This is a genomic window from Streptomyces sp. NPDC034084, assembly GCF_055575535.1.
The window spans coordinates 167,707-363,976 of the sequence record NZ_JBVISK010000008.1; the positions used below are offsets into that span (position 1 = coordinate 167,707).

General features: G+C 72.1%; 167 protein-coding genes, 2 tRNA genes, 1 pseudogene and 1 riboswitch (1 of these 171 cut by a window edge). Of the genes and pseudogenes, 107 read left to right on the forward strand and 63 right to left on the reverse strand.

The window, feature by feature from the left end:
- On the forward strand, positions 1–508 hold the 3' portion of the coding sequence (locus tag ACZ51I_RS27510; RefSeq protein ID WP_468880917.1) for an exodeoxyribonuclease III. 296 nt of this gene lie to the left of the window's left edge; only the last 508 of its 804 coding nucleotides appear in the window; its start codon lies beyond the left edge, outside the window; its stop codon occupies positions 506–508.
- Between the two features lie 157 nt (positions 509–665).
- On the opposite strand, the gene ACZ51I_RS27515 is transcribed toward ACZ51I_RS27510, so the two are convergent.
- Complete coding sequence (locus tag ACZ51I_RS27515) at positions 666–1,295, reverse strand: MerR family transcriptional regulator (protein WP_468881321.1); 630 nt, start codon at positions 1,293–1,295, stop codon at positions 666–668.
- 298 nt (positions 1,296–1,593) lie between these two features.
- Here ACZ51I_RS27515 and ACZ51I_RS27520 point away from each other — a divergent pair, with 298 nt between their 5' ends.
- The 5 genes from ACZ51I_RS27520 to ACZ51I_RS27540 all read left to right on the forward strand — a co-directional run bounded on the left by ACZ51I_RS27520 (position 1,594) and on the right by ACZ51I_RS27540 (position 5,895).
- Positions 1,594–3,117 (forward strand): flavin-containing monooxygenase, encoded by a 1,524-nt coding sequence (locus ACZ51I_RS27520; protein WP_468880919.1) that lies wholly within the window; start codon positions 1,594–1,596, stop codon positions 3,115–3,117.
- Entirely contained in the window at positions 3,114–4,037 is a 924-nt protein-coding gene (locus ACZ51I_RS27525; RefSeq protein WP_468880921.1) for an alpha/beta fold hydrolase, read from the forward strand. Before ACZ51I_RS27520 ends, ACZ51I_RS27525 begins: the two co-directional genes overlap by 4 nt.
- Positions 4,034–4,915, forward strand: coding sequence for an SDR family oxidoreductase (locus ACZ51I_RS27530; protein WP_468880923.1), 882 nt, complete (start codon positions 4,034–4,036; stop codon positions 4,913–4,915). The genes ACZ51I_RS27525 and ACZ51I_RS27530 overlap by 4 nt, the downstream gene beginning before the upstream one ends.
- Positions 4,916–5,046: 131 nt before the next feature.
- On the forward strand, positions 5,047–5,232 hold the full coding sequence (locus ACZ51I_RS27535) for a hypothetical protein (RefSeq protein WP_468880925.1): 186 nt from the start codon (positions 5,047–5,049) through the stop codon (positions 5,230–5,232).
- Positions 5,233–5,397: 165 nt separating this feature from the next.
- Complete coding sequence (locus tag ACZ51I_RS27540) at positions 5,398–5,895, forward strand: GNAT family N-acetyltransferase (protein WP_468880928.1); 498 nt, start codon at positions 5,398–5,400, stop codon at positions 5,893–5,895.
- Positions 5,896–5,935: 40 nt separating this feature from the next.
- On the opposite strand, the gene ACZ51I_RS27545 is transcribed toward ACZ51I_RS27540, so the two are convergent.
- A complete protein-coding gene (locus ACZ51I_RS27545; protein WP_468880929.1) occupies positions 5,936–9,247 on the reverse strand; it encodes a S41 family peptidase in 3,312 nt (1,103 codons plus the stop codon).
- Positions 9,248–9,439: 192 nt separating this feature from the next.
- Between ACZ51I_RS27545 and ACZ51I_RS27550 the strand changes: the two genes are divergently transcribed.
- Positions 9,440–10,012, forward strand: a complete 573-nt coding sequence (locus tag ACZ51I_RS27550; RefSeq protein WP_468880932.1) for a TetR/AcrR family transcriptional regulator — start codon at positions 9,440–9,442, stop codon at positions 10,010–10,012.
- A gap of 89 nt (positions 10,013–10,101) precedes the next feature.
- Entirely contained in the window at positions 10,102–12,279 is a 2,178-nt protein-coding gene (locus ACZ51I_RS27555) for an MMPL family transporter (RefSeq protein ID WP_468880935.1), read from the forward strand.
- Positions 12,280–12,335: 56 nt separating this feature from the next.
- Here the strand turns inward: ACZ51I_RS27555 and ACZ51I_RS27560 are convergent, their stop codons facing one another.
- Positions 12,336–12,695 carry an SsgA family sporulation/cell division regulator gene (locus ACZ51I_RS27560; protein WP_468880937.1) on the reverse strand — a complete coding sequence of 120 codons (360 nt, stop codon included), beginning with the start codon at positions 12,693–12,695 and terminating at the stop codon, positions 12,336–12,338.
- Positions 12,696–12,896: 201 nt separating this feature from the next.
- Here ACZ51I_RS27560 and ACZ51I_RS27565 point away from each other — a divergent pair, with 201 nt between their 5' ends.
- From ACZ51I_RS27565 to ACZ51I_RS27590, 6 genes are all read left to right on the forward strand, one after another.
- Positions 12,897–13,925: an energy-coupling factor ABC transporter permease gene (locus tag ACZ51I_RS27565; RefSeq protein WP_468880939.1), complete on the forward strand. Its 1,029-nt coding sequence runs from the start codon at positions 12,897–12,899 to the stop codon at positions 13,923–13,925.
- A gap of 1 nt (position 13,926) precedes the next feature.
- Positions 13,927–14,688: a cobalt ECF transporter T component CbiQ gene (gene cbiQ / locus ACZ51I_RS27570; protein WP_468880941.1), complete on the forward strand. Its 762-nt coding sequence runs from the start codon at positions 13,927–13,929 to the stop codon at positions 14,686–14,688.
- A complete protein-coding gene (locus ACZ51I_RS27575; RefSeq protein WP_468880944.1) occupies positions 14,685–15,425 on the forward strand; it encodes an energy-coupling factor ABC transporter ATP-binding protein in 741 nt (246 codons plus the stop codon). The genes cbiQ and ACZ51I_RS27575 overlap by 4 nt, the downstream gene beginning before the upstream one ends.
- Before the next feature lie 294 nt (positions 15,426–15,719).
- Positions 15,720–16,922, forward strand: a complete 1,203-nt coding sequence (locus ACZ51I_RS27580; protein WP_468880947.1) for a serine hydrolase domain-containing protein — start codon at positions 15,720–15,722, stop codon at positions 16,920–16,922.
- 136 nt (positions 16,923–17,058) lie between these two features.
- A complete protein-coding gene (locus tag ACZ51I_RS27585; RefSeq protein ID WP_468880949.1) occupies positions 17,059–18,117 on the forward strand; it encodes an ArsR family transcriptional regulator in 1,059 nt (352 codons plus the stop codon).
- Positions 18,118–18,142: 25 nt separating this feature from the next.
- Positions 18,143–18,667, forward strand: a complete 525-nt coding sequence (locus tag ACZ51I_RS27590; protein ID WP_468880952.1) for a YbaK/EbsC family protein — start codon at positions 18,143–18,145, stop codon at positions 18,665–18,667.
- A gap of 10 nt (positions 18,668–18,677) precedes the next feature.
- Here the strand turns inward: ACZ51I_RS27590 and ACZ51I_RS27595 are convergent, their stop codons facing one another.
- Positions 18,678–19,295 (reverse strand): LysE family translocator, encoded by a 618-nt coding sequence (locus tag ACZ51I_RS27595; RefSeq protein ID WP_468880954.1) that lies wholly within the window; start codon positions 19,293–19,295, stop codon positions 18,678–18,680.
- 74 nt (positions 19,296–19,369) lie between these two features.
- The gene (locus tag ACZ51I_RS27600; protein ID WP_468880956.1) at positions 19,370–20,137 is read right to left on the reverse strand and encodes a 2OG-Fe dioxygenase family protein; all 768 of its coding nucleotides are present in this window, start codon (positions 20,135–20,137) and stop codon (positions 19,370–19,372) included.
- A 184-nt stretch (positions 20,138–20,321) separates the two neighbouring features.
- On the opposite strand from ACZ51I_RS27600, the gene ACZ51I_RS27605 reads away from it, so the two are divergent.
- Positions 20,322–21,140 carry an SDR family NAD(P)-dependent oxidoreductase gene (locus ACZ51I_RS27605; protein ID WP_468880958.1) on the forward strand — a complete coding sequence of 273 codons (819 nt, stop codon included), beginning with the start codon at positions 20,322–20,324 and terminating at the stop codon, positions 21,138–21,140.
- 107 nt (positions 21,141–21,247) lie between these two features.
- On the opposite strand, the gene ACZ51I_RS27610 is transcribed toward ACZ51I_RS27605, so the two are convergent.
- From ACZ51I_RS27610 to ACZ51I_RS27635, 6 genes are all read right to left on the reverse strand, one after another.
- Positions 21,248–22,099 (reverse strand): EamA family transporter, encoded by an 852-nt coding sequence (locus ACZ51I_RS27610; RefSeq protein ID WP_468880961.1) that lies wholly within the window; start codon positions 22,097–22,099, stop codon positions 21,248–21,250.
- Entirely contained in the window at positions 22,096–22,593 is a 498-nt protein-coding gene (locus tag ACZ51I_RS27615; RefSeq protein ID WP_468880964.1) for a YbaK/EbsC family protein, read from the reverse strand. The genes ACZ51I_RS27610 and ACZ51I_RS27615 overlap by 4 nt, the downstream gene beginning before the upstream one ends.
- A gap of 55 nt (positions 22,594–22,648) precedes the next feature.
- Complete coding sequence (locus tag ACZ51I_RS27620) at positions 22,649–24,286, reverse strand: penicillin-binding transpeptidase domain-containing protein (protein WP_468880967.1); 1,638 nt, start codon at positions 24,284–24,286, stop codon at positions 22,649–22,651.
- 81 nt (positions 24,287–24,367) lie between these two features.
- Positions 24,368–24,940: a hypothetical protein gene (locus ACZ51I_RS27625; RefSeq protein WP_468880969.1), complete on the reverse strand. Its 573-nt coding sequence runs from the start codon at positions 24,938–24,940 to the stop codon at positions 24,368–24,370.
- 100 nt (positions 24,941–25,040) lie between these two features.
- Entirely contained in the window at positions 25,041–25,964 is a 924-nt protein-coding gene (locus ACZ51I_RS27630; RefSeq protein WP_468880971.1) for a serine hydrolase, read from the reverse strand.
- Between the two features lie 182 nt (positions 25,965–26,146).
- Positions 26,147–27,901, reverse strand: a complete 1,755-nt coding sequence (locus ACZ51I_RS27635; protein ID WP_468880974.1) for a dolichyl-phosphate-mannose--protein mannosyltransferase — start codon at positions 27,899–27,901, stop codon at positions 26,147–26,149.
- 52 nt (positions 27,902–27,953) lie between these two features.
- Between ACZ51I_RS27635 and rsmI the strand changes: the two genes are divergently transcribed.
- The 6 genes from rsmI to ACZ51I_RS27665 all read left to right on the forward strand — a co-directional run bounded on the left by rsmI (position 27,954) and on the right by ACZ51I_RS27665 (position 33,546).
- Positions 27,954–28,841, forward strand: coding sequence for a 16S rRNA (cytidine(1402)-2'-O)-methyltransferase (gene rsmI, locus ACZ51I_RS27640; RefSeq protein WP_468880976.1), 888 nt, complete (start codon positions 27,954–27,956; stop codon positions 28,839–28,841).
- A 138-nt stretch (positions 28,842–28,979) separates the two neighbouring features.
- Entirely contained in the window at positions 28,980–29,399 is a 420-nt protein-coding gene (locus ACZ51I_RS27645; protein WP_468880979.1) for a hypothetical protein, read from the forward strand.
- A 57-nt stretch (positions 29,400–29,456) separates the two neighbouring features.
- Positions 29,457–30,326, forward strand: a complete 870-nt coding sequence (locus tag ACZ51I_RS27650) for a TatD family hydrolase (RefSeq protein ID WP_468880980.1) — start codon at positions 29,457–29,459, stop codon at positions 30,324–30,326.
- Between the two features lie 72 nt (positions 30,327–30,398).
- Entirely contained in the window at positions 30,399–31,712 is a 1,314-nt protein-coding gene (locus ACZ51I_RS27655; RefSeq protein ID WP_468880982.1) for a ubiquitin-like domain-containing protein, read from the forward strand.
- A gap of 65 nt (positions 31,713–31,777) precedes the next feature.
- The gene (rsmA, locus tag ACZ51I_RS27660; RefSeq protein WP_468880985.1) at positions 31,778–32,653 is read left to right on the forward strand and encodes a 16S rRNA (adenine(1518)-N(6)/adenine(1519)-N(6))-dimethyltransferase RsmA; all 876 of its coding nucleotides are present in this window, start codon (positions 31,778–31,780) and stop codon (positions 32,651–32,653) included.
- The gene (locus tag ACZ51I_RS27665) at positions 32,650–33,546 is read left to right on the forward strand and encodes a 4-(cytidine 5'-diphospho)-2-C-methyl-D-erythritol kinase (protein WP_468880987.1); all 897 of its coding nucleotides are present in this window, start codon (positions 32,650–32,652) and stop codon (positions 33,544–33,546) included. The genes rsmA and ACZ51I_RS27665 overlap by 4 nt, the downstream gene beginning before the upstream one ends.
- On the opposite strand, the gene ACZ51I_RS27670 is transcribed toward ACZ51I_RS27665, so the two are convergent.
- Positions 33,543–34,514, reverse strand: a complete 972-nt coding sequence (locus ACZ51I_RS27670) for a hypothetical protein (RefSeq protein ID WP_468880990.1) — start codon at positions 34,512–34,514, stop codon at positions 33,543–33,545. The genes ACZ51I_RS27665 and ACZ51I_RS27670 overlap by 4 nt on opposite strands.
- Before the next feature lie 196 nt (positions 34,515–34,710).
- Here ACZ51I_RS27670 and ACZ51I_RS27675 point away from each other — a divergent pair, with 196 nt between their 5' ends.
- The 9 genes from ACZ51I_RS27675 to ACZ51I_RS27715 all read left to right on the forward strand — a co-directional run bounded on the left by ACZ51I_RS27675 (position 34,711) and on the right by ACZ51I_RS27715 (position 46,933).
- Positions 34,711–36,000 (forward strand): acyltransferase family protein, encoded by a 1,290-nt coding sequence (locus ACZ51I_RS27675; RefSeq protein ID WP_468880993.1) that lies wholly within the window; start codon positions 34,711–34,713, stop codon positions 35,998–36,000.
- 140 nt (positions 36,001–36,140) lie between these two features.
- Positions 36,141–37,946: an ABC-F family ATP-binding cassette domain-containing protein gene (locus ACZ51I_RS27680; RefSeq protein ID WP_468880995.1), complete on the forward strand. Its 1,806-nt coding sequence runs from the start codon at positions 36,141–36,143 to the stop codon at positions 37,944–37,946.
- A 135-nt stretch (positions 37,947–38,081) separates the two neighbouring features.
- On the forward strand, positions 38,082–39,947 hold the full coding sequence (locus ACZ51I_RS27685; RefSeq protein WP_468880998.1) for an outer membrane protein assembly factor BamB family protein: 1,866 nt from the start codon (positions 38,082–38,084) through the stop codon (positions 39,945–39,947).
- A 13-nt stretch (positions 39,948–39,960) separates the two neighbouring features.
- A complete protein-coding gene (locus tag ACZ51I_RS27690; protein ID WP_468881001.1) occupies positions 39,961–41,802 on the forward strand; it encodes an outer membrane protein assembly factor BamB family protein in 1,842 nt (613 codons plus the stop codon).
- Positions 41,803–41,944: 142 nt separating this feature from the next.
- Positions 41,945–42,628: a response regulator transcription factor gene (locus ACZ51I_RS27695; RefSeq protein ID WP_468881004.1), complete on the forward strand. Its 684-nt coding sequence runs from the start codon at positions 41,945–41,947 to the stop codon at positions 42,626–42,628.
- Between the two features lie 143 nt (positions 42,629–42,771).
- Positions 42,772–43,815 carry a galactose-1-phosphate uridylyltransferase gene (galT, locus tag ACZ51I_RS27700; protein WP_468881323.1) on the forward strand — a complete coding sequence of 348 codons (1,044 nt, stop codon included), beginning with the start codon at positions 42,772–42,774 and terminating at the stop codon, positions 43,813–43,815.
- On the forward strand, positions 43,812–44,798 hold the full coding sequence (galE, locus tag ACZ51I_RS27705) for a UDP-glucose 4-epimerase GalE (RefSeq protein ID WP_468881006.1): 987 nt from the start codon (positions 43,812–43,814) through the stop codon (positions 44,796–44,798). Before galT ends, galE begins: the two co-directional genes overlap by 4 nt.
- Positions 44,795–45,934 carry a galactokinase gene (galK, locus tag ACZ51I_RS27710; protein ID WP_468881007.1) on the forward strand — a complete coding sequence of 380 codons (1,140 nt, stop codon included), beginning with the start codon at positions 44,795–44,797 and terminating at the stop codon, positions 45,932–45,934. Before galE ends, galK begins: the two co-directional genes overlap by 4 nt.
- Positions 45,935–46,171: 237 nt before the next feature.
- Positions 46,172–46,933 carry a LuxR C-terminal-related transcriptional regulator gene (locus ACZ51I_RS27715; protein WP_468881010.1) on the forward strand — a complete coding sequence of 254 codons (762 nt, stop codon included), beginning with the start codon at positions 46,172–46,174 and terminating at the stop codon, positions 46,931–46,933.
- Here ACZ51I_RS27715 and ACZ51I_RS27720 read toward each other — a convergent pair.
- Positions 46,892–47,389, reverse strand: a complete 498-nt coding sequence (locus ACZ51I_RS27720; RefSeq protein WP_189508020.1) for a MarR family winged helix-turn-helix transcriptional regulator — start codon at positions 47,387–47,389, stop codon at positions 46,892–46,894. The genes ACZ51I_RS27715 and ACZ51I_RS27720 overlap by 42 nt on opposite strands.
- Positions 47,390–47,551: 162 nt before the next feature.
- Between ACZ51I_RS27720 and ACZ51I_RS27725 the strand changes: the two genes are divergently transcribed.
- Positions 47,552–48,385: a trans-aconitate 2-methyltransferase gene (locus tag ACZ51I_RS27725; protein ID WP_468881012.1), complete on the forward strand. Its 834-nt coding sequence runs from the start codon at positions 47,552–47,554 to the stop codon at positions 48,383–48,385.
- 229 nt (positions 48,386–48,614) lie between these two features.
- Here ACZ51I_RS27725 and ACZ51I_RS27730 read toward each other — a convergent pair.
- The 4 genes and pseudogenes from ACZ51I_RS27730 to ACZ51I_RS27745 all read right to left on the reverse strand — a co-directional run.
- Positions 48,615–49,862: pseudogene (locus tag ACZ51I_RS27730) on the reverse strand (FG-GAP repeat domain-containing protein); the annotation flags it as partial.
- Positions 49,863–50,378: 516 nt separating this feature from the next.
- The gene (locus ACZ51I_RS27735; RefSeq protein ID WP_468881014.1) at positions 50,379–52,103 is read right to left on the reverse strand and encodes an FG-GAP repeat domain-containing protein; all 1,725 of its coding nucleotides are present in this window, start codon (positions 52,101–52,103) and stop codon (positions 50,379–50,381) included.
- 168 nt (positions 52,104–52,271) lie between these two features.
- The gene (locus ACZ51I_RS27740) at positions 52,272–52,955 is read right to left on the reverse strand and encodes a TetR/AcrR family transcriptional regulator (protein WP_468881326.1); all 684 of its coding nucleotides are present in this window, start codon (positions 52,953–52,955) and stop codon (positions 52,272–52,274) included.
- Entirely contained in the window at positions 52,955–53,932 is a 978-nt protein-coding gene (locus tag ACZ51I_RS27745; RefSeq protein WP_468881016.1) for an acyl-CoA desaturase, read from the reverse strand. The genes ACZ51I_RS27740 and ACZ51I_RS27745 overlap by 1 nt, the downstream gene beginning before the upstream one ends.
- Positions 53,933–54,172: 240 nt before the next feature.
- On the opposite strand from ACZ51I_RS27745, the gene ppc reads away from it, so the two are divergent.
- Positions 54,173–56,902, forward strand: a complete 2,730-nt coding sequence (ppc, locus tag ACZ51I_RS27750; protein ID WP_468881019.1) for a phosphoenolpyruvate carboxylase — start codon at positions 54,173–54,175, stop codon at positions 56,900–56,902.
- A gap of 81 nt (positions 56,903–56,983) precedes the next feature.
- Here ppc and ACZ51I_RS27755 read toward each other — a convergent pair whose 3' ends face one another.
- The 7 genes from ACZ51I_RS27755 to ACZ51I_RS27785 form a co-directional block, all read right to left on the reverse strand.
- The gene (locus ACZ51I_RS27755) at positions 56,984–57,880 is read right to left on the reverse strand and encodes an LPXTG cell wall anchor domain-containing protein (protein WP_468881021.1); all 897 of its coding nucleotides are present in this window, start codon (positions 57,878–57,880) and stop codon (positions 56,984–56,986) included.
- A gap of 148 nt (positions 57,881–58,028) precedes the next feature.
- Entirely contained in the window at positions 58,029–58,472 is a 444-nt protein-coding gene (locus ACZ51I_RS27760) for a hypothetical protein (RefSeq protein WP_468881023.1), read from the reverse strand.
- Between the two features lie 48 nt (positions 58,473–58,520).
- Positions 58,521–59,117 carry an aminoacyl-tRNA hydrolase gene (gene pth / locus ACZ51I_RS27765; RefSeq protein ID WP_468881026.1) on the reverse strand — a complete coding sequence of 199 codons (597 nt, stop codon included), beginning with the start codon at positions 59,115–59,117 and terminating at the stop codon, positions 58,521–58,523.
- A 123-nt stretch (positions 59,118–59,240) separates the two neighbouring features.
- Entirely contained in the window at positions 59,241–59,825 is a 585-nt protein-coding gene (locus tag ACZ51I_RS27770) for a 50S ribosomal protein L25/general stress protein Ctc (protein WP_468881028.1), read from the reverse strand.
- A gap of 250 nt (positions 59,826–60,075) precedes the next feature.
- The gene (locus ACZ51I_RS27775) at positions 60,076–61,050 is read right to left on the reverse strand and encodes a ribose-phosphate diphosphokinase (RefSeq protein ID WP_468881030.1); all 975 of its coding nucleotides are present in this window, start codon (positions 61,048–61,050) and stop codon (positions 60,076–60,078) included.
- Positions 61,051–61,171: 121 nt separating this feature from the next.
- A complete protein-coding gene (gene glmU, locus ACZ51I_RS27780) occupies positions 61,172–62,617 on the reverse strand; it encodes a bifunctional UDP-N-acetylglucosamine diphosphorylase/glucosamine-1-phosphate N-acetyltransferase GlmU (RefSeq protein ID WP_468881032.1) in 1,446 nt (481 codons plus the stop codon).
- Positions 62,618–62,736: 119 nt separating this feature from the next.
- Positions 62,737–62,812 (reverse strand) — tRNA-Gln (locus tag ACZ51I_RS27785).
- A 139-nt stretch (positions 62,813–62,951) separates the two neighbouring features.
- Here ACZ51I_RS27785 and ACZ51I_RS27790 point away from each other — a divergent pair.
- On the forward strand, positions 62,952–64,265 hold the full coding sequence (locus ACZ51I_RS27790; protein ID WP_468881034.1) for a sensor histidine kinase: 1,314 nt from the start codon (positions 62,952–62,954) through the stop codon (positions 64,263–64,265).
- On the opposite strand, the gene ACZ51I_RS27795 is transcribed toward ACZ51I_RS27790, so the two are convergent.
- Both ACZ51I_RS27795 and ACZ51I_RS27800 read right to left on the reverse strand, forming a co-directional pair.
- On the reverse strand, positions 64,262–64,753 hold the full coding sequence (locus ACZ51I_RS27795) for an SUKH-3 domain-containing protein (RefSeq protein WP_468881036.1): 492 nt from the start codon (positions 64,751–64,753) through the stop codon (positions 64,262–64,264). The genes ACZ51I_RS27790 and ACZ51I_RS27795 overlap by 4 nt on opposite strands.
- A gap of 10 nt (positions 64,754–64,763) precedes the next feature.
- Positions 64,764–65,276 carry a YwqJ-related putative deaminase gene (locus ACZ51I_RS27800; RefSeq protein WP_468881038.1) on the reverse strand — a complete coding sequence of 171 codons (513 nt, stop codon included), beginning with the start codon at positions 65,274–65,276 and terminating at the stop codon, positions 64,764–64,766.
- 279 nt (positions 65,277–65,555) lie between these two features.
- On the opposite strand from ACZ51I_RS27800, the gene ACZ51I_RS27805 reads away from it, so the two are divergent.
- From ACZ51I_RS27805 to ACZ51I_RS27835, 7 genes are all read left to right on the forward strand, one after another.
- Positions 65,556–66,554, forward strand: a complete 999-nt coding sequence (locus ACZ51I_RS27805) for an SMI1/KNR4 family protein (protein WP_468881040.1) — start codon at positions 65,556–65,558, stop codon at positions 66,552–66,554.
- Positions 66,555–66,561: 7 nt separating this feature from the next.
- Positions 66,562–69,174, forward strand: coding sequence for an SUKH-4 family immunity protein (locus tag ACZ51I_RS27810; protein ID WP_468881043.1), 2,613 nt, complete (start codon positions 66,562–66,564; stop codon positions 69,172–69,174).
- Positions 69,175–69,304: 130 nt separating this feature from the next.
- Complete coding sequence (locus tag ACZ51I_RS27815) at positions 69,305–70,189, forward strand: cellulose-binding protein (RefSeq protein WP_468881045.1); 885 nt, start codon at positions 69,305–69,307, stop codon at positions 70,187–70,189.
- Between the two features lie 53 nt (positions 70,190–70,242).
- Complete coding sequence (locus ACZ51I_RS27820; RefSeq protein WP_468881046.1) at positions 70,243–70,620, forward strand: VOC family protein; 378 nt, start codon at positions 70,243–70,245, stop codon at positions 70,618–70,620.
- 412 nt (positions 70,621–71,032) lie between these two features.
- Entirely contained in the window at positions 71,033–71,449 is a 417-nt protein-coding gene (locus tag ACZ51I_RS27825; protein WP_468881048.1) for an SRPBCC family protein, read from the forward strand.
- Complete coding sequence (locus ACZ51I_RS27830) at positions 71,449–71,877, forward strand: MarR family winged helix-turn-helix transcriptional regulator (protein WP_468881051.1); 429 nt, start codon at positions 71,449–71,451, stop codon at positions 71,875–71,877. Before ACZ51I_RS27825 ends, ACZ51I_RS27830 begins: the two co-directional genes overlap by 1 nt.
- Positions 71,878–72,403: 526 nt before the next feature.
- Entirely contained in the window at positions 72,404–72,562 is a 159-nt protein-coding gene (locus ACZ51I_RS27835) for an FG-GAP repeat protein (protein WP_468881053.1), read from the forward strand.
- Positions 72,563–72,571: 9 nt separating this feature from the next.
- Here the strand turns inward: ACZ51I_RS27835 and ACZ51I_RS27840 are convergent, their stop codons facing one another.
- The gene (locus tag ACZ51I_RS27840; RefSeq protein WP_468881056.1) at positions 72,572–73,054 is read right to left on the reverse strand and encodes an ATP-binding protein; all 483 of its coding nucleotides are present in this window, start codon (positions 73,052–73,054) and stop codon (positions 72,572–72,574) included.
- A 103-nt stretch (positions 73,055–73,157) separates the two neighbouring features.
- Between ACZ51I_RS27840 and ACZ51I_RS27845 the strand changes: the two genes are divergently transcribed.
- Both ACZ51I_RS27845 and ACZ51I_RS27850 read left to right on the forward strand, forming a co-directional pair.
- Positions 73,158–74,006 carry a helix-turn-helix domain-containing protein gene (locus ACZ51I_RS27845; RefSeq protein WP_468881059.1) on the forward strand — a complete coding sequence of 283 codons (849 nt, stop codon included), beginning with the start codon at positions 73,158–73,160 and terminating at the stop codon, positions 74,004–74,006.
- Positions 74,003–74,191: a DUF397 domain-containing protein gene (locus ACZ51I_RS27850; RefSeq protein WP_468881061.1), complete on the forward strand. Its 189-nt coding sequence runs from the start codon at positions 74,003–74,005 to the stop codon at positions 74,189–74,191. The genes ACZ51I_RS27845 and ACZ51I_RS27850 overlap by 4 nt, the downstream gene beginning before the upstream one ends.
- Before the next feature lie 22 nt (positions 74,192–74,213).
- On the opposite strand, the gene ACZ51I_RS27855 is transcribed toward ACZ51I_RS27850, so the two are convergent.
- A complete protein-coding gene (locus ACZ51I_RS27855) occupies positions 74,214–75,719 on the reverse strand; it encodes an MFS transporter (RefSeq protein ID WP_468881063.1) in 1,506 nt (501 codons plus the stop codon).
- Between the two features lie 192 nt (positions 75,720–75,911).
- Between ACZ51I_RS27855 and ACZ51I_RS27860 the strand changes: the two genes are divergently transcribed.
- The 14 genes from ACZ51I_RS27860 (at position 75,912) to mfd (ending at position 92,711) form a co-directional block, all read left to right on the forward strand.
- Positions 75,912–76,700: an ABC transporter ATP-binding protein gene (locus ACZ51I_RS27860; protein ID WP_468881065.1), complete on the forward strand. Its 789-nt coding sequence runs from the start codon at positions 75,912–75,914 to the stop codon at positions 76,698–76,700.
- On the forward strand, positions 76,697–79,279 hold the full coding sequence (locus tag ACZ51I_RS27865; protein WP_468881068.1) for an ABC transporter permease: 2,583 nt from the start codon (positions 76,697–76,699) through the stop codon (positions 79,277–79,279). Before ACZ51I_RS27860 ends, ACZ51I_RS27865 begins: the two co-directional genes overlap by 4 nt.
- A 527-nt stretch (positions 79,280–79,806) precedes the next feature.
- Complete coding sequence (locus ACZ51I_RS27870) at positions 79,807–80,121, forward strand: hypothetical protein (protein WP_468881071.1); 315 nt, start codon at positions 79,807–79,809, stop codon at positions 80,119–80,121.
- Positions 80,122–80,151: 30 nt separating this feature from the next.
- On the forward strand, positions 80,152–80,691 hold the full coding sequence (locus ACZ51I_RS27875; protein WP_468881074.1) for a helix-turn-helix domain-containing protein: 540 nt from the start codon (positions 80,152–80,154) through the stop codon (positions 80,689–80,691).
- On the forward strand, positions 80,681–81,325 hold the full coding sequence (locus ACZ51I_RS27880; protein ID WP_468881076.1) for a hypothetical protein: 645 nt from the start codon (positions 80,681–80,683) through the stop codon (positions 81,323–81,325). The genes ACZ51I_RS27875 and ACZ51I_RS27880 overlap by 11 nt, the downstream gene beginning before the upstream one ends.
- 59 nt (positions 81,326–81,384) lie before the next feature.
- Complete coding sequence (gene lxmK, locus ACZ51I_RS27885; RefSeq protein ID WP_468881078.1) at positions 81,385–82,494, forward strand: class V lanthionine synthetase subunit LxmK; 1,110 nt, start codon at positions 81,385–81,387, stop codon at positions 82,492–82,494.
- Complete coding sequence (locus tag ACZ51I_RS27890) at positions 82,491–83,561, forward strand: T3SS effector HopA1 family protein (protein WP_468881081.1); 1,071 nt, start codon at positions 82,491–82,493, stop codon at positions 83,559–83,561. Before lxmK ends, ACZ51I_RS27890 begins: the two co-directional genes overlap by 4 nt.
- Positions 83,562–83,704: 143 nt before the next feature.
- On the forward strand, positions 83,705–83,848 hold the full coding sequence (locus tag ACZ51I_RS27895; protein ID WP_468881084.1) for a hypothetical protein: 144 nt from the start codon (positions 83,705–83,707) through the stop codon (positions 83,846–83,848).
- 114 nt (positions 83,849–83,962) lie between these two features.
- Positions 83,963–84,925 (forward strand): LLM class flavin-dependent oxidoreductase, encoded by a 963-nt coding sequence (locus ACZ51I_RS27900; RefSeq protein WP_468881086.1) that lies wholly within the window; start codon positions 83,963–83,965, stop codon positions 84,923–84,925.
- Complete coding sequence (locus tag ACZ51I_RS27905; RefSeq protein WP_468881088.1) at positions 84,922–85,527, forward strand: flavoprotein; 606 nt, start codon at positions 84,922–84,924, stop codon at positions 85,525–85,527. The genes ACZ51I_RS27900 and ACZ51I_RS27905 overlap by 4 nt, the downstream gene beginning before the upstream one ends.
- A complete protein-coding gene (locus ACZ51I_RS27910; RefSeq protein ID WP_468881090.1) occupies positions 85,524–86,441 on the forward strand; it encodes a hypothetical protein in 918 nt (305 codons plus the stop codon). Before ACZ51I_RS27905 ends, ACZ51I_RS27910 begins: the two co-directional genes overlap by 4 nt.
- Before the next feature lie 3 nt (positions 86,442–86,444).
- Positions 86,445–88,670, forward strand: coding sequence for a prolyl oligopeptidase family serine peptidase (locus ACZ51I_RS27915; protein ID WP_468881092.1), 2,226 nt, complete (start codon positions 86,445–86,447; stop codon positions 88,668–88,670).
- A complete protein-coding gene (locus ACZ51I_RS27920) occupies positions 88,667–88,960 on the forward strand; it encodes a hypothetical protein (RefSeq protein WP_468881094.1) in 294 nt (97 codons plus the stop codon). The genes ACZ51I_RS27915 and ACZ51I_RS27920 overlap by 4 nt, the downstream gene beginning before the upstream one ends.
- Before the next feature lie 220 nt (positions 88,961–89,180).
- Positions 89,181–92,711 (forward strand): transcription-repair coupling factor, encoded by a 3,531-nt coding sequence (gene mfd / locus ACZ51I_RS27925; RefSeq protein ID WP_468881096.1) that lies wholly within the window; start codon positions 89,181–89,183, stop codon positions 92,709–92,711.
- Positions 92,712–92,755: 44 nt separating this feature from the next.
- On the opposite strand, the gene ACZ51I_RS27930 is transcribed toward mfd, so the two are convergent.
- Complete coding sequence (locus ACZ51I_RS27930; protein ID WP_468881099.1) at positions 92,756–94,015, reverse strand: SGNH/GDSL hydrolase family protein; 1,260 nt, start codon at positions 94,013–94,015, stop codon at positions 92,756–92,758.
- A gap of 28 nt (positions 94,016–94,043) precedes the next feature.
- Positions 94,044–94,622, reverse strand: a complete 579-nt coding sequence (locus ACZ51I_RS27935) for a TetR/AcrR family transcriptional regulator (RefSeq protein ID WP_468881102.1) — start codon at positions 94,620–94,622, stop codon at positions 94,044–94,046.
- A 75-nt stretch (positions 94,623–94,697) separates the two neighbouring features.
- On the opposite strand from ACZ51I_RS27935, the gene ACZ51I_RS27940 reads away from it, so the two are divergent.
- Complete coding sequence (locus tag ACZ51I_RS27940) at positions 94,698–95,576, forward strand: SCO6745 family protein (protein WP_468881105.1); 879 nt, start codon at positions 94,698–94,700, stop codon at positions 95,574–95,576.
- A gap of 82 nt (positions 95,577–95,658) precedes the next feature.
- On the opposite strand, the gene ACZ51I_RS27945 is transcribed toward ACZ51I_RS27940, so the two are convergent.
- Positions 95,659–97,476 (reverse strand): FG-GAP-like repeat-containing protein, encoded by a 1,818-nt coding sequence (locus tag ACZ51I_RS27945; RefSeq protein WP_468881107.1) that lies wholly within the window; start codon positions 97,474–97,476, stop codon positions 95,659–95,661.
- Between the two features lie 186 nt (positions 97,477–97,662).
- Here ACZ51I_RS27945 and ACZ51I_RS27950 point away from each other — a divergent pair, with 186 nt between their 5' ends.
- The 6 genes from ACZ51I_RS27950 to ACZ51I_RS27975 all read left to right on the forward strand — a co-directional run bounded on the left by ACZ51I_RS27950 (position 97,663) and on the right by ACZ51I_RS27975 (position 111,598).
- Positions 97,663–98,352, forward strand: a complete 690-nt coding sequence (locus ACZ51I_RS27950; RefSeq protein ID WP_468881110.1) for an HNH endonuclease family protein — start codon at positions 97,663–97,665, stop codon at positions 98,350–98,352.
- A 60-nt stretch (positions 98,353–98,412) separates the two neighbouring features.
- Entirely contained in the window at positions 98,413–99,162 is a 750-nt protein-coding gene (locus tag ACZ51I_RS27955; protein ID WP_468881113.1) for an N-acetyltransferase, read from the forward strand.
- Between the two features lie 116 nt (positions 99,163–99,278).
- The gene (locus ACZ51I_RS27960; RefSeq protein ID WP_468881116.1) at positions 99,279–99,761 is read left to right on the forward strand and encodes a hypothetical protein; all 483 of its coding nucleotides are present in this window, start codon (positions 99,279–99,281) and stop codon (positions 99,759–99,761) included.
- Complete coding sequence (locus ACZ51I_RS27965; RefSeq protein ID WP_468881118.1) at positions 99,758–100,378, forward strand: BMP family ABC transporter substrate-binding protein; 621 nt, start codon at positions 99,758–99,760, stop codon at positions 100,376–100,378. Before ACZ51I_RS27960 ends, ACZ51I_RS27965 begins: the two co-directional genes overlap by 4 nt.
- 237 nt (positions 100,379–100,615) lie before the next feature.
- The gene (locus tag ACZ51I_RS27970; RefSeq protein WP_468881120.1) at positions 100,616–111,163 is read left to right on the forward strand and encodes a LamG-like jellyroll fold domain-containing protein; all 10,548 of its coding nucleotides are present in this window, start codon (positions 100,616–100,618) and stop codon (positions 111,161–111,163) included.
- A gap of 12 nt (positions 111,164–111,175) precedes the next feature.
- A complete protein-coding gene (locus ACZ51I_RS27975) occupies positions 111,176–111,598 on the forward strand; it encodes a hypothetical protein (protein ID WP_468881123.1) in 423 nt (140 codons plus the stop codon).
- 192 nt (positions 111,599–111,790) lie between these two features.
- Here the strand turns inward: ACZ51I_RS27975 and ACZ51I_RS27980 are convergent, their stop codons facing one another.
- Complete coding sequence (locus tag ACZ51I_RS27980) at positions 111,791–112,492, reverse strand: hypothetical protein (protein ID WP_468881125.1); 702 nt, start codon at positions 112,490–112,492, stop codon at positions 111,791–111,793.
- Between the two features lie 169 nt (positions 112,493–112,661).
- On the opposite strand from ACZ51I_RS27980, the gene ACZ51I_RS27985 reads away from it, so the two are divergent.
- The 4 genes from ACZ51I_RS27985 (at position 112,662) to ACZ51I_RS28000 (ending at position 117,453) form a co-directional block, all read left to right on the forward strand.
- On the forward strand, positions 112,662–114,707 hold the full coding sequence (locus ACZ51I_RS27985) for an N-6 DNA methylase (RefSeq protein WP_468881128.1): 2,046 nt from the start codon (positions 112,662–112,664) through the stop codon (positions 114,705–114,707).
- A gap of 73 nt (positions 114,708–114,780) precedes the next feature.
- Positions 114,781–115,383: a hypothetical protein gene (locus ACZ51I_RS27990; protein ID WP_468881130.1), complete on the forward strand. Its 603-nt coding sequence runs from the start codon at positions 114,781–114,783 to the stop codon at positions 115,381–115,383.
- Entirely contained in the window at positions 115,380–116,936 is a 1,557-nt protein-coding gene (locus ACZ51I_RS27995) for a protein kinase domain-containing protein (RefSeq protein WP_468881137.1), read from the forward strand. Before ACZ51I_RS27990 ends, ACZ51I_RS27995 begins: the two co-directional genes overlap by 4 nt.
- Positions 116,937–117,063: 127 nt before the next feature.
- Complete coding sequence (locus tag ACZ51I_RS28000) at positions 117,064–117,453, forward strand: LppU/SCO3897 family protein (RefSeq protein WP_468881140.1); 390 nt, start codon at positions 117,064–117,066, stop codon at positions 117,451–117,453.
- 55 nt (positions 117,454–117,508) lie between these two features.
- Here ACZ51I_RS28000 and ACZ51I_RS28005 read toward each other — a convergent pair whose 3' ends face one another.
- From ACZ51I_RS28005 to ACZ51I_RS28015, 3 genes are all read right to left on the reverse strand, one after another.
- Positions 117,509–117,859, reverse strand: coding sequence for a hypothetical protein (locus ACZ51I_RS28005; RefSeq protein WP_468881142.1), 351 nt, complete (start codon positions 117,857–117,859; stop codon positions 117,509–117,511).
- On the reverse strand, positions 117,856–118,497 hold the full coding sequence (locus ACZ51I_RS28010) for an RNA polymerase sigma factor (protein WP_468881145.1): 642 nt from the start codon (positions 118,495–118,497) through the stop codon (positions 117,856–117,858). The genes ACZ51I_RS28005 and ACZ51I_RS28010 overlap by 4 nt, the downstream gene beginning before the upstream one ends.
- 71 nt (positions 118,498–118,568) lie before the next feature.
- Positions 118,569–119,030 (reverse strand): hypothetical protein, encoded by a 462-nt coding sequence (locus tag ACZ51I_RS28015; RefSeq protein WP_468881147.1) that lies wholly within the window; start codon positions 119,028–119,030, stop codon positions 118,569–118,571.
- A gap of 260 nt (positions 119,031–119,290) precedes the next feature.
- Here ACZ51I_RS28015 and helR point away from each other — a divergent pair, with 260 nt between their 5' ends.
- Positions 119,291–121,441, forward strand: a complete 2,151-nt coding sequence (helR, locus tag ACZ51I_RS28020) for an RNA polymerase recycling motor ATPase HelR (protein WP_468881149.1) — start codon at positions 119,291–119,293, stop codon at positions 121,439–121,441.
- Positions 121,442–121,511: 70 nt separating this feature from the next.
- Here the strand turns inward: helR and ACZ51I_RS28025 are convergent, their stop codons facing one another.
- On the reverse strand, positions 121,512–122,120 hold the full coding sequence (locus ACZ51I_RS28025; protein ID WP_468881151.1) for a GNAT family N-acetyltransferase: 609 nt from the start codon (positions 122,118–122,120) through the stop codon (positions 121,512–121,514).
- A 167-nt stretch (positions 122,121–122,287) separates the two neighbouring features.
- On the opposite strand from ACZ51I_RS28025, the gene ACZ51I_RS28030 reads away from it, so the two are divergent.
- Together ACZ51I_RS28030 and ACZ51I_RS28035 are read left to right on the forward strand one after the other, a co-directional pair.
- Positions 122,288–123,031: a DUF2625 family protein gene (locus ACZ51I_RS28030; RefSeq protein WP_468881154.1), complete on the forward strand. Its 744-nt coding sequence runs from the start codon at positions 122,288–122,290 to the stop codon at positions 123,029–123,031.
- Positions 123,028–123,558, forward strand: coding sequence for a GNAT family N-acetyltransferase (locus ACZ51I_RS28035; RefSeq protein ID WP_468881157.1), 531 nt, complete (start codon positions 123,028–123,030; stop codon positions 123,556–123,558). The genes ACZ51I_RS28030 and ACZ51I_RS28035 overlap by 4 nt, the downstream gene beginning before the upstream one ends.
- Here the strand turns inward: ACZ51I_RS28035 and ACZ51I_RS28040 are convergent.
- Positions 123,503–125,929, reverse strand: coding sequence for a YfhO family protein (locus ACZ51I_RS28040; protein ID WP_468881160.1), 2,427 nt, complete (start codon positions 125,927–125,929; stop codon positions 123,503–123,505). The genes ACZ51I_RS28035 and ACZ51I_RS28040 overlap by 56 nt on opposite strands.
- Positions 125,930–126,055: 126 nt before the next feature.
- On the opposite strand from ACZ51I_RS28040, the gene ACZ51I_RS28045 reads away from it, so the two are divergent.
- The 3 genes from ACZ51I_RS28045 to ACZ51I_RS28055 all read left to right on the forward strand — a co-directional run bounded on the left by ACZ51I_RS28045 (position 126,056) and on the right by ACZ51I_RS28055 (position 128,755).
- A complete protein-coding gene (locus tag ACZ51I_RS28045; RefSeq protein ID WP_468881163.1) occupies positions 126,056–127,033 on the forward strand; it encodes a glycosyltransferase family 2 protein in 978 nt (325 codons plus the stop codon).
- An 80-nt stretch (positions 127,034–127,113) separates the two neighbouring features.
- A complete protein-coding gene (locus tag ACZ51I_RS28050) occupies positions 127,114–127,764 on the forward strand; it encodes a SurA N-terminal domain-containing protein (protein WP_468881166.1) in 651 nt (216 codons plus the stop codon).
- A 19-nt stretch (positions 127,765–127,783) separates the two neighbouring features.
- Positions 127,784–128,755 (forward strand): nucleoside triphosphate pyrophosphohydrolase, encoded by a 972-nt coding sequence (locus ACZ51I_RS28055; protein WP_468881169.1) that lies wholly within the window; start codon positions 127,784–127,786, stop codon positions 128,753–128,755.
- A 4-nt stretch (positions 128,756–128,759) separates the two neighbouring features.
- On the opposite strand, the gene ACZ51I_RS28060 is transcribed toward ACZ51I_RS28055, so the two are convergent.
- Positions 128,760–129,968, reverse strand: a complete 1,209-nt coding sequence (locus tag ACZ51I_RS28060) for a globin domain-containing protein (RefSeq protein ID WP_468881172.1) — start codon at positions 129,966–129,968, stop codon at positions 128,760–128,762.
- 85 nt (positions 129,969–130,053) lie between these two features.
- On the opposite strand from ACZ51I_RS28060, the gene ACZ51I_RS28065 reads away from it, so the two are divergent.
- The 9 genes from ACZ51I_RS28065 (at position 130,054) to ACZ51I_RS28105 (ending at position 140,755) form a co-directional block, all read left to right on the forward strand.
- Positions 130,054–131,337 carry a cytochrome P450 family protein gene (locus ACZ51I_RS28065; RefSeq protein WP_468881175.1) on the forward strand — a complete coding sequence of 428 codons (1,284 nt, stop codon included), beginning with the start codon at positions 130,054–130,056 and terminating at the stop codon, positions 131,335–131,337.
- A 160-nt stretch (positions 131,338–131,497) separates the two neighbouring features.
- The gene (locus tag ACZ51I_RS28070) at positions 131,498–132,475 is read left to right on the forward strand and encodes a transglycosylase family protein (RefSeq protein WP_468881178.1); all 978 of its coding nucleotides are present in this window, start codon (positions 131,498–131,500) and stop codon (positions 132,473–132,475) included.
- Positions 132,476–132,733: 258 nt separating this feature from the next.
- Positions 132,734–132,907: riboswitch (cyclic di-AMP (ydaO/yuaA leader) on the forward strand.
- A gap of 3 nt (positions 132,908–132,910) precedes the next feature.
- Positions 132,911–133,639 carry a transglycosylase family protein gene (locus ACZ51I_RS28075; protein ID WP_468881181.1) on the forward strand — a complete coding sequence of 243 codons (729 nt, stop codon included), beginning with the start codon at positions 132,911–132,913 and terminating at the stop codon, positions 133,637–133,639.
- Positions 133,640–133,977: 338 nt separating this feature from the next.
- The gene (gene eno, locus ACZ51I_RS28080; RefSeq protein ID WP_468881184.1) at positions 133,978–135,264 is read left to right on the forward strand and encodes a phosphopyruvate hydratase; all 1,287 of its coding nucleotides are present in this window, start codon (positions 133,978–133,980) and stop codon (positions 135,262–135,264) included.
- A 228-nt stretch (positions 135,265–135,492) separates the two neighbouring features.
- On the forward strand, positions 135,493–135,963 hold the full coding sequence (locus ACZ51I_RS28085) for an FtsB family cell division protein (protein ID WP_468881187.1): 471 nt from the start codon (positions 135,493–135,495) through the stop codon (positions 135,961–135,963).
- Between the two features lie 27 nt (positions 135,964–135,990).
- Positions 135,991–136,596: a DUF501 domain-containing protein gene (locus tag ACZ51I_RS28090; protein WP_468881190.1), complete on the forward strand. Its 606-nt coding sequence runs from the start codon at positions 135,991–135,993 to the stop codon at positions 136,594–136,596.
- Positions 136,593–137,507, forward strand: a complete 915-nt coding sequence (locus ACZ51I_RS28095) for a Ppx/GppA phosphatase family protein (RefSeq protein WP_468881193.1) — start codon at positions 136,593–136,595, stop codon at positions 137,505–137,507. Before ACZ51I_RS28090 ends, ACZ51I_RS28095 begins: the two co-directional genes overlap by 4 nt.
- Positions 137,508–137,877: 370 nt before the next feature.
- Positions 137,878–139,263 carry an NAD(P)/FAD-dependent oxidoreductase gene (locus tag ACZ51I_RS28100; RefSeq protein WP_468881196.1) on the forward strand — a complete coding sequence of 462 codons (1,386 nt, stop codon included), beginning with the start codon at positions 137,878–137,880 and terminating at the stop codon, positions 139,261–139,263.
- Between the two features lie 193 nt (positions 139,264–139,456).
- Positions 139,457–140,755, forward strand: a complete 1,299-nt coding sequence (locus tag ACZ51I_RS28105) for a class I SAM-dependent methyltransferase (RefSeq protein ID WP_468881199.1) — start codon at positions 139,457–139,459, stop codon at positions 140,753–140,755.
- Between the two features lie 62 nt (positions 140,756–140,817).
- Here ACZ51I_RS28105 and ACZ51I_RS28110 read toward each other — a convergent pair whose 3' ends face one another.
- Together ACZ51I_RS28110 and ACZ51I_RS28115 are read right to left on the reverse strand one after the other, a co-directional pair.
- Positions 140,818–143,352 (reverse strand): ABC transporter permease, encoded by a 2,535-nt coding sequence (locus ACZ51I_RS28110; RefSeq protein ID WP_468881201.1) that lies wholly within the window; start codon positions 143,350–143,352, stop codon positions 140,818–140,820.
- 49 nt (positions 143,353–143,401) lie between these two features.
- Complete coding sequence (locus ACZ51I_RS28115) at positions 143,402–144,172, reverse strand: ABC transporter ATP-binding protein (protein ID WP_389227975.1); 771 nt, start codon at positions 144,170–144,172, stop codon at positions 143,402–143,404.
- A gap of 403 nt (positions 144,173–144,575) precedes the next feature.
- On the opposite strand from ACZ51I_RS28115, the gene ACZ51I_RS28120 reads away from it, so the two are divergent.
- Positions 144,576–144,660 (forward strand) — tRNA-Leu (locus ACZ51I_RS28120).
- 7 nt (positions 144,661–144,667) lie between these two features.
- Here the strand turns inward: ACZ51I_RS28120 and ACZ51I_RS28125 are convergent.
- Entirely contained in the window at positions 144,668–145,285 is a 618-nt protein-coding gene (locus ACZ51I_RS28125) for a hypothetical protein (protein ID WP_468881204.1), read from the reverse strand.
- A gap of 184 nt (positions 145,286–145,469) precedes the next feature.
- Between ACZ51I_RS28125 and ACZ51I_RS28130 the strand changes: the two genes are divergently transcribed.
- A complete protein-coding gene (locus ACZ51I_RS28130) occupies positions 145,470–146,372 on the forward strand; it encodes a Bax inhibitor-1/YccA family protein (protein WP_468881207.1) in 903 nt (300 codons plus the stop codon).
- Between the two features lie 111 nt (positions 146,373–146,483).
- On the opposite strand, the gene ACZ51I_RS28135 is transcribed toward ACZ51I_RS28130, so the two are convergent.
- Positions 146,484–146,714, reverse strand: coding sequence for a DUF4287 domain-containing protein (locus tag ACZ51I_RS28135; RefSeq protein ID WP_468881209.1), 231 nt, complete (start codon positions 146,712–146,714; stop codon positions 146,484–146,486).
- Between the two features lie 109 nt (positions 146,715–146,823).
- Between ACZ51I_RS28135 and ACZ51I_RS28140 the strand changes: the two genes are divergently transcribed.
- On the forward strand, positions 146,824–147,153 hold the full coding sequence (locus ACZ51I_RS28140) for a hypothetical protein (RefSeq protein ID WP_468881212.1): 330 nt from the start codon (positions 146,824–146,826) through the stop codon (positions 147,151–147,153).
- An 8-nt stretch (positions 147,154–147,161) separates the two neighbouring features.
- Here ACZ51I_RS28140 and ACZ51I_RS28145 read toward each other — a convergent pair whose 3' ends face one another.
- The 3 genes from ACZ51I_RS28145 to ACZ51I_RS28155 form a co-directional block, all read right to left on the reverse strand.
- Positions 147,162–147,995 (reverse strand): hypothetical protein, encoded by an 834-nt coding sequence (locus ACZ51I_RS28145; protein ID WP_468881214.1) that lies wholly within the window; start codon positions 147,993–147,995, stop codon positions 147,162–147,164.
- A 415-nt stretch (positions 147,996–148,410) separates the two neighbouring features.
- Positions 148,411–149,631, reverse strand: a complete 1,221-nt coding sequence (locus ACZ51I_RS28150) for an acetyl-CoA C-acetyltransferase (RefSeq protein WP_468881215.1) — start codon at positions 149,629–149,631, stop codon at positions 148,411–148,413.
- 152 nt (positions 149,632–149,783) lie between these two features.
- The gene (locus ACZ51I_RS28155; protein WP_468881216.1) at positions 149,784–150,782 is read right to left on the reverse strand and encodes an SGNH/GDSL hydrolase family protein; all 999 of its coding nucleotides are present in this window, start codon (positions 150,780–150,782) and stop codon (positions 149,784–149,786) included.
- A 104-nt stretch (positions 150,783–150,886) separates the two neighbouring features.
- On the opposite strand from ACZ51I_RS28155, the gene ACZ51I_RS28160 reads away from it, so the two are divergent.
- From ACZ51I_RS28160 to ACZ51I_RS28175, 4 genes are all read left to right on the forward strand, one after another.
- On the forward strand, positions 150,887–152,275 hold the full coding sequence (locus ACZ51I_RS28160; RefSeq protein WP_468881217.1) for a cystathionine beta-synthase: 1,389 nt from the start codon (positions 150,887–150,889) through the stop codon (positions 152,273–152,275).
- Positions 152,276–152,785: 510 nt separating this feature from the next.
- Positions 152,786–156,799, forward strand: coding sequence for a golvesin C-terminal-like domain-containing protein (locus ACZ51I_RS28165; RefSeq protein WP_468881218.1), 4,014 nt, complete (start codon positions 152,786–152,788; stop codon positions 156,797–156,799).
- Between the two features lie 12 nt (positions 156,800–156,811).
- Positions 156,812–157,294 carry a hypothetical protein gene (locus ACZ51I_RS28170; protein WP_468881221.1) on the forward strand — a complete coding sequence of 161 codons (483 nt, stop codon included), beginning with the start codon at positions 156,812–156,814 and terminating at the stop codon, positions 157,292–157,294.
- 13 nt (positions 157,295–157,307) lie between these two features.
- Positions 157,308–157,868 (forward strand): SMI1/KNR4 family protein, encoded by a 561-nt coding sequence (locus ACZ51I_RS28175; protein WP_468881224.1) that lies wholly within the window; start codon positions 157,308–157,310, stop codon positions 157,866–157,868.
- Between the two features lie 75 nt (positions 157,869–157,943).
- Here the strand turns inward: ACZ51I_RS28175 and ACZ51I_RS28180 are convergent, their stop codons facing one another.
- The 6 genes from ACZ51I_RS28180 to ACZ51I_RS28205 all read right to left on the reverse strand — a co-directional run bounded on the left by ACZ51I_RS28180 (position 157,944) and on the right by ACZ51I_RS28205 (position 167,716).
- Positions 157,944–162,425, reverse strand: a complete 4,482-nt coding sequence (locus ACZ51I_RS28180; protein WP_468881329.1) for a golvesin C-terminal-like domain-containing protein — start codon at positions 162,423–162,425, stop codon at positions 157,944–157,946.
- A 210-nt stretch (positions 162,426–162,635) separates the two neighbouring features.
- Complete coding sequence (locus tag ACZ51I_RS28185) at positions 162,636–163,877, reverse strand: ABC transporter permease (RefSeq protein ID WP_468881227.1); 1,242 nt, start codon at positions 163,875–163,877, stop codon at positions 162,636–162,638.
- A complete protein-coding gene (locus ACZ51I_RS28190) occupies positions 163,874–164,536 on the reverse strand; it encodes an ABC transporter ATP-binding protein (protein WP_468881331.1) in 663 nt (220 codons plus the stop codon). The genes ACZ51I_RS28185 and ACZ51I_RS28190 overlap by 4 nt, the downstream gene beginning before the upstream one ends.
- Before the next feature lie 65 nt (positions 164,537–164,601).
- Positions 164,602–166,125 (reverse strand): peptidoglycan-binding protein, encoded by a 1,524-nt coding sequence (locus tag ACZ51I_RS28195; RefSeq protein WP_468881229.1) that lies wholly within the window; start codon positions 166,123–166,125, stop codon positions 164,602–164,604.
- A 96-nt stretch (positions 166,126–166,221) separates the two neighbouring features.
- Complete coding sequence (locus ACZ51I_RS28200; RefSeq protein ID WP_468881232.1) at positions 166,222–167,223, reverse strand: hypothetical protein; 1,002 nt, start codon at positions 167,221–167,223, stop codon at positions 166,222–166,224.
- On the reverse strand, positions 167,201–167,716 hold the full coding sequence (locus ACZ51I_RS28205; RefSeq protein WP_468881234.1) for a hypothetical protein: 516 nt from the start codon (positions 167,714–167,716) through the stop codon (positions 167,201–167,203). Before ACZ51I_RS28205 ends, ACZ51I_RS28200 begins: the two co-directional genes overlap by 23 nt.
- 394 nt (positions 167,717–168,110) lie before the next feature.
- On the opposite strand from ACZ51I_RS28205, the gene ACZ51I_RS28210 reads away from it, so the two are divergent.
- Positions 168,111–168,944, forward strand: coding sequence for a MurR/RpiR family transcriptional regulator (locus tag ACZ51I_RS28210; RefSeq protein ID WP_468881237.1), 834 nt, complete (start codon positions 168,111–168,113; stop codon positions 168,942–168,944).
- A gap of 3 nt (positions 168,945–168,947) precedes the next feature.
- Here ACZ51I_RS28210 and ACZ51I_RS28215 read toward each other — a convergent pair whose 3' ends face one another.
- The 6 genes from ACZ51I_RS28215 to ACZ51I_RS28240 form a co-directional block, all read right to left on the reverse strand.
- Entirely contained in the window at positions 168,948–169,319 is a 372-nt protein-coding gene (locus tag ACZ51I_RS28215) for a hypothetical protein (RefSeq protein ID WP_468881240.1), read from the reverse strand.
- A 39-nt stretch (positions 169,320–169,358) separates the two neighbouring features.
- Entirely contained in the window at positions 169,359–169,793 is a 435-nt protein-coding gene (locus ACZ51I_RS28220) for a roadblock/LC7 domain-containing protein (protein ID WP_189805642.1), read from the reverse strand.
- Positions 169,793–170,569, reverse strand: coding sequence for a transcriptional regulator (locus tag ACZ51I_RS28225; protein ID WP_468881243.1), 777 nt, complete (start codon positions 170,567–170,569; stop codon positions 169,793–169,795). The genes ACZ51I_RS28220 and ACZ51I_RS28225 overlap by 1 nt, the downstream gene beginning before the upstream one ends.
- Positions 170,566–170,958, reverse strand: a complete 393-nt coding sequence (locus ACZ51I_RS28230; protein ID WP_468881246.1) for a hypothetical protein — start codon at positions 170,956–170,958, stop codon at positions 170,566–170,568. Before ACZ51I_RS28230 ends, ACZ51I_RS28225 begins: the two co-directional genes overlap by 4 nt.
- Before the next feature lie 143 nt (positions 170,959–171,101).
- Positions 171,102–171,581: an SRPBCC family protein gene (locus ACZ51I_RS28235; protein WP_468881249.1), complete on the reverse strand. Its 480-nt coding sequence runs from the start codon at positions 171,579–171,581 to the stop codon at positions 171,102–171,104.
- 94 nt (positions 171,582–171,675) lie between these two features.
- Positions 171,676–173,019, reverse strand: a complete 1,344-nt coding sequence (locus ACZ51I_RS28240) for a type III PLP-dependent enzyme domain-containing protein (protein ID WP_468881251.1) — start codon at positions 173,017–173,019, stop codon at positions 171,676–171,678.
- A gap of 94 nt (positions 173,020–173,113) precedes the next feature.
- Here ACZ51I_RS28240 and hutU point away from each other — a divergent pair, with 94 nt between their 5' ends.
- Genes hutU through hutI form a run of 4 tightly spaced genes read left to right on the forward strand, consistent with a single transcriptional unit; the run spans position 173,114 to position 178,524 of the window.
- The gene (gene hutU, locus ACZ51I_RS28245; RefSeq protein ID WP_468881253.1) at positions 173,114–174,778 is read left to right on the forward strand and encodes a urocanate hydratase; all 1,665 of its coding nucleotides are present in this window, start codon (positions 173,114–173,116) and stop codon (positions 174,776–174,778) included.
- Positions 174,779–174,795: 17 nt separating this feature from the next.
- A complete protein-coding gene (locus ACZ51I_RS28250) occupies positions 174,796–175,986 on the forward strand; it encodes an allantoate amidohydrolase (RefSeq protein WP_468881334.1) in 1,191 nt (396 codons plus the stop codon).
- On the forward strand, positions 175,977–177,317 hold the full coding sequence (locus ACZ51I_RS28255; RefSeq protein WP_468881255.1) for a formimidoylglutamate deiminase: 1,341 nt from the start codon (positions 175,977–175,979) through the stop codon (positions 177,315–177,317). Before ACZ51I_RS28250 ends, ACZ51I_RS28255 begins: the two co-directional genes overlap by 10 nt.
- A 37-nt stretch (positions 177,318–177,354) precedes the next feature.
- Positions 177,355–178,524: an imidazolonepropionase gene (gene hutI, locus ACZ51I_RS28260; protein WP_468881258.1), complete on the forward strand. Its 1,170-nt coding sequence runs from the start codon at positions 177,355–177,357 to the stop codon at positions 178,522–178,524.
- Between the two features lie 31 nt (positions 178,525–178,555).
- Here hutI and ACZ51I_RS28265 read toward each other — a convergent pair whose 3' ends face one another.
- The 3 genes from ACZ51I_RS28265 to ACZ51I_RS28275 form a co-directional block, all read right to left on the reverse strand.
- Positions 178,556–178,906 carry a VOC family protein gene (locus ACZ51I_RS28265; RefSeq protein WP_468881261.1) on the reverse strand — a complete coding sequence of 117 codons (351 nt, stop codon included), beginning with the start codon at positions 178,904–178,906 and terminating at the stop codon, positions 178,556–178,558.
- Between the two features lie 69 nt (positions 178,907–178,975).
- Complete coding sequence (locus ACZ51I_RS28270) at positions 178,976–179,332, reverse strand: hypothetical protein (RefSeq protein ID WP_468881263.1); 357 nt, start codon at positions 179,330–179,332, stop codon at positions 178,976–178,978.
- A gap of 223 nt (positions 179,333–179,555) precedes the next feature.
- Positions 179,556–180,443: an RNA polymerase sigma factor SigF gene (locus ACZ51I_RS28275; RefSeq protein WP_468881266.1), complete on the reverse strand. Its 888-nt coding sequence runs from the start codon at positions 180,441–180,443 to the stop codon at positions 179,556–179,558.
- A 223-nt stretch (positions 180,444–180,666) separates the two neighbouring features.
- On the opposite strand from ACZ51I_RS28275, the gene ACZ51I_RS28280 reads away from it, so the two are divergent.
- From ACZ51I_RS28280 to ACZ51I_RS28305, 6 genes are all read left to right on the forward strand, one after another.
- Positions 180,667–181,035: an STAS domain-containing protein gene (locus ACZ51I_RS28280; protein WP_468881268.1), complete on the forward strand. Its 369-nt coding sequence runs from the start codon at positions 180,667–180,669 to the stop codon at positions 181,033–181,035.
- A 74-nt stretch (positions 181,036–181,109) separates the two neighbouring features.
- On the forward strand, positions 181,110–181,529 hold the full coding sequence (locus ACZ51I_RS28285) for an ATP-binding protein (RefSeq protein WP_468881271.1): 420 nt from the start codon (positions 181,110–181,112) through the stop codon (positions 181,527–181,529).
- A gap of 110 nt (positions 181,530–181,639) precedes the next feature.
- Complete coding sequence (locus tag ACZ51I_RS28290; RefSeq protein ID WP_468881274.1) at positions 181,640–182,329, forward strand: peptidase; 690 nt, start codon at positions 181,640–181,642, stop codon at positions 182,327–182,329.
- The gene (locus ACZ51I_RS28295; protein WP_468881277.1) at positions 182,329–183,276 is read left to right on the forward strand and encodes a COG1470 family protein; all 948 of its coding nucleotides are present in this window, start codon (positions 182,329–182,331) and stop codon (positions 183,274–183,276) included. Before ACZ51I_RS28290 ends, ACZ51I_RS28295 begins: the two co-directional genes overlap by 1 nt.
- A complete protein-coding gene (locus ACZ51I_RS28300) occupies positions 183,273–184,331 on the forward strand; it encodes a hypothetical protein (protein WP_468881279.1) in 1,059 nt (352 codons plus the stop codon). Before ACZ51I_RS28295 ends, ACZ51I_RS28300 begins: the two co-directional genes overlap by 4 nt.
- Positions 184,332–184,345: 14 nt before the next feature.
- A complete protein-coding gene (locus ACZ51I_RS28305; RefSeq protein ID WP_468881282.1) occupies positions 184,346–185,806 on the forward strand; it encodes a hypothetical protein in 1,461 nt (486 codons plus the stop codon).
- Positions 185,807–185,872: 66 nt separating this feature from the next.
- Here ACZ51I_RS28305 and ACZ51I_RS28310 read toward each other — a convergent pair whose 3' ends face one another.
- On the reverse strand, positions 185,873–187,393 hold the full coding sequence (locus ACZ51I_RS28310) for a peptide MFS transporter (protein WP_468881285.1): 1,521 nt from the start codon (positions 187,391–187,393) through the stop codon (positions 185,873–185,875).
- Positions 187,394–187,819: 426 nt separating this feature from the next.
- On the opposite strand from ACZ51I_RS28310, the gene ACZ51I_RS28315 reads away from it, so the two are divergent.
- Together ACZ51I_RS28315 and ACZ51I_RS28320 are read left to right on the forward strand one after the other, a co-directional pair.
- Positions 187,820–188,497: a response regulator transcription factor gene (locus tag ACZ51I_RS28315; RefSeq protein WP_041129540.1), complete on the forward strand. Its 678-nt coding sequence runs from the start codon at positions 187,820–187,822 to the stop codon at positions 188,495–188,497.
- A 157-nt stretch (positions 188,498–188,654) separates the two neighbouring features.
- The gene (locus ACZ51I_RS28320; RefSeq protein ID WP_468881287.1) at positions 188,655–189,926 is read left to right on the forward strand and encodes an ATP-binding protein; all 1,272 of its coding nucleotides are present in this window, start codon (positions 188,655–188,657) and stop codon (positions 189,924–189,926) included.
- Positions 189,927–189,946: 20 nt separating this feature from the next.
- Here the strand turns inward: ACZ51I_RS28320 and ACZ51I_RS28325 are convergent, their stop codons facing one another.
- A complete protein-coding gene (locus ACZ51I_RS28325; RefSeq protein WP_468881289.1) occupies positions 189,947–190,462 on the reverse strand; it encodes a GtrA family protein in 516 nt (171 codons plus the stop codon).
- A 187-nt stretch (positions 190,463–190,649) separates the two neighbouring features.
- Between ACZ51I_RS28325 and ACZ51I_RS28330 the strand changes: the two genes are divergently transcribed.
- The 4 genes from ACZ51I_RS28330 to ACZ51I_RS28345 all read left to right on the forward strand — a co-directional run bounded on the left by ACZ51I_RS28330 (position 190,650) and on the right by ACZ51I_RS28345 (position 194,549).
- Positions 190,650–191,789, forward strand: a complete 1,140-nt coding sequence (locus tag ACZ51I_RS28330; protein WP_468881292.1) for a 5-(carboxyamino)imidazole ribonucleotide synthase — start codon at positions 190,650–190,652, stop codon at positions 191,787–191,789.
- 19 nt (positions 191,790–191,808) lie between these two features.
- Positions 191,809–192,306: a 5-(carboxyamino)imidazole ribonucleotide mutase gene (gene purE / locus ACZ51I_RS28335; RefSeq protein WP_468881336.1), complete on the forward strand. Its 498-nt coding sequence runs from the start codon at positions 191,809–191,811 to the stop codon at positions 192,304–192,306.
- Positions 192,303–193,511 (forward strand): dipeptidase, encoded by a 1,209-nt coding sequence (locus ACZ51I_RS28340; RefSeq protein WP_468881294.1) that lies wholly within the window; start codon positions 192,303–192,305, stop codon positions 193,509–193,511. The genes purE and ACZ51I_RS28340 overlap by 4 nt, the downstream gene beginning before the upstream one ends.
- A gap of 120 nt (positions 193,512–193,631) precedes the next feature.
- Positions 193,632–194,549 carry a membrane dipeptidase gene (locus ACZ51I_RS28345; RefSeq protein ID WP_468881296.1) on the forward strand — a complete coding sequence of 306 codons (918 nt, stop codon included), beginning with the start codon at positions 193,632–193,634 and terminating at the stop codon, positions 194,547–194,549.
- Between the two features lie 57 nt (positions 194,550–194,606).
- Here ACZ51I_RS28345 and ACZ51I_RS28350 read toward each other — a convergent pair whose 3' ends face one another.
- Complete coding sequence (locus ACZ51I_RS28350) at positions 194,607–195,938, reverse strand: UDP-glucose dehydrogenase family protein (RefSeq protein WP_468881298.1); 1,332 nt, start codon at positions 195,936–195,938, stop codon at positions 194,607–194,609.
- Between the two features lie 122 nt (positions 195,939–196,060).
- Here ACZ51I_RS28350 and ACZ51I_RS28355 point away from each other — a divergent pair.
- Positions 196,061–196,270 (forward strand): acyl-CoA dehydrogenase family protein (locus ACZ51I_RS28355; RefSeq protein ID WP_468881300.1); only part of this gene is annotated, 210 nt, incomplete at its 3' end.

Consider the following 196,270-nt stretch of genomic DNA (forward strand, 5'->3'; position numbering starts at 1 on the left):
CCTGCCCGGCGTGACCGTCGCCAGTCTCTACCTGCCCTCCGGCGAGGTCGGCACCGAGCGCCAGGACGAGAAGTACCGCTTCATGGACGCCCTCCTGCCGTACCTGAAGGAGCTGCGGGAGAAGGCCGCCGCCGACGGGCGTGAGGTCGTGGTCTGCGGCGACTGGAACATCGCCCACCGCGAGGCCGACCTCAAGAACTGGAAGGCCAACAGGAAGAACGCCGGCTTCCTGCCCGAGGAGCGGGAGTGGCTCTCCCGCGTCCTCGACGCCGGCGACGGCGGATACGTCGACGTCGTACGCGAGCTCCACCCCGAGCAGGAAGGGCCCTACTCCTGGTGGTCCTACCGGGGCCGCGCCTTCGACAACGACAGCGGATGGCGGATCGACTACCAGATCGCCACCCCCGGCCTCGCGGCCAAGGCCGTCAAGGCCTACGTCGAGCGGGCCGCGACCCACGAGGAGCGGTGGAGCGACCACGCCCCCGTGACGGCCGTCTACCAGTTGTAGTTCCCTCCCGCGCGGTGCCGTGCTCTGCGTTGGCGGGACCGGGTGGGGGCATCGCGGGGCGCGCGCATTCTCATCGCCGGGGACCGCTCTCCGAGGAGGGGCCGTCGGGAACGGTTGAAGAACCTGTCAGGCGATCATGAGGCCGTCGCGCGGTGCCTCAGGGGGCCTCGGGGGTGTCGCGCAGCCGTCGGTCGAGCGCCATCGACAGTTCGGCCTCCACCACGCTCTTGGCGAGCGGGCGCAGCCGCCACAGGTCCTCCTCGCCCGCGTGGGCGCGCAGGAGTTCGCTGAAGAGCCCGGCGAGGGCGTCGGCGTGTTCGCGGACGCGGGCGCCCGCCTTGAGGACCTCGGCGAGCGGGACGCCCTCCCGGACCAGGGCGGCGGAGACGTCGAGCAGCCGGCGGCTGATGTGGATGATCTCCTCGCCGTCGGTGACGAGGTAGCCGAGGTCGAGCGCGGCGGCGAGGTTCTCGGCGGTGACCTCGCCGGCGAAGTGGTCGGCGAGCTCCTCGGGGGTGAGGTGTACCGGCTCCTCCTCGGAGGGGGCGGGGAGGGCGAGGACCTCGCGGACGTTGCGGCCGCTCTCGAAGGCCGTGGTGAGGTCGGCGATGCCGTTGAGGGTGTGGCCGCGCTCCAGGAGGGCGGCGATGGTACGCAGCCGGGCCAGGTGGTTCTCGTCGTACCAGGCGATCCGGCCTTCGCGGCGGGGCGGCGGGATCAGGCCCCGCTCGCGGTAGAAGCGCAGGGTGCGCACGGTGATGCCGGCGGCGGCGGCCAGGTCGTCCATGCGGTACTCGCGGGGCTCACGCGACTCAAGGGACTCTCGCCCGCCGCCGGCCGTGTCGCGACCGCCGCCGCCCGGCGCCTCGCGACCGCCGCCGCCCGTGCCGTCGGTCGCCGTGTCGCGCGGACCTCGCTGTGCGCCCGTCTCGGGACGTGATCCTTCTGCCACACCCGCCAGCCTATGTTGTACCGCCGGTAACTTTCCCTCGTCGTACCCCTACCGCTCGGTATGGAGCTGCTCTACAGTCCCGACTGTGCCAGTGATTGCTGGCGGAATCTTGGCCGGGCGCACGGGAGGCGGCATGGCGAAGCACGAGCACGTCAGGGTGGCGGTGATCGGGGCGGGGTTCGGCGGCATCGGAGCCGCCGTCCGGCTGCGCCGCGAGGGGATCACGGACTTCGTCGTCCTGGAGCGGGCCGACTCCGTGGGCGGCGCCTGGCGCGACAACAGCTACCCCGGCTGCGCCTGCGACGTCCCCTCCCATCTCTACTCCTTCTCCTTCGCGCCCAACCCGGACTGGCCCCGGACCTTCTCCGGGCAGCGGCACATCCGCGCCTACCTGGAGCACGTCACGGACACCTTCGGGATCCGTCCGCACCTGCGCCTGAACCACGAGCTGCTGCGGGCGCGCTGGGACGCGGAGGCGCTGCGCTGGGAGATCGAGACCAGCGGCGGCACCTTCAGCGCCGAGGTCCTCGTCTCCGCCGGCGGGCCGCTCTCCGACCCGCGGATCCCCGACATCCCCGGCCTCGCCGACTTCCCCGGCAAGGTCTTCCACTCGGCCCGCTGGGACCACGACTACGACCTCCGCGGCAAGCGCGTCGCCATGGTCGGCACCGGCGCCTCCGCCATCCAGATCGTGCCCGAGATCCAGCGCGAGGTCGGAAGGCTCACCCTCTTCCAGCGCACGCCCCCGTGGGTCATGCCCCGCATGGACCGCTCGATCAGCGCCCCCGAGCGCTGGCTCCACCGCACGCTCCCGGCCACCGCGACCCTGCGCCGGGGCATCCTCTGGGGCATCCGCGAGCTCCAGGTCGGCGCCTTCACCAAGCACCCGAACGAGCTCGGCCTCGTCGAGAAGCTCGCCAAGGCGAACATCGCCCGCTCCATCAAGGACCCGGAGCTGCGGGCCAGGCTGACGCCCTCGTACCGCATCGGCTGCAAGCGGATCCTGCTCTCGAACACGTACTACCCGGCGCTCGCCCAGCCCAACGTGGACGTCGTCGCCTCCGGGCTGCGCGAGGTCCGCGGCTCGACCGTGATCGCAGCCGACGGCACCGAGACCGAGGTCGACGCGATCGTCTTCGGCACGGGCTTCCACGTCACCGACATCCCGATCGCCGAGCGCGTCGTCGGCGCCGAGGGGCTCACGCTCGCCGAGTCCTGGAAGGACGGCGTCCAGGTGCTGCGCGGGGCCACCGCGGGCGGCTTCCCCAACCTCATGATGATCATCGGGCCGAACACCGGCCTCGGGAACTCCTCCATGATCCTCATGATCGAGTCCCAGCTGAACTACCTGGCCGACTACCTCCGCCAGATCGAGGTCCTCGGAGGCCGCGCCGCCCTCGCCGTCCGCCCCTCCGCCGTCGGCGCCTGGAACCGCAAGGTGCAGTCCCGGATGGAGCGGACCGTGTGGAAGGCCGGCGGCTGCAACAGCTGGTACCTCGACGCCGACGGCCGCAACACCACCCTGTGGCCGGGCACCACGGCCGAGTTCCGGCGCGAGACCCGGCGGGTCGACCTCTCCGAGTACGAGGTGCTCCGCGCCCCCCGGACCGCGCCCGCGGCCCCTCGTCCCCCCAAGAAGAAGGAGACCGCCAAGTGAGCCGGCACCTGACCTCGCTGCCCGAGTCCCGCGCACTCACCGCCGTCTCCGCCGACGGCTCCCCGGTCCACGTCGAGGTGTACGGCCCCGAGGGCGCGCCCGCCGTGGTCCTCGCCCACGGCTGGACCTGCTCGATCGCCTTCTGGGCCGAGCAGATACGGTCCCTCGCCGCCGACCACCGGGTCATCGCCTACGACCAGCGCGGCCACGGCCGGTCCCCGGTCCCCGCCGCGACCGGCGGCGCGGGCTACTCGACGACGGCCCTCGCCGACGACCTGGAGGCGGTGCTCGCGGCCACCCTCGGACCCGGCGAGCGGGCGGTCCTGGCCGGCCACTCCATGGGCGGCATGACGATCATGGCGGCCGCCGGGCGGCCCGGTTTCCGGGAGCACGCCGCCGCCGTCCTGCTCTGCTCCACCGGCTCCTCCCGGCTGACGGCCGAGGCCACCGTCGTACCGCTCCGGCCCGGCGGACTGCGCAGCCGGCTGACCGCGGCCGTCCTCGGCGCGAAGGCGCCGCTCGGTCCGGTCAACGCCGTCTCGAAGAGGATCCTGAAGTACGCGACGATGGGACCGGGCTCGGCGCCGGAACGGGTCGAGGCCTGTGCCCGGATCGTGCACGCCTGCCCGCGCGGCGCCCGCTACGGCTGGTCGCAGGTCCTGGCCGGGCTCGACCTGGAGCAGGGGCTGCGGGAGCTCCGGGTGCCGGTGGCCGTGCTCGTCGGCACCGCCGACCGGCTGACCCCGCCCGCCCACTCCCGCGTCCTCGCGGAGGCGTTGCCGCACTGCACGGGCCTCGTCGAGCTGGCCGGCATGGGCCACATGACACCGGTGGAGGCCCCGGAGGCCGTCACCGCGCAGATCCGCGAACTGACCCTCACGTACCTGGGCGTGAAGGAGAACGAGGAGGCAGGGGCATGAGCAGGATGAGCCTGGAAGGGCAGGTCGCGGTCGTCACCGGCGGGGCCCGGGGGGTCGGGGAGCTGCTCGCCCGCAAGCTCTCCGCGCGCGGCGCGAGGATCGCGCTCGTCGGCCTGGAGCCCGAGCAGCTCAAGGAGGTCGCCGGGCGGCTGCACACCGAGGCCGACTGGTGGCACGCGGACGTCACCGACCACGAGGCGATGGCCCGGGTCGCGGCCGAGGTGAAGGAACGGTTCGGGAAGGTCGACATCGTCATCGCCAACGCCGGTGTCGCGGCGGGCGGGCCCTTCGTCGACTCCGACCCGGACGCCTGGCGGCGGGTGATCGAGGTGAACCTGATCGGCGGCGCGGTGACGGGCCGGGCGTTCCTGCCCGTGCTCATGGAGTCGCGAGGGTACTTCCTCCAGATCGCCTCGCTCGCCGCGATCACCCCCGCCCCGATGATGACCGCCTACTGCGCCTCCAAGTCGGGGGTGGAGGCCTTCGCGCACAGCCTGCGCGCCGAGGTCGCCCACAAGGGCGTGAAGGTCGGCGTCGGTTACCTGTCCTGGACCGACACGGACATGGTGCGGGGCGCGGACCAGGACGACGTGATGAAGGAGCTGCGGCAGCGGCTGCCGTGGCCCTCGAACCGCACCTACCCCCTCGGCCCGGCCGTCGACCGGATCGTGGCGGGTGTCGAGCGGCGCTCGGCCCATGTGTACGCCCAGTGGTGGCTGCGCGGGATGCAGTCGGTCCGCGGCTGTCTGCCGAGCCTGATCGCGACGGTCGGGCAGCGCGAGATGCGGCGCTTCGAGCCGCGTCTGAGCACGGTCTCCAAGGGACTGGTGGGCGCGGGCGGGGCGGCCGACGAGCAGGCGCGGAAGGCGAAGGTCTGAGGGCCTCGACGGAGGTTCCTCACGGACCGTAACTGATCGAAATGCGTGGAATGTTCGCTCGTGCGAGGCTGGTCGAGGCCGGAGGGGCAGACCGCCCCCGGCGCCCCACACACTTCTAGGAGTGAACTTTCATGGGCATGCAAGACCAGTTCAAGGACAAGGCGGAGCAGCTCAAGGAGCAGGCCAAGCAGGCCGCGGGCAAGGCGAAGGACCAGGCGTCCGAGCGTGCCTCCAAGGGCCGCGGGCGCCCCGAAGAGGAGACCCGCCGGGCTCGGCCGGACAGCCAGGACCGTCTGGAGCAGGACTACGACGTCTGACGTCGCCCGTCCTTGACGGAGGCGCACCCGGGAGACCGGGTGCGCCTTCGCGCGTGCCCGGCGGTCCCGGGGCGGGCCCGAGTGCGCTTCGTGCGTGGCGCCCCCGCGCGATCTTGGCTCGTTACTCACGCGCGCGCGTCGCCGGATCTTCGTACGGTGGCGCCCATGGCCGTACTTGAGCGACTGCGATCCGATCACGCCCCCGCCCTGCTCGCCTTCGAGCGGGAGAACCGGGGGTACTTCGCCGCCTCCGTGCCCGACCGGGGGGACGCGTACTTCACCGACTTCGAGGCGCGGCACCGGGCGCTGCTCGACGAGCAGGAGACCGGGACGATCCTCTTCCACGTCCTCGTGGGGGAGGGAGGGGAGATACTCGGGCGCTTCAACCTGGTCGACGTCGCCGACGGGGGCGCCGAACTCGGGTACCGGGTCGCCGAGAAGGCCACCGGGCGCGGGGTGGCGACGGCCGGAGTGCGGGAGCTGTGCCGGATGGCGCGGGAGGAGTACGGGCTGAGCCGGCTGACCGCCGTCACGACCCTCGACAACGCGGGGTCGAGGGCCGTGCTCGGGCGGGTCGGGTTCGGCGCGGTCGGGAGCGTGACGCTCGACGGGCAGGCCGGCGCCGCCTACGAGCTGGACCTGGGGGAGCTGATCCCCGCGTAGGGCCCGTCCGGCGGATCAGGGCCGGACAGGCCGTGGCTGCCTACGCGTCCGGCCTCGGGGGCAGTTTCGGGCGGGAGCGGTCGGGGAGGGCCTCGTAGCCCGGGGGGCTCGCCGCCGGGGTCTTGTCGAGCAGTGCGAGGGCGACGTGGACCGCGTCGTCGAGCTGGGCGTGCCGTCCCTCGGCCCAGTCGAGGGGGGTGCGCAGGACCGCGAGGTCGGGTTCGACGCCGTGGTTCTCCAGGGACCAGCCGTACTCGGGGAACCAGGCCGCGTTCATCGGCACGGTGATCTGGGTGCCGTCGCCGAGCCGGTGGCGGCCGGTCATGCCGACGACCCCGCCCCAGGTGCGCTGCCCGACGACCGGGCCGAGGCCGAGGAGCTTGAAGGCGGCGGTGATCATGTCGCCGTCGGAGGAGGTGGCCTCGTCGGCGAGGGCGACGACGGGGCCGCGCGGGGCGTTGGAGGCGTAGCTGACGGGCTGGGCGTTCCGGGTGAGGTCCCAGCCGAGGATCTTCCGGGTCAGTTTCTCTATGACCAGTTCGCTGATGTTGCCGCCGGCGTTGCCGCGGACGTCGACGATGAGGGCCGGCCGGGAGACCTCCATGCGCAGGTCCCGGTTGAACTGGGCCCAGCCGGAGCCGCCCATGTCGGGGATGTGGAGGTAGCCGCAGCGCCCGCCGCTGACCTCCCGCACCACCGCACGGCGTTTGGCGACCCAGTCCTGGTAGCGCAGGGGGCGCTCGTCGATGAGCGGGACGACGGCGACGCGGCGGGCGCGCCCCTCGCCCTCGGCGGGGGTGAAGGTGAGCTCGACGGTGGTGCCGCCGGTGCCGGAGAGCAGCGGGTAGGGGCCGGTGACCGGGTCCACGGGGCGGCCGTCGACGTGGGTGAGGACGGCGCCCTCGCGGATGCCGGTGCCGGCGAGCGGGGAGCGGGCCTTGGAGTCGGAGGACTCGCCGGGCAGGATCCGCTTCACGGTCCAGCCGGCCTCCCGGGGCACGAGGTTGGCGCCGAGCAGGCCCATCGGCCGCTGGTAGTGCGGGGGTCCTTCGTTGCGGCGGGCGGGGGTGACGTACGCGTGCGAGGTGCCCAGTTCGCCCATCACCTCGCGGAGCAGGTCGGCGAACTCGTCGGGGGACGCGACCCGTTCGACGAGCGGACGGTACTGGTCGAGGACGGCCTTCCAGTCGACCCCGCCCATGCCGGGCTCCCAGAAGTAGGCGCGGACGATCCGGCCGGCCTCGTCGAAGGCCTGCCGCCACTCGGCGCCCGGGTCGATCTCGTGCAGGATGCGCCGCAGGTCCAGGTAGACGGTGGAGTCGCCGTCGCCGGACTCGGTGGCGGGCACGGCCCGCAGTTCTCCCTCGTCGGCGAGGACGAGCCGGGTGCCGTCGCCGCTGACCGCGAACCAGTCGAGGTCCTTGGCGAGTTCGCTCTTGCGGGCCTTGGTGATGGAGAAGTGCTCCAGGGTCGGCTTGCCGGAGGTGTCCGCCGGGTTGGCGAAGGTCTCGCCGAGCGCGCCCGAGATGGGCCAGCGCAGCCAGACCAGGCCGCCGCCGCTGACCGGGTGCAGCGCCGAGTACTTGGAGGCGGCGACCGGGAAGGGCGTCACCCGGTCGGGGAGCCCCTCGATCTCGACGGTGACCGTGCCGTCGCCGGTCTCGGTGTCGTCGTCGGCGGGGTCGAGGCCGCCCGCCGCCGGGCGCCCGTCGGGGAGCAGCGCGAAGGGGGAGGGCGTGGCGGAGGAGAGCGGGACGAGGTAGGGGCGGCAGCCGAGCGGGAAGGACAGGTCGCCGGTGTGCACGTCGTACACCGGGTCGAAGCCGCGCCAGGAGAGGAAGGCGAGGTAGCGGCCGTCCCGGGTGAAGACCGGGTTCTCGTCCTCGAAGCGCCCGTTGGTGACGTCGACGACGGTGCGGGCGCCGGGGCCGGAGATCCGCGCCATCTTGATGGAGCGCAGGGAGCGACCGATGCCCGGGTGGGACCAGGTCAGCCAGTCGCCGTCGGGGGAGAAGGCGAGGTCGCGGACCGGTCCGTTGACGGACCTGATCAGCTCGGTGACCTCGCCGTTGGAGTCCTCCGTCGCGTCGAGGAGGAGGAGCCGGCCGTCGTGGGAGGCGATCGCGAGCCGCTCGCCGTCGGGGTCGGAGACCAGCTCCTCGACCCGGCCTAGCTCGCCCGAGGCGAGCCTGCGGGGCGGCCGGTCGCCACTGGCGCGCGGCAGATAGGCGACCTCGACGGCGTCCTCGCCGTCGGCGTCGGTGACGTACGCGACCTGGCCGCCGCTGCCGAGCATCTCGGGGAGCCTGACGCGGACGCCGGGGGTGTCGATGATGGTGCGGGCGGGGCCGTCGCGGTGGGTCAGCCAGTAGAGGCTGCCGCGCACGGAGACGGCGGAGGCCCGGCCGGTCTCGTCGACGGAGACCGCGTCGACGTGGTGGGCGGCCGGCACCTGGTAGGAGCGGCGGCCGACGCGCTGGCCGCCGAGCCGCACCTCCAGCCTGCGGGGGCGGGAGTCGGGGGTGAGGGCGTCGACGACCCACAGGTCGCCCGCGCACTGGTAGACGACGCGGTGCCCGTCGGTCGAGGCGTGCCGGGCGTAGAAGTCGTCGTGGTCGGTGTGGCGGCGCAGGTCGGTGCCGTCGGGCAGGCAGGAGTAGAGGTTGCCGACGCCCTCGTGGTCGGAGAGGAAGGCGATCCGGCCGTCGACGACCATGGCGCAGTCGAGGTGGCCGCCGATGTCGGGCAGGAGCCGCTCCCCGTGGAGCCAGAGGCGGCCGGTGGCGCCGCCCAGGTACCGCTTCCAGGCGGCCGGCTCGTGCGGCGGCTTCCCGGTGAGGAGGAGGGTGCGGCGCTCGCCGTGCCCGCCGGAGCTCGTGCAGATGCCGGGGTCGTCGGTGACGGCGACGTCGGACACCGGCCCCCAGGGCATGCGGAGGCCGGGGGAGCCGTCGGTGGGGACGGTGTAGCCCCAGGAGTAGTACGAGAAGGGCTGCCCGTGCGAGGAGACGGCGAGGATGTCGGAGCGGCCGTCCTTGTCGGGGGGCGTCCAGCCGCAGACCCGGGTGTCGGTGGAACCCCAGTAGGTGAGCCGCCGGGCGGGGCCGCCACCGATGGGGACGAGGTGGATCTCGGGATCGAGGCTGCGCCAGTTCGTGTACGCGATGTGCCGCCCGTCCGGCGAGAAGCGCGGGTGCCCGACCCGCGTCCGGTCGACCGTGAGGCGCCAGGCCCGGCCGGGGCGGTGGCCCTCGGGGACGAGCGGGGCGATCCACAGGTCGTCCTCGGCGGCGAAGCACAGCAGGTCGTCGTGGAGGTGCGGAAAACGGAGATACGCGACGTCGTCACTCACCTCCCCATGTTTTCCGCGCGGACGGGGTGAGGCAACTCGTATGTGTGAACGGGCGTCCTGTGGGGTGTCCGTGTCGTCTGCCCCGGGGGTGGCCGCGTGTGGCCCAGGACACGTACGAAACGGTTTCGTTTCGATGACGGCGGGGGTATCTTCGTACTGTACGAAACCGTTTCGTTCGGATCGGAGCCCGGCATGGCACGCAGCAGACTCACTCCCGAGCGGGAGTCCGAGCTGTACGGAGCCGTGCTCGACCTCCTCCGCGAGGTCGGCTACGACGCCCTCACCATGGACGCCGTCGCCGCCCGCACCCGCTCCAGCAAGGCCACCCTCTACCGCCAGTGGGGGAGCAAGCCGCAACTCGTCGCCAGGGCGATGCGCCACAACAAGCCGGTCAGTCTCACCGAGATCGACACCGGCTCGCTGCGCGGCGACTTCCACGCCCTGATGGAGCGGACCGACGACTGCCAGATGGAGAAGGACTCCGCGCTGATGCGGGGCCTCGCCCATGCCGTCCACGACAACCCCGAACTGCTCCAGGCCCTGCGCGAGCTGCTCGTCGAACCCGAGATGAACGGCCTCGACGACGTGCTGGGCCGCGCGGTCCGCAGAGGCGAGATCGACGGCGCCAACCCTGCGCTCAAGCTCGTCCCGCACATGCTCATCGGCGCGTTCATCGCTCGCCCTCTCATCGACGACCAGCCGGTCGACCGCGCCTTCCTCGCCTCGTACATCGACGCCGTCGTGCTCCCCTCACTCGGCGTCTGACCCACCCCGCACCACCTGACGCGTACCGCTCACGCCGTCGGGCCGGCTCCCCATGCCCTGTCCCGCCCCACACCTGGGAGTACGCCCCCGTGGCCACGTTCCTCTACAAGTTGGGCCGCACCGCCTTCCGGCGCCGACGGCTCGTCGCCCTCCTCTGGGTGGCGCTCCTCGCGCTCGCCGGCGTCGGTGCCGCCACCGCGCCCACCCCGACCTCCAGCTCCTTCTCCATACCCGGCACCGAGGCCCAGCGCGCCTTCGACCTGCTCGAAGAGCGCTTCCCGGGCGCCGGAGCCGACGGAGCCACCGCCCGCGTCGTCTTCAAGGCCCCCGAGGGCGAGAAGATGACCGACCCGGCGCACAAGGCCGTCGTCGAGGAGACCGTCGCCGCGCTCCGGTCCGGCTCGGACCAGATCGTCTCGGTCACCGACCCGTACACCGCGCACGCCGTCTCGAAGAACGGCTCCACCGCCTACGTCTCGGTCTCCTACAAGGTCAACGCCATGGAGCTGACCGAGGAGACGCGCGAGGCGCTGAAGCAGGCCGGGCACGGCGCGCAGGGCAAGGGGCTGACCGTCGAGGTCGGCGGCGACGCCCTCCAGACCATGCCCGAGCAGGGCGCGAGCGAGGCCATCGGCATCGTCCTCGCCGGCATCGTCCTCGTCATCACCTTCGGCTCGCTCGTCGCCGCCGGACTCCCGCTGCTCACCGCGATCATCGGCGTCGGCATCGGCGTCTCCTCGATCAGCGCGCTCGCGAACGTCCTCGACCTCGGCACCACCACCTCGACGCTCGCGTCGATGATCGGCCTCGCCGTCGGCATCGACTACGCCCTCTTCATCGTCTCCCGCTACCGCGCGGAGCTCGCCGAGGGCCGCGACCGCGAGGACGCCGCCGGCCGCGCGGTCGGCACGGCCGGCTCCGCCGTCGTCTTCGCCGGACTCACCGTCGTCATCGCCCTGGTCGGCCTGGCCGTCGTCAACATCCCGATGCTGACGAAGATGGGCTTCGCCGCCGCCGCCACGGTCGTGATCGCCGTACTGATCGCGCTCACCCTGATCCCCGCCCTGCTCGGCTTCGCCGGGAACAAGGTCGTCGGCCGCAAGCAGCGCAAGGCCGCGAACGGCGCCGAGGGCGCCGCGAAGGCGGCCGACAAGCCCAACGGCGGCACCCGCTGGGCCCGGTTCGTCATCCGCCGTCCCGTGATGGTGCTGCTCGCCGGCGTGTTCGGCCTCGGGGCGATCGCGCTGCCCGCCGCCTCCCTGAAGATGGGCCTCCCCGACGACGGCGTGAAGCCCACCTCCACCTCCGAGCGCCGGGCGTACGACGCGCTGTCCGACGGCTTCGGCCCCGGCTTCAACGGCCCGCTGCTCGTCGTCGTGGACGGCGACAAGGCGACCGCCGACCGGACGGTCTCCACGATCAAGGGCCTCGACGGCTGGGCGGCCGTCACCCCGGCGACGCCGAACAAGGCCGGCGACGCCGCGATGATCACCGTGGTCCCGAAGGACCGGCCGTCCTCGGTCGAGACCGAGAACCTGGTCCACGACATCCGGGACGCCACCGGCGACGACGTCCTCGTCACCGGCGCCACCGCCCTGAACATCGACTTCTCGCAGAAGATGAACGACGCCCTGGTGCCCTATCTGGCCCTCGTCGTCGGCCTCGCCTTCGTCCTGCTGACCCTGGTCTTCCGCTCGGTCCTCGTCCCCCTGAAGGCGGCCCTCGGCTTCCTGCTCTCGGTGGTCGCGGCGCTCGGCGCGGTCGTCGCGGTCTTCCAGTGGGGCTGGCTCGGCAGCCTCTTCGGGGTCGAGCAGACCGGCCCGATCATGTCGATGATGCCGATCTTCATGGTGGGCGTCGTCTTCGGCCTCGCGATGGACTACGAGGTCTTCCTCGTGACCCGGATGCGCGAGGCGTACGTGCACGGCGAGCGGCCCGGTGAGGCCATCGTGACCGGCTTCCGGCACAGCGCCCGGGTGGTCACCGCCGCCGCGGTGATCATGATCGCGGTCTTCTCCGGCTTCATCGGCATGACCGACCAGATGATCAAGATGATCGGCTTCGGTCTCGCCGTCGCGGTCCTCTTCGACGCCTTCGTGGTCCGGATGGCGATCGTCCCGGCCGTCCTCGCCCTGCTCGGCCACAAGGCCTGGTGGCTGCCGAAGTGGCTGGACCGGATCCTGCCGAACGTGGACGTCGAGGGCGAAGGTCTCGCGAAGTCCACCGGTGGGTCCGGCCCCGCGAAGCCGGACCTCGTGAAGGTCTGACTCCCGGCCAGGTGTGACCTCGTGGAGGTCTGACGCAAGGCCTCTTCCGTACGCCGTCAGTGTGTCGTCATCGACGTACTGGCGGCGTACGTGTGCTTCAGGAAGCGGATCAGGGCCGCGGTGTCGAACTGCACGACCGTCACCCCGTCGTCCTCGTGGAGCTCCACGACCGTCTGCACCCGGCCGCAGGGCCAGACGCCGATGTCGCCTCGGCGGGTCGGGGTGCGCAGCCCCTTCTCCAGGAGCGCGCGGGGGAAGGACCACTCGACGGAGCCGGGGAAGACGAAGCGGACGGTGGCGGGGGAGAAGTCGGGGTCGTAGCGGAGGGCCACGGGGACGGGCCGCGAGAGGGGCGCGTCGCTGATGATCCGTCCCTTGGCATGGTCGTCGACTGCGCGAACGTCTGCGGCGGCCATGAGGGGCTCCTCCCAGTTTGTCCTCTTATCGACTGATCTCTTCCTCTTCTTCCCGTCGTGGACGCGGTGCATGCCTGCCGGGCCACGGGTGTGCGCGGGGTCACGTACGGCACGGGCGGCCCCGTGCGCCCGTGCGCGCCGCCGTCCTGTGACCCATGCGCTCTTGCAACCCATTCGCAGGAGCGCCTTATCATTTCGGACGTGCATGTACCTGACGGATTCATCAACGCCCCCGTATCGGCCGCCGCCGGTGTCGTCGCCGCCGGCGCCGTCGCCGTCAGCCTGCGCGGAGCCCGCCGCGAGCTGGACGAGCGGACCGCGCCGCTGGCCGGCCTCGTCGCCGCCTTCATCTTCGCCGTCCAGATGCTGAACTTCCCGGTCGCCGCCGGGACCAGCGGCCACCTCCTCGGAGGTGCGCTCGCCGCGATCCTCGTCGGGCCCTGGACCGGCGTCCTGTGCATCGCCGTCGTCCTGCTCATGCAGGGCATCCTCTTCGCCGACGGCGGTCTCACCGCCCTCGGCGTGAACATCACGGTCATGGGCGTCGTCACCGTCGTCGTGGCCTACGCGCTCTTCCGCGGCCTGGTCCTCGTCCTGCCGCGCACCCGCCGCTCCGTGACCGTGGCCTCGTTCGCCGCCGCGCTCGTCTCCGTGCCGGCCGCGGCCGCCGTCTTCACCCTCATCTACGCGATCGGCGGCACCACCGACGTCCCCGTCTCCAGGGTCCTCACGGCCATGGTCGGCGTGCACGTCCTCATCGGCGTCGGCGAGGCCGTCATCACCATGCTGACCGTCGGCGCCGTCGTCGCCGTCCGCCCCGACCTCGTGTACGGCGCGCGCGGCCTCACCGCCCCGCTCAAGCTCCGCGTCGACGGCGAACTGGTCGACGCCGCCCCCGCCGCCGCCCCTGCGGCCGCCGGCTCCCCGAGGAAGCTGTGGATCGGCGGCGTGGTCACCGCCCTCGTCCTCGCCGGCTTCGTCTCCTTCTACGCCTCCGCCAGCCCCGACGGCCTGGAGAAGGTCGCCGCCGACAAGGGCATCGACAAGAACGTCGAGGAGCACGCCGCCGCGGACTCCCCGCTCGCCGACTACGGCGTCAAGGGCATCGAGGCCCCCCGGCTCTCCGGCGGCCTCGCCGGCGCGATCGGCGTCGGCGCGACCCTCGCCGTCGGCACCGGCGCCTTCTGGGTCGTCCGCCGCCGCAGGACCGCCGCCGCCGTGGAGGCGTGACATGGGGGCGGGGCACGCGCACAAGCTCTACCGGCACGCCACGTCGCCGGTCCACGAGCTGCCCCCGCACACCAAGCTCGCCGCCGTCCTCGGCTTCGTCGTGGTCGTCGTCTCGACGCCCCGCGAGGCCGTCTGGGCCTTCGCTCTCTACGCCGTGCTCCTCGCGGCCGTCGCGGCGAAGGCCCGGATCCCGGCCGGCTTCCTGCTGAAGCGGCTGCTCATCGAGATCCCGTTCGTCGCCTTCGCGCTGCTCATGCCGTTCGTGGTCCCCGGTGAGCAGACCACGGTCCTCGGGGTGTCGCTGAGCGTCCCCGGCCTGTGGGGCGCCTGGAACGTCCTGGCCAAGGGCACCCTCGGCGTCGCCGCCTCCGTGCTCCTCGCCTCCACCACCGAGCTGCGGGCCCTGATCCTCGGCCTCCAGCGGCTGAAGCTCCCGCCGCTGCTCGTCCAGATCGCCTCGTTCATGATCCGGTACGGCGACGTCATCACCGACGAGATGCGCCGCATGTCCGTCGCCCGCCGCTCACGCGGCTTCGAGGCGAAGGGCGTCCGCCACTGGGGCGTCCTCGCCAAGTCCGCCGGTGCGCTCTTCATCCGCTCGTACGAGCGCGGCGAACGCGTCCACCTCGCCATGGTCAGCCGCGGCTACAGCGGCACCATGCCGGTCATCGACGAGGTGACCGCCACCCGCGCCCAGTGGGCGCGCGCTGCCGCGCTGCCGCTCTCCGCCCTCCTGATCTGCCTCCTGGGATGGACCCTATGACCGCCTCGCTGGAAGTGCGCGGACTCGCGTACGCGTACCCCGACGGCCACCAGGCCCTCTTCGGTGTCGACCTGACCGTCGGGCGCGGCGAACGGGTCGCCCTCCTCGGCCCCAACGGCGCCGGCAAGACCACTCTCGTCCTCCACCTCAACGGCATCCTCGCCGGTGGCGCGGGCACCGTCACCGTCGCCGGGATGCCCGTCGGCAAGAAGCACATGGCCGAGATCCGGCGCAAGGTCGGCATCGTCTTCCAGGACCCGGACGACCAGCTGTTCATGCCGACCGTCCGCGAGGACGTGGCCTTCGGCCCGGCGGCGGCCGGCGTGCGGGGCGCCGAGCTGGAAGCCGTCGTGGGGAAGGCCCTCGCGCGGGTCGGCATGGCGGAGTTCGCCGACCGGCCCCCGCACCACCTCTCCTTCGGGCAGCGCCGCCGGGTCGCCGTCGCGACGGTCCTCGCCATGGAGCCGGAGATCCTCGTCCTCGACGAGCCGTCGTCCAACCTGGACCCGGCCTCGCGCCGCGAGCTCGCCGACATCCTCCGGGCGCTGGACGTCACCGTCCTGATGGTCACCCATGACCTGCCGTACGCCCTGGAGCTCTGCCCGCGCTCGGTGATCCTCAGCGAGGGCGTGATCGCCGCCGACGGGCCGACCGCCGGGATCCTCGCCGACGAGGAGCTGATGGCCCGGCACCGCCTGGAGCTGCCGTTCGGCTTCGTACCGAGCTCCGTCGGCTGATCCGGGCGGTCCGACTGGTCCGACCGGTCGCATCTGCCGGTGGGTCGCGCCGGCACGCTCCGGGACGGCCAGCTCACCGCGCAGGGGATGTACTTCGGCATCCTCAACCCGGGCCCTCCCCCCTCGTTCGACAACGCGATCACCCCGCGGCACCGGTAAGTACGAGAAGGCCCGTGGCTCGGTCCACGCCGACACGATCGCTGCGGGCACGAGGCGCTTCACGATCCACCTCGTCTGACGGCACCGGACGTCCACCCGACCCCGGAATCCGGCCTTCTCCCCTCACGTTGCACCATGGGAGCCGGTCGTACGAAAGGATGTGTGGGTCAGGTGGACGTCCAGGGCACGGTGGCGGCGGGCTGGGAGCCGGTCAGGGACGCGTTCCTGCGCAACTTCGAGCAGCGGGGCGAGCGCGGCGCCGCCGTCGCCGTCCACCGGGACGGCGTCAAGGTCGTCGACCTGTGGGCGGGGACCAAGGACGTCGACGGCGACGTCATGTGGTCCGAAGACACCGCCCAGATCGTCCGCTCGGCCACCAAGGGCGTCGCCGCCGCCGTCCCCCTCCTCCTGCACCAGCGCGGGCAGCTCGACCTGGACGCCCCCGTGGCCTCGTACTGGCCCGAGTTCAAGGCCCACGGCAAGGAGCGCGTGACCGTACGCCAGCTCCTCGCCCACCGGGCCGGGGTGCCCGTCCTCGACCGGCCGCTCAGCCTCGCCGAGGCCGTCGACCGGGACACGGCGACGGCCGCGATCGCCGCCCAGGCCCCCGTCTGGGAGCCCGGCACCGCCCACGGCTACCACGCCCACACCTTCAGCTGGCTGCTCTCCGGCCTGGTCCACCGGGTCACCGGCCGCACCATCGGCCGCTGGGTCGCCGAGGAGATCGCCGGCCCCCTCGGCCTCGACCTGTGGATCGGCCTGCCCGACGCCGAGACCCACCGGGTCGGCCGGCTCGGCCACGTCGAGGAGGTCGACCCGCCCGGCGGCGGCGCGCTCAGGCTCCGCCCCAAGCGCTCCGTCACCGAGGCCTACCAGGACCCGGACTCCCTCACCCGGCGCGCCTTCGGCGTCATCGACCCCAAGCCCGACGAGAACGACCCCGTCTACCGGGCCGCCGAACTGCCCGGCTCGGCGGGCGTCGCCACCGCCCGCGCCCTCGCCCGCTTCTACGCCGCCACCCTCGGCCCCGTCGACGGCGCCGCACGCCTCTTCGCCCCCGCCACCCTCACCCTCGCCCGCACCGAGGAGTCGGCGGGCCCGGACAAGGTGCTGGTCGTCGGCACGCGCTTCGGCCTCGGGCACATGCTGCACGGCCCGGCCTCCCCGCTCCTCGGCCCCTCCTCCTTCGGGCACCCCGGCCGCGGCGGCTCCCTCGGCTTCGCCGACCCGGACGCCGGGATCGCCTTCGGGTACGTCACCAACGGCATGCGCAAGACGGTCACGGCCGACCCGCGGGCCCAGGCCCTGGTGCGGGCGGTGGCGTCGGTGACGGGCTGAGCGTCCTCCCCGGACGATGAATCGCCGCCGGCGCCCGACGACTTGACATTGTGAGCGCTCGCGGGGCAGTTCCCCGGCCGGCCGGCCGATACCGTGTGCCCGCTCCACACGACCGGTGGGGCGGGCGCGGGGGTGCGTGGTGATCGAGATTCCGCTGCGGCGGTCCGGATACGGAACGGTCCGGATCGCCGACAGCCGGCTCTGGGAGACGTACGGCAGCATCGGGCTGCTCTCCTCACGGCGTGGGCTCGCGCCCTGGCCGTACACCAACTGGGACCGGGCGGCCCGCCGTTCGCTGACCCGGGCCGAGGTGACCATCCCGGGCTGGCTCGTCCATCTGTACCGCTCCCGCGGCGGCGCCCTCCCCTCGTTCCTCCTCGTCGTCCCCTGCGCGTCCCGGGGCGACCTGACGGCGGACCTCGCGGCCCTCGCCGCCGTCCCCCCGGCCCGCGTCCGGGAGGAGCTGGAGCAGTGGTTCCCGCAGGGCGTCCCCGCCGAGGTACGACCCCTGTACGCGGATCCGCGGGCCCGTCTCGCCGAGCTCCGCGAGTTCCTGCCCCGGTACTGGCGGGCGGCCCTGGAGCCGTACGCGGCGCCCTTACGGGTCGCGACCGAGGAGGACATCCTGCTGCGCGCCCGGATCCTCGCCACCCAGGGTCCCGAGCGGCTGCTCGGCTCCCTGCGCGGGCGCCGGCTCTCCCGGCACGGTGACGTCCTCAGGCTGCACGGCACGGGGGCGAGCGGCCGGACCCCGGCGCCGGACGTCTCCCGGCTCGTCCTCGTCCCCCTGGTGTTCGGCAGGGGAGCCCCGTATTCCGCGTCCGCCCCGGACGGCACGACCGCCGTCGCCTACCAGGCCGAGGGGGCCGCCGTCCTGCTCGGGGAGACGGCGCCGCCGGGCCGGCGCGGTCTCGCCGAGGGGCCCGCGCGGGGGGACCGCCTGGAGATCCTGCTCGGCCGCAGCCGGGCCGGCGTCGTCCGCGGCCTCGCCGCACCCACCACCACCTCGGACCTGGCCGCCTCGCTGGGCCTCGCCCCGAGCACGGTCTCCGAGCACCTCACCGCCCTGGTCGCCGCGGGCGTGGTGCGGCGCCGCAGGGACGGCGTACGCGTGCTGTACGAACTGGACGACGCGGGTGTCGCGCTGCTCCGGCACATGGACGACCGGCGTAGGGTCAACGCGCCGGAGAAGTAAACCAGTTGAAACCGGGAGGAACCGAATGACCACGGACGGCACGGGCGTTGTGAACGGCACCGACGAGACGCACGAGACGTACGAGAAGCTGCTCGCCCTGCTCGACGAGCGCGGCGCGGCCTACCGGGTGATCGAGCACGCCCCCGAGGGCGCCACCGAGGCGGTCAGCGCGCTGCGGGGCCACACGCTCGACCGGGCGGCCAAGTGCATCATCGCCATGGTGAAGATCGGCAAGAAGGAGAAGCGCTTCGCACTCGTCGTCGTGCCGGGCGACCGGCGCATCGACCTGAACGCCGTGAAGGCGCTGTACGGCGGCACGTACGTCTCCTTCGCCTCCCCGGACATCGCCGAGGAGCTCGCGGGCTCGCCGAGCGGCACGATCCTCCCGTTCGCCTTCGACGAGCGCCTCGAACTGATCGTGGACCCGGACCTGCTGGTCCACCCGGAGTTCTTCTTCAACGCGGCCCGGCTCGACCGCTCGCTCGCCCTGTCCACCGAGGACTACCGGACGATCGCGGAGCCGCGCGTGGAGACGGTCTCGACGGTCTGAGGGCCTGGCGTCAGGCGACCGACGGCGTCAGGGCCAGCACCATCCCGAGCCCGACGAGCACGGACCCGATGACCTTGTTGAGCACCCTCTGCCGCTGCAACAGCCGGGTCCGCAGGCTCTGGTTGGAGAAGAGCACGGCCGCCAGCGCGAACCACACCAGGTGCGCGAGCGACATGAACAGGCCGTAGCCGACCTGCTGGAAGACCGGGGTGTCGGCGCTGACGACCTGGGTGTAGGTGCTCAGCACGAAGAGCATGGTCTTCGGGTTGAGCGCGTTCGTGAGGAATCCGGTGCGCAGCGCCCCGGCCTTCGAGAGGCCGGCGTCGTTCGACAGGTCGATGTCGACCTGGGCCTTGGCGACGAAGGTCTTGTACCCGATGTACACCAGGTAGGCGGCGCCGACCAGTTTCATCGCGGTGAAAAGCATCGGGGTCCGGGACACCAGAAGGCCCACGCCCAGCATGGTGTAGGTGACGTGGACGAGAACACCCAGGGAAATGCCGACGGCAGCGAGAACGCCGGCGGTCCGCCCGTACAGATAGCTGTTCCGGACGGTCATCGCGAAGTCCGCGCCGGGACTGATGACTGCCAGAATGGTGATGACCGCTACGGCGATTAGCTGACCCATTTTCCCGTCTTCTCACTCAGGTGGTAAGCGGGTGCGGGGGCCGCCGTGGTGGCGGCCCCCGCACCGGACAACCGTCAGGGCTTGTGACGGTAGGTGATCACCAGCACGTCGCGCGAGGCCGGGGCGGCGGGGTCCACCTGCTCGATGGGCGTGACGCCGTGGTAGACCCGCTCGTCGTTGACGAGAGCCACGTCGAGGGGGTCGGTGAGGGAGAACTTCTCCACCGGCTGCTTGTCCAGGTTGAAGACGGTGCTCTCGCCGCCGATGGCGTTGGAGCGGCCGATCATCGCCATCAGGACGAAGGTGACGCCGTCGCGGTGGACGCCCTCGGGGGTCGGCAGGCCGACCTCCTCGCCGTTCACCTCGATGCGGAACTGGTGGGCCTCGATGTGCCAGCCCGAGTACGGGGCGAGGCGGCCGAAGATGTCGCAGCCCAGCGTGAGCAGGCTGTCCATCGTGCGGCCGCGCAGCATCTCGTCCTCGAACGGCTCGTAGTGCCGGGCCACGCCGCCGTTGAGGTTGTTGTAGTCGAGGCCCTGGTAGTGCGGCTGGTGGGGCTCGACGCGGTAGTCGGCGCTCGCCCGGGGCGCGCTGAGCGTCGCGTGCCGGCGACGGCGGTAGCGCCCGCCGTCCGCCATGTACCCGTCGAGCGGCATGCGGGACCAGCTCTCGCGGAAGGGCTCCAGGTCGTCGAGCGCGGTCGCGGAGCGCCGCAGGAGGAGCGACTTCACCTTGTCGCCGGAGATCAGGTCGAAGCTCCGGGAGGAAAGGGATTCGCAGATCTCCTCGACACCGGACTCGTACGTCTCGCGCGAATCGTCCACATGCTGCTGCGAAGTCATTTGTTTCCCCCTGGGTCCGGAAAGCGGTCGTCGGCGGGGTAGATCGTGGTATTCGAACAGGACGGGTGTCAAAGGCTTTCGGCCCTGGCCGAATGGTCGCGAGTCAGCGTTCTCTGGCCATTCGTCCGTGAATTCGATGAACGCGATGTTGCGAGAATGTTTCACGGGATGCTGGGATCGGACCATGGATCTCACGAAACGCCTCGAGGGGTACGCGGTACTGGTCACGGGCGCGGCGCGCGGCATCGGCGCGGCCACCGCCCGGCGGCTCGCGGCGGAGGGCGCGCGGGTCCTGGTCACGGACATCGACGAGGAGGCGGCCCGGAGGACGGCGGATCGGCTGCCGGGGGCGGTGGCGTCGCGCTGCGACGTCGGCGACCAGGCGTCGGTCGACGCGGCCGTCGCGTACGCGGTGAAGACCTTCGGCGGCCTCGACGTCCTCGTCAGCAACGCCCTCGCTCCCGTCGCGCCCGACCGCGAGCGCTTCGAGGACGAGCCGGACGAGGGCTGGAGCGGCCAGCTGGACGTGACGCTGATGGGCGCCGTCCGCTGCGCCCGTGCGGCCCTCCCGCACCTCGCGGCGGCCGGCGGGCGCGGGGCGATCGTCACGATCGGCTCGGTCAACGCGGAGACGGACTTCGGCGGCCACGCGTACAGCGCGGCCAAGGCGGGCCTCGCGTCCCTCACCCGCACCCTGGCGGGCGACGCGGCGCCGCGCGGGGTCCGGGTCAACCAGATCAACCCGGGCACGATCGCGACCACGGCCTGGGCGGGCCGGGAAGCCGACCTCACCGCACTGGCCACCCGGGTCTACCCGCTGGGCCGCGTCGGCACCCCGGAGGACGTGGCGGCGGCGGTGGCCTTCCTGGCCTCCACGGACGCCTCCTGGATCACGGGCACGACCCTCCGCGTGGACGGCGGCCTGCTGGCGGTGAACACCCACTTCGCGGAGGTACTGGGCGAGGACACCCCCACAGGGCCAGGGCGCGCCGGTCCCGGGTGATCTCCTCGCGGACGCCGTCCAGCCGCGTCGGCACGTGACCCGGGTCCTGGGCGCCGGCGTCCGACGGCGAGGACCCGCCGTGCCCCCGCCGGGGGAGGCGCGGCGGCTCACCCCGCGTGCAGCATCAACCCGATTCCCAGCACCATCAGCCCCGCCGCCGCGACCCTCGGGGCGCCGAAGCGTTCCTTGAAGAAGACGGCGCCGATGGCCGCGCCCACGATGATCGAGGACTCGCGGAGGGCGGCGATCGGGGCCAGGGGAGCCTTCGTCTGGGCCCAGAGGACGAGGGCGTACGCCGTGACCGAGAGGGCCGCGCCGAGGAGGCCCCGGGGCGCGTACGGGCGGAGTTGGGGGAGGAGGGCCGCGCGGCGGGTCCACAGGGCGTACGCCGGGATCGCCAGGCCCTCCAGGATCATCAGCCACGCGATGTAGCCCAGCGGGGTGCCGGAGGCGCGGACGCCGACGCCGTCGACGACCGTGTACAGGGCGATCGCCAGGCCCGTCGCGCCCGCCGCCAGGAGCGCCGGCCAGTGCGGGCGGGTGTCCTTGCCCCGGATGCCCCACAGGGCCAGGCCCGTCAGGCCCGCGCTGGCCACCGCCACCCCGAGCAACTGCCAGCCCCCCGGCACCTCGTGCACGAAGACCGCCGCGAGGACGGTGACGACGAGCGGAGCCGTACCGCGTGCGATCGGGTACATCTGGCCGAAGTCCCCGAGCGAGAACGACCGCATCAGCAGGGCGTAGTAGCCGATGTGGAGGAGCGCGGAGGCGATCAGGTACGGCCACGCCCCCGCCGCCGGCAGCGGTGCGAAACAGGCGACGGCCATGCCGATCAGCGCCCCGCCGCCGGAGATCAGCGTGAACGAGAGCAACTGGTCCTTGATGCCGTGCGCGATCGCGTTCCACCCGGCGTGCGTGACGGCCGCGATGAGGACCGCGAGCGTGACGAGAGGCGTCACGCGGAGGTCTCGCGGACGTCCACGAGGGTGCCGCCGGCGTGCGTCACCAGCGTCTTCGGGTCCATCGCGAAGACCGTGTACGGGGTGCCGGCCGCCGCCCACACCACGGCGTGGTCGAGGATGCCCCGGTCGGCGAGGACCCGCGTCCGGGTGCGGTGCCCGAACGGCGGCACGCCCCCGATCGCGTACCCCGTCGTCTCGCGGACCACCTTCGCGTCCACCCGGGTCACCTTCTCCGCGCCGAGCTCCCGCCGTACCCGCTCGACGTCCACCCGTGACGCGCCGTCCATCAGGACGAGCACCGGCACCCCGTCGGCCGCGAAGACCAGCGACTTCACGATCTCGGCCACCTCGCAGCCGATGGCCTCGGCGGCCTGCTGGGCGGTGCGGGTCTCGTCCGGGAAACGGCGGATCTCGACGTCGAGCCCCAACTCCCGGAGGGCGGCGGCGAACCGGGGGTGGGCGGCGGAAGCGGTGTCCTCGTCAGTCGTCATGGCCCGCACGCTAGCGGTCGGTGTACGGGGCACGCGACCGGGTTCCGGAGAGCGGTCAGCCCGCCTTGAGCACCCGCGCGACCACCGGGCCCGCCGCGTCGCCGCCGTGGCCGCCCGCCTGGACGACGGCCGCCGCCGCGAGGTCGCCCGAGTAGCCGGTGAACCAGCTGTTCGACGTGGACTGGCCGTCGACCTCGGCGGAGCCGGTCTTGGCGCCCTTGGGGGACGGGACCCCGGCCATCGCGTCCGTCGCGGTGCCGAGCCGGGTCGTGGCCGCCGCCTCCATCATCAGGCGCAATCCCCTGGCGACCTCGTCGGGGAGCGGCTCCGCGTGGGCGAACTCGCGGTCGTCGAGCTCCTTCGACACCAGGTACGGCTGGAGGAATCGGCCGTTCTTCGCCGTCGCGGAGAGCGAGGCGACGTTCAGGGCGCTCATCGTGATCTTGCCCTGGCCGATGTACGAGGCGGGCGTCTCGCTCCCGGCCGACTCGGGCACGGAGCCGTCCCAGGCCCCGACCCCGATGTTCCATTCCTGGCCGATGCCGAACCAGCGCCGGGCGGTCGTGCCGAGGGCGGTGTCCGCGACGTTCTTGTCGCTGAGGGGGCGTATCGCCTTGATGAAGGCGGTGTTGCAGGAGCGACGGAACGCGTCGGTGAGGGTGGCGTCGGTGATGCTGAAGTCCTTGAGGTTGTGGAAGGTCCTGCCCCTCGACATCACGTCGGGGGGACACTCGACCTTGTCACCCGGCCCGGCCACACCGTGCTCCATCATCATCGCCGCCGTGACGATCTTCATCGTGGAGCCGGGGGCCTGCTGGCCCTGAAGGGCGGTGTTGAACTCGGTGACCGGATTGTTGGCGACCGCCCGTATCGCCCCCGTGGACGGCTCGATCGCGGCCACCGAGGCCGAGCCGAACCCCTTGACCGCCTTCTCCGCCGCCCCCTGCACCCCCGCGTCGATCGTCGTCCTCAGTCTGCCCGGCCTCCCCTTCGACAGGACGAGGAGCGTGGTGTCGGCGACGGCCTCGCCGTCCGCGTCGATGTACGTCTCGACGCCGGCCGTACCGCCCGCCCTCGCCCCGTACCGCTTGCGCAGTTCGGCCAGGACCGGCCCGAGCGAGGGGTACTTCTCCGGCGTCAGCTCCAGGCCGTCGCGGTCGACGGCCTTCACCTCGGCGGTCTTCGCGACGCCGGTCCGCAGGGTGCCGGCGGAGGTCAGCTTCGGGTGGAGGATGCTCGGCTGCCACTTCACGAGCGGGCGTCCGGTGGTCTGGCCGCGCACGACGGTCAGTTCGGAGGCGTACGACCAGTCCTTGGACACGTCCTCGTACGTGAGGGTCACCTTCACGGTGAACGGCACCCTCGCCCCGACGGGCGTCCCGGGCGTGATCGTCGCCTTCGAGACCTTCGCCTCCTCGCGGTACGCGGCGACCGCCGGTCCCGCCGTGACCGGGTCGTTCGTCAGCTGGGCCGCCCGTTCGGGCTCCCCGGCGGCCCAGGCGGCCAGGAAGTCCTTCGCGGTGGCCGTGACCTCGTCGGGGGTGACCGGCCCCGTCTTCGGCGCGGCCTCGGAACGGGTCCCGGCCTCGCCGCCGGTGACGCCGTTCCAGAGGTTGTAGCCCCCGTACCCGACGCCGCCCGCCACGACGGCGAACACGCCCCCGACGACCGCGACCTTGACCCCACCGCGCATGACTGCGCCTCCCCTCCCCAGGTGGACCGACGAGTCAAGCAGTCGGGACGTTCGGGTGTCGAGCAACATCCGTCACATCCGTCAAACCGCCTCCGCCGGCCCCGTCGCGCGCCGGCGGCGGTGGTAGGCGACCGCGAGGGCGATGACGGCGGGCCCCCACACGGCGGTCGGGGAGACGCACACCGTCGCGAGCGCCTGCCAGGCGTCGCTCGTGTAGTCGACGGTGTCGATGACGCCGAACGCCGTGAGCCTGCGGCCGTCGCCGACCGGGACGTCGGTGAACAGCACGGTCAGGACCAGTCCGCCGAGGACGGCGGGGACGGTGGCGGCGAGGGGCCGGACGCGCCGCCCGCCGATGACCGGGATCCAGGCCGGAGCCACCTCGCCCCAGCCCCGTACGAGTCCGAGGGCCAGGATCGCGGTCGCCTCCGTGAGCACGCTGAGCGTGAGGACGTAGGGGATGGTCACCCAGTGGGTCGGCATGGCGACCTCCTGGATCTGCCCCATCTCGAAGTGCAGCGCGAAGGGCAGCCGCCACAGACACGACGGCAGCAGGAGCAGCGGAAGGGCGTGGGCCAGGCTCGTCGCCCAGCGGGGAACGGGCCGTTCGGTGTCGCCGACGGCCGGGGGCCGGTGAAGGAGTCTCGGTGCCATGGCTCCACCCTCGTGGAGCGTGCCCGGCGGCGGATCGCCCGTACGGTCCGGCCGTCTCCCCCGCGCGGGGGAGACGGCCGCACCACACCCGCCCAGGGCGTCAGCCCCGGGGCACCGCGACGTACGCCTCCCTGGGCGTGGCGGTCGGCGTGTAGCGGGACGCGGCGGTCGCGGTCGGGATCAGGTCCCGGTGGATCACCTTGGCCACGGCCTGGATCGTGTTCACCCCGTAGTTCATCGTGCTGTTGCCGTCCGTGAGGACGGAGACGGTGTAGTCGTGGCCGCCGCCCTTGAACGTGCCGACGCTGTGCACGCGCCAGCCGCGCGTGGCGCGCTGCAGCCAGCCGTTCTTGACGTGCACGGCCACGGAGGAGGGCGCGCCGGCCGGGGTCCCCCACCGCTGCGAGGCGATGACGTTCCCCATGAGCTTGAGGATGTAGGCGCGGGAGTTGTCGGTGAGGACCGAGTTCCCGGCGGTGATCAGCGAGAGCAGCCGCTGCTCGTCGGTGACGTTGATCCGGGTGAGCCCCCAGTAGCCGCCGGATCCCGGCACGGTCCGGGTCATGCCGGCAGCCGCCAGGAAGCCCTTCACCTTGGCGACACCGAGCTGGTTCCACAGGGAGGTGGTGGCCGCGTTGTCGGACTTGGTGATCATGGCGGTGGCGAGCTCGGACTCGCGTGAGGTCAGATACCGGTTGTGCTTCTTGGCGTCCCAGAGGAGCGTGGCGAGGACGGTCACCTTCACGACGCTGGCCGAGTCGTACGAGACCGTGGCGCGCAGGGTGCAGGTGGTGTTCGTGGTGCGGTCGCGCAGGCCGACGGCGACGGTACCGGTGCGCGTGGCGAGGGCGGCGGTGATGTCCCTCTGCAGCTTGGCGGCGAGCCCGGCCTTGCCCGAGGTGCAGCTGACCTGCGGCGCGGTGGCGGCGGAAGCGGGAGCCGCGCCCGCGACGACGGGCACGAGCAGCCCGGCGGCGGCCACGGCCGGAAGCACGCGGGCTCGCAGGGATATGCGGTGAGTCATGTGGATTCCCCCTGGAAACGAAGCGAACACGCCTACGGCGCACTCGCTCTACATGACTCTTGAGCGTGCGGATGGTTGTACGAATCCGGCGCAACCGGGGGATCGGGCGTCGGCCACCGGCGTCAGGGCCACAAGCGGGAGGGCGCGACCACCCGTCGCGCCCTCCCGCCGTGATTCCCCCGCTACACCCAGGTGTCCAGCCACATCCGGCTTCTCCACTGGTCCAGGGGAATGGGAGTGCCGGTGTAGATGGGCCAGAAGTAGATGAAATTCCAGACGATGAGCAGCACGAGACATCCCGCCGCCACCGCGCCGAATGTGCGGCGTCTTTCCGAGGAGCCGCGGGGGCCGATGAGCGCGCCCAGCATCATGGCCACCGCCAGGCACAGGAAAGGCACGAAGACGACCGCGTAGAAAAGGAAGATGGTGCGTTCCTGGTAAAGGAACCAGGGGACCCAGCCGGCCGCGATGCCGCAGGCGATCGCGCCCGCGCGCCAGTCGCGGCGGAAGGCCCAGCGCCACAGGACGTACAGGATCGCGAAGCACGCCGCCCACCACAGCAGCGGGGTGCCGAGGGCCAGCACCTCCTGGGCGCACTTCTCCTTCGCGGTCGCCGGGCAGCCCGCCGTGCCGGGCGCCGGGGACTCGTAGAAGTACGAGACGGGGCGGCCGACGACGATCCAGGACCAGGGGTTCGACTGGTAGGTGTGCGGCGAGGTCAGGCCGACGTGGAACGTGTACACCTCGGACTCGTAGTGCCAGAGGCTGCGCAGCCAGTCCGGGAGCCAGCCCCAGAGGCCGCCGCCGACCGCCTTGTCGTGGTCCTCGGCCCAGTGGCGGAAGTAGCCCTTGTCGCTGACCAGCCAGCCGGTCCACGTCGCCAGGTACGTGGCCAGGGCCACCGGCACCACCGACACGAACGCCGGGACCAGGTCCTTCTTGATCACCGCGACGTACGGGCGGACCGCGCCGGCCGTGCGGCGGCCGCCCACGTCCCACAGGACGGTGAGCAGGCCGAAGGCGACCATCACGTACAGGCCGTTCCACTTGGTCGCCGCCGCGAGGCCCAGGGACACTCCGGCCGCCAGCCGCCACGGCCGCCACCCCAGGCGCAGGGTCTCCGCGATCTCCGCGTCGGGCCGCAGGACGCCCTCCTCGTCCTCGGGGAGGGCGGCGGCGAGCCGCTTCCTCGTCCGGTCCCGGTCGAGGACGAGGCAGCCGAAGGCGGCCAGCACGAAGAACATCAGCACCTGGTCGAGCAGCGCGGTGCGGCTCATCACGAAGTGCAGCCCGTCGACGGCGAGCAGCAGGCCCGCCAGGCAGCCGAGGAACGTCGAGCGGAAGAGACGGCGGCCGATCCGGCACAGCATCAGCACGGAGAGCGTGCCGAGCAGCGCCACCATGAAGCGCCAGCCGAACGGCTCGAAACCGAACAGCTTCTCGCCGACGCCGATCACCCATTTGCCCATCGGCGGGTGGACGACGTACCCAGGGTCGGTCGGGATCAGGACCGACCCCGGGTCCTTCAGGATCGTCTTGTCGATGTCCTTCGGCCACGCCCCCTCGTACCCCTGGTTGATCAGGGCCCAGGAGTCCTTGGCGTAGTACGTCTCGTCGAATATCACCGCGCGCGGCTTGCCCAGGTTCCAGAACCGCAGCAGCCCCGCGACCGCCGTGACCAGGAGCGGGCCGCCCCAGGCGAGGAGCCGCCACAGCCGCTCGGCGCGGCCGGGGCCGATGCCGAGGAGCGACCACGTCCGCTCGGAGGGGCGGGTGTACGAGGGGACGAGCCGCTCGCACAGCCCGATGGGCGCGGTGTCCGGGGCCGGCGGCGTGTAGCCGAAGCGCCGCAGCCTCCGCTGCCACGAAGAGGGCTCTGCCACGGGCGCCGCCACGGGGTGCTGGCCCTCCAGGGCCTCGGGTGCGGTACTGGTCACCGCGCCATCGTAGGGAACGCTCCTGTGCGCGTCGCCTGTCCGGGCTGGGAGGATGTCCCGTGTGACAGGAACGCTGGTACTCGCAGGGACCCCCATCGGTGACATCGCGGACGCCCCGCCGCGGCTCGCCACCGAACTGCAGAGCGCGGACATCGTGGCCGCCGAGGACACCCGGAGGCTGCGCGGTCTCACCCGGGCGCTCGGCATCCACACCACGGGCCGGGTCGTCTCGTACTTCGAGGGCAACGAGTCCGCCCGTACGCCGGAACTGGTCGAGGCGCTGGTCGGCGGGGCGCGAGTGCTGCTCGTGACCGACGCGGGCATGCCGTCCGTCTCGGACCCCGGCTACCGGCTCGTCGCCGCCGCCGTCGAGCAGGACATCAAGGTGACGGCCGTCCCCGGCCCGTCCGCCGTGCTCACCGCCCTCGCCCTCTCCGGTCTGCCCGTGGACCGCTTCTGCTTCGAGGGCTTCCTGCCGAGGAAGGCGGGCGAGCGCCTGGGACGGCTGCGCGAGGTCGCCGGGGAGAAGAGGACCCTCGTCTACTTCGAGGCCCCGCACCGGCTCGACGACACGCTCGCCGCGATGGCCGAGGTGTTCGGCGCCGAGCGCCGGGCCGCCGTCTGCCGCGAGCTGACCAAGACGTACGAGGAGGTCAAGCGCGGCCCTCTCGGCGAGCTCGCGGAATGGGCGAAGGACGGCGTACGGGGCGAGATCACCGTCGTCGTCGAGGGCGCCCCCGAGACCGGCCCCGCCGAACTCGACGCGGAGGAGCTGGTGCGCAGGGTGCGGGTGCGCGAGGAGGCGGGGGAGCGCCGCAAGGAGGCGATCGCCGCGGTCGCGGCCGAGGCGGGACTTCCCAAGCGGGAGGTGTTCGATGCCGTGGTGGCGGCAAAGAACGCGGACGCGTCAGGCCCTGGAAAGGGTAAAGAGCTAACCTGAAAGGCAAAGCCGAAACCGGCGCCGGGACTCTTCCTTGGGCGCTTGGCAAGGGAAGGGCCAAAAGCCTTCCATGGTTCGTCCCGCGCTGATGCGCTCCGGCCCGAAAAGGCGTCCACTGATCAGTGGAGAGGAGCTGGCATGAGCGAGATCACCGGCACCGGCATATCCGTCGCCCATGAGGCGTACGCCTTCGCCTGCATGCGCTGTGGATACGGCTGGGAGCAGGCGTACGACATCGAGCACCACGTCGACGCCGCCGGCCAGGAATTCGTCGTCTACAAGGCCGACGGAGAGCGGGTTCCGTCCCCGCTGTCCAGCCCCACCTGCATGAACTGCGGCGGCCACGTCGTCCGCATCATGCGCGCGGGGCAGGTGTCGTCGGTGCTCGACCTGATCGCCGCGACCGAGAAGCACCAACACGGGGCGCGGGCGACGAAGCCCGTCTCGCCGGCCGGGCCCATCGGCCAGGAGCTGACCGAGGAGACCCTGGGGAACCCGCCGGTGCCGCACAACTGGCACCTGTCGGACCTCTTCCACCCCTTCCGCCGTCGCCAGTAGGGGCCGGCACCGGTAACCCCGAGCGGTGGCGCTCATGGCCCTCGTACGATCGGGGCCATGAGTGCCAAGGACGCCCCGCCGCCGCTGCCCGAACCCCTCCTCGTGGAGGTCGCGGACTCGCACACCCACATGGACCTGCAGTCCGGGACCGTCGAGGAGGCCCTGGTCAAGGCCGCCGCCGTCGGCGTGACCACGGTCGTCCAGGTCGGTTGCGACGTGAAGGGCTCGCAGTGGGCCGCCGAGACGGCCGCCGCCCACGAGAACGTGCACGCGGCCGTCGCGCTGCACCCCAACGAGGCCCCCAGGATCGTTCTCGGGGACCCCGACGGCCGGTCCCGCCAGGGCGCCCGTGAGGGCGGCGGCGACGCGGCCCTCGACGACGCCCTCACCGAGATCGACCGGCTCGCCGCCCTGCCGTACGTCCGCGGGGTCGGCGAGACCGGCCTCGACTTCTTCCGCACCGGGCCGGAGGGCATCGCCGCGCAGGAGCGTTCCTTCCGCGCCCACATCGAGATCGCCAAGCGCCACGGCAAGGCCCTCGTCATCCACGACCGGGAGGCCCACGCAGACGTGCTGCGCGTCCTGGACGAGGAGGGCGCCCCCGAGCGGACCGTCTTCCACTGCTACTCCGGCGACGCCGCCATGGCCGAGATCTGCGCGGCCAAGGGCTACTACATGTCCTTCGCCGGCAACGTCACCTTCAAGAACGCCCAGCCGCTGCGGGACGCCCTGGCGACCGCCCCGCTGGAACTGGTCCTCGTCGAGACCGACGCGCCCTTCCTCACCCCGGCGCCCTTCCGGGGCCGCCCGAACGCCCCCTACCTGATCCCGGTCACCGTCCGGGCCATGGCGGAGGTGCGGGGGATCGGGGAGAACGAGCTGGCCGAGGCCATCGCCGTGAACACGGCCCGTGCCTTCGATTACTGATGCATAACGGTTACGTGTCGTAGTCGGGTCGACGCGTGGAGTGACACCGGGGCGGGCTAGGGTCCCGGCCTCGTGAGCACTTCCCAGGGCAGTCACCGCGCCGGACGGCGGGCCGCGACCCTGTCCGTCCACGAGCAGCCGACCCAGGCGGCGCCGCTCGTCGTCCCCGGACCGGGCCCCGCGAACCGCCCGGGACCCGCCCCGGGGATCGCCCCCGAGACCGCCTCCGGGACCGTCCCGGGGCAGGGCTCGCGAACCGGGACCCGCCGCGCGGCCCGCCGTCGCAAGACCTCGGGCGAGGGCTTGCGGAAGCTCGTCCCGCAAGCCCTCGTCGTCGCCTTCCTCGCCGGCGGCACCAGCGCCTTCGTCGCCGACGACAAGGCCGTCGAGCTCTCCGTCGACGGCCGCCCCCGCACCCTCCACACCTTCGCCGACGACGTCGCGGAACTCCTCGCCGACGAGGGCGTCGCCGTCGGCGCCCACGACATCGTCGCCCCCGGCCCCGCCGAGGCCCTCGCCAGCGGCGACGAGATCGTCGTCCGGTACGGCAGGCCGGTCGCCCTCACCCTCGACGGGCGGCGCCGCCAGGTCTGGACGACCGCCGCGACCGTCGAGGGGGCGCTGCGCCAGCTCGGCGTCCGCGCGGAGGGCGCCTACCTCTCGGTCTCCCGCGGCGCCGCGATCTCCCGCCAGGGCCTCGCCCTCGACGTCCGCACCGAGCGTGCCGTCACCTTCCTCGCCGACGGGCGCGAGCGGACCGTCCGTACCAACGCCGCCACCGTCCGGGAAGCCCTCGCCGAGGCCGGGATCACGCTCTCCGGGCAGGACACCACCTCCGTACCGGCCGACTCCTTCCCCCGCGACGGTCAGACGGTGAACGTCATGCGGATCACCGCCTCCCGGCAGGTGCGGGAGGAGCCCGTCCCGTACGCCGTCGAGCGGGTCCGCGACCCCGCGCTCTTCGCCGGGACCGAGGTCGTCGAACGGCAGGGCGTCCCGGGCGTCCGCCGCGTCACGTACAGCCTGCGCACGGTCAACGGCGTGGGACAGCGGCCCCGCAGGACCGGGGAGGAGATCGTCCGCGAGCCCGTCAGCCGCAAGGTCCGGGTCGGCACCCGGCCGCTGCCCGCCTCCGTCGCCGGCGCCGACGGCCTCGACTGGGGCGCGCTCGCCGCCTGCGAGTCCGGCGGCCGGCCGAACGCGGTCGACCCCTCGGGGACGTACGGCGGGCTCTACCAGTTCGACCCCGGCACCTGGCACTCCCTCGGCGGCAGCGGCACCGCCCAGAACGCGCCCGCCGCCGAGCAGACGTTCCGCGCGAAGAAGCTGTACGTGCAGCGGGGGGCGAGCCCGTGGCCCCACTGCGGCCGCCGGCTGTACCGGTGAGCACGCCCGGGGCGGGGCCGGGCCGTCCCGGTGAGCGCGCGCCGGACAGGGCCTAGGCTGTACCGGTGAGCACCACCACCGGCCCCGAAAGCCCCGACGCCCTCCTCGGCCCCGCCGACATCCGTGAGCTGGCCGCCGCCCTCGGCGTGCGCCCCACGAAGCAGAAGGGCCAGAACTTCGTCATCGACGCCAACACCGTCCGGCGGATCGTCCGCACGGCCGGGGTACGGCCCGAGGACGTGGTCGTGGAGGTGGGCCCCGGACTCGGCTCCCTCACCCTGGCGCTCCTGGAGGCCGCCGACCGCGTGACGGCCGTCGAGATCGACGACGTGCTCGCCGCCGCGCTGCCCGCCACGATCGCCGCCCGCATGCCCGCCCGCGCCGACCGCTTCGCGCTCGTCCACTCCGACGCGATGCACGTCGAGGAGCTCCCGGGCCCGCCGCCGACCGCGCTCGTCGCGAACCTGCCGTACAACGTGGCCGTGCCCGTCCTGCTCCACATGCTGGAGAGGTTCCCGAGCATCGAGCGGACCCTCGTCATGGTCCAGGCCGAGGTCGCCGACCGGCTCGCGGCCAAGCCGGGGAACAAGGTGTACGGGGTCCCCTCCGTCAAGGCCAACTGGTACGCGGAGGTCAAGCGCGCCGGCGCCATCGGCCGCAACGTGTTCTGGCCCGCGCCGAACGTCGACTCCGGGCTCGTCTCCCTCGTCCGCCGCACCGAACCCCTCGCGACCACCGCCACCCGGCAGGAGGTCTTCGCGGTCGTCGACGCCGCCTTCGCGCAGCGCCGCAAGACCCTGCGCGCGGCCCTCGCGGGCTGGGCGGGCTCGCCGGCGGCGGCGGAGGAGGCCCTCGTGAAGGCCGGGATCTCGCCGCAGGAGCGCGGCGAGGCGCTGACGGTGGAGGAGTTCGCGCGGATCGCGGAGGCGAAGCAGCGGTGAGCGTGACCGTACGGGTGCCCGCCAAGGTCAACGTGCAGCTCGCGGTCGGCGCGGCCCGCCCCGACGGCTTCCACGACCTGGCGAACGTCTTCCTCGCCGTCTCCCTGTACGACGAGGTGACGGCGACCCCCGCCGACGAGCTGACGATCACCTGCGAGGGCCCGGACGCCGACAAGGTGCCGCTGGACCGCACCAACCTCGCCGCGCGCGCCGCCGAGCTGCTCGCCGCCCGGCACGGCATCTCCCCCGACGTGCACCTGCACATCAAGAAGGACATCCCGGTCGCCGGCGGCATGGCGGGCGGCAGCGCGGACGGCGCGGGCGCGCTGCTCGCCTGCGACGCGCTCTGGGGCCTGAGCACGCCCCGTGACGTGCTCCTGGAGATCTGCGCGGAGCTCGGCTCCGACGTGCCCTTCAGCCTCGTCGGCGGGGCGGCGCTCGGCACCGGGCGCGGCGAGCGGCTGACGGAGCTGCCGGTCGGCGGCGCCTTCCACTGGGTGTTCGCCGTCGCCGACGGCGGGCTGTCGACCCCGGTGGTGTTCGGCGAGTTCGACCGCCTCGCCGAGGGCACCGACGTCCCCGAGCCGGCCGCGTCCCCCGTCCTCCTGGAGGCCCTGCGGACCGGCGACACCGCCGCCCTGGCGGGCGCCCTCGCCAACGACCTCCAGGCCCCGGCGCTGTCCCTGCGCCCCTCGCTCGCCGCGACCCTGACGGCCGGCACGGACGCGGGCGCCCTCGCGGCCCTGGTCTCCGGCTCGGGCCCGACGACGGCGTTCCTGGTGAAGGACGCGGAAACGGCGGCCACGGTAGCCACCGCCCTCACCGCCTCCGGCACCTGCCGCACGGCCCGGGTGGCGACCTCACCGGCGCCCGGCGCGGTCGTTCTCGGCTAGAGCTTGTTCCTGCTGATGCGCGCCAGCAGCAGGTTCGGGTCCGGGTTCGGGGTGGTGAAGTAGGCCGCGCTGGGGACGTAGACGGTCTTGGCGCGGACCGCCACCGAGGTGGGGTTGTCGAGGCCGTCCGCCGCGGTGAGGACCGTCTTGTGCGTGCCGTCGGGGCGGACCAGTTCCAGCTTGTTCTCCATGATCAGCGCGGCCAGGGCCGTGTCGCCGTGCCCGGTGAACGTGAAGTCGTCGATGCCGGTGAGCCCGGTCGCCCTGGTCTCGATCGGGCCGGCGGTCCCGTCCTCCTGGAACGGGATGCGCAGCAGGGTCGAGCGCGCGGAGTTCGACACCCAGACGGCGCCGTCGTGGAGCTTGAGGCCGTTGGCGCCGAAGGGCAGCTCGGCGGTCGGCTGGAGCGCCGCTCCGGAGGCCCAGACCGTCGGCTCCCCGCCGTCCAGGGGTACGCGCCAGACCACCCCGCGCGCCGAGTCCGCGGCGTACAGGCTGTCGCACTTCTCGTCGAGGGCGAGGCCGTTGGGGAACCCGTCGGCCGGGAGCTGCGCGATCTGCTCGGGCGCGCCGCCGTCGGGGCGGATCCGCCAGACGCCGGTCTCGGCGGTGCCGGTCGCGTAGTTGACGTACAGGGTGCCGTCGTGGGCGCGGGCGATGCCCGTGACGATCGCCGCGCCGAGGCCCGGGGTCTGCGGGTTCGCGACCGCGGGCAGGGTGGCGAGGATCGTCGTCTCGCCGGCCTTGGTGACCCGGGCGACCTGCCGGGCGAAGGCGAACGTCAGGTCCGCCGAGCCGTCGGGTTCGAGGGCGATGTTCTCCGGGGTCTGTCCGGCGGCGAAGTCGAAGTGGGCGACGACCCGGGGGTCGGTCACGGTCGGGTCGCCGGCCGACGCGGGTCCTGCGGCGAGCACGGTGAGGGCGGCCGTGGCCACGGCGACGGCGGTCAGGCGTGGGTGTCTCGACATGGGCTTCTCCTCGGGTGGGGGGTGACCTGAGGAGAGGCTGGCGTCTCGCCGCCCGCAGAGCCCGGCAGCCCTGGCCGGGAGGTCGCCCGCGTGGTCGACGGCATGGGGCCGGTTGGCCTGCCCGGCGGCGTACTCAGCCGGTGGTTGAGTACGCGCGCCCTGTCGGCCCGCCGGGTGCGCGCGGCACCGTGCCCGTATGGGAATCAGCGCGCGTGAACTCGCCGCCGCCACACCGGCGACGCGGGACCGGTACGTCGATCTGCTCCGGGTCGCCTCGCTCGCGGTCGTCGTCCTCGGCCACTGGCTGATGGCGGCCGTCACCGCCGACGGGCAGGTCGGCAACCTGCTCGCCGTCGTGCCGGAGCTCCAGGTGGTGACCTGGGTGTTCCAGGTGATGCCGGTGTTCTTCTTCGTCGGCGGCTTCTCGCACGCCCTCGCCCACCGTTCCCGCCCCCGGTACGCGGCCTTCCTGCGGGCCCGGCTCCAGCGGCTGCTGCGGCCGACGATGGTGTTCGCCGGGGTGTGGGGCGCGGCCGCGCTGGTGCTCCAGCTGTCCGGCGCCGACGGCGGGCTCACCGGGGTCGCGTTGCGGCTCGTCACGCAGCCGCTGTGGTTCATCGGGATCTATCTCGCGATGGTGGCCCTCACGCCGCCGCTGCTGCGGCTGCACGAGCGGTGGGGCTGGGGTGCGTTCGGCGCGCTGGTGGGGGCGGCGGTCGCGGTGGACGTGCTGCGGTTCGCGGCGGACGTCCCCTTCGTCGAGTTCCTGAACTTCGCGTTCGTATGGCTCGCCGTCCACCAGCTCGGCTTCCTCCGCGCCGACGGCATGATCCGCCGCCCGGCCCTGCTCGCCGCCGCGGGCCTCGTCGGCGCGTCCGTGCTCGTCGCCCTCGGGCCGTATCCGCTGTCGATGGTCGGCATGCCCGGCGAGAAGGTGTCGAACATGGCCCCGCCGACCCTCGCCCTGCTCTGCCACGGCCTGTGGCTGGTCGGCGCTGTCGAGCTCCTCAAGGGCCCGGGGGCGCGGCTCGTCGCCCGCGCCGGGGTGTGGCGGACGGTGGTCGCCGCCAACGGGATCGCGATGACGGCCTTCCTGTGGCACCTGACGGCCATGCTCGGGGTGTACGGGGCGCTGCTCGGCCTCGGCGTGGGGCTCCCGGCCCCGGCCTCGGCGGCCTGGTGGGCGCAGGTCCCGCTCCGGTTCGCGGCGGCGGGGCTTCTCACCGCGCTGCTGGTGTGGGTCTTCCGCCGCTTCGAGCAGTCCGGGGCGACCCGCCGCGAGGGCGGCTCCGCGCCGCTCGCCGCCCTGGGCGTCACCCTGGCCCTCTTCGGCGTCCTCGGCCTCTCGATGACCGGCTTCGCCGGTCTCCTCACCGGCCACTCCGCCACCCTGATCGCCGTCCCGGTCACGGCCCCGGCGGCGGTCGCCCTGACGCTGGCGGGCTGGCTGCTCGTGGACCGGCCTGCATCTCGTCGATCGCGGTGAGGTCGATGTCGAGGGGGAAGGGGGCGGTCAGCTTCAGCCGGTCACGGTGGACGCCGGTGCAGGTGCGTCATCACGAAGAGTGACCGGGCCCCCCACCGTCTACCCTTGGACGTCGATCGATCCCCCGTACAGGAGTCAACGTGGCCGTCAACCTGGTCAATGTCGAGAACGTCAGCAAGGTGTACGGCACCCGTGCCCTGCTCGACGGGGTCTCGCTCGGTGTCTCCGAGGGGGACAGGATCGGGGTCGTCGGACGCAACGGCGACGGCAAGACCACCCTCATCCGGATGCTCGCCAGGCTGGAGGACGCCGACACCGGCCGCGTCACCCACAGTGGCGGGCTCCGTCTCGGGGTGCTCACCCAGCACGACTCCCTCGACCCGAAGGCCACCATCCGGCACGAGGTCATCGGCGTCATGGCCGACCACGAGTGGGCGGGCAGCGCCAAGATCCGCGACGTGCTCACCGGGCTCTTCGGCGGGCTCGACCTGCCCGGCTTCGAGCAGGGTCTCGACACCGTCATCGGCCCGCTCTCCGGCGGTGAGCGGCGGCGCATCGCGCTCGCCAAGCTCCTCATCGAGGACCAGGACCTGATCGTCCTCGACGAGCCCACCAACCACCTCGACGTCGAGGGCATCGCCTGGCTCGCCCAGCACCTCCAGGAGCGCCGCTCGGCGCTCGTCTGCGTCACCCACGACCGCTGGTTCCTCGACCAGGTCTGCACCCGCATGTGGGACGTGCAGCGCGGTGACGTGCACGAGTACGAGGGCGGCTACTCCGACTACGTCTTCGCCCGCGCCGAGCGCGAGCGGATCGCGGCCACGGAGGAGGTCAAGCGGCAGAACCTGATGCGCAAGGAGCTGGCCTGGCTGCGGCGCGGCGCCCCCGCCCGTACCTCCAAGCCGCGCTACCGCATCGAGGCCGCGAACGAGCTGATCGCCGACGTGCCGCCGCCGCGCGACACCAGCGAGCTGATGAAGTTCGCCAACGCCCGCCTCGGCAGGACCGTCTTCGAGCTGGAGGACGTGTCCGTCACGGCCGGCCCCAAGGAGCTGCTCAAGCACCTCACCTGGCAGCTCGGGCCCGGCGACCGCATCGGCCTCGTCGGCGTCAACGGCGCGGGCAAGACCTCACTCCTGCGGGCGCTCGCCGAGGCGGCCGTCAGCCAGGGCGAGAAGCAGCCCGCCGCCGGCAGGATCGTCGTCGGCAAGACCGTCCGGCTCGCGTACCTCTCGCAGGACGTCACCGAACTCCCCGCCACGCTCCGCGTCCTGGAGGCCGTGCAGCAGATCCGCGACCGGGTCGACCTCGGCAAGGGCCGGGAGATGACCGCGGGCCAGCTGTGCGAGCAGTTCGGCTTCTCCAAGGAGAAGCAGTGGACGCCGGTCGGCGACCTCTCCGGTGGTGAGCGCCGCCGCCTCCAGCTGCTCCGCCTGCTGATGGACGAGCCGAACGTCCTCTTCCTCGACGAGCCCACCAACGACCTCGACATCGAGACCCTGACCCAGCTGGAGGACCTCCTCGACGGCTGGCCGGGCTCCATGGTCGTCATCTCCCACGACCGGTTCTTCCTCGAGCGCACCACGGACCGGACGTTCGCGCTGCTCGGCGACAAGACCCTGCGGATGCTGCCGCGCGGCATCGACGAGTACCTGGAACGCCGCCGGAAGGCGATCGAGGCGTCGGTCCCGGCGCCCGCCGCCGCTCCCGCGCAGCAGAAGCCGGGCGTCTCGGCCGCCGACGCGCGTGCCGCGAAGAAGGAGCTGCAGAAGGTCGAGCGGCAGCTCGACAAGGTCTCCGACAAGGAGGCGAAGCTGCACGCGCAGATCGCCGACAACGCCACCGACTTCGAGAAGGTGGCGAAGCTCGACGCGGAGCTCCGGGAACTCGCGGGGGAGCGCGAGGAATTGGAGATGCGCTGGCTGGAACTGGCCGAGGACGCCTAGGCCCGGTCCGGCGGGACGCATAACGAGGGCATCACAGGCCGGTCCTCCCTTGGGTACAAGGGGCGGACCGGTCGCTTTTGCGCCATCGCGTGAGTGGTAGAAAGAAAACCCGTTCACGTCAAGGGGGAACCGCTGATGACCCAGCCGCCCAGCAACCAGCCGCCGGGGGGCTTCGGAGCCCCTCAGGACCCGAACCAGCCCCCGCACCAAGGTCCGAACCCGGGTCCCGGTCAGGCGCCGGGCACGCCGCCCGTGCCGCCGGTCCCGCCGCAGAGCCCGCCGCCCGCCGCGCCGGGACCGTACGGGCAGCCGGCGCAGCCCGGGTACGGATACCCGCAGCAGCCGGGCCAGCAGCCGGGCCAGGCCCCGCAGCCCGGTCCGTACGGCCAGCCCGGCCCCTACGGGCAGCCCGCGCCGCAGCCCTACGGCTACCCGCAGCCGGGCCAGCCGGCCCAGCCCGGCCCGTACGGTCAGCAGCAGAACCCCTACGGCGGATACCCCACCCAGCCCCCGTACCCGGGCGCCCCGACCCCGCCCCAGGGCCCCGGTGGCGGCGGTCCGTTCAAGGGCCGGACCGGTGTCGTCGCCGCCGTGGCCGCCGCGGCCGTCCTGGTCGCCGCCGTCACGACCTGGGCGGTCGTCGGCGGGGACGACGACAAGGACCCGATCGCGCAGCCCACCGCCACGGCCGGCACCTCCTCGGGTGCGCCCAAGCCCACCGAGTCGGTGGACGAGGGCGACGGCTCGGGTGACGGCCGGGGCGGCGACGACGACCTCAACGCGGGCCGCCAGAGCGGTGAGGCGAAGGTCGACTGGCTGCTGAAGAACGACGTCGACCTGCCCCGCAACGGCTCGGACGTCTTCGGCCCGTGGATCGTCGGCGACACCGTCGTCAAGGCGATGTACAAGGGCGTCGACGGCTACGGCCTCGGCGACGGCAAGCTCAAGTGGCACGTGGACCTCCCGTTCGAGCTGTGCGCCGTCCCGCCGCAGCCCGCCGCCGACGGTTCCATGGTCTTCGGGTACGCCGAGAGCGCCAAGGACGGCGCCAAGTGCACCCAGCTCCAGAAGATCGACCTCAAGACCGGCAAGGCCGGCTGGAAGAAGGCCGTCCCCAAGGCCACGGGGCTCTTCGCCTTCTCCGACAACACCCTGGCCATCAGCGGCAACACGGTCACGGCGGCCGGTTCCAGCAGTGCGTACGGCTTCTCACTCGCCGACGGCCGGCAGCTCTTCAAGGGCGCCACCACCGGCTGCAAGCCCTTCGCCTACGCGGGCGGCAGCAAGCTGATCGCCGCCATGGACTGCCCGTCGGGCAGCACGAGCAAGAAGGTCCAGGCCATCGGCGAGGTCGACCCCAACACCGGCAAGCCGAAGTTCACCTTCCAGCTGGAGGCGAACTGGGAGGTCGACAAGGTCTACTCGGTCGACCCGCTGGTCGTCTCGGCCACCCAGCGCGACCAGAAGAAGTGGTCCATCTTCGCGCTCGAAGCGAACGGGAAGCTCCGCTCGCAGATCCAGGGCGGCAACGACAAGTTCGCCCCGTCGTGCGGCGGCAGCTTCGTCATCTTCGGCAAGAACCTCCAGGGCTGCACGGGCGTCGCGGCCGACGCGAACACCTTCTACATGGCCACCGAGGGCGGTTACGGCAAGACCAACGAGGTCGTCGCCTTCGACCTGAAGAACGGCAAGGCCAAGTGGCGGGCCAAGGCGCCCGAGGGACGCTCGGTGGAGCCACTGCGCATGGAGGGCTCCGACGTCCTGCTGTACGTGGCCCCGCTGTACGACAAGGGCGGCGCCGTCGCGACCCTCGCCCCGACCGGCGGCGCGCCGAAGATCGTGCTCCAGCACCCGGTCTCGACCTCCGAGATCGAGGGCAGCTTCTACGGCGCGAACTACGCCTACGGCAGCGGCACCTTCGTGGTGGCGGCCGGGCGGGTGTCGGCGGCCAACGACAAGGACGAGAAGCAGGTCAAGACGATGATGGCCTTCAGCAAGTGAGGTACGCGGACCGATGACGCAGCCACCCCCGCCCCCGCCGAACCAGCCGCCGGACCCGCAGGGAGGCTTCGGCGCCCCGACGCCGCCGCCTCCGCAGCAGCAGCCGGGCTACGGCTACCCGCAGCAGCCGCCGACCCAGCCCGACCAGGGCTACGGCTACCCGCAGCAGCCGCCGACCCAGCCGGACCAGGGCTACGGCTACCCGCAGCAGCAGCCCCCGGCGTACGGGTACCCCACCGCGCCCCAGCAGCCGCAGCAGTACGGGGACTACCAGCAGCCGGTCCCGCCCCCGTACGGCTACCCGACCCAGCCACAGCAGCCGCAGTACGGCGGCTACCCGCAGCCCACCCCGCCCCCGGCCCCCGGCGGCGGCAAGAAGCTGTCGGCACAGCTGCAGATCGTCATCGCGGCGGTCGTCGCCGTCGTCCTGATCATCGGCGCCGGCATCTGGTACGCCAACTCCGGCGGCGGTGACGAGGGCAACGAGGCCAAGGGCTCCGGCGGCACCTCGCAGGGCTCCGCCTCGGGCGGCGGTGACACCGGAGGCAACGGCCTGGGCGGCGGTGGCAAGGAGAAGCCGCCGGCCGACACCAAGGCCAAGATGGCCTTCCAGCTCGGGGAGCCGAAGGTCCCGGACGTCACCGACTTCTCCGGTTCCTGGATCACCGACAAGGCGTTCGTGAAGCCGGGCGTGAACTCGATCGTGGGCTACGACCTGGACAAGGGCACCGTCCTGTGGACGCTGCCGCTGACCGGCCAGGTCTGCGGCGCCTCGCGCCACGTCACCGCGGACAACAAGGCGCCCATCCTCTTCGAGGCCACCAAGCGGGTCGCGCCGCGCTACTACCAGCCGTGCACCGAGGTCGGCCTGGTCGACCTGAACACCGGCAAGCTGCTCTGGTCGACCTCGGTCACCGGCGGCAGCGCCGGCGACCAGAAGGTCCGGTTCGGCGAGGTCACGCTCAGCGGGGCGACCGTGGCGGCCGGCGGCACCGACGGCGGGGCCGCCTTCGACCTCGCCAACGGCAACCCGCGCTGGAAGCCGCAGGCCAACGACCAGAACTGCTACGACATGGGGTACGGCGGCGGGGAGGGCCTCGTCGCGGTCCGCAAGTGCGGGCAGTACGACAACCCGAGCGTGCTGATCCAGAACCTCAACCCGACGACGGGCGCCCCGGTCTCGCAGTACAAGATGCCGTCCGGCGCGAAGTACGCCTCGATCGTCTCCACCAAGCCGCTGGTCGTCGCGGCCGACGTCGGCGACACCGCCGGTGACGGCAGCGGCATCTCGGACTTCTTCTCCATCGACGAGAAGACCGGGAAGCTGAAGGCGAAGATCACGGCGGACGCCGACCAGTACGCGGCCCGCTGCCGCGCCACCGAGGTCGAGTCCTGCACCCAGGCCCTCGTCGGCAACGGCCGGCTGTACGTGCCGACCGAGGAGCACGAGGGCAGCACCGGCGAGTACGGCGACGAGACCAACGAGATCATCGCCTTCGACCTGGCCACCGGGCGCACGGTGCCCGAGAAGGCCGACGCGGGCGACAAGTTCACCTTCGTCCCGCTGCGCATGGACGGCGGCAACCTCATCGTCTACAAGGCCCCGCCCTACGACCAGGGCGGCCGGATCGTCTCGGTCGACGGCGGCACGATGAAGGAGACCCTCCTCCTGGAGAACCCGGCGAACAAGTCGCTCCACAACCCCGAGTCGAGCTTCAGCCTCAACGGAGCCGAACTCCTCTACCGGGACGGCCGGTTCTTCATCTCGGAGACCCTGGTCAGCAAGCCCCGGCCGAATCCCTCTCCCAACGACATCAAGGAGTACCTGGTGGTCTCCTTCTCCGTCGGGCACTGACGAGCCGTCAGTCGACCGTGGGCCCCTCCGGTGATCCGGAGGGGCCCACGCGCATGTCGGCGGCCGGAACGGGGCAGCGTGTAGCTTTCCGGGTCAGGCCGCCGGGGCGTCCGGCCGGCCGGGACGATGGGGGATGACCGGGATGGGCGTACGCCTCGTGGTGGTGGACGACCACCGCCTGCTCGCGGAGGCGCTCGCCTCGGCGCTGAAGCTGCGCGGGCACCGGGTGCTCGCGGCGGCCGCGCCGGTGGCGGGGGCCGCGGAGCTGGTGGTGAGCCGGGCGCCGGAGGTCTGCCTCCTCGGCACGGCGGCGCCGGACGCGCCGGGGACCTTCGACCCGGTCGTACGGATCAAGCGGGAGCGGCCGCAGGTGGCCGTGGTGGTGCTCGGCCCGGTGCCGTCACCGCGCGGGATCGCGGCGGCGTTCGCGGCCGGGGCCTCGGGATACGTGCGGCACGACGAGCGCATCGAGGGGGTGGAGCGCGCACTTGTGAAGGCGCGGGCGGGGGAGTCGGCGGTGGCGCCGCAGCTGCTCCAGGGGGCCTTCGCGGAGCTGCTGCATCCCTCGGCGCAGCCGGACGACGAGGCGCGGCGGCTGCTGCGGCTGCTGACGCGGCGGGAGGTGGAGGTCCTCGTGCGGGTCGCGGAGGGCGAGGACACCCGGCTGATCGCGGCGGGCATGGGGATCGCGCCGAGCACGGCCCGGACGCATGTGCAGCGGGTCCTGATGAAGCTGGAGGTCGGTTCGCGCCTGGAGGCGGCGGCGCTCGCGGCCCGTACGGGGCTGCTGGACCGCGCGGTACCGGGGCAGCGCGGCCCCTTCTGAGCCCGTGCGCTGAGCGCCGTCCGAGCCTCTTCGGAGTGACTTTCGCGGGCCCCCGGGGCGTGGGGCCCGTTCAGCCATTGACGGCGATGTTCGAATGTGATTCTTTGTGCGTGGTTCTGTTTGTTTCGCTCGGAGGCACCCCCGTGAAGAAGACCGTCACCACGCTGGCCGACGGGCGCGAGTTGATCTACTACGACACGCGTGACGACCTCGTCCGCACCGCCGTCGACCGCCGCGCCCTCACCCCCGTCGTCTCCCGCTCCGAGATCCGGTACGACGAGCTGACCGGCGACCCCGTCGCCGTGGCCTCGCACCGGCAGGCCCGCACCTACCACCCCCCGGCCGACGCCTGTCCGCTCTGCCCCGCCAAGGACGGCCACGAGAGCGAGATCCCCGAGGAGAGCTACGAGGTGGTGGTCTTCGAGAACCGCTTCCCCTCGCTCTCCGGTGGCGTCGGCCGCTGCGAGGTCGTCTGCTTCACCGACGACCACACGGACTCCTTCGCCGACCTCACCGAGGAGCGCGCCGCCCTCGTCCTCGACGCCTGGACCGACCGGACCGCCGCCCTGTCCGCCCTCCCGGGCGTCGAGCAGGTCTACTGCTTCGAGAACCGGGGCGCGGAGATCGGCGTGACCCTGCCCCACGCGCACGGCCAGATCTACGCCTTCCCGTACGTCACGCCCCGGACGGCCGCCATGCGCCGCTGCGCGGACGAGCACCGCGCGGCGACCGGCCGGAACCTCTTCGACGACGTCGTCGCCCGCGAGCAGGCCGACGGCGAGCGCGTGGTCCTGGAGACCGACCACTGGATCGCGTTCGTGCCGTACGCCGCCCACTGGCCGTACGAGATCCACCTCCACCCCAAGCGCCGGGTCCCCGACTTCCTCGCCCTCACCGGCGAGGCCCGCACAGAGTGCGCACAGGTCTACCTGGAACTCTTGAGGCGCTTCGACCGGATCTTCGGCCCGGACGAGCCGCCGACGCCCTACATCGCCGCCTGGCACCAGGCGCCGCTCACGGACGAGCGGCGTGAGGACTTCGGACTCCACCTGGAGCTTTTCACCGTCCGACGGGCCTCCGGCAAGCTGAAGTTCCTCGCGGGCACCGAGTCCGGCATGGGCGCGTTCATGAACGACGTACGGCCGGAGGACGCGGCCCGACGACTCCGAGAGGTGGCAGGCGCATGACGCGGAAGTATCTGGTGACGGGCGGGGCGGGCTACGTGGGCAGCGTGGTCGCCGCCCACCTCCTGGAGCGGGGCCACCGGGTCACCGTCCTCGACGACCTCTCCACCGGCTTCGCCGAAGCCGTCCCCGAAGGCGCCGAGTTCATCGAGGGCCGCGTCCAGGACGCCGCGAAGTGGCTGGACGCCGACTACGACGGCGTGCTGCACTTCGCCGCCTTCTCCCAGGTCGGCGAGTCCGTCGCCAAGCCGGAGAAGTACTGGGAGAACAACGTCGGCGGCACCATGACCCTGCTCGCCGCCATGCGGTCGGCGGGGGTCCGCAGACTGGTCTTCTCCTCCACCGCCGCGACCTACGGCGAGCCGGAGACCGTGCCGATCACCGAGACCGCGCCGACCGCGCCCACCAGCCCGTACGGGGCGAGCAAGCTGGCCGTCGACCACATGATCGGCGGGGAGTGCGCCGCCCACGGCCTGGCCGCCGTCTCACTGCGCTACTTCAACGTGGCCGGGGCGTACGGCCCGCTCGGCGAGCGGCACGAGCCCGAGTCCCACCTGATCCCGCTCGTCCTCCAGGTCGCCCTGGGGCGGCGCGAGGCGATCTCCGTGTACGGCGCGGACTACCCGACCCCGGACGGCACCTGCGTCCGCGACTACATCCACGTCGCCGACCTCGCCGAGGCCCACCTCCTGGCCCTCGACGCGATGACCGGCGGCGCCGTGCCGGCGGGCGAGCACCTCGTCTGCAACCTCGGCAACGGCAACGGCTTCTCCGTCCGCGAGGTCGTGGAGACCGTACGCAAGGTCACCGGTCACCCCGTCCCCGAGATCACCGCCCCCCGCCGCCCCGGCGACCCCGCCGTCCTGGTCGCCTCGGCCGAGGCCGCCCGCGAGCGGCTCGGCTGGACGCCGTCCCGCCCGGACCTCGCGGACGTCGTCGCCGACGCCTGGGCCTTCGCCCGTCGCTCCGAGGGGGTACGGCCGTGAATCCCGCCGCCGCCTTCGAGGCGCTCTACGGCGCCGCGCCCGAAGGTCTCTGGGCCGCCCCCGGGCGGGTCAACCTCATCGGGGAGTACACCGACTTCAACGACGGCTTCGTGCTGCCGCTCGCGCTGCCGCACACCACCGTCGCCGCCGTCGCCCGCCGCGACGACGGCGTACTGCGCCTGCACTCCGCCGACGTCGACGGCGGGATCGTCCAGCTGGACGTGGCGACCCTGGAGCCGCTCTCCGGCGGCGGCTGGGCGGCCTACCCGGCCGGTGTCGTCTGGGCGCTGCGGGAGGCGGGGCACCCGGTCACCGGGGCCGACGTCCACCTCACCTCGACCGTGCCGACGGGCGCCGGGCTGTCCTCCTCGGCGGCCCTGGAGGTCGTCACCGCGCTCGCCCTGAACGACCTGTTCGGCCTCGGGCTCTCCCGCCCCGAGCTCGCCCGGCTCGCCCAGCGCGCCGAGAACGCGTTCGTGGGCGTGCCCTGCGGGGTCATGGACCAGATGGCCTCCGCCTGCGCCGAGGAGGGGCACGCCCTCCATCTGGACACCCGGGACCTCTCGTACCGTCAGGTCCCCTTCGACCTCGCGCGCGAGGGGCTGCGGCTGCTCGTCGTCGACACCCGCGTGAAGCACGCGCTCGGGGACGGCGCGTACGCCGAGCGGCGCGCCGGGTGTGAAGCGGGTGCGCGGGCACTCGGTGTGCGCACGCTGCGCGAGGTGAGTGCCGCGCATCTGCCGGAAACGCTCGCACGGCTGAGCGACGAGACGGTGCGGCGGTACGTGCGGCACGTCGTCTCCGACAACGCCCGCGTGGAGCGGACCATCGCGCTGCTCGACGCGGGCGACCCCCGTGCCGTCGGCCCGGTCCTCACCGAGGGCCACGCCTCCCTCCGGGACGATCTGCGGGTCTCCTGCCCCGAGCTGGACCTCGTCGTCGAGGCGGCGAACGCGGCCGGGGCGCTCGGCGCCCGGATGACCGGCGGCGGCTTCGGCGGCTCGGCCGTCGTCCTCGTCGACGCCGGGCGGACGGAGGCGGTCGCCGCCGCCGTGGGGAAGGCCTTCGCCGAGGCCGGGTACGCGGCTCCCGGGGTCTTCCCGGCGGTGCCGTCGGCGGGCGCGCGCCGGCTCTGAACCACCGCTCGCGTTCCCACGACTTCGGACAGTTCCGCGAATCGGCCCCCGCCGGGGCGCCCCACCCCTACTCTGAGGGGCAGCGCCGGTGGGGGCCGGTGCTGTTCAGGGGGCGAGACCCGTCGGGTACGGCGTCCGGAGCGGGGTAGTCAACGCACGGCGGCGGCCGTGCCTTCGGCGGACCCGCTTCCGGCGCCGTACCCGCGTCGGTCCGTTCCTCGACACTTGGGAGTGTCCGTGGCACGCATCCGCGTCCTGGTGGTGGACGACCACCGGGTCTTCGCCGAATCTCTGGCCGCCGCCCTCGCGGCGGAGCCCGATGTCGACGTCGCCGCCGCCGGCAGCGGCCCGGCGGCCCTGCGCTGTCTGGAGCGCGGCGCGGCGGAGGGCCGCAGGTTCGACGTGCTGCTCGTCGACGCCGAGCTGGGCGCGGGGCCCGCAGGGACGGGCGTGGCGCGCGCGGTGCCCGAGGCCGCCGAGGACGGGATCTCGCTGGTCACGGGCGTACGACGGGTGCAGCCCGCGCTCCGTACGGTCGTCCTCGCGGAACGGGACGACCCGCGCCGGGCCGCGCTCGCGCTCCAGGCCGGGGCCTCCGGCTGGGTCGCGAAGGACTGCTCGCTCCAGCGGCTCCTCGCGGTGGTCCGGGGCGTGCTGCGGGACGAGACGCATCTGCCGCCCGCCCTGCTCACGGGCGTCCTGCGGGAGCTGACGCAGGCCCGTAAGCACCGCACGGACAGCGAGCGGCTCGTGGAGTCGCTGACCCCGCGCGAGCGGGAGGTGCTGCGGTGCATGGTCGCGGGCCTGGGCCGCAAGGCGGTCGCCGAGCGCCTCTTCCTGTCCCCGCACACCGTCCGTACGCACATGCAGAACGTGCTGGGGAAGCTGGGCGTGCACTCGACGCTCGCGGCGGTGGCACTGGCCCGCCGGGCGGGGGTGGGCCCCGCCGAGCCCGTGCTATCCGGGGATGTTGTCGAACGGGGCGGTCAGCCGGCGTAGCAGCGCGGCCAGGTCGCCGCGCTGGGCGCGGGAGAGCTGGGCGAGGATGGCGCGCTCCTGGGCGAGGAGCCCGGCGAGCGCCTCGTCGGCGCGGTCGCGGCCCTCGGGGGTGAGCCGGACCAGGACCCCGCGCCGGTCGCTGGGGTCGGGGAGCCGCTCGACGAGGCCCTTCTTGGTGAGCCGGTCGATGCGGTTGGTCATGGTGCCGGAGGTGACCAGGGTCTGGGTGAGGAGCTGGCCGGGGGAGAGCTGGTACGGGGCTCCGGCGCGGCGCAGGGAGGTCAGGACGTCGAACTCCCAGGGCTCCAGCTGGTGCTCGGAGAACGCGAGCCGACGGGCGCGGTCGAGGTGGCGGGCGAGCCGCGAGACGCGGCTGAGCACCTCGAGCGGTTCCACGTCGAGGTCGGGGCGCTCACGGCGCCATGCTGCGACCAGTCGGTCGACCTCGTCCTCCATGACGATCAGTGTAAAGGGTCTGTTGACATAAAGTCTCTTGTATTCGAGTTTCTCGACCTCAAGCATCTTGATAACGAGATATATTTTCCTGGACTATGGGGAAGGGACCGGCCGGAACGCCGTTCCGCTTCGGCAACTCGTGCCAGCAAGGGGGCTTCGAACATGCATTCCGTCCCATCCGCCGCACCGACCTGGGATCCGCAGCAATACCTCCGCCACTCCGGCCACCGCACCCGCCCGTTCCTCGATCTCCTCGCCCGAATACCGCAGTTGCCCGCCCAGGACCGGCCCGCCCGCATCGCCGACCTCGGCTGCGGACCCGGCAATGTGACGGCCCTCCTCGCCGACCGGTGGACCGACGCCCACATCACCGGGTTCGACCTCTCGCCCGAGATGCTGGAGACCGCCGAGAAGGACTGGGCGGGCACCACCCGGGGCGGCGGCTGGCTCGACTTCCGGCCCGCCGACGCCGCCCACTGGGTCCCCGACGAGCCCTACGACCTCATCGTCTCCAACGCCGCCCTCCAGTGGGTGCCCAACCATCCCGAGTCCTTCGCCGCCTGGATCGACGGCCTCCGCCCCGGCGGCACCCTCGCCTTCCAGGTCCCCGGCAACTTCACCTCACCCAGCCACGCCCTGCTCGGCGAGCTCTGCGACACCCCCGAGTGGCGCCCCCGCCTCGGCGACCAGGGCCGCCGCTTCGTCCACATCCTCGACACCGCCGACTACCTCACCCGCCTCACCGACCTCGGCTGCGAGACGGACGTCTGGGAGACCACGTACTGCCAGCTGCTCCAGGGCGAGGACCCCGTCCTCGACTGGGTGAAGGGCACCGCCCTGCGGCCCGTCCTCACCACCCTGGGCGACGACCAGGAGGCCGCCGACGCCTTCCTGGCCCAGTACCGCGCGCTCCTGCGCGAGGCCTACCCGCCCGGCCCGCACGGCACGGTCTTCCCCTTCCGCCGCCTCTTCGCGGTCGCCCGCAAGAAGGCGTGAACGGCGCGCGCCCCGCACCGGAATCCCGGTGCGGGGCGCGCGTCGGCACATCAGGCCGTCACTGGACGGCGTCGTAGATCCCCCAGCCGCCGCCGAGCCCGGCCCGCGGGGCGAACGCGCCCGGCGTGGTGTTCAGGTAGCGGTAGAGGTCGCCGCCGGAGGTGATGCCGAGGAGGTCGGCCTTGCCGTCGGCGTTGAGGTCACCGGGGGCGACCAGCTTGGCGTACGTGTTCCAGCCGGTGCCGATCCTCACCCGCGCCTTGAACGGCGTGGTGGCGTTGCCGGTGCCCGCGTACAGGTACAGGTCACCGCCGGAGGTCCGGGCCACCAGGTCCGGGCGGCCGTCGCCGGTGTGGTCGCCCGCGCCGAGGAGCTTGTTGTACGCGCCCCAGCCGCTGCCGACGTTGATCCGGGCGGCGAGGGCGGAGCCGGAGCCGTTGCCCTGGTACAGGTAGAGGTTGCCGGAGCGGTCGCGGGCGAGCAGGTCGCCCTTGCCGTCACCGGACAGGTCACCGGGGCCGACGATCGTGTCGTAGATGCCCCAGCCGCTGCCGATGGGGGTGTTGTCGATGGAGAGGCGGCCCTGGTAGACCTCCGCGAGGTCGGACGAGCCGTCCGCGTCCATCGACGAAAGGTGCGACCAGACGGCCCCCCGCCAGCCGCCCGTGTCGCCGTACTGGCTGCGCTGGGCGAGCGTGCCGTTGGTCCTGGCGCTGTACCAGAACATCGTGCCCGAGGAGTCCCGCGCGAAGACGCCCTCCTTGTTGCCCATGACCGGGTTGTTGCCCGCGCCGCCGAACTGCGGGACGCTCTCCCACTCGCCCGTGGCGCTGATCTGCTGACGGGCCGCGAGGGTGCCGTCGCCCTTGCCGGTGTAGTACCAGAGCGTGCCCTTCAGGTCGCGGGCGATCAGCTCGCCGTTGCCGTCGCCGTTGTCGTCGCCGACGGGGAAGATCTGGTTGTAGGCGCCCCAGCCGCCGCCGACGGCCCTGCTCGTGGCGAACGGCCTGGTCTTGTCGCCCGTACCGGCGTAGAACCACAGGGTGCCGGCGGTGTCGCGGCCGAGGAGGTCCGCCCAGCCGTCGCCGTTGTCGTCACCGATGCCGAAGAGCTGGTCGTAGGTGTTCCAGCCGCCGCCGAGCCGCACCCGGGAGGCGAACGGCGCCGTGCGGCTGCCGGTCGCGTAGTACAGCCACAGGACGCCGTCGTGGTCGCGGGCCACCAGGTCCGCGCGGCCGTCGTCGTTCACGTCTCCCGGCGCGACCAGCTTGTTGTAGACGCCCCAGCCGTAGCCCCGCCAGACGACCTTCGCGGCGTCGCCGGGCGGCGTGACGTCCGCGTACAGACTGAGCACACCCTGCTGCGAGAGCGTCAGGACCTCGGGGCCGCTGGCGTTCCCGTCCTGGTTGCCGATCGGGACGACGTCCTTCGGGTAGACCGGGGCCGACCCCAGCCGGCCGCCCCCGCCCGACGTCATGGACAGGTAGACCTGGCCGTCCACGTCGCGGTAGATCAGGTCGCCGCTGCCGTCACCGTCGAAGTCCGACAGCTGCGGAGACGCGCCGACCCCGGCGGCCGCCTCCGCGCCCTGACGGGCCGCGACGCTTCCCGGACGCGTCAGCGGCGGCGGGGTGAAGACGGTGACCGGCTTCTCGGCGGCCGGGCGCGGCGCCGGAGTGCCGGCGGAGGCCGGGCCCGCGAGGAGCAGGCCGGCGGAGAGCACGAGCGCGGTGCAGGCGGCGACACGACGCGCGCGCGTGGAGTGCGGGAAGAGCAAGAGATCCCCCCAGGGACCAGAGGTTCGACAGGAGCCGGTCGGGGGGGCTCGCACGGGTTCGGACGGCGTCGGCGCGTGCCCGGGGGCACAGGAAGACGGCTTCGTCCGGGAACAGGAACACCCCCCCCGGATGTGTGGACAGGAGTCTACTCACGCGGGTGGCCCACGCGCGGGCGCCCCGCACCGGAACTCCGGTGCGGGGCGCCCGCGGACCCGTCAGTACAGGGTGGTGTAGGTCTGGAAGCCGTGGCCGATCTCGACCCGGGGGGTGATCGCGGCGCTGGTGCCCGTCCCCAGGTACCGGTACAGGTCGCCCGCCGCGTTCACCGCGAGCAGGTCGGCCTTCCCGTCGCCGTTCAGGTCGCCCGGCGCCGCCAGCTTGTCGTACGTGCCCCAGCCCGTGCCGATCCTCACCCGCCCGGCGAACGGAGCGGTCGCGGAACCGGTGCCCTTGTACAGGTACAGGTTCCCCGAGCCGTCGCGGACCAGGACGTCCGCACGGCCGTCGCCCGAGAAGTCACCCGCGCCGAGGATCCGGTTGTACGCGCCCCAGCCCGCACCGACCTTGATCCGCGAGGCGAAGCCCGTGCCCGCCCCGTTGCCCCGGTACAGCCACAGGACGCCGGAGGTGTCACGGGCCAGCAGGTCGCCCTTGCCGTCGCCGCTCAGGTCGCCGGGACCGACGAGCAGGTTGTAGATCTGCCAGCCGCCGCCGAGGTCCCGGTCGTTGTTGAGGAGACGACCCTGGTAGACCTCCAGGAGGTCGGCGAACGCGCCCTCGTCCAGGGCGGAGACGTACGCGAGCTGCGCGCCGGCCCAGCTGCCGGTGACGCCCCACTGGGCGCGGGCGGTGATCTTGCCGTTGTTCTGGTCGCCGTACCAGAAGAGCGTCCCCGCCCTGTCGCGGCCGAGGAACCCGCTCCGGCCGGCGGAGGGGATGTTGCCCGCCCCGGCGAACTGGTCCACGCTGAGCCAGCTGCCGGAGAGCTTCACCGGCGCCGAGTACGAGCCGTCGCCGAGACCGCTGTAGGCCCAGAGCGCACCGGCCGCGTCACGGCCGAGCAGATCGGCCTTGCCGTCGCCGTTGCGGTCGTCGGGGGCGACGATCTGGTTGTACGTGTTCCAGCCCTTGCCGAGCTCCTTGCGCGGCTTGAACGGCGCCGCCGGGTCGCCCGTGCTGCCGTAGAAGTACAGCCGCCCGTCCGTGGCGCGGGCCACGACGTCACCGAAGCCGTCGCCACTGTTGTCACCGACACCCACGAGCTGGTCGTACGCGCCCCAGCCGGCACCGACCTTCGCACGCCCGGCGAACGGCGCCGACGGCACACCGGTCGCCCGGTAGTAGTACAGCTCGCCGTTGTACTGGCGGGCCAGCAGATCGGCCCTGCCGTCACCGCTGATGTCACCGGGCGAGAACACCTTGTTGTAGATGTTCCAGCCGTTGCCCGACCACGCCGGCGAGCCGGAGGTCATGGTCGCCTCCGCGTACAGCCGGAGCACGCCGTGCCGGGAGACCGCGAGCACCTCGGGCTTGCCCGAACCGTCCTGGTCCCCCAGCGGAACGAGGTCGAGGTTCTGGTTCACGAGCGAGTCGGCGGCCGTGAACTTGGTGGCCGCCGCCCCGCCGCTCGGCGCGACGTACGTCCGGCCGTCCTGCTTGCGGTGGATCAGATCGGTCCTGCCGTCACCGTCCACGTCGAAACGGGCCGGCACGACGGCCGTCGCCTCGGCGGCACGGGCCGCGCCCGCCCCGACCGCCGGCTGCGACATGTCCAGCTTCGGCGTCGTCGTGTCAGCGCTCTGCGGCTGCTCCACGACGGGCCGCGGCGGCCGGGACGCCGGCTCGGCCACGGCGGGCGACGCCAGCAGCATGCCGGCGGACAGGGCGAGCGCGGTGCAGGTGGTGACACGACGAGCACGCCCGGAGAATGCGGAACGCAAAAGATCCCCCCCTGGGGAACGTGAGAACCAAGGACCGGAACGGGGGGTCCGCGGCGCCCCCGCACGGCCACGGACACGGGCACGCACGGAGGGCGAACACCCCCCCCGGATGTGGGGAGGAGTGTACTCCCGAACGATCAGCGGAGGTCGAACGGTTTCCGCACTCCGTCAGCTCTTCCGGTGCCCGATCAGCCGCGGCTTCTGCTCCAGACCGTCCAGCCCGTGCCACGCCAGGTTCACCAGATGCGCCGCGACCTCCGCCTTCTTCGGCTTGCGGACGTCCAGCCACCACTGACCCGTCAGCGCCACACTGCCCACCAGCGCCTGCGCGTACAGCGGCGCCAGCTTCGGGTCGAAACCACGGGCCTTGAACTCCAGACCCAGGATGTCCTCCACCTGCGTGGCGATGTCACTGATCAGCGACGCGAACGTGCCCGTCGACTGCGCCACCGGCGAATCCCGTACGAGAATCCGGAAACCGTCCGTGTAGTTCTCGATGTAGTCGAGCAGCGCGAACGCCGCCTGCTCCAGAAGCTCCCGCGGATGCCCCGCCGTCAGCGCCCCCGTCACCCCGTCCAGGAGCTGCCGCATCTCCCGGTCGACCACCACCGCGTACAGCCCCTCCTTGCCTCCGAAATGCTCGTACACCACCGGCTTGGAGACCCCGGCCTTCGCCGCGATCTCCTCCACCGACGTGCCCTCGAAACCCTTCTCCGCGAAGAGTGTGCGACCGATGTCGAGCAGCTGCTCCCGGCGCTCCGCGCCCGTCATCCGCACCCGGCGCCCACGCCGGGGCTTCTGCTCGCCGCTGCCCGTACCGCTGGTCCTGCCGTCGATCGCCACGTCTTCCATCATGCCGCGTCTGCGGACGCGCTCTGGCGGCGGGCTTCGATGCGCTCCTTCGCCGGCCAGCGCACGTCGTACGCCCAGCCCGCCTGCTCGAACCAGCGGATCAGCCGCGCACTGGAGTCGACCTGGCCGCGCAGCACCCCGTGCCGCGCCGACGTCGGGTCCGCGTGGTGCAGGTTGTGCCACGACTCGCCGCAGGACAGCACCGCCAGCCACCACACGTTGCCCGAGCGGTCACGCGACTTGAACGGACGCTTGCCCACCGCGTGACAGATCGAGTTGATCGACCAGGTCACATGGTGCAGCAGCGCCACCCGCACCAGCGACCCCCAGAAGAACGCCGTGAACGCCCCCCACCACGACCACGTCACCAGACCGCCCACCAGCGGCGGGATCGCCAGCGACACCACCGTCCACAGCACGAACTGCCGCGAGATCGCCCGAATGGCCGGATCCTTGATCAGATCCGGGGCGTACTTCTGCTGAGGCGTCTGCTCCTCGTCGAACATCCAGCCGATGTGCGCCCACCACAGGCCCTTCATCAGCGCCGGCACCGTCTCACCGAACCGCCACGGCGAGTGCGGGTCACCCTCCGCGTCCGAGAACTTGTGGTGCTTGCGGTGATCCGCCACCCACCGGACCAGCGGCCCCTCCACCGCGAGCGAACCCATGACCGCCAGCGCGATCCGCAACGGCCGCTTCGCCTTGAACGAACCATGCGTGAAGTACCGGTGGAAACCGATCGTGATCCCGTGGCAGCCGATGTAGTACATCGCCACCATCAACCCCAGATCCAGCCAGCTCACCCCCCACCCCCAGGCCAGCGGCACCGCCGCCAGCAGCGCCAGGAACGGCACCGTGATGAACAGCAGCAGGGTGATCTGCTCGATCGAACGCTTGCTGTCCCCGCCCAGCGTGGCGGAGGGCAGCGCCTCACCGGGCGCCTCGGCCGGCGGAGTCATCTGGGGGCTCATGGTCATGGATGTCCCTGGAGGGTGAGAGGAAGGGGGAAACGCGTCGAAGAACGCATACGTGGCTACGCCTCCGTAACCTACGGCGTCGTAAGTATGGCAGCGCCGTGGCGCGCGGCAAGAGGGCACAAGCAGGGCCCTGCCCGCCGCCCAGCATGTGGACACCTATCCTGGGTGCGTCGGACAGCGCGGTCCGCAAGCCTCCAGTACCCCTCCAGACGTGCTCAAACACTGCAAGGAGCCGCACCTGTGAGCAGTGCCGACCAGACCCCCACCGCCAGCACCGAGCTGCGCGCCGACATCCGCCGACTGGGCGATCTCCTCGGCGAGACACTCGTCCGCCAGGAGGGCCACGAACTCCTCGACCTCGTCGAGAAGGTCCGCAGCCTCACCCGCGAGGACGGCGAGGCCGCCGCCGCGCTGCTCCAGGGCGTCGAACTCGAGACGGCCGCCAAGCTCGTGCGTGCCTTCTCCACCTATTTCCACCTCGCCAACGTCACCGAGCAGGTCCACCGCGGCCGCGAGATGCGCGAGAAGCGCGCCGCCGAAGGCGGCCTCCTCGCCCGCACCGCCGACATGCTCAAGGACGGCGACCCCGAACACGTCCGCCAGACGGTCAAGAACCTCAACGTCCGGCCCGTCTTCACCGCCCACCCCACCGAAGCCGCCCGCCGCTCCGTCCTCAACAAGCTCCGCCGCATCGCCGCCCTCCTGGAGACCCCGGTCGCCCAGACCGACCGGCGCCGCACCGACCTGCGGCTCGCCGAGAACATCGACCTCATCTGGCAGACCGACGAACTCCGGGTCGTCCGCCCCGAGCCCGCCGACGAGGCCCGCAACGCCATCTACTACCTCGACGAGCTGCACGCCGGCGCCGTCGGCGACGTCCTGGAGGACCTCGCCGCCGAACTCGAGCGCGTCGGCTTCGAGCTGCCCGCCGGCACCCGCCCGCTCACCTTCGGCACCTGGATCGGCGGCGACCGCGACGGCAACCCCAACGTCACCCCCCAGGTGACCTGGGACGTCCTGATCCTCCAGCACGAGCACGGCATCACCGACGCCCTCGAACTCGTCGACTTCCTCCGCGGCCTGCTCTCCAACTCCATCCGCTACACCGGAGCCACCCAGGAACTCCTGGACTCCCTCCAGCGCGACCTGGAACTCCTCCCCGAGATCAGCCCCCGCTACAAGCGCCTCAACGCCGAGGAGCCGTACCGGCTCAAGGCCACCTGCATCCGGCAGAAGCTCGTCAACACCCGCGAGCGCCTCGCCCACGGCACCCCCCACCAGGACGGCCGCGACTACCTCGGCACCGCCGAACTCATCCGCGACCTCACCCTCATCCAGACCTCCCTGCGCGAGCACCGCGGGGCCCTCTTCGCCGACGGCCGCATGGACCGGGTCATCCGCACCCTCTCCGCCTTCGGCCTCCAGCTCGCCACCATGGACGTCCGCGAGCACGCCGAAGCCCACCACCACGCCCTCGGCCAGCTCTTCGACCGCCTCGGCGAGGAGTCCTGGCGCTACGCGGACATGCCCCGCGACTACCGGCAGAAGCTGCTCGCCAAGGAACTGCGCTCGCGCCGCCCGCTCGCCCCGACCCCGGCCCCGCTGGACGCCGCCGGCGAGAAGACCCTCGGCGTCTTCCACACCATCAAGGAGGCCTTCGAGCGCTTCGGCCCGGAGGTCATCGAGTCCTACATCATCTCGATGTGCCAGGGCGCCGACGACGTCTTCGCCGCCGCCGTCCTCGCCCGCGAGGCCGGCCTCATCGACCTGCACGGCGGCTGGGCCAAGATCGGCATCGTGCCGCTCCTGGAGACCACCGACGAGCTCAAGGCCGCCGACGTCATCCTCGACGACATGCTCGCCGACCCCTCCTACCGGCGCCTCGTCTCGCTCCGCGGCGACGTCCAGGAGGTCATGCTCGGCTACTCCGACTCCTCCAAGTTCGGCGGCATCACCACCTCCCAGTGGGAGATCCACCGCGCCCAGCGCCGCCTCCGCGACGTCGCCCACCGGTACGGCGTCCGGCTCCGGCTCTTCCACGGCCGCGGCGGCACCGTCGGCCGCGGCGGCGGCCCCTCGCACGACGCGATCCTCGCCCAGCCCTGGGGCACCCTGGAGGGCGAGATCAAGGTGACCGAGCAGGGCGAGGTCATCTCCGACAAGTACCTCATCCCCTCCCTCGCCAGGGAGAACCTGGAACTGACGGTCGCCGCCACCCTCCAGGCCTCCGCCCTGCACACCGCCCCGCGCCAGTCCGACGAGGCCCTCGCCCGCTGGGACGCGGCCATGGACACCGTCTCGGACGCCGCCCACACCGCGTACCGCAGGCTCGTCGAGGACCCCGACCTGCCGACGTACTTCCTGGCCTCCACGCCCGTCGACCAGCTCGCCGACCTGCACCTGGGCTCGCGGCCCTCCCGCCGCCCCGGCTCGGGCGTCTCGCTCGACGGACTGCGGGCCATCCCGTGGGTCTTCGGCTGGACCCAGTCGCGGCAGATCGTCCCCGGCTGGTTCGGCGTCGGCTCCGGCCTCAAGGCCCTCCGTGAGGGCGGCCTCGACGGAGTCCTCGGCGAGATGTACGAGCGCTGGCACTTCTTCCGCAACTTCCTGTCCAACGTCGAGATGACGCTCGCCAAGACCGACCTGCGGATCGCCCGCCACTACGTCGAGACCCTGGTCCCCGACCACCTCAAGCACGTCTTCGACACCATCGAGGCCGAACACGCCCTGACGGTCGCCGAAGTCCTCAAGGTCACCGGCGGCGAGAAGCTCCTCGACTCCAACCCCGTCCTCCAGCAGACCTTCGCCATCCGCGACGCCTACCTGGACCCCATCTCCTACCTCCAGGTCGCGCTCCTCGCCCGTCAGCGCGCGGACGCCGAACGCGGCCAGGATCCGGACCCGTTGCTCGCGCGGGCCCTGCTCCTCACCGTGAACGGCGTGGCGGCGGGCCTCCGCAACACCGGCTGACACCCCGTCCGTACACACGGCCCCGTACACACGACAGAGCCCCCGCCGGGCGATCCGGCGGGGGCTCCGTCATGAACGCTGTCAGCCCTGCTGGGCCTTGCGACGGCGGGTCACCAGGACCGCGCCGGCGGCCGCGAGAGCCAGGGCCGCGGCGGCGAGGATGCCGACCGGGGCGCTGGAGCCGGTCTCGGCGAGGTTGCCCTCGCCGCCCTTGGCGTCCGTGCCACCGGTGGCGGCGCCACCCGTGGAGGTCTCACCCGAGGTCGAACCACCGGACGTGGAACCGCCGGTGGCGGTCGTCTCACCCGTCGTGGAGCCACCGGTGGCGGTGGTCTCGCCCGTGGTGGAGCCACCGGTGGCGGTGGTCTCGCCGGTGGCGGAACCGCCGGTGGTGGTCGTCTCTCCCGTGGTGGAGCCACCCGTGGCGGTGGTCTCGCCCGTGGTGGAACCGCCGGTCGTCTGCTCGCCGGTGGTCGAACCGCCGGTGGTCTGCTCGCCGGTGGTGGAGCCGCCGGTGGTCTGCTCGCCGGTGGTCGAACCACCCGTGGTCTGCTCGCCGGTCGTGCCGCCGCTCTCGGCCACGCAGGTGTGGGACAGGTTGAACCAGCCCTGCTTGATCACGCCGTCGACCTCGGCCTCGGCCGAGACCAGCTTCGCGCCCGGAGCGGAGGCCACGTACGCGTGCTTGGCGTCCGGCGGACCGAAGGTCGTGATGACCTGCTCGCCGCCCGGCTCGAAGGTCACCGTCAGCTTGGTGAACTCCACGCCCTTACCGGGAATGACGAAGTGCCAGCCGTCCTTGTCGGCCGGAACCGTCGGGCAGTCACCGTCGTGCGGCGCGTCCGACGCGACGATCGGCGTCGGCTGGTGCAGCGGGTAGGTGTGGGAGCCGTCCGACGCGAAGGAGGCGGGGGCCAGCGCCAGAGAACCCGCCATGGCCGCGACAAGTGCGGCGGCGGGAATGAGGGAGCGTCGCATGTGCAGTCGTCCATCTGTGGGATGAGGATGCCGTGGGAGGTGGCTGGGGCAGCCTATCCATCGCCTTAAGCCGGCTTTAAGGCAGAGGTCGATAACAATCCCGCCCGGAATACGGCCCAAACGGGACGGCACCCGACCAACTGGCCCCTCAGAGCGCGAAGAACGCCGCCACCAGCACCGCCCCACCGGCCCCCGCCAGCGACCACGCCGTCCGCGGCAGCCGCATCCCACCGCCCACCAACGGCGCCGCCAGCAGCAACGCCCCGCCCAGCGGCAGCCACGCGTGCAACCCGCCGCCCCAGCCCGTCCGCACACCCTCGTCCGTCCCCGGCTTCACCACCACCGGGATCGTCGCGCCCTCCTCGGCCGCCACCGAACGCGCGACCATCAGCGTCCGCCGCGTCGACGACGGATCCTCCGGCGCGTAACGCCCGCTGCACGTCTCGTCCGTACAGTCCGTCACCGTCAGCGTCCCGTGCTCACGCCCCTTGCCCAGCAGAACGTGCTGGGCGGAGTTCCACGAAGCCCACGCGCCCGCGACGACGAGGAGCAGGGCGACCAGGGCCATGGCGGCGGTACGGACGTGCGTCATGACCCGCGATCGTACAGTCGTACGGTCCGAGCGCCAGGCCCCGCGACCCTACGAGTTGTACGCCGACTGGGCCCGCTCCAGACCTTCCGCCACCAGGCACTCCACCGAATCCGCCGCCCGGTCCACGAACCAGTCCAGATCCTTGCGCTCCGCCGACGAGAAGTCCTTCAGAACGAAGTCCGCGACCTGCATCCGGCCCGGCGGACGCCCGATCCCGCACCGCACCCGGTGATACTCCGCACCCATCGCCTTCGTCATCGACTTCAGCCCGTTGTGCCCGTTGTCGCCGCCGCCCAGCTTCAGCCGCAGCACCCCGTAGTCGATGTCCAGCTCGTCATGAACCGCCACCACCCGCGCCGTCGGCACCTTGTAGAAGTCGCGCAACGCCGTCACCGGACCGCCCGACAGGTTCATGTACGACATCGGCTTCACCAGGATCACCCGCCGGCTCGACGGCCCCGGAGGCCCCATCCGGCCCTCCACGACCTGCGCCTGCGCCTTCTGCGCCCGCTTGAACGAACCCCGCATCCGGTCGGCGAGCAGGTCCACCACCATGAAGCCGATGTTGTGGCGGTTGGCCGCGTACTCGGGCCCCGGGTTGCCGAGGCCGACGATCAGCCAGGGGGCGTTCGCGTCGTCCGTCATGAGCGTCAGGTCTCCTCGTATCCGTACCAGGGAAGTATCCGTACAAGAGAAACGGGGCGACGGGCCCGTACGGCCCGTCACCCCGTCACGTCAGGCAGAAGCCTGCCAGGCAGAGCCGGAGGCTCAGGCCTCGGCACCCTCGGTCTCGGCGTCGGCGGCCGGCTCCTCGGCCTGCGCGGCCAGGATCTGGATGACGACGGCGTCGGGGTCGGTCACCAGGGTGGTGCCGGCCGGCAGCTCGATGTCCTTGGCGAGGATGGAGGCACCGGCCTCCAGGCCCTCGATGGAGACGGTGACGGAGGTCGGGATGTGCGTGGCCTCGGTCTCGACGGAAAGCGTGTTCAGCACGTTCTCGACCAGGAAGCTGCCCGGGGCCAGGTCGCCCTCGGTCTCGACGACGACCTCGACGGTGACCTTCTCGCCACGACGCACGAGGAGCAGGTCGACGTGGATCAGGAAGCCCTTGATGGCGTCACGCTGGACGGCCTTCGGGATCGCGAGCTCGGTCTTGCCGTCGACCTCCAGGGACAGCAGGACGTTCGGCGTGCGCAGCGCCAGGGCCAGGTCGTGGGCCGGAAGGGTCACGTGCGCCGGCTCGGCACCGTGGCCGTAGACGACGGCGGGAACCTGGCCGGCACGGCGGACCGCACGGGCGGCACCCTTGCCGAAGTCGGTACGGACGGCAGCGGCGAGCTTGATCTCGGACATGGTGCACTCCTCGTAGAAAGGTGACGAACAAAGTGGTCACCCGGCCACGACTGGCAATGGCCTGCTACGAAGAGCGCGTCGATAACGGACCGCCGTGACCCTGTACACCCGTACGGGCACGGCCTCCCTCGCCGAGCAACTACGGCAGTCTACCGGCCGTCCCCCCTACCACCCAATTCGATCACCCAAACACGACGGAGGGCCGCTCCCCCGAACGGGGAACGGCCCTCACACGCGTCTACCGGGAGTCTCAGTGCTCCTCGAAGAGGCTCGTCACCGAACCGTCCTCGAAGACCTCACGCACCGCGCGCGCGATCGTCGGCGCGATCGACAGCACCGTGATCTTGTCCAGCTCGAGGGCGCCCGGCACCGGCAGCGTGTCCGTGAACACGAACTCGCTGACCTTGGAGTTCTTCAGCCGGTCAGCCGCCGGACCCGACAGGATGCCGTGCGTGGCCGTCACGATGACGTCCTCCGCGCCGTGCGCGAACAGCGCGTCGGCCGCGGCGCAGATCGTGCCACCCGTGTCCACCATGTCGTCGACCAGGACACACACGCGGCCCTTCACGTCACCGACGACCTCGTGCACGGTCACCTGATTGGCGACGTCCTTGTCACGACGCTTGTGCACGATCGCCAGCGGCGCGTCCAGGCGGTCGCACCAGCGGTCGGCGACCCGCACACGACCCGCGTCCGGAGAGACGATCGTCAGCTTCGCGCGGTCGACCTTCGCGCCCACGTAGTCCGCCAGGACCGACAGGGCCGACAGATGGTCCACCGGACCGTCGAAGAAGCCCTGGATCTGGTCCGTGTGCAGGTCCACGGTCAGGATCCGGTGCGCACCCGCCGTCTTCAGCAGGTCCGCCACCAGACGCGCCGAGATCGGCTCACGGCCGCGGTGCTTCTTGTCCTGACGGGCATAGCCGTACGACGGGATGATCACGGTGATGCTCCGGGCCGAAGCCCGCTTCAGAGCATCGATCATGATCAACTGCTCCATGATCCACTTGTTGATCGGAGCCGTGTGGCTCTGGATCAAGAAGCAGTCCGCGCCGCGCGCCGACTCCTGGAAGCGGACGTAGATCTCACCGTTGGCGAAGTCGAACGCCTTGGTCGGAACGAGACCGACACCCAGCTGGTGCGCGACCTCCTCGGCCAGCTCGGGGTGGGCGCGGCCGGAGAAGAGCATCAGCTTCTTCTCGCCGGTCGTCTTGATCCCGGTCACAGCACTGTCTCCTCAGACGTGTTCTCTGGCCGCGGTCCCACGCCCGTCGAGCGCATGTGCGTGCCAGCCGAATTTGTGTGCACGTATCACGGTACGCCGAGTTCGACGCACCCGTTTCCGGTCAGCTTTCGCCGGCGGACTCCTCAGAGGCGGCCTGAGCGGCCTGCGCGGCAGCACTGCCGGGCCGCTTCCGGGCCACCCAACCCTCGATATTCCGCTGCTGGCCCCGGGCCACGGCCAGCGAACCGGCCGGCACGTCCTTCGTGATCACCGACCCCGCCGCGGTGTACGCCCCGTCCCCGATCGTGATGGGAGCCACAAACATGTTGTCCGAACCCGTACGGCAGTGAGAGCCGATCGTGGTGTGGTGCTTCGCCTCACCGTCGTAGTTCACGAACACGCTCGCCGCGCCGATGTTCGTGTACTCGCCGATCGTCGCGTCACCCACGTACGACAGATGGGGGACCTTCGTCCCCTCGCCGATCGACGCGTTCTTCATCTCCACGTACGTACCGGCCTTGGCCTTCTTGCCGAGCCTCGTCCCCGGACGCAGATACGCGAACGGGCCCACCGACGCGCTCTCACCGATCACGGCCGAGTACGCCACGGTGTTGTCCACCCGGGCGCCCTTGCCCACCGTCGTGTCCGTCAGCCGCGTGTTCGGCCCCACCTCGGCGTCCTCACCGATGTGCGTCGCCCCGAGCAGCTGCGTACCGGGGTGGATCACGGCATCCGGCTCGAACGTCACCGTGACGTCCACCAGCACCGAAGCCGGGTCCAGAACCGTCACACCGGCCGTCATCGCCCGCTCCAGCAGACGCCGGTTCAGCAGGGCGCGCGCCTCCGCGAGCTGCACCCGGTTGTTGATCCCGAGGATCTCCCGGTGGTCGCCGGCGACCGACGCCCCGACCCGGTGACCCGCCTCACGCAGGATCGACAGCACGTCGGTGAGGTACTCCTCGCCCTGGCTGTTGTCCGTACGAAGCTGCTTGATCGCCTCCGCGAGCAGCTTCCCGTCGAAGGCGAACACCCCGGAGTTGATCTCCCGGATCGCGAGCTGCGCCGCGGAGGCGTCCTTGTGCTCGACGATCGCGGTGACGGCGCCGGAGTCGTCCCTGACGATCCGCCCGTACCCGGTGGAGTCCGGCACCTCGGCCGTCAGCACGGTCACGGCGTTGCCGTCGGCCGCGTGCGTACCGGCCAGCGCCTTCAGCGTCTCCCCGGACAGCAGCGGAGTGTCACCACAGACGACGACGACGGTCCCCTCGGGCGCCGAACCCAGCTCCTCCAGCGCCATCCGCACCGCGTGCCCGGTGCCGTTCTGCTCCTCCTGGACGGCGGTCCGGGTCCCGGCGTAGTGCTCGTCGAGATGCCCCTTCACCTGCTCCCGGGCGTGCCCGACGACCACGACGAGGTGCTCGGGCTCCAGCTCCCGGGCGGCGGACACGACATGTCCGACGAGCGAACGCCCGGCGATCTCGTGCAGGACCTTGGGGGTCTTCGACTTCATGCGGGTGCCCTCACCCGCTGCGAGGACGACGACGGCTGCCGGGCGGTTGGCGCTCACGGGAATGCCCTTCGGCTTTGGGTGGTGGACGCACGAAGGATACCGGGGGGCGGTGGGCCGGATATGAGTGCGGGTCCTGACCATGGCGGTCAGGACCCGAACCGAGACCTCGTGTGCTGTGGCTCCCCCGCAAGGATTCGAACCTTGTCCTGCTGGTACCAAAAACCAGTGTGCTGCCAGTTACACCACGGGGGACAGCTGCTCAGACCTTACCGGAGACGTGTTTGGGCCCGTGCCACGTTTCCGTTCCACCATCCTTCGATCAGGACCGTCTTCGGGCGAGGGGCTGGCGTGTGCCGCGTTGACGTGGGGGGCCGGTCGTAGGGTGGTGGGTATGACCGCGACGGGGGCAGACCGGGACGCTGGGGGCGTCGGGAGTTGGTGGTGGGGGAGACGGCGGAGCGCCGTGCTCGATGTCGGGCTGGCGGTCGTGTCCGCGCTGGAGTGCGCCGTCGAGGGGATCGGGTTCGCCGACAAGGCTTCGCTGCCGGTGCCGCTGGGGGTGGTGTTCGGGTTGCTCGTCGGGTCCGTGCTGCTCGTCCGGCGCCGCTGGCCCATCGCCGTCGTGCTCGTGTCGATCGCCGTCGCGCCCGCCGAGATGGGCTTCCTCATGGGGATCGTCGGGCTGTACTCGCTCGCCGCCTCCGAGGTGCCCCGGCGGGTCACCGCCGTGCTCGCCGGGATGTCGACGCTCGCCGTGTTCGTCGTGACCGTGGCGCGGATGCGGCAGGACGTCGCCCAGGTCGACGAGGGGCCGTCGGACATCGACCCGAGCGGCTGGTACGTACCGAGCGTCTCGCTCTTCATGACGCTCGGGCTCAACGCGCCCCCGGTGCTCTTCGGTCTGTACATAGGGGCCCGCCGCCGGCTCATGGAGAGCCTGCGGGAGCGGGCGGACAGTCTGGAGCAGGAGCTGTCGCTGCTGGCGGACCGGGCCGAGCAGCGGGCGCAGTGGGCGCGGCAGGAGGAGCGGACGCGGATCGCGCGGGAGATGCATGACGTGGTGGCGCACCGGGTGTCGTTGATGGTGGTGCACGCGGCGGCGCTGCAGGCGGTGGCGTTGAAGGATCCGCAGAAGGCGGTGCGGAACGCGGCCCTGGTGGGGGACATGGGGCGGCAGGCGTTGACGGAGTTGCGGGAGATGTTGGGGGTGCTGCGGGAGGGGGCTGTTCCTGCGGCGCCTGCCGGGGTGCCGTTGGCCGCTGTGGGGCGGGCTGCTGCCGCCGCTGCCGAGGCCGCCGCGGAGGACGGCCCGTGTCTGGACGCGGTGGAGGCGTTGTGTGAGCAGTCGCGGCTGGCGGGAGTGGTCGTGGAGCTGGTGGTGAGGGGTGAGGCGCGTTCGTATGCCCCGGAAGTGGAGCGGACGGCGTACCGGGTGGTGCAGGAGGCGTTGACGAACGTCCACAAGCATGCGGCGGGGGCGAAGGTGGTGGTGCGGCTCGCGCATCGAGAGGCGGAGGTCGCGATGCAGGTGGAGAACGGGCCTTCGGACGCGGCGGTGGCGGATGCGGGGCTGCCGAGTGGTGGGAACGGTCTTGTCGGGATGCGGGAGCGGGTGCTGCGGCTCGGGGGTGTGTTCGTGTCGGGGCCGACCGATGCGGGTGGGTTCAGGGTGTCGGCGGTGCTGCCGACGGTGTCGGCCGGTTAGCCGGTGGTGAGGCGGGTCGGCTGGGCTCCTGTGATCAGGGTGGAGAGCGCGGCGTCGATGTCTTTTCCGAGGTACCAGTCGCCGGCGTGGTCGAGGCTGTAGACGCGGCCTTCGATGTCCACGGCGAGGACGGCGAGGTGTTCGCCTTCCTCGCCGAGGGGGGCGAGTTCGGTGTCGAGGGCGCGGCCGAGGTCGGCGAGGGTGCGGGAGAGGTGGAGTCCGGCGAGTGGGTCGAAGTGGATGGCGGCGGGTGCTATCTGCCGGCCGTGGCCGGGTGCGGTGATGCGGAGGCCGCCGAATTCGGCCCAGGCTTCGACGGCGGCGGGGAAGACGCTGTGCCGGTGGCCGGCGGGGGAGACGTGGGCGCGGAGGGTGTCGGCCCATTCTTCGGCGAGTCTGATGTCCCAGCGGCCGGGCTGCCAGCCGGCTTCTCGGAGGGCGGCGTCGACGTTGACGGGGAAGCGGGTCGTGTTGAGGTGGTCGGGCATGGGGGCGTGGTCAGCCGTTCTCGACAGGCGTGGTGGGGTCGACGGCGCGGACTCCGAAGTGGGCGAGCATCGCCGTACAGGAGCGGCAGGGTGCGGCGTAGCTGCCGTGGAGGGGGTCGCCGTCCTCGCGGATGCGTCGGGCGGTGAGTTTGGCGTGCTTGAGGGAGCGGCGGGCCTCGCTGTGGGTGAGGGGTTTGCGCTGGGCGCGTTTGGAGCGGTTGTTCTCGGTGGCGGTGAGGTGCCGGGAGAGCAGGATCGCTTCGGGGCAGCGGCCGGTGAAGCGTTCCCGCTGGCTGCTGGTGAGGGTGTCCAGGAAGTCCTGGACGAGGGCGTGCAGGACGGGGGGCCGGTCGCCGCGGCCCGCGGTGCACGTGAGGGTTTCGCCGCGGACGGAGAGTGCGGCTCCTACGGTGGGGAGGATTCCGTCGCGGCGGTGACGCAGTAAGGGTGCGCGGGTGGCCTCGGCGCTGCTGCTCCAGTTGAGGCGTGGGTCACCCTGTGTGGGCGTCGTTGTTGCGTGCATGGTGCTGGTCTTCCCCTCCTTGCAATCCCCCGAGTTGCGTGGACAGCCTGCCAAATAGGGAGCCATATGGGGAAGCTGGGGCGGCGAAACACGTCCTCGGTGTGTCGGAATCATGGTGCACCTGTCATGGCGTCGTGACAGTTGGTCACGGTGGGTCGTCGCGGGTTCGGGTCCGGTTCGGGCTCTTGTGGCAGCGCATAGGCTGTGCGGCATCAGTCGGCCGCAGCCGTCGGCTGTCGGTAGCAAGCAGTCAGCGACGCCATGCAGGGGGCAACCGCCATGACGACAGGTCGGCTCGGGCAGGACACCGCGCCACCGAACGCGGCCTACGCCGGGCAGGTCGTGCATTTTCCGGATCCGGTCCGTGCGTCCCGTCACCCGAGGGGGGTGCGGGTGGATGAGCATGGTCATCCGGATTTCTCGCCGTACGCGCGTGCGGCGGCGGAGATCGCCGATCCGCCGGAGGGTTTCGGTGTCGACGAGCTGCGTCTGACGGATTACGTGTCGGCGAACGCGGCGCTGGCGGCGACGGGTCATGAGCTGTGGGACACGATTCCGTCGGTGGCGACTCCGCATGGCTGGACCTGGCATCACGTGGCGCGTTCGCGGCGGATGGAGCTGATCCCGGTCGAGGTGAAGGCGCTGTTGCGTCATCACGGTGGTGTGGCGACGGCGGCGGTGGACCAGTCGAAGCGGGGGACGCGTCCGCTGCAGGAGACGCGGCCGGTGCACTTCGGGCTGCCGAAGGGTCTGGTGTCGGTGTCGGAGCAGCAGCTTCAGGGTGTCGAGGAGGATCTGGGCTATCGGCTGCCGGGGGCGTACCGTTCCTTCCTGAAGGCGGCGGGCGGGTGTGCCCCGGTGGGGGCGGCGCTCGACGCGGAGCTGGGGCTTCTGGTCGACCAGCCGTTCTTCACGGTGCGTGAGGAGGCGGGGGTCAATGACCTCGTCTATGTGAACAAGTGTCTTCGTGACCATCTGACGAAGGACTATCTGGGCGTGGCGTTCGTCCAGGGTGGTCTGATCGCGTTGAAGGTGCGGGGTGCGGCGGTCGGTTCGGTGTGGTTCTGCGTGTACGACGATGCGCGGGACTCCGGCGAGGTGGCGGCGGGCTGGACGGTGAACGAGCGGGTGGAGCGGTTGCTGCTGCCCTGCGGCGCGGATTTCGACGCTTTTCTGGGGCGTCTGGCGGGCAATCCGCCGGAGCTGGAGACGGTGGCGAACCTGATGGTGGACGGCGGCTTCGCGCGCGCTGTGCCCGTGGTCCCGGTGGGGGAGTGAGCTGGCAGTGGTGACGTTCGCGCAGGCGCAGGAGCGCGCCGAGGAGTGGATCAACGGCGACCTGCCGTCGTATCAGCACCGTGAGGTGCGGGTGCGGGAGTTCGAGCTGGGTTTCGTGGTGTGGGCGGAGGACCGCGAGGGTGGTCCGACGTCGGACGGCGGGCGTCAGCGGCTGGTGATCGCGCGGGACAGTGGTGAGGCGACGCTGTGGCCGGGGTTGCCGGTGGGTGAGGTGATCCGGCGGTACGAGGAGGAGTACGGGGCGACGGACGAGGTTCCGGCGCAGGCGGCGGTCCCGGCGGCCCGGATCGATCTGAACCAGACGTCGTTCCTGCTGAGTCCGCCGGAGTGGTTGCAGGACGCGGCGGACAAGATCGGGTTGCCGAGGGAGGAGTCGCACGCGTCGCAGGAGAGCGTGAGCGCGTTGGCACCGGCGGACGACGCGTCGGAGGCGGTGGGGGAGCCGGGGTCTTCGGCATCGGTGGCGTCGTCGGCCTCTTCGGCGTCCTCTGCGTCTTCGGCTTCTTCGGCTTCCTCTGAGTCGTCGGTTTCCTCTCCCTCTTCCTCTTCTTCGTCGGTGCCGGCTTCGGAGGCCGGTCCGGCTCCGGCGGCTGCGGGTGACGCGTACGAGCCGACCGCGATGGACGGCGTCCCGGCGGCGAGTCCCCCGGCGGCGACGCCCGCGCCGGGGGTTTCCGCGCCGGTGGTCCCGCCGGTCGCACCCCCGGCTCCGCCCACCCCCGCTCCCGTACCCCCGCCCGCGTCGTCCAGCCCGTGGGTGGACGCGAACGCGAGTTCCGGTGGCGTGGACGGGGCGGTGCCGCTGCCCGCGACCGTCTTCGCGCCGCCGCTGTCGGGGGCGGACGACGAGGACACGCCGCCGCTGTCGGTGGGCGCGGACGCGCCGACCGCCCTGATGAAGGGGGGCAGCGCGCTGCCCCCGACCGCGATCGCTCCCCGTCTCGACCCGGCCGCCCCGGCTCCGGGCGCGGCTCCGGCGGCCCCGCCGGCTCCACCCGCGCCCCCGGCTTCGCCGGCTCCCGCGCAGGCCGGTCCGGGTGCGCCGCCGCTCCCGCCGCCCGCGCCCCCGGCGCCGGGCGCACGGGACATCGCGGACGCCGCGACCAGCAAGGCCGCTCTTTCGCCGAAGGCGGGGCGGGGTCCGACGCCGCCTCCGCCGCCGGGTGCTCCGGGGGTGCCGGGTGCGTCGTCGGGGGGTAACGCGTACATCCCCACGCAACTGGTGTCGCAGCTCGGGCCCGAGGGGCCCAAGCCGCCCGCGCGGCCGGGTCCGCCCGGTCCGCCGCCTCCGCCGGCGCCGCCGGGTCCAGTGACGCCGCCGCAGCCGGTGCACCACGCGGCGACGATGCTGGCGCACCCGAACCAGGGCGGTCCCGGCGCGCCGCCGCCGCCCCCGCCGCCGCCGGGTGTGCCGGGTGGGACGCCCGCGGGAGGTATCGCGCACGCCGCGACGATGCTGGCCCACCCCGGTCCGGGCGGTCCGCCGCCTCCGCCGGCTCCGGCGCCGCCGGTCGGTGGCCACACGCCGCCGCCCGCGCCCGGCCCCGTGCCTCCGGGTCCCGTGGCCCCTGGTCCCGTACCTCCGGGTGCCGTGCCTCCGGCGTACGGCTATCCGCAGCCGGCGGGTCAGCCGACGGTCGGTCCCGGCTATCAGGCGGTGCTGCGGTACCGGGCGCCGGACGGTTCCGAGGCGCAGATCATCCGGCGTTCGGCGCCGGGTACCCCGCATCCGGAGTGGCAGATCCTGCATGAGCTGCGCGCGATGAACGTGCCGCCACAGCAGGTGCTCGAGCTCCACACGGAGCTGGAATCCTGTGAGCTGCCGGGTGGTTACTGCGCGCGGATGATTCGGGAGACGTGGCCGCAGGCACGGATCACGAGCATCGCCCCGTACGGACGTGATCACGCGGGCCGGCAGCAGGGCATGCGGCAACTGCTGACCCATCAGGGCGAGTTGCACCAGGTCGCGGACGGCCCGGCGCGTCCGGCTCCGGTGCGGGCGCCGCTGCCGCAGGTGCAGCCGGCGCCGCCGATTCCCCCGGAGGGGATCGCGCAGGAGCTGGCGGGGGCGTTCGGTCCGGGCGTGCTCCGGTTCGACCAGCGGGCGGTGTCCCGGCAGGGTGTGCCGGAGGTCGTGGCGCGCACGCTGGTGTGGGCGGGGCTTCCGGCGGACTTCGGTCCGTTCTTCTGGGCGCAGCCGGCGATTCCGGTGGTGCCGACGCTGGCGGAGCTGGCGGCGCAGCGGCAGGTTCCCGCGGCGCCGGACGCGAGTTCGTATCTGGTGCTCGGTTCGGACTTCGGGCGGGCGATCTGTGTCCAGTACGGGACCGCGCACATCGTGGCGGTGCCGGTGGAGGCCGGTCCGGGCGGGCAGTCGGTGCCGCCGCAGTTCGTGAACACGGGGCTGCCGGAGTTCACGCGGTCGATGGCGCTGCTGGGCAGGATGTGGCGGCTGCGGTTCGGGCTCAACCCGGAGCAGGCGGGCCGCTGGACGGTCGATTTCCAGGCGCAGTTGGCGATGCTGGACCCGGCGGCGCTGTCGTCGCCGGAGAACTGGTGGTCGGTGCTGCTCGAGCAGATGTGGGACGGTCTCCTCTAGGGGCGTGCCGTAGTCACCGGCAGGCCGGATGTGACCAAAGGCGCTCGACGTGCGTGCACGTGGGGCGCCTTTTGTCCGTTCTGATGGAGCATCCTGGATGCTTGAGGCCGAATGGGAAGGGGCGTCAGGGATGAGTTTCGCCGTCGGGCGGGGGCGCGGTTACCGCCCCGAGCAGGTCGACCGCCACCTCGCCGCGCTCTCCGAGGAGCGGGACGGCGCCTGGGAGCGGGCGGCGCGGCTCACGGTCCTCGTGAAGGAGATGGAGGCGGAGGCCGCCCGGCTCCGCGAGGTCGTCGAGGCGCTGCCTCCGCAGCGGTACGAGTCGCTGGGCGAGGCCGCGCAGCAGATCCTCCATCTCGCCGAGCAGGAGGACGAGAAGCTCGTCCGGGCCGCCGAGGCCGAGGCGCAGGCGATCGCGGAGGCGGCGGACGCGGCGGCCCAGGAGGCGGCGGAGTCGGCGCGGGCGTACGCGGAGGGTGTCCGCGAGGCGGCGGACTCGGCGGCCCGTACGACTCTGGAGTCGGCTCGCGAGCGGGCGGCGGAGCTGCTGGCGGAGGCGCGCCGCGAGGCGGACGAGCTGCGGACGGGTGCGCGGGAGGCGTTCGAGGCGACCGAGCGGCGGTCGGCGGAGCTCCTGGCGGAGCAGCGGGCCGAGCAGAAGGCCGTACGGGACGAGGCGGAGCGCGCGGCGGAGGCCCGGTTCGCCGAGCTGGACGCGCGGCACGAGGAGCTGACGGGCCGGGCGGAGGCGGGGCTCGCGGAGGCGCAGCGGGCCCTGGCCGAGACGGAGGAGCAGGCCCGGCACGGCCAGGAGGACGCGGAGGCGCGTGCGGCGGAGCTGCTCGCCGAGGCCAGGATGAAGGCGGAGCGGGTCGAGCGCGAGACGGAGCGGGTGCTGCGGGAGCACGAGGAGGCGCGGGACGAGATCCACTCCCACATGGAGCACATCCGCAACTCGCTCGCGGCGCTGACGGGCCGCCCGACGGTCCCGGAACCGGAACAGGGCGAGAAGTAGGGCGACTTGGGCGACGGGAACGGCTCCGGCGACGCCGGGTAGCCTCCCGGATCATGCTCATGAAACTGACGGCGATCACGCTCGACTGCGCGGACCCGATGGCCCTGGCGGCGTTCTATCACCGGGCCACCGGGCTCCCGCTCGCCGACCGTTCCGACGACGAGTTCGCCGGGTTGTGCGGCGCGGACGGCCTGTTCCTCGGCTTCCAGCGCGTCGCCGGCTACCGTCCGCCGTCCTGGCCGAGCCAGGAGGTCCCGCAGCAGCTGCACCTCGACTTCGACGTCGACGACCTGGACGAGGCCGCGGCCCGCCTGGTCGAGTGGGGCGCGACCGTCCCCGCCGAGCAGCCCCGGCCTGACCTGTGGCGGCTCGTGCTGGACCCGGCGGGCCACCCGTTCTGCCTGACGGTCCGGCGCCCGGCTCGGGACTGACGGCCCCGCGCCCGGCTCGGGACGAACCGCCTGACAGGCCCCCGGCCGCCCTGGGCGGTCCGACCGAGGAGCGCCTGGCCGAGTTCGCTCGTCCCCGCGAGGTTCTGCGAGACCGCGCCGGGACTCAGCCCGGTCTGCAGGGCGACGCCGGTGGGGGCCCTGCCGTTCTTCCGCGCCGCGGCCGGGTGGTACGCGGGGGCGTGCGTGCTCCAGGGCCTCGGCTGGACCGCCTGCATGACGCGGGGGCCAGGACGGTCCCCTGGACGGGGGCGCTCGGCGAACTGTTCGCCGTGGTCCCGCTGCTCGGGACGGCGGCACGGGGTGCGGCGGGACGTGAGCGGCGCGGGGTGCTCGACATTTAGTCTTCGCAGAGATAATCTGTGGACACATCATCTGATCGAGGAGGCCCGCAATGTGGGAGTACGAGCACGGCGTCGAGACCACCGCCACCCCCGAGGCGATCTGGCGGCTCTGGGCCGATGTCGAGAACTGGGGCACCTGGAACGCCGAGATCGAGAAGATCGAGATCAGCGGCCCGTTCGAGGTGGGCGCGCGGATCACGATGACGCCGCCCGGGGACGACCCGGTGGAACTGCGCGTCGCCGAGGCCGTCGAGGGTGAACTCTTCGTCGACGAGGCCCGCTTCGGCGATCTGCTGCTGCGCACCGTCCACCGGATCGACCCGGTCGACCGGGACCGTGTGCGGGTGGTGTACCGCATGGAGATCACCGGCGCCGGCGCCGACGAGGTCGGCCCGCAGATCGGCCCGGGGATCACCGCCGACTGGCCCGACACCATGGCCGCCCTGATCGAGCTGGCCCGGCGCTGATGGCCCTCGACCCCGGCGAGAGCCCCGGATTCCTCCTGTGGCACGCCACGCTGCGCTGGCAGCGCGACATCGCCGCCGCCCTGGCCCCCCTCGGCCTCACCCACGTGCAGTTCGTCCTGCTCGCCTGCGCCTGGTGGTTCAACACCCAGGGTGAGCACCCCAACCAGCTGGCCCTCGCCCGCCAGGCGGGCACCGACGTCAAGATGACGTCCCAGGTCCTGCGCACCCTGGAGGGCAAGGGACTCGTCGAGCGCGAGGTCGACCCGGCCGACACCCGCGCCAAACGGCTGCGCGTCACCGACACCGGCGCCGCCCTGGCCCCCCGCGCGATCGAGGCGGTCGAGCAGGTCGACGCGCGGTTCTTCCGGCCGGTGCCCGTCGACGACGCGATCGCCCTGCTGGGCCGCCTGGCCCACCCCGAACCCTGAACCGCCCACCGCCACGGGCGGCTCGCTGACGAACACCGTTGCCTGGCGGGTCGGCAGCGGATGGGGAGTGTACGACCGGCTCGAAAGCGCCGGGAACATCGCGGGCACGACCGCGCCCGACATCCTCGCCCGGGACGGCCCCGGCGTCCTCTGGCTCTACCAGGGCACCGGCGACCGGGACAGGCTTCTCTCCGCCCGGACCTGCATCGTGGCGGCTGGCAGACGTACGACCGGCTCGCGGCCGGCAGCGACGTCACCGGCGACGGCCGCCCCGACCTCCTCGCCACCGACAGGTCCGGCGTCCTGTGGCTCTACCCCGGCACCGGGAACAGCACCACCCCCTTCTCCGCGCGCAAACGCCTCGGCGGCGGCTGGGGCGTCTACAACGAGGTCGCCGCCGTCGGGAACCTCGCCAGAGGCCCCGCCGGTGACCTCGTCGCCCGGGACAAGGCCGGTGTGCTCTGGCTTTACCTCGGGAAGGGCGACGGCACCTTCGCGGCACGCACGCGGATCGGCGGCGGCTGGGGTGGCTTCACCGATCTCATCGGGTGTCGGGGACGCCAACGGCGACGGGCACGCCGACCTGATCGCCGGGGCCACCTTCTTCGCCGGTACGGGGAACTGGAAGGCCCCCCTCAAGCCCGGCTCCGGGATGGGCGCCGACGCAGGGGAGCGCGCCTTCTAGCCCCGCCCCTCACGTGAGGGCGCACTCCGCCCAGACCGTCTTCCCCGGCGCCCCGGGCCTCGGGCACCAGCCCCAGCGGTCCGTGAGTGCTTCGACGAGCAACAGTCCCCGGCCCCCTTCCGCGAGTTCCGGCTCCGGAAGGGGGCCGGGGCGGGGCGGTACGCGCTCCGCGCGGGTGTCGGTCACCTCGATCCGCGCCACCGGCCGGTCCCCCTCCGTCACCCGCAGCAGCAGCCGGAAGTCCCGCCCCGGCACATGTCCGTGCCGCACCGCGTTCGCCGCCAGCTCGGCCGCGACCAGCACGACGGTGTCGTGGGCCCCGGTCCCGTACGGCACGCCCCACTCGTCCAGCCGGACGGCGACAAGCCGGCGGGCGAGCCTGGCCCCCCGGGGGGTCGAGGTGAACCGCAGGGCGAAGACCCTGCTCCCCAAGTAAGGCGAGACACCCGGGGGTTGGGTGGTGTCGGTGAGGCTGTCGTTGTTGCTCGTCATGCCTCCCACGCTCCTCTTGGTGGCGTAGCGTGACCAGTGGTGACGCACTGACGCAACTGTCTTGTACGCGGGGTGTCGGTGCCGGTACGAGGGGCAGGGCGCGATGACGGAAGAGCAGGCGGGCGCGACACCGGAGCCCGTGGCGGCGGACAAGTCCGGCCAGGGTGTGGTGGCGGCGTTCGGGCAGAGCCTGAAGACGCTGCGGGTGCGCGCGGGAATGGAGCGCGAGGAGTTGGGCAGGCGCCTGGGCTACTCAGCTTCCACCATCGCCTCGTTCGAACAGGGCCGCAGGATCCCGCCGCCGCGAGCGATCGACCGCGCGGATGAGGTACTCGACGCGGGCAAGCTGCTGACCGTCTGGAAGGAGCAGCTGGAGAAGGCGCAGTACCCGGCGTTCTTCCAGGGGATGGCGCAGCTGGAGAAGCAGGCGATAGAGCTGCTGGCGTACGACACGCTGGTGGTCAACGGTCTGCTGCAGACCGAGGAGTACATGCGGACGATGGTGGGCAATCGGCGTCCGCCGCTCGACGCGGAGACCATCGAGCAGAGAGTGACCGCACGTGTCGCTCGGCAGGACATCTTCGAGCGGCGGCCCGCGCCGTTGCTGAGCTTCGTCATGTGCGAATCGGTGCTGCGGCGGAAGTTCGGCGGCAGAGAGGTGCTGCGCGGACAGTTGGAACAGCTGCTCCTCATCGGTCAGAGGAGGAACGTCGAGCTCCAGGTCATGCCGCTCGACTGCGCGGAGAACGCGGGTGGGGACGGGCCGTTCACCGTCGTCACCCGTGAGGACGGGAAGAGGTTCGTCTACACCGAGGTCCAGGGCACCAGCGCCCTGGAGACCGACCCCAAACAGGCCGTTCTCGCCGCGGCCCGCTATGGGATCATCCGGTCGCAGGCTCTCACCCCGCGGGAGTCAATGGAGTTCATCGAGAAGTTGTTGGGAGAGCTATGAACAGCACGGAATCCCTCGCCTGGTTCAAGAGCAGCTACAGCGGTGGTGAAGGCGGCCAGTGCGTCGAGGTCGCGGCCGGCGCGGGAACCGTTCACATCCGGGACTCCAAGGACGTGGCCCGGCCGGGCCTCCGAGTCTCGCCCGAGGCCTGGGCCGGGTTCGTCGGGCTTGCCTCGGCGGAGTAGTACAACCGGGCTTTGTACGCGGTCAATCCTTGTCCCCCGCCGCTTCCTCGAGGACCGGGAAGCGGCGGGGTGCCAGGGTGAGGAGGGCCAGGAGGGCGAGGGCCGCCGCTGCCGCCGCGCCCAGGTAGACCCGGTCCACCGCCGCGTCGACCGCGCGGCGGATGTCGTCGGTGGCGTCGAGGGAGCGGGCCAGGGCGTCGAGGTCCGTGTCGGCGCCGAGGCGGGCGGCGAGGACGCCGTTGGCGACGGCGCCGAAGAGCGCGGCGCCGACGCTCTGGCCGACCTGGCGGCAGAAGAGGACGGACGCGGTCGTCGTGCCGCGTTCCCCGTACGGGACGGTCGACTGCACGCCGACGATCAGCGGCAGCTGGAACAGGCCGAGGGCCCCGCCGAGCAGCAACATCAGGAGGGCCGGCTGCCAGGGTTCGCCCGGGAACGGCAGGAGCGGGAACGCCAGCAGCAGGAGCAGCGCGCCCGAGATGCCCAGGATCGCGGTGAGGCGGAAGCCGATGCGGGTGTAGACGCGGTTGGAGAGCGCGGCCGTGAGGGGCCAGCTCAGGGTCCATGAGGACAGGACGAAGCCGGCGGCGATCGGGCCGAGGCCGAGGACGGACTGGGCGTACGTGGGCAGGAAGACCGTCGGGGCGACCATGAGCAGGCCGAGGGCCCCGAGGGAGAGGTTGACGGCGGCGATCGTGCGGCGGCGCCAGACCCAGCCGGGGATGATCGGTTCGGCCGCGCGCCGCTCGATGACGACGGTCAGGGCGGCTAGGGCGGCGGCTGCGCCGAGGAGCCCGAGGGACGGGGCGGAGAGCCAGGGCCAGGCGACGCCGCCCTGGACGAGCGCGGTGATGAGGACGGCTCCGGTGGCGAAGATCGCGAGCGCCCCGGCCCAGTCGACGCGTACGCGCGCGCGGGGGGCCGTGCGGGCGGGTTCCGTCAGGTGGCGGCCGATCAGCCAGAGGGCGACCAGGCCGACGGGCAGGTTGATGAGGAAGATCCAGCGCCAGTCGGCGTAACCGGCGAGGAGCCCGCCGACGGCCGGTCCCGCGACGGACGAGCCGGCCCACACGGAGGACAGCTTCGCCTGGATCTTCGGGCGTTCCCTCAGCGGGTAGAGGTCGGCGGCGATGGTCTGGACGGTGCCCTGGAGGGCGCCGCCGCCGAGGCCCTGGACGACGCGGAAGGCGATCAGGGAGCCCATGTTCCAGGCGGCGGCGCAGAGCACGGAGCCGACGAGGAAGAGGACGGTGCCGGCGATGAGGACCGGCTTGCGGCCGAAGGTGTCGCTGAGCTTCCCGTACACGGGCAGGGTGACGGTGACGGCGAGCAGGTAGCCGGAGAACAGCCAGGAGAAGACGGAGAGTCCGCCGAGGTCGCCGACGATCTGGGGGACGGCGGTGGACACGATCGTCCCGTCGAGGGCGGCGAGTCCCATGGCGAGCATGAGCGCGGCGACGACGGGCCCCCGGCGGGCGGGGGCGGTCACCGGGGCGGGTTCGGCCCGTGTCGTCGACGGCTCTGTCACCGCGCGCCCTTCCTTTCTTCGTACACCTAAATGTGCGCGGTCAGGGTCTCACTCGACCCCGGGGTGGAGAAACCCCTAGGGGCCTCTCCCCCATGCGGGCCAGGGGTCGTTCGTACCGGCGGAGGAGGTGAAGCGCCGTTCCCGGTTCTTAACTTGAACCTACAAACCACCCACCGCTCCAAGGAGAGAACCGTGACTTCGGCTGTGACCATCCCCAGGCACGGGGGTACTGGAGGACGTACGGCCGTCGCCGCGCGGGCTCGTCAGGTCGTCAAGGCGTACGGCTCCGGGGAGACCCGGGTCGTCGCGCTGGACTCCGTCGACGTGGACATCGTCCGCGGCCGGTTCACCGCGATCATGGGCCCTTCGGGATCCGGCAAGTCGACCCTGATGCACTGCCTCGCCGGGCTCGACACCGTCACCAGTGGGCAGATCTTCCTCGACGAGACCGAGATCACCGGCCTCAAGGACAAGAAGCTCACCCGGCTCCGCCGGGACCGGATCGGCTTCATCTTCCAGGCGTTCAACCTGCTGCCCACCCTGAACGCCCTGGAGAACATCACGCTGCCGATGGACATCGCCGGGCGCAAGCCGGACGCCGAGTGGCTGCGGCGCGTCGTCGACACCGTCGGGCTCTCCGACCGGCTCAAGCACCGGCCCAACCAGCTCTCCGGCGGTCAGCAGCAGCGGGTCGCCGTGGCCCGCGCGCTCGCCGCCCGGCCCGAGATCATCTTCGGCGACGAGCCGACCGGAAACCTCGACTCGCGGGCCGGCGCCGAGGTCCTCGGCTTCCTCCGCGCGTCCGTCGACGAGCTGGGGCAGACGATCGTCATGGTCACCCACGACCCCGTCGCCGCCTCCTACGCGGACCGGGTGCTCTACCTCGCCGACGGGCGGATCGTGGACGAGATGGAGCGGCCCACCGCCGAGGCCGTGCTCGACAGGATGAAGGACTTCGACGCGCGCGGGCGGACGTCATGACCGTCCTCAAGACCTCGCTGCGCAACTTCTTCGCGCACAAGGGCCGGATGGCGCTGTCGGCCGTCGCCGTGCTGCTCTCCGTCGCCTTCGTCAGTGGGACGCTCGTCTTCACCGACACGATGAACACGACGTTCGACAAGCTCTTCGCGTCGACCGCCTCCGACGTCACCGTCAGCCCGAAGGGCGCGGCGGCCGACGACGAGATCCCGCAGAACGGCCGCCCCGAGTCCCTCCCCGCCTCGCTCGTCGAGCGGGTCAGGAAGGTCCAGGGCGTCAAGGACGCGCAGGGCTCGGTCACCTCCCTGAGCGTGACCGTCGTCGACGCGAGGAACAAGAACGTCGGCCCGACCGGCGGCGCGCCGACCATCGCCGTCAACTGGAGTCCGTACGAGCTGCGTTCGGTCGAGCTGGCCTCCGGCCACGAACCGCGCGGACCCACCGACGTCGTCGTCGACTCCGGCACCGCCGAGAAGCACCACCTGAAGATCGGCGACACCCTGCGGACCATCGCCGTCACCGGTGACTTCACCGCGAGGATCTCCGGCATCGTCGAGTTCAAGGTCACCAACCCCGGTGCCACCGTCGTCTACTTCGACACCGCCACCGCGCAGCGCGAACTCCTCGGCAAGCAGGATGCGTTCACCCAGGTCATGGTCGACGCCGAGCCCGGTGTCGGCGACGACGCCCTCAAGGCGGACGTGGCCGCCGCCCTGGGCGCCGACGCCGCGAAGTACAAGCTCAAGACCGCCGCCGAGGTCGCCGACGCGGGCCGTGAGGACATCGCCGGCTTCCTCGACGTCATGAAGTACGCGATGCTCGGCTTCGCCGGGATCGCCCTCCTCGTCGGCATCTTCCTCATCGTCAACACCTTCTCCATGCTGGTCGCGCAGCGCACCCGCGAGATCGGGCTCATGCGGGCCATCGGTTCGAGCCGCAAGCAGGTGAACCGTTCCGTCCTCGTCGAGGCGCTGCTCCTCGGCGTCGTCGGCTCGGTCGCCGGTGTCGCCGCGGGTGTCGGCCTCGCCGTCGGGCTCATGAAGCTCATGTCGTCGATGGGCATGGAGCTCTCCACCCGCGACCTCACCGTGGCGTGGACGACCCCCGCCGTGGGTCTCGTCCTCGGCGTCGTCGTCACCGTCCTCGCCGCGTACATCCCGGCCCGCCGGGCCGGCAAGGTCTCCCCGATGGCGGCCCTCCGTGACGCGGGCACCCCCGCCGACGGCAGGGCGGGACGCGTACGCGGCGGGATCGGGATCGTACTCACCGCTGCCGGGGCGGCCGCCCTGGTCGCGGCGGCCCGCGCCGACGAGGCCGGACCCGGCGCCCTCTGGCTGGGCCTCGGCGTCGTCCTCTCCCTCCTCGGCTTCGTCGTCGTCGGACCGCTGCTCGCCGGCGGGGTCGTCCGCGCCCTCGGCGTCGTCGTCCTGCGGATCTTCGGCCCGGTCGGCCGGATGGCCGAGCGCAACGCCCTCCGCAACCCGCGCCGCACCGGCGCCACCGCCGCCGCCCTCATGATCGGCCTCGCGCTCGTCGCCGGCCTCTCGGTGGTCGGCTCCTCGATGGTCGCCTCGGCCACCGAGGAACTGGACCGCTCCGTCGGCGCCGACTTCATCGTGCGGTCCGGCACCGGGCAGCCGATCGTGCCGCAGGCGCAGGCCGCCCTGGCGAAGGCCCCGGGCCTGGACCACGTCACCGCGTACAAGTGGGTCGACGCCGAGGTCACCGACCCGCGCGGCAAGGTCGCCCAGGCCGGCCTGGCCGCCACCGACCCGACGTACGTGAAGGACCTGCGCCGCGAGACCACCGCCGGCAGCCTCCCCGACGCGTACGGCGAGGGCGCGATGTCCGTGGGCAGCGACTACGCCACCGAGCACCGCGTGAAGGTCGGGGACGTCCTGACCGTCGCCTTCAAGGGCGGCGACACGGCGAAGCTGAAGGTCGCGGCGATCACGGCGGACGTCGGCCAGGTCGACAAGGGCGCGATGTACATCAACATCACCACCCTCGCCCGCCACCTGCCCGCCGACCGGGTGCCGCACAGCCTGCTCGTCCTGGCGAGCGCCAAGGACGGCCAGGAGACCCAGGCGTACCAGGCCCTCAAGGACGCGCTCGTGCCGTACCCGCAGTACAAGGTGAGCAACCAGGCCGACTACAAGGAGGAGTTGCGGAACCAGGTCGGGCAGCTGCTCAACATCGTGTACGGGCTCCTCGCCCTGGCGATCGTCGTCGCCGTCCTGGGCGTCGTGAACACCCTCGCCCTCTCCGTGGTGGAGCGGACCCGCGAGATCGGCCTCATGCGGGCCATCGGCCTCTCCCGCCGGCAGCTGCGCCGCATGATCCGCCTCGAGTCCGTGGTCATCGCCCTCTTCGGCGCGCTCCTCGGTCTCGGTCTGGGCCTGGGCTGGGGCACGGCGGCGCAGAAGCTCCTGGCGCTCGAAGGCCTCGGGGTCCTGGAGATCCCCTGGCCGACGATCCTGACGGTCTTCGTCGGCTCGGCCTTCGTGGGGCTCTTCGCGGCGCTGGTCCCCGCGTTCCGCGCGGGCCGGATGAACGTGCTGGGGGCGATCGCGAGCGAGTGACCCCCGGCGATGGTACGGCCCTGACGTGAGACCGCGTCAGGGCCGTACCGCTGCCCGAACGCGGGTAGTTCCGGCGCCATATCAAAGAATCGCGCGGAACGTAAACCGATTTGGCCCCCCGGAGGCCGTGAAATAGAAGAATTTATTGGTTTGTTGACGCTTCGGGTTCGCATCATAAGATGCCGGACGACAGGCGTACGACACGGCGACTCTGTCATGTACCTGCGTCAACTCGGCTGACCACCGAGTTCTGTCATCGACAGAGGACGCACTGGCCCATGACGCATGTCATGGGCCGACCGTGCGGGGGGAACGAAGATCTGTTACGGATGGCAATGCCCTGTCGCGGAAAGCGACAAGAGGCTTGAACGCGTGAAAGCGCATGACATGCGGGCGGAACGCCGCCCGCTGACCGGGGACACGCCGCGAAGCGGTGATTTCCCGGCCGACCCGCTCGCGGGGGCCTCGCCATGCGCGGGCGCCGCACCGAGGGGCGTACGGACCCGGTTGCGCCGGGAGCCTCGTACATGACCGCCTTAACGACTCCCCGGAGCGGTTCTGAGCGGTTCCACCTCTCCACCCGGGCATCGCTGTGTCCGCTCACGGCCGTACGCGTGGGCGGCCGGCTGCCCGCCGGCGGCGCGGCGACCGCGACGGTGGGATCCCGCGCGGTCGTGATCTCGCCGAACACCGTTCCGGCCCCGCCGAGTTCGTCGTCCACCGCGCTGCCGGTGGCCGGCGCCCTGGTCCTCCTCACCCTCATCGGCGCCGGCGGTCTCGTCCGCCCGGCGCCGTGCGGCGCGCGGGCCGGACCCGGCTTCCGCGCCTCGCACCCTCTCTGACAACCCCCTACAAGGATTTTGGAGAAGAAGATGGGACGCCCGGAAATACCGATCAACCCGGCCGACGGCCCCTTGCAGCGCTTCGCCCATGATCTGCGCGAGCTGCGGAGGGCGGCGGGCAGCCCCTCGTACCGTGCGCTCGCCAGCAGGGCCAACTACTCGGGGACGTCATTGTCCGAAGCCGCCCGCGGTGTCGCCCTGCCCAGCCTCGACGTGACCCTCTCGTACGTCTCCGCCTGTGAGGGGGACGTCGAGAGCTGGGAGAAGTACTGGAGGCGCACCGCGGCCGAGCTGTCGACCGACTCCGCGTGTGAGGCGCCACGGGGGGCGCGCGTCGAGCGGACATCCCGTGGTCGCGTCGGCACGGCGCCGGCCACCCGGCCCGTCGCCCGTGCGACGGCGTCCACGGCGTCCGACCGTTCCGGACGCCGTCCCAGAACGGGCTACGGGGAGATGGCAAGCCTGGCCGGGTCGGCCCTGAGGAAACCCGAGATCGTGTTCGCCCTGGTGGCGGGCAGCTGGGCCCTGGCCACGGGCCTGCGGGTGAAGAGGGCCGCTCATGGCGCGTGACGACATGCGCGGCGGCGTCGAGGCCGGCGCGCCGCCCCGGCGGTCGGCGGTCGGCTGGCTCACGGACATGCTCCGCGATCTCGCCCACTGGCTGACGCGCAAGCCGGTCGCACTGCACGGCGCCCACCACGCCATCGCGCACTCCGCCGATTCCCGGATGGTCATCTGGGCGGTGGCGGCGGCCGATCTCGTCACCAGTGTCGTCGTGGACGCGATCGTGCCCGCGACGTACCGCCCTCTGCACCTCGTCTGGGTGGTCTCCACGGTCGTCCTGACCGTCGGGTTCTGCGCGATGACCGCACGCGCCCCCCACCTGGTCGACGAGCGGACGCTGCACCTGCGCACCGGCCCCTTCCGCTCACTTGTCATTCCGATCAATCAAATCCGGACCGTGCGCAGCGCCCACGGCATGAGCCCCAGTCACGGCCTGCGCCGTCCGCTGGACCAGGACGACGCCGTGGCGTGTTCGGTCAGCAGCGCCACGAACCTGACCCTCGAACTCGCCGAACCGCTCCGGGTGCACCTCCGCAAGGGCGACCCGGTCATGGCCCGCCGCGTCCACTTCAGCGCCGACCAGCCGGCGAAAGCCGTCGAACTCATCAGGAGCGCGATGAGCGGGAGCGCCCGGTCATGACGGTCACGCGACACGGCCCGCCCGGCGAGAGCCGTGCGGGACAGGAAGGGCTGAGAAGCATGAGTACCACTCCCGCAGCGCCACTACCGGCCGCGGAGGACGCGGGATTCCAGGAGGTGAACGACTTCCTCGTACGTCTGGGGCTGGGGACGCTCGACGGGCAGCCCGGCCGCAGGTCCCTGCCCGGCCGCAACACCAACGTCAGCGGTACGACGGACACCGGCCGGGGCGTCTTCGTCAAGAGGCTCGAAGGCCCGCCGGACGTGGTCGCGACCCGCATCCGGCAGTGCCTGGCCTTCGAGAGCCTCGTACGGGAGTGTCCGGAACCGCGGCTCTCCTCGCCGCGCGTCCTGGGCTCCGACCCCGACGCGCGGCTCATGGTGTTCGAACTGGTCGAGGACGCCGTGACCGCGGCCGAACTGGTCAAGAACCATGAACTGACGGACGAGCTCGCCCGCACCCTGGGCAGAACGGTCGGGGATCTCCACAGCCTGCCGGTCGACCGGCTTCGCCAGACCGCCGGGAAGACACCGCTGCTCCCCTCCACCGAACTCCTCGACGGCATTCCGATGGCCCTGTTCGAGGCGTCGTCGGCGGCGGAGCTCCAGGTGTGGAACCTGTTGCAGAACGACACCCCGCTGGCGGACGCCCTGCGGCAGCTCCTTGAAAGGGAGCGGCAGGCCGAACCGGTCGCCGCCCACTGCGATCTGCGCCTGGACCAGTTCCTCATGTCCGGCGGGCGGGCCCACCTCACCGACCTGGAGGAGTTCCAGGCGGGCGACGCGGCCCGTGACCTCGGCGGTGTCGTCGGTGACCTGCTGCACCGCGCGGTACTGGACGCCGCCACGACCACCGAGGGCGCCGACCACGGGGTGGCGCCCTCGCGTGAACGGATGCTGGCGCAGGTCACGTCCGGCATCCGGGTGGCGCGGCCGAGCATCCGGGCGTTCTGGGGCGGTTACCTGGAGCGGCGGCCCGAGGCCGGCGCCCTGGCGGCGCGGGTGGTGGCGTTCGCCGGGTGGCACCTCCTCGACCGGCTGCTCGCGGGCGCGCGGACGGCGCCACGACTGGCGGCCCTGCCGCGCGCGGCCGCCGGTATCGGGAGAACGGCGCTGATCACGCCGGAGAAGTTCGTCCTGACACTCGGACTCACGGAGGACGTCGTATGAGCGACCTGGCCGCATTCCCGCGCACGGACGGTCGCGTGGGGGAGGGGCCGGCTCCGCGGTTGTCCGGCCGGCTCCTGGACGTACTGGATACGGTGCACGTGGCGGCGGACGGTCTCACGGCCACGGTGGGGGCGAGGACGGTGACCGCGCCCACCTCCCGGACGCTCGTCGGCCACCTGGCCACCGCCCTCTACCAGGTCGTCCACGTGGGCAGGCCGGAGACCGACACCGAGCGGAAGGCGGCCACCGCCTCCGAGCGGGATCTCGAAGCCCTGCTGGCCCGGGTCGTGCCCCACCGGTACACCTCGTACCAGGCACCGGTGCTGTCCGCCGGGGAGGGCGGTCCGGTCGTCGTCGGACTGAGCGGTGTCCGCGTCCGCCTGAGTCCGGACCGGCTCGTGTCCACCAGCGACGACGGGCAGCGGGCACACGTGCGGGTCTCGGCCGTCCGCCCCATGCTCTCTCCGGGGTTCTTCCTCGTCGACGGGTCGCTTCCGCTTCCGCCCGAGTCCCAGGTGCTCCGGGTGTACCTGCACGTCGGGACGGCCGAGGCCACGGTCGAGGCCTGGCGCCGGGCCCTGGAATGCCTGGAAGAGCGGGGCGTCGCCTTCCGGGCCAAGGCGACGTCGTCGAGCGCGGCGCTGCCGCGGCGCGATGGCGTGGTGGTGTACCTGAACGGACTGGACCGGGAGCTGCTCGCGGCCCTCGTCGGCGCCGTCGCGGGGGTCACCGGTCTGGAGGCCGGCGCCTCTCCTTTCACCATGCCGCTGGCCGCCGGGGTGGCCGTGGCGTGGGAGCCGGACGACGCCCGGCCCGGGATGCGCCACACGAGCCTGGGCGAGCACCGGTCCCGGGCGCTGGCCTCGGGGCTGGTCGATCACGTGGTGCGACCGGACGGGCGGACGCGTGCGGAGCGCGTACGAGAGGCCCTCGTCGAAGCGGGAATCGATCCGTCCGCCCCCGCCCGCAACCTGTCGTCCCCTCGTTTCCCCTGGAACGAGGACGACGCGGCGACGAACCCCGGGAAAGCGGCCGGAGTTGATGAAAGGCGGGCTCCGTACAATTGATCATCAAAAGGATCTTCCGCGTCCGAATGGCGCAGCCCTAGGTTCGATCTCGCCGCAGGGACCAATCGGCCAGGGCGTTCACGGAGGACGTCCCGACCGGGCGGTGCCGGGTTTTCGGAATCGAATCCTTTGAGGAGTTCATCATGAACGAGATCGAACTGGCCGCCGGCTTCGACACCTACGCCGACGTGAACGAGATGGCCGCCGAGGTCGCCACCGACGAGGCTCCCTCGCCGCAGACGATCGTCTCCCTGAGCGTCGTCGCCAGCATCAAGTGGGGCTGCTGAACAAGCCCGCCTCTTTCGTGTCCGGCCGGCAGTCGCGACTGCCGGCCGGACACGGCCACCCGCAATACCCCTTCATTAGGTCAGGGTATGACGATTTCCATCCTCCTTCCTTTCATGCCGACCGAAGGGAATCAGGTACTTCCCTTCACCGACCTGATCAAGGAGGGCTTCGCCGAACGCCTGTGGACCGGACAGTCCCTCCTGCTCGAGCCGCACACGGCCCTCGCCCACGCCGCCGGCGCCGGCGCCCGCGTCCCCTTCGGCACCAGCGTGACGCTGCTGCCGCTCAGGCACCCCTTCCAGGCCGCTCTCCAGGCACGGTCGCTGGCGGCTCTGAGCGGGCACCCCTTCGTCGCCGGACTGGGCACCGGACCGCAGCCGTTCGTCCAGGCGCTGCGCGGCCGCCCCTACGCCGGCCCGCTCGGCGCGGTACGCGAGTACACGACGATCGTGCGGCGCCTGCTGGCCGGTGAAACGGTGGACGTGGCCGGGGACCACTACGAGATGCACGGTGCTCTGCCCCCGCTGGCCACCCCGCCGGTCGAGGTCGGTCTCGGGGTGCTCAGGCCGAGGATGGCCGAGCTCGCCGGTGAGATCGCCGACGTCGCCATCACCTGGCTGACGCCCCCGAGTTACCTGGCCGAGACCCTGGTGCCCGCACTCGCCCGCGGCGCGGAACGCGCGCAGCGGCCCCGGCCGCGGGTGACCGCCGTCGTCCATGTCTCCCTCGACGCCCCCCGGCGCGACCACGCACGCGTCATCCTGGCCGCCACCCACGCCCACCTCCGGGCCCCGCACTACCAGGCCATGCTCGGGCTCGCCGGGATCGACGTGAACCCCGACGACCTCCTCGCCACGGCCGGGCGGCTCATCGAGAGCGGAACCGTCGCCGTGGGCAGTGTCACGGAGATCCTCCGCACCGTGCGCGCCTACTACGCCGCGGGGGCGGACGAAGTCGTCCTCAGCACGATCGGCCTCCACGCCGTGAACGGAACCGACGCGTCCCTGGCCGCACTGGGCGCCGTCGCCCGAGCCGTCCGGGCAGAGGACCCCTCCCTGGAAGCGAGCCACCGATGACGGGACAGCCGGCACAGGCCCCGGTGTTCTCCGCCCGGCGCCTCCTGGTCATCGGCACCGGAGCCCTGGGCGTCTCCTCCCTGCCCGGCTGGCTCGGCTGGCTGCGCGAGACCTACCCGGAGACCGAGACGAAGGTCCTGCTCACCCGGCAGGCCGGCCGGTTCGTCTCTCCCGCGGCCCTCACCGCGATCGGGGGACGGCCCGTGCTCCACGACGTCTGGCCCACCGAGCCCGAGGTCGCCGCTCCCCATGTCCAGCTCGGCCAGTGGGCCGACGCCATAGCCGTGTACCCCGCCACCTTCCACTTCGTCAGCCGCTTCGCGACGGGACTCGCCGACACCCCGGCCATGCTGGCTCTGCAGTGCACCACCGCACCGATCGGCATCGCCCCCGCGCTGCCGCCGGGCGGATACGAGAGCCACGCCTTCCGCGCCCACCTGGCCGCGCTCGAGGACCGTCCCAACGTCGTCGTCGCCGCCCCGGAGCCCGGCCGCAGCGTCACCAGCGGACGCATGGAAGCCTCCACGGCCGCGCCGCTCACCACCTTGCTGCCGCTGATCGAGGAACTCCGCGCCCGGACCGGTGGGAGCACGGCACCATGACCCCCTCGCCCGACACCGTCATCGAGCGCTACGGCAGTGGGCACGTCCAGACCGAGATCACACGGTCCCCGAACGGACGGACCACGTGGACCCGCAGCGCCGGCGAGAAGCGGACCCAACCGTTCCGGCCCCCGCACCCGGCCCTCCTCACCGTTCTCGCGGCCCTCGCCCCCGCACTCCCCGGCGCCCGCTTCGTCCCGCCCCGGGCCCACGGTGCGGCCCTGCGCTACGCGACTCCGGGACCGGTGTCCACCGCGGATCTCCTCTTCTCGGGCGATCCCCAAGTCCACGCGAAGGTCGGCTCGTTGCTGCAACAGCTCGGACGGCTGCTCCGGTCCCTGCACGCCGTACCGCCGGCAGTCGCGGACACCGCCCCCGACGCGCCCCTGACCTGGCTGCGACTGTCCGACTGGCTGGACAGCCCGCGACCCGGCCCTCCGGCCGTGCTGCACACCCGTCTCCGGCACGACCTCGGCGCCGCCCGGTGGCGGCTGCTCACCTCATGGCTGGACGCCCTGCATGCCGAACCCCAGGTGCTGCTGCACGGAAACCCGAGCCTGGGACTCCTCGTACCCTCCACGTCCGACGAGTCCGCCGCCCTGCTCACCGGGGAGGAGCTGGGCCGCGGCAGCCGGCACCAGGACGTCGGCTGGGTCCTGGGCGAACTCCATGAACTCCAGGCCGTGTCGGCGCGCCTGCCGCCGGCGCATCGCCCTCCCGACGGGGACGCCCTCGCCGCACGCTTCCTCGAAGGCTACGGACAGCCGCCCGAGCCCCTGACCCACCGTGCGGCCACCCTCAAGAACCTCCTCCACCTGCACGACTTCTGTGTCTTCGTGCGGTGGGACGACGCCGAGATACGCCGCTGCGCCACAGACCTCGCTCACCTGGTGGACGAACACGGAAAGGGCTGAGAAGTGCCTGCCGACACCCCCCTCGCCTACCCCGCCGCCCGACGCCAGGACCTGGTGGAGAACCTGTTCGGCCACGCGGTCGCCGATCCGTACCGGTGGCTGGAAGACCCCGACAGCGAGGACACCCGCACCTGGCTCACCGCGCAGGACGGCCTCAGGCACGCCGCGCTCGACTCCCTGCCCGGACGGGACCGCCTCCGCGCCCACCTGAACGAACTGATCTCGGTGGGCGTGACCGGCCCGCCCGTCTGGCGCGGCACCCGCCACTTCTTCATGAAGCGCGAGCCGCAGCAGGAACACGCCGCCCTCTACCTGGCCGACGGCGACGGCACCCCCCGCCTCCTCATCGATCCCGTCGACCTGGACCCCACGGGACGCACGACACTGGACAGCTGGCAGCCGGACGGGACGGGCGACCGACTCGCCTACCAGGTCTCCGTCGAAGGCGATTCCGACAGCCGTCTCTACGTGCTCGACACCGCGTCGGGCTCCGTGGTCGACGGGCCCATCACCCGGTGCCGCCACTCTCCCGTCGCATGGCTGCCCGGCGGTGACGCCTTCTACTACGTGCGCAGCCTCCCCGGGTCCGCCGTGCCCGAGGGGGAGGCGTACTACCACCGGAGGGTCTGCCTCCACCATGTCGGCACCGACCCCGACACCGAGGACTCCGTCGTCTTCGGCGCCGACCGTCACAAGGCGACCTCCTACGGCGTCACGGTCACCTCGGACGGCCGCAGGCTCCTCGTGACCGCGGCCGTCGGAGCCGTACGCCACAACGAGGTGTGGCTGGCCGACCTCACCGCCGGCGACCCCCGCCGCCCCGAATTCACCCCCGTGCGGGGACACGCCCCCGCCCACACCCGGCCCTTCGCCGGCCACGACGGACGGCTGTACCTGCACACCGACCTCGACGCCCCCCGGGGCAGGCTCGCCGCCGTCGACCTCGACACCCCGGAGTCCGGCCCGTGGCGGGACGTCCTGCCCCAGGACCCCGAGGCACGCCTCGACCACGTCGCGGTCCTCGACAGCCCGAAGCTGGCGCGCCCTCTCGTCCTGGCGGGGCGGACCCGCCACACCTTCAGCGAGATCACCGTCCACGACCTGGCCACGGGCGAACCCGTCGACCGCGTCGAACTCCCCGGCCACGGACTCGTCGGCGAGATACGCGGCCGGGGAGACGAGGCCTGGTTCACCTACACCGACCCGTTCACGCCGCCGACCGTCTTCCACTGGAACGCCCGCACCCGCACCCGTACCCTCTGGGCCGCGCCGCCGGGACGGAGCGCCACCCCCTCCGGGCCCCCGGGCGCCGTGCACCAGCTGCACGCCACCTCGCCGGACGGGACCCGGATCCGCGTCACCGTCCTCGCCCCGCACACACGACCCGGACCGCTGCCCACGATCCTCTACGGCTACGGCGGCTTCGCGCTCTCCCCGGCCCCGGTCTACAACCCGGAGATCCTCGCCTGGGTCAAAGCCGGCGGCGTCTACGCCGTGGCCCATGTCCGCGGCGGTGACGAGGGCGGAGCGCAGTGGCACGCCGCGGGCGCCGGGGCGAACAAGCAGAAGTCCGTCGACGACTTCCACGCCGCGGCCGAATGCCTCGTCGACGGCGGCTGGACCACCAGCGCACAGCTGGTCATCAGCGGTGAGTCGAACGGCGGGCTGCTGGTCGGCGCGGCGCTCACCCAGCGCCCCCACCTCTACCGGGCGGTGCTCTGCGGAGCCCCCGTCCTGGACATGGCCCGGTACGAGCGTTCCGGGCTCGGGCCCTCCTGGACCGCCGAATACGGCTCGGCCGCGGTGGAGGAGGAGCTCGGATGGCTCATGGGCTACTCGCCGTACCACCACGTCACCGATGACGAGGTCTACCCCGCGGTGCTGTTCAGCGTCTCCGAAGGAGACGGGATCGTGGACCCGCTGCACGCCCGGAAGATGTGCGCCGCACTCCAGCACGCGGCCGGTAGCCCTCCGGTCGCCCGTGACAACGGGATCGTGCTGCTGCGGCGCGAACCCGGCGCGGGCCACGGGGCACGCTCGATGAGCCTCGTGGTGGACCTGCTCGTCGACCAGCTGGCCTTCGCGGCCTGGCAGGCCGGACTGCCGCTCGGGGCGTCGCCGGGACACGACGACGGTCCGGCGCGGGTGCGCGGGAGGCGGTACGGCCCCGGCGAACCTGACCACTCCTGTCCTCACCCCAGCCCCTACGGAAAGAAGGACCCGACATGACCCGCCCGCTTCCGCGCACCTCCGTTCCCGCCGCGCTCCTCGCCGCGGCGGCCGCCCTCCTTCTCGGGACCTCGCCGGCCGTCGCCGCCGCCCCGGTCCAGGAGCGTGCCGCCTCCACCGCGGACGCCTGGCTTCCGCCGGCCGGCTACACCCACCAGGGCTCCTTCTTCGGAAGCGCCGCCTGCCAGACCGCCGGCAAGGACGGCGTCGCGGCCGGCCGGTGGAGCGCGTACATCTGCCACCAGGACCTGCCCTTCTCGGTCGTCCAGGAGCTGTACGTGAAGAAGTGACGGGCCCGGCGGCGGGGCGCGGCCGGCACGTGCCGGGCCGCCCCCGCCGCGGGCACCGCCGGTCGCCCTCCCGAGTGGCTCCCTTCCTTCCGGCGCGTGTCGGTGCCACGTCGTAGGCTGGGGGCGACCGGGCCGTACGCGCCCGGGACCACCCGGCCCGTTCGACGTGTCGGGCTGTTCGCGTTGCCCGACCCGTCGTACGAACCCGGGATGGAAGTTCATGAGCCTGCACGGTCTGCTCGATGTCGTCGTCAAGGACGCGGCCCTCGCCGAGGCGGTGAAGGCCGCCGCCGACGGGAACCGGCCGCGTGTGGACCTGATCGGGCCCGCGGCCGCGCGGCCCTTCGCCGTGGCCGCGCTCGCCCGGGACTCGGGCCGGACGGTGCTCGCGGTGACCGCGACCGGCCGGGAGGCCGAGGACCTCGCCGCCGCGCTGCGGTCCCTCATCGACCCGGACACGGTCGTCGAGTACCCCTCCTGGGAGACCCTGCCGCACGAGCGGCTCTCGCCCCGCTCCGACACCGTCGGCCGCCGGCTCGCCGTGCTGCGCCGCCTCGCGCACCCCCGCGACGACGACCCCGCCGCCGGCCCGGTCAGCGTCGTCGTCGCCCCGATCCGCTCCGTACTCCAGCCGCAGGTCAAGGGCCTCGGCGACCTGGAGCCGGTGGCGCTGAGGAGCGGTGACACGGCGGACCTGAACGAGGTCGTCGAGGGCCTCGCGGCCGCCGCGTACTCCCGGGTGGAGCTGGTCGAGAAGCGCGGCGAGTTCGCCGTGCGCGGCGGCATCCTGGACGTCTTCCCGCCGACCGAGGAGCACCCGCTCCGGATCGAGTTCTGGGGCGACGACGTCGAGGAGATCCGGTACTTCAAGGTCGCCGACCAGCGCTCCCTGGAGGTCGCCGAGCACGGTCTGTGGGCGCCGCCCTGCCGGGAACTGCTGCTCACCGAGGACGTGCGGCAGCGGGCGGCGGCGCTCGCCGAGGCCCACCCCGAGCTGGGCGAACTCCTGAACAAGATCGCGGAGGGGATCGCGGTCGAGGGCATGGAGTCCCTCGCGCCGGTCCTCGTCGACGAGATGGAGCTGCTGCTCGACGTGCTGCCCAAGGGCTCCATGGCCGTCGTCTGCGACCCGGAGCGGGTGCGGACCCGGGCCGCGGACCTGGTCGCCACGAGCCAGGAGTTCCTCCAGGCGTCCTGGGCGGCGACGGCCGGCGGCGGCGAGGCGCCGATCGACGTCGGCGCGGCCTCCCTGTGGGGGATCGCGGACGTACGGGACCGGGCGCGCGAGCTGGACATGGCCTGGTGGTCGGTGTCGCCGTTCGCGGCCGACGAGGTCGTGTCGGGGGACACCCTGACCCTCGGCATGCACGCCCCCGAGTCGTACCGCGGCGACACCGCCCGCGCGCTCGCCGACACCAAGGGCTGGCTGGCCGACGGCTGGCGCACGGTGTACGTGACGGAGGCCCACGGCCCCGCGTCCCGTACGGTCGAGGTCCTCGGCGGCGAGGGCATCGCCGCCCGCCTCGACGCCGACCTCGCGGAGATCGCCCCGTCCGTCGTCCACGTGGCCTGCGGCTCCATCGACTACGGCTTCGTCGACCCGGCGCTCAAGCTGGCCGTGCTCACCGAGACCGACCTGTCCGGCCAGAAGGCGGCCGGCAAGGACGGCCAGCGGATGCCGGCCAAGCGGCGCAAGACGATCGACCCGCTGACCCTGGAGGTCGGCGACTACATCGTGCACGAGCAGCACGGTGTCGGCCGGTACCTCGAGATGGTCCAGCGGACCGTGCAGGGCGCGACCCGCGAGTACCTCCTCGTCGAGTACGCGCCCGCGAAGCGCGGCCAGCCCGGCGACCGGCTGTACATCCCGACCGACCAGCTGGAGCAGGTCACCAAGTACGTGGGCGGCGAGGCGCCGACCCTGCACCGGCTCGGCGGCGCGGACTGGACGAAGACGAAGCAGCGCGCGAAGAAGGCCGTGAAGGAGATCGCGGCCGATCTGATCAAGCTGTACTCGGCGCGGATGGCGGCCCCCGGCCACGCCTTCGGCCCGGACACCCCGTGGCAGCGGGAGCTGGAGGACGCCTTCCCGTACGTGGAGACGCCCGACCAGCTGTCCACCATCGCCGAGGTGAAGGAGGACATGGAGAAGACGGTCCCCATGGACCGTCTGATCTGCGGTGACGTCGGCTACGGCAAGACGGAGATCGCGGTACGGGCGGCCTTCAAGGCCGTCCAGGACGGCAAGCAGGTCGCGGTCCTCGTTCCGACGACGCTGCTCGTGCAGCAGCACTTCGGGACCTTCTCCGAGCGGTACTCGCAGTTCCCCGTGAAGGTGCGGGCGCTGTCCCGGTTCCAGACGGAGACCGAGTCGAAGGCCACCCTGGAGGGGCTGCGGGAGGGCTCGGTCGACATCGTCATCGGCACCCACCGCCTCTTCTCCTCCGAGACGAAGTTCAAGGACCTGGGTCTGGTCATCGTCGACGAGGAGCAGCGTTTCGGCGTCGAGCACAAGGAGCAGCTGAAGAAGCTCCGGGCGAACGTCGACGTCCTGACGATGTCCGCCACCCCCATCCCCCGTACGCTCGAGATGGCGGTCACCGGCATCCGCGAGATGTCGACGATCACGACCCCTCCGGAGGAGCGGCACCCGGTCCTCACCTTCGTCGGGCCGTACGAGGAGAAGCAGATCGGCGCGGCGATCCGCCGCGAGCTGCTCCGCGAGGGCCAGGTGTTCTACATCCACAACCGGGTCGACTCGATCGACCGGGCGGCCGCCCGGCTCCGCGAGATCGTCCCCGAGGCACGGATCGCGACCGCCCACGGCCAGATGTCGGAGCAGGCCCTCGAGCAGGTCGTCGTCGACTTCTGGGAGAAGAAGTTCGACGTGCTCGTGTCGACGACGATCGTCGAGTCCGGCATCGACATCTCCAACGCCAACACCCTGATCGTCGAGCGCGGTGACAACTTCGGGTTGTCGCAGCTCCATCAGCTGCGCGGCCGCGTCGGCCGTGGCCGCGAGCGGGGCTACGCGTACTTCCTGTACCCGCCGGAGAAGCCGCTCACGGAGACCGCGCACGAGCGGCTGGCGACGATCGCCCAGCACACCGAGATGGGCGCCGGCATGTACGTCGCCATGAAGGACCTGGAGATCCGCGGCGCGGGCAATCTGCTCGGCGGCGAGCAGTCCGGTCACATCGCGGGTGTCGGCTTCGACCTGTACGTACGGATGGTCGGCGAGGCGGTCGCGGACTACCGGGCGCAGATGGAGGGCGGGGCCGAGGAGGAGGCGCCCCTGGAGGTCAAGATCGAGCTCCCGGTCGACGCCCACATGCCGCACGACTACGCGCCGGGGGAGCGGCTGCGGCTCCAGGCCTACCGCTCGATCGCCTCCGCGAACTCGGAGGAGGACATCAGGGCCGTACGCGAGGAGCTCACCGACCGGTACGGCAAGCTGCCCGAGCCCGTGGAGAACCTGCTGCTCGTCGCGGGCCTGCGGATGCTGGCGCGCGCGTGCGGAGTCGGCGAGATCGTCCTCCAGGGCTCCAACATCCGCTTCGCGCCGGTGGAGTTGCGCGAGTCGCAGGAACTGAGGCTGAAGCGCCTCCACCCGCGCACGGTCATCAAGCCGGCCGTCCACCAGATCCTGGTGCCGCGCCCGACGGCCGGGAAGATCGGCGGGAAGCCGGTGGTGGGCCGTGAACTCCTCGCGTGGACGGGGGAGTTCCTGACGACGATCCTCGGGGGGTGACGTGGGGGTGCGGCGCCCCTGTCCGGGGCGCCGCACCATGGCGTCTACAGCTCGTCGAGGTCCAGGGCCCCGGCCATCGCGGTGTATCCCGCGTCGTTCGGGTGGAGGGCGTCGCCCGAGTCGTACGCGGGGAGGATGCGGTCCGGGTCGGACGGGTCGGCGACGGCGCGTTCGAAATCGACGACGGCGTCGTACGCGCCGGAGGTACGGATCCACTGGTTGACGGCATCCCGCTTGGCCTCGTTGACCGGGGAGTCGTAGAAGGAGCCCTTGATCGGGGTGAGGGTGGCGCCCACGACCTTGAGGCCCTTGGCGTGCGCCTCGCGGATCAGGGTGCGGTGGCCGGCGATCAGCTTCTCGACGGAGACCTCGGGGGTGGGGCCGCCGGGGAAGGCCGGACCGCTGCCGCCGATGTCGTTGATGCCTTCCAGGATGACGACGGTCCGCACGCCGGGCTCGGTGAGGACGTCCTTGCGGAAGCGGCTGAGGGCCTTCTCGCCCGCCCAGCTGGTGTCGTTGACGACCTGGTTGCCGCCGATGCCGTGGTTGAGGACGGCGCGGGGCCGGCCGGAGGCGGCGAGGCGCTCGGCGAGCTCGTCGGGGTAGCGGTTGTCGGTGTCGGTGGTGGAGCCGACGCCGTCGGTGATGGAGTCGCCGAAGGCGACGACGCCGTCGCGGCGGGCGGTGTCGCGGCCGCCGGTGACCTCGACGCCGGAGAGGTAGTACCAGGAGGCGCTGGTCTCCTTGAAGGCGGTGCCGGAGAGGTCGGCGCGGTGGTCGCCCTCGGCGCGGTAGCTGGTGGCCGAGGAGAAGGAGTGGAAGGTCGCGGGGCCGGTCGCGTCCGCGAGGTAGAGGGTGACGGTCAGCTGCTCGAAGGCCTCGACGGGCAGGTTCACGGCGTCGCTGAGGAGGGTCTCCCCGGCCGGGATCGTCACGGACGGCCGGTGGCCGAAGCGGAGGGTGCGCACGGAGCCGGGTTCGACGGCGCTTCCGGCGGCGGTACGGGCGACGGTCGCACCGGTGATCCGCAGTGGACCGGTGCCGTAACGGTTCGTCAGCTCGATGCGGGCCCGGGTGCCCGTGGCGGTGACGCGGACGACCTGGCGGACCGTCTGGTGCTCGAAGCCCTGCTGCGACCAGTTGGGCCCGAACGGCGCGGCCGCCGACTGCGGGGACGCGGCCCAGGCGGCGCGCCATGCCGGGCCGTGGTGACCGGCGTCGGCGAGGGCGGTGGGGGCCAGGGCGAGCGCGGCGGTGGTGAGGACGGCGAGTGCGGAGCGGCGGAGGGTGTTCGTGGTTCGCATGTCAGGGTCAATTACGGGCTGGCGCGGGCTATTCCCCTTCGCGCGGGCCGAGTTGACTTGTGAAGAGCAGGCCGGTGAGTGAGCGGAAGTACTCCTCGGGGTCACGGTCGCCGATGGCGTCCCGCACGTTGTGGGTGAGGAGCAGCGTGGCGAAGCCGTGGGCGAGCGACCAGGCGGCGATGCCGGCGGTACGGGCGTCGGGGACGTCCTCCAGGCCTGCGACGCCCGCGCGGAGTTCGGCGGAGGCGCGATCCTTGGCGGCGAGAAGCTCCGGGTCGTCGGCGCGCAGCAGATCCGGCTGGAACATGACCTGGAAGTGGGCCGGGTGGGCGGTGGCGAAGCGGACGTAGTGCACGCCGCGTTCGCGCAGCCCGGGTGAGCTTCCCAGGGCTTCGGCGAGGAGTTCGTAGCCCTCGGTGGCGATGGCCGTGAGCAGTCCGGTGCGGTCCTTGAAGTGGTGGGCGGGGGCGGCGTGCGAGACGCCCGCGCGGCGGGCGAGGTCGCGCAGGCTCAGTGCGCCGGGGCCCTCGGCGGTGATCACGTCGAGGGCGGCGGCGAGGACGGCCTGCCGCAGATCGCCGTGGTGGTAGGTGCTCCGGCTCGTCATGGCAGCAGCCTAGCCGTCATCTAGTCATTGACAAGTTGCGGCGCGGAGGGGAATCTTGTCACTGACAAGATACGGATGAGGGAGGACGCCGTGGACACCGCTCGCGTACGGCAGATGTGGCACCTGCTCGAACCCCTGCACGCGCTGCTCTACTACGCTCCCGAGGCCTTCGAGGAGGCCGCCGCCCTCGGCCACGACACCACGGAGCGCTGGCCCTCCTACTTCGCCTGGCGCGCCGCGCCCCTCGGCGCCGCCGGCCCGGTCCGCGTGGCCTCCGCCTTCTACAGCTTCAGCCCCGCGATGGTCGCGCGCCACGTCCCCGCCGCGTGGGAGACCGCAGCCCCGGCCGAGGTCCTCGCCGCCCGGCTCCGCGCGGTCGACCGCGCCTACCGGTCCGTCCTCGGCGAGGAGGCGGTCGGGGGTCCCGCACTCGCCGAGGCCGCCGCCCTGGCCCGCCGGGCGGCCGGCGCGGCCCGCACCGAGGGCCGGCCGCTCGCCGCCGCCAACGCCGAACTGCCCTGGGCCGATGCCCCGCACCTCGTCCTCTGGCAGGCCGCGACGATCCTGCGGGAGCACCGCGGCGACGGCCACCTCGCCGCACTCCTCGCCGCCGGACTCGACCCGGCCGAGGCCCTCGTCTCGTTCGCGGCGGTCGGCGCCGCGCCGGAACCGGTCTTCGAGAGCCGGGGCTGGAGCGCCGCCGAATGGTCCGCCGCCCGCGCCCGTCTGACCGCCCGCGGCCTGCTCGACGCGGAGGGGGCGGCCACCGCCGCCGGTCGCGCGCTGCGCACCGAGGTGGAACGGCGCACGGACGAGCTTGCCGCCGGCCCGTGGACCGCCCTGGGCCCGGACGGCACCGCCCGCCTTGCCGACCTGCTCGGCGGCCCCTGGCTGACCGTCATCGGCTCCGGACTGCTCCCTGCCGAGAACACCCTCGGCATCGGCAAGGTGTGAGGGCTTCCGGGCGGGACGCGGAAGGGCCCGGGCGTCGCGTGTGCGATGCCAGGGCCCCTCGACCGGTCTGATCAGAAGCGCGTCAGAAGAGCAGTTCTCCGGCGGGGAAGCTTGAACCGACCTTCACGCGCGGGGCGTAGCCGCCGGCCCCGTCACCCTTGTAGAAGTACAGGTCGCCCGCGTCCTCGCGGCCGACCATGTCGGGCTTTCCGTCGCCATTCAGGTCCCCGGGGGCCGCGAGGGTGTCGTAGATCCCCCAACCGGTGCCGATGATCCTGCGCTCTCCGAGAGTCCCGTCCCCGTTCCCTTCCTGGAGCCAGAGGTAGCCGAGCTCGTCGATGGCGACGAGGTCGGTCGTGCTCCGGCCCCCGCCCATGGTGTGGGCGAAGTCCCCCGCGATCACGGACTGATACATGTCCCAGTCACCGCTGGTGTCGACGATCTGGGTCCGCGGGGCGTAGTTGTTCGGGCCCGTCCCCTTGTGGAGCCAGAGCTTGCCCGTGGTGTCACGGGTGATCAGGTCGGCGATGCCGTCGCCGTCGAAGTCGCCCGGTGCGAGGAGCAGGTTCAGGCCGTAGTTCTGGAAGCCGGTGCCGGCCAGGACGCGGGTGGAACCGGAGTACGAGCCGTCGACCGAGCTGACGGGGTAGTGCCACAGGTTGCCGGCCGTGTCGACGGCGACGACGGTCGTCCCCTGACGGGCGACCTGCTCCATTCCCGACCAGCCGTAGCCGACCTTGCACGGCTTGGCCAGAACGGCGCTCTCGCCGCTGGCACGGCCCTCGTAGCGGTACAACCCGCCGGCCGCGTCCCGCCGGTACACGGCGCCGGGAGTGGCACCGTAGGTGCCGCAGTCCTGCCAGGAGGCCGCGGCGCGGACCGGCAGGTGGTCGGAGATCCACTGGTCGTTCGTGGTCTTCGGCTCGTCCGGCACGTCGCCGACCTCGCCGCGGAAGAACGCGGCGCTGAAGAAGGTGTAGTCGAGCTTCTCCACGACCGCCGTGTGCGCCGCGTTGAACTTCGTCCACTCGCCGACACGGCACCGTGTGAGATCCGGCGTGGTGCAGCTGCTGCTCGTGGCGAAGTTGTCGCGGTCGGTCTCGTCGGCTTCGACGAAGCTGCCGTACGCACCGCTGCCGGCGTCGGGCTCGTAGATGGGGTCGAGTACGTCGTGCCAGGGCTTGGCGTTGAAATCGCCGCCGAGGACGACGGGGACGCCCGCCGTCTCCCACTCCTTGGCCTTGTTCGCCAGGTACTTCGCCTCCCGGAGCATCACGTCGTGCCTGGCCGTGCGGTCCTTGTACAACGCGATCTGCTGGGCCGTCGCGTTCGCTCCGGGGGCGTCAGGAGTGTGCGGGGTTCCCCACCACAGGTGTACGGAGCAGGCCCAGGACAGCCTGTTCTGCACCCATGCCTTGATGCAGGGGGCCGTGATGTTCTCGGCTCCGACGGTCTCCACCTTCACCGGATCGACGGTGGCGTGGATCGCGTCCTTCGTGTCCAGTGTGAGATCGGCGCCCTCGACGAAGGAGCCCCGGACGAACACGGCCATGCCGTAGCTGCGGACCGTGTTCCTCGTCGTGTTGGAATCGGAGCAGCTCGACCCGAGGTCGCCGGACGGGACGGTCTCGACGTACCGGCCCGTGTACCCGCGGGGCTTGAGGAGACCGGCCAGGTCGTTGAACTGATACCTGCAGATCTCGACGAGGAAGATGTAGTCGGCGTTCCAGCCGCTGCCCGTCCCCCCCGTCTCCTTCACGATCGTCTCGTAGCGTGCCTGGTTCATGCCGGCAGTGGCCTGGCATCCCGTGGTCGCGCCGCTTCCGCACAGGTTGTACGTGTACGTCTTGATGGGCGGCGCGGTCGACGTGTTCACGGTGTCCGCCACCGCCTGAGGCACCGTCATCATCGTGGCCGCACATATGAAGGCCAATGTGGCCAACAGGGCTCTCAACAGCCCGAATCTACGCATGGGATCTCCCCTGATGGAGTGTCATGGAAGATTCGAACGGTACTCGCATGTGGGTTCGATCGAATGGCAGGGGTGGCCGTCCGGGGTCCTCTCCACCCGACCTAGGATCAAAAGGTGTTCACACGACGGACGTATCGAAAGGCCCTCGCCGCCTCGGCCCTCGCGGTCGCCGCGCTCCTCGCCTCCTGCTCGCCCGGAACCGACGCCCCGGGCGGCGGGGGCACGGGCGGGAAACCCGCCGCGCGCGGCACGGCACTCGCCGCGGTGGACTCCCTCACCGTCAAGGGCCGTGCCCCGAAGACCGGTTACGCACGGGAGAAGTTCGGCCGCGCCTGGGCGGACGTCGACGGCAACGGCTGTGGCACCCGCGACGACATACTCCGGCGCGACCTCACCGGTGTCCGCTTCACGGACGGACACTGCAAGGTCGCCTCCGGGACCCTCACCGACGATCCGTACACCGGCACCACCGTCCGCTACGTCCGGGGACGCTCCAAGGTCGACATCGACCATGTCGTCGCCCTCTCGGACGCCTGGCAGAAGGGGGCGGGGAAGTGGGACGGCGAGACCCGGCGCCGGTTCGCCAACGACCCGCTCAACCTCCTCGCCGTCGACTCCGCGGCCAACCGCCGCAAGTCCGACGGCGACGCCGCGACCTGGCTGCCGCCGAACAAGGCGTACCGCTGCACGTACGTGGCCCGGCAGGTCGCGGTGAAGAAGAAGTACGGGGTGTGGGTGACGGCGGGGGAGCGGGACGCGATGAAGCGGGTCCTCGGCACCTGCCCGCAGCAGCGGCTTCCGTAAGACCGGGCCCCGGCGAAAAAACGTTTGGGCGGCCGGGTGAACGATCTTTAACCTGGCCTCATGGCCCTGAACATCACCACCCTCACCGAACGGCCGGAGCTCGAAGGAGCGATGTGGTCCATGAAGGACCTGTGGCCCGAGTTCATGATGTACGACCCCGTCGGCTGGGCCAACATGGGCCGGATCGTCCGGGAGTTCCCCGAGTACGTGCTCGTCGCCACCGACGCCGGGGGCGCGGTCGTCGCCCGTGGCTTCAGCGTGCCCTTCCGGCTCGACGCCGAGGGCCGCCGCGAGCTGCCCGCCCGGGGCTGGGACGAGGTCCTCAACTGGGCCTTCTCCGACCTGCGGCACGGCCGCGAGGCCGACACCGTGAGCGCGATCGAGATCACCGTCGACCTCGGCCACCTCGGGAAGGGCCTCTCGCACCGGATGCTCGCCGCCATGCGGGAGAACGCCGGGAAGCGGGGCTTCGCCGAGCTGGTCGCCCCGGTCCGCCCCAACGGCAAACACCTGGAGCCCGAAGCCTCCATCCACGAGTACGCCTTCCGCACGCGGGAGGTTGACGGTCTGCCCCACGACCCGTGGCTCCGTGTCCATGTGCGCGCGGGCGGCGTGATCGAGGCGGTGGCCCCCGCCTCGATGACGGTCTCCGGCTCCGTCGAGCAGTGGCGGACGTGGACCGGCCTCCCCTTCACCACGGACGGCCCGGTCGAGGTCGAGGGCGCCCTGGTCCCGGTCCACTGCGAGGCCTCGCGCGGCTACGCGGTGTACGTGGAGCCCAACGTGTGGGTACGTCACCGCATCGCCTGACGGTCCCGCCGGGGGACCCCCGCGGCGATCTTCGTGGCGGGGGATGTACCGTACGGCGTCCCCTGCCGTACGCGCGTGCGTCCTTCGCGTGCGCACACCCGTGAGAGGTCCCCGACGTGAACCAGGCCGTCCTCCTGGAGAAGGGCGCGGAACTCCCGCGCCGAACGGAGCTGCCCGGCCGGTGGCTCCGGGTGGCGCTCGCCGCCGTCCCGCTGCTGAGCCTCGGGGTCTTCGGTCTCGTCCCCTCGCTGACCCTGGCCCTGCGCCGGGGGACGCGCCGCGACTGGCTGGCCGCGCTGCTGTTCACCGCGGTCTCCGTCGGCTGGTGCTTCCAGATCGCCCTGACCCCGGAGGAGACGAGCGGCGTCCCGTACGCCCTCGACGTGCTTCTCCTCGGCACCTCCACGGTGGGGGCGACGGCGCACTGCCTCCTGGTGAGGGACGCACGGGACGAGAGGGCCGCGAGGGGTGCGGGCGTCGCGCATGACGCGCACGTCCCGAGCGACGTGAACAGCGGGAACGGCGTGAGCGACGCGACCGGCGCGACCGGCGCGAATGACTCGACCGGCTCGACCCACGCCGAGGAGGCCGGGCGATGAAGACCCGCCGTGCCTGGCGCGTCACCCAGCGGGAAGCGGCCAAGAAGGAGGCGGCGGAGGCCGGTCTCGACGTCCGGGGCGTGCTCGCCGCGACGTCGGGCGCGCTGCGCGGCCGGGCCGGCTGGGCTTCGGGGGCCGTCCTGGTCCTGGTCCTCGGCTTCCTCGCCGTCTGGCTGTTCGTCGGTGGGGAGGGGAAGGGCACCCCGCCGGACACGCGGGCCCGCGCCTACAAGGACTACGACGCCTGTCTGCTCACCGACGACAAGGGCATCGTGACGGGCGCGCCGGCGGCACCGGTCTGGGAGGGGATGCAGGCCGCGTCCCTGGACAAGCGGATCCGGGTGACGTTCGTGCCGGTGATGGGGGAGCAGTCGGCGGCGAACGCCCGCCCGTTCCTCAACGGTCTGGTGCAGCGGAGTTGCGAGATCATCGTGGCGTCGGGTGCGCCGCAGGTGAAGGCCGCCGAGGAGGCGGCCGAAAAGAACCCGAAGGTCCGTTTCGTGACGGTCGGTGGAGGCGCCGGAGCCGCGCACGGCAACCTGGAGCGGGTGGCGCCCGGGAAGTCCCTGGAGGGTGACATCACGGCGACGGTGAAGCGCCTGGCCGCCGACAACTGACGCGTCGATCCGGAAGGGTTCCTTCAACCCGGTAAAGCCGAGGTAAAAACTGGGCCCCTGCGTGGAACTGGTGATCTGTCATCGGGCAGGCTCGCGAAGCTTTGTAAGCATCGCGTTAGTAAAGGCTGACCCATGCATATACGCCGGGTCCGTAGCCCTCGACCACAGCCACCGGGTCGCACCCACCGGCGAAGGTGGAGGGCTACGGCTCTCTCTGTCATCATTTCCATGTTCCTCATGGTCTCCACCGAATCGGCGGTCGCCGCGGGCGTCACGCTCGGCCCGGTGAAGATGCCCGAGCTGTCTCTCTCGGGCCTCTGGACCTGGCTGAACACGAACCCGCTCGACACCCCTGACCAGCAGGGCGGCACCGCCCGCGGCAAGAGCCACAAGGCCTCCGCGGAGTCCACCAGCAACGAGGGCGACGCCGGCCGCAAGCCGGGCAAGGGCAAGGGTGAACTGCCCGCCTTCGAGCGGGAGACCGACGACCCCGCCGACGTCACCACCGGCAAGGCGCCGGGCGGCAAGAACAGCTTCGACGCCCGCACCAGCAAGCGGAACGCGAAGAAGTCCACCGCGACGTCGGACTTCTTCGTCAACGCCGACGGCTCCACGACCGTCCGCCACTACAGCGGCCGGACGAACTTCAAAGCCGCCGACGGCACCTGGAAGCGGATCGACACGAGCCTGACCGAGGACAAGGACGGCCGTCTGCAGCAGACGGCCAACTCCCTCGACGTCGAGTTCGCGCCGACCGCCGCCGACCAGCAGCTCGCCTCGGTGGACTTCGGCTCCGGCCGGTCCCTGGCGTACGCGCTGCGCGGCGCCGCCAAGACGGAGCCCACCCTCGCGGCCGACGGCTCCCTCACGTACGCCGACGTGCTGCCGGAGACGGACGTTCGGCTCGTGCCGCTGGCCGAGGGCTTCAAGGAGTACGTCGTCCTGCGCTCCCCGCAGGCCGCGAACTCCTGGATCTTCCCCCTCGACGTCAAGGGACTGACGCCTCGGATCGCGGCTGACGGCGACGTCGAATTCACGGACGTTTCGGGAGCGGTGACCGCCACCATCCCGCACGCGTACATGGAGGACTCGAAGGTCGACCCCCGCTCCGGTGACGCCGCACAGTCCCGGGCCGTCACCTACGAGCTGACCGAGGTCGACGGCGAGCCGGCCCTGCGGATGACCGCGGACCGCGCCTGGCTCGACGCTCCCGAGCGGGCCTACCCGATCCGCGTCGACCCCACGGTGACCGCGTCCAACTCGACGTACACGCAGAACACCATCGGTGGCGACCACTCGACCGAGACGATGATCAAGGTCGGCTCGTACGACTCGGGGACCAACAAGGCGAACTCCTTCCTGCAGTTCTCCTCCCTGGGCACGACGCTCGCGGGGCAGCGGGTCACCGCCGCCACCCTGAACGTGTACGCCCTCTGGTCCGCGACCTGTACCGCCGAGTCCTTCTCGGTGCACCCGGTCACCCAGTCCTGGACCCCGTCCGGCGTCACGTCCTACCCGGGACCGACGTACGGCGCGGCCATGGGCACCGCCACCCCGGCGCCGGGAGCCTCCTGCTCCAACAGTTCCGGCTCGACGAGCGTGGGCGTCCGGATGCCGGTCTCCCTCTCGACGACGTGGTTCAACAACGTCGCCGGCGGCGCGGCCAACTACGGCCTCGCGCTCACCGCGCCGACCAACGACGGGCTCCACTGGAAGAAGTTCCACTCGGACAACTCGGCGACCGCCGGCTTCCGCCCGGCCCTCGACCTGACGTACACGCCGAACACGGCGCCGCAGATCAACGCCCAGTACCCGCCGCAGAACTTCCAGGCCAACACCCTCCAGCCGGAGCTGCTCGCCTACGCGAGCGACGCCGACAACGGCCCCAACCCGCTCTCGTACACCTTCGAGGTCTACGACGGCGACGCCACGGGCACCCCCGTCCTGGTCGCCACCTCCGGCGCGATCACCAAGAGCAGCTGGAAGGTGCCCGCGGGCAAGCTGAAGTGGTCGAAGAACTACGACTGGTACGTGGCGGCGAGCGACGGCACCTCCGAGGTCGTGGAGGACAGCCGCTTCACCACGGCCGTGCCGCAGCCGCCGGTCACCTCGGGCCTGTCGATGAACAACGACGGCCACGACTTCGACCCGTCGGACGGCAACTACACGACGGACGACACCGACGCCGACGTGCCGGTCATCGGCCCGTCCCTGGAGATCGAGCGCGCGTACAACAGCCTCGACCCGCGCGTGGACAGCGCCTTCGGCGCCGGCTGGTCGACGATCGTCGACATGAAGGCCGCCGAGGTCAAGGACAGCACCGGCGCCGTCACCAGCGTCATCATCACCTACCCGGGTGGTGAGCAGGTCGCGTTCGGCCGCAACAGCGACGGCACCTTCGTGCCCCCGCTGGGCCGCTACGCCCGCCTGGAGGCGGTCACCACCGCCCCCATCGGCTACAAGCTGACGGACAAGGACTTCACGGCCTATTCCTTCCAGCAGCCGACGGCGAAGACCGGAACCTACGCGCTGACCACGATCAAGGACTTCGCCAACCGCACCGAGACGTTCACGTACGACGCGAACAAGCGGCTGACGAAGATCTCCAACGTCACGTCCAAGCGGAACCTGGGCCTGACCTGGATCCAGCCGAGCCCGACCAGTGCCTGGCACGTCGCCACGGTCTACACCGACCCGTCCACCGCCGGCGACTCCGCCACGACCCAGACGTGGAAGTACGGCTACACCGGCGACCAGCTCAGCAGCGTCTGCCCGCCGGCCGACTGGTCGAAGTGCACCACGTACACGTACGCGACCGGCAACCACTACCGCACCACGGTCCTGGACGCCGACCCGTTCGCCTACTGGCGGCTCGGCGAGACGTCCGGCACGCTCGCGCGTGACGCGATCGACTCGAACCAGGGCCAGTACAACGGCACGTACAAGAACGTGACCCTGGGCGGCACCGGTCCGCTCGTCGGCTCCACCCAGAAGGCCGCCACCTTCAACGGCACCACCTCGTACGTCGAGATGCCGAGCGCCCCCGGCGCGACGCCCTCGTACACGACGGTGTCCCTGTGGTTCAAGACTTCGACCGCGGGCGGCGTCCTCTTCTACTACGGTGACAAGCCGCTCAGCGACTCCAACCCGGTCGCCAACACCCGCTACAACACCCCCGCGGTGTACGTGGGCACGGACGGCAAGCTGCGCGGCTGCCTGGCGATGTCGCCCGGCTGCGGGACGACGATCACGTCGACGCCGACCGTCACCGACGGCAAGTGGCACCAGGCCGTCCTGACCGGTGTCGCCAACGGACAGACGCTGTACCTCGACGGTGCCGCGGTCGGTTCCCTCAGCGGCACCGTCAACGACTGGGTCCAGCCGTACATCTCGCTCGGCGCGGGTGTGAACACCCACGGCTGGCCGGCCATGAACCCGAACGACACGCTCGGGCACTACAACGGGCAGATGGCCGAGGTCGCCATCTACTCCGAGCCGCTCGCGGCCGACGTGATCGCCACGCAGTACAAGGCCGCCACGCAGGCCGCCGGACTGCTGCAGAAGATCACCACGCCGAACCTGAAGACCCAGGCGTCGGTCGTCTACGACACCACCGACGACCGCGTCCTCCAGGCCACCGACGGCAACGGCGGCACGTGGAAGCTGAACCCGCCGACCATCACGGGCTCGTCCCAGGTCTACCGCTCCGCCGTCATGGGCTCCGCCCCGGCCGGCTACTGGCGTCTGGACGACACCCAGGGCGCGGCCCAGGCCGCGAACCAGGTCAACACCGGATTCGGCACCTACAACAGCGTCATCCAGGGCGTCGAAGGCCCCTTCGGCGCGGACGACGTCTCCGCGGCGACCTTCGACGGCACCAGCTCCTTCCTGGAGATCCCGTACGGGCCGCTGCACGCAAAGCCCGACCGCTCGGTCGAGCTGTGGTTCAAGACGGCCGAGCCGGGCGTCATCATGAGCGACCAGAGCGTCGCCCCGAACAACCCCGGCGGCGTCACCGGCAGCTGGAGCGACCTGCTCTATGTCGGCGCCGACAACAAGCTGCACGGCCACTGGTGGAGCAGCAGCTGCAACGGCACGGCCACCATGGGCTCCACGGGCACCGTGACCGACGACAAGTGGCACCACGCCGTCCTGTCGGCCACCGGTACGACGCAGACCCTGTACCTCGACGGCGCCAAGCAGCAGTCCTGCAGCGGCGCCCCGAACGACCAGACGACGTCGCGGACGTTCCTCGGCGCCGGCTTCAGCAAGTGGTACAGCTCGCCCGGTGACGTCTCGTTCTTCACCGGTTCGATCGCCGAGGTCGCGGTCCACGCCAAGGGCCTGACCGAGTCGGACGTCGCCACCCACTGGTCCGCCTACAAGTCGTCCTCCGGCATCGCCCCGGTCAAGACGGTCACGCTGACCGACCCGACCGACAAGACGCTGACGTACGTGTACGACGCGGAGATGGGCAACCGCCTGCTCGCGGCGATCGACACGGTCGGCAACCGGACGACGTACGGCTACGACACCGGCGGCTTCCTGCACACCATCACGGACGCCAACGGCAACCGGTCGATCACCGGCCACGACGTGCGCGGCAACGCGGTCTCCCAGACCACCTGCCAGGACACGGCCGCCAACAAGTGCTCCACCGAGTACTTCACGTTCTACCCGGACTCGACCACCGCGTTCCCGGCGATGGACCTGCGCAACGACCTCATGCTCACCGAGCGCGACGGCCGTTCCTCGGGCCCCACGGACAACGCGTACCTGACGAGCTACTCGTACGACACGGCGGGCAACCTGCTGTCGGTCACGACGCCGCCGGTCGCCGGGTTCCCGAACGGGCGCACCGCGACCACGACGTACACCACCGCCACCACCCCGGCGGCGGAGGGCGGCACGGCCGTGGCTCCGGCGGGGCTCGTCGCCTCGGTGACGACGCCGGGAGGCCGCAAGACCTCGTACACCTACTTCGTCAACGGTGACCTCGCGCAGGTCACGGACGCCAACGGCGCCACCGTGAAGTACACGTACGACAACATCGGCCGGCAGATCAGCAAGACCGAGATCTCGGACGCCAACCCGGCGGGTCTGGTCACCAGCCAGACCTATGACAAGAACGACCAGGTCGTCACCGAGACCACCCCGGTCGTCACCAACAGGGTCACGGGTGCCAAGCACCAGGCGAAGACCACCACGGCCTTCGACCCGGACGGCAACATCCTGTCCCAGACGGTCACCGACCTCACGGGCGGCGACGCCGCGCGCGTCACGACGATGACGTATGACGCCAACAACCAGATGGCGAGCAGGACGGACCCGGGCGGCGACACCACGTCGTTCGAGTACGACGTCTACGGCAACAAGGTGAAGGAGACCGACCCCGCGGGGAACGTCAACACCTACACCTTCGACGGCGAGCAGCGTCCGCTGACGACGAACCTGCTCAACTACACCGGCGACCCGTTCAACCCGTCTCCCGCGACCACCCTGGTCCAGGAGTCCCGGGCGTACGACCCCGCTGGCCGTCTCGCGTCGATCACGGACGCGATGGGCTGGGTCACGGCGTACACCTACACCGACGACGGCCTGTCCGCGACGGTGGTCCGCAAGGACCCCCAGACCGGCAAGCAGTTCACGGAGCAGGCGAACACCTACGACGCCGCCGGCAACCTGATCGAGCAGATCACCAACGACGGTCAGACCCGCTCCACCTTCACGGTGGACGCCGCCGACCGCACGGTCTCCGAGATCCTCGACCCCAACGGGCTCGCGCGGACGACGCAGACCAGCTACGACCCGGACGACAACGTGGTGACGGAGACGGAGCGGGACCCGGCGACGGGCGACGTCTCCACGACCGACACCCGGTACGACGCCCTGGGCAACATCACGGGCTCGGTGGAGCACGACGGCACCACGGCCCCGGTGGCGCGGTACAAGCTGGACGAGACGACGGGCTACGGCCTGGCGGACTCCTCCGGCGGCAACAGCACCGGTACGCACGGCACGGGCATGCACTGGAACACCGACCGGGGCGGCAGCGCCGTCTTCGACGGTGATGCCAACTCGTGGGCCCAGACCACGGGCCCGGTGGTGAACACGGCGGGCAGCTTCACGGTCTCGCTGTGGGCCAAGGTCGACGACCTGACCACCAACCGCACCCTGCTGTCGCAGGACGGCGCCGACGCGTACGGCTTCGCGCTGTACTTCTCCAGCGCGAACGGCTGGACCTTCGGCCGGAACACGTCGGACGTGCAACCGACGCCGACCCTCGTCCGGGCCATGTCGGGCCTCTCGGGGGCCACGGCGGGAGCGTGGACGCACCTCGTCGGCGTGTACGACGCCGCGGCGGCCAAGATCCGTCTGTACGTGAACGGGGCCCTGGCCCAGGAGACGGCGTACACCACGCCGTGGGAGGCGACCGGTCCGCTCCAGCTCGGCCGTCACCAGACGTCCACCGGATACGGCGGGAACCACAAGGGTGGCCTGGACGACGTCCAGGTCTACCAGGAGGCCCTCACCGCGGCCCAGGTCACGGCCGTCAAGGGCGGCACCCTGCCGGCCGCGACCAGCACGGTGCGTGCCACCACCTGGAAGCTGGACCAGCGCGGTCTGCCGACGTCCATGACGGATACGGGCGGCAACGTCACCGACTACGGGTACGACGAGGTCGGACAGCAGACCTCGGTCACCGAGCCGGCCGTCAACGCGGAGCAGAACGGCGGGACTCCGGTCTCCGTCCGCCCCGTGACGATGACCGGCTACAACACCTTCGGTGAGCCGACGGAGATCTCCGACCCGCTCGGCAACGTCGACACGACGGCGTACGACGCCGAGGGCCAGGAGTCCTCGACGACCTCGCCCGACTACCTGGCGCCCGGGGCCACCACCCCGATCAAGGCGACCTCGTACAACGAGTACAACAAGCTCGGCCAGGTGACGGCGGAGGTCGACCCGCTCGGCAACCGCACCACCTACAGCTACACGCAGCTCGGCGACCTGGCCTCGGTCACGGAGCCCGGCGGCGGCACGACCAAGTACACCTACGACACCAACGGCGACCAGCTCTCGGCCACCCGGCCGAACGGCGCCAGGCAGGAGACCACCTACGACTACCTGGGCCGGGAACTGACCAGCACGGACATCGTGCGTCAGCCGACCCAGCGGGCGTACACCGCGATCAACGAGTACAACGCGCCGGGCGGCGAGCTGTCCCGCATGGTCTCGCCGACCGGTGTGAGCGAGTCGTACAAGTACAACGCCGTGGGCGACGTCATCGAGTCCACGGACACCGCGGGCAACGTCTCGAAGTTCACGTACGACATGGACAGCCGGCCGCTGAAGGTCACCGAGGCCGACGGCACCGCCACCCGCAACACGTACGACGGCTTCGGCCAGCTGACCAAGACGGAAGACCTGGACGAGACGGGCGCGGTCCTGCGCACCGGGCGGACGGTGTACGACCGCAACGGCAACATGGTCTCGGCGACCGACCAGCGCGGTCACACGAAGACCTTCACGTACGACCCCACGGGTCTGATCACCAAGGTCGTCGAGCCGGTCTCCGCGACCGAGTCGATCACCACGACCTACGGGTACGACGCGGCGGGCAACCAGACCCGGTTCACCGACGGGCGGGGCAACGCGTTCCTCACGACGTACAACACGTGGGGCATGCCGGAATCGACCGTCGAGCCGTCGACGCCGACGCATCCGAACCTCGCGGACCGGACGTTCACGGCCGTCTACGACCAGGCCGGACGGTTGAAGGAGTCCCGTGCCCCCGGTGGGGTCACGATGTCCTTCGAGTACGACGTGAAGAGCCGTCTCGTGCGCCAGACGGGTACGGGTGCGGAGGCCGCCACGGTCGACCACACGTACACGTACGACGCGGACGACCAGGTCACGGCCGTCGCCGGTGACGGAACGACGGACAACACCTTCACGTACGACGACCGCGGTCAGCTCCTTACGGCGAACGGCCCGTCGGGTTCCTCCTCCTTCGCCTACAACGGCGACGGGGCGGTCACCTCGCGGACCGACGCCTCGGGCACGTCGACCTTCGGCTACGACACCGCCGGCCGTCTGAAGACGGTCAACGACGGTGCCACGGGCACGACGGCGACCTACGCCTACGACGTCAACAACAACGTCACGGCGATCGACTACGGCACGGGCAAGTCGAAGCGCAGCTTCGGCTACGACAAGCTCGAACGCGTGACCAGCGACAAGCTGACCTCGCCGACGGGCAAGACGCTCGCGTCCTTCACCTACGGGTGGGACGAGAACGACAACCTGACGTCGAAGACGACGACGGGTGTCACGGGCGCGTCGACGAACACGTACGCGTACGACTGGGCCGACCGACTGACCTCCTGGAACAACGGGACGACGACGGAGACCTACGGCTACGACGCGTCCGGCAACCGGACCCGTGTGGGCGGCGACACGTACACGTACGACGCCCGCAACCGGCTCACGTCGGACGGTCACAGCGCCTACACGTACACCGCGCGCGGCACTCTGAGCTCGGTGACGGACGATGCCAGCCGGGTCACGACGATGAAGGTCGACGCCTTCAACCGCGTGATCCAGGAGGGCGACCGGACGTACACGTACGACGGCATGGACCGTGTGCTCGCCGCCAAGGACGAGACGGGCTCCGCGCTCTACTCGTTCCAGTACAGCGGTGCCGGCAACGACGTGGCGTCGGACGGCGTGGCGAAGTACAGCCGCGACGCGGACGGCTCTCTCTTCAGCGTGAAGACGGCGGCCTCGTCGGTGCTGGCCATGACGGACCTGCACACCGACGTGGTGGCGCAGTTCACCGACACGGGCGAGGCGCTGACCGGTTCGACGAGCTACTCGCCGTTCGGCAAGGTGCTCCAGACCTCGACGATGGCCGGTTCGCTGGGCTACCAGTCGGGCTGGACGGATCCGGCCACGGCCAAGGTCAACATGGCCGCGCGCTGGTACTCGCCGGAGAACGGCCAGTTCAACAGCCGTGACACGGTCGCGACCAGCGGTCTGCCCGACTCCGTCGGTGCCAACCGCTACGCCTACGCCAACGACAACCCGATGACGGGCATGGACCCGACGGGCCACTGGCCCGGCTGGGCCGACAAGATCGTCAAGAAGGTTAAGAAGAAGGTCAAGAAGGTCGTCAAGACGGCTTACAAGCACGTCAAGAAGGCCGTCAAGAAGGTTGCCAAGGTCGTCAAGAAGGCCGCCAAGGTCGTCAAGCGGGCCGTGAAGAAGGCGGTGAAGCGCGCCAAGCGGGCGGTCCGGAAGGCCGTGCACTATGTCGCCGACAGCGTCAGAAAGGTCAAGAGATACGTCAAGCGCGTCTACAAGCGCGTGAAACGTGTCGTCCACAAGGTCGTCAAGCACGTCAAGAGGGCTGTCAGAAAGGTCGCCAAGGCGGTCAAGAACGTCGCCCACAAGGTGGTCAAGGCAGCCAAGAAGGTGGGCCGGGCCGTCAAGAAGGCGGCGAAGGCGACAGCCAACTTCGTCAAGCAACACGCCTCGACCATCGCCTCGGTCGCCGTCGGCATCGCCGTCTTCGCGGGCTGCACCGCGATCACGGCCGGCGCGGGCGCGATCGGCTGTGCCGCACTCGCGGGCGCGGCGGGCAACGCGGTCGGCTACGCGATGAGCGACGGTCCGAAGACGCTGGGCGGCTTCGCGATGGCGGTCGGCATCGGCGCCGTGACCGGTGCGGCCGGCGGCGTGGGCGGCCGGCTCGCGGCGAGCGCCGCGGGCAAGCTGCTCTCCGGCGCGGCCGGCAGGATCGGCACGAACATCGCCGAGAACGCCGGTGAGGAAGCCCTCGCGGGCGCCGTCGAGTACGGCACCTCCTGTGTGAACAGCGAGGAGGGCTGCTCGGTCGCGGGCGCCGCGAAGGCGGCCACGATCGGCGCGGTCATGGGCGGCGCGTTCGGAGCGAAGGGCAAGGGCAACAGCCCGAAGTCCAAGCCGTCTCCGGATCCGGACGGCGGCTCGGGCCCTGGTTGCCCGATCCGGCGCGGCAGCACCCCGCACAGTTTCACGGCCAAGACGCGCGTGCTGCTGGCGGACGGTTCGACCAAGGAGATCGCCAAGGTCAAGGCCGGGGACAAGGTCCTGACGGCCGAACCCGGCAAGAAGACCCAGGAGATCCACGAGGTCAAGCAGGTCATCGTCACCAAGACCGACCGTGACTACGTCGACGTCACCATCGCGACGGAGGCCGGCCGGAAGACGATCCAGACCACCGAGCACCACCAGTTCTACGAGTCCACCCGCAACTCCTGGACGCAGGCGGGCGACCTCATGGTCGGCCAGAAGCTCCAGGACGGTGAGGGTGCCCCGGCGGCGATCGTCGAGGTCAAGTCGTACACGGCGCAGCGCGTCACTTACGACCTGAGCATCGAGGGCCTGCACACGTACTATGTGCTGGCGGGCGCCACGCCGGTTTTGGTGCACAACGATGGCGGCGAGCCTGTAACCGATGACTTCAACCAGGCGCGTAACAAGGCGCTGAACTGGCTGGACTCTCGCGGATTCAAGGCCGAAAAGGTGAATCTGGGCAAGTTCGGATCGATCAAGGGCAAGCCCGTCGGCATGCAGACCGCAAATGGAAAGGTGGGCTTCCGGATCGAGTTCGATGATCGACACGCGGCTCACATCAACGTGTGGTCCGGCAAAGAAAAGGGTCCGCACTTCCAGTTCAATGCCACCGAGAAGACTGTGACGAAGCTTCAGGCTCTGCACGGCGGCGGCGGATGCGGTTGATGGGAGAAGAGATTGTCTGGTGACTACTGGGAGGACGAGGTGTTCTCTGTGCCACCTCTGGATTCCCTGGAGAGAACAAGCGACTCGGCCGTGTTCGACTGGCTGGAGCTCCATTTCCCTTTCTCGGGCGGCAAGATCGATTGGCGCCGCGTGGAGGGGAAGCACCAGCACTGGAACATCGACGACGAGCAGTTGCTCGCGGCGAGTGCGTCCAGGGAGATCTGTGCACGAGTCAGGCCGGGATCGGTGGTCGAGCACGTGGGAGACGGACTTTCTCCCTACGGCGTGCGCTTCGCCGAAAGCGAAGCCGCTTCGGTCACGGCTGCACTCCTTGAGGTGCCGGAGCATCACTACTTCCTCGCAGAGGATCGAGCGTGGATCGTGGTGGTCTCCAGCGAAGGTGACCTGGATGTCCTGGAGCGAGCCGGCGCTTAGCCGAATGCGGGAGGGACCAGAGTGACCCTCACCTCCGCCTGATGTCCGACGTCTGAGAGCAGCGCCCCCATCGGCAGCGGTGTCGATGGGGGCGCTGCGTCGTCCGGCGGTTGCGTCAGCGGATGAAAGGGGCCCGAGCAGGGGGATCGACTTCCCGGCTTTCCCGTTCCTCGCGGGCCGCAGGGCAGTGCGTCAGCCCGTCTTGGCCCAGTCGCCGCAGCCCGACGACTTGAAGTAGGCGTCGGAGGCGGTGACCTTCACGATGGCCGTGCCCGTCACGTTGTCGTTGGCGAGGATCGCGTCCGTGTCGTGGCTCGCGTCCTTCGCGCGCTCCCAGTAGCACTCGGCGTCCTTGTTGCCCGTGGACTTGTACGTGCCGGGGGCGATGTCGACGCCCACCTTGAACATGCCGCCGTCGCCCTTGAGCGTGGTCTTGGGGGTGCCGGTCGCCTTCGGGTCGACGGCCTCCCACGTTCCGCAGCCGGAGGACTTGAAGAGCTTGTCCGACTTCTTGATCTCGACGTAGCTGGTGCCCGTCACGTTGTCGTTGGCGAGGATCGAGTCCGCGTCCCCGGAGGCGCTCTTGGCGCGCTCCCAGTAGCACTCGGCGTCCTTGTTGCCCGTGGAGCGGTAGAGGCCGGGCTTCACGTCCGTGCCCGCCTCGAAATCGCCGTCGCCGTCGATCGTGACGACCTTCTTCCCGGGGTCCTTGGACTCGGGGGCCCTCTTGTCGCCGCCCCGCTTCGCGGACTGCTCCTGCTTCGTGCCGGCCTTGGGAGAGTCGGTGTCACCGCCCCCGCCGACCGCCGCGCCGATCACGACGACGGCGACGACCGCGCCGACGGCGGTGAGGACCTTGTGGCGGGCGAACCAGTTGCGCTGCTGCTGAGACATGGCTGTTGCACCTTCCGGGCGCTGTAAGGACTCCGTGTTCGATGACGTAATCACAGCAGACCCTGTGAACCGAGTCAACATCATTCACAAGGTTCGAGTCCGGTCATGCCGTGAACCGGTGTGAGCGGTAAGATCGGTGTGTTCACACGCGTACGAGGGAGACGGACAGGTGCCCGAAGAGAGCACGACAGAGGTCACCGCCGCCGGCATCGCCCGGCTGGCGGGCGTCGGCAGGGCCGCCGTCAGCAACTGGCGCCGCCGCCACGCCGACTTCCCCAAGCCCGTCGGCGGGACGGAGACCAGCCCCTCCTTCGCCCTCGGCGAGGTCGAGCAGTGGCTGCGCGACCAGGGCAAACTCGCCGAGGTCCCGCTCCGTGAGCGCGTCTGGCAGCAGCTCGCCAGCCATCCCGCCGGCACCGTCGCCGGTCTCGTGCACACCGGCTGCGTCCTGCTCCTGCTCCGCGAGCGGCCGGGTGCCTGGACCGGACTCGCCGGGCTTCCCGACGACCGGCTCGGCGACGTTCTGCCCGACGCCCTCGAAGAGGTCCTCGCCGTCCGCTTCGGCGTGCCGAGGGCCGTCCGCACCCCCACCCCGGCGGAGACGGCGACCGCCCTCCCCCTGCTCCGCGCCGCCGTCGAGCTGGCCGCCGAGCTCGGCGGCGTCCGCCCGGCCTTCGAGTTCCTGCTCGGCCGCCACCTGGACGCCAATCCCCGGCAGTACACCCTCACCCCACCCCCGCTCGCCGAACTCATGGCAGAGCTCGCGGCCGCCGCGGCCTCCGACGGCCGCCCCCTCGCCAACGTCGTCGATCCGGCCTCCGGCACCGGTGGCCTGCTGCGCGCCGTCCCGCGTCCCACCGCGCTGTACGCCCAGGACACCGACCCCGACCTTGCCGCTCTCACCGCCCTGCGGCTGGCCCTCCACGGCGATGCCGACATCCGCTGCGCCACCGCCGACACCCTCCGCGCCGACGCCTTCCCGGACCTGGCCGCCGACGCCGTCCTGTGCCACCCCCCGTTCAACGAACGGACCTGGGGCCACGACGAGCTCGCCTACGACCCTCGCTGGGAGTACGGCTTCCCGGCCCGCACGGAATCCGAGCTGGCCTGGGTGCAGCACGCCCTCGCCCGACTCCGTGACGGCGGGGCCGCGGTCCTCCTCATGCCGCCCGCCGTCGCCTCCCGCCGCTCCGGCCGCCGCATCCGCGCCGACCTCCTGCGCCGCGGCGCGCTGCGGGCCGTCGTCGCCCTCCCGGCCGGCGCCGCGCCCCCGTACGGCATCCCGCTCCACCTCTGGGTCCTCGTCCGGCCAGGCACCGGACAGCGGCCCCCGGCGGAGACCCTGTTCGTGGACACCGCCGGGCTCGTCCCCGACGCCGGCCGCGACAAGCTCCCCTGGACCACCCTCCGGAACACGGTCCTCGACGCCTGGGAGGCCCGGGGCGGCGAGGAGCCCGTGGCCCGCGCCGTCCCCGTCATCGAACTCCTCGACGACGAGGTCGACCTCGCCCCCGCCCGCTATCTCACCGCCCCCGCCGCAGGTGGCACCGCCCCCGAACTCGCCTCCGTCCGCGACCGCCTGGACGAGACCCTGCGCCGCACCCGGAGCCTCACCCCCACCCCCGTCCCCGCGCGCTCCGGACCCCGCCCCCTGACGACGGTCGGCGAACTGGCCCGTACCGGAGCCCTCCAGCTCCGCACCGGCGGCTCCGGCACGGCCCCCGAGGGCGACGCCCTCCCCGTCCTAACCGAGCACGACGTCCTGTCCGGCGGCGCACCCTCCGGAACCCTGCCCGCCGGCGGCCCGGCCGAGGAACCCGTCCTCGTGGCCGAGGGCGATGTCGTCGTCCCCGTCCTCGGCGGCGGCTCCGTCACCCGGGTCGTGGACGCCGCCACCGCGGGCGCGGCCCTCGGCCGCAACCTCCAGCTGCTGCGGCCCGATCCGGCCGCCCTCGACCCCTGGTTCCTCGCCGGTTTCCTGCGCGGAACCGCCAACAACCGGCAGGCGAGCAGTTTCGCCTCGACCGCCACCCGGCTTGACGTGCGCCGCCTCCAGCTGCCCCGGCTGCCCCTCGTCGACCAGCGCCGCCACGGCGCCCAGTTCAAGTCCCTCGCGGAGTTCGAGGAGGCCCTGCGTCTCGCCACCCGCCTCGGCGAGCAGCTCGTCCAGGGCCTGTACGACGGTCTTGCCGACGGCAGCGTGGAGCCCGGGTGACGACAGGGGCATGGAGACCCGGTGAAGACCGTCCTATCCTCTTAGCCTGATCATCCGTCCGGGGGAGCGTCGTATGCACGGCCAGGTGCCCACACCCACACCGTCGCGGGCCGCCGGCCCGTCGGCGGCCACGATCACCGTCCGCGTGCTCATCACGGTCCTGGTGATCCTGTCCCTGGGGTTCCTCGCCTGGGTCGCCATGCTCCGGATCGCGATCATGCGGCGTGCAGGTCGGGACTGGGCTCTCTTCTGGGGTCAGTTGGCCCTCAACATCGCCTGTGTGGTGCCACTGGAGCAGCGGTTCACCGGCACGTGGATGAACACTGCCGGCATGGTGGTCCTCCTCGTGCAGATGGCGCTCGTGACCTGCTATTTCCTGGTGGTCGACATCCGCCACCACCAGCCCGCCCCGGTCGTGGTCATGGTTCCGTCAGCGGGAGCGCCCCCGTATCCGTACCTCGCTCCCGGCTACGGCTATCCGCCGGGAGAGGTCACGGCGCCCCGCCCGGTTCCGGGCCCCGGCCGAGGCCCGAGCCCGTACGCGTCCGCCCCGCCGCTGCCGCTGGTCCCTCCGTCCGTGCCCGCCCAGGCGCCCCGCATCGACCAGGTCCGCGCCGAGCTCGACGAGCTGAGCGACCTGCTGCGGTACAAGAGGGAAGACGACGGTCGCGCGTGAACGGGCGGGTCATCGGCGGGCGTTACGAGCTCTCCACCGTCATCGGCCAGGGCGGGATGGGCCAGGTCTGGACGGCGTACGACGGACGCCTCGACCGCCGGGTCGCGGTGAAGCTGCTCCGGCCGGCCACCATGACGGGACCGGCCACCGCCGCCGAGGAGCTGCGGCGCCGTTTCGTGCGCGAGTGCCGGGTGACCGCGCAGGTCGACCACCCCGGCCTGGTGACCGTGCACGACGCGGGCAGCGACGGCGACGACCTCTACCTCGTCATGCAGTACGTGGAGGGCGCGGACCTCGCCGACCACCTCGCCGAGCACGACCCGTACCCCTGGGAGTGGGCGGTCAGCGTCGCCGCGCAGCTCTGCGCGGTGCTCGCCGCCGTGCACGCGGTGCCGATCGTGCACCGCGACCTCAAGCCGCGGAACGTGATGATCCGCCCGGACGGCACCGTGACCGTCCTCGACCTGGGCGTCGCCTCCGTCCTGGACACCGACACCACCCGGCTCACGCAGACCGGTTCGCCCATCGGCAGCCCGGCGTACATGGCGCCCGAGCAGGCCATGGGCGGCGCCGTCGGCCCGTCCACCGACCTGTACGCGCTGGGGGTCCTGCTCCACGAACTCCTCAGCGGGGACGTGCCGTTCGCTGGCTCCACCGCGCTCGGCGTGCTGCACCGGCACCTGTACGAGCCGCCCGCGCCGCTCCGGCAGCTGCGGCCCGAGGTCCCCGAAGTGCTCGAGGCGCTGGTCCTGCGGCTGCTCGCCAAGGACCCGCAGGCGCGGCCGTCCGGCGCGCACGAGGTGTACGAGCACCTGCTGCCGCTGCTCCCCGCGCGCGGGGCCCCGGCGGGGCCGATGGACCCGACCCGGCCGTTCCTGCGCCCGCACGCGCCCTGGCCGGAGCGGTCGGCGACGCGGGCCGCGGTGGTCCCGCCGGTGCCGGTGACGCCTCCGCGGGCCGATCCCCGCACCGACCCCCGGGTGTACGGAAGCGGGGCGCCCGCGCGTCCCGACGTCGCCGCGGCCGTCGAGGAGGTGAAACGGCTGCTCGGGGAGGGCTCGCTCACCCAGGCCGTCGACATGCTCGGCGCCATCCTGCCCGCCGCGGCGGCCGAGCACGGCGAGCGGTCACCGGTCGTCCGCATCCTGCGCAAGCAGTACGCGTCGACGCTGATGGACGACGGCCAGTACCGGCGCGCACTGCCGGAGCTGCGCCGGCTCGCGGAGGACCGGGGTGCGGAGGCGGGCCCGGCGGACCCGCAGTTCCTGCAGTTCCGCCACGACGCGGCGCTCTGCCTGGAGCAGCTGGGGGAGACGGACGCCGCGCTCGCGGAGTTCCGCGCGGTCCTGCCGTACTACGAGCGGGACCTGGCGCGCGCCTTCGACATCCGGCAGCGGATCGGGCTGCTGCTCCTGGCGGCGGGCCGGCACACGGCCGGGCAGGAGGAGCTCCAGCGGCTGCTGTTCGACGCGGAGCGCGCTTACGGCCCGTATCACCCGCTTCCGGTCGACTTGCGGCGGGCGTTGGACCATCAGCGCCGGCTCGGTCCGTGAACAGGGCGGGACGCCAGGATCACGACTCGGCAACTGATCACCTAGCAGATCTTCGTGATCCCTTTTGCCTGTTTTGGCGCATGTAACGTTCGCGTCTGATCATGTTCACGTCCCCAAGGAACTCCAGATGACGACGCCGTCCGCTCCCCCCGCCCCTGAGCAGCAGCAGCCTGCCGCCCCCGCCAAGAAGGGTGGCACCTTCCTCAAGAAGGTCGGCGGCGTCATCGTCGCGATCGTCGTCGCCCTCGCTGTGAAGCTCGGCCTTCCGTACCTCACGGGCGACGCGCCGGTGCACGCCGAGGCCGGCGAGTGCGTCACGGTCAGCGGCCCCGACAACGACCCGAAGGTCGACAGCGCGGACTGCTCCTCCGGCAAGGCCGACCTCTTCAAGGTCGTCAAGGTGGTCGACGGCACCTTCGACGTCGAGAAGTGCGGCGAGGTCGGCCAGGTCGCGCTCGCGCAGGAGCTGAAGTCGGACAAGTTCGTCCTGTGCATGGACGAGGTCGCCGCGAAGTAGGCGCGCGCCACTCGCGAGAAGGGCCGGAACCCACGGGTTCCGGCCCTTCTCCGCGTCAGGGCGACTCCAGCGGCCGGGGCGCTGAGACCACCGGCGCAGGGGGGACGCCCGGGGAGTCAGGGGTTTCCGGGACGGGTGAGGGCGCAGGGGGCGCGCCCGTGCGCTCCGGGGTGCGGGCGGGCGGCACCGGGTCCGGGTTCGCGGGCCCGTGCGGGAGCAGGAGGAGGACGCACACGGCGGCCACGGCTGCGGCCGTCCCGAGCGCCGCGAAGACGACCGCGCGGACCCGGCGCGTCCCCCGGCGGCGCCCCTGCGGAGGCGGGTCGCGGCGCAGGTCGCGGTAGGTGACGAGCGCGGCGCGGGCGGCGAGCGCGGCGCGCAGCCGTTCCTCGACGGGTGAGGTCATCGGCCCGCCTCCAGTCCCTTCCCGAGCTTTCTCTCCAGGGCGTCGAGGGCGCGGCTCGCGGTGGACTTCACCGTGCCGCGCGAGAGCCCGAGGGTCTGCGCGATCTGCGCCTCCGTCAGCTCCGACCAGTAGCGCAGCACCAGCACCTCGCGCTGCCTGCGCGTCAGTTCCGCCAGTGCGTCGAGGACCTGCCGGTGCTCCTCGGCGAGGAGCAGTCCCTCCTCGACGGGCGCGCCGGTGCCGGGGTGGGGCGGGGTGTACGCGCGCGCGGTGCGGCGCCGGCGCAGCACGGAGCGGGCCGCGTTGACGACGGCGGTGTGCAGGTACGCCCCGGGGTCCTGGAGTCCGTCGAGCGAGGTGCCGTAGGCCCGGCACACGGCGGCGAACGCGTCCTGCACGACGTCCTCGGCGGTCGGCAGGTCGTCCACCAGGAACAGCGCGAGCCGCACCATGTCGAGCCGCCGCGCCTGGTAGAGCTCGGTGAGGGTGGGCGCGGGCCCGTCGCCGTACGGAGCGCCGACGGCCCGCAGAGGCCGTTCCGGTACGGGCACGAACGCGTCCCGGGCCGCACGGGAGACGCGCGCGAGCAGCCGGGACCACCGGGGTGGCGCCAGGGTCAGGGGGAGGGCGTACGGCATGGGCCTCGATCCGTCGGGGAGGGGGCGAGCGGGCGGACCCGGGGGCGGGCCCGCCCGCTCACCCTGCGGCGCTACTTACCGGGCGCGATCACGCGGGGCTCGTCACCGACGGGCGCGGGCGCGGGCGCGGGAGCCGGGACCGGGGCGGGCGCGGGCTTCGGCGCGGCGACCGGCCGAGGCGCGGCGGGCGCGGGCGCGGGGACGGGCCGGGGCGCGCCGGCCTTCGGCGCGGCGGGCGCCGGAGCCGGTCGGGGCGCGGTGGCCGGCCTTGGCGCGGTGGCCGGCCTCGGCGCGGTGGCCGGCCTCGGCGCGGCGGGCGCGGCCTCCGGCGCGGCCGGCCGGGCCTCCGGCTTGGGCGCGGCCACAGGCTTCGGCGCCGCGGGTGCGGCCTCCGGGGCGGCGGGGGCCGGCTTCGGGGCCTGGTCGGCGACGGCCTGCGCGGCGAACCCGCCGCCGAGGAGCAGCGCGGCACCGGTGACGAGGCCCAGGATCCGGGGGCGGGGGCGGTAGTTCCGCCTGGCGTGGCTGGACATGGGTGGGTTCTCCCGAGGAAGTGTCGGAACACGGTCTGGAACATCGGATGAAGGGCGCCTTCAACCCACCAGACGTGCGGCACCGCCCGAGGTTGCGAACCGGGTCCGGGAAATTTCCCCCACAAGAAAGAAGCGAGAGGGAAACACGCACCTCTCGCACTCTCAACGTATAGCGCACAGGGGGGCTTGCGGCAAGGCCCCCTCCGTGGCGCAGAATCGCTCCTCGAAGCCAGAAGATGAGAAATCGGGAGTTCCCCTACATGACGTCCCTTATTGCCGGTGTGTTCGATCTGTCCGGCAACCTCTCCCCCAAGGCCGCCCCGGCGCTGATCGCGGGCGACGAGCAGCACTTCGCGGACATCGCGAAGTGCCTCGACGAGACGATCGCCGAGCTGTCGGCGCGCCTCGACGCCGAGCGGAGGGCGCCCGGCGGTGTCGGCCGGGAGGCGATGGACCGGGACGCGGAGATCCACCGGCTGTCCGGCCGCCTGCGGACGCTGCGCCGCTTCGGCCTGGACCTGTGCCTGGGCCGGGTGGTCGGGGCGGACGACCCGGAGCCCGTGTACATCGGGCGGCTCGGCCTCACCGACAGCACCGGCCGCCGGCTGCTCATCGACTGGCGCTCCCCGGCGGCGGAACCTTTCTTCGCGGCGACGCACGCGAACCCCATGGGCCTGGCGAGCCGCCGCCGCTACCGCTGGTCCGGTGGCCGGATCACGGACTACTGGGACGAGGTGTTCACCGCCGAGGGCCTCGAAGGGCATGCCGCGCTCGACGACCAGTCCGCGTTCATCGCCAGCCTGGGCGGCAACCGCTCGCCCCGGATGCGGGACGTGCTCGCCACGATCCAGTCCGACCAGGACGCCATCATCCGCGCGGGCTCGCGCGGCGCCCTCGTCGTCGACGGCGGCCCCGGTACGGGAAAGACGGTCGTCGCCCTGCACCGCACCGCGCACCTCCTCTACGCCGACCCGCGCCTCGGGCACCGCCGGGGCGGGGTGCTGTTCGTCGGCCCTCACCAGCCCTACCTGAACTACGTCGCCGACGTCCTGCCCAGCCTCGGCGAGGAGGGCGTACGGACCTGCACCGTGCGCGACCTGGTGGCCGAGGGGGCGAAGGCGCCGGCGGAGAGCGACCCGGAGGTGGCGCGCCTGAAGTCCTCGCGGGCCATGGTGGAGGCGATCGAGAAGGCCGTCGCGTTCTACGAGGAGCCGCCCACCGAGGACATGACCGTCTCCACGCACTGGTCGGCCATCCGGCTGACCGCCGCCGACTGGGCGGAGGCCTTCGACGCGGTGGAGCCGGGGACCCCGCACAACGAGGGGCGCGAGCAGGTCTGGGAGCACCTGGTCTCGATCCTGTTCGACAAGTACGACGGCGAGGAGGTCCCGGAGGAGCAGTTCCGCAAATCGCTGCGCCAGGACCGGGAGCTGTCCGGGGCGCTCCACAGCGCGTGGCCGATGCTGGAGGCCGCCGACCTCGTCGGCGACCTGTGGACGGTCCCCGCGTACCTGCGGATGTGCGCGCCCTGGCTGACCCCCGACGAGGTGAAGCGGTTGCGACGGGCGGACGGCCAGGCGTGGACGGTCTCCGACCTGCCGCTCCTGGACGCGGCCCGGCAGCGGCTCGGCGACCCGGCCACGGCCCGGCTGGCGCTGCGGCGCAAGGCGTCCGTCGCCGCCGAGCGCGCGCGCATGGCGGGGGTCATCGACAGCATCGTCGCGGCCGACCCCGACGGCGAGGGCGCGGTCACGATGCTGCACGGCAAGGACCTCCAGGAGACCCTGGTCGACGAGAGCGCCCTGCCGGCAGCCGAAGTGGAACCGCTGGACGGGCCGTTCGCCCACATCGTGGTGGACGAGGCGCAGGAACTGACCGACGCGGAGTGGCAGATGCTGCTGCTCCGCTGCCCGTCGAAGAGCTTCACGATCGTCGGCGACCGCGCGCAGGCCCGGCACGGCTTCACCGAGTCGTGGCGGGAGCGCCTGGAGCGGGTCGGCTTCGACCGTATCGACATGACGTCCCTGAGCATCAACTACCGCACGCCGGAAGAGGTCATGACGGAGGCCGAGCCCGTCATCCGCGCCGCCCTCCCCGACGCGAACGTCCCGACGTCCATCCGCAGCAACGGCGTCCCGGTCGCCCACGCCCCGGCCGCGGACCTGGAGGCGATCCTCGACACCTGGCTCGACGAGAACGCCGAGGGCGTGGCCTGCGTCATCGGCGCACCCGCCTTCCGCGAGCGCCCCCGCGTCCGCTCGCTCACGCCGTCGCTCGCGAAGGGCCTGGAGTTCGACCTGGTCGTCCTCGTCGACCCGGACTCCTTCGGTGAGGGCATCGAGGGTGCGGTCGACCGCTACGTGGCGATGACCCGCGCGACCCAGCGTCTGGTGATCCTGACGAGCGCCTGACCGTACGGAGCGGCCTCCGCCCGGGGTGGACGGAGGCCGCGGTGGGCGGAGGCCGCGGTGCCGAACGGCGTCAGCCCGCCTGCGGCTCCCGCTTCATGGACCACAGGACCGGGCCGCCGCCCGGCAGGGAGAACTCGTCGCGGACGGTGAAGCCGAAGTGCTCGTAGACCGGGAGGTTGTCCGGCTTCGAGGACTCCAGGTAGACCGGCAGGCCCGCCGCGTCGGCCTTGGCGAGGCCGGAGCGGAGGAGGGCGGAGCCGTGGCCCCGGCCCCGGGCGGCGGGGTCGGCGCCGATGACCGCGAGGTACCAGTGGGGTTCGGTCGGCCCGTGCTCGGCGGCGGCCATGACGGCCTCCCGGAAGACCGGGGCGCGGTCGCCGAGGATCTCCACGAGCTCCTGCACGGTCTCCGCGTCGGGTACGGCCTTGTCCGCGCCCTCGGGCGCCACCCAGAAGGCGGCGGCCGAGTCGGTGCGCTCGCAGACGCCGTGGAGGCCGTACTGCCGGGTGAAGAGGGTCGTGAAGTAGCGGCCGAGGTCCGTCTCGCGAGAGGCGTCGTCGGGGAAGAACCAGCGCATCATCGGGTCGTCGCCGAAGGCGGAGGCCAGCGTGCGGCTGACCGTGCGGGCGTCGTCGATCGTGGCCGTCTTCGGTGTGTTCGCAAGGGGCATAGGGGTCATTCTGTACCCGCGATGATCTTGGTCGGGGCGGGGGTGGGGCCTCGACCGTCGGTGCTGGTCAGGCGGCCACGGCGGGCAGGGAGCCGGAGAGCCGGCGGCTCCGGCTCCTGCGCGGGAGCCCCCGAAGTGCCGCCGGTCGACGGAGAACGGCGTGCGACGATGCCCGGGTGCGAGAACCGCGTGAACTGAGCGAGCTGACCCGGGTCGACGAGCCGGCGTGGCCGCAGCTCGAAGCGGAGCTGCGGGCGGCGAGGGTGCCCGTCGAGGTGCTGGCCGCCGACCCCGGCCGGGCGGCGGCCACGCTCCTGCGGACGCAGGTCACCGTCGGCTCGTACCTCGGGGCGTTCCTGTTCCGCACCGGCGGGGCACTCGTCGACGGCGGCTGGCTGCGGGTGTACGGCAGCCCGGCCGCCCACAACGACCGGCGCCTGCCCGGCCTCGCCCGGGTCAACGGCCACCCCGCCGAACCCGACCCCGCCCGTCGGCCCGCCGCCGGACTCGTCGTCGCCCACGACGTGCTCGGCGGGACCTTCGCCGTCCGGGGCGGTACGGAGGAGGAGACCGGACTGCCCGGCCGCCCCGGCGAGATGGTGTACTTCGCGCCCGACTCGCTGCGCTGGGACGCGATCGGCGCGGGGTACGGCGCCTGGCTGTCGTGGGTGCTCGCCGGGGGCACCGAGGAGTTCTACGAGGGGCTGCGCTGGCCCGGCTGGCGGGACGAGGTGCCCGGGATGACCGGCGGGGAGGGGCTCAGCCTCTATCCTCCCCTGTGGTCCGCCGAGGCCCACCGGGACCTGGCCGCGACCAGCCGCGCGGTCGTCCCCCTGGGGCAGCTGCTCGGACTGGAACGGGAGACGGCCCTGGAGCTCGACGGGACCGACCCGGGCTTCCTGGGGGACGTCGACGCGTGAGGAACGAACAGCGGGACGGCGCGGAGCCCCTCGCGGGCGTGACCGTACGGACCGGGCGCCTCGACCTCGTGCCGCTCGCCGTCGCGCACGCCGGCGAGATGGCCCGGGTCCTCGCCGACCCCGCCCTGCACACCTTCACCGGGGGCGCCCCGCTGACCGCGCCCGAGCTGCGGGTCCGGTACGAGCGGCTGGTCGCCGGATCGCCGGACCCGGCGGTCCTCTGGTGCAACTGGGTGGTGCGGCTCCGCGCCGGGGACCGGCTCGCCGGGACCGTGCAGGCGACGGTCACCGAGGGCGGACGGACCGCCGAGGTCGCCTGGGTGACCGGTACGGACTGGCAGGGGCGGGGGATCGCCCGCGAGGCGGCCGAGGGGCTCGTCGGGCTCCTCGTGGAGCGGGGCGTCCGTACCGTCGTCGCCCACATCCACCCCGAGCACACGGCCTCCGCCGCCGTCGCCCGCGCGGCCGGCCTCACGCCGACGGACGAGGAACAGGACGGGGAGATCCGCTGGGAGCTGCGGCCGTGAGCGCGGAGACGTTCCTCCTCCGGTTCGTGGACGGCGAGCCCGCCGGGCTGGACGTCGATCGGTTCCGCCGGGCGCGCGGCCCGCTCCTGACCGCCCGGCGCCCCGCCAGGACCATGCCCGCGAGGCCAAGGGCCGCCACCGCCCCCGCCGCCAGGCCCGCACGCAGGCCCGGGGGGCGGAAGGAACAGGAGAGTTCCCTCCCGGCCGGGACGGCGAGGAGGCCGCCGTACGGGACGGGGGCGGCGTTCTCGCAGTGCCAGCCGGCGATGCGCGGGGCCGCCACGACCGCCGTGCCCGTGAAGCCCGGCGGGAGGGTGGCCAGTATGCCGTCCGGGGTGACGTGGACCGAGGTCGCCGCGTGGGCGCGGAGCGCCGTCACCGCCGCGCGCAGCCGGTCGTGGTCCAGGCAGCCGAGTTCACCGGGCCCGGGGAGGTCCGGTCTCAGGCCGGGCACGCGCTGGACGCCCAGCGAGGTCAGGGCCGCACGCCGCTTCGGACCGCCGCCCAGGAGCCGGGTCTCGTGGTCGCCGAGGCGGGCCGTGCCCGTCGCGTCCGGGGCCCAGAGGAAGACCTCCGTACCGACCGGGCACGCGCCCGCGTGAGGGGGCCCGTACACCCGGGCGCCGAGCAGGAGTTCCTGGTTGCGGAAGGGCGACGGGCCGTAGACCGGCGGCGGGCCCGGCGGCCGTACCGTCACCAGCGGGAGGTACGTGTCCGTCCGTACGACCTCGCCGTCCCGCCAGCGCGCGCCCACCCCGAACAGCGCGTCCGTCACCGGGTTGTCCAGGCTCAGCAGGTTCCGGCCGCGCGAGGTCCAGCCGCCGCCCAGCGCGGCCAGCGTCTCCGTCAGGACCGCCGGGGTGTGGCTGCTGTAGTACGCGGCGCCCTGACCGCCCAGGAGCAGCGGGTCGTTGCCCGCGACCCGGGGAAGCCCGGGGTCCGTGCGGTACGCGGGCCAGCCGTCGGCCGCCGCCAGGGCCGCCGCCCGCCGCTCGTGCTCCGCGCCCCACGGCGGGTAGTCGTCGAGCCGGGCGAGCCGCTCCCGGTCCGCGTACGCCGTGGTCGCCGCCGCCTGCCCGAGCAGCGTCCCGGTCACCAGGAGCGCGGCGACGAGCCCGTACCGGTCCCGGCGGGGGAGCAGGAGCGCGCCGGCCACCGCCGCGAGGCCCAGGGCCGCGAGCAGCAGCGACCAGGGGGTGAGGAGGGGGCTCGGCAGGGCCCCGGCCGCGAGGGCGAGGACGACCGCCGCCCCGCCGAGGAGCGACCTGCGGTCCGGGAGGCCGTGCGCGAGGCCCGTCCAGGCGGCGATGACGAGGACGCCGGACAGGACGAAGGTCTGGCGGTACGGGCTGCCGTTCGGGGTGGCGAAGACGTGCCAGACGAGATGCGTCGGGCCCCACTGCATCGACACCGCGACCGCCGCGCACAGCCCGCCCCACAGCCACCGTTCCCGGCCCGGCACGTCCCGGCGGAAGAGCAGCGCCCCGGCGAGCAGCGGCACCGCCGTGCAGACGAAGGCCGCCGGGGTCGCGAAGCCGTACGTCACCGGCAGCAGCCGGGCCAGCACGTCCGCACCGGCCGCCGGGGCGAAGTCCCGCACCACACCCGGGTGGGCGTGCCGGGAGCCGAGGAAGACGGGGACGAGGACGGGGGCCGCGAGGCCGACGCCGATCCCGGCCGTCAGCGCCGCTCGCGCCAGGACGCGTACGCGGAAGGAGTCCGTGACCGCCAGGCGGACCAGGAGCACCAGGGCGGCGCCCAGGGTGGCCATGTACGCCGTGTAGAAGTTCGCGAGCCAGCAGACCGCCACGACCAGGGGCGCCAGGAGCGGCCGCCGCCCCTCCCGTGCCCACTCGCCCACCAGGCAGAGCAGCGGGAAGGCGATCAGACCGTCCAGCCACATCGGGTTGTACGTGCCCTCCGCGAGCGACCATCCGCACAGCGCGTACGAGGCGCCCAGGACCGCCGCCCACCACCACGCTCCGGTCGGGCCGAGGCGCCGCAGCAGGAACGTCATCGCCACCGCCGCGACCGCCGTCTTCAGGACGGTGATCCCGTACACCGCGTACTCGATGTCGCCGCGCGGGAAGAGCGCGACCAGCGGTGCGAAGGGGCTCGACAGGTAGGTGCCGTAGTCCGGCAGGAAGCTCGTGCCCCAGCCGCCCTGCCAGTCGAGCAGCGGCCCGCCGTCCGCCCGGCCGCGCAGCAGGTCCCACAGGTGCGCGTGGAACGGCACGAACTGGTTGGCGAGGTCGTTGACGGCGCGGCGGCGCGGCCCGAAGGGGAACACCCGGGCGACGGCGTCCCCGCCGCAGACGGCGACGGCGGTGAGCAGGGCGGCGAGCAGAGACGAGCGCGTGGTTTTCGGCATGACGGGTCGAATATGCCAGCGCCCGCGCGGGAGACGACGGGTCCGGCGGGCCCGTTCACGCGATGGTCGCCTGCTCGCCATCCACCCGGACCGGCCGGGACACCGGGCTCCGTTGTCGTGGTCCGCGTGCTGCTCTCGATCGTCGTCCCGTGCTTCAACGAGGAGGACGTCCTCGCCCGCTTCCACGACCGCGTGACCGCCGAACTCTCCCGTCTCGACGGAGACTTCGAGCTGGTCTACGTGGACGACGGCAGTCGCGACGGGACCCTCCCGCTCCTCCGGGCGCTCGCCGGCCGCGACCCGGACCGGGTCCGGTACCTCTCCTTCAGCCGCAACTTCGGCAAGGAGGCCGCGATGCTCGCCGGGCTCCGGCACGCCGGCGGCGACGCCGTCGTGATCATGGACGCCGACCTCCAGCACCCGCCGGAGCTCGTCCACCGCATGGTCGCCCTGCACGCCGAGGGGTACGACCAGGTCGTCGCCCGCCGCACCCGCGAGGGGGACCGGGTCACCCGTACCCTCACCGCCCGCCTCTACTACCGGGCGATCAACCGGCTCGTCGACGTCGAGCTGGTCGACGGGGTCGGCGACTTCCGGCTGCTGTCGCGGCGCACCGTCGACGCGGTCCTCGGCCTCGGCGAGTACAACCGCTTCTCCAAGGGCCTCTTCTCCTGGGTCGGCTTCCGCACCACGACCTTCTCCTACGAGAACGCCGTCCGTGAGCAGGGCCGCTCCAAGTGGACCTTCGGCAAGCTCCTCAACTACGGCCTCGACGGGCTCCTCTCCTTCAACAACAAGCCCCTCAGGGCCGCCGTCCACCTCGGCCTCCTCCTCACCGTCGCCGCCCTCGGGTACGCGGCCTGGATCGTCGGAGACGCGCTGGTCAACGGCGTCGACACCCCCGGTTACGTCACCCTCCTCGTCGCCGTCACCGCCCTCGCCGGCGTGCAGATGGTGATGGCCGGACTGATCGGCGAGTACGTCGGACGCATCTACTACGAGGTGAAGCGCCGGCCGCACTATCTGGTGGCCGAGACGCACGCGGTACGGGCCGACACCCCGGTGACGGGTGAGTCGTTGTGGGAAACAGTCGCTCCGAAGTAGTGGCTCCGGCCCCGGCGACTCCCTACCATCGATCACCGCAAGGTCGTTCCACTGACGCACGACCAGCCCGGGAGGCTCCTTTGCACCGCCGCACCGCACTCGCCGTCTCCGCCGCACTCCTCGCCGCGGCCCCGCTGCTCACCGCCTGCGGCAGTGACGCCCACCCAGGAGCGGCGGCCGTCGTCGGCGGCGAACGGATCGACGTCTCCAGCCTCCAGGCACAGGTCAAGGACGTACGGGCCGCGCAGGCGGCCTCGCCGCAGTCCGCCCAGCTGGTCGCGGCGACCGGCGACCTCAACCGCCGCAAACTCAACGTCATGATCTTCGACCGGGTCATCGACAAGGTCGCCCGGGACCAGGGCGTCACCGTCACCCGCGCCGAACTCCAGCGGACCCGGGCCTCCTTCGTCCGCCAGGGCGGCGGCGAGGACCAGCTCGCGGCCGTCCTCCTCCAGGAGCAGGGCGTGGCGCCCGACCAGATCGACGCCTTCGTCCGCCGCAACGTCCTGATGAACAAGATCGCCGAGAAGCTGGGCGTCACCGACGACGCGGCAGGCCAGAAGAAGCTGACGGAGGTCTTCTCCGCCGCCTCCAAGGCCCTCGCCATCGACGTGAACCCGCGCTACGGCCGCTGGGACGACGCCCAGGTCCGGCTCGACACCGGCTCCGGCGGCGCGCCCTGGCTCCGCCAGATCAGCCAGGACCCGGCCGCCGTCCCGTCCGGCGCCTGAGCCCAGGTAGGTTCGAGGGGTGACTTCTGAGAGCCCCGGCCGCATCGTTCTGCTCACCGCCAGCCACCGCGTGGCCCCCGGACTGCTGTCCTGGCCCGCCTGGCAGGCGCTGCACGGAGCCGACCGGGTGCTCTGCCCCGACGAGGACCACCCCCAGCTGCCGTACCTGCGGGAGGCCAGCGTCGCGGTCGAGCACGCCCGGCCCACGGCCGAGGAGCTGGTCGAGGCCTGCGCCGGGGGCCGCACGGTCCTGCTGCTGCCCTCGGGCGAGGGCGACCGGGCGCTGACCGACGGCCTCGCCCGGCTCGCCGGCTCCGGCCGGGTGTCCATGCCCGACCTGGAACTGCTGCCCGGCTCGTACGACCTGCCCGGCGCCCGCCTCATCGATCTCGTGCAGATCATGGACCGGGTCCGCCGCGAGTGCCCCTGGACCTCGAGCCAGACCCACCGGGGGCTCGCCAAGTACGCCATCGAGGAGGCGTACGAGCTCGTCGAGGCGATCGAGACGGGTGACCGGCGGGAGCTGCGCGAGGAGCTCGGGGACGTCCTGCTCCAGGTCGTCTTCCACGCCCGGATCGCCGAGGAGGACGCGGAGGAACCGTTCTCCCTGGACGACGTCGCCGGGGCGCTCGCCGAGAAGCTGATCCACCGGCACCCGCACGTCTTCGGGGACGCGGTCGCCGAGACCCCCGAGGACGTCCGGGCCCACTGGCAGCGCACCAAGGCGATCGAGAAGCGGCGGGAGTCCGTCACGGACGGGGTGCCGCTCGGGCAGCCGGGGCTCGCGCTCGCCGCGAAGCTCGCGGGGCGGGTCCGTTCGGCGGGCCTCGACGTGAAGCTCCCGGCGGGCGAGGGGATCGGGTACGAACTGCTCGCCCTCGCCGCGCGCGCCGAGGCGTCCGGGGTGGACCCGGAGGCGGCGCTGCGGGCGGCGGCCCGCACGTACCGGGAGGCGATCCGGGCGGCGGAGGGGCTGACCGGCACCCCCTGAGGCGTCAGGCGCGGGGCGCCCGGGCGTCCGGGTCGTGCCAGAGCGGGGCCGGCGGGGCCAGGAGGCGTTCGGCGGCGGTGGCCGGGCGGGTGGCGAAGCGGTCCACGGGCGGCAGGGTGTCGTGGTGGATCCGCCGCGGGTCGGTGCCCAGCTCCTCCAGGGCCTCGGCGACCTCCGTCACGAAGACCGGCGGCCCGGCGAGGTACACGTCGTGCGAGGACCAGTGGACGCACGCCCGCAAGGCCTGGAGGAGCCGCTCGGTCGCCTGCTCCTCGGGCCGGCGGGGCGCGGCCGTGATGTAGGTGACGTTCAGGCCGGGGAGGCGTTTCCCCAGGAGCTCGGCGTCCCCGCGCCCGTAGAGATACTCCTTGGCGCGGGCCACCACGAACAGCCGGCCTTCGAGTTCCGGCTCGGTCTCGGCGGCCTCCGCGAGCAGCGCCCGCACCGGGGCCCAGCCCGTACCCCCGCATATATAGGTGCGCAGTCCGCCCGGCGGCGTCCGCGCGGTGAGCCCGCCGCCCGGCGCGCTGAGCCGCAGCACCTCGCCCGGTGCCGTCTCCTCGACCAGGACCGTGCTCATCGCACCGCCCGCGACCCGGCTCACGTGCAGCTCCACCGTGCCGTCCGGGCGGGGCGCGTCCGCGAGGGAGTAGGTGCGCCAGACGCGGGGGACCCGCAGCGAGCTGACGCCGACGTACTGGCCGGCGCGGAAGGGCAGCGGCTGCCGGGGGCGCAGGGTCAGGACGGCGAGGTCCGCGGCGTACCGCTCGTGCCGGACGACGTCCGCGTCCCACCAGGCGGGCTCCCCGGCCGCGGCCGCCGCGTCGGCGCCCGCCATCATGAGTCCGGCGATGTGCCCGTACGCCTCGCCCCAGGCCTTCTCCGCCTCGATCGTCCAGGCGGCGCCGGCGGCGTGCGCGAACGCGGCGAGCAGGCTCTGCCCGACCGCCGCGTACAGCGCGGGGGAGGCGAGGAACTTGCGGTGGTCGCGGCCCAGCCGCCCCAGGTACCCCGCGAGCCCGGGGGAGTCCAGCTGGGTCACCACACGCGTGAGCGCGGCGAAGAGCCGGTCCCGCTGGGGGAGCAGGTCCTCGGGGAAGAGCTCCCGCATCCCCGGGTTGCGCCGGAAGAGGTGCGCGTAGAAGAACGTGACGGCGTGCTCGGCGCGTCTCTCGACGACCGCGAACGTGCTTCTGAGCAGCTGGAGATCCACCGGCACGAATGTAGGGCACCAGCCGCGCGGGTGATCACAACTTCTCCCCGAACACTCCTCCGGAGCCGCCCTGTACGGTCGTGGCGTGAGTACGACCCCCGGCCCCGCCCCCGCTCCCGCCCTCTTCACCTGGGAGTTCGCCAGCGACCCCTACCCGGCCTACGCCTGGCTGCGGGAGCACGCACCCGTCCACCGGACGACGCTTCCCAGCGGGGTCGAGGCCTGGCTCGTGACCCGGTACGCCGACGCCCGGCAGGCCCTCGCCGACCAGCGGCTCTCCAAGAACCCCGCGCACCACGACGAGTCCCCCCACGCGAAGGGGAAGACGGGCATCCCGGGGGAGCGCAAGGCCGAGCTGATGACGCATCTGCTCAACATCGACCCGCCGGACCACACCCGGCTGCGGCGGCTCGTCTCGAAGGCCTTCACCCCGCGCCGGGTCGCGGAGTTCGCGCCGCGCGTGCAGGAGCTGACGGACCGGCTCATCGACTCCTTCGTGGAGCGGGGGAGCGCCGACCTCATCCACGAGTTCGCCTTCCCGCTCCCCATCTACGCGATCTGCGACCTGCTCGGGGTGCCGGAGGAGGACCAGGACGACTTCCGGGACTGGGCCGGGATGATGATCCGGCACGGCGGGGGGCCGCGCGGCGGGGTCGCCCGGTCGGTGAAGAAGATGCGCGGCTACCTCGCCGAGCTGATCCACCGCAAGCGGGAGAAGCCGGGGGACGACCTCATCTCGGGGCTCATCAAGGCCTCCGACCACGGCGAGCACCTCACCGAGAACGAGGCCGCCGCGATGGCGTTCATCCTTCTCTTCGCCGGCTTCGAGACGACCGTCAATCTGGTGGGAAACGGGCTTTACGCACTTCTCCGGCATCCCGAGCAGCGCGCGCGGCTCCAGACCTCGCTCGCCGCCGGGGAGACCGGGCTCCTGGAGACCGGGGTCGAGGAGCTGCTGCGATACGACGGGCCCGTGGAGATGGCGACCTGGCGGTACGCGACGCGGGCGCTGACCATCGGCGGGCAGGAGATCCCGGCGGGCGACCCGGTGCTCGTGGTGCTCGCCGCCGCCGACCGGGACCCCGAGCGGTTCGACGGGCCGGACACCCTCGACCTCGCCCGGCGCGACAACCAGCACCTCGGCTACGGACACGGCATCCACTACTGCCTGGGCGCGCCGCTCGCCCGCCTCGAAGGACAGACCGCGCTGGCGACCCTGCTGACCCGCCTGCCGGACCTGCGACTTGCCGCCGATCCGGACGAACTGCGGTGGCGCGGGGGGCTCATCATGCGCGGTTTGCGCACGCTTCCGGTGGAGTTCTCCCCCTCCGTACCACTCCTGGTTGCTGACGGTCGATCAGAAATGTGATCTTCACGTGATCGCGGGGCGATCGACTTGTGACGGACGTTCGAATGCCGCTACGTTTCCCGGCAGTCTCAGCCGTCACGCGAAAGGCGCTCCTATGCGTTCCGGGAACGGACGACACCGTCGCCCCCGTCAGGCCCCTGCCCTCGTCGTCGCCGCTGGCGTGACCGGATCCGCCATGGCGCTGCCGCTGCTCGCCACCGGATCCGCCTCCGCCGCCGACGCCGCCACCTGGGACCGGGTCGCCGAGTGCGAGTCCGGCGGCCAGTGGAGCGCCAACTTCGGCAACGGGATGTACGGCGGACTCCAGTTCACCCAGGACAGCTGGGAGCGGCACGGCGGTCTCGCGTACGCGCCCAGCCCTGACCTCGCCAGCCGCGCCCAGCAGATCGCGGTGGCCGAGAAGGCGCTCGCCCAGGGCAGCACCGAGTGGGCCACCTGCGCCCCGATCGCCGGCCTGACGAACGACGGCAGAGCCACCGGCGTGAACCCCGGCCCGTCCGTCGTCCCCACGGCCCCCACCGGGCCGCTCCCCGAGTCCGACCGCACCGCGGGCGTTCCGGCCGCCTCCACCGCCACGGGCGCGGCCTCGGTGCCGACCCGGTCCGCCACGCCGGCCGCCCCCGCCGCGCCCTCGGCTCCGGCGGCCTCCGCCACCCCGGCCGCGCCGGTCACGCCCACCAAGTCGGCGGCCCCGGTCTCACCCAAGGCGCCCGACGCGTCCGTTACGCCCGGTACGCCGGAATCGCCCGACATGCCGAAGGGTGACGCGCCGTCGGCCACGCCCGGGACGGGCAAGCACCGGGGTGGGGCCGCTCCGGAGGAATCCGGCAAGCCGGACAGCTCGGCCGAAGCCGGTCGACATGCGTCGAGTACGGACAAGCCCGTCGAAGCCGTCGACGCCACGCCCGTGACTGACGAAGTGAAGAATCCGGACGCAACGGACAGTCAGGGCGCTTCGGGCGAGTACACCGTGCGGCCGGGTGACAGTTTGTCCGGCATTGCGCGGCAGAACGAACTCACCGGAGGCTGGACGGCCCTCTATGACGCCAACCGTCAGACGGTGGGCGCCGATCCGGACCTCATCCTGCCTGGTCAGAGCCTCGACCTGACGGTGGATTCGGCGTCGGCAGCCGGTTAGTTCGAGGGCTTATGTCCGGTTCTGGGCAAGTGAGACATGGGTCTCTTCGTCCCAACTGGCGTGTCACGTCCGCTAACTCTGCTTCTGTCACCTCTCACCTGCATAAATACCGCCCACCGGAGGGCAAGCAGGGGCGATATTTCCGCAATGCGCCTCTTTGAACTTCCGGTGGGTCTGTGTCTACGGTCGTCACCGCTCGCCACCGCGGGCCCCGTCGACCGAAACGCCGAATCCTGCCGTCGGCCGTCGGGAACAGTCGTCGCGCAAGCGCCGAAGGCAGGAGTGGGGGACCCAAGGTAAGTGCCGGTCCCGGCCGTCGAGACAGACGGCCGATGACCGGCTTGGGGTGAAGCCGCGTGCTAGGACACGCGGCCGGGCAACTTTCCGGCCCGAACCCGACAGCTCACCTCACAGGCGTCGGTGAGGAGAATTCCCATGCTGTTTTCCGTCAAGGGCAAACACCGCCGTCCCTCCAAGACCGCCCAGGTCGCCGCGCTCGTCGGCGTCACCGGTGTCGCCGTCGCCGCCCCGCTGCTGACCGCGGGCGCCGCCTCGGCCGCCACCTCCGCCGAGTGGGACACCGTCGCCCAGTGCGAGTCCGGCGGCAACTGGTCCATCAACACCGGCAACGGCTTCTACGGCGGCCTGCAGTTCACCAACTCCACCTGGGCCGCGTTCGGTGGCACCGCCTACGCCCCGCGCGCCGACCTGGCGTCGAAGTCCCAGCAGATCGCCGTCGCCGAGAAGGTCCTGGCCGGCCAGGGCAAGGGTGCCTGGCCGAACTGCGGCGTCGGCCTCTCCGGTGCCTCCTACGACGGCGGCGCCGCCGAGAGCGCCCCGCAGCAGAGCGCGCCCCAGCAGGCCGCCCCGCAGCAGCGCGAGACCGAGCAGCCGACCACCCGCAGCCAGCAGCGCCAGGCCCCGAAGCAGGCCACACAGCAGGCCGCGCCGAAGGCCGCCGCGAAGAAGACCGTCACCACGCCGACCGGCAAGAAGGTCAAGAAGGGTGACGGCGAGTACAAGGTCGTCACCGGCGACACCCTCAGCAAGATCGCCCAGGCGCACGGCGTCAAGGGCGGCTGGGCCAAGCTCTTCGAGCTGAACAAGGACGTCGTCGACACCGCCGACCTCATCTACCCGGGTCAGCAGCTCCACCTGAAGTGAGTCCGGCGGCTCGCGTGAGTCCGGCGGCTCACGCGGCCCCGACGACCCTCCCGCGGTGACCACCCCGGTCCGGCGCGCCCTTCCCCCGTGCGCGCCGGACCGGGGTTCCCCCGTATAGAGGGACGGATCCCGGGTTCGGTGGACGCGTCGACGGTTACCGTCCAGTAGATCTTGGGCCCTTCCTCCCGAGATGCGTGCCCTTGGGTCCTTTTTCGTCCCAGGGGGCGGGCGCACGGCGGGCGGGAGCCCCCGAGCCGGTTAGGCTCTTGTCGCAAGGCCAAGCGACCCTGCACCGACCTTGCGTCACATCCAGCGTCACATCCCAGAAGGAGATGCTCGTGCCGTCCATCGACGTCGTCGTAGCCCGGGAAATCCTGGACTCCCGAGGCAACCCCACGGTCGAGGTCGAGGTCGGCCTCGACGACGGCAGCACCGGCCGTGCTGCTGTTCCGTCCGGCGCCTCCACCGGTGCGTTCGAGGCCATCGAGCTTCGCGACGGTGACCCGAACCGTTACCAGGGCAAGGGTGTCGAGAAGGCCGTCCTCGCCGTCATCGAGCAGATCGGCCCGGAGCTCGTCGGCTACGACGCCACCGAGCAGCGCCTGATCGACCAGGCCATGTTCGACCTGGACGCCACCGAGAACAAGGGCTCGCTCGGCGCCAACGCGATCCTCGGCGTCTCCCTCGCCGTCGCGCACGCCGCCTCCGAGGCCAGCGACCTCCCCCTCTTCCGCTACCTGGGCGGCCCGAACGCGCACCTGCTGCCCGTTCCGATGATGAACATCCTCAACGGTGGGTCGCACGCCGACTCCAACGTGGACATCCAGGAGTTCATGATCGCCCCGATCGGCGCGGAGTCCTTCTCCGAGGCCCTCCGCTGGGGCACCGAGGTCTACCACACCCTCAAGGCCGTCCTGAAGACCAAGGGCCTGTCCACCGGCCTCGGCGACGAGGGCGGCTTCGCCCCGAACCTGGACTCCAACCGCGAGGCGCTGGACCTCATCCTGGAGGCCATCAAGCAGGCCGGCTACGTCCCGGGCAAGGACATCGCGCTGGCGCTCGACGTCGCCGCGTCCGAGTTCTACAAGGACGGCTCGTACGAGTTCGAGGGCAAGTCCCGCTCGGCCGCCGAGATGACCGAGTACTACGAGGAGCTCGTCTCCGCGTACCCGCTGGTCTCCATCGAGGACCCGCTGTTCGAGGACGACTGGGCCGGCTGGAAGGTCATCACCGACAAGCTCGGCGCCAAGGTGCAGCTCGTCGGCGACGACCTGTTCGTCACCAACCCGGAGCGCCTGGCCCGCGGCATCGAGGAGGGCACCGCCAACGCCCTGCTCGTCAAGGTCAACCAGATCGGTTCGCTGACCGAGACCCTGGACGCCGTCGAGCTCGCCCAGCGCAACGGCTTCAAGTGCATGATGTCGCACCGCTCCGGCGAGACCGAGGACGTCACCATCGCCGACCTCGCCGTCGCCACCAACTGCGGCCAGATCAAGACCGGCGCCCCGGCCCGCTCCGAGCGCGTCGCCAAGTACAACCAGCTCCTGCGCATCGAGGAGATCCTCGACGACGCCGCGGTCTACGCCGGCCGCAGCGCGTTCCCGCGGTTTCGCCCTGCGAACTGATCAGGCACAGCGCGCTGCGAACTGATCAGGCACAGCGCCCTGCGAACTGATCAGGCACAGCGCCTTGCGAACTGATCAGGCACAGCGCCCTGCGATCTGATCAGGTACAGCGCTCTGCGAACTGATGAAGAGGGGCAAGGGCTGACACCCACGCTCCTTCGTACGTCCCCGTACTCGGTCCCGTACCGTGTGCGGGGACGTCCGCGTGAACAGGGGAGGCGACACGACATGGCCGCGAAGGACCGGGACCGGTTCTCGACCGCGACCCGGATCAGGCTGCTCGGCGAGCAGACGGCCGCCCGTGTCTACCGCTCCCAGACCCGCCGTCAGGCGCGCCGCTCCCGGCTCACCGGCCGCGCGGCTTTCCTCGCCCTCGTGGTCTGCTCCCTCGTCGTGGCGCTCGCCTATCCGATGCGGAGTTACGTCTCCCAGCAGGGCGAGATCGCCGAGCAGGAGCGCCGGGCCGCCGAGGCCGCCCGGCGGGTCGAGGAGCTGAAGGACGAGAAGGCGCGCCTTCGGGACCCGGCCTACGTCCGCCGCCTCGCCCGCGAGCACCTGCACTACGTGCTCCCCGGCGAGACCGGTTTCACCGTGAACGACCCCGACGCGGAGCAACGGCCCCGCGCCGACCAGGGCGCGGCGGACCGCCCCTGGTACGACAACCTCTGGGACGGCGTCGACCACGCCGACCGTCCCTGATCCCTCCGCGACACGAACAAGGCAGACATGGAAACGCCCCCTCCGCAGACCGAACGCACCGAGCCCACCGCGACGGACATCGCCGCCTTCGAGCTCCAGCTCGGCCGCCCGCCCCGCGGCCTGCGCGCCATCGCGCACCGCTGCCCGTGCGGCAACCCGGACGTCGTCGAGACCGCGCCCCGGCTCCCCGACGGCACGCCGTTCCCGACCACGTACTACCTGACCTGCCCCCGGGCGGCCTCGGCCATCGGCACCCTGGAGGCCAACGGGGTCATGAAGGAGATGCAGGCCCGGCTCGCCACCGACCCGGAGCTCGCCGCCGCCTACCGGGCCGCGCACGAGGACTACATCGCCCGCCGCGACGCCATCGAGGTCCTGGAGGGCTTCCCGAGCGCCGGCGGCATGCCGGACCGGGTCAAGTGCCTGCACGTCCTCGTCGGCCACTCGCTGGCCGCCGGCCCGGGCGTGAACCCGTTCGGCGACGAGGCCCTCGCGATGCTGCCGGAGTGGTGGGCGAAGGGGCCGTGTGTGACGCCGTGCGCGGAGAAGAAGGAGGAGGACGGCTGGACGGTCCAGGGTGACGCGGACGGCCACTTCGCCTTCAAGCCGATCGACGAGGAGGGCGCCCAGTGACCCGGGTCGCCGGAATCGATTGCGGTACGAACTCCATCCGCCTCCTGGTCGCCGACGTCCACCCGGAGACGGGTGAGCTGATCGAGCTGGACCGGCGGATGACGATCGTCAGGCTCGGGCAGGGCGTCGACAAGACCGGCCGGCTCGCCCCCGAGGCCCTGGAGCGGACCTTCGCGGCCTGCCGCGAGTACGCCCGGGTCATCGAGGAGCTGGGCGCCGAGAAGCTCCGCTTCGTGGCCACCTCCGCCTCCCGCGACGCCGAGAACCGCGCCGACTTCGTGAACGGCGTCGTGGAGATCCTGGGCGTCGAGCCCGAGGTCATCACCGGTGACCAGGAGGCCGCGTTCTCCTTCACCGGCGCCACCGGTGAACTGCAGGGCGACGACCGGCGCCTGGTGGTGGACATCGGCGGCGGCTCCACCGAGTTCGTGGTCGGCAACAAGCACGTCGAGGCCGCCCGCTCCGTCGACATCGGCTGCGTGCGGCTCACCGAGCGGCACGTCCGCCACGACCCGCCGACCGCCGAGGAGGTCGCCGCGATCCGCGCCGACGTCCGTACCGCGCTCGACCTGGCCGCCGGGACCGTGCCGATCGACACGGCCGAGACCCTCGTCGGCCTCGCCGGCTCGGTCACCACGGTCGCCGCGATCGCCCTCGGGCTCCCGGAGTACGACTCCGAGAAGGTCCACCACTCCCGTATCTCCGCCGCCCAGGTCGCCGAGGTGACCGAGCGGCTCCTCGCCTCCACCCACGACGAGCGGGCCGCGATCCCCGTCATCCACCCCGGCCGGGTGGACGTGATCATCGCCGGGGCACTCGTCCTGAGGGAGATCGTGGAGCGCGTCGGAGCCCGCGAGGTCGTCGTCAGCGAGCACGACATTCTCGATGGGATCGCTCTATCCGTCGCATAGGGGGCGGCTATCGACCCCTCCGCCGACAGCCTGTCGGAGAACGTTCGTGAAGTTCTTCACAAGGAAAAGGGCCCCGATGGAGTCCGAAGAGGGTCATTGGGCCCTCCGAGGGGTGTCCCGGGGCCCTTTCGCAGGCGTGGAGGGCGATTCGCTCGATGTTTCCATCGTGTGAAGCGGGGCTCCGCTTCAGCGTTAACGGGGGCTCTCCAGGCCAGTTCACGAGGGGTGAACAACGTTCACCAGTGCACCCCGGTTCCTTTGCAGCACCATGACGTGGATCACGTGGGCGGCGCAGTGTAGCAGAGGTACCCGGAGAGCTTGTGAAGGGGCGCACGAGCACCCCCCTCCAGAGGGGTGGATACTCGATCCCATGAGCACCACGGAGCGTCCCAGGATCCTCGTAGTAGGAGGCGGGTACGTAGGCCTGTACGCGGCTCGGCGCATCCTCAAGAAGATGCGCTACGCGGAGGCGACCGTCACGGTCGTCGACCCGCGGTCGTACATGACCTACCAGCCCTTCCTCCCCGAAGCCGCCGCCGGCAGCATCTCGCCGCGCCACGTCGTCGTCCCGCTGCGACGCGTCGTCCGCGGAGCGGAGGTGCTCACCGGTCGGGTCACCACCATCGACCAGGACCGCAAGGTCGCCACGATCGCGCCGCTCGTCGGCGAGGCGTACGAGCTGCCGTTCGACTACCTGGTCATCGCGATGGGCGCGGTCTCCCGCACCTTCCCGATCCCCGGCCTCGCCGAGCAGGGCATCGGCATGAAGGGCATCGAGGAGGCCATCGGCCTGCGCAACCACGTCCTCGAGCAGCTCGACAAGGCCGACTCGACCACCGACGAGGAGGTCCGCCGCAAGGCGCTGACCTTCGTCTTCGTGGGCGGCGGCTTCGCCGGCGCGGAGACCATCGGCGAGGTCGAGGACCTGGCCCGCGACGCCGCGAAGTACTACCAGAACGTGTCGCGCGAGGACATGCGCTTCATCCTGGTCGACGCGGCCGACAAGATCCTCCCCGAGGTGGGCCCGAAGCTCGGCCAGTACGGCAAGGAGCACCTCGAGAGCCGCGGTATCGAGATCTACCTCGAGACCTCGATGGACTCCTGCGTCGACGGCCACGTCGTGCTGAAGAACGGCCTCGAGGTCGACTCCAGCACGATCGTCTGGACCGCCGGTGTGAAGCCGAACCCGGCGCTCTCCCGCTTCGGTCTGCCGCTCGGCCCCCGCGGCCACGTGGACTGCAACGAGAAGCTCCAGGTCAACGGCCTCGACTACGTGTGGGCCGCGGGCGACAACGCCCAGGTCCCGGACCTGGCCGCGATCAAGGCCGGCGTCCCGGCCGAGCGCGCCTGGTGCCCGCCGAACGCCCAGCACGCGCTGCGCCAGGCCAAGGTCCTCGGCGACAACGTGGTGGCCGGCATGCGCGGCTTCCCGCAGAAGGAGTACAGCCACGCCAACAAGGGCGCCGTGGCCGGACTCGGTCTGCACAAGGGCGTCGCGATGATCGTCATGGGCAAGGTGAAGATCAAGCTCAAGGGCCGTCTCGCCTGGTACATGCACCGTGGCTACCACGGCATGGCGATGCCGACCTGGAACCGCAAGATCCGCGTCTTCGCCGACTGGACCCTCGCGATGTTCCTCAAGCGTGAGGTCGTCTCCCTCGGCGCCATCGAGACGCCGCGCGAGGAGTTCTACGAGGCGGCCAAGCCCGCCCCGGCGCCGGCCGCCCCGGCGCAGGAGAAGGCGAAGGCCTCGTAACACCCCGCAGTACCCCGTACGTGCGCGCACGTACACGCAAGGCCGTAAAAGGGCCGTCCGCCATCCGTGGTGCGGACGGCCCTTCGCGTGTTTTGCCGACTCGTTGCGCTGTGCCGGGACTGCGAACGCCTACTGACGGTGTTCCCTTGGTCACGAGCATTTCTGGGGTACGAAGATCACGGAGGTGTGCACCATGGCCGACGCCGCGTCGCGGCTGACGACTCTCGCCGAGGAACTCCTCGGGGAACCGCTCCCGGTCCGTCTGCGAGCCTGGGACGGCAGTGAGGCCGGCCCGATCGGCGGCCCCGTCCTGATCGTCCGCGACCGCCGAGCCCTGCGCAGGCTCGTCTGGAAGCCCGGCGAACTGGGCCTGGCCCGCGCCTGGGTGGCCGGGGAGATCGACGTCGAGGGAGATCTCTACGCCCTCCTGGACCGCCTCTCGGGCCTTCTGTGGGACCGGGGCGAGGAGACGAGGGGCCTGCTGGAGTCCGTACGCGATCCCAAGCTCCGCGCCGCCGCCCGCTCCCTGCTGGGGCTCGCCGGACCGCCCCTGCCGCCGCCGCCCCCGGCCGAGGAGATCCGCGGCCGCAGCGGCAGCCGGCACAGCAAGCGCCGTGACAAGCAGGCGATCAGTCACCACTACGACGTGGGCAACGACTTCTACGAGCTGGTCCTCGGCCCCTCGATGGTCTACTCCTGCGCGTACTGGACGGAGGACGGGACGCTGGAGGAGGCCCAGCGCGACAAACTGGACCTCATCGCCCGCAAGCTCAACCTGAAGGAGGGCGACCGGCTCCTCGACGTGGGCTGCGGCTGGGGCTCCATGGCCATCCACGCGGCCCGCGAGTACGGCGCGCGGGTCGTCGGCGTCACCCTCTCCCGCGAACAGGCCGCCTACGCCCGCAAACGGATCGCCGACGAGGGCCTCACCGACCTGATCGAGATCCGGGTCCAGGACTACCGGGACGTCGCCGACGGCCCGTACGACGCGATCTCCTCGATCGGCATGGCCGAGCACGTGGGCGCCGTGAAGTACCGGGAGTACGCCGACACCCTGTACGGCCTCCTCAAGCCCGGCGGGCGGCTCCTGAACCACCAGATCTCCCGGCGCCCCGAGCCCGACGAGGAGGCCTACGAGGTCGACGTCTTCATCGACGCGTACGTCTTCCCCGACGGTGAACTCGCCCCCATGGGACGGACCCTGACGACCCTGGAGGACGCCGGCTTCGAGGTCCGGGACGTGGAGGCGATCCGCGAGCACTACGCGCTCACGCTGCGCCGCTGGGTGGCGAACCTGGAGGCGGACTGGGACCGGGCGGTCCGGCTCACCTCGCCCGGCCGGGCGAGGATCTGGCGGCTCTACATGGCGGCCTCCGCGGTCTCGTTCGAGCGCAACCGGATCGGCGTGAACCAGTTCCTCGCGGTGAAGACCCCGGCGTCGGGGGCGAGCGGCACGGCGCTGCGGCCGCGCGTCTGGAACGAGAAGGTCTGACACACGGACGGAAGGGCCGGTCCCCCCCCCGTGGGGACCGGCCCTTCGCTGTCGTACGGGACCTACTCGGCCTTGATCGCGGAGAGCATGTTCAGCCTCGCCGCGCTCCGGGCCGGCCACAGGGAGGCGAGGACGCCGACCAGGGCGGCCAGGACCAGGAAGAGCCCGATCCGGTCCCAGGGCAGGACCAGGGCGTAGCCCGGCAGGCTGTTCTTGAACGTCTCGCCGATGGCCCAGCCGAGGAACGAGCCGAGGACGATGCCGACGACCGCGCCGAACACCGAGATGACGACGGCCTCCAGACGGACCATCCGCTTCACCCGGCGCCGGTCGAGACCGATCGCCCGCAGCATGCCGATCTCCTGCTGACGTTCGAAGACGGACATCGCGAGGGTGTTGACGACACCGAGGACGGCGATGATCAGGGCCATGCCGAGCAGGCCATACATGATGTTCAGCATCATGTTGATGGGGCCGCCGAAGGAGTCGCGGATGTCCTTGTGGTCCATCACCGCGATCGCCGGGTTGTCGCCCATGGCCTGCGAGAGGGCCTTGGCGTGGGCGACGGAGGCGCCGCCGTCCGTCTTGACGAAGATCTGCGGGATGTACGGCTGCTGCTCGTGGGCGTCGAGCACCTTCTTGTCGATGAGGACGGGCGAGACGAAGTCGCTGCTCTCGTATATCGCGCCGATCCTCAGCGTGGCCTTCTGCTTGTCCATGAAGGCGACCGGGACGGTGGCGCCGACCTTCAGGCCGCGCTTCTCGGCGGTCTTGCTGTCGACGGCGATCTGCCCCTGGCCGAGGGAGGCCATCGAGCCGTTGACGACGTCGAGCCTGAGTACCTTCTCGATGGCGCCGGGGGTGACACCGGAGGCCGAGACGAACTTGTCCTTGATCTCCAGCGCGCCGGCCTGCTGCGGGGAGACGGCCGTCACGCCGGGCGCCTTCTCCAGGGCGGTCAGGGCCTCCTGGCTCAGGCTGCCGCCGTCGCTCGCCATCGTGACCATGTAGTCGGCCTTGATCTGGTCGGTCGTCGCCTTGTCCAGGGCCGTGCCGACCGTGGCGCCGAGCACCGAGAGACCGGTGACGAGGGTCAGGCCGATGGCGAGGGCGGAGGCGGTGGCGCCGGTGCGGCGCGGGTTGCGGACCGCGTTCAGGCCGGCGAGCTTGCCGGAGACGCCGAAGACGTTCACGAAGAGCGGGCGCAGCACGGCGATGACGGGCCGGGACAGCATCGGGATCAGGACGATGACACCGATGAGGGTGAGGAAGGCGCCGCCCGCGATGTACATGCGGCCCTCGTCGCCGCCCTGGCCGGCGCCGAGCACGATCAGGACGACACCGAGCGCGGTGAGCGCGGCGCCGATGGAGTTCCGCACGACGAGCGACTTGGTGCTCGCGGTGGCGTGGACGCTGCTCATGGCGGCGACCGGCGGGATCTTCGCGGCGCGGCGGCCGGGCAGCCAGGCGGCGAGCATCGTGATCAGGACGCCGACGCCGAACGCGGCGAGGGCCGGGGCGGCGCCGAGGACCAGGTCGCCGTCCGGGACCTTGAGGTCGAAGGCGCTCATGGCCGAGCGGAGCCCGACCGCGAGGCCGATGCCGAGGACGTAACCGACGGCGGAGGCGAGCAGGCCCACCAGACCGGCCTCGGCGAGGACGGAGCGGGTGATCTGCTTCCGCGAGGCGCCGACCGCGCGCATCAGGGCCAGTTCCTTGGTGCGCTGGGCGACCAGCATGGTGAAGGTGTTGGAGATCAGGAAGACGCCGACGAAGAGCGCGATGCCCGCGAAGCCCAGGAGGACCTGGTTGAGCGCGCCCATGCCGGCCTCGATGTCCTTGGCCTGCTGGTCGGCGAGGGCCTGCCCGGTCTGGGCGGTGGCCGCCTTCGGGACGACCTTCAGGACCTCGTCGAGGAGCTTGTCGGCGTTCGTGCCGGAGTCGGCCGTGACCGCCAGGTCCGTGAAGTAGCCGGGCTTCAGGTAGAGCTTCTGGGCGACGGCGCCGTCGAAGACGACGAGGCTGCCGCCCGCGTTGACGGCACCGTCCTCGGTCGTGAAGACACCGGAGAGGGTGTACTCCTTCACCGGGGCGTTGGTGGCGACGCGGACGGTGTCGCCGACCTTGTAGCCGCCCTTGTCGGCGGTGTCCTTGTCGAGGGCGATCTGGCCGGCCGATGCCGGGCCGTCGCCGGCCGTGAAGGTGTACGCGGAGTCCTTGCCGTCCTTGCCGGGGGCGAAGTTGGTGCCCTTGTTGGCCCAGCCCAGGCCGATCAGCTTGCCGTTCTTGTCCGGCACACCGGCGAAGCCGTCGACGCGGGGGGTGACGGAGGCGACGCCGTCGAGCTTCGCGACCTTGTCGACGTCCCGTTGGGAGAGGCCGGGGGTCTTGCGGGCCTCCTCCTCGGTCGGGTGCAGGCTGACGGCGACGGCGACGTCGTCGTAGCTCTTGGCCGACTGGTTGCGGAAGGCCTGGGAGAGGGTGTCGGTGAAGACGAGGGTGCCGGAGACGAAGGCCACGCCGAGCATCACGGCGAGGACGGTCATCAGCAGTCTCGCCTTGTGCGCGAGCACGTTGCGCAGGGCGGTACGGAACATGGGTGTGTCCTGGAGTTTCAGAAGGCGGCGGGCAGGGGCGGTTCGGGGCTCAGCTCGTACGGCCCTTGGCGTCGAAGGCCTTCATGCGGTCGAGGACGCCGTCCGCCGTGGGGCGCAGCATCTCGTCGACGATCCGGCCGTCCGCGAGGAAGATCACGCGGTCCGCGTAGGAGGCGGCCATCGCGTCGTGGGTGACCATGACGACGGTCTGGCCGAGCTCCCGTACCGAGTTGCGCAGGAAGCCGAGGACCTCGGCGCCGGAGCGGGAGTCCAGGTTTCCGGTCGGCTCGTCGCCGAAGATGATCTCGGGGCGGGAGGCGAGGGCACGGGCGACCGCGACGCGCTGCTGCTGGCCGCCGGAGAGCTCGGACGGGCGGTGGCTGAGCCGGCCGGAGAGCCCGAGCATGTCGATGACCTGCTGGACCCACTGCTTGTCGGCCTTGCGGCCCGCGATGTCCATCGGCAGCGTGATGTTCTCCAGGGCCGTCAGCGTCGGCAGCAGGTTGAAGGCCTGGAAGATGAAGCCGATCTTGTCCCGGCGCAGCTGGGTGAGCTGCTTGTCCTTCAGGGTGGAGAGCTCCGTCTCGCCGATCCGGACCGAGCCGGAGGAGAAGGAGTCGAGGCCGGCGACGCAGTGCATGAGCGTCGACTTGCCGGAGCCGGAGGGGCCCATGATCGCGGTGAACTCGCCCTGCCGGAAGTCCACGCTGACGCGGTCGAGGGCGACCACCTGGGTCTCGCCGTGTCCGTAGACCTTCGAGAGATCCGTGGCGCGGGCGGCCACCGCGGTGGCGCGGGACACGGTGGGGGTGGTGGTCACGGGAGGACTCCTGTCACTGCGACGGTGATGCGGGAACCCCTCCATCGTGTCGAGCGTTCCGGCCCGGGTCGTCCGTCCACGTGCCCGTTCCCGGGGCAGTCTCGAGTCTGACCGGGGGCCCTGATCCTCCTCCTGAGGTATGACGGCGGCCCTGAGAGTCACCCCCGCGCGGAGGGCCCGGCGGGCCCTCCGGCGGAGGTGACAGAAGTGCGACGACTTTTCGTCATTCCAGGGGGTGCGGCTTTGCGCCTGCGACCCCCGTCACAGTTTGACGAAAGGGCCCTCACCTGCACTGACGCACCCTCAGACCTCAATAAAATAAGACAACATCGGGCTGGCGTTCAGCTGATCGGGGGAAACCGTCCCGATAGGCTCATGTGCCAACGCGGAGCTTCGCGGCGACGCCCGGATGGTGGAATGCAGACACGGCGAGCTTAAACCTCGCTGGCCTTCGGGCCGTACCGGTTCGAGTCCGGTTCCGGGCACCACGGTTCGCTAGTACGGCAGGTGCTCCAGCAGCCGGGAGCCGTACTCCTTGGAGAGGAGCGGGCCGCCGGAGGCCGGCGCCGCGCCGGTGAGGGTGTCGTCCGCGATCTCCTCGTCCAGACCGTCGGACACGCCCTCGTCGACGAGCCGCAGGAAGCGGGGGATCCGGGGCCGGTCACCCATACGGCTCAGCTCGGCCTCGTCCTCCAGCTCCGGGGCGGCGCCGTTGTGGGAGAAGAGGACCGCCGTCCGGTGGTCGATGCGCTGGTACTCCATGCCGGCGAGGGCGTAGCGGGCGGCGAGGGCGCCCTGCCCGGTGCCGCCGACGGTCAGAGGGGCGTCGCCCGCCCCCTCCGCGATCGCCCGCATGACGGTGTTCTGGACGGTCCCGCCGTCGCCGGTCATGGAGCCGTCCTCGGGCAGGCCGAGCAGGATCAGGTCGTGGCCGCGCGCCGCCAGCTCCGAGCGGAGGGAGTACGTGCCGTGGTCCGCGCCGGAGGCGAGCGCGGCGAGCTCGGTGCCGGCGTCGCCGACCAGGATCAGGGGCCTGGTGAGGCGGGTGTCCGCGGTGAAGACCCACGCGGTCGCGTGGCGCAGGGTCCAGATCTCGTCGGGTTCGGCGGTCAAGGGGGCCCTCCCGGGGTAGGGGTTGTTTCCGACGGGAAGAGCCTGGTCGGAGGGGGAGGCCCGCCGCCGACGATGATCGAAACCTTGCGGGAAAAGATCCTCCCCGAGCACTAGGGTCTTTCTTTTGCCTACGCATTACCCTTGACGCAAGACCGCGCCGTGCGGTCCGCCATGGAGGAGTGAGATGAGGAGCAGCAACCCGGTCTTCTCGCGACGGGGGTTCAGCCGCGACGCCGGCTACGCGGGCTTCAACGCGCAGCAGCCGCAGGCCGGGGGCCCCGCCGTGGGAACCAACCCGTACGCCACGGGCAACCCGTACGCCCAGGACGCGGCGAACCCGTACGCGACCAACCCGTACGCCCCGCAGGACACCACGCTCGGCGCCCCGCAGCAGGCCCGCGGCAACGTGATGACGATCGACGACGTCGTGAGCCGTACGGCCATGACGCTCGGCACGGTCGTGGTCACCGCCGTCCTGTCCTGGCTGCTGCTCCCGGTCGACCCGGCGAACCTGGGCAAGTCCTACGGCATCGCCGTCGGCGCGGCCCTGGTCGCCCTGGTCCTGTCGCTGGTGCAGTCCTTCAAGCGCAAGCCGTCGCCCGCGCTGATCCTGAGCTACGCCGCCTTCGAGGGCGTCTTCCTCGGCGTGATCTCCGCCGCCGTCTCGACGTACATCGCCGACGGCGTGGTCATCCAGGCGGTCCTGGGCACGATGGCGGTCTTCGCCGGTGTGCTCATCGCCTACAAGCTGGGCTGGATCCGGGTCAACCGCCGCTTCTACGGCTTCGTGATGGCCGCCGCGATGGGCTTCATGCTCCTCATGGTGACCAACCTGCTGTTCGCCGTCTTCGCCGGCGGTGACGGCCTGGGCTTCCGCAGCGGCGGCCTCGGCATCGTCTTCGGCATCGTCGGCATCATCCTGGGCGCCTGCTTCCTCGCCCTCGACTTCAAGCAGGTCGAGGACGGCGTGACCTACGGCGCGCCGCGCGAGGAGGCCTGGCTGGCCGCCTTCGGTCTCACCATGACCCTGGTGTGGATCTACCTGGAGATGCTGCGTCTGCTGTCGATCCTGCAGGGCGACGACTGACGCGTCCCCGACTCGGGGGGAAGGGCCCGTCCGGCTTCGTGCCGGGCGGGCCCTTCCGCGTGTCCGGGATCTTCGGGCCGGGCCGGCGCGGAGGCCTTCGCCCGAGGGGTCTCAGAGCAGTCTGCGCGCCGCCCGCCGCAGGTCGTACTCGTGGATGATCGCCTTCGCGTGGCCGTAGGCCAGGTCGTGCGCCCCGCGGAGCCAGCTGACCCGCTCCTCGAAGCGGACGAGGGACGGTCCCTCCTCGACGGTGCGCATCCAGTCGGCGATCTCACGACCGGTGCGGCGCGGGATGCGGGCCAGCAGATTGCGATGGGTCTCAGCGGAGAAAGTGTGGGACATCGGCGCCTCCGGACGCGTCGTACCGTGTGCTCCTCGTACTCCTTCCCGTCACCGTGCCGAAGGCTTGGGCCGTTGGCAAGGGGGCCCGGAGGGCGCGTAGGGTCGCGGGGTGCACGATACGAGTGAACTGACCGCCGCCGTCGAGCGGTTCGCCGACCGGTTGCGGGCGGCCCCGCACAGCCGTCTCCAGCGCGGCGCGGCGGCCGAAGGGCTCGCTCTCGCCCGGGAGTTGGCGGTGCGCGCCCAGCGCGCCGAGGACCCGGACCGGGAGCCGAGGACGATGCCGGACGCGGGTCTGTTCGCGGTGGGGGACCAGCTCGCCGTCGCCGGGAACGATCTGGCCGAGATCCTGCGAACGGCCCCTGCCGGCTCCTGCGAGGAGGAGCTGCACGAGGCCGTGAGGCTGGTACGGGAGGCGGCGGAGCGCTCGGGGCTCTGACCGAGCCCCTAGAGCGACGCGATGACCCGGTCCGCGAGGATGTAGACGTTCTCCTCGTCCGTGTCGCCGTACGAGAAGGTCAGGGCGAAGGCGCCGGAGACGCCCGAGCCGCCCAGCAGGAACGGCGTGTGGCCCGCGCGCAGCGCCTCGGCGAGGCGCTCCGCGGTCTCGCGGTGGCCGGGGGTCATGCAGAGCGTGGTGCCGTCCGCGAAGACGTACACGTCGAGGGTGCCGAGCGGGCCCGGGCGCACGTCGGTGAGCGCGGTACGGGTGTCCGCGAGCTCCTCCAGGCGGGCCACCGTCCGCTCGTGGTCGGTGACGACGGGCGTCTGCACCGGCACGAAGTCGGGGTGCGAGGGGTGGCGGCGGCGGGCCGCGGCCAGCTCCGCCGAGTCCTCGGGGTACTCGTCGAAGGCGTCCAGCGCGTCGGGGCCGTCGAGGGCGGCGGCCTCCGCCTCCATGGCCTCCAGGGCCATCGCCTCGAGACCCACGAAGTCGGCCTGGCGCGGCACGAAGAACGTACCGTCGTCGGCCTGGCCGCCCAGACCGCCGAGCAGGGAGGGGGCGTCGGCCGCGTCACGGGCCTCCTGCGCGGCCCAGAAGGCACGGGCCTCGGCGAGCTCGCGCTCGCGCTCCTCGGCCAGCGCCTCGGCGACCGCGGCCCGTATCTCGGCGGCGGGCGTGGCGCGGGCCGCGGGGACCGTGCCGCCGTGACCGGCGGCCAGCTCGCCCCGGAGGGCGGTGACCTCCTTGCGGAGACCGTGGACGGCGTGCAGGGCAGCAGCGCCCACGGCCGTGGCAGCGGCCGTGGTCAGCAGCAGGGCAAGAGGCATGGCGCTCACTGACGTACTCCCGATTCCGAGTCGATCCCCCGACTTCCTACATCAGCTTGTCCTGGGGCGGTGCCCGCTGTCAGTGCATTACGTCACGAATTGGACAGGTATTTCTGCCAGGCGTTTGGTCCCGAAACCGCTCTGACCTGGGAAAACGAACTCCCCCGGGACGTAGGTCACATCCTGGGGGAGATTCGGTCACGGCTCGGACGCGGAGCGGTTGACGCCCTCGGCCGCTGGAGAGCGGGGCGGGCGGGCCGGGGCCGCGACAGCCCGGCCGTCAGCTCAGTCGCGCGCTTCCTTGGTCGCACTGGGCTTCGCCACCGCTGAGGGCAGGTGCCGCGTTCGTTCCTCAGGCGACCCCTGACCGCTGCGGGCAGGTGCCGCCTTCGTTCCTCAGGCGACCCCTACCCTCCGCTACGGCTCAGCTCAGTCGCTCGATGACCATGGCCATGCCCTGGCCGCCGCCGACGCACATGGTCTCCAGGCCGAACTGCTTGTCGTGGAACTGGAGGCTGTTGATCAGCGTGCCGGTGATCCGGGCGCCGGTCATGCCGAAGGGGTGGCCGACGGCGATGGCGCCACCGTTGACGTTCACCTTGTCCAGGTCCAGGCCCAGGTCCTGGTAGGACGGGATGACCTGGGCGGCGAAGGCCTCGTTGATCTCGGCGAGGTCGATGTCGCCGATGCTCAGGCCGGCGCGCTGGAGGGCCTGCTTCGAGGCCTCGACCGGGCCGAGGCCCATGATCTCGGGGGAGAGGCCGGAGACGCCGGTGGAGACGATCCGGGCCAGCGGGGTCAGGCCCAGCTCCCGCGCCTTGGTGTCGGACATGATGACGAGCGCGGCGGCGCCGTCGTTCAGCGGGCAGCAGTTGGCGGCGGTGACCAGGCCGTCGGGGCGGAAGACCGGCTTGAGGCCCTGCACGCCCTCCAGGGTGACGCCCGCGCGCGGGCCGTCGTCCGTGGAGACGACCGTGCCGTCCGGCAGCGTCACCGGGGTGATCTCGCGCTCCCAGAAGCCGTTCTTGATGGCCTGCTCGGCGAGGTTCTGCGACCGTACGCCGAACTCGTCCATCTCCTGGCGGCTGACGCCCTTCCAGCGGGCCAGGTTCTCCGCGGTCTGGCCCATGGCGATGTACGCGTCGGGGACGAGGCCGTCCTCGCGCGGGTCGTGCCAGGTGGAGCCCTCGGAGGCGGCGACCTCGGCGGTACGGGCCTCGGCCTCGGCGAAGAAGGGGTTGTGCGTGTCGGGCAGCGAGTCCGAGTTGCCCTTCACGAAGCGGGACACCATCTCGACACCGGCCGAGATGAAGACGTCGCCCTCGCCCGCCTTGATCGCGTGCAGCGCCATGCGGGAGGTCTGCAGCGAGGAGGAGCAGTAGCGGGTGACCGTGCAGCCCGGCAGGTGGTCCATGCCCATCTGCACGGCGACGATGCGGCCCAGGTTGTTGCCCTGCTCGCCGCCGGGGAGGCCGCAGCCGAGCATCAGGTCGTCGATGTCGCGCGGGTCCAGCTCGGGCACCTTGGCCAGGGCGGCCTGGATGATGGTCGCGGTCAGGTCGTCCGGCCGCAGGTCCTTGAGGGAGCCCTTGAAGGCCCGGCCGATGGGCGAGCGGGCGGTCGAGACGATCACGGCTTCGGGCATCACGGCTCCATGAGGGTGCGGTGTGAGCGGACTGAAAGGGAAGTTACCCGTACGTACCGCAGGGGTCACCGCCCGGACGGTGTGACACGGACCTCTTTTCTAAGCGCCCGCTCAGTCCGGGGCCTGCACGGGCCGCGCCCAGGGCGAGCCCCCTACGTCTGCGCGTCCTCCGGGGCCGGGGTTTCCGTCGGGACCGGGAGGCGACGGCGACGGCGGTGTTTCAGGAGGGCCCACGGCGCCCGCGCGCCCGTGACCTCCGTGCCCGCCTCCTTCACCGCCTCCGCCGCCGCCTTCGCCACCGGCAGCATGTCCTCCCGTCGCGCCGGCTCCAGCCGGTCCATTTCCGGCCACACGCCCAGCGCGGCGCACAGCGTCGGCAGGACCGCCATCGCCGCCGTCGCGTACCCCTCCGCCGAGGGGTGGAAGTTGTCCGCCCCGAACATCTCGCGCGGGTTCGCCGCGAACTCGGGACCCAGGAGGTCGCCCAGCGACACCGTCCGCCCGCCCTGCTCCACCACCACGATCGTCTGCGCCGCCGCCAGCTGCCGCGAGGCCCGCCGGGCCAGCCAGCGCAGCGGCTGGTAGACCGGCTCGATCGTGCCCAGATCCGGGCAGGTCCCGACCACCACCTCCGCCCCCGCCGTCCGCAGCCGCCGTACGGCCGAGGCGAGGAGCCGTACCGATTCCGTCGGCGGCAGGCGGTGCGTCACGTCGTTCGCACCGATCATGATCACGCACACGTCCGGCGGCCCGAGCGGCTGCGCGAGCAGCAGCGAGACCTGGCGCTCCAGGTCGTCCGAGCGCGCCCCCGAGAGCGCCACGTTCCGCAGCACCACCGGGCGCTCGGCGACCGCCGCGAGCCCGGAGGCGAGCAGCGCGCCCGGTGTCTGGCCCGTGCGGCGGACCCCTTGGCCCGCCGCGGTGGAATCACCCAGAAGGGCCAGCCGCAGCGGGTCCTCCGTGCCGAAGGCGCGGCCGTAGAGGCCGTCCGCCACCGGCGGCAGCGGTGCCGGTGCGCCGTAGACCGTACGCTTGGCCAGCTGGGCCTCGGCCAGGAGGACGCCCACCGCCGCCACCCCGATCAGCCCGATGCTCCCGCCGCCGTACGCCGCACCCGCCGCGATCCGCCGCGCCACCCTCGCCCTCGACATGGGGGCCGTCACCTCCTTCAAGCCGTTCAGGGTCTAACTGCCCCGTAACCCGCTCCGACTACGCATACGCTGGCCACACCATTACGGAGACCCCGGAGATTACGGTGCAATTCCACGACTCGATGATCAGCCTCGTCGGCAACACCCCGCTGGTGAAGCTCAACAACGTCACAGCGGGTATTCAGGCGACCGTTCTGGCCAAGGTCGAGTACTTCAACCCCGGAGGCTCGGTCAAGGACCGGATCGCCCTGCGCATGATCGAGGCGGCCGAGCAGAGCGGTGAGCTCAAGCCCGGCGGCACCATCGTCGAGCCCACGTCCGGCAACACCGGCGTCGGCCTGGCGATCGTGGCCCAGCAGAAGGGCTACAAGTGCATCTTCGTCTGCCCCGACAAGGTGTCGCTCGACAAGATCAACGTGCTGCGGGCCTACGGCGCCGAGGTCGTGGTCTGCCCCACGGCCGTCGACCCCGAGCACCCCGACTCGTACTACAACGTCTCGGACCGTCTCGTCCGCGAGACGCCGGGCGCCTGGAAGCCCGACCAGTACTCGAACCCCAACAACCCGCGCTCGCACTACGAGACGACCGGTCCCGAGCTCTGGGAGCAGACGGACGGGAAGATCACCCACTTCGTGGCGGGGGTCGGGACCGGAGGTACGATCTCCGGCACCGGCAACTACCTCAAGGAGGTCAGCGGTGGGGCGGTGAAGGTGATCGGCGCGGACCCGGAGGGTTCGGTCTACTCGGGCGGTTCCGGCCGGCCGTACCTGGTCGAGGGCGTCGGTGAGGACTTCTGGCCCACCGCGTACGACCAGAACGTCACGGACCGGATCGTCGCCGTGTCCGACAAGGACTCCTTCCAGATGACCCGCCGTCTCGCCAAGGAGGAGGGCCTCCTCGTCGGCGGTTCCTGCGGCATGGCCGTCGTCGCGGCCCTGGAGGTCGCCAAGGACCTCGGCCCGGACGACGTCGTCGTCGTCCTGCTGCCGGACTCGGGTCGCGGTTACATGTCGAAGATCTTCAGCGACGAGTGGATGGCCGGCCACGGCTTCCTGGAGGCCACCTCCACCGCCACCGTCGCCGACGTCCTGCGCCACAAGGAGGGCGGCATGCCGTCCCTCGTCCACATGCACCCGGACGAGACCGTCGGCCAGGCCATCGAGGTGCTGCGCGAGTACGGCGTCTCCCAGATGCCCATCGTGAAGCCCGGCGCCGGCCACCCCGACGTCATGGCCGCCGAGGTCGTGGGCTCGGTCGTCGAGCGCGAGCTGCTCGACCACCTCTTCACCAAGAAGGCCTCCCTGGAGGACCCGCTGGAGCGGCACATGAGCGCACCGCTGCCGCAGGTCGGCTCGGGCGAGCCGGTCGCCGACCTGATGTCCGTCCTCGGCGAGTCCGCCGACGCGGCGATCGTGCTGGTCGAGGGCAAGCCGACGGGTGTGGTGAGCCGTCAGGACCTGCTGGCCTTCCTGGCCAACGGCGGTACGAAGTAGCGGGGGAGCAGTTCGCCCAACCGGTACGAGGGCGACACGTACACGCAGCACCCGCTTAACACGCGTACGGCACATTGGTGGGTGTCGGCGTCACGGACTTCCGGAGCGGCTCCCGGGCTCCTGAGACGCCGCGGACGCGGCGACCGGCCCTGACCCGGGCCCGTGTCCCTCGCGGGGACCGCCGTCGTCCCGCCCCCCGGTGACGGGGGTGCGGCGGTCCCCGCGCCAAGCACCTCGCCTCCGTACGAAACGGCCGGGCCCCCCGCTTCCCCGCGGGGGGCCCGGCGTCGTGTTGCCCCCGTCCAGCTCCGCCGATCATGCTCTGGTCAACCGGGAGGGTGGGCGCTACTGTCGCAACGCTCCGACAGATCGCCTTCCCGGGACGGCCCGACCGCGCCCGGGGCTCTTGACCGCCACCGCTGTCATGATCATGATCGCGCAGGGGGCGGATGCACGGCCACCGTTACCGGGGGAGGCTTCCGCGCCCTACGAGCCTCTTAAGGAGCGCAGTTGAGATTCCTCCGTACGACGCGAGCACCCCTGGCAGCGGTGGCTGCCGGTGCGCTGCTCGCGGGACTGACCCAGGCCTCGGCCTGGGCACAGCCCGGGCCCGCCGCCCCGCCGGCGCCCGTCACCACCGACACCGCCCCGTCGGCCGACCGCGTCCCGGCCCGCGACCGGGCCGACGTCCTCGGCGAGGGCTGGCAGAAGTCCGACGACATCGCCTGGACCACCACCGGTGACGCCCAGGGCTTCCACCTGCTGACCGCCACCGAACAGAGCGGCTACGCCTGGAAGACGCTCGCGTCCCTGGCCGAGCCCGGCTTCGACGTGGACCAGTGGATCGGCAACGCCTGCGTCACCGGGTCCGGCAAGCGCGCCGTCGTCGTCTACGCCCCCCGCACCTTCACCAACGACCCCCAGCTGATGGCCCGCGGCGGCTTCGCCGCCGTCGTCGACCTCACCAGCGGCGCCGTCACCAAGCTGAAGGTCAACGCCTCGCTGTCCTACTACGACCCCGGCTGCGGCGCCGACGAGGAAGCCGTCCTCACCCAGTCCCCGGGCGAGGACAAGAAGCAGACCCGCCTCTTCCGCGTGAACACCGCCACGGGTCAGGTCGCCGAGCCCGTCGTCGTCGACGGCCAGATCACCTCCTCGGTCCCGGCCGGCGGCGGGAAGATCGCCGCCGCCTCCGGCCGCACCCTCGTCGAGATCGACGGCAAGGGCGCCAAGAAGAAGCTCGCGACGACCGGCACCGTCCCGTACCGCATCAGCAAGGACAACGACGGCGGCTACGTCTTCCTGGAGCGCGACCAGCGCGACAGCCTCCAGGAGAAGGAGACCGCGTTCGTCCGCCGCTGGGCGGACAGGAAGGTCTCCAAGCTCGGCCACGGCTCCCTCGCGAACACCGGCCTCACCCGGGTCGGCGGACAGGTCTACCTGACGGGCGACGTCACCCCGGAGACCGGCGCGAGCCTGCCGAAGTCCGTCACCCGGCTCTCCGGCGTCCACAAGGACGCCACGCTGTCCACCAAGGGCCAGGCGATCGTCCAGCACACCGTCTGGGCCGACAACATAGGCTCCGCGAAGTACCTCCAGCGCGAGAAGGCCACCGACGTCCGCCCGGTGAACATCGACACCACCCTGCGCGACACCGGCAAGAGCGTCGACTTCACCGTCACGCCCATGGACGTCACCGCGCCGAGGTGGGAGACCTCCCGGACCCCGTCGCCGCTCCTCGGCACCCCCAAGGACGCCGGTGGCGACGCGGGCGGCCCGACGGCCCAGACCGCCGGCACCCGCGCCCTCACCGCCACGACGGCCGCCGCGGCCGCCTCCGGCTCCTCCGGCGAGATCGTCGAGTCGGAGCGCACCTGCTCCGTGCCCCGCAACGACCCCCGCAACCAGGCCATGCAGCCCAAGCCGCGGCAGGTCGAGTGGGCCGTCGACAAGGCCATCACGGGCAAGCTGAACATCGGCGCCTCGCGCCCGGCGAACTGGAAGAACCTGGGGATGCCGGCGTACGCGCCGCAGACCCTCTTCCCGAACCCCGTCCTCGAAGGCGGCGGCCGCGTTCCCGCGCAGGTCCTCCTCGGCATCACCGCCCAGGAGTCGAACATGTGGCAGGCCTCCCGCTCCGCAGTCCCGGGTGTCACCGGCAACCCGCTGATCGGGAACTACTACGGCGTCGACTACTACGACGGAAACCCGGCCAACGACTGGAACGTCGACTGGTCCAAGGCCGACTGCGGTTATGGAATCACCCAGGTCACCGACCACATGCGCTACGCCGGGCGTGAGCACGGCAAGGGCGGCACCGCCTGGGACTACCAGCAGCAGCGCGCCGTCGCCCTGGACTACGCGGCCAACGTCGCCGCCGGCATCGGCATCCTCGTCGACAAGTGGAACACGACCCGGCGCGCCGGACTCCAGGTCCACGACGGCAACCCGGCCAAGCTGGAGAACTGGTTCTTCGCCCTGTGGGCGTACAACTCCGGCTTCTACGAGAACGTCAACGGCAACGACGCCTGGGGCGTGGGCTGGGCCAACAACCCCGCCAACCCCGAGTGGGACGCCGGACGCCTGCCGTTCATGGAGGACCGCCTCGGCAACGAGGACGCCTCCGCCGCCGCGCGCCCGCAGAACTGGCCGTATCCCGAGAAGGTGCTCGGCTTCGCCGCCCACCCGCCGTCGTTCCTGGAGTCCCCGGGCACCCTGGTCGCCGCCTTCCGCGCCGCCTGGTGGAACGGCACCACCGAGGACGCCACCGTGGCCGGCTCCGCGAAGTACAACCGCGCGCGCGTGAAGCCGCCGGAGGACCTCTTCTGCGGCGTCTACAACTGGTGCGAGCCCTCCAAGATCGGTGACGGTGCCAAGAACGAGCCCGGCGCCGGTCCCTGCACCCGCGACGACTTCCACTGCTGGTTCCACCTGTCCGTGCAGTGGAAGACCGACTGCTCGTACTCCTGCGGCAACGAGCTCTTCCGCTTCACCTCGCCGGACTACGACGCCGAACAGGCCGACGGCACCGCCTACCCGCCGAACTGCACCCGCGGCGGCCTGCCCTCCGGCGCGCTGATCGTCGACGACCTCCCCGGCGGCACCCCGTCGGTCAGGCCGGGCTGCGCCAACGGCGACTGGTCCAACTCCGGCAGCTTCAGCGCCGACTTCCTCGGCGAGTCCGGCATCGCCCACGACGGCACCGCCGCGACGGTGTACCCCGGCAAGATCGACATGCACCAGCTCGGCGCGGGCTTCGGCGGCCACTTCTACTTCGGCCACACCCGGGACCTCACCGCCAAGGGCGACCGCCTCAACTTCACCGGCACCTGGAAGCTGAACCAGGCCCGCACCGATTGGATGCGCGTCCTGGTCCACCTCCCCGACCACGGCGCCCAGACCCAGCAGGCCAAGTACGACATCGACACCGGCAGCGGCTCCTTCGACCGCCACCGGTACGTCAACCAGAAGCGCGGGACCAACGGCTGGATGTCCCTCGGCACGTACCGGATGAACGGCGTGCCCCGCGTCCGGCTCACCACGGAGGCCGAGGACGGCACCGGGGACGACGACGTCGCCTTCGACGCCGTCGCCTTCCAGCCGCTGCCGGGCAAGCCCCAGCAGGTCGTGCAGATGGGCGACTCGTACACCTCCGGCGAGGGTGCCGGCTCGTACGCCAAGGACTCCGACAACGACATCGACGTCAAGTCCCGCTGGAACGCCTGCCGCCGCAGTGCCAACTCCTGGGTCCGCAAGACCACCCTGCCGGGCCGGTCGGCGTCGACCGGCACCCTCGCGGACAACTTCTCGTCCGAGCTGGAGCTCCAGAACGTCTCCTGCTCCGGAGCGCGCTCCTGGCAGATGGAGACGGGCAACGCCGTCGACAGCAACGGCAACGAGGTCTGGGGCACCGACGGCAACTTCCACGAGCGGTTCCAGATCGACTCCGGTGTGCTCAGCGGTGACACCGACCTCGTGACCCTCACCGTCGGTGGCAACGACGCCGGCTTCCCGCAGGTCATGCAGGACTGCGCGACGGTGGGCTGCCCGGCCGAGGAGGACGTCCACAAGGACATCGACGACGCCATGGTCGGAGTCGAGGACCTGCTGCGGAAGATCCACACCGAGGCGTGGGGGGCGAAGATCGTCCTGCTCGGCTATCCGCAGATCTTCAACGAGAACTCGTTCACCTGCGTGAGCGGCGTCGGCGGCGCCGGCATGGTCCGCATCAACGACAACGCCGTCTACATGGAGGCCAAGCAGCGGGCCGTCGTCACCAAGCTCGCGGCGGAGGGCCTGCCGGTCTTCTTCGAGTCCCCCGACGGGGACTTCGAGGGCAGGCGGGCCTGCGACTCCCCCGAGGGCATCAACAAGATCGTCACCGCGGGCAAGGGCCCCGGCGACTTCAAGTGCGAGCTCGGCGGCACCTGGTGCGTCAGCCGTGAGAGCTACCACCCCAACACCACCGGGACGACGGCCTACGCGCAGGCCTTCCGCCGTGCGGTGGATCGCCTTCCCAAGTAATCTCGGGACACGGTGAAATCAGAACGCAGAGGCGGAACCGCACCCTGGGCCAAGGTCCTGGGTGCGGTTCTGCTGCTCCCCGTCCTGGCGCTCGTCGCCCTCTATGCCCTCGCCCGGGCCCGCGAGTCCGGCCGGGAGCACGACGCCTTCGAGGCCACCCGGGCGGACGCGACGCGGTTCGCCGCCGCCCTCCTCGCCGACCAGGGGCTGACGCCCTCCGACCAGGACGTGCGGGACGCCCTGGACCGGTTCGACGGCGACGGCCCGCGCCTCGGAGCGCTCGCCGGGGTGCACCCCGGCGAGCACGGCACCCGGGTCTTCGTTCAGTTCTCCCGCCCGTATGAGCGGAGCCCGGCCGTCTTCGGGCCGGCCGGCGCCCTGGCCGTCCGCTGCTTCACCATCGACCTCCCGGAGACGGTCCGGGACCGGCCCCGGATCACCGCCCACGGACCGGATGTGTCCTGCGCCTCCCTGGCCGCCACCACGCCTCACTGACCGGGAGCGCAGCATGAACCCCGTCCACGACCTCGGCTTCGCCTGGACCCGGATCGTCCACTGGCTGGAGAAGCACGCGCCCGCCGACGCGCGGACGCTCGCCCCACCGGCCACGGACGCCGACCTCCGGCTCCTGGCGGACGCCCTGGGGTACCCGGTCCCCGCGGAGCTGGAGGTCTGGCTGCGCCGGAACGACGGCGCCGCCGCCCCGCTCTTTCCCGGAGGCGAGGTGTTCCCCGGCTGTGCGGGCATCGCCGAGCGGTACGCGCAGCACGTGCGGATCGCCACCGACATCGGGGACGAGGACTGGTGGCTGCCGACGTGGATCCCCGTCCTCGCCGAGAGGGACGCCCACTACGGGCTGCTCCTCGACGCGGGCGCGGCCGGAGCGGACGGGGCCGCGGAGGCCCCGGTCCTGGTCTACCGCGAGACCGACTACGCCAAGGCGTACGCGCCCTCCCTGGGCGCCGTGCTGACCGCCGTGGCCGACATGCTGGAGCACGGCGAGGGCGACACCGCGCTCACGCACGGACGGTACCCGTTCGTCCGGGAAGGGCACCTGGTCTGGGACTGACGCTCGCGGGGCGCAGACGCGGGCGGGGGCCCGGTGAGGAATCACCGGGCCCCCGCTGTCGTGCGGTGTCGCGTGTCACGGCTTGGGCGAGTTCACCCAGTAGTTGTCGCCCTCCAGGACCCGGTTCTCCTTGCGGAACGTCGGGAACAGGCTCATCGCCTGCGTGTTCTGGTTGTTCGACATGCTGGAGCGGCCGCACGGCTCGTTCCAGGTGGGCAGGTGGGCCCGGGGGTCCGGGATGAGGCGCCAGACGCCGGTCGTCGCGTCCTTCTGCGCGACCGTGGTCAGGCACTGCTCGCCCTTGGTGATCCCGGGCTGGAGGTTCTTGCCGCCCCAGGTCCCCTTGATGGGCGCGCTCTGCCAGCTCGCCGCGAAGGGGAACTCGTCACAGCTCGGCACGTCGCCGGAGCCCAGTTCCGGTGACATGGTGGCCAGCGGGCTGCGCGGCCAGGACGACGAGGGCGGGCAGACGATGTCCCGGTTGTAGTCGACCAGAGTCTTGTTGCTCGTCGGGGGATCCGGCAGGTAGACGTCGTTGGCCAGGAACGTCAGCGGCTCCTTGCCCTTCAGGCCGTACCCGCCGGGCAGCTTGGTCTGCATCAGGTAGATGTGGGCCGCCACCGCGGGGAACTTCTTGGTGTTGATGTTGTACGTCGGCCGGTAGCGGGAGAAGACACAGCCCGGGGTGGTCTTCACCTCGACGTCGCAGCGGACGTCGAGATCGCCCTTCTCGACCTCCAGCGGGATGCGGACCGCGGCGCCGTTGATCGAACCGCTGAACCTCCAGTACGGCGTGAGCAGGTTGCGCTCCGTGCCGGTGCTCGGGGTCCACTTCATCCGGGACACCTTGATGGCCGAGTGCTGGTCACCCTGCCCCCACGTGTTGAGGCCGGTCCACGGGGTGTCGTTCATCTGGCAGTAGCCCCGGCACAGGAAGTCCAGGTTCACCGTGGCCGTCGTGATGTCCGCGTCCATGGACTTGAGGCGCAGCGACGCCGTCTCGGTGACCGTGTCGGTGTTCACATCGGTGTCCACCTCAAGCCGGTAGATGAACGTGGCGCTGCCCCGGGGGACGTCGTTCACCAGCCAGGTGACGATCAGGTCGTCGACGACACAGGAGTCGGTCCGGGTGTACGTGATGGATTTCGTGGCCACGGAGCAGCTGGCCGTCTCCCCCGTGGTGGCCATCGTGGTCACCCGGGAGGTGGACCCGGTCCCGCGGCCGGCCGTGGACTTCCCGGCCGATCCCATGACGGCGGTCGCGCGGACGGCACCGGTGGCCGCCTTCGCCGGGCGGCCGCCCGGCGTCACCAAGCCGCTGCCCGTCCTGACCGAGCCGCTGCCCGTCGCGGGACCGGCGGTCCCGCGCTCCCCACCGGCGGTCGACCGCGCGGCGGAGGCGTCGAGGATCGGGAAGAACGAGTCGCTGGCGGACTGCGGATCCTCGACCTTCGGCGGCTCCGGGGCGTTCGGGTCCGGGTCACCGAAGGTCAGGTCGGCCGGGATGCCGGAGTACTCGCCGGGGACGAAGGCGATCGCGTCCCACGCGATGTCCTTGTCGCCGTTCCCGTCGCTGGTGAAGTTCGACAGGCTGACCTGCGGCAGGGTGTCGCCGAACTGGTAGGCGCCCAGGTCGACCCACTTGTTCGAGGCGTTGTCCGCCTGGGAGATCGTCTTGGTGACCGTGCCCTCGACGGTCGCGATCTGGTAATCGGCGATCTTGGTCTGCGCGCCGTGGTCCGGGATGTGCGCGTAGACCTTCGCCTGGCCGCCCGGGACGGCCCGGTTCAGCTTCCACACGCCGTCGACGTACAGCCGGTGGCCGTAGTCGGGGTCCGGCTTGCGGGTGTGGGCGAACCAGAAGTGGTTGCCGTACGCGGCGCCGATCTGGTGGGTGTCCATCTTGCCCGGGTAGGTGCCGTCGGCCCAGATGTAGTAGTTCAGGTTGAACGTTCCGTCCGACTTCACCGCCCCGCAGCTCCGCGAGGCCGAGCCGGCCGGGACGACGCCGTTCGCGACGTCGTCGACGATCAGCGCGCCCGCCGGAAGGCCGCTGGAGCAGCGCGGCGGATACGAGTTGGCGTCCGGCTGCTCCGGGTAGGTGGTGTTGAACCGGTGGACCTGGTTGCCGCACTGGGCGCCGGAACCGCAGTTCTTCCAGGTGACCGACTTGTTCCACCAGCAGTGCAGCCAGTGCGGGTTGCTGGTCTTGTCGCCGGAGTCGAGGGTGCAGGCGCCCTTGCCCGGGTCGTTGGAGTCACCGTCCGCGATCTTGCCCGGCGCGCAGGAGTTGGACGCGTCGCAGAACAGGTCGACCGGCGGCTTGGCGCGCGTCCGGTCACCACTGGTGGTCCAGTTCGCGGAGATGTATCCGGCCCGCATGTCACCGGGGGCGAACATGGCCGTGATGGGCCGGGCGGCCCAGCCGATGACCTTCTCCTCGTACGGCCAGTCCTGCGGGTGCGCGGCGTGGCTGTAGTCGTCGAGGCCGAGCATGTTCTCCAGGAACGGCGTGCGGTTCGCCTTCCACAGCGGGTTGGCCGGGTTGTTGGTCCAGCCCACGCCCCAGTGCCCGGCGCTGTCGGCCTCGGACTGCGGGTAGAAGCCGGAGTTGTACGCCCACAGGGCGAAGAACCAGTTCTCGATCCACTTGGGGTGGCCGTCGTTGACCTTCATCCCCGCGTTGTACGTCTGGTTCCACTTGTCCGACAGGATCTGCGCGCCCGCCGCGATGTTGGCGGTGTAGTCGAGCGCGATCGCCTCCTGCTGGAGGACCGACTTCGTCGGCTGGTCGTGGCCGGGCAGCCGCATGCCGTCGGTGGCCTGCGTGATGCCGTAACCACAGTCTGCCTTCGCCCAGTTGATCGCCCAGGGGTCGAGCTGGGTGCCGCTCGCGCTGAAGTCGACGCCGTAGTAGTTGCCGATCAGGCTGTTGGAGGTGACGCCGGGCACCGCGTACCGGGTGGCCTGCCACATGTTGGACTCCTGGGCGGTGACGCCGAGGAGGATCTGGGACGGGATGTGCCAGCGGTCGTTGGTGCCGTCCTCGGTGTCGAGGCGCCCGTTCGGGTCACCCGCGAGGATGATCGGCGGGAACAGGCCCTGCGGCTGGTAACCGCCCATGCCGGTGTTCTTCCAGTCCGGGTTCCGGTAGAAGTCGAGGCGGCCGATGACCGCCTGGTCCACCGCCCACTCGACCTGACGCGGAGTCGGCTGGAACGCCTGCTTCTTCACGTTGTTGCGGGGCACGGCGCAGGTCCGCTCGGACGCGTCCTCGCTCGGGTCGTCCGGCGCGGAGGCGACGGAGACGTCCGGGGCCGTGCCCGGGGTCACCGCGCCCGCGGTCGTCCTGCCGGGGGCGGCCTTCCGCGGCTGCGGGAGCGCCGGGGAGGTCGTACGGCCCTGCTCCCGCGCCTTCGCACCGCCGATCCGGCTCTCGCCGGGCAGGGCGTCCAGGGTGACGGTCCGCCCCGTGCCGAGGAGCCGCAGGGTGGTCCGGGCGGTGCGCTCGGTCAGCGCCTCCTCGGGCAGGATCCGGCTGTCCTTGCCGTCCGCCCAGGCGGTGGTGACCGCGGCGTGGCCGTGGCTGGAGAGCAGGGCGCCCTTGGCGATGCCGCCGGGGTTCTTCACCCGCGCCGGCAGGGTGCCCGTGGTGGTGGCCCGGCCGGTGACGAAGACCGTGCCGTCGGCGGAGGACGTGAGGTCCCACGCGGCGAGGGCGCCGGACGCCAGCGTGGTGGCCTTGGCCCCGGAGCGCTGGAGCTGGAGGGGGTCCAGGTGCCGGGCGTAGCTCGTCGACGTCTTCTCGGCGTCCTTGCTCGGGGCCCGGTCGATGTAGGTGAGACCGCCCGTGGCGTCCACCGTCAGCTGGAAGGGGACCGCCTGGGTGCGGGCGATCTCCCGGAGCAGGCCCTTGGCGCCGGCGGAGACGAGCCGGTTGCCGTGGGCGGCGACCACGCCGGTCTTCGTCGGCACGGCCGAGGTGAGCTGACCCGGATACACGACCGGGGCGCCGACCCTGCCCGAGGCGGCGTCCACCGTGATCAGGCGGGTCCGCTGCACGGTGTCGCCCTCGTACGAGAGCTGGGTGAACACCGCCTGCTCGCCCGCGCCGCAGCCGGGGCTGAAGTACGCGAGGGAGGCCTGGAACGGCAGCTTGGTGACCTTGCCGGTGGTGAGGTCCACGGTCGCCGCGAAGGCGCCGCGGGCCATCAGCTCCGGCTTGTTGGTGAACGTGCGCGGCGCGTACGCCACGGCCGCCCGCTTGCCGGAGGCGGTGAGGCAGGCGTTGCCGATCCAGGTGTCGGCCTCGAAGCCCGGCTCGGACAGGCTGGCCGCGGTCTTCCAGCCGTACCCGTTCTTCTCGTCGGCGACCAGGAGGTGGAAGCCCGTGCCGTCACCGGAGGTGGTGAAGGCGGTGTCGGTGGACTTCGCGTGGCCGCCGCCGAGGACGGCGGAACGGTCGGCCGGAGCCACGGCGCGGGGCCGGTGGGCGTCCGTGGCGGCCGTGGCCGCCCTCTGGGCTGTTCTCTTCGGTGGTGCCGGCTCGGATGCCATGGCCGGCATCGAGAGCGGCACGGCCAGCGCCGTGGCCAGCGCGACCGTGAGCGGCGCCGAGCGCCGCATGCGTATGGACTTCACACTCTTCCTTCTTCGGTGGTGCTCGCGCACCGGGGGACCTTCCGGCGGCACGGCCCGGGGCGGTGTTCCGCGCGCGAGTGCGCATGGGCGCGCCGGGCCGTGACGTAGGTGGGTTCAAGCCGGAGGTCAGCGGCGCAGCGCCTCGACGGGCTGGATGCGGCTGGCGCGCCACGCCGGGTAGAGCCCGGCGAGCAGGCCGGTCAGGAGGCCGATCACCGGGGCGGCGACGACCGTGGTGGGCGGGATGACGGGCGTCCACTCACGGGCCATGGCGACACCGACGACGACGGTCACCCCGAGGGAGGTGCCGATGAGGCCGCCGAGCGCCCCCAGGACCCCCGACTCGGTGAGGAACTGGGCGAGCACGTGCCGCCCGCGCGCGCCGAGCGCGCGCCGCAGCCCGATCTCGCCGGTCCGTTCCATGACGGCGACGAGCGTGGTGTTGGCGATGCCGACCGAGCCGATGAAGAGGCAGACGGCGGCGAGCACCAGGAACAGCTGCCCGAGGTCCCCGCTGACCCCGCTGCGCAGGGTGCGCGGGTCGGGCGGCGGAACGGCCCTGAGGTACTCGGGGTGGTCCGGGCGCAGCGCGACCGGCGCCTCGCTCGCGACCTGCTGCGCGGCCCCCACCCTCGTACTGACGAGCATCTCGGCCCCGTCCTTGGGCGGGCCCCAGAGCTCCTGCGCGGTGCTGCGCGGGACGATCACCGAGAGCAGCAGATCGGCCTTGCGCTGCGTGTCGTCGACGATGCCGATGACGGAGAACGCCTCGTCGCCGATGAACAGCGCCGGCTGGGTCTCCAGGGTGGTGATGCCGAGCCTGGCCGCCATGCCCACGCCGATCACCGCGACCCGCTGCCGGGTCGCGTCGTGCCAGCGGTCGTACACACGTCCTTCCCGCACCGAGGGTTCGGCCGCGAGGAGCGCGCCGGAGGAGGCGGCGACGACCTGGATCTGGCTCGCGGCGCCGGCTCCGGCGACGGGCGCGGAGCGCACCTCCTGCCCCTCGCGTAGCTGCACCGTCCACAGCACACCGCCGTGGGCGACCCCGTTGAGGCGCTCGACCCGCCGGTCGGCGTCGTCCGGGAACGCCAGGGCCTCGAACTCGGTGTGTTCGCCGCTGACGTCCTGGACGGTCACCTCGGTGGCGCTCAGGCCGCTGAAACGCGCGTCGATCTGTGAGGCGGCGGTCGCGGTGAGACCGAGCACGGCGACGAAGGAGCCGACGCCGAGGACGGTGCCGAGGGCCGTGAGCGCCGCGCGCGCCGGGCGCTGGAGCAGGCCGGCGGTGGACTCGGATACCAGGTCCCGCCAGTGGAAGCGGGACGGCTCGATGCCCTCGGTGCGACGACGGATCCGCGTCCTCACTCCGCCCGCCCCTCGGTCAGCACGCCGTCCCGGATGGCGAGGGTGCGCGCACCCCGCCGGGCCACGGCCGGGTCGTGCGTGATGATCAGGACGGTCATGCCGTCGCGGTGCAGGTCCTCCAGGAGCTCCATCACCGTGGCGGCGGTCGCGGTGTCCAGGTTTCCCGTCGGCTCGTCGCACAGCAGCAGGGAGGGGCGCGCGGCCAGCGCCCGCGCGATCGCCACGCGCTGCCGCTCGCCGCCGGACAGGGTCGTCGGCACGGCCTCCAGGCGGTGCCCGAGGCCGACGCGGACGAGGGCGTCCCGGGCCGCCCGGTCCCGCTCCTTGCGGGGGGCGCCGCCGTACACCATGGACAGCGTCACGTTCTCCACGGCCGTGCGGTGCGGCATCAGGTGGAAGGCCTGGAAGACGAAGCCGATGCGGCGGCCCCGCAGCGCCGAGCGGTCCGCGTCGCTCAGCGAGCCGGTGTCGATGCCGTCGAGGAGGTACCGGCCCTCGGTGGGGGAGTCGAGGAGGCCCGCGATGTTGAGGAACGTCGACTTGCCGGAGCCCGAGGGGCCCACGATCGTCACGAACTCGCCCTTGCGTACGGTCAGTTCGCAGGGCTTGAGGGCGGAGACCGCGGGCGGCCCCGGGTACGTGAGTCCGGCCCCGCGCATCTCGATGACGGGCGGGGCGGTCGTCTCGTCCGTGACCCGCTCCGTGGCGGGCGCCGCGGCCCCGGTCACGGCGTGCCGAAACCGGTGGGGGCCGCGCCGGTGTCCGCGCCCGCGGCGACCCCGGTGATGACCTGGTCGCCCGCGGACAGCCCGTCCTGGCGCGCGGGCCGGACCTCCACGTAGCCGTCGCCGGTCCCGCCGGTGCTCACGGGGACACGGAGCCGCTTCCCGTCCGCCCGGACGACCGTCACCGCGGTCCGGCCGTCGGCGCCCGCCGAGATGGCGGTCACCGGGACGACGAGCACGGCCCCGTCGGTGGCCGCGGTCTGGACCGTCAGCCGGACGTCCTGCCCGGCCATGGACGCGTCCAACGGCTTGTCCGGGGTGACGACCATGGCGTACCCCTGGGCGGCGGACTTGTCCTGGGCGCCCTCCGCCCCGGCGGCGGGCTGCGGCCGGGCGAGGCCGGTCGCGACGGAACGGACCGTCGCCCCGGCGGACTTGCCCTCCCACTCGGAGAAGATCTCCACCCGCTGGCCCGGCCTGACCAGGCCCCGCTGGTGCTTCTGCAGATAGCCCTCGACCACCAGGACACCCGCCGACACGGTCAGCGCGTTCCCCTCGGCCTTGCTGCCGACACCGGCCGACACCGAGTCGACCCGGGCCGGGAAGCCCTTGAGGAACACGACCTCGGAAGCCGGCAGCATGGGGCCGGTCCTCGCCTTGACCTGGTCGAGCCGGCCCTGGGCCTTCGTCAGGTCCTCCCGGGCGCGGCGGAGTTCCACGGCGGAGTCGCCCCGGTCCCGCAGTCCGAGGTCGCCCGCGGTCTTGCCGTCGGCCCCGGCCGGGTCCGGCGCGCGGCGCGCCGAGGTCTGGATGTCCTCGACCCGGCGGAGCGCCTCGGTCACCGCCTCCTGCGCTCCGGTGAGCACGTCCTCGCCGCCGTCCTCGGCCGGCAGCGGGTCGTATCCCACGCTCCGGTAGAACGCCGTCAGGGCGGCCTTCGTCCCCGGGCCGAAGAGTCCGGAGCGGTCGCCGCCCGTGTCGTGACCCCGCTCCCGCAGGGCGCTCTGGAGCTGGGCGACGTCCTCGCCCTCGGCGCCGGGCTTGAGGTCCCGGTAGACCGGAACGGCGCCCTTGAGCGCGATCACGGGCCGCCCGGAGACCTCCATCAGGACCCGGCCGGAACGGAAGGTGTCCCCGGCGCCCACGTTCATCTTGGTGATCACGGGTGCGCCACCCGCCCCGCCGGAGACGGCGGCGGAGACCTCCACCGTCTGCGAGGCGCGTACGGACCCCCGGAGGATCACCGCCTCCTTGAGCACCCGGCGCTCCACCGGGGCGGTGATGACGCTGGGCGGCGGCGCGGCGGTGTCCGCGGCGGCCTGCGCCGGCGACTTGATGACCCGGGCGGCGACGATGCCGAGCCCCGAGACCAGGACCGCGGCGGCGGTCACGGCCCCGAGCAGGCGCCGGCGGCGGGCCAGGCCGTTGCCCGGTCCGCCCGCCCTCGGGTGCTCCTCCTCCGGTGTGCCGGCGTGCTCCCACACCTCGTCGGCGGAGGCCGGAGCTTCGGGTCCGTTACCCACGACTGTTCCCCATATCTGCGCGGCGCCCCGCTGGGCGACGGCATCAGGCCGTGGCGGGCGTCGGCGCGGCCGCACCGTCGCCCACCACGGGACGTGTCATCCGCGGAGTGCCGCCTCGGCGGCCTTCACCGCGTGGGCGTTCTTCTCCTTGAGCTGTTGCAGGGCGAGTTGGTTCTGCTCGACCTGCTGGGTCTGGATCGCGGCTTCCGTCCGGTGCCAGACGCGGACGAGGTCCGTCTCCTTCTTGCAGTCGATGTCCGCCAGGGCGGCGGAGATCTCCTTCGCGGACGTCTCCGCTCCCTCGACCCGGGGGACGAGATCGATCGCGGCGTAGGGGTCCGCCACGGCGTACCCCTTCTTCCTCATGCAGCCCGACCAGGCCGTGACGGCCGCCCGGACCTCGCGGGTCTCCTGGGACTTCACGAGGCTGTCGTGGTCGAGCCTGCTGGGGAGGCCGAAGTCGATGCGCGCGCCGATCCGGTCGAAGGACGCGCCCTGGCAGCCGTCCTCGGGGATCTTCTTCCCCCGGTACGTGGCCGGTGCGGGTTCGGCCCGGGGGTCGAGGCCCTTGCGGCCCGTGAGGACGGCGACGGCGGCGGCCGTCAGCTTCGGCGGCGGCGGGTGTTCGACGGTGTCCGGCGGGATCCCGAAGCCGTACTTCTCCGCCATCGCGCGGTCGCTGATCCCGTACCGCCGGGACATGTTGGCGTCGTCGGCGTTGGGCGGCGGGTTGGTGCCCACGGGCGGGAAGGCGATGGTGAAGCCGAAGTCGGCCATGCACTGCGTCTGGAGGCTGCGCGCGGCCCGTTCGATGACGACGGAGTCCTGGTACGTCTGCATGTACTGCTGGAGCGGCAGGACGAGCCCGCGGGCGAGCCCGGTGTCGGGTGTCACCTTGGGCCACTTGGACTCGTCGACCGGGGCGTTCGCTCCGGCGGCCGGCGGCGTGTGCCCGGCGGGGTCCGTGCCGGCGCAGCCCGTGAGGGCGGTCAGGGCGAGACCGGCCGCGGCCAGGGCCGCCAGGGACCGCGCGAGCGGTCCCGGCGTCCCCGGCCGGCGGTGGAGCCCCGTCGTCTCACGCGAAGTGCGAGGAGGCATTGTTGTTCTTCAGGGTGGCGTCCAGGTTGGTGCTGGAGGCGCAGGACCAGTAGTGCGGGATGGACTGCGAGTGGCCCGCGTAGCCCGAGTTGTAGTAGACGCGGTAGCCGTCCACCGTCGAGCAGTTGTTGGCAGAGGCGGCGTTGTTCTTCACCAGCTGGCCGGAGCCGTCGCCCAGACCGGCGGCGAACACGAAGACGTAGTTGACGGTGCCCGCGTCCGTGCCGTTGTACGAGATGGTCTCGCCGGCGTGGCTGTACTGGTTGCCGTAGAACGCCGCGAAGCTGCCGCTCGGGTTGCCGTTGCCGGAGCTGGCGACCGAGTGGTAGTTCATGTAGAGGTCGCCCTCGCTGCAGGACCGGTAGTCGCAGTTGTCGCTCACGTACTGCGTGGAGACGGCGGCGGCGGGCGTGGCGCCGTAGACCATGGTGATGGCGGCAGCGGCGGCCGCGGCCGTGGCACCCACGCGCGTACGGACGGAACGGACCTTCATGATTCCCCCAAGACCAGCGATTCCCCGGAGCCGACGGGTCCGGACGGGCCGACGGTAACCGGAGGTCGGGGCGGCGGTCTAGGCCAATCCGCGAGTGCCGGAGGTGTCTGGTTTTTCGGTTCTTGTTGTGATCATGACGGATGCGTGACGGGGTGCCGGACCGGTGTCCACGGGGGCGGACTCGCGCTCAATTGGCTTACTGGTCAGGGCAGTTGAGGGGTGCTGGAGGTGGGAGTGTCCTCGGGCGCGTGAGGCTCGCGGCGGGCGGCGACGGCTGGCTGTGTGACCCAGATCACAAGAGCGGTGGCGTGAATTTCCGGGGGTGCCGCGCCTTGGGGGATGTGCATATCCTTATGCAGAATCTATGTGCGTGAATAGGTGAAGGGGGCGCGGCATGAGCGACAGCCCGGCCGGTCGGCTGCAGGTGCTCTTCGAGGGGCACCGGCTGACGCCGACGCAGCGGCGGATCGCGCACTGCATGGTGCGGCGCGCCGGGGACGTGCCGTTCCTGTCCAGCGTCGAGCTCGCCGAGCTCGCCGGGGTCAGCCAGCCGTCCGTCACCCGCTTCGCCGTCGCCCTCGGCTTCGACGGCTACCCGGCGCTGCGCAAGCACCTCCGGGAGAGCATGCCCGCCGCCGCCGAGGAGACCTCCGGCCACAACGAGTACCAGCAGGCCGTGCTCGCCGAGATCGAGAACCTCCAGCACCTCGTCGGCCTCCTCGCCGACCCCGCCCCCGTCGAGCGGGCCGGACGGCTCCTCGCCGGCTCCCGGCCGCTGCCCGTGCTCGGCCTGCGGGCCGCCTCCTCGCAGGCGCGGGGCTTCGCCTACTTCGCCGCCAAGGTGCACCCGGACGTCCGGCTCCTCGACGAGGGCGGCTCGATGCTCACGGACCGCCTCGACGCGGCCGTACGGGCCGGGGCCACGGCCCTGCTCTGCTTCGCCCTGCCCCGGCACCCGCGCGAGGTCGTCGAGGCCCTGGAGTACGCGCGGGCGGCCGGGCTCACGGTCGTGACCGTCGCCGAGTCGGCGTTCGCGCCCGTCGCCGCCCACAGCGACCTGCTGATCCCCGCCGCCGTCGGCACCGGACTCGCCTTCGACACCGCCTGCGCGCCGATGCTGCTCGGCCGGGTCCTCCTGGAGGCCATGGCCGACGAACTCCCGGACGCGCAGGCGCGCCTGGAGGAGTTCGACACCAAGGCGGCGGCCCGGGGCCTGTTCGTCGACTAGGGGTCAGACCTCCAGCTCGGCCTCGATCTTCCGCAGCTGGTGGCGGGCCATCGCCAGGTTCGCCCGGCCCTTGTCGAGCGCCAGGTACAGGAAGAGGCCGTTCGTCCCGCGCGCCTTGAGCAGCCGGATCAGGTGGTACTGGCCGCCGAGGGTGATCAGGATGTCCTCGATCTCGTCCTGGAGACCCAGCATCTCCATCGTCCGGACCTTGGCCCGGACGACGTCGGTGTTGCCCGCCGCGGCCATGTTCAGGTCGAGTTCCTTGCCGCCGCCGATCGTGCCGAGCGCCATACCGCTGGTGTAGTCGACGAGGGCCGCGCCGATCGCGCCTTCGATCGAGGCCGCTTCCTTGAGGGAGGTCTCGGTGTTCGCCATGATGTCGTACTTCTTCCTTCTCGGTGCTGTTCGGACGGTTCAGTTCAGGTCTCTGCGTTCCAGCGCGCCGTCGACGAGTTCCCCTATCCGGGCGCTGGACCGGCGGGCCTCCAGGTGGAGCCGCCCCACGTTGATCCTGGGTTCGGCGAGCAGCGTCAGGACGGCCGAGCCGCCCGCGGCGTACGTCGCCACGTAGCCGTTCTCGCCGCGTACGAGCAGCTCCCGGAAGCGGCCCTGCCCGGTGGAGTCGGTCAGCCGCTGCCCGACGCCGAGCGCCGCCGCGGTCAGCGCGGCCACGCTCTCCGCCTCGCCGTCCACCGTGTCGTGGGCGAGCACGAGTCCGTCGGCGCTGGCCGCCAGGGCGCCGGTGAGCTGGGGCAACCGCGCCCGCAGCCGTCTGAGCTCCCCGAGGACCTCGGCTTCTGCCGTCATGAGCTGTCTCCTCTCGGCGCGCATGCGCAGGGCACGCCTCATCACAGGTGTGCCTCCAGGGCGTCACGGAGCCGGCGCAGCAGGGCGATGTCGGGATCGGCCACCGGCAGGGCCGGTAAGAGCGCCTGGGGTGGCGGGGCGGGGCCGGGTTCCGGCCCGGGGTCGAGCGGGGTCTCGACGAGCCCGGCGGCGGCGAGGCGCCGCACGTCGAGCAGCGTGTGGAAGGCGGGCCGGCCGAGCAGCCGGGCCAGCTCCGCCGGGGTCCGCTCCCCGTCGGCGGCGGCGAGCAGCGCGCGCTGCCGCGCCCCCACGGTCTGGCCGGGGGAGGCGGGGCGCGGCACGACCGGGGCGGTGTCCACGGCGGCGTACGGCCAGACGGCGTCGAGGAGTTCGCGGCGGCGCACGGTCTCGCGCTCGACGGCCTCGGCGGAGACCGGCCGCACCGTCCCGAACCAGTGCCCCACCCCGTACCGGAAGCGGGTCGGCCCGCTGGTCGGGGACAGGGCGAAGAAGGCCGCGTCGAAGACGGCGCCCAGGTGGCAGATCTCCAGCTCGCCGTCGTGCAGCCGCCCGCTGTCGACGAGGAAGCGGCCGACCGCGCGGTGCGCCCCGGCCCGGTCCACGGCCTCGTCCCAGCCCTCGCGGGGCAGCCGGCCGCCGGTGGTGAGGAGGATGTCGACGCCGGGGGCGGCGGGGGACTCGGCGTGCACGACCCGGCCGTCGACGAGGTAGAGCGTGCCGTGGTCGCGCAGCAGGGCGCCGGTGGCCTTCTCGGCGGCGAGCCGGACCAGCATCGGGGAGACGGCCGTCCTGCTCATCCGAGGACCAGCCGCTCGGCGAGGTCGCGGAGCCGGAGCCGGGCGAGGGCCAGGTTCCCGGAGTCGCGATCGAGCCAGAGGTGGAGGAAGACGCTGCTGTCGAAGGAGGTCTCGACGAAGCGGAGGACGTGGTAGCCGGCGCGGGTGGTGAGGATCAGGTCCTCGACCGGAGGTCCGGAGCCGGGGCCACCGTCCGCTGCCGTGAAGGAGTCGAACTCGGCCGCCGAGCGGGCCAGTTCAGCGGTCTCGGCGGCCGTCGTCTCGTGGTCGCCGACCGGGGAGTCGCCCGCCGTCCCGAGAGCGAGCCCGCTGGTCCAGTCGACCAGGGAGGCGCCCCGGGCCCCGGGCAGGGCCATGGCCTCCAGGAGGCACTCGTCGATTCCGGGCACGCGGATTCCCCTCCCGATGCGGCGTGCGAACGTGCGGCAGTGACGGTGACGCTACTGAACGTTCCGGCCCCGGGGAGGCGTTCTGGCATTTTCCATCGGAACATGCCGACGACTGGCGTGAATTGATCCGGAGGGGGCCCGGATCAGCCGCGTGACTCCACGGCGCGCGCGAGGTCGGCCAGGTCCTTCGCGAGCGCCTTCGCGACCGCCTTCGCCCCGAAGCGGGCGAGCAGCCGGGCGACGAGCCCCGGGGCGCGGCCGCCGGCGGGCCGCGCGGAGAACGCCATCCGGGCGGTGGTGGCCCCCGCGCCGTCGGGCGTCAGGGCGAGTTCGGAGACGTAGCGCATGCCGTGCGACTCGGCGACCGTGACGTACCGGTCGGGCGGCTCGCACTCGGTCACGGTCATCTCCTCCGTGGCCTCCTTGCCGAGCATGCGCCGGGTCTCGCGCCAGCGCGTCCCCACGCCGAAGCCGCCCTCGGTGAGCACCTCCACCCGGTCGACGCCGGAGAGGACCCGGGGCATGTCCCGCAGGTCGGTGATCGCTTCCCAGACCCGCCCGGGGGAGGCGGCGACCCGGCGCTCGACCACGACGGAGGTGGTGTCCGTACCCGTTCCAGTCATGGGCTCATCGAAGCCGGGCCGCCGCGCCCGCGCTACCGGAGGCGGGCGTTCCGGCGGACGTCCGCCAGACATCCGCCGGCCAGAGGGGTCGGCGCTACCGGAGGAGGGCGCTCTGCCGGACCAGCGCGTCCGCCTGCGCCCCGCCCGCCTCGGCGACGATCTCGTCGAGCGTCTGGTGCCTGCGGACGGTCGTGAACGTCACCGTCCCGTCGTCGGCGGCCGTGAAGCCGTGGATCGCGGGCCGGGGCAGGCTGTTGTACGCGTAGTGGTGGGCGAAGTAGTACGCGCCGGTGTCCGGGACCGCCACGACGTCGCCCGGGTGCAGCAGCGGCAGCGCGCGGGCCGTGGCGAGCAGGTCCCCGGCGAAGCAGGCGGGACCCGCCACGTCCTGGACGACGTCCTCCCCGGTGCGGGGCCGGCCCTCGGAGTCGTACGCGAGGACGCGCAGCGGCCAGGACTCGGGGGCGTAGACCGTACGGGTGGCCAGCTGCACGCCCGCGTGGGTGACGGCGATCGGCCGGCCGCCGGAGGTCTTCGTGTACTCCACCCGGGCGAGGACCGTGCCGTGCTTGGCGAGCAGGGAGCGCCCGAACTCGGTGACGAGCCGGTAGCGGCCGTCGAACAGCCCGGGGACGGTGTCGGCGAGCAGCCGGGCGTACTCCGCGTACGTCGGTGTCTCCTCGTCGGAGCCGAAGTTCACGGGGAGTCCGCCGCCGATGTCGAGGGTGTCGATCTGCTGCCGGCCGGCCGCGCGGTTGATCTCCTCGGCGAGCGCGTACGTCTCCCCGACGCCCTCGGCCATGCGGGCGAGCGGGACGCCCTGGGAGCCGGTGTGGGTGTGCAGCCGGGTCAGCCAGGGCCGCTCCAGGTAGGCCGCGAGGACGGCCTTGCGGGCGCCTTCGTCGCGGAGCGCCACGCCGAACTTGGAGGTGGCGGTGGCGGTCGAGAGCGCCTCGATGGAACCGGCTCCGACCTGCGGGTTCACCCGCAGTCCGAGCGGGGATGCGGTGGGCGCGGAGGCGACGAGCGCGTCGAGCCTGGCCAGTTCCTGGAGGTTGTCGGCGTTGACGGCGATGCCGAGGGCGAGGGCCTGGCGGAGCTCGGCCGGGGTCTTGGCGGGGGAGTCGAGCACGGTGTGCGTGGGCGGGACGCCGGCGGCGCGGGCGAGGGCCAGCTCGCCGGGGCTCGCGACCTCGACGCCGAGGCCCGCCTCGTGGAGCAGGCGCAGGACGGGGACGAGCGGGGCGGCCTTCACGGCGAAGGCGTGCAGCACGTGGGCGTCGGTGACGGCGGCGAAAGCGCTGGTCAGGGCGGCGGCGGAGGCGCGGATGCCGGCGGTGTCGAGGAGCGCGACGACCGGTTCGGCGGGGGAGAGGAGTCCTTGATCGACGGAGGCTCGGACGGCGAGATCGCGACGGGAGGAGGCCATGCGGCCCATCCTCGTCCATCGCGTGGCCGGTACGCCCTGTTGACTACAACTATTCAGCAGTCCAGGATGTGAATATCTGAACGACATTCGAGGAGGCACCCCCATGTCAGGACCCCGCCCCGTGCGAGCAGCCCGCGGTACGGAACTGAGCGCCCTGGGATGGCAGCAGGAAGCCGCCCTCCGGATGCTCCAGAACAACCTCGACCCCGAGGTCGCCGAGCACCCCGACAAGCTCGTGGTCTACGGCGGCACCGGCAAGGCCGCCCGCGACTGGCGCTCCTTCGACGCCATGGTCCGCACCCTGCGCACCCTCAAGCAGGACGAGACGATGCTGGTCCAGTCGGGCCGCCCGGTCGGCGTCATGCAGACGCACGAGTGGGCCCCGCGCGTCCTCCTCGCCAACTCCAACCTGGTCGGCGACTGGGCGAACTGGGAGGAGTTCCGCCGCCTGGAGCACCTCGGCCTCACCATGTACGGCCAGATGACCGCCGGCTCCTGGATCTACATCGGCACCCAGGGCATCCTCCAGGGCACGTACGAGACCTTCGCGGCCGTCGCCGCGAAGAAGTTCGGCGGCACCCTCGCCGGCACCATCACCCTCACCGCCGGCCTCGGCGGCATGGGCGGCGCCCAGCCCCTCGCCGTGACGATGAACGACGGCGTCGCCATCTGTATCGACGTCGACCCGCGCGCCATCGAGCGCCGCATCGAGCACCGCTACCTGGACGTGAGGGCCGACAACCTCGCGCACGCCCTCCAGCTCGCCACCGAGGCCCGCGACGCCCGCCGCCCGCTCTCCATCGGCCTCCTCGGCAACGCCGCCGAGCTGCTCCCGCGGATGCTCGCCGAGGGCGCCCCGATCGACATCGTGACCGACCAGACCTCGGCCCACGACCCGCTCTCGTACCTCCCGATCGGCGTCGACTTCGACGACATGGCCGACGCCGCCGCCAAGGACCCGGCCGGCTTCACGCAGCGCTCGCGCGAGTCGATGGCCAAGCACGTCGAGGCCATGGTCGGCTTCATGGACGCCGGCGCCGAGGTCTTCGACTACGGCAACTCGATCCGCGGCGAGGCCCAGCTCGCCGGCTACGACCGCGCCTTCGCCTTCCCCGGCTTCGTCCCGGCCTACATCCGCCCGCTGTTCTGCGAGGGCAAGGGCCCGTTCCGCTGGGCCGCCCTCTCCGGTGAGGCCTCCGACATCCACAAGACGGACAAGGCGATCCTCGACCTCTTCCCGGAGAACGACTCCCTCCACCGCTGGATCAAGATGGCCGGCGAGCGCGTCCACTTCCAGGGCCTCCCCGCCCGCATCTGCTGGCTCGGCCAGGGCGAGCGCGACAAGGCGGGCGACATGTTCAACGACATGGTCGCCGACGGCACCCTCGCCGCGCCCCTCGCGATCGGCCGCGACCACCTGGACTGCGGCTCCGTCGCCTCCCCGTACCGCGAGACCGAGGCCATGCTCGACGGCTCCGACGCCATCGCCGACTGGCCGCTGCTCAACGCCATGGTCAACGTCGCCTCCGGCGCGTCCTGGGTCTCCATCCACCACGGCGGCGGCGTCGGCATGGGCCGCTCCATCCACGCCGGCCAGGTCTCCGTGGCCGACGGCACCAAGCTCGCCGGAGAGAAGATCCGCCGCGTGCTCACCAACGACCCCGGCATGGGCGTCATCCGCCACGTCGACGCGGGCTACGACATCGCGGAGCGCGTCGCCGACGAGAAGGGCGTCCGCGTCCCGATGCGCGAGGGCGACCAGGCGTGAGCGCCACCTTCCACGCCATGTGGCGGTCGCTGCGGCCCATCGGCCGCAGCGCCGCCTCGGGCGGCTACCGCCGTTACGCCTGGACCGGCGCCGACGCCGACTGCCGTCTCTGGTTCCGGATGCAGGCCGAGGCCCGCCGCCTGGACGTCGAGACCGACCGCAACGGCAACCAGTGGGCCTGGCTCGGCGACCCGGCCGCCGGTGACGCCGTCGTCACCGGCTCGCACCTGGACTCCGTCCCCGACGGCGGCGCCTTCGACGGCCCCCTCGGCGTCGTGTCCGCCTTCGCCGCCCTCGACGAACTCCGCGCCCGCGGAGCCTCGTTCAGGCGGCCGCTCGCCATCGTCAACTTCGGCGACGAGGAAGGAGCCCGCTTCGGCCTCGCCTGCGTCGGCTCCCGCCTCACCGCCGGCCGGCTGACGAAGGAGCAGGCGTACGAACTCCGCGACGCCGACGGGATCACCCTCCCGCAGGCCATGGAGGCCGCCGGATACGACCCCTCGGCCATCGGCCCGGACCCCGAGCGGCTCGCCCGTATCGGCGCCTTCGTCGAGCTGCACGTCGAACAGGGCCGGGCCCTGGACCTCTCCGGGGACGCCGTCGGCATCGCCTCCGCCATCTGGCCGCACGGCCGCTGGCGGTACGACTTCGCCGGCGAGGCCAACCACGCGGGCACCACCCGCCTGGTCGACCGCCGCGACCCCATGCTCACGTACGCGGAGACCGTCCTCGCCGCCCGCCGCGAGGCCGAACTCGCGGGCGCCGTCGCCACCTTCGGCAAGATCGCCGTCGAGCCGAACGGCGTCAACGCCATCCCGTCGATGGTCCGCGGCTGGCTCGACGCCCGTGCCGCCGACCAGGGCTCCCTCGACAAGGTCGTCGCGGGCGTCGAGGCGGCGGCCCGCGCCTACGCCGACCGCCACGGCATCGACCTCGCCGTCGTCCAGGAGTCCTTCACCCCGGTCGTGGACTTCTCGCACGCCCTGCGCGACGAGCTGGGCCGCGTCCTCGGGGAGAAGACCCCGGTCCTCGGCACGGGCGCCGGACACGACGCGGGCATCCTGTCCGAGTCGATCCCGACCGCCATGCTGTTCGTACGGAACCCCACCGGCGTCTCGCACTCCCCGGCCGAGTTCGCGGCCGAGGACGACTGCGTGGCCGGGGTCCTCGCACTCGCCGACGTACTGGAGGAGCTGGCGTGCCGCTGACGACGTACTGGCTGGAACACGCCTGGCTCGACACGAACGTCGAGCCGGGCGTGGCCCTGGAGGTCACCTCCGAGGGCCGGATCGGAGCGGTCCGCACGGGGGTGGACGCGCCCCCGCCGGGCGCCGTGATCCTCCGCGGCCTCACGATCCCCGGCCTGGCCAACGCCCACTCGCACGCCTTCCACCGCGCCCTGCGCGGCACCGTCCAGGTCGGCTCCGGCACGTTCTGGACCTGGCGCGAGACCATGTACACGGTCGCCCAGCGCCTCACGCCCGACAGCTACTTCGCGCTCGCCCGCGCGGTGTACGCGGAGATGGCGCTCGCGGGCATCACCTCCGTCGGCGAGTTCCACTACCTGCACCACGCGCCCGGCGGCAGCCCGTACGCCGACCCCAACGCCATGGGCGAGGCGCTCATCGCGGCGGCGGGCGAGGCGGGCATCCGCATCACCCTCCTCGACACCGCCTACCTCTCCTCCGGCTTCGGCGCCGCCCCCGAGCGGCACCAGCTCCGCTTCACCGACGGCACGGCGGAGAAGTGGGCGGAGCGGGTCTCGGCCCTCAAGGAGCGGGAGGGCGTCCGGATCGGGGCGGCGATCCACTCCGTACGAGCGGTCCCCGCGGACCAGCTGTCCACGGTGGCCCGCTGGGCGCGGGAGCGGCAGGCGCCCCTCCACGTCCACCTCTCGGAACAGACGGCGGAGAACGAGGCCTGCCTCGCGGCCCACGGCATGACACCGACCCAGCTCCTCGCGGAGCACGGCGTCCTCGGCACGCGGACGACGGGCGTCCACAACACGCACCTGACGGACACGGACATCGCGCTCATCGGCGGGTCCTCCACCGGCACCTGCATGTGCCCGACGACCGAACGGGACCTCGCGGACGGCATCGGCCCGGCGGTGGCCCTCCAGCGCGCCGGCTCGCCGCTCTCCCTGGGCAGCGACAGCCACGCCGTCATCGACCTCCTCGAAGAGGCGCGGGCGATGGAGCTGAACGAGCGCCTGCGCACCCGCACCCGCGGCCACTGGACGGCCGCCGCGCTGCTCCGCGCGGCGACGGCGGACGGCCACGCGGCGCTCGGCTGGGCCGACGCGGGCGTCCTGGCGGCGGGCGCCCTCGCCGACTTCACGACGATCACCCTGGACTCGGTCCGGACGGCCGGGCCGGTACCGCGCCTGGCGGCCGAGACGGCCGTCTTCGCGGCGACGGCGACGGACGTGCACCACGTGGTGGTGGGCGGCCGGGTGGTCGTACGGGACGGCGCGCACGTCTCCGTACCGGACGCGGGCGAAGCCCTCGCGACCGCGATCGCCACGCTGAGGAACTAGGGCCCGTCCCGACCCGACCCCCCCACCGGAGAGCACCATGACGACGACGCTCATCACGAACATCGCCACCCTCGTCACGAACGACCCCGCCCTCGGCGAGGGCCCCCTGGGCCTCGTCAAGGACGCGGCCCTCGTCCTGGAGGGCGAGAAGGTCTCCTGGGCGGGCCATGCGACGGCGGCCCCGGCGGCCGACACGTCCGTGGACGCCGGGGGCCGCGCCGTCGTCCCCGGCTTCGTCGACTCCCACTCGCACCTCGTCTTCGCGGGCGACCGCACCGCCGAGTTCAACGCCCGGATGTCGGGCCGGCCGTACGAGGCGGGCGGCATCCGCACGACGGTCGCGGCGACGCGCGCGGCGAGCGACGAGGCCCTCTCGGCGAACGTGGCCCGCTACCTCCGTGAGGCCCTCGCCCAGGGCACGACCACCTTCGAGACGAAGTCCGGTTACGGCCTGACCGTCGAGGACGAGGCCCGTGCCCTGCGCATCGCGGCCGAGCACACGGACGAGGTCACGTACCTCGGCGCGCACATCGTGTCGCCGGACTACGCGGACGACCCGGCGGCGTACGTGGAGCTGGTGACGGGCGAGATGCTGGACGCCTGCGCCCCGTACGCCCGCTGGGTGGACGTCTTCTGCGAGAAGGGCGCCTTCGACGGCGACCAGGCCCGCGCGATCCTCACCGCGGGCAAGGCGAAGGGCCTCCACCCCCGGGTGCACGCCAACCAGCTCACGTACGGCCCCGGTGTCCAGCTGGCGGTGGAGCTGGACGCGGCGAGCGCGGACCACTGCACGCACCTGACGGACGCGGACGTCGACGCGCTCGCCTCCGGGAACACGGTGGCCACGCTCCTGCCGGGCGCGGAGTTCTCCACGCGCGCGCAGTGGCCGGACGCCCGCCGCCTCCTGGACGCGGGCGTGACGGTGGCGCTGTCCACGGACTGCAACCCGGGCTCGTCCTTCACCTCCTCGGTCCCCTTCTGCATCGCCCTCGCGGTACGGGACATGGGCATGACCCCCGACGAGGCCGTGTGGTCCGCCACGGCGGGCGGCGCGGCGGCCCTCCGCCGCACGGACGTGGGCCGGCTGACGCCCGGCTCCCGCGCGGACCTCGCCGTCCTGGACGCCCCGTCCCACGTCCACCTGGCCTACCGCCCGGGCGTACCCCTGGTGACGGAGGTCTGGCGCGGGGGCGTGCGGGTGGTCTGAGGGGGAGCGCTCAGGGGGCCGCCCCTCGCCCCTACGAGCGGTGGCTCAGCACGTTGACCACGCGGCCGTCCGGGTCGCGGACGAAGAAGCGGCGGACGCCCCACTCCTCGTCGGTCAGCGGGTGGACGATCTCGGCTCCCGCGGCGCGGACAGCCTCGTACGCCGCGTCGACGTCCTCGACCTCCACGCTCAGGTCGGGGACGACCGGGGCGGTCAGGTCGGAGGACATGAGGCTGAGCTGGGCCGCCGGCGCGGACGGCGAGGCGAGGGTCGTGATCCAGCCGTGGTTCATGACCTCCTCGAAGCCGAGCAGCCCGTAGAACTCGCGGTTCTCGGCCGGGGTGTGGGTCCGGAGGTTGGGGACGACGCGACGGACGGTCAACGGGGGCTCCGCATCATCGGGGACGGCTCGCAGGCGGGCGCTGATCGTACGGGCCGCCCCCGAGCGCTGTCAGCGGAACTCGCGCACGACCTCGATCTCGCCCGCGATGTGCGCGTTGAACTCGTCCAGTTCCTCCGCCGGCACCCACAGCTCCAGGATCGTCCGCCCGCCCGCCTGCTGGACCGGGTACCTGCGGACGAACTCCGTGTCGACCTCGAAGCGGGTGACGTAACCGGCGCCGTCGTGCTTCACGTTCCAGTCGCGCGCGATCCTCACCGCGTACTCCTCGTTGAGCACCGGATAGAAGATCGGCTGCTCCGGCAGCCGCGGCGGCCAGGCCCGCCATCCCGACTCCCGTACGAGCTCCAGCTCGACGGGGCCGGTGGGGCGCCACAGGGTCGTCGTCGGGCGGGTGCGGCCGGTCATGGTGGTTCGCTCTCCGTGGGTGCGTACGCGTGGCGGCCGCCGATGCGGCAGCCGGGGGCCGACGGTATCGACGGCCCCTCTCCGGCCGCCACCGGGTTGTGCCTCGGCGTCTCCGACAGCCGGGGCGCTCTGCCCCCTGACGGGAAGGGCCCGTCCACGGTCGGCGGACCGTGGACGGGCCCTTTCCGCAACCGCTTTGGCGGTGCTGGGGCGCCGGTGGAGGTCATTCCTCCACGGTCAGGCCCCGGCGCAGCCGGCCGAGGGTGCGGGCGAGCAGCCGGGAGACGTGCATCTGGGAGATGCCGAGCTCCGCGCCGATCTCCGACTGGGTGAGGCCCGAGACGAAGCGGAGGGAGAGGATCTGCCGCTCGCGGTCGGGCAGCGAGGCGATCATCGGCTTGAGGGAGGCGATGTACTCGATGCCCGTGAGCCCGTGGTCCTCGTAGCCGATCCGGTCGGCGAGCGCGGCCTCGCCGCCGGCGCCGTCCTCGTCGTCGGGCTGCGCGTCGAGCGAGGCCGCGGTGTAGGCGTTGCTCGCGGCCATGCCCTCGACGACCTCCTCCGGCGCGATGCCGAGCTCCTCGGCGAGTTCGGCGACGGTCGGGGCGCGGTCGAGGCGCTGGGCGAGCGTGTCACCGGCCCTCGCGAGGTCGAGCCGGAGCTCCTGGAGCCTGCGGGGGACGTGCACGGACCACGAGGTGTCGCGGAAGAACCGCTTGATCTCGCCGATGATCGTCGGCATGGCGAAGGTCGGGAACTCGACGCCACGGGCCAGTTCGAAGCGGTCGATCGCCTTGATGAGGCCGATGGTGCCGACCTGGACGATGTCCTCCATCGGTTCGCTGCGGGTGCCGAAGCGGGCGGCGGCGAACCTGACGAGCGCGAGGTTGAGTTCGACGAGGGTGTTGCGGACGTACGCGTGCTCGTGGGTGCCCTCCTCCAGCTCGGAGAGCCGGGCGAAGAGCTGCTTCGACAGGGCACGGGCGTCGACCGGTCCGATCCGGTCGAGTGGCGTGTCGAGGAGCTGGTCGGGCAGGTCGGCGACAGGGGGGTGGGGGAGTGTTGCCGACGGCGCGTCGGGGGTACGCGTGGCGTCGAGCCGGGGTGACATGGATCTCCTTCTGGTGCTTCTCGCTGCGGTTTGCGGCGCCTCCAAAGCCGGCCGTGTCGGACGTTCACCTCTAGGCCTACCCGCTCGACCCTGATGGTTGCAAGTGCCAATAATCCGTTCTGTGTCGATATGTGAGGTACCCCATGTGCATCGGAGGCCATGCCGCTTGTAGGGTTCGGGGGCACGTCAGTCGACAACCGCGAGAGCGAGAAGAGGCACGGCCATGGACCCCGAACAGATCGGCAGCGCGTCACCCGCGCGCCTGCGCGTCGAGGTTCGCGACGTGGCCGGCAGCGCACTGCTCACGCCCGTCGGTGAGCTCGATCACCACACGGCGGACATTCTGCGCACCCCGCTGGACGACGTCCTCGACGCGGGCCAAGCGCGGCTCGTCGTCGACTGCTCGGGCCTGGAGTTCTGCGACTCGACCGGGCTCAACGTGCTGCTCGGCGCCCGCCTGCGTGCGGAGGCCGCCGGTGGCGGCGTCCACCTGGTGGCGATGCGCCCCGCGGTGGCCCGGGTGTTCCACATCACGGGCGCGGACTCCGTCTTCACCCTTCACGAGACGCTCGCCACAGCGCTCCCCGCCTGAGCCCGCCCCGCCCCCACGGCTCCGCCCGTATGTCCCGTCCCTGCTGTCCCGTCGATCGGTGAGGTGAAGCGTTGATGGACCAGGCTTCCGACGTCCGTACGCTCGACCTCGGCGAGACGAGCGGCACCGTTCCGCTCGCCCGTGACTTCACGCGGTCGGCGCTTCACGAGTGGGGCTGGCTGCCGGCCGCCACCGCCGACCGCCGGGCCGCCGCCGAGGACGTCCTGCTCGTCGTCTCCGAACTGGTCACCAACGCGTGCCTGCACGCCGAGGGCGCCGACCAGCTGCGCGTCCTGCGGATGGCCCGGACGCTCCGCCTCGAAGTCACCGACCGCGGCGCCGGACAGCCCGCTCCCCGCACCCCGCACCGCGCCGGACGGCCGGGCGGCCACGGCATGTTCATCGTGCAGCGGCTCTGCCTGGACTGGGGCATCGACCGTACCCCCGGATCCCCCGGCAAGACGGTCTGGGCCGAACTGGCCGCACCCGCCTAGGACTTTCACAAGTCCGCGCGTTCCCCTGCCTTCCCTCCGCACGGTCTCGGGCGTACCTTGACGGCCAATCTGAAAGACCGTCAGTTCCGTTGCGGTGAGGGGTGCTCGGGGTGTCCAAGGTGCCGAACCGGAGGAGAACGACCGCCGCGCTCACGGCCGCGGCCGCCGTGGCGGGCGCGACCGTGCTGGCCGGCGCACCCGCCGCCCAGGCGGCCGTCGTCGACGTGGACTACGCCTGCGAGACGAAGATCGGACCGAAGAGCGCCGTCTCGCCCGTCGACATCAAGGCCGTGAAGAGCGGCGGCGGCTACACGATCACCATGTCCTTCGAGAAGGGGGTCTCGGACAGCCCGGTCGAACTCCCCAAGGGCGTCATGACCCCGCGCGCCGAACTCGTCCTCGGCGGCGCCGCGAGCGGCACGGTGAAGGTCGGGGGAACGCCGAACACGGCCGCCATCCCGCCCGACACCCCGATCAGGATCGGCACGCTCACCGGCACGTTCACCCCGAAGAAGAACGGCAGGGTCACCTTCACGGCCGGCACCCTCACCGTGCACGCCCTCGGTATGGACGCGGCCGTCTGCACGCCGAAGAACAACCCGAAGCCCTCCCTGGAACTCCAGGTCACGGGGGCCTCCGGAGGCGGCTCGGGAGCCGGCACCCCGCCGCCCGCCACCGAAGGCGAGCTGCCCAGGACCGGCCCCCTCGACTCCGCCGTTGCGCTCGGCACCCTCGGCGGCACCGTCCTGCTGACCGGCGCCGCCGGAGTCCTCTGGCTCACGCGGCGCACGGCACGCTGATGCGGACGGCGGACCGCTCCCGGACGCGGAGGGGGGCGCTCCCGGGTCGGCGCACGGCCGCGCTCCCGGGCGGACGTCCGGCCGCGCTCCCCGGCCGGCGCACCGCCCCGCACCCCGGTCGTCGCGCGGCGGCCCGCGCCGGGCTCCTCGCCGCCGCGGCCGCCCTCCTCGGCGCCGTCGCGGCGGCGCCCCCCGGCGCCCGGGACTGGACGGCCGCCCCCGCCGCCGGACGGCCGTACGCCTACCTGGAAGGCCCGGCGGGCAGCGTCCTCCAGGACACGCTCTCGGTCACCAACCCCTCCGCCGTCCCCCTCACCGTGCGCCTCACCAGCCAGGGCGCCGCACCCGTGTCGTTCGCCGCGCGGACCGTGACCGTGCCCGCCAGGACCCGCGCCGACGTCCCCTTCGCCGTCACGGTCACCGCCGACACCCCGCCCGGCGAACACCGGGGCACCGTACGGGCCGCGGCCGCAGGCCATGAGGTCCGGGTCGAGCTGCGGATACGGGTCAGCGGACCGCGCCTCGCCGCGCTCACCGTCGAGGACGTCCACGTCGACCGGACCACCGGCGCCCTCCGCTACACCCTGGTCAACCGCGGCACCACGGTCCTCGCCCCGCGCCTCGCGGTCCGCGCCGAGGGCCTCCTCGGCACCGTCCTCGACCGGCCGGACCGCCCCCTGCCGCTCACCCTCCGCCCCGGCGAGCGGGCCGTCCGGACCGAACCCTGGCCGGACCCGCCCGCCCTCGACGCCGTCACTGTCCGGCTGACGGCCACCGCGGCGGGCGCCGCCCCCGCCACGGCCCGCGCGGAGGCCGCCTTCGCCTCGGGCCCCGCGCTCACCGGCACGGCCGGACTGCTCCTCGCGGCGGCGGGCGGCGCCGGGTACGCGGCGCGGCGGCGGAGCAGGTCCCGTACCCGGCGAGCCCCGACGGGAGCGACACCATGAGGACGATCCGTACCGCCGCCGCCCTCCTCACCGCCCTCGCCCTCGCCCTGCTGCCCACCACCCCCGCCGCGACGGCGGCCCCCGGGCCGGTGGTCGAGCTGTCGGCGCCGGAGGGTGGCAAGGGCGGCGAGATCGCCGTCAGCGGCAGCGGCTGGAAACCCGGCGCGCTCCTCATGCTCCTGATCTGCGGTCAGGGAGCCCCCGGCAGGGGTGTCATCGGCGGCACCAACTCCTGCGCCAACACCGACGGCCGGGCCGCCACCGTCGACCGCAGGGGCGCGTTCAGCGTGAAGCTCCCCGTCGCCGAACCGCCCGAGCCCTGCCCCTGCGTGGTGCACGTCGCCGGGGTCACCGGCCGGCAGGACGTCGTCGACAAGGAGTTCACGGTCGCCGGGCACCCCACCGCCCCGCTCCCCGAGGCCTCCGGTGACGGCCGCCTCGCCGTCCTCGCCGCCGTGCGCCTCGAAGGCTCCAGCGGCCTCCTCGTCTGGTTCGGGGCGCCCCCGCGCCGCGAGGTCGTCTTCACCGTCGGCAACCTCGGGCCCGCCGCCGTCAAGGACCCGGTCTTCCAGGTCGGCACCGGCCACGGCGTCTTCGCGCCCCAGTACGAGGAACGCCAGTGGCGCGGCACGATCGCACCCGGCGAGAAGGCCCTGATCCGCCTCCCCGCCGAACTCGCGGCCGGCGCGCACGGCGACTACCAGGTCTCCGTGAGGTACGCGGGCAAGGTCCTCGTCGAGCAGCCGTGGGGCGTCGGCAGGCCGTGGGGCGTGACGCTCTTCTGGGTGCTCCTCGCCGTCGTGGTGCCGGCCGCGCTGTTCCGGATCGGCATGGCCGTGGTCGACCGCGCGCGGCCCGCTTCCGGGGGCGCCGGGGCCCGCGCCCCCAGGACCCGGCCGGGGGCGCGCCCGCGTCGCCGCGCCCCGGCCCGTACACCCGCTTCCGCCCCCGCACCGGGGGACGGCGAGACGACCGCGGCCCTGCCGTGGTTCAGCCCTGACTCCGCACCGTCAGCGCCTGAGAGCAGCAGCCCGACGACGAAGGGACATGCGTGAGTACGCAACGGAGGATGAGCGCGGCCGGGGTCGCGCTGATGCTCGGCGGCGCGGGGATCCTGTGTGCCGCCGACCCCGCCCGGGCCGCCGAGACCAGCTACGCGACGGAGTGCGTCCCCCCGTCGATCTCGGGGCTCCCGCCCGTGCAGGGCACGACGAAGGTGCTGATCACCGCACCGGCGGAGGCCGAGGTCGGCGACGAGGTCGAGATCGTCTGGAAGACGGTCCAGGCCGCCTCGAAGAACCCCGACGTCCTCGACCTGCAGAAGGACACGGTGAAGCCGACCGGCGTCCTCACCCTGGGCGGCGCGGGGAGCGGGACCGTCGCGATGGAGGGACCCCGCCAGAACCCGCCGATCCCGAAGAACAGCCCGATGGTGCTGCCCGACATGAAGGGGAGGCTGAAGCTGGACAAGGCGGGCGAGATCACGCTGACGCCAGGCAAGTACACGATCAACGTGTCCAAGCCGATCTCGACGGACACCAAGTGCTCCCCGAAGGCAGCGGTGCCGGTGGGGGCGACGATCAAGGTGACGGAGGGGGGTGGGGGGACGACGACGTCCGGCGGTACGACGTCGTCCGGTGGCACGACGACCTCGTCCGGCGGCTCCTCGGCCTCCGGCGGTACGACTTCCGGCTCCGGCGGCACGGATTCCTCCGGCGGTGCGAGTTCCACCGGTGGTGGCTCCGACAACACCGGCGGCTCCGCGACCAGCTCGTCCGGCGGCACCGGAGGCGACTCCGGCTCCGGCTCCGGCTCCGGCTCCGGCTCCGGCTCTGGCGGAAGCTCCGGCGGAGGCGGCGGGCAGACCGAATTCCCCGGCAGGCAGGTCGCCGTCCAGTTCGCCTGCCAACCCCCCGGCCCCACCTCGATCACCTCCAAGGTGACCATCGACGCCAAGAAGAGCGGCGACGGCTACGCCCTCACGGTCAGGACCGCCAAGGGCGTCATGGACAGCCCGGCGGCCCTCCCCGCGGGCGCCCTCAAGCCGTCCATGGCCGTCAGGATCGGCGGCGCCGACAGCGGCACGGTGAAGGTCGCGGGCCCCGCCAACGCCGCCCCCCTCGAAGCGGGCAAGCCGGTCGACCTGCCCGACATGAAGGGCACCTACACGCCGGGGGCGACGGGCAGGTCCACCCTCGGCCCGGGGACGCTCACCATCAGCGTCTCGCTCGGCGGCTCGCCGATCGTCATCCCCTGCCAGGTCAAGGGCGCCGTGGGGGCCTCCCTCGAACTGGACACGAGCAAGCAGGCCGGCGGCGCCTCCGGCGGCTCCGACGGCGGCTCGAACACCACCACGGGCTCCGGCTCGGGCTCGGGCTCCGGCTCCGGCGGCTCCGACGGCGGGAACCTCGCCCAGACCGGCGCCGAGAACGACGGCGCCCTGCGCGCCCTCGCCCTCGTCGCGGGCACGGTCATCCTGGTCGGCGGCGCGGTGTTCACCTTCACGCCCTGGGCACGGCTCAGGAGGTGAGCGAACGGCGAAGGCCGCCGCACCGGACGGGTGCGGCGGCCTTCGGCCGTACAGAGGGAGCGGGCGTCAGTGGACGCCGCCCATGAGGCCCTGGACCTTCTTGCGGTACATCCAGATCGCGAAGCCCGCGAGGACGGCCAGCGCCGCCTCCATCGCGATGATCCCCGTCCCGTTGAGGTCCACACCGGCCAGCGACAGCAGACTCGTGCTGCAGTCACCGGCGGTGACGGCGAGGAACCAGACGCCCATCATCTGGGAGGCGTACTTCTGCGGCGCCATCTTCGTCGTGACGGAGAGGCCGACGGGGGAGAGGCACAGCTCACCGATCGTCTGGATCATGTAGATCGAGACGAGCCACATCGGGGAGACCTTGGTGCCGTCGCCCGCCATGTTCATCGGGACGATGAAGACGAAGAAGGACGCGCCGACCAGGACGAGACCCATCGCGAACTTCACGATGGTGTTCGGCTCCTGGTTCTTGCGGGCCAGCCACAGCCACAGCCAGGCGAAGACCGGGGCCAGCGCCATGACGAAGAGCGGGTTCAGGGACTGGTACCAGGTGGCGGGGAAGCCGAAGCCGAAGACGCTGTCCGCGGTCTTGTCGTCCGCGAAGAGCGACAGGGTCGAGCCACCCTGGTCGTAGATCATCCAGAAGACGGCGGCGGCGACGAAGAACCAGATGTAGCCGGTCATCTTCGACTGCTCGGTCTTGTCCAGGTCCTTGTCGCGCTTGATGCGGACCAGGACGGCGACCGGGATGATCAGACCCGCGAGGGTGATCGGCACGAGCGCCCAGTTCAGGGTGTACATGCCGAGGGCGATGACGACGCCGTAGAACGCGGCGGCCAGCACGGCGACGAGGGCGACCTTGACCAGGATGCCCTTGCGCTCGGCCGGGGAGAGCGGGTTCGGGACGATGTTGCTCCGCGGGCTGAGGTTCTTCGTGCCGAAGAGGAACTGGACCAGGCCCAGACCCATGCCCAGCGCGGCGAGCGCGAAGCCGAGGTGCCAGTTGACCTTCTCGCCGACGGTGCCGACCACGAACGGCGCCACGAAGGCACCGAGGTTGATGCCGACGTAGAAGAGCGTGAAGCCACCGTCACGGCGCGGGTCGTCCGGGCCGTCGTAGAGGTGGCCGACCATCGTGGAGATGTTGGCCTTGAGCAGACCCGAACCGGCGGCGACGAGCGCCAGGCCGACGAAGAACATCGCCTGACCGGGGAGGGCCAGCGAGGCGTGACCGGCCATGATCACGAAACCGGCGATGGTGACGGTCTTGCGGGCGCCCCAGACGCGGTCGCCGAACCAGCCGCCGGGCATGGCCATCAGGTAGACCATCGAGACGTACACCGAGTAGATGGCCGTCGACGTGGCCGCCGTCATGGCGAGACCGCCACCCTGGCTTCCGGTCGCCGCGTCCGCGCCGCCGGAGACCAGGTACAGAACCAGAAGGGCCCGCATGCCGTAGTAGGAGAAGCGCTCCCACATCTCGGTCATGAAGAGGGTGGCCAGACCACGGGGGTGGCCGAAGAACGTCTTCTCGGAACCGGGGGTTCCGGTCGAAGCCGTCGTCAGGCTGGACGCCATGTCGATCCTTGCTCTGTCGGGACGCACGCCTCGTGAGCGTGATGCGCCCGGTGGGGGAGGCCGGCACCGGCGGAGTCGTGGAACTCCACCGGGATCCACGCCCCGGGAGACGCGTCTACGCGCCCCGGAACCCGGCCCACAGGTCATTCACCGTCTCAAGGTTCGGCGGGGCCGACCTCACGCAGAAAGAGGACCTTGGCGCGCGAAGCTGGCCAAAGGTCCCCGATTACCGCTACTGACGTCTCGCCACCATACGACACGACAGGGTCGGATATGGAAGGACTTGAGAGATGGATCACAGGTGACGAAGGAACCGTACGCGATCATTCGAAGGTCATCTGCTGGATGCCCACAAGATCTCCAGGGGTCATCGGGGCCCGGTGGATCCCGCCCCGGCCCGGCCGCCGTGCCGACTACCATCACTCCATGACCCGTGTACTGCTCGCCGAGGACGACGCATCCATCTCGGAGCCGCTGGCCCGCGCCCTGCGGAGAGAGGGGTACGAGGTCGAGGTCCGCGAGGACGGTCCGACCGCCCTCGACGCCGGACTCCAGGGCGGCGTCGACCTGGTCGTGCTCGACCTGGGCCTGCCCGGCATGGACGGCCTGGAGGTCGCGCGCCGGCTGCGCGCCGAAGGTCACACGGTCCCGATCCTGGTCCTCACCGCCCGCGCGGACGAGGTCGACACCGTGGTCGGGCTCGACGCGGGCGCCGACGACTACGTCACCAAGCCCTTCCGCCTCGCCGAGCTCCTCGCCCGGGTCCGGGCCCTCCTCCGGCGCGGCTCCACGGAGCCCGCCGCCGCCCCCGCGACCCACGGCGTCCGCATCGACGTCGAGTCGCACCGCGCCTGGATGGGCGACGAGGAGCTGCAGCTCACCGCCAAGGAGTTCGACCTGCTCCGGGTCCTGGTCCGGGACGCCGGCCGGGTCGTCACCCGCGACCAGCTGATGCGCGAGGTCTGGGACACCACCTGGTGGTCCTCCACCAAGACCCTCGACATGCACATCTCCTGGCTGCGCAAGAAGCTCGGCGACGACGCGGCGAACCCCCGCTACATCGCGACGGTCCGAGGAGTCGGCTTCCGCTTCGAGAAGAGCTAGACGCTGCCGTCGAAGCGGAGGCCAGGAGGCGCGTCATCGCCGTAGGGGTGCGCGTCGTGTCGCGGCCGCGGGTTGTCGTGGGCCGGTCACGCGGTTCCCCGCGCCCCTTCAGGGCCTTGCCACACTGGTCGTCGTCAAGCCGCCCTCCGGAGGATCCATGCGCCGCCGCCTGATCAACTCCACGCTCGCCGTCGTCCTCGTCGTCATCGCCGTCTTCGGCGTCTCCCTGGTCCTCGTCGAGACCCGCACCATCGCCGGCAGCGCCCAGGAGAGCGTGGACTCCGAGGCGCTGCGGATCGTCTCCATCGTCGACAGCCGGCTCATCGGCGGCGAGCCGGTCAACCCCGGCATCCTCGCCGAGCAGAGCGGCGCCAAGCGGTACGCCCAGATCCGCATCCCCGGCCGCGACCCCATCGAGATCGGCGCCCGCCCCGGCGGCGAGGTCATCCGCGGTCTCGCCCAGGGCGAGCGCGGCGAGACCGTGGTCGTCGAGGAGTCCCGGTCCGCGGTGACCGCCGAGGTCGGCCGCACCCTGCTCATCATCGGCGCGGTGGCCCTGCTCGCGGTCGTCGCCGCCGTCCTCCTCGCCGTACGGCAGGCGAACAAGCTGGCGTCGCCGCTCACGGACCTCGCCGAGACCGCCGAGCGCCTCGGCTCCGGCGACCCGCGGCCCCGGCACAAGCGGTACGGGGTCCCCGAGCTGGACCGGGTCGCGGACGTCCTCGACGCCTCCGCCGAGCGCATCGCCCGGATGCTCACCGCCGAGCGCCGCCTCGCCGCCGACGCCTCCCACCAGCTCCGTACGCCCCTCACCGCGCTCTCCATGCGCCTGGAGGAGGTCGCCCTCGCCGTCGACCTGGAGACGGTCAAGGAGGAGGCGACGATCGCGCTCACCCAGGTCGAGCGGCTCACCGACGTCGTCGAGCGGCTCCTCACCAACGCCCGGGACCCCCGCACCGGCTCCGCCGTCGCCTTCGACCTGGACGAGGTCGTCAAGCAGCAGATCGAGGAGTGGCGCCCCGCCTACCGCAGCGCGGGGCGGGCCATCGTCCACTCCGGCAAGCAGGGCATGCGGGCGGTCGGCACCCCGGGCGCGGTCGCCCAGGTCCTCGCCGCCCTGATCGAGAACTCGCTCATGCACGGCGGCGGCACGGTCGCCCTGCGCACCCGCGTCACCGGCAACCAGTCCGTGATCGAGGTCACCGACGAGGGCCCCGGCGTCCCCGCCGACCTCGGTGCGCGGATCTTCGAGCGGGCGGTGAGCGGGCGCAGCTCCACGGGCATCGGTCTCGCGGTGGCCAGGGACCTGGCGGAGGCGGACGGCGGGCGCCTGGAGCTGCTCCAGCAGCAGCCGCCGGTCTTCGCGCTCTTCCTGAGCCGGGAGGTCAGGAGCGTCACGGAGGAGCCACCCGAGCGCCCCGTACGGTAAGAGGCCAGGCTGTGAGGGGGTCAGACGCGGTCGGGCTGGCGGCGGGTCGCCTGCTGCGGGGCCTGCTCCAGGAACGATTCGGCGGTCTGCACGGCCTCCTTCGCCGGCAGCGCGCGGAACACCCACGTGCGGTACGACCAGAAGCGGAACAGGGTCGCGACGCCGATGCCGAAGAACTTGAAGAAGTTGCTCTGCAGCGGGGTGTCCCAGCCGAAGCCGTACGTCGCCGCGTACAGCAGACCGTTCTGGATGACCAGGCCGATCAGGCTGAAGACGAGGAAGAGGGCCAGCTCCTTGGCGCGGCTGCTCTTGTCCCGGTCCCGGTAGGTGAAGTACCGGAAGCCGAGGTAGTTGAAGACGATCGCGACCACCGTGGCGATGACGCTCGCCCGCACGACCGGCAGGTCCGAGAAGTGGCGGACGAGGTTGAACACCCCGAGGTCCACCAGCACCCCTACGGCACCGACGGCCCCGAACTTGGCGACCTCCCGGAAGAGCCCCTCGAGTCGCATGCGCAGCGCGCCGTGTTCACTCATGGTGATCGCTCTGTCCCGTCCGTCCGGATGACGTCCGGGCGACGTCAACCCAACCATGCTAACCAGCGGCCCTGTCACCCGCCTGTGTACCTCGCAAACCTGTGGAGAACCCGGCACCGAGCGCGTGCCGCTTGTGTCAAAACACAGCCGGACGAGTGTTCCCCGATGGTGCGGATACCCTAAGAGGGTGACGTTCCCCGTAGTAGGCATGGTCGGCGGTGGCCAGCTCGCCCGTATGACCCACGAGGCCGGCATCCCCCTCGGCATCAAGTTCAAGCTCCTCAGTGACACCCCGCAGGATTCCGCGGCCCAGGTGGTGAGCGAGGTCGTCGTCGGCGACTACCGCGACCTGGACACGCTGCGTGACTTCGCGCGCGGCTGCGACGTGATCACCTTCGATCACGAGCACGTCCCCACCGAGCACCTGCGCGCCCTGGAGGCCGACGGCATCCCCGTCAGGCCCGGCCCGGACGCGCTCGTGCACGCGCAGGACAAGGGGGTGATGCGCGCGAAACTCGACGAGATCGGCGCGCCGAGCCCCCGGCACCGCATCGTCGCCGATCCGGCGGACGCGGCGGCCTTCGCGGCCGAGGTCGGCGGCTTCCCGATCATCCTCAAGACCGTGCGCGGCGGTTACGACGGCAAGGGCGTCTGGTTCGTCCGTACGCCCGAGGACGCCCGCGACCCCTTCCTCGCCGGGGTCCCGGTCCTCGCCGAGGAGAAGGTCGACTTCGTCCGCGAGCTCGCGGCGAACATCGTCCGCTCCCCGCACGGACAGGCCGTCGCCTATCCGGTCGTCGAGTCCCGCCAGGTCGACGGCGTCTGCGACACGGTCATCGCGCCCGCGCCCGACCTCGACGAAGAGCTGGGCGGGCAGGCGCAGGAGCTGGCGCTCCGGATCGCCAAGGAGCTGGGCGTCGTCGGCCACCTCGCCGTCGAGCTGTTCCAGACCACGGACGGCCGCATCCTCGTCAACGAGCTGGCGATGCGCCCCCACAACTCGGGCCACTGGACCCAGGACGGGGCGATCACCTCGCAGTTCGCCAACCACGTCCGGGCGGTTCTCGACCTTCCTCTCGGCGATCCGCGCCCCCGCGCGACGTGGACCGTGATGTGCAATGTCCTGGGCGGCGACTACCCGGACATGTACTCCGCGTATCTGCACTGCATGGCCAGGGACCCGCAGCTCAAGATCCACATGTACGGCAAGGACGTGAAGCCCGGTCGCAAGGTGGGCCACGTCAACACCTACGGCGACGACCTCGACGACGTGCTGGAGCGCGCCCGTCACGCCGCCGGCTATCTGCGAGGAACGATCGTTGAGTAATCCGCTCATTGGCATCGCGATGGGGTCCGACTCGGACTGGTCCGTCATGGAGGCCGCCGCCCAGGCCCTCGACGAGTTCGAGATCCCGTACGAGGTGAACGTCCTCTCCGCGCACCGGATGCCCCGCGAGATGATCGCGTACGGCGAGGAGGCCGCGGGCCGCGGGATCCAGGCGATCATCGCGGGCGCCGGCGGCGCCGCCCACCTGCCCGGCATGCTCGCCTCCGTCACCCCGCTGCCCGTCATCGGCGTGCCGGTGCCGCTGAAGTACCTCGACGGCATGGACTCGCTGCTCTCCATCGTGCAGATGCCGGCCGGCATCCCCGTCGCCACGGTCTCCGTCGCCGGCGCCCGGAACGCGGGCCTGCTCGCCGCCCGGATCCTCGCCGCGCACGACACGGAGCTCCGCACCCGGATGACCGACTTCCTCCAGGAGCTCAACGACCAGGCCACGGAGAAGGGCAAGCGGCTGCGCGCCAAGGTCGAGGGCGCCGCGTCCTTCGGCTTCGCCAGGTGAGCGCCTCACCCGGCGCGGCGGACCGTCTGGAGGAGGCCCGCGAGCTGCTCGCGGGCCATCCCGTGGTCGACGGCCACAACGACCTCCCGTGGGCGCTGCGCGAGCACGTGCGCTACGACCTGGACCGGATGGACATCGCCGCCGACCAGACCGGCGCGCTCCACACCGACCTCGCCCGGCTCCGGGCGGGCGGCGTCGGCGCCCAGTTCTGGTCGGTGTACGTCCCCTGCCGGCTGGCCGGCGACGACGCGGTCAGCGCGACCCTGGAGCAGATCGACATCGTCGACCAGCTCCTCGACCGGTACGCCGCCGACCTCGCCCCCGCGCTGACGGCGGACGACATGGAGGCGGCCCGGAAGCAGGGCCGTATCGCCTCGCTCAAGGGCGCCGAGGGCGGCCACTCGATCAACAACTCCCTCGCCACCCTGCGTGCGCTGCACGCCCTGGGCGTGCGGTACATGACGCTCACGCACAACGACAACAACGACTGGGCGGACTCGGCGACCGACGAGCCCGGCGTCGGCGGGCTCTCCGCCTTCGGCCGGCAGGTCGTCCGCGAGATGAACCGCTCCGGGATGCTCGTGGACCTCTCGCACGTCGCCGCGACGACCATGCGGGACGCGCTCGACGCCACGGCGGCGCCGGTGATCTTCTCGCACTCCTCGTCCCGCGCGGTCTGCGACCACCCGCGGAACATTTCGGACGACGTCCTGGAGCGGCTGCCGGCCAACGGCGGCGTCGCGATGGCCACCTTCGTGCCCAAGTTCATCCTGCCCGCGGCCGTCGAGTGGACCGCGCGGGCCGACGAGAACCTCCGGGCGCACGGCTTCGACCACCTCGACACCACCGCCGAGGCGATGAAGCTGCACCGCGCCTTCGAGGAGACCGACCCCCGCCCGGTCGCCACCGCCGCGACGGTCGCCGACCACCTCGACCACATGCGCGAGGTCGCCGGCATCGACCACATCGGCATCGGCGGCGACTACGACGGCACGGCCTTCACCCCGGCCGGCCTCGACGACGTCGCGGGCTACCCGAACCTGATCGCGGAGCTCCTGCACCGCGGCTGGTCCCACCCGGACCTCGCCAAGCTGACCTGGTCCAACGCGGTCCGCGCCCTCCGCGACGCGGAAGCGGTCTCCCGCGACCTGAAGAGCCGTACGGCCCCGTCGAACGCGACGATCGACGCGCTCGACACGCCGTAACCGGTTCACCCGGACGGCCCAGCCCGCCGAGCCCCCCGAAGGGGCCGGTGGCACGGTGGACGGTGCTGCCCCGCCGCTCTCGGCGGGGCGGTACTGCATCGCCGAGTTCGGAGTAAGACCATGGCGGAACTGATAGACGACCCTCCCTCCCTCTCCACCGTCCCTGCCGCCACCGGCGAGCCCGGCCCGCCGGAGTCACCGCTCGACGAGACGGCCCGGGCCCGCGCCCTCCTGGCCGCCCAGCCCGTCACCGAGGGCCACACCGAACTCCCCGACCTCCTCGACCCCGAGGACCTGCCACCCCCGCGCGCCCGGGAGACCGGGGCCCAGCTCTGGTCCCTGCACGTCGAGGCGGACGAGGGCGTCGTCGGGACGCTGCGGCGCATCGACTCCGTCCGCGCCCTCGTCGCCGCGTGCCCCGAGGACCTGCGCCTCGCGTGCTCCACCGCCGAGCTGGCCCACGCCCGCGACTGCGGCCGCGTCGCCGCCCTCCTCGGCCCGGTCGGCTGGACGGCGCTCGGCGGCTCGGCCGCCACCCTGCGCGCGTACCAGGCGCTTGGCGTACGGGCCGTGAACCTCACCCTCTTCGACCGTTTCGCCCGCGAGGCGGTACGGGAGATGAACCGCATCGGCCTGGCCGTGGACCTCTCCGGCGCCGACCAGGACACGGCCCGCCAGGCCCTCGCGGTCACCCGCGCCCCGGCTCTGCTGACGAGGGCGGCCCCGGAGACCCTGCCGGACGAGGTCCTGCGCCTCCTCGGCGAGAACGGCGCCGTCCTCATGGTCACCGTCACCGACGACCCGGCCGCCGCCGCCGAGGTCCTCGACCGGGTACGGGCGGAGGCGGGCCCGCAGTGCGTGGGCGTCTCCCACACCACGGCCCCGGCCGCCGGCTACGTCCCGCTCTTCGCGGAGCTGCTGCGCCGGGGCTGGACCGCCCAGGAACTCGTCGGCCTCGCCCACGCCAACGCCACCCGGGCGCTGCGGGAGACGGAGTTCCTGGCCCGGACGAACCGGATCCGGCCCGCCGCGGCCTGAGGCGTACGGGAGAGGGGCGCACCGCCCGGCGGTGCGCCCCTCTCCGTGTCCCGTACGTCAGGCGGTCGGACGGCCCATCGCCCGGTACGTCCAGCCGGCCGCCCGCCACAGCTCGCCGTCGAGGGCGTTGCGGCCGTCGAGGATCACCCGGGTCGCGGCGACCGAGGCCAGCTCCGCCGGGTCGAGCTCGCGGAACTCGCGCCACTCGGTCAGGTGGAGCACCACGTCCGCCCCGCGCACGGCCTCCAGGGCCGAGTCGGCGTAGCCGAGGGTCGGGAAGACGCGGCGCGCGTTCTCCATGCCCTTCGGGTCGTAGACGGTGACCTGGCCGCCCTGGAGGTGTATCTGCCCGGCCACGTTCAGCGCGGGGGAGTCGCGGACGTCGTCCGAGTCCGGCTTGAAGGTGGCTCCGAGCACGGCGACCCGGCGGCCCAGGAAGGTGGACCCGCCCAGGGCTTCGCGGGCCATCTCGACCATCTGGCCGCGCCGCCGCATGTTGATCGAGTCGATCTCCCGCAGGAAGGTGAGGGCCTGGTCGGCGCCCAGTTCCCCCGCGCGGGCCATGAAGGCCCGGATGTCCTTGGGGAGGCAGCCGCCGCCGAAGCCGATGCCGGCGCGCAGGAACTTGGCGCCGATCCGGTCGTCGTGGCCGATGGCCTCCGCGAGCTTGACGACGTCGCCGCCGGCGGCCTCGCAGACCTCCGCCATCGCGTTGATGAAGGAGATCTTCGTCGCGAGGAAGGAGTTGGCGGCCGTCTTCACCAGTTCGGCCGTCGGGAAGTCGGTCACGACGAACGGCGAGCCCTCGCCGACGGGGACCGCGTACACCTCGCGGAGCGTCTTCTCGGCCCGCTCGCCGAAGTCACGGACGCCGACGACGATCCGGTCGGGGCGCAGGGTGTCCTGGACGGCGAAGCCCTCCCGCAGGAACTCGGGGTTCCAGGCGAGGTCGACGCCCTCCGGGAGGAGCGCGGCGAGCCGCTCGGCCGAGCCGACCGGCACGGTCGACTTGCCGACGACCAGGGCCCCGGCGCGGACGACTCCGGCGAGGGAGGTGAAGGCGGCGTCCACGTAGCTCATGTCGCAGGCGTACTCGCCGTGCTTCTGCGGGGTGTTCACGCAGACGAAGTGCACGTCGCCGAAGGCGCCGACCTCCTCCCAGGAGGTGGTGAAGCGCAGCCGGCCGCTCGATCCCTCGATGCCGGCCACGTGCTTCGCGAGCAGCTCCTCCAGGCCCGGCTCGTACATGGGGACGCGTCCGGCGGACAGCATCTCGATCTTCTCGGGGACGACGTCGAGCCCGAGCACCTCGAAGCCCAGCTCCGCCATGGCCGCGGCGTGGGTGGCGCCGAGGTAGCCGGTGCCGATCACAGTGATCTTGAGGGCCATGCGGGACTCTCCAGGGAACGTCGGGCGGAATGCCTGCCCGAGCATAGTCGGGCGCTGGTCCGGGGCCGGGTCACGCCCTACCATTTGGGTTACTTAACGGTAGTTAGCAAGCGTGGGAGTGAATGAGCGTGTCGGGTTCGACTGATTTCGACCTGTATCGGCCTTCCGAGGAGCACGACATGCTCCGGGAGTCGGTGCGTGCCCTCGCGGAGGCGAAGATCGTTCCGTTCGCGGCGACGGTGGACGAGGAGGGCCGGTTCCCGCAGGAGGCCCTGGACGCGCTGGTCGCCAACGACCTGCACGCCGTGCACGTCCCCGAGACCTACGGCGGC

Bases quoted from the DNA above. Each gene is read 5' to 3' on its own strand.
- ACZ51I_RS27515 (WP_468881321.1), bottom strand. From the start codon at position 1,295: ATGGACGACCTGGCCGCCGCCGCCGGCATCACCGTGCGCACCCTGCGC.
- ACZ51I_RS27520 (WP_468880919.1), top strand. From the start codon at position 1,594: ATGGCGAAGCACGAGCACGTCAGGGTGGCGGTGATCGGGGCGGGGTTC.
- ACZ51I_RS27530 (WP_468880923.1), top strand. From the start codon at position 4,034: ATGAGCAGGATGAGCCTGGAAGGGCAGGTCGCGGTCGTCACCGGCGGG.
- ACZ51I_RS27535 (WP_468880925.1), top strand. From the start codon at position 5,047: ATGGGCATGCAAGACCAGTTCAAGGACAAGGCGGAGCAGCTCAAGGAG.
- ACZ51I_RS27540 (WP_468880928.1), top strand. From the start codon at position 5,398: ATGGCCGTACTTGAGCGACTGCGATCCGATCACGCCCCCGCCCTGCTC.
- ACZ51I_RS27550 (WP_468880932.1), top strand. From the start codon at position 9,440: ATGGCACGCAGCAGACTCACTCCCGAGCGGGAGTCCGAGCTGTACGGA.
- ACZ51I_RS27560 (WP_468880937.1), bottom strand. From the start codon at position 12,695: ATGGCCGCCGCAGACGTTCGCGCAGTCGACGACCATGCCAAGGGACGG.
- cbiQ (WP_468880941.1), top strand. From the start codon at position 13,927: ATGGGGGCGGGGCACGCGCACAAGCTCTACCGGCACGCCACGTCGCCG.
- ACZ51I_RS27575 (WP_468880944.1), top strand. From the start codon at position 14,685: ATGACCGCCTCGCTGGAAGTGCGCGGACTCGCGTACGCGTACCCCGAC.
- ACZ51I_RS27580 (WP_468880947.1), top strand. From the start codon at position 15,720: ATGGGAGCCGGTCGTACGAAAGGATGTGTGGGTCAGGTGGACGTCCAG.
- ACZ51I_RS27590 (WP_468880952.1), top strand. From the start codon at position 18,143: ATGACCACGGACGGCACGGGCGTTGTGAACGGCACCGACGAGACGCAC.
- ACZ51I_RS27595 (WP_468880954.1), bottom strand. From the start codon at position 19,295: ATGGGTCAGCTAATCGCCGTAGCGGTCATCACCATTCTGGCAGTCATC.
- ACZ51I_RS27600 (WP_468880956.1), bottom strand. From the start codon at position 20,137: ATGACTTCGCAGCAGCATGTGGACGATTCGCGCGAGACGTACGAGTCC.
- ACZ51I_RS27605 (WP_468880958.1), top strand. From the start codon at position 20,322: ATGGATCTCACGAAACGCCTCGAGGGGTACGCGGTACTGGTCACGGGC.
- ACZ51I_RS27615 (WP_468880964.1), bottom strand. From the start codon at position 22,593: ATGACGACTGACGAGGACACCGCTTCCGCCGCCCACCCCCGGTTCGCC.
- ACZ51I_RS27620 (WP_468880967.1), bottom strand. From the start codon at position 24,286: ATGCGCGGTGGGGTCAAGGTCGCGGTCGTCGGGGGCGTGTTCGCCGTC.
- ACZ51I_RS27625 (WP_468880969.1), bottom strand. From the start codon at position 24,940: ATGGCACCGAGACTCCTTCACCGGCCCCCGGCCGTCGGCGACACCGAA.
- ACZ51I_RS27630 (WP_468880971.1), bottom strand. From the start codon at position 25,964: ATGACTCACCGCATATCCCTGCGAGCCCGCGTGCTTCCGGCCGTGGCC.
- rsmI (WP_468880976.1), top strand. From the start codon at position 27,954: ATGTCCCGTGTGACAGGAACGCTGGTACTCGCAGGGACCCCCATCGGT.
- ACZ51I_RS27645 (WP_468880979.1), top strand. From the start codon at position 28,980: ATGAGCGAGATCACCGGCACCGGCATATCCGTCGCCCATGAGGCGTAC.
- ACZ51I_RS27650 (WP_468880980.1), top strand. From the start codon at position 29,457: ATGAGTGCCAAGGACGCCCCGCCGCCGCTGCCCGAACCCCTCCTCGTG.
- ACZ51I_RS27670 (WP_468880990.1), bottom strand. From the start codon at position 34,514: ATGTCGAGACACCCACGCCTGACCGCCGTCGCCGTGGCCACGGCCGCC.
- ACZ51I_RS27675 (WP_468880993.1), top strand. From the start codon at position 34,711: ATGGGAATCAGCGCGCGTGAACTCGCCGCCGCCACACCGGCGACGCGG.
- ACZ51I_RS27685 (WP_468880998.1), top strand. From the start codon at position 38,082: ATGACCCAGCCGCCCAGCAACCAGCCGCCGGGGGGCTTCGGAGCCCCT.
- ACZ51I_RS27690 (WP_468881001.1), top strand. From the start codon at position 39,961: ATGACGCAGCCACCCCCGCCCCCGCCGAACCAGCCGCCGGACCCGCAG.
- ACZ51I_RS27695 (WP_468881004.1), top strand. From the start codon at position 41,945: ATGGGCGTACGCCTCGTGGTGGTGGACGACCACCGCCTGCTCGCGGAG.
- galE (WP_468881006.1), top strand. From the start codon at position 43,812: ATGACGCGGAAGTATCTGGTGACGGGCGGGGCGGGCTACGTGGGCAGC.
- ACZ51I_RS27720 (WP_189508020.1), bottom strand. From the start codon at position 47,389: ATGGAGGACGAGGTCGACCGACTGGTCGCAGCATGGCGCCGTGAGCGC.
- ACZ51I_RS27725 (WP_468881012.1), top strand. From the start codon at position 47,552: ATGCATTCCGTCCCATCCGCCGCACCGACCTGGGATCCGCAGCAATAC.
- ACZ51I_RS27740 (WP_468881326.1), bottom strand. From the start codon at position 52,955: ATGGAAGACGTGGCGATCGACGGCAGGACCAGCGGTACGGGCAGCGGC.
- ACZ51I_RS27745 (WP_468881016.1), bottom strand. From the start codon at position 53,932: ATGACCATGAGCCCCCAGATGACTCCGCCGGCCGAGGCGCCCGGTGAG.
- ACZ51I_RS27755 (WP_468881021.1), bottom strand. From the start codon at position 57,880: ATGCGACGCTCCCTCATTCCCGCCGCCGCACTTGTCGCGGCCATGGCG.
- ACZ51I_RS27760 (WP_468881023.1), bottom strand. From the start codon at position 58,472: ATGACGCACGTCCGTACCGCCGCCATGGCCCTGGTCGCCCTGCTCCTC.
- pth (WP_468881026.1), bottom strand. From the start codon at position 59,117: ATGACGGACGACGCGAACGCCCCCTGGCTGATCGTCGGCCTCGGCAAC.
- ACZ51I_RS27770 (WP_468881028.1), bottom strand. From the start codon at position 59,825: ATGTCCGAGATCAAGCTCGCCGCTGCCGTCCGTACCGACTTCGGCAAG.
- ACZ51I_RS27790 (WP_468881034.1), top strand. From the start codon at position 62,952: ATGACCGCGACGGGGGCAGACCGGGACGCTGGGGGCGTCGGGAGTTGG.
- ACZ51I_RS27795 (WP_468881036.1), bottom strand. From the start codon at position 64,753: ATGCCCGACCACCTCAACACGACCCGCTTCCCCGTCAACGTCGACGCC.
- ACZ51I_RS27800 (WP_468881038.1), bottom strand. From the start codon at position 65,276: ATGCACGCAACAACGACGCCCACACAGGGTGACCCACGCCTCAACTGG.
- ACZ51I_RS27805 (WP_468881040.1), top strand. From the start codon at position 65,556: ATGACGACAGGTCGGCTCGGGCAGGACACCGCGCCACCGAACGCGGCC.
- ACZ51I_RS27815 (WP_468881045.1), top strand. From the start codon at position 69,305: ATGAGTTTCGCCGTCGGGCGGGGGCGCGGTTACCGCCCCGAGCAGGTC.
- ACZ51I_RS27820 (WP_468881046.1), top strand. From the start codon at position 70,243: ATGCTCATGAAACTGACGGCGATCACGCTCGACTGCGCGGACCCGATG.
- ACZ51I_RS27825 (WP_468881048.1), top strand. From the start codon at position 71,033: ATGTGGGAGTACGAGCACGGCGTCGAGACCACCGCCACCCCCGAGGCG.
- ACZ51I_RS27830 (WP_468881051.1), top strand. From the start codon at position 71,449: ATGGCCCTCGACCCCGGCGAGAGCCCCGGATTCCTCCTGTGGCACGCC.
- ACZ51I_RS27840 (WP_468881056.1), bottom strand. From the start codon at position 73,054: ATGACGAGCAACAACGACAGCCTCACCGACACCACCCAACCCCCGGGT.
- ACZ51I_RS27845 (WP_468881059.1), top strand. From the start codon at position 73,158: ATGACGGAAGAGCAGGCGGGCGCGACACCGGAGCCCGTGGCGGCGGAC.
- ACZ51I_RS27850 (WP_468881061.1), top strand. From the start codon at position 74,003: ATGAACAGCACGGAATCCCTCGCCTGGTTCAAGAGCAGCTACAGCGGT.
- ACZ51I_RS27865 (WP_468881068.1), top strand. From the start codon at position 76,697: ATGACCGTCCTCAAGACCTCGCTGCGCAACTTCTTCGCGCACAAGGGC.
- ACZ51I_RS27870 (WP_468881071.1), top strand. From the start codon at position 79,807: ATGACCGCCTTAACGACTCCCCGGAGCGGTTCTGAGCGGTTCCACCTC.
- ACZ51I_RS27875 (WP_468881074.1), top strand. From the start codon at position 80,152: ATGGGACGCCCGGAAATACCGATCAACCCGGCCGACGGCCCCTTGCAG.
- ACZ51I_RS27880 (WP_468881076.1), top strand. From the start codon at position 80,681: ATGGCGCGTGACGACATGCGCGGCGGCGTCGAGGCCGGCGCGCCGCCC.
- lxmK (WP_468881078.1), top strand. From the start codon at position 81,385: ATGAGTACCACTCCCGCAGCGCCACTACCGGCCGCGGAGGACGCGGGA.
- ACZ51I_RS27890 (WP_468881081.1), top strand. From the start codon at position 82,491: ATGAGCGACCTGGCCGCATTCCCGCGCACGGACGGTCGCGTGGGGGAG.
- ACZ51I_RS27895 (WP_468881084.1), top strand. From the start codon at position 83,705: ATGAACGAGATCGAACTGGCCGCCGGCTTCGACACCTACGCCGACGTG.
- ACZ51I_RS27900 (WP_468881086.1), top strand. From the start codon at position 83,963: ATGCCGACCGAAGGGAATCAGGTACTTCCCTTCACCGACCTGATCAAG.
- ACZ51I_RS27905 (WP_468881088.1), top strand. From the start codon at position 84,922: ATGACGGGACAGCCGGCACAGGCCCCGGTGTTCTCCGCCCGGCGCCTC.
- ACZ51I_RS27910 (WP_468881090.1), top strand. From the start codon at position 85,524: ATGACCCCCTCGCCCGACACCGTCATCGAGCGCTACGGCAGTGGGCAC.
- ACZ51I_RS27920 (WP_468881094.1), top strand. From the start codon at position 88,667: ATGACCCGCCCGCTTCCGCGCACCTCCGTTCCCGCCGCGCTCCTCGCC.
- mfd (WP_468881096.1), top strand. From the start codon at position 89,181: ATGAGCCTGCACGGTCTGCTCGATGTCGTCGTCAAGGACGCGGCCCTC.
- ACZ51I_RS27930 (WP_468881099.1), bottom strand. From the start codon at position 94,015: ATGCGAACCACGAACACCCTCCGCCGCTCCGCACTCGCCGTCCTCACC.
- ACZ51I_RS27935 (WP_468881102.1), bottom strand. From the start codon at position 94,622: ATGACGAGCCGGAGCACCTACCACCACGGCGATCTGCGGCAGGCCGTC.
- ACZ51I_RS27940 (WP_468881105.1), top strand. From the start codon at position 94,698: ATGAGGGAGGACGCCGTGGACACCGCTCGCGTACGGCAGATGTGGCAC.
- ACZ51I_RS27955 (WP_468881113.1), top strand. From the start codon at position 98,413: ATGGCCCTGAACATCACCACCCTCACCGAACGGCCGGAGCTCGAAGGA.
- ACZ51I_RS27965 (WP_468881118.1), top strand. From the start codon at position 99,758: ATGAAGACCCGCCGTGCCTGGCGCGTCACCCAGCGGGAAGCGGCCAAG.
- ACZ51I_RS27970 (WP_468881120.1), top strand. From the start codon at position 100,616: ATGGTCTCCACCGAATCGGCGGTCGCCGCGGGCGTCACGCTCGGCCCG.
- ACZ51I_RS27980 (WP_468881125.1), bottom strand. From the start codon at position 112,492: ATGTCTCAGCAGCAGCGCAACTGGTTCGCCCGCCACAAGGTCCTCACC.
- ACZ51I_RS27990 (WP_468881130.1), top strand. From the start codon at position 114,781: ATGCACGGCCAGGTGCCCACACCCACACCGTCGCGGGCCGCCGGCCCG.
- ACZ51I_RS28000 (WP_468881140.1), top strand. From the start codon at position 117,064: ATGACGACGCCGTCCGCTCCCCCCGCCCCTGAGCAGCAGCAGCCTGCC.
- ACZ51I_RS28005 (WP_468881142.1), bottom strand. From the start codon at position 117,859: ATGACCTCACCCGTCGAGGAACGGCTGCGCGCCGCGCTCGCCGCCCGC.
- ACZ51I_RS28010 (WP_468881145.1), bottom strand. From the start codon at position 118,497: ATGCCGTACGCCCTCCCCCTGACCCTGGCGCCACCCCGGTGGTCCCGG.
- ACZ51I_RS28015 (WP_468881147.1), bottom strand. From the start codon at position 119,030: ATGTCCAGCCACGCCAGGCGGAACTACCGCCCCCGCCCCCGGATCCTG.
- helR (WP_468881149.1), top strand. From the start codon at position 119,291: ATGACGTCCCTTATTGCCGGTGTGTTCGATCTGTCCGGCAACCTCTCC.
- ACZ51I_RS28025 (WP_468881151.1), bottom strand. From the start codon at position 122,120: ATGACCCCTATGCCCCTTGCGAACACACCGAAGACGGCCACGATCGAC.
- ACZ51I_RS28040 (WP_468881160.1), bottom strand. From the start codon at position 125,929: ATGCCGAAAACCACGCGCTCGTCTCTGCTCGCCGCCCTGCTCACCGCC.
- ACZ51I_RS28075 (WP_468881181.1), top strand. From the start codon at position 132,911: ATGCTGTTTTCCGTCAAGGGCAAACACCGCCGTCCCTCCAAGACCGCC.
- ACZ51I_RS28085 (WP_468881187.1), top strand. From the start codon at position 135,493: ATGGCCGCGAAGGACCGGGACCGGTTCTCGACCGCGACCCGGATCAGG.
- ACZ51I_RS28090 (WP_468881190.1), top strand. From the start codon at position 135,991: ATGGAAACGCCCCCTCCGCAGACCGAACGCACCGAGCCCACCGCGACG.
- ACZ51I_RS28100 (WP_468881196.1), top strand. From the start codon at position 137,878: ATGAGCACCACGGAGCGTCCCAGGATCCTCGTAGTAGGAGGCGGGTAC.
- ACZ51I_RS28105 (WP_468881199.1), top strand. From the start codon at position 139,457: ATGGCCGACGCCGCGTCGCGGCTGACGACTCTCGCCGAGGAACTCCTC.
- ACZ51I_RS28110 (WP_468881201.1), bottom strand. From the start codon at position 143,352: ATGTTCCGTACCGCCCTGCGCAACGTGCTCGCGCACAAGGCGAGACTG.
- ACZ51I_RS28130 (WP_468881207.1), top strand. From the start codon at position 145,470: ATGAGGAGCAGCAACCCGGTCTTCTCGCGACGGGGGTTCAGCCGCGAC.
- ACZ51I_RS28135 (WP_468881209.1), bottom strand. From the start codon at position 146,714: ATGTCCCACACTTTCTCCGCTGAGACCCATCGCAATCTGCTGGCCCGC.
- ACZ51I_RS28150 (WP_468881215.1), bottom strand. From the start codon at position 149,631: ATGCCCGAAGCCGTGATCGTCTCGACCGCCCGCTCGCCCATCGGCCGG.
- ACZ51I_RS28155 (WP_468881216.1), bottom strand. From the start codon at position 150,782: ATGTCGAGGGCGAGGGTGGCGCGGCGGATCGCGGCGGGTGCGGCGTAC.
- ACZ51I_RS28175 (WP_468881224.1), top strand. From the start codon at position 157,308: ATGAACCCCGTCCACGACCTCGGCTTCGCCTGGACCCGGATCGTCCAC.
- ACZ51I_RS28180 (WP_468881329.1), bottom strand. From the start codon at position 162,425: ATGGCATCCGAGCCGGCACCACCGAAGAGAACAGCCCAGAGGGCGGCC.
- ACZ51I_RS28190 (WP_468881331.1), bottom strand. From the start codon at position 164,536: ATGCGCGGGGCCGGACTCACGTACCCGGGGCCGCCCGCGGTCTCCGCC.
- ACZ51I_RS28200 (WP_468881232.1), bottom strand. From the start codon at position 167,223: ATGCCTCCTCGCACTTCGCGTGAGACGACGGGGCTCCACCGCCGGCCG.
- ACZ51I_RS28205 (WP_468881234.1), bottom strand. From the start codon at position 167,716: ATGAAGGTCCGTTCCGTCCGTACGCGCGTGGGTGCCACGGCCGCGGCC.
- ACZ51I_RS28210 (WP_468881237.1), top strand. From the start codon at position 168,111: ATGAGCGACAGCCCGGCCGGTCGGCTGCAGGTGCTCTTCGAGGGGCAC.
- ACZ51I_RS28215 (WP_468881240.1), bottom strand. From the start codon at position 169,319: ATGGCGAACACCGAGACCTCCCTCAAGGAAGCGGCCTCGATCGAAGGC.
- ACZ51I_RS28220 (WP_189805642.1), bottom strand. From the start codon at position 169,793: ATGAGGCGTGCCCTGCGCATGCGCGCCGAGAGGAGACAGCTCATGACG.
- ACZ51I_RS28225 (WP_468881243.1), bottom strand. From the start codon at position 170,569: ATGAGCAGGACGGCCGTCTCCCCGATGCTGGTCCGGCTCGCCGCCGAG.
- ACZ51I_RS28235 (WP_468881249.1), bottom strand. From the start codon at position 171,581: ATGACTGGAACGGGTACGGACACCACCTCCGTCGTGGTCGAGCGCCGG.
- ACZ51I_RS28240 (WP_468881251.1), bottom strand. From the start codon at position 173,019: ATGGGCCGCATGGCCTCCTCCCGTCGCGATCTCGCCGTCCGAGCCTCC.
- hutU (WP_468881253.1), top strand. From the start codon at position 173,114: ATGTCAGGACCCCGCCCCGTGCGAGCAGCCCGCGGTACGGAACTGAGC.
- ACZ51I_RS28250 (WP_468881334.1), top strand. From the start codon at position 174,796: ATGTGGCGGTCGCTGCGGCCCATCGGCCGCAGCGCCGCCTCGGGCGGC.
- hutI (WP_468881258.1), top strand. From the start codon at position 177,355: ATGACGACGACGCTCATCACGAACATCGCCACCCTCGTCACGAACGAC.
- ACZ51I_RS28270 (WP_468881263.1), bottom strand. From the start codon at position 179,332: ATGACCGGCCGCACCCGCCCGACGACGACCCTGTGGCGCCCCACCGGC.
- ACZ51I_RS28275 (WP_468881266.1), bottom strand. From the start codon at position 180,443: ATGTCACCCCGGCTCGACGCCACGCGTACCCCCGACGCGCCGTCGGCA.
- ACZ51I_RS28280 (WP_468881268.1), top strand. From the start codon at position 180,667: ATGGACCCCGAACAGATCGGCAGCGCGTCACCCGCGCGCCTGCGCGTC.
- ACZ51I_RS28285 (WP_468881271.1), top strand. From the start codon at position 181,110: ATGGACCAGGCTTCCGACGTCCGTACGCTCGACCTCGGCGAGACGAGC.
- ACZ51I_RS28295 (WP_468881277.1), top strand. From the start codon at position 182,329: ATGCGGACGGCGGACCGCTCCCGGACGCGGAGGGGGGCGCTCCCGGGT.
- ACZ51I_RS28300 (WP_468881279.1), top strand. From the start codon at position 183,273: ATGAGGACGATCCGTACCGCCGCCGCCCTCCTCACCGCCCTCGCCCTC.
- ACZ51I_RS28305 (WP_468881282.1), top strand. From the start codon at position 184,346: ATGAGCGCGGCCGGGGTCGCGCTGATGCTCGGCGGCGCGGGGATCCTG.
- ACZ51I_RS28310 (WP_468881285.1), bottom strand. From the start codon at position 187,393: ATGGCGTCCAGCCTGACGACGGCTTCGACCGGAACCCCCGGTTCCGAG.
- ACZ51I_RS28315 (WP_041129540.1), top strand. From the start codon at position 187,820: ATGACCCGTGTACTGCTCGCCGAGGACGACGCATCCATCTCGGAGCCG.
- ACZ51I_RS28320 (WP_468881287.1), top strand. From the start codon at position 188,655: ATGCGCCGCCGCCTGATCAACTCCACGCTCGCCGTCGTCCTCGTCGTC.
- ACZ51I_RS28325 (WP_468881289.1), bottom strand. From the start codon at position 190,462: ATGAGTGAACACGGCGCGCTGCGCATGCGACTCGAGGGGCTCTTCCGG.
- purE (WP_468881336.1), top strand. From the start codon at position 191,809: ATGGGGTCCGACTCGGACTGGTCCGTCATGGAGGCCGCCGCCCAGGCC.
- ACZ51I_RS28345 (WP_468881296.1), top strand. From the start codon at position 193,632: ATGGCGGAACTGATAGACGACCCTCCCTCCCTCTCCACCGTCCCTGCC.
- ACZ51I_RS28350 (WP_468881298.1), bottom strand. From the start codon at position 195,938: ATGGCCCTCAAGATCACTGTGATCGGCACCGGCTACCTCGGCGCCACC.